We start from the raw sequence: 230686 nt of genomic DNA, 5'->3' as shown, positions 1-230686 counted from the left end.
AAATTCCATTAGGCAGACCTGTTTTACTAGTAATACTATTAAGCGCATGTAAATCATTTAAACTAGTTGAACGCACTAAGAAAACTCTCGACACTATTAATGTATTAATAGAAACGCTCTTAGAAATAAGCATGAATATCTCAACCGCATGCGTGCCTCTAAGTTGCTTTAAATCAATATGAAAAGGCATATACTTTTTATCGTTTAGAAAAGTAATAGCGTTAACTAGTGTCTTCTCTGTTCTGATTCTATTATAACTCTTAAAAAAATCTGGATGAAGTTTACAGTGCATTATATCGTCTTCCACCCATATTTTAATTCCCTCATATTGTATTACGTTTCTCATATGTCGTTATTTATAAATATAATACCAATTGATGTGCCAAAACAGTTTTTGTGGTCTCCAAAGCCACTCAATAACCTGATATTCAGTTATTTAAAAAACATTAACATATCAATAAAGAATAATTTAAAGCACGGAATACCGTGACTTTTACGAAAATAAACGGGTAACAAACGGCATACCGTTATTATTTACAGTCTTAATTTTTAAGATGTAATCATTTGATAATGTGATTGTTTCAACCAGAACACAATAAAAAATAATCTAATTTCAGCTAAATTATATAAGATTTAAAAACCTAATACTATGTAGTTGAGACTACACGATGTATTCACTTATACAATAAACTCGACAACTGGAGCTAGAAAAAAGAAGACTTGCTTAAACACCTTTAACGTTAAATTGTCATTATAATTCACTAAAAGAATATACTTGGCATTGAATAAGCTCATATATCTATGGACAGAAATGGCTATTCTAGTATAAACAACTATCCAAAAAAAAGAATTATTACTAACCTTTAGATAGTTTATAGTGATTGCTATTTTATTCTGAACGTCACCTAAATAAATAATGCTAAAGCGTTTATATGCAAGTCTTTTTATGTAGTTCTATTATTTTATATTCTAAATTCCACTTAATTAGGAAAAATTATGATTGGTAACTCTGTTAAAACTCAAATAATCATTTTTACAAAATGTTATTGCCGAATTATAATTTCTAAAAATCTTATTTGGAACAGCTTGTTTTACAATCAAATTGTTTAATGTTAAAATGATCTTTAACCCGAACGAGTTGACTACGAAAATTCTTGAAAGCACTAACTTTTTAATATCAGAACTATTTGATATGATATTAAATAATTTTAAAGCACATGGACGCTCAAGATTCTCTACATTAATTAATAATGGTAAATAACTGCCGTGTGATAATGATGGAATGGTATCCTTTAACAAGGCAACAGTAGTTTCGCTATTGTACTTTGTAAAAAATTGAGAATCAAGTTTACAATGAATTATATCTTGGTTAACCCAAAATACAATACCATCGAATTGAAAAACGTTTCTCATAATTAAATTATTTATGAAACTTATTCCAATACCTATGCCAAAATCAAATTTAAAATCACAAAATATTGATTGTCAATGATTTAGATGTTAACTCGCTAATGTGTATTTACAAAAAACTAACGGTATTCCGTGAGTGGTATTTAAAAAATCTTTACCGTTAGCGAAATACCGTTACATTAAACTAATCGTTTCAACCCTAATTTAGCCATTCTATCTCTAAGCGTACTTGGCTTTAGTTCTAATAATTCGGCAGCACCATTTGAGCCAGTAATTTTCCAATTACATTGTTCTAAAATTTGAAGAATATGATTACGCTGAACAGCATCTAATGACAAGTCTATATTATTTATAGGTTTTGTTTTTTGGCTCGAAGATTCAAAACCTGGAATTATCAATGTTTTATCTGATGATAGAATTGAAGCACGCTCAATTAAATTTTCTAATTCTCTAATATTTCCTGGCCAATTATAAGCTTTAAGCTTAGTCATAGACTCATCACTTATAAACTCTATATTTTTATTATACGCTTTGTTAAACTTCTCCACAAAATGCTCTACCAGCAAAGGTATATCATCTTTTCGCTCTCTTAAAGCCGGAACATTAATAGGGAATACATTAAGTCTAAAATATAAATCTTCTCTAAACTGCTTTTTTCTAATCTCTTCTACTAGATTACGGTTTGTGGCTGCAATTACCCTAACATTTAACTTTTTTACATGAGCACCACCAACGACTTCAATTTCGCCTTCTTGCAGAAATCTAAGAATTTTTGGTTGCATATCTAAGGGTAATTCTCCAATTTCATCTAAAAACAGTGTACCGTTATCCGCCAACTCAAACTTACCAATCTTATCACTAAAGGCTCCAGTGAAAGACCCTTTTTTATGCCCAAACAATTCGCTTTCTATCAGTTCTCTGGGTATTGCTGAACAGTTTACTTTTATTAAAGGATCGTTATTACGATGCCCAATATTATGAATAGCCCTTGCCAATAGCTCTTTACCTGTACCAGATTCACCTAATAATAATACTGTTGCGTTAGTTGGTGCTACCTGTTCTATTTCGTTTAAGACATTGCTAAATATTTCACTGCCATAAACCATTTCTTCATAATTAAATACAAGGTCTATTTCATTTCTAAGGTAAATGTTTTCTCTTTCTAATTTTTCACGAAGACTATTTAACTCATTATTTGCCTTAAATAATTCTGAATTCGTTAAAACTAGTTCCTCTTCAACATGCCTACGTTCTGAACTTTCTACCATCAGTGATACAATACTTGCTATGGATGTAGCGAACTCCTGCTCTTCTGCTGTCCAATCTCTTAAATTTTCTCCGGAATGGGCAAAACAAATTAAACCATAACTCCCAATTGCACTATTAATTGAAACATCCATTAAAGAAATAATGTTATTAGGTATTAAATAAGATTCTGCAAATGGTTTAGTAAGCTCATTATTTCTTGCATCTTTAATTAATATGGATTGATTTCTTTTTAAGGTTTCAAAATAATTTGAATTTTCTGAGTAATTTAATTCATACTTTTCATTGACATAACCTTTTTCTAAAGTATAATAATTTTTACAAACAACGCTACTTCTATCTTCACTGAAGCTCCAGATACTTACGCGCTCTACATTTAAAGTTATCGCAGATAGTTCCGTTATTCTTTTTAATGACAATTCTAAATCTTCACCAACTAATTCAGCCAACTCAAGTATTACTTGCTTTTTTTGGTTAGACCTTTTTTCTTTTTCTATTAATAATTGTTTTGCTTTCTCTTCTTCTGAAATATCCTTAATAGTCGCAAAAACCGCTATTACTTCCTCCTTGTTATTTTTAATTGTACCAGTAAAAAATGATGCTTTTATTATTTCACCATTTTTTTTAACGATGTCGTAGTATACTTCTTTTGCTTTTTCTTCAGCTACTTCTTGGTATCTACCAAGTACACTATCATGGTCTTGTTTCTTCCAAAAAGGGTATGGATGACCATGACTTAATAGTTCTGTCTTGGTATAACCTGTTATTTTACATAAAGAATCGTTTACTAAAATAAGTTTTGTATCCAATGAAGCTATCATTAAGCCTTCTTGCATAGACATTATTAATTTATCATTAAATTCTTTGGATAACTTAAGTTCTATTTCAGCCTTTCGTCGTTCTGTAATATCTTGTATGGTGGCAAAATTGGCAATCTTATTACCATCTGCATCATTAATTCGTGAAACTATTAGTTGTACCGGAAATCGTTCTCCATTTTTTCTTAAATAAGTATTCTCGTAACTTGTTTCGTTTTTGTTCTCTGTTAAAAGCTTATAACGAATGTCATTTGCTTCAGACAATTCTGGTGGAGAAAACGGATAAGGGCGTTTAACTCCAAGCAATTCCTCTTGTGAAAACCCTGTCATTCTGCAAAACGCAGGATTAACACTTATAATCTCTGATTCTGTATTAATAGCATATAAGCCCTCTTGCATAGCTTCTAAAAGACCAGATGAAAACTCTTTCTCTTGCTTTATTGCTCTTAAAATTTTTTCTCTTTCCGTTATATCCCTTACAATACTAACAACTTTACCATCACCTTTAATTTTTACAGAGACTTCTCCTTCTATTATATTTCCATTTTTATGTCTTAATTGCCTTTGAAAGACTACTGATTTACCATCTAAAATATCTTGATGAAGATCTAAGTCTCTAATAATATTACCTACTAAAAAATCTTGAAGTTTCATATTTGAAAACTCGTTTTTAGTATAGCCCAACATTAAATAAGTCGCTCTATTAAACTCATAGATATTCCCTTCAAAATCGTAAGCAATAATAGCATCTATCGCTTGATTTACTAATGCCTTATATGATTCATCTTTTTTCTTAATTTCTTCAGTTATTATACTTTTTTCTATAGCAATTACTGCGAGCCCTACGGCGAAATTCAAATCTTTTATTTCTTCTTCCGTTGGTGCATTAATAGCACTACTGTATATAGCAAATGTTCCTAAGAGCTCGTTGTCTTTAGAAAGCACAGGTACAGACCAACATGACTTTAAATTATGTTTTAAAGCCAATTCTTTGTCATTTTTCCACAACTTATCTGTAGCAACATCTGAAACAATTACCGTTTGCTTAGCAAATGCAGCAGTACCACATGAGCCTCGATCTTTCTCAATTTTAATAATTTTTACGCCTTCAAGATATGACTCTGGTAGCGATGGTCCTGCGCTCAATTTTAAATGTGTCCCTTCTTTATTTACCAAGTTTATACTTCCAAAATAACCAAGATTTTCAGATTCATAATTTAAAATTAATTGCTCTAAAATTTTATTCAATGGTATATTAGATGCAAATAAATCTAGTATCTCATTTTTTTGAATCAATGATTTTTCAATTTTTTTTCTCTCTAGAATTTCCTTTTCTAGTTCTAGATTTTTTTGTTCTAACTTGCTAATTAATCGTTTGCTGTAAAATCTTAAAACTTCTTTCTCAGAGAAATCTTCATCTACTACTTTATTGGGTTTAACGATTTCTTGTTTTAATACATTTTGAATTATTGGAACTATTTTATCATAATCAGTTGGCTTTCGTAAAAACTTCACAGCGCCTAATTTTAGAGCTAATTCCTCATCTAGTTTTTCTGTATATGTAGATGTATAAAATAAGAAAGGGATGCTTTTATATGCCTCCTCTTTTTTACAAGCTTGGCAGAACATATAGCCATCCATTACTGGCATTAAAATATCAGAAACAATAATATCTACTCTATTTTTAGACAATTGCTCTAACCCTTCTTTACCATCATAAGCTTCTATGACATCAAAACCAGATTTCTCTAATATTACTCTTAGCAAATAGAGGTTTTCATATATATCATCGACGATCAATACAGTACTCATATCTATTTTTGTTGTTTTTTGTTAAAAATTCTAATCATTTCACTTACAAATGTTTCAGTATTTATTGGCTTTTCTATATAACCATCTGCTCCTGCTCTTAGTGCCTTTTCTCTATCTCCACCCATCGCATAAGATGTTACAGCAATTATTGTTGTTGCTTTAGGTAATTTATCATTACGTAGTTTAACACAGATTTCATAACCATCCATGTCTGGCAATTGAATATCTAACAATATTATTTCTGGATTGTATTTAAGTGCTAAATTTATTCCATCATTTCCATTGTATGCTTCAATTACATGATAATCATTACCTTTTAGAAGATATGATAACATATACATGTTTTGTTCATTATCTTCTATTATTAAAATAGATGGTTTCATATCTTATTAATTTAAAAATTAACTTCAGTACTGCAAAATCATTCTTTTTATTATTGAAACATTTATTTCTTAGTTATTTTTTTTTTAATGGTAATGAAAACGTAAATTTACTTCCCGTATCTAACTCACTACACACAAAGATAGTGCCTCCTAGTTTCTCTATTAAACTTTTACTTATTGTTAAGCCTAAACCTGTACCTTCTTGTTTTCTATTTAATCCATCTTCTAATTGAGTAAAGGGTTCAAATAACTTATCAATATCTTTCGCCGAAACACCGATTCCTTCATCAATTACTTGAGTAACAACATTACTGTCTTTAACGTCTACTTTTACTGTGATAATTCCTTTATCTGAAAATTTAATAGCATTAGAAATTAAGTTTAACAACACCTGTTCAATCCGTCTTTCGTCACTATCTATGACAATGTCTTTATCTTCAATCTGGGTAATTATTGTCAACCCTTTTTTATCCACTTGAGGTTTTAAAAAATCTATTGTTTTATGTATTGATACAAGATAATTAAATGGCTCGTACGAAACATTTAATTTACCGGCTTCTATTTTAGAAATATCTAAAACATCGTTAATTAGTCTCAGCAAATTTTGCCCGCTTCTTTCTACCATAGAAAGCTGTTTTTTTTGCTCTTTATTTAACGGACCTGCTAATTCTTTTAAAAGGATACCAGTAAAACCAATTATTGAATTCATTGGTGTTCTTAACTCATGAGACATAGTCGCTAAAAACGCAGACTTCATTAAATCTGCGGATTGTGCTTTCATTTTTTCCTTCTCTAGTTCAATAGTTTGCTCATTGATATCCTCAACTAAATTTAATAAAGCTTCTTTACTATCATTTAACTCTTCAGTACGTTTACTTACAATATTCTCTAGGTTGATTTTAAAATTTAATAATTCCTTTTCTCTTATTATTCTTTCCGTTATATCTTGTATAGTCCCAAATAGTTTTATTGGTATATTATCTTCATCATAATACAACTCACATTGCTCATCTATGTACTTTATGCGCTCATCTGATAATAATAAACGATATGTAACTTGGTAATTGTGTTTGTTTTCTATGGCCTCATCAACAATATTGCGTACCATAATTCTATCCTCTGGATGCACAGTATCATATACACCTTTGCGAGTAACGTTATAACTATCTAGGTCTTTTTCAAATATGCGATACATTTCTTCGGACCACGTAATTTTATTTGTTTTTAGATCTAACTCCCAACTTCCTAAACTCGCAATTTCTTGGGCTTTGTTTAAACTCGCTTCACTTTTTCTGATTTGATGTTTAGTCGTTTCGTGTATAAATTTCAACTGCGCTTCTTGGCTATCTAGTTTAATTTTGATTAACCTATTGAACCTATCAGATGTTCCAATAAAATACCAAGTTCCCCAACCGGCAAAACCTGCTAATAAAAATCCTAAGACACTAAACCAGTAAGCTGAATTGGTTCTATTCCCTTTTGGCATAATATACAACTTCCACTCACCAGAAGGTATTTTAATTGGTACTGCATAATCTTCTAATGCCGCTAAGTTGCTATCTAAAAAGTAACTTTCTTCACCAGTCATTCCGTTTACTTTAGACAATTGATATTCAAATTGGCTATCATTCAAATGATTTATTTCTAAATCATTGAAAAATGTAGAAAGTTTAGTAACCACAGCTGTAAAACCATGAAATTTATCTTCTATATAAATCGGCTGCCTACTAATAATGCCTACACCACCTTGTTTTAAGTTAACAGGACCAGCAATAAAAAAATCCTTTCTTTGTATAGTAGCATGAGCGCCTGTGCCACCTTCTTTACTAGATAATATATTAAAACCTAAAACAGGATTGCCTTCCTTAGGGTATACATGCGTAATCACACCAGTACTATCCACCAATTCCACGGCATCAAAATAACTTTGATGTTCTAATAAATCTATCGCGATTGCGTCAAAATCATCAGGTATCCCATTACGCTCTACAATATAAGCCAGGGATTTTGTTGCAGAATAATTAAACATTATTAAGAACTGAAGCTTTTCTTTTATAAAACTTATTTCCTGATTTAATATTTGTTGTTGTTCGCTATTATTAATTCGATACTTTTGGTATGCAATAAATTGCGTTATTATAAGTAGTACAATAAAAGTTGAAACCCCAGCAACTAATGGTTTTTTTAAAAATTGGTATAATTTATTTATTATCATATAATTACCAATTGATTATACCCTAAATTCTGCCCATTACAGCTACTTCTCATACTTATTTTTTAATTCTTTTACAATTTCTTTTAATTCTCTCATTTTTAATTCTCTACCAACAAATAGTTTATTCATTCGTTCTAATTGAATATTTTTAGTATTCACTTCTTCTGTTCTCAACGCAACTAATTCTTCAAGATTATTTCTATAAGTTTCAAGCTCTAACTCAGTAATTTTCTTATCTGTATTATCTACAACAGCAAAAAGTGCATGCGTTTCACCTGCAATCTCTATGGCTTCTACAGAACATAAAATACTTATTTTTTTTCCACTGACTAAGGTTCTATCTATGGTTTCATTATGTAAATAACCGTTTTTCATGAGCTTTTGAAACAACCGTTCTTTTTGACTATAGTAAGACTCATCTAGCACATCTACCATTGCACCTTCCATTGTTTTACCAATTAAATGCTCTCTTGTAGACTCTAACATAGTTGCCATTGCTTCATTGACATCTACTCTAATCTGATCTGTATTTACGATTGAATACCCTATTAGACTAGAATTAAACACTTTAGAGAATTTCTCTTCACTTTCCGCTATTCCTTTTTCAATCTCTATACGTTCTGTAACATCTTGTACCATTGAAAAAAATGATTCAATTTCTCCAGTTGGCGACAATAACACAGAATTATACCATTCGCAATAAATTATTATTTTGTGCTTAGTGTAATTACGATTTAGTGACCTATTGCGATTTACAGTTCCACTGAGCAACTCGTTATAAGTAGTTTCTATAATTTCTTTATCGTCTTGAAATGCCAAATTTAAGTCCTTGTAATTCTTACCAATAACCTCCTCCTCATGCCAACCAAAAACAGTTTTAGCTTGTGGTGACCAATTTGTGATTTTAAAATTATTGTCCCACTCTATAACTGCTAAAGGAGAATTATTTAAATGCGTTGTAAGTCTTTGGTGGGTTTTTCTAATTTCTTCCTCCGCTTTTTTCCGCTCAGTAACATCTCTAAGTACACCTAACAGAAGTCTATTACCATTTTGGATATATCTCGTCTTTTTTATGGAAAATGTTCTCAGTTCTTTTCCATTTAGATTAACCGTTTCTTCATTAGTATTTTCAATACCAGTTTCAATAACCTCTTTATCAATTCTTAAAAACGTATCACGCTCTTTTTGTGGTATCCTTTCTGCCATCGTTTTACCTAAAATCTGTTCTCTAGGTAAACCAAACACATCGCAAAGTGCATTATTAACTAGTATTAACCTACTTTGGTCATCTTTTACGAAAATTGGATCACCAATATTATTTAAAATATTATTGAGGTAATGCTTATTCTTTAACTCATTCTCTTCTGCCAATTTCCTATCTGTAATATCTAATGATATACCTATGTAACCATTAAATTGATTATTAGCATCAAATGTTCTAATTGCTTTATTAGAAAGCCATATTGTTTTACCGCAAGGATTAATAAGTCTAAATTCTAATAAAATATCCGTTTTAGCCTTTATACCTTGTTCCCATAAATTTGCTGTCGCAACTTGGTCCTCAGGATGTATTTTGTTTAACCAACCATAACCCATTACGTTTTCAAAATTTTGACCTGTATAAGCTAGCCATTCATTATTTACGTAATTACACTTTCCTTCAATATCCGCTTGAAAAATAGCAACTGGTGCATTAGATATTAAACGCTTAAATAGTTTTTCACTGTCTATTAAATCTAATTCAGCTTTCTTTCTATCTGTAATATCCATGACAGTACCTTGATACCTTGTAAGGTTACCATGTTCATCCTTGAGGACTTCCATATGCGAAATAACATATCTTATGGACTTATCTCGCCTTAACACTCTAAATTCATATGGATCTGTATTTCCAGTAGAGGCATTTTCTTTAATAATCTTATTATGAAAAGCTCTATCTTCAGGATGTATTCTACTAAATACTGTACTATAAGTAAGAGGCGTGTCTTTATCTACATCATATATGTCGTATATAATATCTGACCAAAACACTTCATCTTTTACCCTATCCCAACTCCAATAGCCTATTCCCCCAATTCTTACAGCCGCTTCGAGTTTATTTTTAACTTCCGCTATTTCACTATTCACTTTTTTACGTTCCGTAACATCTCTAATAACGCCTATAATAAACTTATTGCCATTGCTATCTATAAAGCGGGTTTTCTTTGTAGATATAGATTTAGTGTTTTTATTATCTAAATTGAGTGTTTCCTCTTGTATATTAACCAACCCTGTGTCTAACACCATTCGATCATTTTGCATAAAACGGTGTCTTGCATCTTCCGGAAAATACTCAGCTAACGTTTGTCCTAGAATTTTTTCTTTTGCAATATTAAAAATTGAACAAAAAGCGTCAGTAGCTAAAACAATTCTACTTTGGTCATCTTTTACAAAAACTGGATCACCAATATTATTTAAGATATTATCGAGGTATTTTTCACTTTCTCTAAGTTGCTGAATCGCGATTTGTCTTTCTGTAATGTCAATACAAACTCCAATGAAACCTGTTACGTTATTATTTACGTCATATAAACTCTCTGATTTTACAGTTAGCCAATAAGTTTTATTTTCTTTTTTATTGAAGAACCTTAAATCAACGTTATATTCTTCATTTTTAGTGATTGCATTTTCCCAAATTTTTAATATTCGTTCTTTATCATCAGGATGCAAAGCATTAGACCAACCAAAGCCCATAGCATCATCATAAGATATACCAGAATATTTGATCCATTGGTTGTTTACAAAACTACAGGAGCCATTAGCGTCCGTTTGAAAAATACCGACAGGAGCTTTAGATGTTAAACTTCTAAAAAGTAACTCACTATTAATTAATTTTTCTTCTGCTTGCTTTCTCTCAGTAACATCAATTGCCATTCCTATATAACCACTAAGGTTTTGGTCAGCATCATAGGTTGCAACAGTCTTAACTGTAACCCAAACCACTATGTCATTTTTATGTAAAAATCTAAACTGAGTCTCCAATTCTTCTCTATCGGAGGAGATATAATCTTGCCATTCTATCTCTATTCTTGTTCTATCCTCTGGGTGTATGGCTTTAGCCCAACCGTATCCCATAGCGTCATCATATGTAATACCAGCGTATTGTAACCATTTCTCATTAACGTAATTACAATAACCTTTTTGATCAGTTTGAAATATACCAGAAGGTGCTTCTGATGACAGTCTTTTAAAAAGACTTTCACTATTAATTAGGTTCTCTTCGGTGCGTTTTCGCTCTGTAATATCATTAGCTACAATACCTAATGATATGGGTTCATTTGTATTTGTATCTGTAATTAAAAAGCCAGATATTTCAACAGAGATTAACTGATCTGTTTTAAAGTTTTTAAATTGAACCTCACCACTCCAACTCCCTTTGCTAAGAAGATTTGTTAAGTGATCTTCTTCTGTTTCGTTCTTATAATCATCTGAAAAGAAGTCAGAAATAGAATTTGGCAACTCGTCTTTTTCCCCTAAACCTACCAACGACCTACCATTGGTATTTAGATAAAATGGTTTTCCCTCTAACGAAGCCAAACCAATAAACTGGTTACTTGTTTCTATTAAAGAACCCAACATCTGATTTGAGTTCTCGCGTTTTTTCCTTTCCGTAATATCCCTAAAATAGATTGTAACACCATCTTCTGTTGGATATATCCTGTTTTCAAACCAACGATCTAAACGCTCATAATAACCTTCTAATGTTAAAATTTTTAATGTCTGCTTTGCTTTATGATATTGTTTAGAGAAGTATAAATCTTCATTGTCTGGGAAAACAGTCCAAATTTGCTTACCTATTAAATCCTTAGGGTTTTCTCTTAAAAACTCTCCAGTTTTTACATTAGCGTATGTAAAACGCCAATCATTATCTAAGGTTACAAAACCATCAGAAATATGATTTAAAGCGCTTTCTATTTTGAATGCAGGTTTTTGTGCTAATACAGATTTTTCATAATTTATATCTAATATTTCTGGACTAGATTTAAAAATAGATAACACATCTTTTCTTTGCGTTCGCATGAAATCTAAGCATGTTTGATCACTATTCTTGATTTTTAGGTAGAAGAATAGTATAAGAGCATACGAAATTCCTGATATAGATCTAAAAAGGATTTCTATTGTAAATGATTTAGTAAACAAGCTTGATAACTTAGCGGAGACCAAATTATAAATTAGTGCATCAAAAATTAAAACAGATACTATAGAAAGGATTAAAACAAGATAATATGGCACGCTTCTAAATGCTTGCACTATATATTGATAAATAATAACTAGCAATAGTAGCTCTGCAGCCATAATAAAACTACTGAATAGTAGCATTTTAAAGCTAGGAAACATTGCGTTATCTAAAAAGGCAGCACTACTATTACCTAAATATTGAGTGGTTTGAAGAATTGGCAATAATGTAGCCATAAACACAGCAGATAATATAGAACCTATTATAAGAGCTCTTGTACACTTTGCACCTTCGTTTATATAAATCAACAAGACTGCGAATAAAAATCCGCTAAACAAAACTATAGATGTGAGTTCTATAGTACTATCGTCAACAATTTCTACACCTAATTTATTACCTAAATAAGCAGAGAAAAATAGAACAGCAGCAAGAATCATAAACAAAGGAGCCAAACCAACTTTAGTTCTTAGCTCATATAAGGCCAGAAAACTAAAAGACGCTAAGAGCAGCCCTAGTAACAATAAGAAAAAAATAGTCATACAGCGGTTTAGTTAGTTAAAAAAGGGAAAGAAGTTAAGGGCTAATTTACCAAATAAACTATGCTAGGATAATTTACGAAAATATTAGAACTTTTTCAAAAAACCAATGTTATTAAATTAATATTTATAATCAATAAAAACATAATCCACTATAAAGCAGCTATTTATAGCAAGCACCTGTTATAATCAACTGATTCTACTAACAACTGCTATATTATCTTAAAACAGCGTCTTATTTTTTGAAGTCTCTATAATCTCTAACCGTATTTGCTTAATAGTTTTTGTACTATTATCGTGGCTCCAACCAGGAGGTCCGAACACATACATAAACTTATGTTTCCAATTCTTGGACTTTTTTAAGTCATTCCAAATATTCTTATACTCATGTGTCAGAATTATAAAAATGTTATAAGATTCAGGTGGTGTAGAAACACCATATTTAATATCTATAGTTTCATCTAATTCTTTCCATGTTCCAAAAATTCTATCAAAAACATTTAGTATGCCACCATGATTTTTATCCATGTATTCTATATTCTGTGCATGATGTACTTGATGCATGGTATGTGTATTTAGAAACTTTTCAAAAACACCTAGTTTTTTCACATACTGCGTGTGCAATTGAAACTGCCATAAAGACTCTATACCCAAACACACAACGAGCATTTCTGGCGGAAAACCTATCATAACAATCCATACGTAGAAAAAAGGCTTATAAAACAAGGTAAACCAACCGTTTCTTACCGCAGTTCCTAAATTAAAATTATCTGATGAATGATGCACTATATGTGCTGCCCAAAAAATCCTAACCATATGGTTTTGCCTGTGAAACCAGTAATATGCAAAATCATCTAAAAGCATACAAATTACCCAAATATACCAAGCATAACCAAAAGATTCCCAACCCATAATGTTAGTACGCACACCATCTACGAGAGGATTAAAAACGTCGTAAGCAAAATTAAAAATCAGCATTACAGAAACCGTTTTTAACAACGCTCCTAAAATTGCTGAACCTACACCAAGTGATAAACTAGATATTAAATCTTTTCGTTTATATAACTTTTTATTATCAAAAGCTTTACTATAAGAAAGTTCTAAAGCTATAAAACCTAAAAAGCAAGGTACGCCGTAAACTAAGGGATTTGTAATGTCCATTTAATTATAAAAATTAATTAAAGTTGATGTTATTATTAGTAAAAAACGATGTCTCAACTCCAATCAATCTAAGAGAAATGAATACGTAATTAAGATTCAATAATTTTTTATTTGCCTTGTTCAGAATCTATAAAGAAATAAGGCTATAGTTTTATTTTCCTATACAGAAATTAGCAAATATATTACCTAAAAGGTCATCATTAGTAATTTCGCCAGTTATTTCACCAAAATGATATAATGCTTGTCTAATATCTATAGCTAATAAATCGCCAGACAATCCTGTTTCTAGTCCATGTTTCACTTTCTGAATTTCTTCAAAAGCTTTTAACAATGCATCATAATGACGTGAATTAGTAACAATAGTCTCATTATTTCTAAGCGCTCCTGTATTAATTAAATTAAGTAAGGCATTTGTTAATTGCTCTACTCCAGTACCAGTTTTTGCTGAAATTGGAATTAATCGTGTAGATTTTGATTCTAATGTACTAGTAATATTTGCTAATTTAGAATCTGTAATCTGATCAATTTTATTAAGAACAACTAAAAGTTGCTTTTGAGGAAACTTATTCTTTATTTTTTCTATTTCTATTTTAAAAGCATCTACGGCATCTTTGCTCGCTACTAATTGAGGACAACCAATTAAGAACATAACAACCTGTGCTTGTTCAATCTTTTCAAAGGTTTTTTTAATACCTATGCTTTCAACCACATCTTCGGTTTCTCTGATTCCTGCTGTATCAATAAATCTAAAACCGATGCCTCCTATTGAAATTTCGTCTTCAATAGTATCTCTTGTCGTCCCTGCAATTTCAGACACTATAGCTCTATCTTCATTTAACAAAGCATTAAGCAAAGTAGATTTCCCAACATTTGGCTCGCCAACAATAGCAACAGGTATTCCGTTTTTGATGACGTTTCCTACTGCGAAAGAATCAATTAAACGTTTCAATACAAAGTTGATACGTTCTATAAGTTGTTTAAATTGTGTTCGATCTGCAAACTCAACATCCTCTTCTGCAAAGTCTAATTCTAACTCTATTAATGATGCAAAGTTTAAGAGTTCCTCACGAAGTTTGGCAATTTCAGATGAAAAACCTCCACGCATTTGTTGCATAGCAATTTGATGTGATGCTTCATTATCACTTGAAATTAAATCAGCTACAGCTTCTGCTTGGCTTAAATCGAGTTTTCCGTTTAAAAATGCTCTTAAGGTAAATTCTCCAGCCGTTGCCATTCTACAACCATGTCGCAAAAAAAGTTGAATAATTTCTTGTTGAATATATGATGATCCATGACAAGATATTTCAATTACATTTTCACCTGTATAAGAATTAGGATCTTTAAAAATTGAAATTAATACCTCATCTATAGTTTTGTCTCCTTCTATTATATGACCTAGATGAATAGTATGGGTTGCTTGCTGACTTAATTTTTTACCTGATATAGATTTAAAATTTTTAGAAGCTATGGCTATAGCATCATTTCCTGACAATCTTATAACCGCTATTGCACCACTTCCTGAAGGTGTTGCTAAAGCTACAATAGTATCGTTATGCATTTTTCAATTCTTTATTGCAAAAGTATTGTAAAATATGTGATTTAAATTCAGAAAAGGATCCTAATTGAAATGAGACTTACTTCAATTTTCCTGTTTTATGTAAAACAAACAGAATAATTATTGGAATGGCCAACAAACCTACATAACCTAGATTAGTTTCAAATATACTTGGATACAATATTAAAGTAATAACATAACCACCAATTGCACCGCCGAAATGCGCGTCGTGACCAATGTTACCAATACTTTTTTTCATACCATATATAGAGTACAATAAATAGCCGATTCCAAATATATAACCAGGAATTGGGATAGGAATAAAATACATGTACAAACTCATGCCTGGTTCTAAAAGAATAGCCGAATACAAAATTCCTGTAACTGCACCACTTGCACCAATGGCACTGTACCAATATTCATCTTTATGAAAATACAGTGATAATAGATTTCCAAAGATTAAACTTGCAAAATAAATGATTAAAAAATGTAATGACCCTAATCTTGCAACTACAAAATCTGCAAAGAAATAAAGTGTAAACATGTTAAAGAACAGGTGTGTCATATCTGCATGAAGAAACCCTGAACTTAACATCCGTATCTGTTCTCCACGTCTTATACTGCCAACATTAAATTTAAATTTTTCAAAGAAACCGCGATCGTCAAATCCCTTAAACGAAATAATACCGTTCGCTGCAATAATGACTATGGTTACTATACTTATTCCTAAATTGTCCATAAACTCTATTCTTAGAAATCAAATATATATATTTGTGCTTAAATGCAATCATACTTTAATGCAACTTATTGCTTACATCTTAGTTTACCCAATTCTTTGGTTAATTTCAATCTTGCCATTTAGATTACTCTATGGTTTTTCAGATTTAATTTACCTATTTATGTATCGTGTTTTTGGATACCGAAAAGCAGTTGTAAAAGAAAATCTACGCTTAGTTTTTCCTGATAAATCAGAGAAAGAAATCGCTACAATAACTAGCCAATTTTATCATCATTTTTGTGATATGATGGTAGAAGCTATAAAATCTTTAACCATTAGTGAAGCTCAAATGAAGAAACGTTTTAAGTTTACTAATGTTGAGCTATTAAATGACTTAGAAAAAAAACAGCGCAGCATCATTCTTATGTGTGGTCATTATGGTAGTTGGGAATGGATTTTTATTCTACAAAAATACGTAAAACACAAAGGTTATGCAGTTTATAAACGTCTTGCTAACAAGCATTTTGATAAATTGGTAAAGCGTATTAGAGCTAAATACAATTCTCACCTTATTACCACAAAAGAAACTTTTAGTGTATTGCTAGACAGTAAGAAAAAAGAGGAATTAACAATTAACGGCTTTGTATCAGACCAATCACCAAAAGCGCATAAAGCATTATATTGGAATAATTTTATGGGCATAAAAGTACCTATGTATGTTGGCGCTGAAGTTTTGGCAAAGAAACTGGATATGGCTGTTGTGTTTTTTAGTGTAAAACGAATAAAGCGTGGTTACTACGAAACAACGTTTAAAACCATAGCAGAAAACCCAAAAGATTTTAAAAATTACGAAATAACAGATGTGTTTTTTAAATTACTAGAAGAACAAATTTTAGATGCACCGCAATTTTACCTTTGGACGCACAAGCGATGGAAGCATCGTGATAAAGTGCCTGCTGAGTTTCTTTAGAAAATTTAAAAAGGAATGCGTTACATTTCAAACCAAACATCAACATTAGTTACTGTACACGGTTGATCTACTAAAGTCTTATGGATAAACTCATTATTACACTTAGAATATTCGTAGTCCTTGGCCCATGTCTCATGATTTTTAGCTAAATCAAGAATACTATCACAGACAAATTCAATTTCAGTGTTAGTCGTTGTTGGATGAATAGACATACGTATCCAACCGGGTTTTCTTACCAATTCACCAATTGAAATTTCATTCGTTAACTCATGAGACATTTGCTGATCTACGTGTAATAAAAAATGTCCGTAAGTACCTGCACAACTACAACCACCTCTTGTTTGAACGCCGAATTTATCATTCAGTAATTTTACAGCCAAATTAAAATGTAAATCATCTATATAAAATGAAATAATTCCCAACCTGTCTTTATGTTGACCTGCAAGAATGTGAATATTTTCAATTCCGTCTAGCTTAGAAAAAATAATATCCACCAATTGATGCTCACGCTGCAACATATTTGTTACACCCATTCCCTCTTTTAAACGAATAGATAATGCTGTCTTTATAGTTTGAAGAAATCCAGGTGTACCACCATCTTCTCTATCTTCAATATTATCGATATACTTGTGTTCGCCCCAAGGATTTGTCCAACTTACGGTGCCGCCTCCAGGACAATCTGGCACCATATTTTTGTATAGTTTTTTATTGAATACCAATACACCAGAGGTTCCTGGACCACCTAAAAACTTATGAGGCGAAAAAAATATGGCATCGAGTTGCGCTTCTTTATCTTCTGGATGCATATCCATAGTAACATAAGGCGCAGAACAGGCAAAATCTACAAAACAAACACCTCCATGTTGATGCATTAATTTAGCAACATCATGATGCGGAATTTGAATCCCTGTTACATTAGAACCGCCTACAATAGATGCAATTTTAATAGTACAATCTTTATATTGCACTAACAACTTTTCTAAATTCTTTAAACAAAACAAACCCTCTTCATTAGGCGGAACCACTTCAACTTTTGCCATCGTTTCTAACCAAGTTGTTTGGTTAGAGTGATGTTCCATGTGCGAAATAAAAACCACAGGCCTCATTTCATCCGGAATGGTTGTAAACTCCTTTAAATTCTCAGGTACTTTTAATCCAAGTATACGTTGAAACTTATTGACTACACCTGTCATTCCATTGCCAGAGACAATGAGAATATCATCTTCATTGGCATTTACATGGTCCTTAATAATATGCCTTGCTTTATGGTAAGCCTTTGTCATTGCTGTGCCAGACACCGTCGTTTCGGTATGTGTGTTCGCAACAAAAGGGCCAATATCATTACAAATCTTTTCTTCTATAGGTCTGTATAAGCGACCAGAAGCTGTCCAATCTGTATAAATGATTTTTTGCTCACCATATGGCGACACAAAAGTTTGATTTTGGCCAATTATATGTTGTCTAAATTGTTGAAAATATTGTTCGAGCTCTAATGGTTTAGACTTATAAGATTCAGAAGAAATCATACCTTTTAATATTTTCAATTTATCTAATTTACATTAACTTAAGACATTATAAAAATGCTACTTAAAGATTAATCGTTTTTAACGAATTTTATAACTTCATTTCCTATTCTAATAAAATAAAATCCAGCTGCTAAATTTTCAACATTAACTACATTTTCAGTGTTATGTATAGATCCAGTTAAAACATTTTTTCCAAGGACATTATAAATATCATACTTTTCGCTATCAAACTCATTATTTAGCATTTTGAAATATAAAGTGTTTTCCACTGGATTAGGATAAATCGAAAAGTTATTCGCTTTCTCAAAATCAGTTGTAGAAAGTGTATTTCCATTATATCTAGCTAAAGCTACTTGGTTATCACTAAAACCAGCTAATACTATTTTATCATCTGATTGTACTTTTAAATCATACGCAAAAGATACTGTACCAAAATCTGTAGTTACAAATCCTGAGTTTCCAAAAGATGAGTTAATTACATAATCATTACTATTATCAACGCTTGTAAGAAAGAAAGAGGCAGTACCAGCATTACCATCAGCAGATACGCCACCAATTATAACATTTCCAGAATTATCAAACTCCATTCCATAGCCTACTTCTTGTGTACTTGTAGATAATTGCAACCAATTATCTACACTGTTTCCACTTTCACCGTCTGATGGTGTATCTGCAATATAAGTTCTATAGTCCGTCGCTGTATACTCAGTATAACCAGAAACTATAAATGAGTCGTTCGGATACATCAATACAGAAAAGGTTCTATCCCAACCTGTAGTGTAAACATCAAAATCATAACCATCTTCTGAAAACGTTTCATCTGGAGTACCATCACTATTTATTCTACATTGGTAATGATCACTTCTTGGGAATGATGATGCCAAATTATTGACCCAACCAACAGCTGTAATTCTTCCGTTAGATTTTATAGCCAAATCTTCAATTATTAGCTCAATAACTTCTGCATTACTTCCAATTACAGGTTCTAATGCTGATATTTTTCCTGAACCATTAAAGCTAGTATCTAATGCACCATCTGAAGTATATCGTGCTAAAATTCCATTAGACTCATTAGTATCTTCATAAGATGTTCCTCCAACAACGATGTTTCCAGTTACATGATGAATTTTTACCACCTTATAGATATCAGATTCAAATACATCTGTAATAGCTATTCCAGACGTACCGAAACTAGTATCTAAAGTGCCGTCAGTGTTTAATCTTAACACCGCACCATTTCTATCACTTCCGTCGTCTGAGAAACCAGCTAATACAAGTTTCCCATCTAATTGTATATCTATAGAATAGGCTCTATCATCACTTCCAATTTGTAAATCAAAGGTGGCAATTCCATTTGTTCCGAAGGTTGAATCTAATGAACCATCAGTATTATATCGTATACATAAGAAATCATAACCAAACACATTACTATATGTATAACCAGCAACCACAATTTTTCCATCATCTTGCAACACCACACCTCTTGCTCTATCTTCCGTTCCATTAACTGTTGTTAATACCTTTCCACCTGTACCAAAACTAGAATCTAAGGTTCCTGATTGTGCAAAAATATTTAAGGTGCAAAAAAATATAAGTAATTGTAAAGTTTTAGTCATTATTTTAAATTTAGGTTAAAGTATTGATTAGTTATTAAGTTGTTTTTAGTTATTAAATATTAGCAACTGCTTTGATTTCTGCAATAAAACGATCAGCTAAAGTATCTGCTGCTTCTTGGGAAGGCGCTTCTGTATAAATTCTTATAATTGGCTCTGTATTACTCTTACGTAAATGCACCCAACTATCTGCAAAATCTATTTTTACACCATCTATGGTCGTTAAGTTTTCATGACTATAATTAGATTCCATTGTAGATAAAATACCGTCAACATCTAAACCTGGTGTTAACTGAATTTTCTTTTTACTCATAAAGTAATTTGGATAAGACGCTCTCAGTTCACTCACTTTCATTTGCTTTTCAGCCAATAAACTTAAAAATAAAGCCACACCAACTAAAGCATCTCTTCCATAATGAGAATCTGGATAGATAATACCTCCATTGCCTTCTCCTCCAATAACTACATTGTTCTTTTTCATTAAAGTAACCACATTAACTTCACCTACTGCACTCGCTTCATAAGTTCCGCCATGTTTTTCAGTAACGTCGCGTAAAGCTCGTGTAGAACTCATGTTACTAACCGTATTTCCTGGTGTTTTACTTAATACGTAATCAGCACAAGCTACTAATGTGTACTCTTCACCAAACATCTCTCCTGTTTCGTCCATAAAAGCTAAGCGATCTACATCTGGATCTACAACGATACCAAAATCTGCATTTGCCTTCACAACTGCATCTGCCAAATCTCCTAAATGTTCTTTAAGCGGTTCTGGATTATGCGGAAAATGACCTGTTGGGTCACAATATAACTTTACAGGTTCTACACCTAAGCGTTCTAATAGTAATGGAATTGCAATACCTCCTGTTGAGTTTACACCATCTACAACTACTTTAAAATTAGCATCTTTTATAGCATTTACATTAACGAGTTCTAAGTCTAAAACCTCGTCGATATGGATATCTATATATGCTTCGTTAACAGTTATTTTTCCTAAATCGTCTACTTCTGCAAAATTCATTGAGTTAGACTCAGCAATCTCTAAAATTTTCTGACCTTCAGCACCATTCAAAAATTCGCCTTTAGCATTTAATAATTTTAAAGCATTCCATTGTTTTGGGTTATGACTCGCTGTTAAAATAATACCACCATCTGCATGCTCTAATGGCACTGCAATTTCTACAGTTGGTGTAGTAGATAAACCTAAATCAATGACATGTATCCCTAAACCAACTAAAGTATTCATTACTAGGTTCTGAATCATCTCGCCAGAAATACGTGCATCACGTCCAACAACAACGATGTAGTTATCTTTATCACGTTGTGATTTTAACCAAGTCCCATAAGCTGCAGCAAATTTAACTGCATCGATAGGTGTTAAGTTGTCATCTACTGGTCCTCCAATGGTTCCTCTAATTCCTGAAATTGATTTTATTAATGTCATGTGTATTTTAATTTTTAGCAAATATAATATCTTAATCTTATTTTGGTCTTTAACTTATCTTGACTTTTGTCTTTTGACCGAAAAAACATTAAAACTAACTTTTGAAATTCATGAAAAAAAAACAGTGAATAGTTAATTAACGAAAAGCATGAATGGTTCAATATGAATTTGTAATTTCGAACTATGAATTTTCTAGCTCATATTTATCTTTCTGGCGACAATAAAATAATCACAATAGGTAATTTTGTTGGCGATGGTGTTAGAGGTAATAAATACAAATCGTATCCTACGGAAATACAGATTGGTATTAAATTACATCGACATATTGACACTTTCACTGATGCGCATCCTATTTTTAGACAATGCACAAAAAGGCTACATAAAAATTATGGTCATTACAGTGGTGTAATTGTAGACATCTTTTTTGATCATTTTTTAGCCAAAAATTGGTCTAACTATTCTAATGAACCTTTAGATGCATTTATTCAAAAATTCTACAAAACGTTAGAAGAAAATTTTGAGATACTTCCTAGTCGTTTTCAAAAATTCACTCCAACTATGATTGAAGGTAATTGGCTTTTAAGTTATGCTTCTATAGATGGAATACAAAAAGTGTTGAATGGTATGAATCAGAGAACCAAAGGTAAATCTAAAATGAATGAAGCCATAAAAGAACTAAAAGAACATTACAATTCTTTTGAAAAAGATTTTACTTTGTTTTTTGACGAACTAATTTCTTTTAGTGACATAAAACGTGTAGAAATTGAAAAGGAATTTAATATCTAAAACTTATTGATTTAATGGCAAAAAAGAACAGACTTAAAAAAACTTTAAAAATAATTGGAGGCCTTATAGTGTTCTTCACATTACCTACACTTCTACTTTTTGGTTTTTTATATCTAAGGTATAATAAAGAATTACCAAAAGGACGGCTAGGTCCTGAAGCAGATCAGCTTGCTACTAAAATGCTAGAATCCTTAAATGAAGTTGCATACCTCAATACTGACTATTTAGAATGGACTTTTAAAGGCATACATCACTATAAATGGTATAAAACAGATAATACATGTGAAGTTTATTGGGATGACATAAGTGTTATCTTAGATTTTAACAATGCCAATAATTCTAAGGTATTTTTTATGGAACAACCGTATAATGGGATTGAAAAGCAAGATTATATTACAAAAGCAACTAATTATTTTAATAATGATTCATTTTGGCTTGTTGCACCTTATAAAGTGTTTGATGCTGGTGTAGAACGCAGATTAGTAAAAACAGAAGATAAAAATGATGCTCTGTTAATTACTTATAAGTCTGGTGGTACAACACCTGGAGATTCTTATTTATGGCATTTAGACAGTAATGGAAAACCAAAAAGCTATCAAATGTGGGTAGATATTTTACCTATTGAAGGATTAGAAGCAACTTGGGAGAACTGGACCTTCACAGAAACTGGTGCACAATTACCAACATTTCATAAATTGCTATTTCTTGGCATAGAATTAACGGATATTAAAGGAATTAACTTAAACTAATCGTTTATTTATCTTAATGACAATAAAAGCTAAGCCAACAGCAATTACATATCTCGCAATTCACGATTTAACCTTTCGTTTTCTTCTAATACTGCCTGAGGAATTACTTTTAAGAATGAAGGATGCTGTTCTATGGCGTATTCAATTTTTTCAACGATATCTGCAATAGATTCATTTTCGTAATCAATTTTTAAAGGCTCCTTAACTTCAAAAGATTGAAAAATATTTTTCTTCTTTATTCTTAATCCTTTTTTATCAAAAGATCTTCTAAATCCGTCAATTACAATGGGCACAACAATAGGTTGATAGGTTTTTATAATGTGAGCAGTTCCTTTTCTAATAGGTTTAAATGGTGTTGTAGTCCCTTGTGGAAATGTAACAACCCAACCATCATTAAGTGCTGTTTTAATCATGGTAATATCACTCATCTTCACTTGACGATTAATATTTTTTCCTTGTGAACGCCACGTTCTTTCAATACTGATAGAACCTGTATATGCAAATATTTTTGGCAGCAGTCCAGACTTCATAGTTTCCTTAGCTGCGACGTAGTACATATTTAATTTAGGATTCCAGAGATAACCTACATTTTTAATATTATCTAAACGACCACTAAGACTAGCGTTAAAAACATGAAACATCGCAATTACATCTGCAAAATAAGTTTGATGATTAGAGATAAATAACACGTTAGTATCAGGAAGATTTTTTAAAATCTCAGAGCCTTCAATTTGCAGTTCATTAAAACCTCTAAAACGTCTATGCGTAAATAAACCAAGTATTCTAATTAACCATTTTTTAACCCAAAGTATATGCCCAAAAGGATTTTTTTTGAATAATCCCATATATAATTCTTAATTTTTAGTCGTTTACAAATGTAACCATTAAGTTAACTTATAAAACTTGTTTTAACAAGTCTTTTGTTTCTGATAGCATCATTGCTGTTGCTCCCCATACAATATAACCATTCAATTTAAAGGCTGGCACCTCTACTTCTACATTAAAAGACGTAGGTACTATTGTAGTAATACAGTTTTTTTGGTCTACAAAATCTGCATATTTGATTTCAATAATAGCCTCTACTTCTGCATCTTGTTTTAAAAATTTTAATTGCTTTTCTGAAACACCAATAAATGGATGAACCATAAAATTACTTGGCGGAATATACAATGGCGACATAGTCTTCAATACTTCAATATCTTCTCTAGCCACACCAATTTCTTCTTCCGTTTCTCTAATTGCGGTTTCCATTAAGTCATGGTTGTCAATATCTTCATACTTACCACCTGGAAAACCAACCTGCGCAGAATGTACGCCTTTGTAAGTTTTTCGTAAAATGAGAACTAAATTAGTTTCATTATTCTCATCTGGATAAAACAAAGCCATAACACCAGCTTTTCTTGCTAATTTTGATTTCTCTTTATTCTTTTCTGCTAATTCTAACCGATAAGGAGGCGACATTTTAGCATGAGAGTCTTCGCCTAAAAGCGCAAGATGTTTTATTTTTACTACAGATTCTAAAAACGTACTAAATAGCATTTATGAAAATTAGATTTATGTTTCCCGTGGCTATCGGAATTGTGTTACTACTACAGAATTGTGAAGATAAACAAACTTCAAAAAAAACAAATACTTCCGTTGTAAAAGATTCTATTGTAACCGAAACTAAAATAATTCAAGAGAATAAACCAGTTGAAGACTATCCGATTCTTACAGATGCCAATGCTATGGAGTTCTTCTTAGAATACGAAAAAGAGCATAAAGAGAACAAAGCAAGGATCACCACAGATTTCGGAATTATAGACATTAAGCTCTACAACAAAACAAAGTTTCATAGAGCTAATTTTGTATACCTCACAAAGCGAAACTATTTTGATAATACACAATTTTATAGAGTCGTAAAAAACTTTGTGATTCAAGGTGGCAGTAGTGATGATTATAATATTGCCAAAAGACGACAAAAAATAGGAAAATATTTATTGTTGCCAGATACTAAAAGAGGTTACACACACAAAAGAGGTGCTATTTCTATGCCAAGTAGCGAAATTGAAAATGCTTATAAATTAGCTTCGCCATTTCAATTTTTTATTATTCAGCGCGAAGGTGGTGCAGATTATTTAGATAAAGACTATACTGTTTTTGGTGAGGTCACTTCTGGTATGGACGTTGTAGATAAAATTGCTAATGTAAAAACAGATGAAGGTGATTGGCCTTTAAATAATGTATACATTAGAAAAATAGAGCTATTAGATTAATACTAAATGATTAGTTTTAATTATTAACCAATCTCAAGGTTTTGATTATATACCAATTACCTAAAAATAGCAAGAATTATAATATTTTTAAGAATCATCCTACTAAATTTAAGTACCTTGTTTGCTTATTGTTAATGCAATACCATCTTTACAACAAAAACCAACAACTATGATTTCTAAGTCTTTAAAAACCACATTAATTTTCAGTATTGTATTATTTGCAAGCTGTAAGGAAGAAACGACTAAAACACCAAAAACCGCAATGAGCAATAACGTACTAATACAAGAATGGACAGGCCCTTACGAAGGTGTTCCATCTTTTGATAAAATTTCTATAGATGCCATAAAACCTGCCGTAGAAGAAGCGATGCAGCTTCATTTGGCTGAAATAGAAATCATAGCAAATAATACTGAACCTGCTACTTTTGAAAACACTATTGTTGCCATGGAAAGTGCTGGTAAAGCCTTAGATCGTGTGTTTACATATTATGGAATAATGGGTAGTAATATGTCTACGCCAGAATTTAGAGAAATTCAATCAGAACTAGCACCAAAGCTTTCGGATTTTAGATCAGAAATCTCTCAAAACGAAAACCTTTTTCAACGTATAAAAACGGTTTATAATGCTTCACAAAAAACACCTTTAGAACCACAAGCACAACGTGTTGTAGATTTAATCTATAAACAGTTTGAAATGAATGGCGCTAATTTAGATGCCGACAAGAAAAAGCGTTATGCAGCAATAAATAAGGAATTATCTTCATTGTATACCGATTTTTCAAACAACGTATTACATGACGAAGAAAATTACATCACTTTTTTAGACGAAAATCAATTAGGTGGTTTGTCTCCTGGTTTTATTAAATCTGCAGCAAACATAGCTAAAGAAAAAGGTAAAGAAGGAAAATACGCCATTACCAATACAAGGTCTTCTATGGATCCGTTTTTAACCTACTCTACAGAACGTGAGTTACGCAAACAAGTTTGGGGAAACTACTACTCTAGAGGCGACAATGGCGACGAATATGATAACAATAAAATTATTGCTGAAATTTTAAAACTACGTAAAGAGCGTGTTGGGTTAATGGGTTACAAAAACTTTGCAGAATGGCGCTTACAAAACCGTATGGCTAAAACACCAGAAAATGCCATGGATTTAATGATGGCTGTTTGGCCTGCTGCAACAGCAAGAGTAAAAGAAGAAGTTGCAGATATGCAAAGCGTAGCTAATGAGTTAGGTGATAATATTACCATAGAACCATGGGATTATAGATATTATGCAGAAAAAGTACGTAAAAAGAAATACGACTTAGACAGCGATGAAGTGAAACAATATTTGCAACTAGACAAGCTTACAGAAGCCATGTTTTATGTGGCAGGAGAACTATTTAATTACAATTTTACACCAGTTGCAGAGGGTTCAGTACCTGTGTTTCATGGCGATGTAAAAGTTTGGGAAGTCTCCGATAAAACCACAGGAAAAAACATTGGGTTATGGTATTTAGATCCATACGCACGTCAAGGTAAACGATCTGGCGCTTGGGCAACCACGTATAGAAGTTCAGATTCTTTTGAAGGTGACAAAAATGTTTTAGCCTCTAACAACTCTAATTTTGTAAAACCAGCACCAGGCGAAGCTGTTTTAGTATCTTGGGATGATGCAACTACATTTTTCCACGAGTTTGGGCATGCATTACATTTCTTTTCTGCAGATGTAAAATACCCAACCTTAAATGGAGGTGTAAGAGATTATACAGAGTTTCAATCGCAATTATTAGAGCGCTGGTTATCTACAGACCAAGTTATTAATAACTACTTAGTACATTATAAAACTGGGAAACCGATGCCTGCTGCTTTAGTAGAAAAAATTAAAAAAGCATCAACCTTTAATCAAGGATTTGGCACTACGGAATATTTAGCCTCAGCCTTAGTTGACATGAAATTACACCTTGCAGATCCTACTGATATTGACATTGATAAATTTGAAAGAGAAACTTTAGACGCATTAGGAATGCCTAAAGAATTACCTATGCGTCACAGAACACCTCAATTTGGCCATGTGTTTGCTGGTGAAGGTTATGCTACTGCGTACTATGGTTATATGTGGGCAGATGTGTTAACAAGCGATGCATCTGAAGCTTTTAGAGAAGCGAAAGACGGTTTCTACGACAAGGAAGTAGCAAAAAAATTAGTGGAGTTTTTGTTTGCACCACGTAATGCTATGGAACCAGCAGAAGCTTATAGAAAATTTAGAGGACGAGATGCTAAGATTGAAGCGTTAATGAAAGATCGTGGATTTCCAATAGCTAAGAGTAATAATTAATGGCACTATTTTTTATTAAAACAACTTTCCATAACTTGTTAAATTTACGGGTTATGGAATATAAAGTTTAATATATAAGGAGTTAGCCATAATTTGCCCAAACATTGAAAACAGAGGACTTAACATACATAGATTGGAATTTATTTTCTATACTCAAAGAGCCGAAATTGAATCCTCATATCGTTCTGGATGACTTTCTAAAAAGACAATCTGATAAAATAACATTGGTTTATTCAGATGCACATTTAGGAGATTTAGCAAGAACTTCAGACGAATTATCAAGCACACGAATAAATGACTTAAATTATCTTTCTGCAAAGACAAAGGATTTAGTAATCGTTAAATATTTTGGACGTGATTATGTTGACGTTGAAAATAGAAATGCTCTCGAATTCTATGAACAAAATGTTTATGATAATTCAACAGCACCTTTGGTTCAATGGCAAACTATTGTAAAACAAATGACAGATAATTATGGTCATTTAAGAGATGACATAATAAAAACACATTTTAAATTAGACCCAAAGAGTATTTGTAACTTTTCAGTTTCACAATTGGACGAACTAATTAAAATGATAGGTATAAGTGGTTCTTTAAAAGAATTCGTTGAATTTGGACTATCATTGCGAGGATATACTTCAACAAATCCTTTGACTTATATTGATTACTATACAACTGCGTATATGAATTTAGATTTGATTGGTTTTTTTCCAGACTCAATGAATGAAAAAGGAGATTTTAGTAATTTACTAAATGATTCAAAACATTCGGCTTATGGTTCAATCTGTAAAGCATTTATAACAAATGACAACAAGTGTTACCATAAATCCAAATTCCTATTTGAATATTTTAAAAGTAACTCAAAACTGATTAAAACCTGTAAACTTAAAAATGGAACTTCGGAATTGGAAAATGAATTGAACAATTTAACGGAATAAAAACTATGGCTAACACCGTGTATAAAAAATTGCTGGTAAAAGCCTACTTACAAAAATCCTCGCGTATTTTCTATTCGGTTTTTATTTGCTAAATTAGGTGCTAAACCAGGCAACGAAATCATCTAAAGATGCGTTACCTGCAAGCTAAAAAAAACCGATGAACACAGAAGAATTAGTAAAGGCATTTTATACCGAAAAACAGAATTTCCTAAAAGAATATTTATCTAAAAATCCAGATACTGAAGTTGGACAATTAATTAAATCACTTAATCTGAATGACGAACAGAATGCAATAATGGAAAAAGTTATGAATAATACGTTGACTGATGTTTTTTACTCGATACTTTTAGGTTTAGATGGTTGCGCTTCGATTGGCGGAATACAAGAAATGTATGAGCTGAAAGACGAAAACGGAAATCAATTGAGCGGAGAAATAGAAGGTTATGCTTACGAATATTTTCACGAATCAAATAAATAGATGTTAATAGGATATTTTGACTATTTAATTATTGCGATTTTAATCTTCCTAAATATTAAGTATTGGAAGACAAATTTTGAAAAAAAATAGGTTATTTATTGGTTATTATTTTGTTTGGGTTCGTACTTCCATTTATTTCAATGATTATCGAACTGCAAATCGTTGGAGAATGGATGGATAGTTTCGAAGTTGTTTATACTTTTTTACGATTTCCTACTTATTGGGTAATTGGAATTATTCAAATGATAATTATCGGAATTAGATTGAGCAGAAATTCAGATGAAGAAAACGAAACTGATACAATTGAATAAAGAGAAAAAAGCCAGTAGATAACATTATGTATAATTCATTTATAGTATTACCTACATAATAAAATCCTTACACGTTTTCCATTCGATTTTATTTGCTAAATTAGTTGTATAAACAATGATAGCGTACCAAAACCGTTGTGCATCTTACGGTAAACCCACGAAATAATATTAATTTGAACTAAAAATGAACGAAATTTCATTCGGAAAAGCAAAACTTTCAGACTCTTTGAGAATATCAGTATTACTTAAAACTGTCTATATTCAAACATACGCAGTTGACGGAGTAACTTTTGAATTTGCGAACTTTATTACAAAAAGGTTCTCTACTGAAAATATTATAAGTACAATAAAAGAAAAACCAAGCCGATTAATAATTGCTTATCAGAATGGAAATCCTATTGGAGTTGCTGAAATTATCTATGACAGCACTTGTCCGATTCGAAAAACATCTGTTCCTGAATTGAGTAAATTATATGTCTTGGAAAGATTTTACGGAAAAGGAATTGGGTACGGACTTATAAATGAAACGGAGAAAGAAGTTCGTCAAAATGGATTTGCCGAATTTAATCTGGAGGTTTATATTAAAAATGATAGAGCAATAGCCTTTTACAAAAGACAAGGTTACACCTCAATAGGTAATGTGGACTTCCCAATGGAATCAAATACTTACGAGAATTTAGTAATGAATAAAATACTGAATTGAAAAAACACATACGCACGACAACCCTATATAATTTATTGCAAGTCAGAGCCAATTTAAGAAAGTCCTTATAGACAATCTAACTATGATATATTTGCTAACTTTAGTGTTTAAAAAAGTTTCGCTTTCATATAAAAACACGTGTAGCAATCTTAGCAAAAATAAAAACTCAAAATGAATCACAACATATTTGAACCACAAGAAAGTTTAAAACAGTGGGTTAAATGCTACTGGAATTTAGAAAGTGATTTAGAAAACACTCCTAGAAAAAACACAATTGTGCCAGATGGAACAATGAAACTTATCTTTCATTATGGAGATACTTATAAACATCATGTAAATGCTAAAGAAAGTACAATTCTACCTAGATGTTTTTTAATTGGGCAATTAACAAAACCCTATGTTGTAGAACCATTAGGAACTACAGGCTCTTTTGTGGTTAGATTTCAACCAAATGGATTATTACCTTTTGCCAACATAGCGATTAAAGAAATTCAAAACACGGCTGTACCATTACATCAACTATTTGGAAACGATGGAGACAAAATTGGAGCACAAATTTTAAATGCTAATAATACTGCGCAAAGAATAAAACTAATAGAAACATTTTTGTTAGAAAGATTGACAGAAAAGAACGTTATAGACAGCATTGTAAAAGATACAATAGATACAATAATTGAAGCTAATGGGCAATTCTCTGTAAATGAATTATCAGAAAAAAATAACATTAATCGAAGACAATTAACGCGTAAATTCTCATCTACAATTGGGTTAAGTCCAAAACAACTTTCTAAAACTATACGCATTCAAAATGCATTAAAATCGTTGTTAAACAACGAAGTTACAAGTCTCACAGATTTAGCGTATAAAAACGAATACTTTGACCAAGCACATTTTATAAAAGACTTTAAAGAATTTACAGGGCTTACACCTAAAGAATTTTATGGTAGCGACTTAAAAATGTCTTTAATTTTTGACAGCAAAGATTAGCCTTGTCCCATTTTTACAATTTTATATTTTAAAGTCATAGCATCTTTGCAATGCAATAACGCAACAAAATATAAATGTAATTAAAATGAAAAACGTAAATCCTGTAAACTGGTTCGACATCCATGTATCAAACTTAAATAATGCAAAAGCGTTTTATGAAACTGTGTTTAATATTAAACTCGTTGATTTTCCTATTGAATTTGGCAAACAATCTGGTTTCCCATTTGATCCTAAAGGGCTAAATATTACTGGTGCATTAGTAGAAAAAGAAAATTTTGTACCCAACAGCAACAATACCATTATCTACTTTGAATCTTTAGATTGTACAACTGAAGAAAATTTAGTTGAAAAAGCAGGAGGAAAAATTATAAGACCAAAAATGTCTATTGGAGAGTTTGGTTTTGTTTCTATTTTAATGGATAGAGATGGAAACACAATTGGGCTTCACTCAAGAAATTAATGTATTTAAAAGTTAGCAAGTTCAACACCATCTTAATTATCACTTGTTCTATATTACTCTTAAAATCCTTCCGGATATTATATTTGGTTTTTATTTGCTAACTTTAATGTATAAACCTCATTACAGATCTTACACATCTAGAATGATGACACGCTTTACAGTGTTGTGCCACCATCTACAACGATTTTTTCATTTCTTAAAACCATAGATTTATCTGATAGTAAGAACTCTACTATTGGAGCTATATCTGTTGGCTGAACAATTCTTCCTATTGGAGATGTTGATGAGAAATGTTCTAGAAGATTAGTGATAGCTTCATCAGTCATTCCTGATTTTTTTTGAATAGGACTTTCCGTAACACCAGGACTTACAATATTTACTCTAATCCCTTTACTAGCAAGCTCAATGTTTAAAACCTTAGCAATACTTTCTAGAGCAGCTTTACTAGCTGTGTATATACTTGTATCAGCAAATGCTTTAAAAACTACGATAGAAGTATTTAACACAATACTCGACGGATTTTTTAAAATAGGAACAAATTTTTGAACTGTAAAAAAAGCACCTTTAAAATTAACATTCATTGTTTCATCAAATACTGCTTCAGAAGTACTTTCAAAACGAGATGCTTTAAAAATACCAGCATTTACAAATAGTCCATCAATAGTTCCGAATTGCTTTTTCACTTGTAAAACTAAATTATCAATATCTTTTAAAGATGATGTGTCTGATAAAATTCCGATGACATTATTTCCTAAATCAGAAATCGCTTTATCCAAATTCACTTTAGTTCTTCCTGTTATTATTACCTCGTAATTTAAATTTAATAGATATTTTGCACAAGCAAAACCAATTCCTGTTGTTCCTCCTGTTATTAAAACTGTTTTAGTTTTCATTTGTTTTTTTTAAGCAAATTTGACAAATAACTTTATATTTAACAAGTACTAACCTTTTGGTAAGTAACTAACCAATACGTTGTAAAAGTGTAGTTATATATGAAACAAGACGAAAAAATAATTGAAAAAAAATACCAAAAAGCCAACGAATGTCCTATTACGCTATTTATGGAGCAAATTGGCGGAAAATGGAAACCTGTAATCGTTTGGCTTTTGCTCTTAAATGAGGTAATGCGTTTTAACGAATTAGACAAAGCAATAGACGGAATAAGTCAAAAAATGTTATCCCAACAACTTAAAGATTTAGAAAAATTAAAAATAATAGACCGAAAAGCATATCCTGTAATTCCGCCCAAAGTTGAATATCGACTAACAGAAAAAGGAAAATCACTAAAAGAGAATTTGACTAAAATAATGGAATGGAGTAATAAGAACTTAAAATAAAAAACTAATTAAAAAAAGTCTTAATTGTTCTAGGAGCCATAATAGTTAGTTTAGAAATTACCATTAATACATTTTGGTATAAGGAATTATACCATATTGAGTTTTTTATATTAGTTGGGCTTTGTCATTTTGCAAACACGGCTATATTTTTCGGAAATATGACATAAATACAGCCGAAAATGAAAAGGAAAACACTGTATTATTTATCATTAGGCATTTTCGCCCTGTTTTCCTTGTTAATCTACCTTAACGCATCCAAAATAAATAACAAAATTGATAGTGAAGGCATTTATATTAAAGGTGTAATTGTGAAAACGTACTATGGCGCTAAAAGCTCGCCATCACTCACAGCAAATTTTAATTATAACGGAATTAATTATACATCTAACCTATCTATAACAGACTCCAAAGCATTTAAAAAAATTAAATTAACGGATTCTGTTTTAATCAAGTTTATTGCAAAATATCCCAAACTTAACAGAAGTGAAAAACTTTTGAAAAACTGAAAACCACATGTAACAATTGATAACCTTGAGCAAAAGTTCAAGCCTACTTATCACAATTCCAAATTACGTCAGTAAATTCAGAAATTATATTCCATTTATTTACTAACTTTAATGCATTAACCAATTGGCTGAACGTGCGCTTTTAGGTTGCACATAAGTTTTAACCAAGTTCATAAAAACCACTAAATCTATGATGTTAAAATATACCTCCACACTATTAACCATATTCCTTTTTCTTATCAGTTATAGCCAAACTGAAAATGATTTTATTATGACTTACGAGGTAGATTATGATACAGGATTAGGTGTTAAATACCCCTTTAGTGGAGGCGATTTTACCATAGATGTAGGAGATGGGACTATCTTAACGGATGATGATGTTGCTAATTCCTCAATACATCACACCTATAGTGCGCCAGGAATATATACCATAATAGTTTCTGGGGATATTAACAGAGTTTACTACAATGGTGGCTCTGGATATTATATGAAGGATAAAGTAAAATCAATTGAACAATGGGGTTCTGCGCAATGGATTACAATGGAAAATGCCTTTTATGGCTTAAAAAATTTAGTGATTAATGCAACCGACACACCTGATTTAAGTTTGGTAACAACTATGATTAATATGTTTAATGGTTGTCATTCTCTTAATTCACCAATGAATGATTGGGATGTTTCTAATGTCACTGATATGTCTAGTTTATTTAATGAAGCATTCGCTTTTAATCAACCTTTAGATACTTGGGATGTTTCTAATGTGACTAATATGCAGTCTATGTTTGGTAGAGCATTATCATTCAATCAAAACATTAATTCTTGGGATGTTTCTAATGTTACCAATATGGTTGGTATGTTTGGCTTTTTTCCCGAGGATAATGGTGTTTTTAATCAGCCTTTAAATGATTGGAATGTATCTAATGTCACAGATATGTATTGGATGTTTAGAAACGCATATAGCTTTAATCAACCCTTGAATAATTGGAATGTATCTAATGTAGTAGAGTTTGGTTTCATGTTTTATAACGCATCATCATTTAATCAGAACCTCAATGATTGGGATACCTCAAACGCTATTTCAATGAGAGGTATGTTTCAAGGTTCTTCCTCATTTAACGAACCTTTAAATGATTGGGATTTATCTAATAATCTTAGTATTAGGGAAATGTTTAAGGATGCCACGTCATTTAATCAACCGGTAGATAATTGGAACACAACCAACGTGATTAGCATGAAAGGGGTTTTTCATAATGCCACGATGTTTAACCAAGACATTTCAAGTTGGAATTTTGAAAACGTATCTGATTTTTCTAGTGGTTCTACTAGTTTATCTTTTGTTGGCTATACATCAATGAATACTGATAATTATGACGCTTTGCTATTAGCTTTGGTTCAGTCTGGTTTACAAAATAAAACACTTCAAGCTTATGATATAGATTATTGTGATAGCCAAGTAAGGTCTTATTTAGAAAATGAATTAGATTGGTGGATCATAGGAGATAATTTAAGCTCTAGTTGTATTGCGTATTCAATTTCTGGAACTTTTCTATACGACATTGATAATAATGGTTGTGATGACAATGATATACCTGTAGAAGATCTTGTAGTAAATGCCACTGGTAACAACTTTAATTATGGAGCAACTGTTTTAAATGGTTCGTATTCTATTGCAGCAAATGAAGGTGATTTTAATCTTAACGTTGTCAATCTTCCTGATTATTTTACTGCTAATCCTGCAACAGAAACCTCAACTTTAAATAGCACAAATACCACTGAGATCATAGATTTTTGCTTAACTGCTAATCAAAATGTAGAAGATTTAAATATTACTATTCTACCAACAAGTGATGCAAGACCAGGTTTTGTATCTACTTACAGTTTAGTAATTAAAAATATGGGTACAGAAATTATCAATAACGTTTCATCAACGTTTACTTTTGATGATACCAAACAATCCTTCATTTCTGCAAATCCGAGTGAATCCAGCGCGTTATCAAACAGTATAGATTTTAGTCTAGGAACATTACAACCATTTCAAAGTAAGGTAATAGACATTACTATGCAAAATGTTGTCCCTCCTACTCTAAATGCAGATGATGTTTTAAACTTTACAGCGGTTGTTATGCCAAATGTAAACGATTATACACCAAATGATAACACGGATTATCTAGATCAAATAGTTGTAAATGCCTTTGATCCTAACGACAAAAGAGTGTTACAAGGCGAAACTATTACTGTAGATGAAACCAATGAATACTTGGATTATATTATAAGATTTCAGAATACTGGTAGCGCAAATGCAACTTTTGTAATTATAGAAGATGTATTAGATTCAGAATTAGATTGGAGTACTTTACAAATAGTAAGTTCTAGTCACGATTATCAGGTGAGTATCACCAACAATAATGAGGTGCAATTTCTGTTTGATAACATTAATTTACCATATGAAGCTGTAGATGAACCAAACAGCAAAGGCTACATTGCTTATAAAATTAAACCCATAGCAACAACACAAATAGGAGATATAATGAGTGGCAACGCAAGTATTTATTTTGATTATAATTCTCCAATAATAACAAATACAGTTTCTACTGAAGTGGTTCAAAATTTAAGTACAGATGACTATGATTTTTATCGTATTCTAACGGTTTATCCTTATCCAATACTTGAATATTTTAAACTAAACACAACAAATAACGCACATATAGACTCAGTAGAAATATATACCATTTCAGGAAAATTACTGAAGACGTTTTCAGAATCTGAAAGTTATAATGTAAAAGATTTAAATCCTGGATTCTATATCTTAAAAATAAAAACCGACCAAAATGATATCGTGAAGAAGTTGATAAAATCATAAAGCTAGGATCTTATTAAGTATCATGGATTTTAAACCTTTAATTAAGCACATTGACTTAAATTTATATTATTACGAAATACACATTTTAATTCTATTATTAGTTTTAACATCAGGTGTATTTTCTCATTTTGATTCTGAATACGACATTTCTCGCTGATCATCATGTGATAGCGGTTGCAGTAGCTGTGGTGGCTGTGATTAAGAGCTTCAATAACATTTAACAATACCTAAAACACAAACTAATAACATGAGTTTTCTAAAAAAATTATTTGGTTCAAAAGATAACAACAATAGTAACAACCAAAATGACACTAATAATAAAGCCACTTTAGAAACGTATAAAAAGGTGCCTTGGATGACAGATTTAAGGCTAAATAATTTAACTATTTGTCTTAATGCTGGCTTTAGACCAGCAAGTTCATTGCCTACAGAATTAGAACGTGAATTAAGACCTCCTATTGAAATTGCAAAACGGCTCAATGCCATAAAAGCATTAGTGCTTTGGTTAATGATTCCTGAAGACAATTTAGAAAGTGATAAAATCCTAGAATTTATAGATAAAAATGGTCTCAAAGATTTTATGGATACCAATGAGATGGGAATTCTTATCGAAACACGAGACAATGAACAGGCCAGAAATGCCATAGGATGGAAATTTGAAAACGCTTGGCCATTAGCTTGGTTTTTTGGATACAAGGAACCTGAAATTATAGGAGAAATGATGTCTAGCGAACAAATGCAAGATATATTAATGAATTTTAGCTGTCCCCTAGATCAAAGTGTAGAACGTTGGATAGAAGAAAAAGAAACACTCTCAATGGAAACTTTAAAACAAAAAGAAGATTTATTCTATTGCTTACATAATGCTATTAGAAGTGCACAATTAGGCAGAGACACAGTACCACAAGGTTTTGATCCTATGGGAAATGGAGGCGTAATTCACGAGCGCAGACATTCATTAACCTGGATGCTCTCTAAAGATGTAGCTTGGGACGAAACAGATTTAAGCACTTAAATCATAATCTACAGCAGCAATCTTTGCGTTTTAATATGAGCTTCTACCCTATTTTGTAGATAAAAAATCTTACGAGTTTGCGAGGTGTTTTTCATCATATATTTATTAAATTAGTTGTTTTAAAGGGAGTTAGATAAAAACAATTGTCAACAACTAAAAAAATATGAGCATCGACATTATTGGCGCAGGCATTGGAGGACTAACCACTGCAATTGCACTTGAACAAAAAGGCATAAAAACAAGAATTTTTGAACAAGCAGAAAGCATAAAACCAGTTGGTGCTGGTATCATTTTGGCTAATAATGCTATGCAAGTTTTTGACAAGCTAGGTCTAAGACCAATAATTGAAGCCAATGGTAACGTTATGTCTTCAATGAATATTACTAAATCTAATTTGAAGCCACTTTCTAAAATTGACTTCTCATACTTTGAAAAAAAGCACCAAACTAAAAGTATTGCTATTCATAGAGGTACTTTACAACAGTTACTAATTAAACAATTAAAATCTACAGAAATTAAGCTTAACCATAAGCTTACCGCATTAGAGAAAACTGCAAATGGTTACACTTTAAATTTTGAAAACGGAAAACAAATTAAATCTACGACGCTTATTGGTGCAGATGGACTAAATTCTGTAGTTAGGGAAAATATATTACCAAATAACAACATTAGAAATGCAAAGCAAATTTGTTGGCGAGGTGTTACAGAATATCAATTACCATTAAACTTTCAAAATGAATTAAATGAAGCTTGGGGAAAATCTGAGCGTTTTGGGTTTGTTCAAATAGCAGAAAATAAAGTGTATTGGTATGCCTTAAAAGCTTTTAAACAAAATAAAGATGAATTCTCTGTTGGTCAATTAGATCGATATTTTTATACCTATCATTCATTAATTAAAAACATTATAAAGGCTACTAATAAAGCATATATAAATACTGCAGAAATTTCAGATTTAAAACCTACAGATATTTGGTATAAGGGCAATGCATGTCTAATTGGTGATGCGGCACATGCTGCCACTCCAAATATGGGACAAGGTGCATGCCAAGCTATAGAAGACGCTTACGTACTTTCAGAATGTCTAGCGAAGTATAACACAGAAAAAGCATTTTCTGTGTTTCAAAAGTTAAGATTACCAAAAGCACACCAAGTTGTTAAAACGAGTTGGCGAGTTGGCAAAATAGCGCATCTTAAAAATCCGTTGTTAATTGGTTTCCGAAATCAGGTTTTAAAATTAACACCATCTTCTATTAATAGAAAACAAAATGAACAAATTTTTCAATTAGCGGAAGTATGATGATCTCAATACTATCATTAATCTTAATTCTTATATTTTCATTTTTATCATTAGTACATTTTTACTGGCTTTTTGGTGGTAAATGGGCATTAAAAAGTGTTATTCCAACCCATGAGAATGAAACCAATTCACCTTCTATCCCAAAGTTTGCAACATTACTAGTTGCCTTAATTCTAGCTTTATTTGCTCTTGTTTATGTTATAAAAGCTGGTTTTCTGCAATTGAATATTCCAAATGCATTTCTTATTTATGCATGTTGGATAATTCCTTCACTTTTTATAATTAGAGCGATTGGAGATTTCAATTACGTAGGATTATTTAAAAAAGTGAAACACACTAATTTCGCTAAAGCCGATTCTAAATTATTTATTCCGCTATGCTTAATCCTTGGTGTGTTTGGACTCATTATACAAGTTGTAAGTTTATAGATGTATTACTCCTACATTTTTGATTTATTAGTATCTTAGTGACAACTGTTCTTATAACAACAGTTTCTGTAAAACAAAAACATTTTAACTAATTTGAAGCTCAAAACGAAATATAGTCTACTACTGTTAGCGATTTCTTCTTTGGTTTTGTAGTTGTTAAAATTAATTCTCATTTGTGATATGAATAAAATGCTGTACATATTTATTGGTTATTTAGTAATACGTGGTGCGATATACCTATATACAAATCAAAATAAAAAATCATTAAAAATTCCTCCAAAAAATACTGTTTCAGAAAAGAATATTTCAAATGAAAATTTAAATCTAAAGTTAGATGATAGTTTGTCTTATTCTGAAAAGTTAAATAAAACAAAAGCAATCTATCCCTTTAAAAGTTGGAGGGAAAATTATTTTGAGTACGACATGGAGCAATATACTCAAGAAAATTGTGACGCTGCAAAACAAATATTTGATGATCTCATTAATAAATTAATTAATTTTGGAGAACATGCAACTGAAAAAAAGAAACTAGGCTTGTTTAAAAATGCTATTAATAAACTAAATCACTTAAGTGCAACAGATGAATCACTTATAGAAACAGGAGAAAGAGAAGATCTTTGCGAACTAATTGACCAGATTACAATAGCTTCTGGCTTAAACCCTATAGACTATGCAGATGGCGAAGGAATTGCAGACCTTTGGCGCGAATGGTAATTTGCATAACAGTAAAGAGTTTTTAAAACCCTTTAATCTTCACGATACTTGAATCTTACCTCACAAAACGACCAGAAATATTTCCTTCAATTATTTTAATTACGTCATCGACATTGCTATAATTCACATCACCTTCATAAGTATGTTTTAATGCACAAGCAGCACATGCAAATAACATGGCTTTATAATCATCGTAATGTTGTAAACCATGAATTAAGCCACCTGCAAAGGCATCACCAGTACCAATTCTATCTACAATATGTGTAATATCTAAATCTTCAGTTTCTCTAAATTCTGTGCCATTCCACATACGAGCTCTAATTTTATGCCAAGACGCATTTAATGAAGTTCGTATTTTATCAAACACTTTCTCTATGGATGGAAATGTTTCCATAAGCTGCTGACTCGCCTTTTTAAAATCGTCGTTAGAATAGCTGTAATCTGTTCCTAAAACCTCATTAATTTCGTTGATTCCACCAATAAAAATAGTAGAATAGCCAAGTAATTCTATTAAAGCTTCTTTAGGATCTTGTCCGTATTTCCATAAACCACTTCTGTATGTAGGATCTGCAGATATTGTTATCCCTTTTTCCTTTGCTAATTTTAAACCTTCTTTTAAAGTATCATAAGCACCTTGCGTTAGTGCTGGTGTAATACCTGTCCAATGCATCCAATTTCCTTTTCTCAAGGCCTTTTCCCAATCTACCATAGATGGTAAAATTTCAGAAAACGAAGAGTGCGATCTGTTATAAGAAATTTGACTCGGTCGCATTACAGCACCTACTTCTAAAAAATAAACACCCAAAGGTCGCCTAGATCGTACAACAGAAGATGTACTTACACCAAATTTTCTAATATAAGAAATGGCTGTATCTCCAATAAAATCTTCAGAAACTGCACTAATGTGTTTTACATTACCACCAAAATTAGCAATAGAAATACCTACATTTAACTCTGTACCACCAAAATAAAATTCAACAATATTAGATTGCATAAACTTTTTATTTCCTCTTGGTGATATACGCATTAAAACCTCTCCAAATGTTATAATTTGTTTCATCTAATTGATTTTTTTTGCTAATTATGGATTTATAAAGTAAATTAGAGATAAAAGATACAGACTTAAATCTATATGACTAAATTTTTGTTATATTTTGTTTGAAATTAATACTACTCAAGGCCAAAATTCTACTAATGTTAAAAAAAATAAACGTCATACTACTCATCTGTCTTTTTATTTCGGCCTTTGGTTATAGTCAAATAAAAACAAAATCAGCAGAGCCATTAATTTTTGAAGACACTCTAGAAATTATAGAAAATTTAGATTATTCTGAATCAGATTTTAATAAAATGACATCATATTTCAAGCAAAATAAAGAACTATTAGAGATTGTTAAAAACAAGTCTTCAAATGGTAATAATCATCTAAAAGATTTTTTATCAATTATAAATAATTCTTATCCTGAAGCTATTGACGCTTATGGAAACGATGCTATAAATATGTTGATTTACTCCTATTATCAGTCAGTGGAAAGGCAAGAAAAATTTAATAAACTCAATTTACAATTACAACGCGAAATAGATAGTTTAGAAAACTTAAAAACATTTTATACGTCTTCTATGGACAGTTTAGCGATATATCCTAAAACAAGCGCATCTGTAATTGTAAAAGATTTTATTAGTGCCTATAATAAAAAGGATTCTATTGCGACTTTTCAATTACTTCATAAAGATTTTGCAGAGTATTTTAATAAAGATAAAACCATAAGTAGTAAAACGAATTATGCCAGTAACTATGCTTGGGGAAATGTTATGAATGATAAAATGAATTATATCATTGTACTCGTTGACGATAGCGAAATTGAAGTACTCTCAACTTATCATTGTGATAGAGATCGTTTATTAAATGTTACACCCTATAAGTCAATTAGAAGGTTTGAAATTAAAGATTCTAAAATATACCGAATATATGAATCTGAAATTCCAGATTTTGAAACTGAATACCAAGAAAGGCAACAGTCCTATCAATTATTTTTTAAATGGGCTTCAGAACATCATAATTTAAATATAATGGATTTTAAATTTAACCACTCTGCAGCTAAAAAACTGAAACAAACTATCATTGAATACGATAAAAAAAATTAAATGGATACAATTATAGAAACGGAACGTCTAATTTTAAGACCAATTACAATTGCTGATAAACACGATTTTTTTGAATTAGATTCTAACCCAAAAGTGCATTTGTTTTTAGGAAACAAACCAGTTAAAACCCTAGAACAATCTGAAGCCATGATATTAAATATCTTACAACAGTATAAAACTAATGGATTGGGTCGATTGGCTATGATTGAAAAATCGTCGAACAAATTTGTAGGTTGGTCAGGTTTGAAATATGAAGATTATGTAAGAAAAGAATTTAACTATTACGACATTGGCTATAGACTCAAAGAACAATTTTGGGGAAAAGGTTTTGCCACAGAAGCCGCTATAGCCTCATTAGATTATGGTTTTAAGGATTTAAAACTAAAAGAAATTGGTGCAGCTGCGCTTGTAAATCATACGGTTTCTAACAGAATTTTAAAAAAAATAGGATTAATTCCATCAGGTACTTTTATTTGTGATGATGAATTATGTAATTGGTATATATTACAAAATCCGGAGTTATAAACAATTTTCAAGAATAGAATTACGTAAAAAACACAGTCAAAATACAATGAATATTTAGATTCAATGATTTTGACTGTGTCAGCTTGATATATTAGTTGTTTATTTATATTTGTAATTTAAAGTTAATAGGAATACTATAAGGAACGCTAACAGTTCTATCTCTCTGCTTACCTGGTTCCATTTTTGGTAGTAAACTCATAATTCGTTGTGCTTCGGCTTCTAACAATGGATTAGGACCTCTACTTTTAATTTTGGTAATTCTACCTGTTCTATCTATGATAAAAAACACAAATACTCTTCCTTGAATATTCAGCTCTGCTGCTGCTTGCGGATACTTAAAATTTTTCAATAAATGTGCTTGCATTTTCTCTTCAAAACATTTTCTCAATTGTGCATTTGTCCCTTTACAACCTGGAAATGTTGGCACTTTCTCAATCACTGAGAATGGAACTTCTATATCTTCCTCTACTTCTACAACCTCTACTTCTTCTATACCTATTTCTCTATCGTCTATAATATCATCTTGCCCTATTTCTGTACTTTTCACAACAGTTTCTTCAACATCTTCTACATCTTCAACAATAGTAATCAACTCTGTGATAATAGGTTTTTGAGCAGGAGGTGGAGGAGGCGGAATATTAATTGTTGTAATAGGAATGTCCTCATCAAATTGCTCATCTAACATTAATACATCTGCTGTAATATTATCTTTTTCGTAAGTCTTATGTTCTAGTCCTATATATGTAAGGAGTAACATTACGTTTAAGCCAACAGCAAAGTATAAACTGCTGTTTCGACCTACATTGGCTTTTGGGTTTTTTTTGAGTTCCATGACGTTTAATTTTATAATGTAAATTTACTTATCATAATCCTTTAGAATTATGACATTCATCATGTTTAAAACCCTAACATTTTTATAAATTATCTAGCTGATTATCCGTTTTATCTTCACTGATTGTCCAAAAGAAACCTACAAAAAAGAATTGATCTGCAGCTGGTGTTAATGCTCTTCTGTTAAATTGACCATCAATATCAGGCGTATTAGAATATTGATAGCCATTAATATTTCTAAACCCTAAAACATTATTCACAGAGAAGTATAATATCTTTTGCTGATCTAGTAAATAAGCCCAATTTAGACTTAAGCTATTATACGATTTTGTGCGCTCGCTCAATAATTGATTGGTGTTAGGATTTGTAAACGGACGACCAGATGAAAAACTATACGATAAACCAACTTGACTTTTCCAGCTATCAATCCAATATTTACCAACTATTGATAAGTTATGATTAGTAGCATAATTGGGTTGAGCTGATGTTTCAAAATTTTGATAATTACGTTCTGTATCTAAATACGAATAGCTTAACCAGTAGTCTACATTTTTAATACTTGTGTTGTCTCTCCAGAAAAAATCTAAACCTTGTGCATAGCCATTACCTGAGCTGTTAAAATCACTATCAAATTGCACAAAATCAGTATTGTATTTAATTAAGTTATCATAATCCTTTCTGTAAGCTTCAGCTCTAAATATTTTACCGTTGTTGACGTATTGATAGTTTAAAATGTAATGCGACGTTTTTTCTGCTCTTAAATCTTGACTAAACTTTAGCACGTCCCTATTTGGGTTTTGAAAAAAGTTTCCATAAGCTAGAGAAAACTGACCGTTTTTTGAGGTTTTGTAAGCCAATGCAGCTCTTGGCGCAACTTCAGTTGTTTTAAATACAGAACTATAATCCGCTCGCATACCAATTTTTAAGGCCAAATCTTTTGAAAAAATAAGATCTGCTTCTGCAAAACCTGCTGTGATATTATTATCGTAACCATAAGTCTCATCTAATGTATCATCACTATAATTCTCTTTGTAATCTGTAACAAATTGTTCTACTCCAAAATTAAGTTTGAATCTACTATGGAAACGTTTTTTTAGTTTCATCTTAATATGTGCTGAGTTTTCAGCACCATCAATATCACTAGCTTCAATTCCTAATTTATTTTTTGCGTACGTGTAACTTAAGCCTGTAGTCATAGTCCAGTTTGATCCTAAAACACCTTTGTAAGATGTATTTACGTAGAAATTGCTATTGTTTAATTTAAAATCTATACCATCCTCGTAATTGATATCCTCTTGGGTAAGTTTAAATTTTGAAGTATCAAAAGCAGCATAAAACTTTAGCATACCATTGTTTAATTTTTGTCTAAAAACTGTTTCGCCTTGTGCGCCACTATAAGGTGTTTCCCAATCGTTTCGATCTTTAAAAACTTCTAAATATGGTCCTAAATTTATGTAAGACACATTGAAACTAAGTGAAGAGTTATCCCATTTTTGGGTGTTTCCTAAGGTAGCACCTACACTCATAATACCAATATCAGTTTTTTCTTGAACGGGTTCATCTACAGTATTTAAAAGCAGTACACTAGACAAAGCTTGACCATATTCTGAAGAATATCCACCAGTTGAGAACGTAATACCATCAAATAAAAATGGCGAATATCGTCCACGTGTAGGCGAATTATTAGGAGAAGGTGTATATGGTGTAAAAACTCTTATACCATCTATAAAAATTTGAGTCTCGTCTGCATTTCCACCTCTTACAAACAGACGACCATCTTCCGATACATTAGATGTACCAGGTAAGGTTTGTAATGCGCCAACAAAATCGCCTAAGGCACTTGCTGTGGTAACTACATCTAACGGTTTAAGAACAGAAACCTTGCTATTATCATTGGCTTCAAACGTACCAGCACTTAAAACTACAGCATCTAAAGATTCTACATCTTCTCTTAACTTGATAAAAAGTTGCTTCATTTCTGAAACGTCCTTCTGTATCATTTTTGTTTCAAACGATAAAAATGAAATCACTAAAGTTAGTGTTCCTGTTTCTTCTGTTGAAAAGGTAAACTCGCCTACTTCATTAGTTGTTGCGCCATCATAAGTTCCTTCCAAATAAACGTTAGCTCCAAAAATAGGCTCATTTTTTGTATCGATTACTTTACCTGAAATGGTAGTTTGCGCATTGACAGCTCCGAAGATTAATAAAATTAAAATAGTGATTAGCTTGCTCATGATTTTGATTGATTAAAAGTTCGTTTTTTGATTGATGAGACAAACTTCTACAATTTTACATGTACAAAGAATTCTAAGTTACCCAACTGTAACTTTTGAATGACGAATTGAATATTATAATTGGTTAGAAAGAAAAACAAAAGTTTAAGTTATAATTATCTAAACAATAACTAAAAACCAACAATCAATACACTTATTTCTTAAACGGACGAATAATTAGACGAGCAGCTTTATCAAAATTAATGTAATTGTACGTCCAGTTGAAAAGCACAATCACACGGTTTCTAAAACCAACTAAAGACATGAGATGCACAAACATCCATATAAACCAAGCAAAAAATCCACCAAATTTATAATGCTTTAAATCTACAACAGCTTTATTTCTACCTATTGTCGCCATTGAACCTTTATCTTTATATACAAAAGGTTTCAAAGGTTTATTATCTATTAAACGCAATAGGTTTTTACCTAATAAATTACCTTGTTGAATAGCTGGTTGTGCCACTTGCGGATGACCTTTAGGATATGCTTCCGTTGGCATTAGGGCAATATCTCCAATGGCAAAAATATTGGCATATTCGTCCACTTGATTAAATCGATTAACATTATAACGGTTTGCTCTTTCCATCATAGCTTCTGGTTTTAAACCATGAATTGGTGCACCTGTAACACCTGCAGCCCAAATTAAGGTTTCAGATTCCATAGCTAAGCCAGCATTTGTAGTTACTGTTGTTCCGTCGTAATGTTTTACAATTGTATTGCAACTCACCTTTACACCTAAACGCTTTAAAAACATTTCTGCTTTTTTAGAAGCATGTTCACTCATTGGTGGCAAAACACGGTCTGCGCCTTCCAGTAAATGAATGTGCATGTCCTCTGGGTTTAAATCGTGGTAATCCCTAGGTAGTATATTATTCTTAAGTTCTGCTATAGCACCAGCCAACTCTACTCCTGTTGGTCCTGCGCCTACAATTACGAAATTCAGAAAAGCTTCTCTTTCTGCTTCTGAATTGGCAATTGCCGCTTTCTCAAAATTCTCTAATATTAAACTTCTAATATCTAAAGCTTGAGGTACAGATTTCATTGGCATACTATTAGACTCTATAGCTTTATTACCAAAATAATTTGTTTTTGTCCCAGTAGCAATTACTAAATAATCATACGTTAAATGACCAATTGAGGTTATAATCTCATTAGACTCAGGTAAAATTTGTTCTACCTCAGCAAGTCTGAAAAAAGAATTTTTATGTTTTTTAATTATTTTACGAAGTGGATAAGCAATAGAATCTGGCTCTAAACCAGAACTTGATACTTGATATAATAAAGGTTGAAATGTGTGGTAATTATGTTTATCTACAAGAACGACCTGTATGTTTTTATTTGCCAATGATTTAGCTAAATTAACACCGGCAAAACCGCCTCCTATGATGACGATTCTTGGATTATTTGTATTTGGGATATTCATAAAATAATAGAGGAATTTACTACAGTAAATTTACGAATAATACAGGTAAATGAATGGTTTTTTAACTTTAGTTAAATAAATTTGTAACAAAACAGAAACTTACACTACTAATTAGATAACCAACCTAACTCATCAATTGAATAAAGAACTAGAAAAAAGTTTTGTAGAACAGTTGCAGAAACATCAGAACATTGTGCATAAGGTGTGCCGTTTGTACACTAATAATGTAGATGCTCATAACGATTTGTTTCAAGAAATTACTATACAATTATGGCGAGCTTACCCTAAATTTAGAGGTGATGCCAAATTTAGTACTTGGATGTATCGTGTAGGGTTAAATACAGCAATAACGTTATACAGAAAATCGAAAAGACGAATAACAACGCAAGGGTTTGATGCTGTAGAATTTAAAATTAAAGCGGAAGACTATGATGATACTGAAGAACAACAGTTAAAACTTTTATACCAAGCTGTACATCAATTAAATGATATTGAGAAAGCTTTGGTCCTATTATATTTAGAAGATAAAGATTATAGGGAAATCAGTGAAACCCTAGGTATTACTGAAGTAAATGCACGTGTTAAGATGAACCGTGTAAAAAAGAAATTAAGAACCATACTAAATCCGTAAAATTATGGATGAATTAGAATTATTAAAGAAAGACTGGAAGCAAAACGAAAATCAGTTTCAAACATTTTCGGATAGCGATATATATAAGATGAGCCACAGAAAATCATCATCTATTGTAAAAACATTATTTTACATTAGTTTGGCTGAATTGGTGTTTTGGATTTTAATCAACTTTTTACCCTTTGTACTCTCTGACCGTATGAAATCACAGCTCTCAGAAATGAGTCATAGTTGGATTTATAATACCATGAATGTTATTAGTTACGCTGTTATCATCTTATTTGTTTATCTACTTTGGAAAGCACAAAGTGCTATATCAGTAACTGATAATGCCAGAAAACTCATGAAAAGCATTCTGAAAACTCGAAAAATAATTAAATACTATGTACTTTTTAATATCATACTAGCCTTGATAAGTTTTCCTATTGTGTTTTATTTATCATTACTTGAACACCCAGAAATTCAGGAGCAATTGAGTGCTGCCTCTTCCACACAATTATTTGTTATGGCTGCAGTTGCAATAGGTACTTTTGTAATCTTTTTATTATTCTTTTGGTTATTCTATAGATTAATCTACGGCATACTTATAAAACGTTTAAATAGTAATTACAACGAATTGAAGAAATTGGAAGTTTAACTTAGATTAATTAGACTTTTAGATTTTATGATAAATCGTAAAAAAACAGCATCAAATTTCATTAATTGAATTAGATGCTGTTTTTTTTTCTAGTTAAAATTATTCTTTATTTTCTCTGACCAACAAATTGCTGGCTCTTCAATTTAAATAATACATTAAAGCTGGTTAAACTACCATAACTTCTGGTTATATATTGTTGTAAATCTATCTTCTCTTGTTCTTCTAAATTACTAGAATTGATTTTCTGTTCCATAACTCTTAAGCGATCTCTTACCATGGTTATTTTATGAAAAAACGTATCAATTGGTAATTCTTTACCTTGTAAATTAGTATCTCCAGGTTCCATAATTAATTTTCCGCCTTTCCATTTGTCTGCAATGGTTACAACTTCAGAAACATCAGACCATTTTTTTAAAATCGACTTTAAACTTTGTTCTACTTCAAAAAAGCTGATACTATCTACTTCATCTTCTGCAGCCTCTATGACTTCAAATTCTGAATCAATATCTATGGTTTCTAAACCATTTTCTATAAATGTTACCCAATAGTGTTTTGAAGTGACGTTGGTAACAACACCTTTTCCGTATTCTTGATGGATTATTCGAGATCCAATACCTAATATTTTCATTTTTAAATTTTCGAATTACATTAATATCTAAAACTAAAATAAACAAAAATTAAAACCTAAAAAGATTATATAATTTAAATTGTTAATAATTATTTAAAGCTGTTTAATAACCTCTTACAATGCCTTATTTTTGCGATATTAACAATTTAAACCTAAATAATTATGAAAAAACTATTTTTTGCCTTTTTATTTTTTGGAATCTGTTTTTTAGCTAATGCTAATAATCAACCTAAAGTTGGAGATGAATTGATAATAAAAAACCCTACCTCTCAAGCTTATAGCCATATTTACTTTCCGAAACCGAACATTTTAATTAAGCGAGGAACTGTAACAGGTTATAAAAGTGTAAAGAATAATGTAGTAATTGTTAAAGAAGTTATTACAGAAAATGATGGCGACTTAAAGGTTGTTTTAACTAAAAAAGACGGTAGTAAGTTTTTTGGTTATTTAAGCAATGTTAAAGCCAATTATAAAAAGGCCTTAGAAGCCAATGAAATTGAAACCTTTGACTAATATCTTACCATATAAGTCAAAAAAAAAGTATACTGTTTATTCTGTATACTTTTTTTTATGTTTGAAAAGAAATTAATCGCTGCACTTTATTTCTTTTTGCGCTTAGTGTTGACTTGTTTAATCTTTACATAAATAAGCTTCTTATGCCCTCTGGAGTCTTCGCGTCTTTCAATTTCAAAATTATTTATTGATTTTATTAAAGGTGTGAGCTTCTGAAATCCATAATTTCGAGAATCAAAATTGGGCTGCTTCTTTTGCAATAAACTTCCAACATCTCCTAAAAATGCCCAGCCATCATCATCAGCCACATCATCTATAGTTGCAGAAATAAATCTAATTTCCTTTTGGGTTATTTTATCGAAATCATTCTTAGCAGATTTTGTGGTTTCAGCAGATTCAGACTCACTCTCAGAGTCTTTGTTTTTAAGAATTTCAATATATATAAACTTGTCACAAGCTACTATAAAAGGATTTGGCGTTTTTTTTTCGCCTATGCCGTAAACTGCCATACCAGCTTCTCTCAATCGGGTTGCTAAACGTGTAAAATCGCTATCACTAGATACTAAACAAAACCCATCTACTTTTTCTGAATACAAAATATCCATGGCATCAATAATCATTGCAGAGTCTGTTGCATTTTTCCCTGTGGTATAGCCATATTGCTGAATGGGTGTAATGGCATTCTCTAACAACATATTTTTCCATTTGGACAGATGCGGCTTGGTCCAATCACCATAAATTCGTTTAATAGTTGGATTGCCATACTTCGCAATTTCCTCCATCATTTCCTTTACATATGCAGACGGAATGTTATCACCATCAATTAACACTGCTAATTTTATATCCATTTTTTTAAATAAATTTATTATTTCAACTTTTAAAGGTATAGCATTTTTAAAAGCAACGACTCCTCTTTCAATTTTACAGAATTAATAGTGTAGAATTAAGCTCTAATTAGTCTTCTGTTTTTTTCCAAATAAGCTCGCTATTCAGTATAAAGCTTCCTATGTAATCAAAATTACAACTCTCAGGATTTATTATTGATAAGAATGGTTCACTCTTTTTATCACGATATAAATGGTAAGTTTCTCCAATAAGAGGTTCAAAGGTATAGCGAGAGTTATATACAAGTGTATTATATTCTAACTCCTGCATCATCTTATCATACTCAGCCTTGAGTTCTAAATACTTTGCTTTTATTTTTTTATTAGCCTTATTAATATTCCTAGTTTTCCATGTAGAATTATCAGTCACTTGTATAGAAGGCGCTCCAACGTTTGTGGCGTATGGTTTTAATGACGCATCGTAGCGCTGGGTTTTCTCATTAAAAACAATTTGATCTGGCTTTTTTTCTTTAGACATAGAGCGTAGGCTTTTAGCAAAGATAAAGCGCAATCATGATTCGTAAAAATGAATTGATTGTATTTTTTTGTTAACTTTAAAACAATAAATACTATAACATGAACTTATTGAAAAAAATTGGCCCATTAAACATCTTTATGTTAGTACTTTGTGCTTTAATTATAGGTGTTGCAGAATATCTCTTTTTAAAAGGAGACCAACTGCATGCTATTTTTATAGGACTTTGGGCACCTACTTTACTTGGGATTTTAATTTTTATAAAACAGATTTTAAATGGAAGCAAATGATATAATAATCTCATTTTCAGCATTTGTATCTGTTTGCGTCATTATTTGGGCAATTTTAGTGATACGTGCTTATAATAAGATAGGACGCGAAGATTGATTTAGAGTAAAAAAAATGCAGCCTTTATTGTAATTAAAGACTGCATATATATTTAATTTTTTTGAAATTACACCAATTTAAAATCTAGTAATAATTCGCCTTCGATTGATGCCTGTAAATGATCACCAATTACGTTAGAACCTTTACCTGCAGCTGGTGTTCCTGTAAAAATAAGATCTCCTTCTTCTAAAGTCATAAATGAAGACACATACGAAATGATTTCGGCAAAGTTATATATCATTAAACTGGTATGACCAACTTGTTTTTGCTCTCCGTTTATTTTTAAATCAAAATTTATAGCAGCCAAATCAGGAAATTCTGAAACCGATTTAAATTTAGACATTGGTGACGCACCATCAAAACCTTTAGCTAAAGCCCAAGGGCCTTTATTCTCTCTACTTGCTGCCAATACATCTGCAGCTGTATAATCTATACCAATACCAATTTCTGAGATATAAGAGTTGGCATCCTCTAACAAAATATCTTTGCCTTGTTTCCCTATTTTTGCAACTAATTCTACTTCGTAAACAAGCTGATTTGTTACTTTAGGGAATACTACATTTTTGTTGTCTGTAACCAAAGTAGACTCTGGCTTTGTAAATATGGTTTGACTACCAGTTTTTGCTGCACTAAGTTCAGAAATATCGTTAATGTAGTTTTTACCAATTCCTATTATTTTCATCTGTAATACTTTTTTTAGTTTTAAAAATGTAAAGATAATTAAAGCAGATGAGCCACAAAACTGCGTTATAATTATTTTAGTTGTTAAAAACAAGGGAATAACACTTACATTTAAAAATTATGAAATAGCTTTGTTATCGTATGCTAAAACCGTGATTTATGTTTAAAACTACTCCGAGCTTAATACTTCTATTGCTTTTATGTTTTAATATAAATGCGCAAGAAATTATAAAAAAAAGGACATCCCTCAAATCTATTACCACAGTTTGGGATTTAGACAAATCAAATAAACAAGGGACTTTTAAAATTACAGCGTACAAACCTATTTATATTGCTGCTTCAAGATGGTCTGACAGTCCTAACACCATGCCATATAGTGAAAATTCAGATTATTCCTTATCAGAAGAAATTAATTACAATAGCTTTGAAGCTAAATTTCAGCTTAGTTTTAAAACCAAATTGGCCGAATCTATACTATTTGGAGAAGGCGATTTATGGGCTGGTTATACACAAATAGCGCATTGGCAAATTTACAATACTGATATTTCTCGCGCCTTTAGAGAACTCAATTATGAACCAGAATTAATATTAACCTATCCACTAAATTTAACGTTCGCAGGTTTAAATATAAAAATGGCCAGTGTGAGTCTTAATCACCAATCTAATGGAAGAGACTTACCAAGATCTCGCAGTTGGAATCGGGTTATTTTTAATCTTGCCATGGAGAGCAAAAACTTCACATTATATCTTTCTCCTTGGTTAAGATTACCAGATGATGAAGACGAAAACCCATTAATTACCAATTATATTGGCAATGGTAGAATAACAGCTATATATAAATTAAGAAAACATACCTTTTATGCTATTGCTACAAATTCATTTTCATTGAAAGATAATCATGGTAGTCTTCAATTTAATTACCTCTACCCACTTAATGATAATTTAAATGTCCACGCGCAACTTTTTACAGGTTATGGAGAAACTTTAATTGATTACAACCATTACCAAAACACAGTTGGTTTAGGTGTTTCTTTTTCTAATTGGTAGACTCAACCTATAGAATCACTTAACTAGGTCTTAATGTCTAAAAAAGTGAGGCTAGTAATACAATATTTTACCATTTAAGGATTCGGAAAGAATATAAAAACATTAATTTTAAAAACACTTTAAAACTAGACTCAACTGGTAAACTGTTAAAATAATAATTTCCTATGTCTTCAATAAGTAAAAACCTATATAAAATCCTATTACTATTTACCATTAACTTGGCTTCTCAATCCGCAGAGATCACTATTGATGGCGTTTTTAATGATTGGGATTCTAGCCTAACCACATATACTGATACAAGCGAATCTTTAAATGGTATTGATATTTTAGAACTTCAGGTTACCAACGATGATGAGTTTCTATTTATAAAAATTAAATCTAACATAGAGTTTGATTTAACTGACAATTTAGTTTCACAGCAAGTTCGCCTCTTTCTAGATACAGACAATGATGCCAATACTGGTTATAGCATACAAAATGGTTATGGTACTGAAGTTGGTATAATTTTCAAAGAATTATTTGCCCATTATAATGTCTCACCATATTCAGAAATAAATTTTTCAGATTTAAAATTAAGAGCGGCACCTACAGTAACTTCTAAAGAATTTGAAATTGCCATAGGAAGACATCAAATACCAGATGGTGTTAATCCTTTGTTTACATCATCTACAATTAAAATTTTATTGAAAAATGATGACAATTTGGATAAAATCCCAAATGATGGCCTAACTTTTTCATATACATTTGACGATACACCAGTTACACCTTACACGCCAATTGACATTACTAAATCTAATTTAACAGATATTAGATTACTAGCCTACAATACACTTTCAAGTGGATTAGATGACCCAAACCGCGTTGATAATTTTGAGCAAATAATTAAAGCTATCGCACCAGATATAATTGGGTTAACGGAATGTTGGGATATCAATGCTACGGAAGTAAAATCTCTTTTTGATGCATGGTTTCCATTAGGCACCACAAATGGTTGGTACACGGCAAAACTTGGTGGATTAATTACGGTTTCGCGATGGGAAATAATAGAACAATGGACGAGTTTAACAAGGCAATTTCCTGTTTTAATCGATTTACCAAGTACCTATGCTAATGATATATTGTTTACTAATGCACATCTAAATTGTTGTGATGCAGATAACTTAAGACAAGATCAAGCAGATCAATATGCGGCATTTATTTTAGATTCTAAAGCTCCTGGAGGACTTATAACCTTAGAAGAAAATACGCCCTTTGTCTATTCTGGAGATTTAAATTTAGTCGGTTATTCTCAGCAATTAACAACCTTAAAGACTGGAGACATACAAAATACCGCAAATTACGGTCTTGGTGCCGCTTTAGATTGGGATGACACCGACTTAAAAGAAGAAAATTGTTTGCAAGCCGACTTAAGAATGGGTTATACATGGAGATCTGATGGGCAAGGGTTTCCTCCTGGAAAATTAGATTTTATAATTTTTTCAGATTACACGCTCACGGCACAAAAATCATTTGTGCTACAAACCGAAGTAATGCCAATTGACAGGTTATGGCAATATAATTTAAATGCACTCGATACATCTATTGCATCAGACCATTTCCCAGTAGTTACTGATTTTTCCATCAATGAAAGCTTAAGTTCAGGTAAATTAAACTTGGCAGATATAGACATATATCCAAATCCTGCAACTTCTTTATTATATATAGATTTAAAAATTGCCAATAATTATCAAATACAAGTTCTAAATTCTTTAGGAAACGTGATAATGACAACAGTTATTAATTCTAATTCTACAGTTATAAACCTTGCATCATTACCAACAGGATTTTATATGATTTCATTACAAAATGCTGAAGGTCACAAAGTCATTAAAAAACTCATAAAGAAATAATCAAATTTAACTTGAAAGCACATAAAATCTCAAGCATAAATCTTCACTTCAATTTAACAACTAAAATCGTACCTTTGCGTTTCTGCTAAAAAAGGAAGAATTTAAACCATTTATGAGCCAATTCAACGATTCCATTGAAGTAAAAGGTGCACGTGTGCACAACTTAAAAAATATAGACGTTACCATTCCTAGAGAAAAGCTGGTTGTAATTACTGGCTTATCTGGTAGTGGAAAATCTTCATTAGCTTTCGATACTATTTATGCTGAAGGACAACGTCGTTATATTGAAACTTTTTCGGCTTATGCTCGTCAATTTTTGGGAAGTTTAGAACGACCAGATGTAGATAAAATTGATGGCTTATCTCCAGTGATTGCTATTGAGCAAAAAACGACTAGTAAGTCGCCTCGCTCAACAGTTGGTACTATAACAGAGATCTATGATTTTTTACGTCTACTCTACGCAAGAGCAGCTGATGCTTACAGTTATGAGACTGGAGAGCAAATGGTTAGTTATAACGATGAGCAGATAAAAGATTTAATACTAAAATCTTACAAAGGCAAACGTATTAATATTTTATCACCTGTAATTCGTTCTCGTAAAGGTCATTATCGCGAACTTTTTGAGCAAATTGCCAAACAAGGTTTTGTAAAAGTAAGAACGGATGGCAAAATTGTTGACCTTGAAAAAGGTATGAAATTAGACCGTTACAAAACACATGATATTGAGATTGTAATCGATAGATTAAAGATAGACGAATCTCAAGACAATGAAAAACGTCTTATGGAATCCATAAATACAGCAATGTATCATGGAGAAGATGTGCTTTTAGTGATTGACCAAGACACTAACGAGACTCGTTTTTTTAGTCGAAATTTAATGTGTCCTTCTTCTGGTATTTCATATCCAAATCCTGAACCAAATAATTTTTCGTTCAATTCACCTAAAGGAGCTTGTTCTAATTGTAATGGTATCGGCGAATTGTATGTGGTTAATGACCAAAAATTAGTTCCGGATGAATCGTTATCTATAAAAAATGGTGCACTTGCGCCACATGGTCCACAAAAAAAGAGTTGGATTTTTAAACAGTTTGAAACCATTGCACAACGCTTTGATTTTTCGTTAAATACGCCTTGGAAAGATATTCCAGATGAAGCCAAACAAGTTATTCTGCATGGTGGTAAAGATAAGTTCACTGTAGAAAGTAAATTACTTGGCGTTTCACGAGATTATAAAATAGATTTTGAAGGTGTTGCCAATTTTATAGAAAGTCAATACAATTCAGATTCAACATCTTTAGTGCGTTGGGCAAAAGAATATATGGACAAAATTGAATGTCCTGTATGTGAAGGTTCGCGATTACGAAAAGAATCACTTTATTTTAAAGTAGATGGCAAAAGTATAGCTGAATTAGTAAAAATGGATGTTGTAGAACTTGGTAAATGGTTAGATGGTTTAACGGAACGACTCACTAATAAACAACAAAAAATTTCAACAGAAATTATTAAGGAAATAAGAAGCAGAGTACAATTTTTATTAGATGTTGGCTTAACTTATTTATCTCTAAACCGAAGTTCTAAATCATTATCTGGTGGTGAGGCACAGCGTATTCGTTTAGCCACACAAATAGGTTCTCAGTTAGTTGGTGTACTTTATATTTTAGATGAACCAAGTATTGGTTTACATCAACGAGATAATGAAAAACTTATTAATTCTTTAGTGTCACTTCGCGATGTTGGTAACTCTGTTATCGTCGTAGAACATGATAAAGATATGATAGAGCGTGCAGATCATGTCATTGATATTGGACCATTTGCTGGTAAGTATGGTGGTGAAATAATAAGTGAAGGAACGCCTGAAGAATTGCTGCAACAACAAACTCTTACTGCTGCTTATTTAAACGGCGAAAAAGAAATTACAATACCAAAAACTAGGCGTAAGGGCAACGGAAAAAAGTTGATTTTAAAAGGCTGTACAGGTAACAACCTTAAAAATGTAGATGTAGAATTTCCTTTAGGTAAAATGATTGGTATCACTGGTGTTTCTGGTAGTGGTAAATCTACCTTAATAAACGAAACCCTCTACCCTATTCTTAATGCACATTATTTTAATGGTGTAAAGAAACCGATGCCGTACAAAAGCATAAAAGGTTTAGAACATTTAGATAAAGTTATTGATATTAATCAATCACCAATTGGCAGAACACCACGAAGTAATCCTGCAACTTACACTAAAACTTTTGATGAAATAAGAAAGTTATTTGCCATGATACCAGAAGCTATGATTAGAGGGTACAAACCTGGTCGTTTTAGCTTTAATGTAAAAGGTGGTAGATGTGAAACTTGTCAAGGAGGCGGTTTACGGGTAATAGAAATGAATTTTTTACCAGATGTGCATGTGGAGTGCGAAACCTGCCAAGGTAAGCGCTTTAATCGCGAAACATTAGAAATTCGTTATAAAGGAAAATCTATTAGTGATGTACTAAATATGACGATAGAAGAAGCTGTAAGTTTCTTTGAACATATTCCTAAAATCCACAGAAAACTAAAAACGATTAAAGATGTTGGCTTGGGTTACATAACGCTTGGCCAACAAAGTACTACACTTTCTGGTGGTGAAGCACAACGAATTAAGCTAGCTACAGAATTGAGCAAGCGTGATACTGGTAATACATTTTATATTCTAGATGAGCCAACAACTGGTTTACATTTTGAAGATATTAGAGTACTTATGAAAGTACTGAATAAATTAGCAGACAAAGGAAATACCGTTTTAATAATAGAACATAATCTCGATGTTATTAAAACTGTAGACTATATTATAGATATTGGCTACGAAGGCGGAAAAGGTGGTGGCCAAGTGGTAGCTAAAGGTACACCAGAACAGATTATTAAAGACAAAAAGAGCTTTACAGCTAAGTTTTTAAAGAAAGAAATGAATTAACAATATATTGACAATTGTAGAGAGCGATAGTATAGAGAAAATAAGTACTTTAGCGAGTTGTCAATTTAAAAAAAATACAGAAGACTTATATATGAGAAACGAAGTGAAAAATAAAGGTTGGAATGAAATAAAAACAAATGACTCTTGGGCTATTTTTAAAATCATGGGTGAATTTGTTAACGGCTATGAAAAACTAAGTAAAATAGGACCTTGTGTTTCAATATTTGGATCAGCAAGAACAAAACCAGACCATAAGTACTATAAGTTAGCAGAAGAAGTTGCTTCTAAAATAGTAGATCAAGGCTATGGAGTTATTACAGGTGGTGGACCAGGTATTATGGAAGCAGGAAATAAAGGCGCTCACATTGCAGGAGGAACATCTGTTGGTTTAAATATTGAACTACCATTTGAACAACATGACAATCCGTACATCGACAATGACAAAAGCTTAGACTTTGACTACTTTTTTGTACGAAAGGTTATGTTCGTTAAGTACTCTCAAGGTTTTGTAGTAATGCCAGGAGGATTTGGAACTTTAGATGAATTATTTGAAGCCATTACCCTAATACAAACTCATAAAATAGAAACCTTTCCAATTATTTTAGTTGGCAAAGAATTTTGGGGCGGATTAATGGATTGGGTTAAATCTACTTTATTAGGAGCTGGAAATATAAGTGAAAAGGATTTAGACCTTGTTCATCTTGTAGATACAGGAGATGAAGTAATTGAAATTCTTAATGATTTCTATAAAGAATACGATCTTAGTCCAAATTTCTAAGAAAACCATTTTTTTAATTCAATGCTATGAAAAAGAAAATCATTGGTTTTTTTACAATAATTCTATTCGCATATTCAAATGTTTCTGCACAAGAAACCTTTAAAGTGATGTTTTATAATTTACTTAATTATCCGTTAGAAGATGCCGTTTCAAATAGAATTAATGACTTAGAATACATTCTTAATGATTATCAGCCAGATTTATTTTTAGTTTGCGAACTAAATAATATCACTGGTGCAACAAATGTTTTAAATACTGCAAAATCCGCCATTAACTCTAATTTTGAAATGGCGAGTTACGTTTCTAATTCATCAGATGATAATTATGGCGACCAAAACGATTTACAAAACCTATTGTATTATGATAGCACTAAGTTTTCAGTTGAAGAAGAAATTATTGTACCAACATATTTAAGAGATTTTAATGTATATCGTGTGCAATTAAACTCAGTAAATCAAGATACCAACCCAATAGAGATTTATATAATTATTGGGCATTTAAAGGCTTCTAGTGGAACTTCTAACGCTCAAAAACGTTATGAAATGATTTTAGACCTAGAATCCTATTTAGATACTTTACCAACAGACACAAATGTACTGTTAGGAGGCGATTTAAACGTGTACACTTCTAGCGAAGCTGCTTTCCAATCACTGATAAACGCGAGTAACAACATTACTTTTGCAGATCCTGCTAACCGAATTGGCAGTTGGCATAACAACTCCAGTTATGTAGATGTATTTACACAATCTACAAGAACCCAAACAGGAATGGGAGGTTCTACTGGTGGTTTTGATGATCGTTTTGATTTTATCCTAACATCAGAAAACATGATTAATACAGCCAACATAACTTATGTACCTAATTCTTATAAAGTATATGGCAATAACGGTTTAGCATCTTGTTGGAATAAATCTATTAATTCTAATGACTGTGAAACCACAGGCTCACAATTTTCGTATACATTACGAAATGCATTACATAACTTTAGCGATCACCTTCCCGTAACATTATCATTAGAAACGGATGAATCATTTTTAAGTATTGACGATTTTAAAACTGTAACTGCATTTAGTTTAGAGCAAACATTAATAAACGACACGCTTATTGTTAACATGAATGAATCAAATAACATTAATCAACAACTAATTGCTTACAATGCATTAGGTCAATCGGTTAAGACCTTTAATTTAAATTCAGATACAAAACAATTTTTCAATGTTTCAGAATTACAAAATGGCTTATACTATTTAGTACTTTCACACGGCAATAGTAATCCCTTAAAATTTATTGTTTCAAATTGAAGTACGCGTTAGTCATATCTTTTCTATTATTTGTTTTTAGCGTACCTAGTGTAGCTCAAAACAAACTAGATATTGATGCTAAAGTAAATGTAGAAACTAAGACTATTTCAATTAATCAAACAATCATATACAAAAACGAGTCTGATGACGTTCTCGATGAAATATATTTGAGTGATTGGAATAATAGTTATTCAACAAAATCTACTCCTTTAGCTAAACGATTTGAAGAAGAATTTAGCACTAAATTTCATTTAGCCAAGAGTGACCAACGTGGTTACACTGTTGTAACCTCAATAGTTGATACAACTACTAATATCCTAAAGTTTACCAGGCTAAAAACACATCCAGACGTTATTAAAGTTGCACTAAACAAATCTTTAAAACCTGGTGAATATTACCAAATAAATCTCAAATATAACCTCTTAATACCTGATGCTACATTTACAGATTATGGTGTTACTAAAACCGAAGATTTTGAACTGAAATACTGGTATATAACTCCTGTAGTCTACAACGGGAAATGGCAATATTATAGTAATAAAAACCTCGATGATTTATTTATTCCAAAAGCGGATATAACTTTATCGATAACGCATCCTAGAAATTATAGGGTTACTTCAGAATTAGATTTTTATGATATAAAAAGCAACTCAAAAGAACCGACGCAAACCACCACATTAATTGGCAAAGACAGAACAGATACTTACTTATCGTTAAATAAGTTTCCAACATTCAATTCTGTTCAAACAGATGATTTTGTTTTAATCACTAACATTAATGAAAAAGGACTGTCCTCAGGTCCAGCTAAAGCAGTAATTACTGATAAAATTACTAGATTCTTAACTCAACATTTAGGAGATTATCCGCATCAAAAATTATTAGTTTCAAATATAGATTATCACAAAAACCCACTTTACGGTTTAAATCAACTTCCTAGTTTTTTTAGACCTTTTCCGGCTGAATTTCAATATGAATTAAAAGTTCTAAAAACAGCTTTAAAAAAATATTTGGATAACGTTCTTTTACTTAATCCAAGAAAAGAACATTGGTTGAGTGAAGGACTTCAAATCTATTTTTTAATCAAATATGTTGAAGAAAATTATTCTGACCAAAAACTTTTAGGAACTCTTGCAGACGTATGGGGAATTAGATCATTCCATGCCTCTGATCTCGATTTTAATTTTCAGTATTTTCTTTATTCAATGGAAATTGCAAGAAAAAACAGAGATCAACCCATTACAACTCCCAAAGATTCACTTACTAAATTTAATGCTAATATTGCAGGCAAATATAAGGCAGGTGTTGGTCTTAATTACTTAGATCATTTTACAAATGATATTAACCTCAGCAAAAAGATAACAGACTTCTTAAAAGAAAATCAATTAAAAGCTATAGAAATAAATGATTTTGAAAAGTTTTTAAAATCAAAAACTAAAAAAGATATTGATTGGTTTTTTACAGACTACATTAACACAAGAAAGAAAATTGATTTTAAAATAGAATCTATTGTAGATATTCAAGATTCGTTAAAAGTTACCATAAAAAATAAGCGGGAAAACAGAATGCCTATTTCATTGTTCAAACTGAAAAATGATTCCATTATAGATCAATTTTGGGTTGAAAATATAAAGGGCAAACAAACAATCACACTAGCTAAAGATAGTACTGAAAAATTTGCTTTAGGCTATGATAATGTTATTCCAGAGTTCAATCAACGAGACAACATAAAAGCGGTTGAAGGCAATTTTCTAAAAAACAAACCTCTACAATTTAGACTATTTAAGGATGTTGAAGATCCCAATTACAATCAGATATTCTTCATGCCTTTGGTGGAGTTCAATAATATCTACGATGGTTTAACATTAGGTACTAAAGTGTACAATAAAACCATATTGAGAAAACGTCTTAATTATAGATTTTCTCCTCAATACGCTACAAAGTCTAGATCTTTAACAGGCTCCACTTCGATTTTCTATACTCATAATTTAGAAAATCAGAATTTATTTAATATTACATATGGTATTGCTGCAGGCTATAAATCATTCGCAGAAGATGCTTTTTTCACAAGAATCCGTCCATCAATTTCGTTTGTTTTTAGAGATGATTCAGATTTTAGATCTAATCAAACCGACCAAATCACAGCGAGATATGTAAGTATAAAAAGAGAATTAGGTGACGATGCAACAATTGTTTTAGACGAACCAGATTATGGTGTATTTAACTTAAGATATACACATCATAATCCTGGAAGAATAAATTTTTCAAGCTTCTACACTGATATTCAAGTCGCTGATAAGTTTAGTAAATTATCATTTAATTACGAATTTAGAAAACTCACAAAAAGCAATAGAAACATCAATTTTAGATTCTATGCTGGCTTCTTCCTCGATAATGATTCAGATCCAGGTTCTAACTACTTTAGTTTTGCTTTAGATAGACCAACAGATTACTTGTTTGACCTCAATTATTTAGGTCGCTCAGAAGCAGCAGGTTTATTCAGTCAACAAATTATTATTACAGAAGGTGGTTTTAAATCTCAATTAGAGCAGGAATTTGCAAATCAATGGATGACAACAGCAAATTTTAGCACATCCATATGGCGATATATACAAGCATATGGCGATGTAGGTTTAGTGAAAAATAAGTTTCAGAATGCTAAATTCGTTTATGATTCTGGTATAAGATTAAATTTAGTAGAAGATTACTTCGAAATATTCTTACCTATATACTCTAATCTTGGTTGGGAAATTGCCCAACCCAACTATGATCAAAGCATTAGGTTTATGTTTACTGTAGACCCAAATGTACTTCTAGGTCTTTTTAGAAGAAAGTGGTATTAATAAATTCTTACTAAAATGTTAAATTACCACATGTAATTAAATAATCATCAATAAAAACGTGGTTATACTGGCAATTATATAATATTATAACATTATGTAGTGTTGTATAAAACTTCAAAATTTCGTACTTTTGTTAGATATTAGCTATACCTACATGAAGACAAACCTTAATACCAAAACAGAGATTACTTTTGAAGATTTTAAAACAGAAGTTTTAAATGACTATAAGCTTGCTGTTACCAGCAGAGAATGTAGCCTGTTGGGTCGTAGGGAAGTTTTAACAGGAAAAGCAAAATTCGGAATTTTTGGCGATGGTAAAGAAATACCACAAATAGCATGGGCAAAAGCGTTTGAAAATGGCGATTTTAGATCTGGTTATTACAGAGACCAAACCTTTATGATGGCCATTGGAGAATTAACCATCGAGCAATTTTTTGCAGGTTTATATGCCAATACAGATATAAATGAAGAACCAATGTCTGCAGGTAGACAAATGGGTGGTCATTTTGCCACACACAGTTTAGACGAACAAGGCAATTGGAAAAACTTAACAGAGCAAAAAAACTCTAGCGCAGATATATCTCCTACTGCTGGCCAAATGCCAAGACTTTTAGGTTTAGCTCAAGCATCTAGAATATATCGACAAGTTGAAGGTATTGATACTACTAATTTCTCAAGGTCTGGAAATGAAATTGCTTGGGGAACTATTGGTAATGCTAGTACTAGTGAAGGACTATTCTTCGAGACTATTAATGCTGCTGGTGTTTTACAAGTACCAATGGTAATAAGTATTTGGGATGATCATTATGGTATTTCTGTACATGCAAGACACCAAACGACTAAAGAAAATATTTCTGAAATATTAAAAGGTTTTCAACGCGACGAAGATCAAAAAGGATACGAGATTTTTAGAGTTGATGGATGGAATTATCCAGAATTAATGGATACTTACCAACGAGCAGCTCAAATTTCTAGAAAGGAACATGTTCCTGTTATGATTCATGTTCAAGAATTAACCCAACCTCAAGGGCATTCTACATCAGGATCTCATGAGCGTTACAAAGATTCAGATCGCCTTAATTGGGAAGCAGAGTACGATTGTAATGTACAAATGCGTAAATGGATAGTATCTAATAATATTGCTACTGACGAAGAATTATTAGTCCTTGAACGTGCTATAAAAAGAGAAGTTAGAGCCGCTAAGAAAGATGCATGGCTTGCATTCATCAACCCAATTGTTGCAGAGAGCAAACAAGCCATACGTTTATTAGATGAATTAGCTACTACAAGTCCTAACGGCGTTTTTATCAAAAAATTAATAAGTGAATTAGAGGCTATTGATGAGCCTTTAAGAAAAGATATTTTATCTGCAGCACGTAAATCATTACGCTATGTGGTATCAGAAACTTCTAGCGCAAAAGGGGCTGTTCAAAATTGGATTAACAATTATATAGCTAATATACAACCTAAATATAGTTCACATTTATACAGTGAATCGCAACATAGAGCACTAAATCAAACGGAAGTTTTACCAACCTATAATGAACAAGCAGAAGAAGTTGATGGACGTTTAGTGTTAAGAGAAAATTTTGATGCTATTTTTAGCAAATATCCCGAAAGTCTAATTTTTGGAGAAGATGCAGGCTACATTGGTGATGTTAATCAAGGCTTAGAAGGTTTACAAGAAAAATATGGCGAATTAAGAGTATCAGATACCGGAATTAGAGAAGCTACAATTATTGGCCAAGGTATTGGTATGGCAATGCGTGGCTTACGTCCTATTGCAGAAATTCAGTACCTCGATTATATTATGTACGCTTTACAAATAATGAGTGACGATTTGGCAACCGTTCAGTATAGAACTAAAGGTCGCCAAAAAGCACCATTAATTGTTAGAACTCGTGGCCACCGTTTAGAAGGTATTTGGCATTCTGGTTCTCAAATGGGAGGCGTTCTTAATTTAGTGAGAGGTATACATGTATTAGTTCCAAGAAATATGACTAAAGCTGCTGGTTTTTATAACACTTTATTAGCTAGTGATGAACCTGCTTTAGTTGTAGAATGCTTAAATGGTTATAGATTAAAAGAAAAATTACCAAACAATATAGGAGAATTTAAAACGCCAATTGGTGTTGTTGAAACTATAAGAAAAGGAGACGATATTACCTTAGTTTCTTACGGTTCTACGTTACGTTTAGTAGAACAAGCTGCTAAAGAATTGCAAGCTGTTGGTATCGATGCTGAAATTATTGACGTACAGTCCTTATTACCATTTGATTTAAATCATGATATTGTTAAAAGTATCACGAAAACTAATCGTGTTATGGTTATTGATGAAGATGTAAAAGGAGGTGCTTCAGCTTATATTTTAGATCAAATACTTAATGAACAAAATGCTTTTGAGTATCTAGATAGCAAACCAAAAACTTTAGCGGCTCAACCGCACAGACCAGCTTATGGTACTGATGGCGATTATTTTTCAAAGCCTTCTGTAGAAGATATTTTTGAAGCGATTTACGATGTAATGCATGAATTAAATCCAGCTGATTTTCCAAAATTACGATAATTAAATTTATCTAAAATTTTAGAAATTATTATTGGCTTAACTATGTTAATGGCATAATTAGTTAAGTCGTATCGGTATTGTTTTCAATTAGACTCTAATAGATTTTCTCTTTCTAATTAAAACAAACACCTCAATAATTTGCCATATTTATATATTTCAAGCTTCAATAATTATAATGGACGTTTGCTCCACTACCACTTCTAGATTTAACAGCAAATTCACTTTTCTTTCAAAAAAATAAAAAAATTACAGCTTATCAACTGTTATACAGACAATTAACCAATTATCTATAGATTTAGATATAATTTATTAATTTATGTACTTTTAAGCCCATAAAAATCTCAAATTAAAACTAATAAAATGAAAAATTATCTTTTACTAACGCTTACTGCTTTAATGGTATATACTGTTGGGTTTTCACAGAGAGCAATGTATGAAACCGTAAATTACTACGATGTTAAAACACCACAAAATGCATTAGATGAATCAATAAATGCATACAAAGTGATAGTAGAAATTCCTTATACTTTAACTGAAGAAGAGGTTAGAGCTCAATCTTTGGAAGAATTTGAAGTTAAAAAAGCCAACTTTGATAATGTTCTTAAGGAAAGTAAAGAAGAGTATGAGGATAAATTAGCAGGTTATGACGATGAAGTAAAAAAATCTGAAGCACGTTATGACAAGGAAATGAAGGACTTTAAAGAGCTCAGTCTTATTGAGCGTTTATCTCTTACAGATCAAGGTAAAAAACCGAAACTTATTGTGCCTGCAAAGCCGAGATATGTAGAACCTAGAGAACCTGTATATTACGAACCTAACCTAAACGACCATCTTATATTTGATAGTCAAGTTTTAGCTGATGGCATAAAATTATCTGGTTATGAGCGTGGTGACGGTGTTATATTTGCTATAAATATTTCTAAAATGGTATTTCAAACTAATGGTGGTCAAACATTTTATAGTCAACCTACTAAACTAACTGTTCTAAATGGTGCTACCGTAATTGATGAAAAATCTTTTGATGAAGAATTTAAATTTTTAACATCTTCCTCTAGTAATACAATTAATTTAGATCGTTATGAAAAAAACAATGTCAATAAAATAATGAATGACATTAATAAATATATTAATACTGAATTTGGATTTGTACCTTTTTCTACAGCTATTAAAATTGGGTACCCAAAAAACAAAAAAAGAGAATACGATATTTTAGAGAATGCAAAAATTAAGGCGATCTCTGCCTATAGAAAATTAAAAGAAGACTCTAGTTCTGAGACTAGAGACAAAGTCCGTGAAGATATTATGAGCATCCGAGAAATTTGGAAATCTGAACTCAATAAAATTGATTATAAGGATAAAAAGGCCATTATGAATAAGGAAGTCGCAAAAATAATTTTCTTTAATTTAATGAATGTGGATATTAGTTTAAAAGATAAAAATCAGGCAGAGGAAACATTGAGCCTAATGCAAGAAAAACGTATTGATTTAGATTTAAGTTATGATGAGAAGATAAGATTCACTAGACTTGAAGAAAGAATTTATAAACTATAAATACTATGAGACATATTATAATTACCATTACGGCTTGTTTTACATTTTTGTTTGGATTTTCGCAAACATTCAATACGGAACATGGCAAGTCATTTAAAAAAGAAAGTGAAAAGGATATCTATAGCATTGTATTCCCTTCACCTTACGGTTTTATGACCTTACATCATTTAGATAATGTAATGATGGATAATACTAAAGCTATGGTTTTGACTAAGTACGATCAATCCATGCAAGCCGTCGAGAATAAAACATTTAATTTGCCAAAACTAGGCCTACGTGCCTCAGATCTTAAGCAAGTAATTGAGACGAACGATCAACTTATTTTCCTGTCTACAGTTATGGACAAAAAATCAAAAAAACATCAACTAAATGCGCAAGTATATACGCAAGCGCAAAATACGGTAAGTGATAATAACATTTTAGCATCTTTTGCCATAGATGGTTATTCTAAATCTGGTTTTTTCAATGTTGCTATATCTCCTGATCAATCTAAATTCGCAATATTTGCCAATATGCCATTCGAAAAAAAATCGAATGAAAAAGTTAAAGTTTGGGTATATGATTCAACCCTGAAACTTCTATGGGAACAAAGCGAAACTTTAAATTATGAGAGTGAAAGAGCTTATAACGAGGAGGTTTATATTGATAACTCTGGTAAAGTTACTATCATAAAAGTGACAGATGAGTATAAAAAAACAAGAAAATCAGAACTACTTTCATTTGATGGCAATTCAGTAGATACACAAACCTTATCAGATATAGGATTTATGCCAATGGCTTCTCAACTAATTGATGTCAATGGAAAACCTATGTTAACCGGTTTTTTCTGGTCTGGTAAAAAAGCTATGTTAAAGATTAACAGTAAAGAAGGTCAAGACAATGATGGTGCTTTTTTATATGATTTAAGCGCTAACAAATTAATTGGTATACATAAATGGAGTTCTACACTAAATGCTGAAGATTTAAAAAGTTTGGCTATAGTTGATGTAAAAGTTTTAGGTGATGACATCTATGTATTTGGAGAAAAACAATTAAAGGACAGTGAATTTAGAAAAACTGGAGGAACAATGACTACAGAATTAGATTATTTCTATACGTATGGCTCTAGCGTTATCGTAAATATGGACGCCAAAGGCACCTTAAAAAGTTTTAAACCCTTATTTAATTCTATGAAATTAAAGAATCAGCAAAAGGAAATTGGATCGTTCACAGCTTTAAATTTAGAAAACGGTTTACGAGTATTTTCTAATTATAACGGCAAATCTTCATTTAATTCATTTTTTACTGATAACGAAGGAACTTTTAATAAGCCTAGAGTTAGACCAACTGAAAACAGCATGCCAACTACACCTCATATTTTACCAAAAACCGTAGTTGCTGTAAAAAATTATGGAATTGTTTACTATATAACTAAATATGGTGACCATTATTGGTTAAATAAAATGACTTGGTAATTAAATTTAATTACTGTTTTAAGAATATAAGAAATGACAGTCTACTAAGGCTGTCATTTTTGTTTCATAACTTTGTATTATGAAGATTGAATCTATCGTTACTATAAAAAAAGAATTAAAACATTTATCTCAGGAAGAACTTCTAGAATTATGCTTACGCTTAGGAAAGTTTAAAAAAGAGAATAAAGCATTATTAACTTACCTTTTGTTTGAATCTCACGATGAAGATGGTTACATCGCAAGCGTTAAATCTACATTAGATGAATTGTTTGAAGGTATCAACACAGATAGCTATTTCTATATGAAGAAAACGATTAGAAAGATTCTAAGACAAATTAGAGTTTACAGCAGATATTCTTTAAAGAAAACAACAGAGGTAGAACTCCTACTCTATTTCTGCGAACGACTTAATGAATTAAAACCTTCAATACATAGAAACACAACACTCAGTAACTTATATGAGCGCCAAATTTTATCTATAAAGAAAAAGGTAAGTATATTACATGAAGATTTACAGTACGACTATAATTTACAATTAGAAGAATTAGAACACTAAAGATTCTTCTTTGTCTTCTTACTTCCTTCGTACATTTCATATTTTACCAATCTAGCTTCAAGTTTTGCATTAAAGACTTTAATTTTTCTAGAAGGTCTTAACCCAACAAACTTTAAAGCTTCAAGATTAGAGGTTATTAACCAAGCATTAGTACCAGGATAACCATGTTTTAAGGTTGTACCAATATCACCATAAAATTCTTCAACATTTAAGTTCTCTAAACGCTCTCCATAAGGCGGATTAAAAACCATATGTAATTTTGCATCTCCAGACTTTCTAGTCTTAAAGAAATCTTCATGTTGTATATGAATAAATTCATCTAAATGCGCATTTTTCATATTCTCCTTTGCTTTGGCTACAGCAGAAGGCGATTTATCATAGCCCAATATTTTATGATGAAAATCTCTTGTTTTCTTTAAAAGTGATTCCTCAATTTTTTCAAACAAATCAACATCCCAATCTTCCCAACGCTCAAAAGCAAATTCCTTTCGCATTAAGTTTGGCGGAATATTACAAGCAATCATAGCGGCTTCTGCAAGCATGGTACCACTACCACACATTGGATCCATAAAATCACTTTGACCGTCCCAACCACTCATCATTATTAAGCCAGCAGCTAAAACTTCATTTATAGGTGCAATATTAGTGGCAGACTTGTAGCCTCTTCTATGCAGCGATTCTCCCGAAGTGTCTAAAGATATCGTACAACGTTGACGATCTATGTGTACATTTATTTTTAAATCCGGAAAACGCAAATCTACATCAGGTCGCACACCTTCTAAATCTCTAAAACGGTCTACAATAGCATCCTTTGTTTTTAATGCTGTATATAGCGAATGCGTAAAAACACTATTATGTACAGTAGCATCAACAGCCAAAGAACCCGTTGCTTTCAAGTAGTTTTCCCATTTCATGTTCTTTACATTTTTATAAAGATCCTCTTCTTTTGTAACTCTAAAAGAATGAATAGGTTTCAAGATTTTAATGGCAGTTCTAATCCCAAGGTTAGCCTTATACATAAAGCCTTTGTCTCCTACAAAACTTACATTTCTAACTCCTTTTTCTACTTGCATTGCGCCAAGTTGAGTGAGTTCTTTTGCTAAAATATCTTCGAAGCCAAATAACGTCTTGGCTAACATTTTGAAATTATCTTCCATATACTACCTTAAATAGATTGCAAATTTACACTATTTTTGCAGGACATTTAACGTTATGACTAAATCAAAAAAACAATGGTACGCTTCGTGGTTTGATACACCATACTACCATATTTTGTATAAAGACAGAGATTATACGGAAGCACAAGGCTTTATGGATAATCTTTCTAATTATCTCAATCTACCTGAGCATGGTAAAATTTTAGATTTAGCTTGTGGTAAAGGCAGACATTCAGTGTATCTAAATTCGTTGGGTTATAATGTAACTGGTGTAGATTTATCAGAAAAAAGCATAACACACGCCAAACAATTTGAAAACGATACTTTAAAATTTAACGTACATGATATGAGTAAACCATATCCAGATACGTTTGATGCCGTTTTTAATCTCTTTACAAGTTTTGGCTATTTTGAAGATGAAAAATGTAATCTTAAAACCATAAAAGCTATTAAAGCCGAATTAAATGAGTTTGGTTTCGGTGTAATTGACTTTATGAATACCAATTACGTCATAGAAAACTTAGTTGCTGAAGACACTAAAACCGTTGAAGGCATTGATTTTCATCAAAAGCGGTACGTAAAAGATGGTTATATCATTAAGGATATAAATTTTGAAGCTGATGGCGAACATTTTGAATTTCAAGAACGTGTAAAAGCTTTCACTTTAGAAGATTTTCAATTACTATTCGATAAAGCAGATGTTCATCTCTTAGATGTTTTTGGGGATTTTAAATTACGTAAATACCACTCTAAAACGTCAGATCGCTTAATCATGATTTTTAAGTAACTCAGGCATATGAACAAATATCTGCTTCCTATATTGGCCATAATTATTGGTGTTGGTATTGCTTTTTTTACTAAAAAAGAAAAATCCATTAGCACCAAATTACTGTTGTCTTTTAGTGGTGCATTCTTGCTCGCACTTACACTTTTCGATTTATTACCAGAAGTATACCATCAAATCGATAATGCTAAACAAACCGGACTTTTTATAATGTGCGGTATTCTATTACAAATTATTTTAGAATTTTTATCTAAAGGCGCAGAGCATGGTCACGTGCACTTACACAAGGAAGATACCCAATTTCCATGGTTACTTTTTATAAGCTTATGTATCCATAGTTTTTTAGAAGGCTTCCCAATCCACGAGCATAACGATATGGTTTATGGTGTATTGATTCATAAAATTCCTATTGCAGCCTTAATTGGTGCTTTTCTATTACAATCTAATTATACAAAACTTCAAATTACAGGTTTCTTAATTGCTTTTGCTGCTATGACACCTTTAGGTACTTTTATTTCTAATACTATTCCTTTTGTAGCAAATTACGTAGATGTTATCAATGCCTTTGTTATTGGTATATTTTTACATATTTCTACAACTATATTGTTTGAAGCTAGCGAAGGTCATAAATTCAACTTATCTAAACTAGTTGCAATCTGCCTTGGAATCTTAATTGCATATTTTTTATAACATGTTTTCAAAGGAAGAATCTAGACAACTACGACAAGAATTTTGGACCAGCTTCGGAAAATCATTTCCTAGAAAATGGCTGTTATACGATACCAAAGCAAAAGGTGTATCCTTTAAATTTCATTTTAATACAAAATCGGCACTTATAGCATTAGACTTAGAAGACGATTTAGAAAACAGAATTAATTATTGGGAAAAATTAGTGGCTCTAAAAAGTATATTGAAAAACGACTATTTACCAGACGCTATTTTTGAAGAAGAATTCTATTTAGAAAACGGAAAAGAAATTTCTCGCATCTATTTACCCTTGGAGCAAAAAGTATCAATTCACAATAAAAATTCGTGGAGAGATGTCATGGAATTCTTTAATGTTAACATGACTTTATTCGAAGCCTTTTTTGAGGAATACAAGGACATTATTAAAGGCTAAAACAACCTTTTAAGCACAACATTCTTCGCATTGACCAAGTAATAGAATATCTGTAGAATCTACTCTGTGGTTTTTTATATTAGGAATCTTAACCTCAACAGACAAGCACTCAACCTTATCACATTCTGTACATTGAAAATGCGGATGCGAATCTAAATGTTTATAAGAAGTACAGCTTTCTTCACATTTTGCATACCACTTTAAACCATCTTTACCATTAAAGGAATGTATAACACCTTCTTGTTCTAGTCTATCTAACACACGGTAAACAGTAGTTTTATTCATATCGCCTTTTAAAAGTTCAACGAGGCGCACTACAGATTTAGCTTCATTTTGTGCTTCAAAAATGTTGAGTACAGTGGTTACGGCTTTTGTTTTTCTAATGATTCCCATGAGTACAAATTTAATGCAACTACGTTGCAATTACAAACTTTATTCTATAGTTTTGCAACTCAGTTGCATTAAATTAGAATTATTTCTTAAAATGAATAACATAAACAAACTTCCAGTAACCGTTTTAAGCGGTTTTTTAGGCGCAGGAAAAACCACATTACTCAACCATGTATTGCACAATAAAGAAGGTTTAAAAGTTGCCGTTATTGTTAATGACATGAGTGAAGTTAATGTAGATGCCAATTTGGTTAAAAGCGAGAACACCTTATCTAGAACCGAAGAAACACTCGTAGAAATGAGTAATGGTTGTATCTGTTGCACACTGCGAGAAGATTTAATGATTGAGGTAGAACGATTAGCCAAAGAAAACCGCTTCGACTATTTACTCATAGAAAGCACAGGTATTAGCGAGCCTGTACCTGTGGCTCAAACCTTCTCGTTTATAGACGAAGAAAACAATATAGACCTCTCTAGATTTAGCTATGTAGACACTATGGTTACTGTTGTTGATGCCTTTAACTTCTTTAAAGATTTTGGGAGTCCAGAACGTTTAGTAGATCGAGAACTTACAGATATAGAAAATGATTTTAGAACCATTGTTAATTTATTGACCGACCAAATTGAGTTTTGTAATGTCATTATACTCAATAAAACCGATTTAGTTTCAAAAGAACATTTAGGCATTTTAAAGGCTACGATTCAAAAGTTAAATCCAACGGCTAAAATTATAGAATCATCCTTTTGTAAAGTGAACCCAAAAGAAATTTTAAATACCAAACTCTTCAATTTTGAAGAAGCCGAAGAAAGTGCAGGCTGGATTGAAGAATTAAAAAAGGACGAACACACACCAGAAACTGAAGAATATGGTATTGGCTCTTTTGTTTTTAGAACTAAAAGACCATTTCATCCAGAGCGTTTTTGGCACTATGCGCAGCAAGAATTCCCTCAAAACATATTACGAAGTAAAGGGTTATTTTGGATAGCCTCTAGACCAGATCAAGCTTTGGTTTGGGGACAAGCTGGTGGTTCGCTTAGAGCAGACAGTGCTGGTGTTTGGTGGAGTAGCATGACGTTTCAAGAACGTTTTGAACAAATGGCATTTGTAGAAAACCAACAAACTATTGAAGCCGATTGGCATAGCATATTTGGCGATAGAAAAAATGAGATTGTCTTTATTGGTCAAGATTTAGACGAATCATTAATTAGAAAGCAATTAGATAATTGCCTTTTTACTGCAACAAAGCTTGAAACTATAGATTGGCAAAAAGGGTTTCAAGATAATTGGCCAGTAGAAAGAGCGTACCCAATAGGTATGTAAAAAAATAAAAACACAACAATTAGAATAATAAATTACAAATAAAATGATTCAAACAAAACAAATAAATTGGGCAGATAAATTAGGAGCTTTTAGTGCATTTCTTTGCATTCTGCATTGTTTAGCTGTACCAGCACTACTCGCAATGGGAGTTGGTTTTATAAGCAACCCAATAATAGCCTACCTTTTTATTGCAGTTGCCTTTATCTCAATATACAAAGCTACAAATGGACGATTTTTAAAACCTATTAGTATCTTTTTATGGGTTTCATTTATTGGCTTTGTAACGTCTATGCTATTAGAAGATCAAGCAGAAGTTTTTGAATATACCATGTTTCTTTTCTCTGGATTAATTATTCTTGGGCATTTATATAACATTAAATATTGCTCTAAATAAACAGGTACAGTCTTAAACGAAATTTGATTTAAAAATGAAAGACAAAAAACAAATTGAAATAGAAGGAGACAATCATTTTGCTACAAGTATTAAAACGCCTTTACGAGCTGATGCATTTGATAAATCTGATGACGAAAAAATTGAAAATATTCAGCATCATTTTAAAATGATAATGGAAGAAATGGGATTGGATTTAACTGATGATAGTTTGTCTGGCACACCATATCGCTTTGCAAAAATGTATGTAAAAGAGTTATTCTATGGATTAAATCCTGCGAATAAACCAAAACTTTCAACGTTCAATAATAAGTATGGTTATAATAAAATGCTAGTAGAACAAAATATAACTATAGACTCTGCTTGCGAACATCATTTTCTACCCATAGTTGGCCATGCTCATGTGGCATATATTCCAAAAGATAAAGTAATTGGTCTCTCTAAAATTAATCGTTTGGTAGATTATTATGCACGTAGACCACAAGTGCAAGAACGCTTAGTACTTCAAATTTTAAACGATTTACAAGATGTTTTAGACACTAAAGATGTTATTGTTTCTGTAACTGCAAAACACCTTTGTGTTTCTTCAAGAGGCATAAAAGACCAAAATAGTTCTACCACTACTCTAGAATATGGTGGTTGCTTTTCTGACACAGCTATTAGAAATGAATTTTTAAAAATTATATCATAATAGAAGCTATAATGAGAATTTCTAAGTATCATATATTAAAGTTAAAAAAAACAGCATCTTTTAGATGCTGTTTTTTTATACAAGCTAAAGTTTAAAACACAAATAAATGCCGTTTTAAACGCTATAATTTTAATTATCTCGAGTAATTAGGTGCTTCTTTAGTTATGGTTACGTCATGTGGATGACTTTCATTAATACCAGAACTTGTAATTTTCACAAAGCGACCTGTCTCTTTTAAAGTTGCAATATCTTTTGCTCCACAATAACCCATTCCTGCTCTAAGTCCACCTATGAATTGATGAATACTTTCAAATAACTCTCCTTTATATGGTACACGACCTACAATTCCTTCGGGTACAAGCTTTTTAATATCATCTTCAACATCTTGAAAATAACGATCTTTACTCCCTTGCTTCATGGCTTCTACTGAACCCATTCCACGATAAGATTTGAATTTACGACCTTCATATATAATCGTTTCTCCTGGACTTTCTTTTGTACCAGCTAAAAGTGATCCTAACATTACAGTATCTGCACCAGCTGCAATTGCTTTAGGTATATCTCCTGTATACCTTATTCCTCCATCAGCAATTACAGGCACTCCTGTTCCCTTTATCGCTGCAGCCACTTCTAGTACAGCAGAAAATTGAGGAAAACCAACACCTGCCACTACTCTAGTTGTACATATAGAACCTGGTCCTATACCAACTTTTACAGCATCTGCACCAGCTTCAACTAAATATTTTGCAGCTTCACCAGTTGCAATGTTACCTACAATAACTTCTAATTTTGGATATAGTTTTTTAATGTCTTTTAATACAGAAACAACACCTTTGGTATGTCCGTGAGCTGTATCTATAATAACAGCATCAACACCAGCTTTTACTAAAGCAGATGCTCTTTCTACGGCATCACCAGTAACTCCAATTGCGGCCGCAACACGTAATCTACCATAAGAATCCTTATTTGCATTTGGCTTTTGTGTTACCTTAGTTATATCTCTAAATGTAATAAGACCTTTTAGAATAAAGTTATCGTCTACAATAAGTAATTTTTCAATTTTATTTTGCTGAAGAATTTTTTCTGCATCCTTTAAAGACGTGCCAACGGCAGCCGTAATTAAATTCTCAGAAGTCATAACATCTACAATTGGTTTAGCGTTTTCATGTTCAAAACGTAAATCCCTGTTCGTTACAATACCTTTTAGAGTACCATTTTCATCTACAATTGGTATGCCTCCAATGCTATGCTCAGCCATATTAGACTTCGCATCAAAAACTGTTGCAGTTAATGGTAACGTAACCGGATCGATAATCATTCCGCTTTCTGCACGTTTTACTTTACGCACTTTATCAGCTTGTTGATCAATGGTCATGTTTTTATGTAAAACACCAATACCACCTTCTTGAGCCATAGCTATAGCCATTTTACTCTCAGTAACGGTATCCATTGCTGCTGAAATAACAGGAACGTTAATAGTAATATTACGTGTAAATTTTGTTTGAATATTTACTTCTCGAGGAAGTATTTCTGAAAATGCAGGAACTAAGAGTACGTCATCATAAGTAAGACCTTCTCCAACAATTTTGCTTTCGTGTGCTTTCATGGCAATTAAGATATAATTGCGTACAAATTTACGCTTTTTTTTGCACTATAATAGAAAACTGAATTTAAAATGTAATACTCTTTAAAATTAGTAATATGACAACTCAAGCGAACCTAAATAAAAATTCTCTAGATTTTAATCTCTAGTGTAGCATACCAATTTCTTGGTGGCGATGGTAATATTCCAGGACCTGGATAACCGGTTGCTCGTCTTGTAAAATAGGTGTTATCTAAAACGTTATTGATACCTGTTTCTAGTTTAAACTGCTTGTACTTATAAGACAGTGAAAAATCTAATATATCATAAGCCGGAATTAATCCTATAATCCCAGAACTTCCTAAAGGATCATTGCCTGAGTTTGGTGCATCAGAATATTGCTCTGAAATATACGTGTATTGCAGACTTGCTTGTAGATTCTTAAAAGCAAAACGTAAGCCTGTTTTTAAATTAAGTTGTGGTACAAATTCTACTTGGTTGCCTTCTATACCTGTTTCGTCTGACTTTGTATATTCTGAATGAATCACAGACGTATTTATAAAATAGTTGAATCTATATTTACTATCTTGAATGAATAATTTATTTAAATCGATATCAATTAAAGATTCTAATCCAAAAATAAAAGCATCTCCTATATTGTCTCTTACTTTTCTAACACTATTGTCGTTTTGTACTTCGAGCGTAATACCAATTCTATCATTGTAAAACAGACTAAACGCGCTAACATCGAATGAAACCACTTTTTTATATGTTCCTCTAAATCCTAAATCGGCTGTTAACCCTGTTTCGTCAACTAACGGTCTCACACTAAAGTTTGGATTTACTAAATTAATATCCGAAAACGTTACTGACCTATAATTCTGAGAGGCATTAGCATAAAACTCTACGTTATCATTGGGTTTAAAACTTGTACCTAAACCAAACAACACAAAAGAACGTTCGTTAGCATCATCTGAAAATTCGGTTTCATTTAATATAACATTACCAGCAGCATCTAAGTTAATTCGCTTAGAAAAACCATCACTTTCTGTTTTTATATATTCTAATCTAAATCCTGGTGTAACAGACCATTTATCATTAAGATAGATGATGTTTTCCCCAAAAATAGCCACATTTAGATTTGGATTATCAAAGTTAGACTGGTTTCCGTAGTTAGGATAATCTTCGGTTTGTAACTCAAAATTTGGTCCTATACCATCACTTCCTGGCCCTTGAATAGAGGTATTATCTGCTTTGTAGAATTTAGTACCAATAAGACCTGTTGCTTCTTTTCCAAAGAGTTTATATTTATTTAATAGTCGCGCTTCAAAACCAAAATTATTGTACTCGCCTTTTATTAAATCGCGCTCTTCAAAGTTATCAGGAATATCTTGTCTATTGGTTCTAAAACCTAAAGCATTTCGTTCTGCATTCAATCCAAAAAAGTTGAATGTAAAATTGGTATTATCTGAAAACTCATGTGCGAGTTTAACATTATACAACAACCAATCGACTTGAAACCAATTTCGGGTTCTGTTGCTTTGAAATGCGTCCTCGTTGAACATAGCATCACTTAAACCACCTGCTTGCTGAGCTAAATATCGCATATAAGTTAATTCGCCAGAAAGCTTTGTTTTTTCAGACAATTGATAGCCCAAATGCATGAAAGCATTCTTGGATTCAAATTCAGAATTTGGTCTAAATCCATCTCCTTTTTTGTAATTGAAATACGTGTAATAACTAAACTTTTCTTTGGTTCCGCTCAGACTTGTAAAATTGGTATATAATCCGTTGCTTCCTAACGTATTTCGAGTTAAAAATTCTATAGTCTTATTTGGGTTCGGCGATTTTAATTTAAAATTAATTAAGCCTCCAAATTGTGTTCCGTACTGCAAAGATGCTGCACCTCTAACCACTTGTATCTGTTCTAAAGCTTCTGATGCTGGTGTATAGTAACTTTCAGGATATCCTAAAACATCTGCACTAATATCGTAACCATTTTGACGCGTATTAAAATTAGACGTTCGGTTTGGGTCTAAACCTCGACCTCCAATATTTAGTTGTAAACCTGCATCATCATTCTGAAAGATATTCAATCCTGCAACTTGACTATAAATTTGTCTTGCATTATTCGTCGCCAAATTTGCCATAGACTGATCTACCAAAATAACCTCAGTTTTCTTGCCTGCGTAAATGGCTGTTTCCTCAACATCATTTAATCGGCTTAATTCAAAAACTTTAGCTTTTCTTGCTGTAATTTCTACTTCAGTTAATTGTTCTCCCAAAGATTCAAGAGATTGATTTACGGTTGTATCTCCATTTACCGCAATCATTATTTCTACAACTTGATATTCATAAGAAAAGAATACTAAGGTTAGCATTTTTTTAGGCGTGGTAAATTCAAAATAGCCTTTATCATTCGTCTTAGCTTTTAAGCCAGAAGCTTGCTCAAATATTTCAACATTAGATAATGCTGTGTTGGATTCTTGAGAGGTTACAATTCCTGAAACTTTACCTTGAGCTAAAGCCGCAGAAATCGTAATTAATACAAGTAATAATGTGTTATAAACCTTTAATTTCATAATTGAATGGCAATATCCAGCTTTTATGTTTAAATGATTCCTTTTCTTGGTATAAATCTACTTTAGGGTCGATATATGGTTGACTCATTCTTCCGTTAAGTGCCACATGGCAATCTACAAAGACCTGAATGTTTTTATGACCTTGACTTTTAAAATGGTCTCCTAAATAATGAGCGTATTCCAAAATGAAATCGGGTTGAAAGCTCATTTGTTTTTCTTGAAATGGCGTTAAAAAATCTAAATTATCTACATAAAAGAAATCTTTTGTTTCACTATTAACAATTTTGAAATTGGCATAACCCGCTTTTTCCATAAGCATTACGCGCCAAGAAAATCTATAACCCTCTTCTGTCCAAAACAACTCGTTTGGATACAATACATATCGCCATGGAAACACAAGTTGCACTGCAAAAAACACAGCTAATATTGGAATGATAATTTTTCTATTTGAATAAGAATACACCTGAGTCTTTAGCGTATGAGATTTCAACTTTAAAAGTTTTAATACACGTCTAAATACATTCAGAATTTTTTCATGAACATTAGCATCAAAGAATATTAATGTAGATACAATCATTATATAAGGAAACATGCCTATAGGAAATAAAATCCTTGTAAACACATGAAATACTACGACCAATACAAAGGCCAATGTTCTTGTTTTCTTGTATAGTAATAAAAACGGAATTGCTAAATCGTATAACATACCAGACCAGCTCATTGCAAAGTGAAACCAATTTTTGTGCATTAGGGTTTGGCCAATAATAGGAATATCGTATTTAGATGGTAACCAAATTTTTAACGGCATGGCTTTAAACAACCAATCGCTATTAAGTTTTGCTAACCCTGCATATATATAAACCGTTCCGAGTAATAATTTGATGGCATCAATAGTCCATTTTGGGATTTGCTTGTAATGGGTTTTATTGAAAAAGGCATCTAAAGAAAAGTAGGCATTTGCAGGTAAAAAACACATTAAAAAACTGAGCACACTTATAAAATAATAATGGTTAAGGTACGTGGTTTTATCCATTAACTCTATATACGTAAAACTCAGAAAAAAGGTAATAATTGCAATTCTGTATTTAAAGCCAATGAGGATAAAAAATGCAGTTAAACCACATAAGGCAAACAATAAATAAGTGTAGTTTCCAATAGGTTTTATCCACTCAAAACCATAATAAGAAAACTGAAATTTTGGTTGCAAGTACAATTTCTCTATCCAACCCAAGCTCCAAAATCTAATGATGCTAGCTAACATCATAGTACCAAAACCTATTCTAAAAACAGCTAAAGGTGCTGCGCTAGCGGTTTGGTTTAAATATGAATTTAGTTTCGTAAGCATATTATATACAAAAAGAGGTTGCCTGTAGACAACCTCTTTGGTCTATTTTTCAAGATTAATTAATCGCCATCGCCATCTACATAATCAATAACAAAATTTAAAGCTTGTTTCATATCAACCTTTAGTTTTGGTACTGCTGCCTGTATAATATCATAAGCTGCAGTCATTTGTATACTGTTATCATTAATCTGTTGGAAATAATCATCATTAAGACCATCAATAGCATTTCTAGCTGCGGCAAATTGATTATTAATTTCAGTGACTAAATCTTCTCGATCTAAGAACTCTAAATATGCACTAAAAGAAGAACCACTAATTGAACTTAAACTACTATAAGATACACCGTTAAACAGATTTTCAATTCCTGCTAATGCTTCTAAGCTTAATTCTTTTGAAACATCTCTTTTATAAAACCCTTCAACGGTTTCAGGAAGTGTACCTCCATTTGAAAAGATACCAGCTGGAATTCCTATTTTCTGAGCTCTAAAATCTTTCTCATAAGAATATACTATATCATTTGCTAACATATTAAATGAACCATTTAATCCACTATTTGTATTAGCAATAAACGTATTTCTGAAACTAGATTCCCAATTATTGACTATAGCATCATTTAAAGTTATCATCTGATCAACAACATCTTCCAAATAGGTAGTGAAACCATTAAAATCGGTATGTGTTGTGAATTTATCTATTGGTAATGTATCTCCTGTTGCAACACCATGAATTAAAAAATCTAAGGCAGGAAAACCTTGTGCATCATGATAGTTAGCTGTATTTAAATCATAGCTACCAGTGTTTGCTCCATTTTCTATATCAGCTACTGTTACTGGGTAAATATTGAAGAAACTTACAAAACCTCTTTCTCCTCCACCAAAGTTATCTGCTTCTCCTAAATTATATATTTGTACATGCTGCCAAACTTTATATGCTTCTAACCAAGCATCACTTAAAGCCTCTAAATTGGCATTAGATTTATCGCTAACAAAATTGTCTTTAGCTATATCTAAAACTAAGAGTTTTGCTTGCAAATCTTGAAATGCAGGTATAATAATATTATCAGCAACATTGGTTAGTAGCGCTGTTCTGTCAAAACCATCATTGTTATTAGAGCCACCATTATCATCTGATGAACTACAAGAAATAGCAACAACTACTATTACAAAAAGAATTATTTTTTTTAACATCACTTTATTTTTTCTTTTTCCGGGTGCAAAGATAAATAAGCATAAGCGTTCAACCTAATGAATGCTTATGCTTTGATTATTTTAGTTTTATAACTTTTTAGCTTGCTGTCTCTGCAACAGTAAAGCTAAAACGGTCTGCAATATCTTCAGATATATCATCTAACGTATCTGTTGTTACATCCCAAAATCCGTTACCTTCTAATAATTCTGATACAAAAGCATCAACCTCAGTTTTTGATAAATATGGAATATCAATTCCTGGCTGACGTGTAAATTGTAAACTATAAACAAAACCTAAACCTTCTGATAAATCATGGAATGACGATGCATAATCAGATCCTAATCCACTTTTTCCAGCTTGTAAATAATGAACAGCTCTAACACCAATAACTATAGATAATTTTTCTTTTATAATATCAGCTTGCTGATCTCTAACCGTATAATTTTTAGCAACGATTGCTGCTCTTCCTAATTTAAAGGCGTCATAGATATCTTGAGCAATACCAGCAAAATCTTCATCGCCTTCTACACGAGATAAGTATTTATTTAAAAAACTATCTGCTCCTAATTGTGGAGCCAAAACATCGTCAGTACCATATAAATAACCAAAAGCTTCGTCCCATTTATGCTCCATTGATGTGTAATTACTAGAGCCATCTAAAACATCGTTGTCATTGTCTTCTACATTATTGCCAGCATCTAAAACCGCAGGACTTAAATAATTATTAAGGATTTGATCCGTCATTAAACCACCAATTAATCCTTTTGCAACAACTTGGTTGTACTCTACTCCTTTTGCATTTACATAACGTGTAGAACCACCACCTGCTTCTTGAATTTTTCCGGCAGTACCAGAAACAGCATCAGTATTCCAATTAGGGAAAACTTCGGTTACTTGACTTTCTATCCAAGTATCAAATTGTGCTTTTATAGCTGTAGCATCTGTAGTATTTGCAGAGTAATAATCTGTAGATGCTGCAGTTTTACTTCTAATATTTTTAGTAGACTCATTTAAATCTGAAGTCGAAAAGTAATTACCAGTATTCGTAAACATACCATCTAATTCTGCTTCTGATTTACTAGTATCTGTAAGAGACGACACAAATTCTTCAGCCATTTCTATACGTGTCGTTTGACCATCGTAACTTACTGTTGTAGTTCCATTTCTTTCAAATTGATAGGTTGCTGGTTCTTCTACTTGTGGTCCTGAGGTCCCATTGTCATCATCACTAGAACAAGACGTAAACAATGCACCTACAGCAAATAAACTTAATGCAAATCTTTTAGTCATTTTTATTTGGTTTTTTTTGTTGAAATTAAAATTCATAGATTTAATTTTATGGACTTTTATCCTTTATTTAGATTTGATAAAAATAATATTATATTGAAGTCGCAAATTTAATATAGAAATATATTAAACCAAAAGCTTATTTAGAATAAATTAAAATAATAATGACTTTTACAGAATTCGTAAAATTTTATCGATTTAATTAAGAATTAAATTATAATCTATATCATCAACATTTAAAAACTCAATAGAGTTGTTCTCTTTATACATTTTATAATTTAAGAGTGTTCTTATTTCCGTTAACTCTTGCCTACTAAACATAATAACCAAATTTTCTTGCGTAGATGGTAATGGTATTTTTCTTCTCACAGAACAACTATTATACTTTTGTTCCCAATATTCAGGATCTATGTTATTCATGTAATGTTTAAGACGTTCTAATTCATCTTCGTTTATAGCAAAAAACAAATTATTAAATGCTAGATGATAGAGTTTACAGTCTTTGCAAAACAATAACTCTCCACCATTTACTTTAGAAAGTACTTTTATATTTTGGCACATAATTATTAATTTTAGTAACAATCCATTCGCAACTGATCGTTATTTTCAAACGTGCTTAATGGTTTGTTTAATTCATTGGTAGTAATCTCATTTAACATCTCTAAAACACCATTCTGCATGGCAACAGAACCACAAATCATTATTATTCCATCTACTATTAGATGTCTAGCAATAAGTGTTTTATTTTGATGTATTATATCTTGAACATAAACCTTTTCCTCTTGTTCTTGCGAATATGAAACATGAAGTTGTTTTAGATTATTTTCATTTAAATGATCTGCATATAAGTTTAAAGACGCTTTAGTTCGTCCGCCCCAAAATAGATGTATATTTTTCTGGTTTTGGTTTTCTTTAATCATGCCTAAGAATGGTGCAATACCTGTTCCGTTAGCAATGAGAATAACATCTTTTGCTACTTTTGGTAAATGAAAATTTGGGTTTGGTTCAATAGTGGCTGTAATTATATCTGACGGATTCAATTGGCTAAAAAAGGTTGAACACACACCTTTATCATGTTTTTTAATACTTAGCAAAATATCATTACCTACTTTAGCTATAGAATACTGTCTGGCGGCTTCATCTTTATTCGGTTGAAACGCTAATAAATCGCCTGACTGAAACTTAATTTTTTTAAGTGGTTTTAGTTCAATTAAAAACGTGTCATCAACATTTAATTCAGTGCGTTTTATAACTTCAAATTCTCTTGTATATTTTGTACTTAGTTTTTCAACGGGTTGTTGAATTTTTAGATGACAATTATTGATTGAATTCCATTGTGAAACCCAATTTTTAAAAGCTTGAAATGACTGATTATTAATTTTGAAAAGCTCCTGTTTTCTATTGAGATTTATATGTTTATTTAATAAGTCATCTATCGCTTCAGCATATTTGCAATAATCTGGATATAACATAGAACCAAAGCCCACAACAGCGTAATCAATTTCCTTATTTTGATTTGTGCTTTCTAATAATTTTTCAAATTTATTCGCATTAATTGGTGCTTCGCCTTCGCCATAAGTCGATGTAAGGATTATTAATTGCTTGGCTTTATTAAACGTTGTACAATTATTTAAATCTGTAATAAAAACTTGTTTACCTTCAGCTAACAACGCTTTATAAAAGAGGTTTGCGAATTTGAAGGTGCTTCCTGTTTCAGAACCTACTAGAATAATATGTTCAGCTTCGTCTTTAGTGTATTTGTTTTTAATTTTCTCAGCCGATTTACGACGCTTTAAAGTCATGGCAAAACCAGAATAAATAAAGACTAGCAACGCCAAACTTACCAACGCTAAAACTATAGACCACAAAACACTTCCTTGACCTGTGTGGAAAAACAAACTCCAATCTGATAATAGCTTCACTAAAGGATAAACTTGCTCACTAACAACATCTCCATTAAATTGATTAACCAATAATTCCTTATCCTTTAATTTTATGAAGAAATAATCTTCAACATCATCTGAAAATGGGAATTCTACGTTTTTAACTTCTGAAATTTTTAAAGAGTTGAAAAGCTCAAAATCTGAAACAGAAATTCGCTCAATCGCTCCCAATTCAGCTTCAGGATATGTGTGAGAAATTTTTGTTTCGGGTAACAATGAAAATTTTTCTAAGGACAAATAAACACCTGTAAACGCAACAATAATTACTGGTACTAAAAACCAACGTCCTAAAACAACGTGATAATATTGCTCAAAATTTTCATTTATAATCTTTGAAAAAAAACGTGTTACTCCGCCTTGCCTTTTGGCTAATAACACTAATCCTGTTATGGCCATTAGAATTAAAAAGAAAGACACTAAACCTACAATAAAACGACCAGTTGATTTTAAAAATAAAGAACGATGTAGATTGGTTGTGAATTTAAAAATAGGCGCTTTCTCAATCAGCTGACCAAGCTTTTCTCCAGTTTCTGGATTGACGTAAAATGTTTCGCTATTACCTTCTTTTGTAATTACAGAAGCCACAACAAAATCATTCTCATCGGTTGCGATGGTAATAATTTCGTCATAGCGTTCTGATAGACTATTAATAGTAGTACTTAAAGATATATTGCTATTAATCTTATAAGGTTGTAACTGATTAGATATTGGCTCAAAAGCCAAAATTGTACCAGTTACTGATGCTAAAACAATAAAAAGCGAAGACACCAAAGCCAACATAAGATGACTAAATCTCCAGATAGAAATGGTCATTTTACACTAGTTTATTGTGGCATCATACGTATGTAGCGTATAAATCCTATACCTTCTACTTTACTTTTTACGTTTGCAGATGTTAATTCTAACTCTACATCGCTTTCGTAATATTCTTGATCTTCTACTGCAGTTTCAAATCTTAATTTGTACCCTTTATCTAGTTTATCATCATCAATTTCTATAACGCTAATGGCGCGTTCTCCTCCACTAATTGTAGCTCCTGTAATGGCATCAATATTTGGTCTACGTTTGCCGTAAAACTGCCACCAAGATTCTACAGTATTATACCACTCATCATCATCACCTTTTACATTTAAGGTTTCCACATATTCGCCTTCCGCATTTAGCAATGAAATAACGATGTATGCGCCTTCTCCATTGTAATTAGTCATTTGAATCATGCATTTGTATTTGCTAGATGCTGCGAAATTTGTAAATGACACTAATCCTAAAACAAGAATTGACAATAAGGTTATTAATTTTATGTTTTTCATATTCAATATTGTATTACTTTAAAAATTTAATTGAAATCTTTTTCTCCGTAAGTAATTCGTTCTCTTTTGCTAAATCGTAAGCAGATTCTTCGAAATCTGTAACCACTTTTTTATCTGCTCCTTGTTCTATTAAAAATTTAAGAATTTTATCATCTTTAGCTTTTAATGCCGCCAAATGCAATGCTGTATTGCCTTCCTTATTTTTAGCATTGATATCTTGCTTCATTTCCGTTGCCAACTTTAATAACTCTAAACTATTTTTTTCAACAGCTAGATGATACCAAGTGTTTCCAGATTCTTGCACTTTAGACAAATTGACATTTCTACTTTTCAATAAGGCCAGTTTTTTAGAAAATTGCTCTTTATTTCTGCTCGAATAAGAATTGATTAAGTAATAGGTTAGATCATTTCCTTTTTCATCAATTATTGTGGCATCAGCATCATTATTAAGTAAAAATTCGACAACATCAGCAACATTGCTACCAACAGCTAACGTTAAAGCAGATTGGCCTTTTTTGTTTTTTGAATCGACCAATTTTAACTTTTGAGATAACAACTTTACAATAGCTAAATTATTTCTTGAAGCCGCATTCATAAAAGCAGAATTACCTTTATTGTCTGTAGCGAAAACATCAATTCCTTTTTCCAATAAATGGTTGATTACTGTCTCATCTTTACTTCTTGCTGCTAAAACGTGCAATGGGTTTACACCTTCGTTATTGGTAACATTAGGATTTAAACCAACACTTTCAAGATATTTATAAACCTCAATACCATTAGAATTTCCACGTGTGCCAGTCGCTGCAAATAAAAAGGCTTGGTCTGTGCCTTTAAGTCCTTTCTCTAGAAGTGAATTCATTAATTCTATATTGCCAGCCTTCGCAACATAATTAAAGATGCCGTTACCATCGTTATCTAAACTTTTAATGCTTAATCCTTTAGACTGAAAATAGCTTGTTAATTTAAAATCTGTATCGGTCGGTGCACCTAATAACAAGGCATTAGCTCCATTAGGGTTTGTCTTTTTTATGAGATCCACATTCTTTTCTAAAATGAGATCATAGACTTTAGTATTTGCTTGTCCCGCTCCTGCCGCAAAATTGATAATTGTATTGCCTTTATCATCTGTAAGATCAGTTTTGGTACCATTTTCTAATAAGTACGCTACAATTTCTGTATTACCTTTATAAGCCGCCCAAAAGATGTAAGTTCTACCATCGTGGGTTAGTTTATTAACATCATTTCCTTTTTGTGTCATTAAATAAACAATAGACTTAAAAGGTGCATTTTGTAAAATGGCATATACAACGCCATCAAAATTATTACTATTTGCTTCAGATGGATTATTACCATCCTTAATTCTTTCTTCTATGGTTTCAACACTTGGTTTAGAATCCCAAAATTCTCTGTTTAAAAAAACATTGCTTTGAGAAAAAGCCTGAAAACTTAGGGCTAATACTAAAAATGCTAAATAGGTTTTTAATTGCTTCATATTATTTTTTTACAAACGATTCTATAGTGGTTTCAATTTCTTTTTGCTCAACAACCTCGTCATTAAACAAATGCTTATATAATGGTTTATTGTCTACTTTGGTTTCTAATTCCAAATCTTTATTTCTTGCGTACACTTCATCCCATTTACTTCTAACCAAAGCCCATTTTTCTTGATGCTCTTTCCACCAATCTTGTGCTGCCTGGCATTTACTATCATCTACTTTCTCATAGGTATTATACCCTTTTTCTTTGGCTAAAATAATATCTTCTTTACTATCTTCTCTTATTATTTTAGCATTATCTTGGTCATGTAACCAACCATATTTAGTGATTTCTTGACGATTACCTCTCAATGTAACATTATAATCGCTACGTTTTGTATACTCTCTTCTTGGCAAAGGTGCTGTAGTTTCGTTTTCCCAATAGCTTTTGCCATCAACGTGCACCCAAGTTGAAGACCCTTCGTAACGCGGACTATCATCTACTTGATATACTTTTTGAGTCCACTGGCCTTTTACCTCTTCTTTAGATTTGTTTTCAAAAACCCATTCGTTATCGCCATTGTACATGTAAAATTCTTTGTTTTCAAACAACCAATCTTGTCTCCAGTGCTTTATGATCATTGGACTATCTGGTCTACCAACTTGTAATAAATGTTGGATAGAAATTTTATCGTCCTCATCAGTTACCAATTGGGCCCACTCTAATCCTTTATCTACTTTAGTTTTAGATGGTCTATATAATGAATCTTCGCTATAAGAAAATGTCTCAGCAAAATTAAAGGTTACTTCATAGCAACCACACATGTCTTTAATGGCTTCTTGATCTTGTGTTTTCTTTTTTTGCGCGTTAAGGCTAAATGCAAATGCTAATACAAAGGTTAAAACGACTACTCTCTTCATTTTTAAATAATTTATTAATGTGTTTTAAAAAAATTGAAAATATCTTATTCTTATTTGGAATGAATTAAAATAAGATTATATATTTGCGACAAATTTAAATAGAATGAGTCTAAATAAAAATAAAACATCAATTTATTTTTTACTTTTTTTCTTTTCGTACACTTTCGCTCAAGAAAGAACGACTATTGTTGATAGTACTAAAACAGAATCATTAGATGAAGTTGTTGTCACTGGCCAAATTAACCCTACTTCAATTAAAAAATCGGTACATAATGTTATTGTAATAAATAGAAAACAGATAGAACAAGTTGCTGCAAACAACTTAGCTGATCTATTAAATTTTAATCTTAACCTTAATATTATTCCTAACGCACAGACAGGACGTTCTACGATTTCGTTTTTTGGATTAGACTCACAATACTTCAATATTTTAATTGATAATATACCAATGGTTAGCGATAATGGGTTTGGTAACAATATCGATTTAACTCAGATAAATCTCGATAATATAGAACGTATCGAGATCGTTGAAGGTGCAATGGGCGTTGAATATGGTGCCAATGCTGTTTCTGGCGTAATTAACATTATCACTAAAAAATCTATTGATGATACATGGCATATAAATGCATATTTACAAGAAGAAACCGTTAGCGATGAATATGCTTGGTTTGACAAAGGTAGACATATACAATCCTTAAGTATTGCTCACAATATAAATGAAAAATGGATGGCAAAAATTGGCGCCAACCGAAATGACTTCGCCGGATTTTTAAATAATAGAGAAGGCGAAAGTTATTATGAAAATGACGGTCTTAGAGGTTATGAATGGTTGCCAAAAGAACAATTAACTACTAATGCCTTAATAAATTATAAAGGCAATAATTTTAAGCTTGTTTATAAGTTTGAATACTTCAACGAGATCATTAATTTTTACGATTCTTCAGTTAGAGCAAATATTGATACTGAAAACCAAACAAGCAATCCTTCAGCAACAGATAAAATATTTACCACCAATCGGTTTGTAAACAATATTAATATCGATGGTAAACTCAACTCTGGTGCTAACTATAATGCCTCAATATCTTATCAGCAACAAGAGCGCGATTTAAATGAATTTAACTACTATATATTAAGTAGAGAACGTAGTAGCGAAACAGAAGAAACATACCAATCTAGTAAGGTTTTATTCTCAAAAGGAACCATAGGTAATTTAATAAAAAGCGATACATATAATTTTCAATTAGGCTATGAAGCACGTTACATGGAAGGTTTTGATACACAAGCTTCGGGAAGTATCACACAACAAGATAAAACGAATACTCAAACTAATTTAGCATTCTTTACGACGTCTGAATTTAACTTATCTAAAAACTTCTCGCTAAGTCCTGGCTTTAGATATGAATATAATACGCATTTTGATTCTAAGTTCTTAGGCTCATTAAGTGCAAGATATTTAATGAACAAAGGTTTTGAGCTTCGTGGAAATATTGGGACATCTTATAGAGTTCCTAATTTTGAAGAACTCTACTACTATTTTGTAGATTCTAACCATGATGTACAAGGCAATGAAAACCTAAAACCCGAAAATGGTTATTCTGCCTTTTTAAATTTAAAGAAAAGAAGTTGGTTTAATAATATCTCACTTGTCAATAATTTAAAAGTAAGCTACCTAGACGTTTCCGATAAAATTGACCTTGCTGTTGTAAATACCACACCATTACAATACCAATATATAAATATCGACAACTATAAATTGATTGGTTTTACGTTTGAAAACACATTGAAAATGGAAGACTTCTCTTTCAATTTAGGTGCAACACTTCAAGGTATTTCTAGAATAAATAATAGCGAAGAAAATAGTAATGATGAATTTCTATACAATCTTCAGCTAAATACTAGTGCATCATACTATGTACAGCCTTGGAAAACAGCCTTCACACTTCTTTTAAAATACAATGGAGAACAAGAACAATATTATGCTTCTGGCACAGACACAGATGGTAACTCTACATTTACTTTGACAAAAACTGAAGCCTATAGTTGGGTAGATGCCTCTGTAAAAAAATCGTTTATAGATCATAAACTAGATGTTACAATTGGTGCACGTAACCTATTTGATGTTACCAATGTTAATGTAAGTAATTCTTCTACAGGAGGTACACACAGCGCATCTAACAACGCTCTTTTATTGGGCTATGGACGTTCATTTTATCTAAAACTATTATATAATTTAAATTTTTAAACACTAACAAATATGAAAAATACATTTTTAAAACTAGCGCTATGCTTTGGTATTATTGCTTTTAATAGCTGTAGTAGCGATGACGATACATCAGGTCCAATAAGTATAGTTATTGAAGGTGCAACTGTTACTCCAGATGTTGGAGGTTCTAATGAAGAAAACCAAGTTTATATTGATTTAAGTACTGATACATCAACTGCTGTTCAGAGAGATTCTTGGGATTTAGGTTTTTACTCTGGATCAGATTTTAGAGTTGCAATTAACGGTTCTATTTATATGGCGACTGCAGAACTATCATCTACAGATATCGATGCTATAAATTCTTCAACTGCAGAAGTACAAGAATTACAACCACAAGTTGCAATCGGGACTTTTGATGCTGATAATATGGAATTTATTGATGCACCATTTGGTCAAATTACAGAAACTGCAATTGAAGCGATTTCTTCTACTGAAGCCGAAAATCCAGTTTATTTAGTGAATTTAGGTTATGAAGTTGCAACAGAAGAAGCAACTACAGGAAGTGTTGCCGTTGCAGGTGATGCTCGAGGATGGAAAAAAATTAGAGTTCTACGAAATGGTAATGATTACGTGCTTCAATATGCAGACCTTGATGATACTACACACCAAGAAGTTACACTTTCAAAAAATAGTGTATACAATTTCACATTCTTTAGTTTTAATACAGAGACAGTAGTAAGTGTTGAACCAGAGAAATCAGATTGGGACTTAAACTTTACTGTATTTACAAATGAAATTGAAAATTATGGCTCTTATGGTTATTCAGATTTTGTTGTAACTAACACAAAAGGAGGTGCGGTTTCATATAAAATTGATACAGAAACAGAATCTTATAATTATGAAGATTTTAGTTTAGCTGATGCTTTATCTATTGCTTTTGACAACGACCAAAGAAACATTGGCAGTTCTTGGAGAGTTGGTGGCGGACCAAGTAGTTCACCTGCCATTATAGATACCGTTTTCTACATTGTAAATGATACAGCAGGCAACTATTATAAAATACAATTCTTAGCCATGTATAGTGAAGATGGTGAACGTGGTCATCCAAAATTTGTATACAGCTTATTACAATAAAAACACAACTAAAAAAGAGTAGTTCGCTACTCTTTTTTAACCCATTAATTCAAACTTTAGAATCACTTTAAATAACAAACCAATGAAAACAACTTTACAATTTTTAGCTTTAATATTAATAAGCACTGCAGCATTCGCTCAAGAGACAGTAGTCAACTTATCCATGCAACCAACTTACGCTGACCAAGTGTATTATAAATTAAGTACAGAAACAGCAACCGCTTTTCCAAGAGACTCATGGGATATTGCATTTTTAAGAACTAGTGCTTATAGTTTTGGAATGCGTGTTAACAGTGGTATTGGTATTGAAGTTTTTGAAGCGGCAAACACAGCTACTGATTACTCTACAATAGATGTTGCCAATGAAGCTAACTGGACACCACTTTATAATAGTGAAACGACTTGGAGCGATGGTGCTTTTGAAAAAGGATCTGCAACATATGGATTTGGTGAATACAATCCTATAACGCATGGTGTGGAAGGAACCATTGTATTTGTTTTAAAATATGCAGATGGAACTTACAGAAAGTTTATCAACGAAGATTATGCTGCAGGTTATACTTTTAAATATGCAACTTGGGATGCTAATACATCGACATGGAGTGCAGATCAAACTGTAAATATACCAAATACGAACAATCCAGATAATCAATTTAACTACTACTCTTTACAAAATGATGCTGAAGTTGTAGCTGAACCAGCTATTAGCGATTGGGATTTTGTTTTTACTAAGTATGCAACAGATTATTATGGAGATGGTAGTTTATATTATCCTGTAACAGGAGCCTTACATAGTGATGAGGTTTCTATTGCACAAAATGATGAAGACTCTGGTATGCCATCTAACCCAACGTTGACTTATTCTGATGACATCAATACAATTGGCTCTGATTGGAAAACTTTAAATGCTTCTTATACATACGATGTTAACTCTAACCAAGCTTATTATTTAAAATACGCTGATGACACAGTTTATAGATTTTATTTTACAGCGTTTGGAGGAAGTAGTACTGGAGATATCACTTTAAATTTTGAAAACGTAACCAATGCATTAAGTATTGAGGATATTAATGATTCGGTTTCTTTTGGTATATACCCAAACCCTTCATCAGATAAGAAAGTGAATTTAATCTATGATGTTAATGCTTTATCTTCAAATAAAAATAACGTTTCAATTTTTTCTATGACAGGAAAAAAAGTATTTGAAACGAACTTAAATTCAAACTCAGGTTTTTACAACACAGCTCTAGATTTATCATCTTTAGTCAATGGTGTATACGTTTTACAATTCACATCAGGAAATCATAGTGTTTCAAGGAAGTTGATTTTAAATTAACAACCCTAACCCTTGTTAACACTGAAAGCCTTTGCAATTTATTTGTGAAGGCTTTCTCTTTAATGATATACGCTAAAAATCTTAGTCGCTTCATTATGCGAACTTTCAAAACACATCGCATTTAAGTTATGCGCTTTTTTCTGTGTGAAGTAAGACAACATTTTTTCAGTTGGCATATTACCTGTTAAGTCATCTTTTGCCATTGGACAACCGCCATAACCTTGTATAGCGCCATCAAATCTACGGCATCCTGCTTTGTAGGCTGCATCAATTTTTTCAAACCAAGAACTTGGTGTTGTATGCAAATGCGCTCCAAATTCTATATTAGAATATTGAGGAATTAAATTTGAAAACAAATAGTTAATATTCTCTGCATCAGAACTACCAATGGTATCACTCAATGACAGAATTTTTACACCCATGTTAGATAAACGTTCCGTCCACTCGCCTACGATATCTACATTCCATGGATCTCCATACGGGTTTCCAAATCCCATAGAAATATATACCACAACTTGTTTATTGTTTTTATCGGCTATTTCTAAAATTTCAGATAATGTAACCACTGATTGTGCAATCGTTTTGTGCGTGTTACGCATTTGAAAGTTCTCAGAAATGGAAAACGGAAAGCCTAAATAGTCAATTTCAGAATGTTTTGAAGCGTCTGTTGCTCCTCGAGTATTAGCAATAATAGCTAATAGTTTACTTTCGGTTTTACTTAAATCTAATTGTGCTAAAACCTCTGCCGTATCTACCATTTGCGGAATGGCTTTTGGAGATACAAAACTTCCAAAATCAATAGTATCAAAACCTACGCGTAATAGCGATTGAATGTATTGCACCTTCTTTTCTGTAGGTATAAAATCCCTAATGCCTTGCATAGCATCTCTTGGACATTCTATTATTTTAACAGCTTTATTCATCGTTTCAAATATACGGTTAAGTATAATAGTTTAAAAGCAAATTTTTGAATTGAAAAGTGCAGCTCCTAAAAACCCAAACCAGATAGCAAAACCTAAAACTCCACCTATTAATCCAGAAATAATAAAGGTAAATCTAAATTTCGTTGGAATAGTCTTAAAAATCACGTAACACGAGATTACAAGCCCTATTATTAAAGTTATTACTGGTATTAGCCATTCATTATATCCAAAATATCTCGAAATTCTAAATTCATCACCATGAAAATTCAACTTATCATAAAGTAATGAACTGTAAGAAGCACTTACAAAATTAAACACCTCACGTAAAGCAAATAATGCAGTAAAAACGGCAAGCCAATCAATTAATTGAAAAGCTTTTATCCCTTTTTTTCGTCTCACAAATAAAATGAGCAATCCTATACAACTTGTTATAAGTGTTTGCGCTGGTCCACCAATAGTTATCCAAATAGTATGATCTTCTTTTATTGGAGGGTATTTTTCTTCTAATATTTGGCTTAATTCTTCAACTTTAAACTTTACATCATCTGGCCAATTATCGTAATTATTATAATCATACTTATCTACAAACCGATTAATCTCTTTTAAATTTTCATCTTCCAAGTACCCATTTCTATAATAATTCATACTACCATAGTCTAATGTAGTATCGTAACCAAAATATTTTGCTACTGCGATGTGTCCAAATTCATGAGTGAGTGTTCCAATTATTGTAAAAAGAATAAAAGCGGTAATTATAATAAATGAAAATTTGGGTAGAAAATTAAATTTCAGCATTCTACTAAGTTAAAATAAAAATCGCAATTCCAATAAATACAACTATCTGCAGCCACTTTAAGACTAATCCAGAATTATTATGATTCATCGTATAACTTTTAATTTGACCTGCTAACAAAGCAATTGAGGAAAATACTAAAAACGAAACCAGCATAAAAATGCCTCCCAAAATGTAAAACTGAATAATATGACTTAACGATTCACTAAATAGAAACCCAGGAAAGAATGCTAAAAAGAAAATAGTAACTTTTGGATTTAGAACATTCATAAAAAAACCCTGAACAAACAAACCTCTTAAACTTTTTTTAGATGCTACGTTAGATTCTAAATTTAACTGACTATCAGATTTAAAAACTTTAAAAGCGAGATATAAAAGATAAATAGCACCTAATAATTTAATGCTAAAAAACAAATTCTCATTTGCCGCTATTATTGCCGAAACACCAAATGCCAATAACGTGGTATGAATTAAGCAACCTGTAATTAAGCCACATACTGTAGCCATTCCGTAAGATTTACCATTACTTATACTTTGTACCAAAACATAGATATTGTCTGGTCCTGGCGAAATTGCCAACGCTATTGTTGCTAGTGCAAATGATATTAAGATGTCGTAATTCAAACGAAAAAATGAGTCAATTAAGGCACAATATAACATATAATCAATTAGTGCCTTTTAACAAGAATATCTTTTTCAATTCTAATTTAACAGGGCCTTGTTTATTTTTTTAATAAGACTAGGTCCTTCATAAATAAAACCTGTATACACTTGTACCAGCGTAGCACCAGCTTCAAATTTCTCTAAAGCATCAGCTGCAGAATGAATACCTCCTACTCCTATAATAGGAAATGCTTTGTTACTCTTATCCGATAAATATTTAATAACTTTTGTAGATTTTGCCTTTATTGGTTGTCCGCTTAAACCTCCATTTCCTATGTCTTCAAGTCTTGTATCTGTTGTTTTCAAACCTGTTCTGTCAATAGAGGTGTTACTTGCAATGACACCATCGAGATTTGTTTCGGCAATAATTTCTATAATTTCATCTAGTTGTACGTTGTTTAAATCTGGTGCAATTTTTAATACTATTGGTTTTTGTTTTGCGAAGTTTGAATTCGCATTTTGTACAGAAGAAATGAGTTCTAATAAGTAATCTTTATCATTCAGTTTTGCATGGCTTCCAACATTTGGACAACTTACATTAAGCACAAAATAATCTACATATGGATGTAATGCATTAAAACATTCTAGATAATCTTTAGTGTAATCTTCTGGACGTGTTTGTGTATTTTTACCAATATTCCCACCAATAATTACTTTCCCTTTGTTCTTTTTAAGTTGAGAAATTGCCGCTTCTAATCCTTCATTATTAAAACCCATTCGGTTAATAATGCCTTTATCTTCTTTAAGTCTAAAAAGACGTTGCTTAGGATTTCCTTCTTGGGCTTTAGGTGTTACGGTTCCTATTTCAATAAAACCAAAACCAAAATTAGCTAATTCATTATATAACACGGCATTCTTATCGAAACCTGCTGCTAATCCTACTGGGTTTTTAAATTTTAATCCAAAAACTTCTCGTTCTAATCGTTTGTCTTCAACGACATACATGGCTTTAAACAAGCTTTTAATTCCGGGTAACTTAGATAAATTCCGAATTAATGAAAATGTAAAATAATGGATTTTTTCAGGATCAAAACGGAATAAAATAGGTCTAATTAATGCTTTGTACATAGCTCGGATTTTGCAATGCAAAAATACACATCTCTTCCGTATTACCGAAGTATTAATTTTATCATAAACTGTCCATTATCATTATTTGTACTTTCTTATTTGATTAACTTTGACCAACGAATCAAAATAAAATAATCATGAAAAAAATTATAGTCCCAGTAGATTTCTCTGAGTATTCTGAGTATGCTCTAGAAACAGCAGCTTCATTAGCAAAACAACATCAATCAGAATTGATTGTAATGCATATGTTAGAAATGTCTGAGTCAATTATATCTGCAAGTAGCGATAAACGTGGCGAAGAAAATGCATTTATGCTTATGGTTGCTAACAAAAAATTTGAAGAGTTTTTAGATAAACCCTATTTAGAAGATGTAAATGTTACACCTTTAGTAAAATACCATAAAGTTTTAAAAGAAGTTGCTGAAGTTGCCTCTGAAGAGCGTGCAGATCTTATTATAATGGGTTCTCGAGGTCATAGTGATCACGATGGTATTTTTACAGGTTCTAACACTGAGAAAGTTGTTCGCTATAGCGAAACTCCTGTTTTAGTTGTAAAATCTCAATTAAAAACAGTAGACTTTAATCATATTGTATTAGGATGTGATTTCTCTGAAAACAGTATTGCTGCTGCTAAACATGCTATAGAATTATTAGGAAAATTAGGAAAGAAAACTACATTACTGTATATTAATGCACCTACTTTAGGATTTTTAAGTTCTGATGAAGTAGATGATAAGATTGCTAACTTTTTAGAATTAGCAAAATTAAATGCCAATGAGGTAAACATTGGTATTATATCTGATCACAACGTAGAAGACGGTGTTTTAAGTTTTGCAAGAAGAGAGCAAGCCGATGCAGTTTCAATGATTACTCACGGAAGAAAAGGTTTAAGCCATTTCTTTGGTGGAAGTATTTCTGAGGATGTTGTTAATCATAGTAAATTACCAGTAATTACATTTAAACTTTAATAAAATTAAAATATGCAGCATATTATAGATCGCTTTATTAGTTACATTACAATAGATACAGAGTCTGATCCTAATTCTGAAACAACACCAAGTACAGAAAAACAATGGGATTTGGCTAATAAATTAGTTGCAGAACTAAAAGCTATTGGTCTAAGTGATGTCACTATAGACGATAATGCTTACATTATGGCTACTTTGCCTAGTAATGTAGACCATGAGGTACCTACAATAGGTTTTATTTCACATTTTGATACGTCTCCAGATTTTACAGGTGCAAATATTAAGCCTCAAATTGTTGAAAATTATGACGGTAAAGACATCATTCTTAATGCTGAACAAGACATCGTTTTATCTCCAGATTATTTTGAAGATCTATTGATGTACAAAGGTCAGACGTTGATTACAACAGATGGCACTACCCTTTTGGGCGCAGATGACAAAGCCGGAATTACCGAAATTGTAACTGCGATGGAATACCTTATTAATCATCCTGAAATTAAACACGGAACGATTAAAGTTGGTTTTACTCCAGATGAAGAAATAGGACGAGGCGCTCATAAATTTGATGTTGAAAAATTTGGTGCTGAATGGGCTTATACTATGGATGGTAGCCAAGTTGGTGAGTTAGAATATGAAAATTTTAATGCCGCAGGTGCAAAAATCACTGTAAAAGGAAAGATTGTACATCCTGGTTATGCAAAAGGCAAAATGATAAACTCTATGTATTATGCCACTGAGTTTATTAATATTTTACCACGACTAGAAACTCCTGAACATACTGAAGGTTATGAAGGTTTTTTCCATTTACATAATATGGAAGGGGAAGTTGAAGAAACAATACTTCAATATATAATTCGTGATCATGATAAGGATAAATTTGAAGCAAGAAAAGCTTTAATGGTTAAGATTGTTGAAGACTTAAACACTAAATATGAAAGTGAAGTTTTTAAAATAGAAGTAAAAGATCAATACTTCAACATGAAAGAAAAAGTAGAACCTGTAATGCATATAGTAGATATTGCGGAAGAAGCCATGAAAGCGGTTGGTGTTACACCATTAATAAAAGCTATTAGAGGTGGAACGGATGGTTCTCAGCTTTCTTATATGGGTTTACCTTGTCCTAATATTTTTGCAGGAGGCCATAATTTTCATGGTCGTTATGAGTATGTACCAGTAGAAAGTATTCAAAAAGCAGTAGAAGTTATCGTGAAAATTACAGAACTAACAGCTGTGAAAAAGTAACTACAGCATAAGTATATATTCTTAATAAGCAGTGAATTAAAAATAGTTTTAGTTTGCTGCTTATTTTTTTGTGCTTAATTTTAAAAATAATATTTCATTCTTCTAAAAATTAATACATGAGTACCACAACACCAGCTCACGACGCTCGCGTTGCCAAATTAACATTTGCAGGCGTTTATCCTCATTATGTCACTAAAATTGAAAAAAAAGGGAGAACTGTTGCAGAATTGCATCAAGTAATCGAATGGTTAACAGGTTATGATGAAGCACATCTAACAAAACTTATAAATACCAAAGTAACGTTTAAAACTTTTTTTGAAAACGCAAAACTTAATCCTAATGCACACCTTATCAAAGGCGTAATTTGCGGCTATAGAATAGAAGATATTGAAACTCAATTAACGCGTGAGGCAAGATACTTAGATAAACTTGTAGAAGAATTAGCTAGAGGTAGAAAAATGGAAAAGATTTTACGCAGTTAATTCATGTAAACTTACACGGTAGCACTTAACAAATCTGGTAGGTATTTTAAACTGATAATAATTTTAACATTATGATAATTAGCTCATCAAAACTTAATAAAGCATTATTTAGCTTACTTATTTTATTGAGTATAGGTTTGTATAGTCAAAATCAAAACTTGTCTAGTGGAACTGTTTTTGATGGCGAACCTTACCTATCTATTGATCCATCAGATACTCAACATATCGTTGTAGCTTGGATGGGTTGGGTAAATTTATCTAACCAATTTAAAATAAAAACAAAGACTAGTTTCGATGGTGGAGAAACTTGGAGCGCTGTTTCAGAATTACCTCATACCATTAGCGGTTATACATCTGCAGATCCATCTATAGATTTTGACCATAATGGCGATGTCTATCTTTGTTATATTGATTTTACCGGAACAGAAGCGCCTGTAACTGGTGGTGTTTATATCTGTAAATCAACAGATGGTGGCTTAACTTGGAATGCACCTTTAGAAGTTATAAATAGTAACTACGATGGTACAAAATGGCCAATTGATAGGCCTTGGATGGTTATTGATAAATCATCAAGTGTAAATCAAGGACATATTTATGTTACTAGCATGAATTTGAATAGAGATAACCCAAGTTATAATCCTTATTTATCTGTTTCCAATGACTCTGGCAATAGTTTTACAACTACCTATATCGATTCAGCTAATTGGTTAGCTGGCAGTATCAATCCTTTACCTTTATGTTCACCCACTATTAGTTCTACAGGTACTTTTTATGGTGCATATCCATCTTATGTTTTATCACAAAGTGCCTATGCACAAGTGTTTTTAGCTTCATCGATTGATGCTGGTACAAATTTTTCATATAATACTGTTATAACGCATAGCACACCAACCAATAATGCTAGCTTTACTTATGCGAAAAAGGCTAGTCTTTTACTTTGTAATCCATCAAATGAAAATCATCTGGTTTACATATATCTCAGTGCAGAAAATGGCGATTTAGATGTATTTATGATAGAAACTACCGATGCTGGTAGCACTTGGTCTACTCCTACGAGAATAAATGACGATCCTATTGGTAATGACCGAATGCAAGATTTAGTTTGGGCAGATTTTGACTCTGATGGCGATATAATAATCAGTTGGAGAGATCGAAGAAACGGAACTGATGGCACTTTTCAAAACCCAACAGAAATTTGGGCTGCTTATAGAAGTAGCACGGCAACAGAATTCTCTTCTAATTTTCAAATCACAAATCAATCTGCAATACATAATACAGATTTAGAATATGCCGGAAATGATTTTATGTCTATTAAAACCCAAAATGATATTTTATATGCAACTTGGGGAGATACCAGAGATGGCGAACTAAATATTTGGTTTCAACGTATGGCAACAGATGGTACACTATTATCTGTAAGTCAAATTTCTTCAGAAGATGTGCCAGATATTTTTGTTTACCCTAATCCTGCAACTTCTAAGATATTTGTTGAGAGTAATACCTTAAAAAAAGTAGTAATTTATGATTTAGCTGGTAAAGAAATTAATTCGATAAGGAATAACGACAATTCTAATACTGTAGTGATAAATATTGAGGATTATCCTGCGGGCAACTACATTGTTGAAGTCACAACATCTGAAACGACAGTAACCAAAAAAGTTGTTAAACATTAATTTCTAGTATTTTATAAAATGAAAAAAGTAAGCTCAGTAGAAGAATACATAGAAGTGAATTCGCAGTTCTCAGAAGAAATTAATATTCTTAGAAATATCATTATTAAAACACCATTAGAGGAAACCGTAAAATGGAGCATGCCAACCTACTGTTTAAACGGAAAGAACGTCTTAGGGATTGGAGCATTTAAACATCATTTTTGCATTTGGTTTCATCAAGGTGTGTTCTTAAATGATAAACATCAATTACTTTATAATGCCCAAGAAGAAAAAACGAAAGCAATGCGGCAAATGCGGTTTAATAAAAGAGAAGACATTAATGAGATGGCTGTTTTGGCTTATATTAAAGAAGCTATAGAAAACCAAAGAATGGGAAAAGAACTGAAACCACAACGCCAAATTAAACCCATTGTGCTTCCGGAAGAATTAAAAGTAACTTTTAATAAAGATCCTAGATTAGAAAGAGCATTCAAAGCTTTTTCGCTCTCGCATCAACGTGAATATTGTAACTATATAATTGAAGCTAAACGCGAGGCAACAAAGCTTAGACGTCTAGAGAAAATTATACCTATGATTGTTAATGGGTCTGGATTGAATGATAAGTATAAAAAGAGTTAGACTACAGAAATACGTTTTTATAAAAAAAAAGACTGTTCTAAACGAACAGTCTTTTTTATATATTATATGTTATGCGCTCTTACTTCTTAGAAGCTGGTGCATTTAATTTATTACTCATTTCCATAGAAATTGCAGAACGATCAAATTTAATCTTTCCTGCTAATGTTTCAATAACACAACTGTTATCTTTATCATTAAGCTCTACAACTTTTCCGTGCATCCCACTTTTTGTTATGACGCGATCGCCTCTTTTTAATTCAGCTGCGAACTTTTTTTCTTGTTTAGAACGTTTCATTTGTGGTGCTATCATAAAAAAATACATGACAGCAAAAATGCCTATGATTGGTAAAAATGATCCTAATGATTCCATTTAGTTATTATCAGTAATAATTATTAATCGTGGTTATGACCTTCGTGACCTGGCTGCGTAGACGACTTTCTTGGAGCGGCAGATGCATCAGTAGACAAAGGGTTAATAGTTGCCTTACCTGCTTTTTGAGCTGGTGTAGCTGCTTTAGCTGGTGCATTTGGATCTGCTTGTACAGATGCAGAAATCTTTACAATCTCTTTACCACTTTCTGTATTGGTAGTCATTGTAATTGACTTAGATACTTTACCATTACCTTTTCCGTTGAATTTTACAGCAAACTCACCTGTTTCTCCTGGCGCAACTTCTTTTGTCCAGTTAGATGGTACTGTACATCCACATGTACTTTTTATATTACTTACAACTAATAATGAATTACCTGTATTAGTGTACTTAAAAGTTGTTTCAACTGGTGTTCCGTTTTCAATAGAACCAAAGTCATGTTCCTTTTTATCTAATGATATTACCGGAAAATCTCCTGCATTAGCATCTCTTTCTGCTGCAACAGCAATATTTTCAGTTTTAATTTTACTTGCTGCATCTTCTTTACAAGATGTAAAAGCGACCATACATAATGCACTAAGTCCTAAGATTACTTTTTTCATTATTTTATTTTTTAAATTAAAATTTATTTTAAGCACGCGAAGTTAATGAATAATTTAATCAATTAAAATTTTTAGGTATTACTTAACAGTATTTTGTACGTAATAACTTACTTTAAAAGTGATTTTAACCTAGAAATCTTCAAAAATTGCTTAATTATTTAATTTTTTTATCAGATTCTCATCAATTAGCCAACCCTATTATTCATTGTAAAGACTACATTAAGCCTCTTCCTGATTTAAGATGAATGTTATCTGCTTGATATTCCTTCACGATTTTATCTAAAATACCATTGATAAACAAACTACTTTTTGGGGTAGAATACTCCTTAGCAATTTCTAAATATTCATTTATGGTTACTTTAGTTGGTATAGATGGGAACTTCTGAAACTCGCAAATAGCCATTTTCAGTAATAAACCGTCAATACTAGCTAAACGCTCACTATCCCAATTCGTTGTTTTGGTAGAGATTTCTTCTGCAAATTTGGTATTATTTAAAAATGTTTTTTGAAATAATTCCTTTGCAAATTCTAAATCCTCGTCATCTTTATACAAGTCTGGTAACAAAGCTGTTTCTGGTGAAGTAAGCTTTAACTTTCTCAAAATTCTAAGAATTGCAGTATTTACAACTGGCATATCATCTACCCAAGTCAACTTTTTATCTTCAAAAAAATCAAAAAGTTTTTCATTGGGTGCTATAATATCTGTGAAAATATCAATAACAAAGTGTTTGTCTTTTTTAAAACTACTGTCTTCATCAATACAGTAATCTCTATATAATTCACTCTTTAAAATTTCTTTAAATAGAATGTCTACATATTCAAAATCCAAATGCCAATAATTGAGTTTACTATTAGCAATTGCTTCTTGTAACATAGTGTTACTACTTATAAGATGTAATAATTGGTTTTCTTGAAACTTGTAATTTAAGTTCTTGTCAGCTTCTGTCTTAACGAGTTTATTTTTAATTTTTTCGTTATAATCTTTACTCTTTTTATGTAACTCAGTAAATAAAGCTAATTGCGCAAGGTATAAATCATACATGCTATCTAAACTGTGAAGCAAAAACTTTTGTTCCTTTAATAAATTATCACTTTCAGTGCCTTTAAAAGCATACATAGATTGCATAACTTTTATTCTTATATGTCTTCGGTTTAGCATGTGTAAGAACTTACTTGATTTTGGTTGTTAAAAAAGGTGAACCTATTAAGATTCACCTTGCAAAAGTACTATTAATTAATTTTTATTTCAGAATTAAAATAAGACTATTTTGAATTTTCTTGCTTTCTTGTTTCAATTCTGTCTTTGGCAATATTAAATGCGGCATTATGAGTAGTAATGTCATTAATTTTAGCATTATCTAATATCTCTAATGTGGTATTGTAAATATTCTCCGTTTTACGCATTATTTCCTGTCTACCGTAATTCTCTAATTCAGCATATACATTAATAATTCCACCAGCATTGATTAAAAAATCTGGCGCATAAACAATACCTCTTTCTTTTAAAATTAAGCCATGCTTCTTTTCTTCTGCCAATTGGTTATTTGCAGCACCTGCTACTATTTTGGCTTTTAACTTATAAATGGTATCATCATTAATGGTAGCTCCTAATGCACAAGGTGCGTAGATATCCATATCTTCACTGTAAATATCGTTTCCGTTGTATATAGACACACCATATCTATCTCTAACCTCCTCTAAACGCTCCATGCTGATATCATCAATGATTACGTTTGCGCCTTCATTCATTAAATGCTCTACAAGCCCTTCACCTACATTCCCTATGCCTTGAACAATAATTTTCTTGTCTTCTAAAACATCTGATCCAAATTGAAATTTGGCAGCCGCTTTCATTCCCATAAAAACACCATAAGCAGTAATTGGAGATGGATTACCTGCACCACCTTTACTTTCTGATATTCCTGTTACGTATGGTGTTACTTCTCTAACCGTATCCATATCTTCCGTAGCCATCCCAACATCTTCTGCTGTAATATAACGTCCGCTTAAAGAATGAACAAACTCACCAAAACGTCTCATTAATTCTGGAGTTTTCTGAGTTTTGGCATCACCAATAATTACGGCTTTACCTCCACCTAGATTTAAACCCGTTATTGCAGACTTAAACGTCATACCACGCGACAAACGCAATACATCATTGAGAGCTTCCCATTCGTTGGCATAATTCCACATTCTAGTTCCACCTAAAGCAGGACCTAAAACTGTATTATGAATTCCGATTATAGCTTTTAAACCAGTATCTTTGTCATTGCAAAAAACAATTTGCTCATGATCGTCAAAAGAATGTTGTCCAAAAACAGGATCCATTTTCTTTAAATCTTTCGAATTTATAATTTCTGATGTCATTTTGATATTTAGATTTAAGGGTGTTTCAAGATATTCTAAAAACAGCGTGCAAAAATAAATTATTAATAGAGGATTAGCAAAATATTAACTAATAAATACGATTATCGTAATACTTTTGACCTACTAAATACAACATGAAAGCACTAAAACACCTCAATAAATACTTTTACAAATACAGATCGCGCTTAATAATTGGTGTCATAATAACCATAGTTTCAAAGATTTTCGCGCTTTTTACACCTCGTTTGGTTGGAGCCTCCATCAATATTGTTTCTGATCGTTTAGACGGAAAACTTACGCAAGAGGTTTTTAAAACCGAAATTTTAACAAACGTTTTATACATTGTTGGCGCAGCAATTATGGCTGGTATTTTTACATTTTTAATGCGCCAGACCATAATTAATGTATCTCGTTATATAGAATATGACCTTAAAAACGAAATCTATAAGCATTACCAAATCCTTTCCCTAAACTTTTACAAGTCTAATAGAACTGGTGATTTAATGAATAGAATCAGTGAAGATGTTGGTAAAGTAAGAATGTATGTAGGTCCTGCATTAATGTACACTATTAATACCATTACTTTATTTGCTGTTGCAATAATCTACATGGTAGACCGATCGCCTTCGTTAACGTTATATACCTTACTACCTCTACCAATTCTATCTATTGCGATATATAAATTGAGTCGATTAATAAATAAGCGAAGCACTATTGTACAACAATCACTTTCTACACTTTCTACCTATTCTCAAGAAACATTTAGTGGTGTATCTGTTATAAAGTCTTATGGCATAGAAAACCCTACGAATAATGAATTTGAGAAACTGTCTATTGAAAACCGTGAGAAACAAATAAATTTAACGAAAGTGCAAGCATTGTTCTTCCCAATGATGATTTTACTTATTGGTATTAGTAATCTAATTGTGATTTACATTGGTGGAATGAAATATATGAATGGGGAAATTGAAAACATAGGAACCATTGCTGAATTTATTATATACGTGAATATGTTAACTTGGCCAGTTGCAACTGTAGGTTGGGTAACATCTTTAGTGCAACAAGCGGAAGCATCTCAAGAACGCATCAATGAGTTTTTAAAAACAGAACCAGAAATTAAGAACAATACTGAAGCACTCACACCGATAAAGGGCGATATTGAATTTAAAAATGTGTCATTTACATATCCAGACACCAATATACAGGCTTTAAAAGATGTTAGTTTTACTTTAAAATCTGGTAATACCTTAGCCATTTTAGGAAAAACAGGTTCAGGAAAATCTACAATTCTAGACTTAATAGGTCGATTATATGATATTGATAAAGGATCTATTCTGGTAGATGATACACTTATTTCAGAATTAAACGTGTTTAGTTTAAGAGAGCATATTGGTTATGTGCCACAAGATGCCTTTTTATTTTCAGATACAATAAAAAACAATATTAAATTTGGTAAAGAAGATGCTACCGATGTTGAAGTTATAGAAGCAGCCAAAAACGCCAAAGTCCATAAAAACATTATTGGCTTTACTAAAGGTTATGATACTATTTTGGGCGAACGCGGAATAACGCTTTCTGGAGGACAAAAGCAACGTGTATCTATTGCAAGAGCAATTATAAAGAAACCAGATATACTTTTGTTTGATGATTGCCTATCTGCTGTAGACACTGAAACCGAAGAAAAGATTCTCAAAAATCTTAAAAAGCTCACAAAGGATAAAACTACAATTATTGTGAGTCATCGTGTATCTTCAGCTAAAAACGCTGATCACATAATTGTATTAGATGATGGAAAAATTATTGAGTCTGGTAACCATGAAAGTCTTATCAGTTCTAACGGATACTATAAAGAAATATACACCAAACAACGCTCAGAAAAAGAAATGTAATTATTTGTTGCTTAGGTTACTTTTTTTTTAGATTTTTGGATTGAAATTATAAAAATATTGAGTTATGAGTGGTTATGAAATGATGGACAAAGAAGAAATTTATTCTAAAGTATTACGTGCTGGGAGAAGAACCTATTTCTTTGATGTAAGAGCTACAAAAGCTGGTGATTATTATTTAACAATTACTGAAAGCAAAAAGTTCACAAATGATGATGGATCATTCCATTATAAAAAGCACAAAATCTACTTATACAAAGAAGATTTTAATGAGTTTAGAGATATCTTAGCCGAAATGACGGATTATATTATAAACGAAAAAGGTCAGGAAGTAATCAGCGAACGTCACCAAAAAGACTTTAAACGTGAAGATGATTTTGTAGCACAAGAAGCTAAAACTCCAGAAGACACAAATACAGATAGTTTTACAGATATTAGTTTTGACGATATCTAGAAGACAATCTTTATAAATAGTATTAAACCTTAGCTCCTTTAGTTAAGGTTTTTTTTGTTTTTAAGCTTTCTATATTTCATTCAAATTAATTTGTAATCACTAAGAAACGACTGCTCCATTTTTAACCTTATTTTCAGGATGTAATAAAAACACATCATTTTCCTTCACTGCTCCAACCACTAAACATTCGCTCATAAACTTTGCAATCTGCTTTTTAGGGAAATTAACGACCGCAACAACTTGCCTATTTAGTAAGTCTTCCTTTGTGTAAAGTGATGTAATCTGTGCTGAAGATTTTTTTACACCTAATGCACCAAAATCTATACTCAATTGGTAAGCAGGCCTATGTGCTTCAGGAAAATCTTTGATTTCTACAATTGTGCCAATACGCAAATCTACCTTTGTAAAGTCTTCGTAAGTTATTATCTTTTCCATTCTTTAAAATTAATAAATATAACTGATAAAAAAAATGGCTCGTACAGAATCCAATATGTTACCACTTGGCACAAAAGCACCAGATTTTACCCTTATAGATACGGTTGATAATTCCAAAAAATCATTAAATGAATTAAAAGGACTTAACGGAACTTTGGTGTTTTTTATATGCAATCATTGCCCATTTGTCATTCATATCAACGGAGAACTTGCTCAATTAGCTAAAGACTACATTTCTAAAGGTGTAAACTGTATCGCAATTTCTAGTAATGATATTGTAAACTATCCGCAAGACAGACCGGAATTAATGCAAAAAAATGCCATAGACAACGATTTTATCTTTCCATATTTATATGATGAAACTCAAGCTGTCGCTAAAGCCTATGATGCCGCTTGTACTCCAGATTTCTTCTTGTTTGATAACGATTTAAAGCTCGTTTACACAGGTCAGTTAGACGACTCAAGACCAGGAAACGGAATTCCTGTAACAGGAAAAGGCATTAGAAACGCAATAGAAGCTTTAATAAATAATCACAGTGTAGACACTAACCAAAAACCAAGTATGGGTTGCGGCATTAAGTGGAAATAACGACAAAATGAATACTGTCTGTTTTAAATATAATTTTTTTTTCAAATGGTTGATTTTAAAAATATAGGAAATAATACCATTGACTTAGCAGATTTCAAAATGAAATGGCGCTTCACTGATTCAAACTATAACCTTTTACCAAACGTACACTTAGAGCAATTAAAGCCGTTGAATAAGAATGCATCAAATTTTTTATGGCACCACATTCAATCTGTTCAACTTCATTCCGATTTTCCTTTTAAGAAAGGCTTTTTTAAAACTATTGATAAGGTTAAAATTTTGGAGGATAATGAAACTATAATTAAAAAATGGTTATTTCATCGTGGCTTGTCATTTCAAAAAAAGGTTTATTTATCATGGCAACCTGATGAAGCAATGGTCGTCCCATGGAAAATTTTAATCAAATATTTTGATGATTTCTTTTATGATGGATCAGATGATTTAACGGTTATAGATGAATCTCTTAATTGGGCATTATTGTTCTATCATGAATCTGAAATATACTTTGGAACAAACGAAAAATACATATCTTCAAATAGTTTAGATTCAATAATTAACAATGATTCTTTATTCTAATTTTTAATTAACTCATCCTTTTAAATTCCAATTTTAAGCTAAAGTATTCGATATATTTTTTAATTTTAACTCACTGAAAACCAAACACAATTATGAAGAATATTTTTGACAAAGCCGTTACAGACGAAGTAATTGAACGAATAAATAAACTTAGCCCAGAAACTCAACCCAATTGGGGAAAGATGTCTGTAGATCAAATGTTAGCACACTGTTCTGTGACTTACGAGTTAGACTTTGAAGACAAGCACCCAAAACCAAAAGGCCTGATGAAATGGGTACTAAAAACCTTTATCAAAAAAGTTGTGGTTAGTGAAAAGCCATATAAGAAAAATAGCCGTACAGCTCCTGAATTTATTATCACTAGTGAAAAAGAGTTTAATACAGAGAAAGAACGATTAACAGGCTATATTACTAAAGTTCAAGCTTTAGGGAGTAATCATTATGACCAGAAAGAAAGTCATTCCTTTGGGAAATTATCAGTTACAGAATGGAACAATATGTTTTACAAACATTTAGATCATCATTTAACCCAATTTGGAGTTTAAAGGAATTAATAAAAACCAATGAAATATTTAATTATCATCTTTATTCTTTGCTTTTCTACTTCTCATATAAATGGACAAAGCAAAAATGATATTGTCATTGGTAAAATTGATCTAATAGAATCTAAAATTTTAAATGAACAAAGAAGAATCTTGGTTCATGTGCCAGAAGACCTTACACATCCTAATTATAAAAAAAAATCTTATCCTGTTGTATATCTTTTAGATGGTGATGCACATTTTTATTCTTTGGTTGGTATGATTAAACAACTAAGCTCTGTCAATGGAAACACCGTTTTGCCTAGAATGATTATTGTTGGTATCTCAAACACCAATAGAATGAGAGACCTAACGCCTACAAAAGGAGAACGCCCAAATTCTGGAGGTGGAGAAAACTTTATGTCTTTCATTAAAAACGAATTAATACCTTATATAGATTCAAATTATCCAACCATTGATTACCGAACTATTATTGGGCATTCATTAGGCGGATTAACCGTAATGAATACTTTACTACATCAACCTGAATTGTTCAATGCTTATGTCGCTATTGATCCTTCCATGTGGTATAACAATGAAAACTTACTTCATAAAATTAAAACATCTCCATTTGATTCTAATTACCAGAGCAAAACGCTTTTTTTAGGCATTGCAAATACAATGCAAAAAGACATGGATACTATTCTCGTAAAAAAGGATACAACCACTTCCACTAGACATATACGTGCTATTCTAAAACTTAATACGTTTTTAAATAAGGATTCAGAAAAGAACCTGACTTTTAAAAGCAAATATTATGAAGATGATGATCATGGTTCTGTGCCACTAATTACAGAATACGATGCATTACGTTTTATTTTTAAGTTTCATAGATTTAAACTTCATCGTTCAGATTACTTAAATCCTGAAATTGATCTCGTTGCTAAAGTCGAAGAATATTACAAATCATTATCTGAAGGCTTTGGACTAGAAATGAAACCAGATGAGGAATACGTGAATAACTTAGGCTACCAATTATTGGATAATAATGCCTTTAAAAAATCTGAAGAAATCTTTAAATTAAATATTAAAAACTATCCAGATAGTTTTAATGTTTACGATTCAATAGGCGATTTATACATGGCTATTGGTGATAAAGAAAAAGCGATTGAAAATTTCAAAAAGTCAGTATCTCTAAATGAAAAATCCTATTCTAAAGCTAAATTATTAGAATTGGAAAAGGAATAATACGCTACTCTTACTCCTTTCTGTATAAACTTGGTAAACTTATTTTAAATTTTACTGCAATTAATCTCACAAAAATGACCACCAAACCTGCAATGATAAAAGAGTAATTTTCATCCCCTAAAACACGTCTTAAAATAAAATAGGTTAATCCTCCCAAAATACAAGCCGTAGCATATATTTCTTTTCTAAAAACCACTGGGATTTCATTACATAATATATCTCTAAGCACACCTCCAAAACAAGCTGTCATAGTTCCTAGCGCTATACATATTATAGGATGCAAACCAGCAATGAGTCCAGTTTCTATACCAACAACAGTATAAAGTGCAATACCAATAGTATCAAATAAAAATAGCGATTTACGCAGATAGCCTATCTGTTTTCTAAAGATCACTGCGAAAACAACTGAGCCAAATATTACATATACAAAGGTCATGTTCTTCATCCAAGAGACAGGCTCAATACCAATCATTACATCACGTAACGTGCCTCCTCCTGCTGCAGTAACAAACGCTATAATTAATACACCAAACGGATCCATACGTTTATTCATAGCAATTAAAACGCCCGAAATTGCAAAAGCTATGGTTCCTAAAATGTCTATGGTTTGAAAAAACATGAATTATAAATTTAACTAAGACTATTCTATCATTGTTAGCAATGAATTATATTTACTCAACTCTAATTCACAAATAGAAAAAGTGATTGTCTAACTACATATTTTGAGTGTAATAATTGTAATCTTTTAAAATTGTATCTATAAACTGAACATCATATAACTTAGATTCTATCTTAAGCGTATCACAAATCTTATTCTTTAAAATAGTTAGCGTTTTAAAATCATTATTCTTTTTAGAGATTGTAAACGCATCTTTAATTATTCTAACATCCTTATCGGTTAACTGCGTTACATTACTAAAAACAGGCTCATAGTCGTCATTAACATCTTCAAGAATTGTGCTTGTAATTCTGTGTTTTTTCTTTACGCTAATAACCACAGTACCTGCGGCCGCATCGCCAACACGCTGCTTTTTATCTGATAATAGAATACTTAATACACCTATAGATGGCGAAAAAATCCACAAATCTACAATTCTAAGCATCCAACGAACAAAAAAATTATACCATTGCGTTGGTGAACCATCTACACTTACCACTTTAATTTTAAGAATCATTTTTCCGACCGTTTGTCCTCCAAAAAATATATTGCAAAGCACCGAATAAAATAAAGCTGGCAAAGTAAATAAGCCAAGAAAACCACGTCTTGTCCAACTATCTGCATCAAAGATTTCGGATACTGAGATTAAATTCTCAATAATGGTCATGTAAGTAATTAAAATGATGCCATCTATTAAGAAAGCGACTACACGTTCTCCTAAACCAATTAACTTATAATCTAAGTTAACATTTTGTGCCGTGTTAATTGCTAATTTGCTCATGGAAATGTATATTCGTTTCTAATTAAAAATGATTTATGCGCGAAGCGTCTTTCGTGAAGCAAAATAAGGAAAAATGGATTGGTTTTGAAAACGCATTAGAAAATAATGCAAAAATAAATCCGGATGACTTAGCTTCTTACTATATTCAACTTACTAATGATTTGTCTTATGCTCAGACGTACTATCCTGGGAGTAAGACCTTATTGTATTTAAACTCATTAGCCTCACAAGCGCATCAAAAAATATATATTACCAAAAAAGAATCTAAAAATAAGATCATTGCGTTTTGGCGCGATGAGTTTCCTTTATTCTTTTATCAATATCATAAAACGTTATTGTATACGTTTCTAATTTTTATGGCAGCCGTTACTATTGGTGCTGTTTCTACCTTAAATGACGATTCTTTTATTAGACTCATATTAGGTGATGGCTATGTAAATATGACTTTAGAAAATATTGAAAAAGGCGAACCAATGGCTGTTTATAAAAGCGGAAGTAATATAGGATCGTTTTTGGGTATTACCATAAACAATATTAGAGTTGCCATAATAGCATTTGCCTGTGGCGCCATTTTTAGTGTTGGTACTGTTTATGTTTTATTTAGTAATGGAATTATGCTTGGTGCATTTATTACCTTTTTTTACAACCATGGTATTTTAGAAAAAACATCTACTGTTTGGTTACACGGAACTATAGAGATTTCTGTAATTGTAATTGCCGGCTGCGCTGGTTTAGTTATGGGCAATAGTTTTTTATTTCCTAAAACTTATGCCAGACGTGTCGCTTTTATGAAAGGTGCTAAAGACGGCTTAAAAATAGTAGTTAGCACCATTCCATTTTTTATCATCGCTGGTTTTATTGAAGGTTTTATAACGCGCTATGGAGAACAAATGCCTTGGTATATTGCCTATGGTATTATATTTTCATCTTTATTCTTAATCGTTTATTATTATATAATTTATCCAATTGCGCTGAACAAAGCTAGTAGAATAAAATCTGTTAATTTTAATCCCAAATCCCAAATAATGTGAACGAAAAATATATTGAACTAAGAACAAGAAGTACGTTTGGTGATATTATTAATACTTACTTTTTATTTCTAAAACATAATTTTAAATCATACACTAATCTTTATTTAAGATATAATGCCATTAGCATCATACTTACACTAATTAGCTCTTATTTATTAGTGACTGGCTTTATGGGATTGGCTAGTCAAGATTTTAGATTTGGTATGGGATCAAATGTGGCCACTGATAGTTATTTAATTGCTGGTGCAGTTATTCTATTTTTAATCATTTTTATAACCTCTTTAATTAATTATAGTTTTTCTAGTGCCTACGTAGCAGATTACGTTAAAAACGATGGTGTAGTAGAGTCTAGTCGCATCTGGAAAAGTATAATAAACAGCATTGGAACCATCATAGTTTTTATTTTAATAGGAGGCCTCATTGTCCTTGCCTATTTTATTATTTCTATGGTATTAGCATTTATTCCACTTCTTGGAATGTTAGCTCAATATGGCTTAAACTTTACGCTTTCTGCCGTTTTTGGCTTAACATTTATGTCTATATTTTCTACAGGAAAAGGTGTTGGTGAAGCATTATCTGAAGGATTTAGTTTTACCATGTCTAATTTTTGGCGTATTGTTTTATACGGTTTGGTAATTGGTATTCTTAATACTATGATTACTATGCTTATCATCTCAATTCCTAGTGTTATAATTGGTATATACGTCTATTTCACAGTAGAAAGCAATGTAGATTTAATGACAAGCACATTTGCAACTTTAGTTTTCACTTTAGGTTTTGCTGCATTTCTATTATCATTTATATATACGCAAGCCTTATCACAGTTGTCTTATGGTGTTTTATACTACAATCTTAACGAAGTAAAATACAACCTATTTCTTCAAAAGAAAATCGATCAAATTGGTGTTAATGAATAAACATCAATTTAGACATATTAGCACATTTATAATATCCGCTTTTGGTTCTACTTTATTGTGGGCTCAAGACGCTGTTGTTAAAAAGGATTCTTCAAATATAGATGTGACCTATTTTAAGGAGAATTTCAAAGAAAATTACACTGGTGATGATTTTAACTATGCCATAAATGATACAGGTGGTATTAATTTAATGCAACGTGTTTTAAGAAAATTTTTCAACTGGTTAGGTGATGTCTTCGGATTTGATATTGACTTTATCGATTATCAAACCTTAGAATATATAGTTTACGGATTATTAGGCATCATTGTATTGTATCTTCTCATAAAATTCTTGCTAGAAAACCCAGTGCGTTCCGTATTTAAAACAGAAACTGCAGCCATAGATGGATTTAGTTATGTGGAAGAAAATATTGAACAAATAGATTTTGACCTGCTCATTTCAAAGGCATTAAAAAACAATAATTATAGACTTGCAACACGTTACCTGTACTTAAAATCATTAAAATCTCTAGCCAATAAAAAAGTGATAGAATGGCATTACGAGAAAACAAACACCGATTATTTAAATGAAATAAAGGATAATCAACTCAAATCATTATTTAAACGTGTATCTTATATATACGATTATGTTTGGTATGGAGAATTTCCTATTGACGAGGTTAGTTATAATAAAAACAAAGCCGATTTTAATCAACTTATAAAAACAACAAAACATGGATAAGCGTTCTAAAATTGCGCTATATATCATTGGCGCTGTGATTGTTTTTATGATGATTGCAGAAATTACCAAACCAAAAGCATTAAATTGGCAAGATTCATTTTCGGCTGCAGATAAAATTCCATTAGGTTGTTATGTGATTTTTAATGAATTAGACACATTTTCTGAAGATGACGTTCTGGTTTCAAAAAATACGATTTATGAATATCTAAAAACCGAAGAATTCTCCCAACCTAAGTCTTTAATCTTTATCAATAACCACATCAATTTTGGAAGAGAAGAATCTAAAACCTTATTAAAATTTGTAGAAGATGGTAATACCGTTTTTATAAGTAGCATCTATTTCTATGGTAATGTATTAGATACGTTAAATGTTAGTGTACAGCGTCAGTACACCAATATTTATAAGAAAGAAGGCGATAATAAATTTACAAGCCCAAGTTTACAAGCTAATAACAGAAGATTCAAAGATGTTATTGAAAATAGTTTTTTTGAATCTATAGATACATTAAAAACTACAGTCTTAGGGACATTGACAACGCAAAACGAAGACGATATTGGAGAAACGCATCCAAACTTCGTAAAAGTTGATTACGGAGAAAATAATGGTCAATTTATTTTACACACTAATCCATTTGCTTTTACCAATTATCACCTTTTAAACGATAAGGAAGATTATGCCGCAACCGTTTTATCTTACTTACCAAAACAGCAAATTATTTGGGATAACAACTATAAATCTGGTCGAAAGGTAATTACAAGTCCGTTGCGTTATATTTTAAATAATACGGCTTTAAAATGGGCATTTTATATTAGCATGTTTGGACTAATACTTTTTGTTGTTTTTAGAGGAAAACGCACACAACGCATCATTCCTGTGATTAAAAAACTAGATAATGCAACTGTAGATTTTACAAGAACTATTGGCGAATTGTATTACCAACATGGCGATTTTACGAATATTATAGAAAAGAAAATTCAATACTTTTTAGATTTTGTAAGAACCAATTACTACTTAGAAACCAATCAATTTAACTCTGGTTTTATTGATAAATTGGCCGCAAAATCTAGCAACTCAAAAGAAGACACAAAAGCATTGGTAGATTACCTTGTCTTTTTAAAATCGAAAAAACAGCATACAGAGCAAGAGCTCATAGAATTGAATAAAAAAATAGAACATTTTAAACGAACATAAGTTATTATGGAAGATCAAAATACACCATCATCAGAACATTTAGATGACAACGTACCAAGTGAAGAAAACACAGTTAACGATGCTAATGCTTTAAATGAAATAAAAGAAGAAACTACAGCTCCTGTTTCTGAAGGTTTTCAAAGCCGAATTGATTTACAACCACTACAAAATAGTGTTGAAGATATTAAAAGGGAAATCGCAAAATTCATAGTTGGTCAAAATGAAATGATTGAGCTTTTAATCATTTCTATTTTAACTAATGGGCATTCTTTAATTGAAGGTGTTCCTGGTGTTGCCAAAACGGTCACAGCTAAAATGTTAGCCAAAACGATGGCTGTAGATTTTAGCAGAATACAATTCACGCCAGATTTAATGCCTAGTGATATTCTCGGAACCTCTATTTTTAATGTAAAGTCGAGTGAATTTGAATATAAAAAGGGACCAATTTTTTCTAACATTGTATTAATTGATGAAATTAACAGAGCACCTGCAAAAACGCAAGCAGCTTTGTTTGAAGTCATGGCTGAACGACAAATTACCATGGATGGTACGCGTTATGACATGGAATTGCCATTCTTAGTTTTCGCAACGCAAAACCCAATTGAGCAAGAAGGAACTTACCGTTTACCAGAAGCGCAACTAGACCGTTTTCTATTTAAAATTGAAGTGAATTACCCATCTTTAGAGGATGAAATTCAGATTTTGGTAGATAATCATTCACGTCAAGACAAAATGGATTTTGATTCAATAAAAGCCGTATTGTCTGCTGAAGCCATAAAGAATTATCAGAACCTAATTAAGCAAATAGTTGTTGAAGATAACCTCATAAATTACATCGCTGCAATTGTAAATAATACCAGAACAAATGCAAACCTTTATTTAGGTGCTTCACCAAGAGCGTCTATTGCAATTTTAAATGCAGCAAAAGCAAATGCCGCAATTAATGGTAGAGATTTTGTAACACCAGATGACATAAAACGTTGTACTAAAGCGGTTTTAAAACACAGATTGGTACTAACACCAGAACGCGAAATGGAAGCATTTACCGTAGATAAAGTTGTAGATCAAATCCTTGAAACCATAGAGATTCCGAGATAGTGAAACGCTTTTTTAAACATACTTATTTAACCTTTCGGTTTTTTGTTGTTGCCATGATTATGGTAGCACTTTTCATCCTTGCTTATATATATCCTGGTTTATTAAGTGTTGTAACTTTTCTATTTTTTATTGCTATAGGCTTAGTCATTATTGATTTAATCTTGTTATTCAAGCAGAAAGGGATTTCAGCGTCTAGAATTCTGCCCGAAAAATTAAGTAATGGTGATGATAATCCTATAGAATTAACCATTCAGAATGACTATAATTTTAAAGCAGATTTACAATTAATTGACGAAATGCCTTTTCAGTATCAAAAGCGCGATTTCGAAATTAACACACAACTCAGTAAACACAATAAAAAGAAAATAACCTACACTTTAAGACCATTAGAACGTGGCGAATATTACTTTGGCAATCTCAACGTTTACGTTAATTCGCCAATTAGTTTAGTAACACGACGTTTTCAGTTTGCAAAAGATGCTATGGTGCCTAACTATCCATCGTTTTTACAATTGCGAAAATATATGCTCTTAGCGTTTTCTAATAAACTGTTTGAATACGGCTTGAAGAAAATTCGCAGAATTGGCCACACCATGGAGTTTGAGCAAATTAAGGATTATGTTAATGGTGATGATATTAGAAATATTAACTGGAAAGCGACAGCTAAGCGCAACCAACTCATGGTTAATCAGTTTCAAGACGAACGTTCACAACCTATTTATTCGGTTATAGATAAAGGTCGCGCTATGAAAATGCCGTTTGATGGATTAAGTTTATTGGATTATGCAATTAACGCCACATTAGTTATTAGTAATGTGGCATTAAAAAAGCAAGACAAAGCTGGTATGTTTACCTTTTCTCGTAAGGTTGAAAATAAAGTAGCTGCAGAGAGACGACCATCGCAGATGAACAAAATTCTAGAAACATTGTATAACGTAAATACTGATTTTTCTGAATCTGATTTTTCAAGATTATATATTGATGTAAAACGAAGCCTTACACAACGTGGTCTACTTCTGCTCTACACTAATTTTGAAACTTTAGATGCACTACATCGTCAATTACCATATTTAAAAGCCATAGCGAAGAATCATCTTTTAGTTGTTATCTTTTTTGAAAACACCGAATTACAAAAATTAACTAAAGTTGAAGCCGACAATACATTTGATATTTTTCAGAAAACCGTTGCTGAGAAATTTATGTACGAAAAGAAATTAATTGTCAACGAGCTTCAAAAACATGGTATTCAATCTATTTTAACTGCTCCAGAGCATTTAACAATTAATACAATTAATAAGTATTTAGAGATTAAAGCTAGAGGATTGTTGTAGAACATTTGTAACTTTATTAAAAACTTAATAAAATGAAAAGGAGTTTAATAAAAATGTTTACCATCATACTTTTTATTTCTCTTTTGGTAAGTTTTATTTGCTATCGAAGTGGCTATTTTTACAAACAAAATGAATCAAATTCAAATGAAACCAATAATCCTATGGATTCAATTGTAAAAATAGAAACCATATCTTCTTCAAAATCATTAATATTAGTTGACCATTATAAAAAAAAGGACACAACCATTAAAGACACATTAGTCAATATTAAACCACTTATTTACAGTTCTAAATCTGGTATTATCCTTAGCACAGAAGATTTATACCTACTAAGTAAAGATAGTATTTCAATCGATTCAATGGATGTCAAATGATAAATAATGACATTTGGGATATCATATTAGTTACAGTACTAAGCTATCTTTTTCTTAGTCTAGTATTCATTCCAATGGAAAAAGTGTTTCCAGCAAAAAAAGGGCAAAAAATTTTTCGTCCAAACTGGTTCTTAGATTTCTGCTTTTTTATTGGTCAATATATCGTTTGGAGCAGTTTAGTATTATGGACAATTAATTATTTTGGTGAATCTTTATCTGGTTTAGTACCAAAAAAAATTCAAACATTTATATCGTTTCAACCATTTATTCTGCAAGTTCTTAGTGTTTTAATTTTGAGTGATTTCTTAATTTATTGTGGTCATAGGTTACAGCATAAAGTCGATTTTTTATGGCGATTTCACAAAGTTCATCATAGCGCAAAACACTTAGACTGGTTAGCCTCGCACCGAGAACATCCATTAGATTCAATTTATACAATTGGGCTTATTAATTTACCTGCTTATCTATTAGGTTTTCCTTTAGAATCCATTGCAGGAATTATTGCTTTTAGGGGTATTTGGGCAATATATATACATTCTAATGTAAGATTACCACTTGGTCCACTTAGAATTTTAATTGGTGCTCCAGAATTACATCATTGGCACCACGATTTAGATAGAAGAGCTGGTAACTATGCTAATATATCTCCAATTATGGATAAACTATTTGGAACATATGTTTGCCCGCTGCATGAACCTAAAGCTTATGGAATTAAAGAGGAAACATCAAACACATACCTTGGACAACTAATAGAACCTTTACTGCCAAATCGAATATGGCAAAGCGTTAAAAAGTATTTTAATTAAAAAATATTACATCTCATCCTATTAAAAATACAATTCAGTAAATTGAAATTTAGAAACTGAGATATTATTTAGACATTTGAATCATCAACAAAAAAGAACAGTTTCACATTAACCATTAAATCAATTTTATTATGAAAAATTTATTTTTAACATTCGCACTTGTATTAACTACATTATTCAGTTTTGCCCAAGATAAAAGTTCTACCATCACAGTTACCATAGATAATGTTACGAGTGATAAAGGAACCGTAAAATTATCGCTTCATACGGCTGACACATTTATGAAAGGTAAAGGTTTAATGACCGCAGAATCTGAAATTAAAGACGGAAAAATAACTGTTACTTTTGAAAATGTTGAATCTGGAGATTATGCTATTATTGCATTTCATGATGCTAATAGTAATGATAAAATGGATTTTAGAGATAACGGAATGCCTTTAGAATCTTACGGAGTTTCTAATAACTCTATGTCTTTTGGGCCACCAAATTATGATGACGCAAAATTTACAGTTGCAGACAAAGATTTAGAGTTAAATATTAGATTCTAACAATCACAACATCAATCAAAATGTAAAGAAAAAAGTCATTAAGCAATTAATGGCTTTTTTTATGTCTAATTACCAGTACAATCTAAACAAGATATTTGGAGTTATACCTAATGAATATTTTTCAATGCGTTCAATAGAATCATCTAAACTATTATTACCTCTATATTCTCTGCTAATTAAGTTATTCCGATTATAAATATTTCTAATTGACAAACCTATTTTTCCTCGTAAGTTATTTTGTTCAGAGAATTTAAAACTATAAGTTGATGAAAAATCTAAGCGATGATAATTTGGCAACTCACCATTATTAATACCATCATTAAATGTTAAACCATCATCACTTTCATCAGATTTAGTATAAGGTTTTCCGGTTTGCCATTTCCAACCCAAAGCCAATTGAAACTTATTTAACTTATAACTTAAAGCCGTTGAGACCGCGTGTGTAGCATTAGATTTAGACTTAAAGTCTCTACTGTCATTAAGATTTTCAAAATTACTTATAGACCTATTATATGAATAACTCAGCCAAGTATTAATGTTATTAAATCGCTTTTTTGCAAATACATCAACACCAAAAACACGTTGTTTTCCAATGTTAAAATTGCTGTTTTCAGGATTTAAAAACCCTAAAGACAACGCTGTTATATTTTTAAGTTTCTTGTAATAAGCATCTACATCAATACTTAAATTACTCTTATTATAAATTAATCCTGCAGAAACATGTTGGCTATTGATTATAGGAAATTCATCACCATCTGCTAATCGCCAAAGTCTATTTTCTAATGACAAATCACTTAAAATAGTTTCATCAATTTCGCTAATAATCTGGTTTTTGATTTCGGCAGTTGCTTGTAATTTTAGATGCTTAAAAACAGGTTTTAGCAACTGTAATCTTGGCTCTAATCTTACAGCATCCAATTGTTTAAAATAGCTAGAACGTAAACCAACAATGACATCAAAAAGTTTTGGGTTTTTATACGCGTAGCTACCATATAAACTATGAGATTCAATAACACTTTTTTCTTCGTCTAAAATAAATGATACGTTTGTGGTATTTAAAAATGCAAAAGCGACATCCTTTAAAGTGTATTGAAAACCTAAAGAAATCGCACTTTTAGGAGCTAAGTCTAAGTTTAATTCTGAAACGATACCAGAATCGAATATAATATTCCGTTTATCAAAATCTGAAACGTGTTCATTATCCTCTCTTGTTATATAATTATAGTTAAGTTGATAATCAGAAAAGAATGCCGTTGTTGTCTGCGATAGTTTTTTGTTCCAGTTTATTGTCCAGCCTAAACCATAACCGTAGTTATTCATTTTTAATTTATCACTGTATGTGGCATTATTTTCGGAATCATTAAACCTATAATCGAGTTCATTTTCAATTGAAATAAGACTCACATAGAAGGCATTATTTTTATTTGGTTTAAAGTTCAGTTTTAAATTATAATCTAAAAAAGAAAACGCATTGGCTCCATCATTAGAATCTTCAATTTTGGTACCATCAAAAACCTTGTCGGTTAATTGATTGAATGTAAACGTTTCATAAACATCTGCATAGCTGCGCCTAAATGACGCTTGAATATTCATTTTCTCTTTAATCACAGGAATATCTAGCAAAACATCACCAGCAATACCATTAAAACCAATTTCGGCTTTCAACTTATTTGGAATTTCAGAAAGAGACGTCATATCTATAACGCTAGATAAGCGTTCGCCATAACGTGCATGAGTGCCTTTATTTATAAATTTTATATTAGAGGTTACATTTGGGTTTAATGGCGAAATCATTCCAAAAAGATGACCTCTGTGATAAATGGTAATGCCATCCCAAATAAGTCTATTTTGGTCTGAAGCACCTCCACGAACAAAAAAACTTGTTGCGGTTTCATTAGGACTTAAAACACCTGGTAATAGTTGAATACTTTCTAAAACATCTGGCTCTGTAAGGCCTGGCAAAATACCTAATTTTATAGGTTTAATAATATATGAGCCATCACTGCGTTTTTCTATGCCTCGCGTTAAATAACTCCGAATTAATACTTTATCTAGGGCATTAAATTTTAAATCTTCTTCTGCCACCTGATTGATAATTATATAGCGATCATTAATAATCTTATAATCAAAACCGACGTGTTCTTTTAAAGCATCTAAAACTTCTAAAAGCGTTCGCTTTTTTCTGGTAATTGTTATTCGTTTCCCTATGAAATCATCGTCTTTATAGGATAACAAAACATTATAAGTGTCTTCAATTCTAGTAAACGTCTCCGCAACATCTTCGTTATTACAAGCTATATAAAAAGCCTCTTCTTGAGAAAAGGCTAGTAATGGGAGTAACATTAGAACAAAGATATTGATTAACCTCATATTTAATATCTAAGATTAATGTTACGGTTTTCTTTTTCAGAATATTTTATGTCTAGAGTTTCAAAAACAGTTTGTAATGCTACTTTAAGATTATTGTGTGGAAAACCGCCTGTAAACACTACAGAATCGTCAATTTCTATTGTATTGAAAGTTATATTATATTGCTTTTCTAAAGCTGAAATGACATATTTTACTGGTACACTTCTAAATGTACTCTCGCCTTCTATCCATGTTGGTTTTATATGTTGAACAAAATTAGATGTAGCAGGAAGCCCATTTAATTTCTGTACAGTTTGCGATGGCAATAACACATGCTCTGACACATCAATTTTAACAGCAACCTTACCTTCGTAACAAACGACATCAAAATAAGATCCATCAGATATAACATTAAATTGTGTTCCTAAAACAGTTACATTACCATTTATTGTTTTTACTGTAAACGTGTTTCCTTTTTCTACCTTAAAATACGCTTCGCCTTCTAGGTTGACAATTCTTTGTTCTGCCCAACTTTCCTTATTGTAAGATACTTTTGATCTGGAGTTAATAATCACTTCAGAGCCATCTAATAATGCTATCGTTTTTTGCTCGCCAAATCCTGTTTCTATAGAAACATTATCGTTATCTAACAAAAAGAATAAACCAAAAAACAATACTACAGATGCCGCTGCAGCAATTGACCAATATTTTTTTAATGGTCTAACTTTAGGTTCCTCAGTTTTAATACGATCTTGAATTTTAGAAAAAGATTCATCAATTGGTGCTTCTAGTTGCTCATAGACTTCAATACCTTTTCTAATTTTAGAAAAGGCATCAAAATCAACACTACTAACTAATTCTTTTAGCTGATTGTCTGATAAATCACCAGCTAACCATTTTGCTAAATAAACATCTTTATTTGTATTTTCTTTTTCCATGATATTCTATAACTAAGACAACTTTAAAAACTAAAACCCTACTTCTATTATAAAAAATTAAACATTTCCTATTTTTTCGCGCATTACAACTAAAGCAAGATGCATTCTTTTCTCAACAGCCTTTACCGAAATATTAAGTTGCTCTGCTATGTCTTTATATTTTTTCTTTTCAATTCTATTTAGTAAAAAAACTTCGCGTTGTTTATCTGGTAGAGTTGCTATGGTTGCTTCTAATTTCTCCATAAACTCTTTTTCTAACAGTATAAACTCAGGAGACTCATTGTTATCAATTTTATTAAATTGCTTTGTGTAATTGTCTTTTACTTTTTGATGTTTTATGTCATTTAAAAACATATTATGTGCAGTACTGAAAAGGTAACTTTTTACCTTGTCGTAATTAACATTACTACAATTGCTCCATAATTTCACAAAGGTTTCTTGTAATATATCTTCTGCCTTGTCTGCATCTTGTGTTTTAAAAAACAAAAATCGCCTAATGGATTTAGCATACGTATTGTATATTAACTCAAAGGTTTTAGAAAGACAAATATTACGATTACTTTTAGACATTGATATACAATTAATTCAACGTCAAAACTATAAAAAAAATAGTTTTAGAAAAAAGTAGGGTTTTTAAAATTTGAGTTGTCTTACGGTTGATTGACCTCGATAATTTATTTTAACTTTTTAATTCCAACACCAATGAAAACGTTTAAACTTACTATTTTGAGTCTTGCTATGATACTTTTGGTATTCACAGCTTGTACCAACAACGAACCTGTAATCGAGGAACAACAAACCACTGAAGAAAGTGAGTCAATTACCACTACACTTGATCAATTACGAGCACAATTTGATGATAGCGGCAACGTATCTCAATTTAATAATCCGGCTGGAAATATTGTCTTAGATTTTTGTTTCGATTTTGTGTACCCTTTAACCTTAGCCTATAATAATGGAACTACCGTTTCAATCTCAGATTTAGATGGCTTAATAGATGTAATGCTAAATTCTAATGATAATTTATTTATAAACGGTATCGCATTTCCTTTTAATGTAGAAATTTATAATGAGTCTACCAATAGCATAGAGATTGCAACAATAACTAATGAAAGTGAATTTACATCATTAATTGAATCATGCGATTTTAACACAGCTGGTCCTTGTGAATGTTTTGAAGTTTACGATCCTGTCTGCGTAGAAATCACGAATCCTAATGGAGATACTTTTATTGTAACTTATTCTAACGAATGTTTTGCTGCTTGTGATGGCTTTACTTCAGATGATTTTGTTGAAAACTGTGAAGAAGACTACAATAGCACAAATAATCAGTGTTTTAGCTTAAATTTCCCGGTTTCAGTAATTATTGATGGTAATACCACAATTGAAGTTAACTCTGAAGCAGAATTGAACACTACACTTTATAACGTTTATGATTTTGATTTTATATATCCTATTTCAGTGACCTTAGAAAACGGAAATATAGTAGATGTGACAAGTTCTGAGGAATTAGAAGGTATTATAACAAATTGTTTTGGATGCCCTTGTCCTGCCAATGTTAATCCAGTATGCGTAGAAGTAATTGATACAAGTGGTAATATTCTAACAGTTTCATATAACAATGCTTGTTTAGCACTTTGTGATGGTTATACGGAAGCTGATTTTGTGGCCTGTAATTCTGGAAATCCATTATGTTTACCAAGTGCAATCACAACTGCTCTAGTAGAAAATTCAGGTTGGACAGTAAGTAATATTAATGGTTCTCAAGATTTGAATGGTTATGAAATTTCATTTAATGCTGACGGCTCTTTACAATGGACATCTGATGGAAATACGTTTTCAGGCACATGGTCTGCAGTAGAAAATCCTATTTCTGGTAATATGTTGTCATTGAGTTTTTCTGGCCCAGACTTGCAACAAGCAACAGGTCAATGGATGGTTGTAGATTGCGATTTACCTTGCTCAATTTCTCTGCTACTAACCAATGGAGACGTAATGGAACTAAGCAGATCTTGTAATTAATTAAAATAATATCAAAAAAAATCCCTTCAAACATAAATTTGAAGGGATTTTTAATTCTAATTGTATATTTCTATACAGTTTCACCTAACCACGCTTTCATCATCCAAACTGTTTTTTCTTGTTCGGTAATAAAATCGCTCATCATTGAGTTTGTTCCTTCATCATTAGCATCGCCTGCCATTTCTAAAATAGATCGCTCCATTTCTAACAACTGACTTAAAGAGTCTACTATGAGCTGCACTGCTTTTTCATCCTTAGAAATATTTTTTCCTACAGGAACTTTTGCTGCTTTTGTATAATCGTCAAACGTATGTAAAGGTGTTGCTCCCAAAGTTAAAATACGCTCTGCGATTTCATCTACCTTAACGTTGGTATCTGTGTATAATTCTTCAAATTTAACATGAAGATCAAAAAATCCTCGTCCTTTAATATTCCAATGAATACCTCTCAAATTTTGATAATACAATTGAAAATTTGCTAATAACTGATTTAATTCTTCAGCTAATTGTTCTGTTTTTTTGGTATCTAAACCTATGCTATTTAGTGTCATGATATATTTTTTTTATTTACACAAATTTACGGTTGAAATAAGCAACAAATAGTATAGTTTTTATGAATACTTTTAATACTTTTATAACCAAAATTAATAGTTATGACCATTACACAACTTAAATATGCATTAGCCATTGCAGAACATAAGAACTTCACAAAAGCAGCTGAACATTGTTTTGTGACTCAGCCTACACTAAGTACTCAAATTCAGAAGCTTGAAGATGAATTGGACATTATAATTTTTGATAGAGGAAAAAAACCTATTGAATTGACCGATGTTGGACGTAAAATAGTTTTTCAAGCAAGAAATATTGTAAATGAAGCTGATAGAATACAAGATATTGTAGATCAACAAAAAGGGTTTATTGGAGGCGAGTTTAGATTAGGTATTATACCAACAGTGATGCCTACTTTATTGCCAATGTTCTTGAAGAATTTTATAAAGAAGTTTCCTAAAGTTAAATTAAAAATTGAAGAATTAACCACTGAAGAAATTTTAGCGCGTCTTAGTGACGGACATTTAGATGCTGCCATTGCCGCAACGCCTTTAGAAAGTGATAATATTAAAGAACGTGTTTTATATTACGAACCATTTGTTGCTTACATTCCAAATAATCACAGGTTAAGGGATATGAAAACAATTGAAGTAAGAGACTTAGATATTGAAGATATGCTGCTCTTAGAGGATGGTCACTGTTTTAGAGATGGTGTCATTAATCTTTGCAAGGTATTTAAAAATCAAGTGGATGAAAACTTTCAATTAGAAAGTGGTAGTATAGAAACTTTAATAAAATTATCTGATGAAGGTATGGGAATGACATTATTGCCTTATCTGCACACGTTAGATGTAAAAGAAAAAATGAATTCTAATTTAAGGCATTTTACAGAACCTTCACCTGCAAGAGAAGTGAGTATCATTTATCATAAAAGTGAACTAAAAATGCAAATAATTAATGCATTACATGATGTCATTTCTGGTGTTATTCGTGGTGCAATTGCTTTTCAGAATGTAGAAATTATTAGTCCTAAGGCTAAATAATCTATTCATAAAAAACCTCGTAATAAGAATTACATATTACGAGGTTTATTTTATTAAAAAGACATTACTTATAGTGCAAAGTTGACGTAAACGGAAAATCGTTGTTTCGATTTTACATTATCTCCAAACAAACTTTGACTTACAGGTAAGGAATAATTAGCACCAAAGATAAATTTATCTATTGCCAACTCTGAACCCAATGAAGCATTTAGAATACTACCATCTGTATCTTGCAAGGTTTCGTCGTACTGCTTTATTGAATTATACACATCACCAGACAAGCCTAAAAAAGGCATAACATTCATTTTTTCTCCTGAGAAAACGGTATATACATTGGTAGAATAACTGAATTGATTACCAAACTGGTAATTATTTTTATTCTCACCTTTTAGGTAATAACTGAATAATGTATTTACACCTATTCTATCACTTCCGTAGTTATAACCAACAGAGAAAACACCATCTACACTGCCTGTACCAACTTGAAATCCTGGATTTACATTATCTGCCAGTCGTTCTTCAAATGTACCAGTAGGCAGCTTAACACCAATGCCAAATTGAATAGAGTGACCTGAAGGTTCTTTTGTGAGACTATAATCAATAGCTGTGCTGTCGGTTATCTTTTTCTTATAAAACATAATTTTATACCAACCAATAGCGCTAATATCTCCTAATCCATTTAGGTTTTCTCGTTCGCCTTCAAATTTTCTAGTCAAATCTTGATATGGCACATTCGCTGTAACATAAAACGAATCATTAATGGGTACTTGAGCCCATAATTGTACAGTATTGAAGGTTTCTTTACTAATTGGTGAATTACTAAAAATACCAGCTTTCGATTCAAAGTTTTGATAAATGTATCGTAAACCTACAAAATTTGTATTGCTTAGTGTACCATACCCAAAACTTCCACTACTTGTTGAGCAACCGCATAAATCACAAAACCAAGCTTCAGAATTATGGTTATTACAAATGGTATTGGGATAATGAGCGTACATCATTGTATTACAAAGCAATAACAAACTAAGTATTGCATATCTAAAATTAAAATTCGGCAAATCGTTCATCTTCTAAAAATTCGTAATCAGTTAAAGTTTGTAAAAAAGCAATTAAACTTTCTTTCTCGTAATCACTAAGTGTTATACCATAGCTGCCATCTGCTCTCAATAATTCATCATCTACATTTCCGTTGTCGACCACAGCAGAATCGTAAAAATCTAAAACAACTTCTAGCGTAGCAAATCTACCATCATGCATGTATGGATACGTTACTTCTACATTTCTTAAGCTAGGCACTTTAAATTTGTATAAATCTTCGGTGTTCTCTAATATATCGTAACGTCCTAAATCATTTAGTTGCGGATTTATAGACAAACCATTATTTCTAAAACTTTGGTCCGTAAATAAATCAGTTGCATGGCATGTGGCACATTTATTCTGAAACGTATTCAGGCCATCAGATTCTAATTGAGTAAAAGTGATGTTGTCCTCATTTCTCACATATTTATCATATTTAGAATTAGAAGACACCATCATAATCATAAACTGAGATAAGGCCTTCAGCATGTTCTCGGTGTTTACCTCACCACCTTCGAATGCTCTTGCAAATTGCTCTTGATAATAGGAATCCGCTTCTAATTTTGAAATAACGTTACTTAACGTTTCTCCCATTTCTACCTCACTTGTTAGAGGAATAATTGGTTGTAAATCTAAATGCGAGGCTGCACCATCCCACATAAATGAGGTTTGGTATGCTAAATTTTGAATAGGTTGAGCATTTCTAAAACCTACTCCTCCATTAACACCATGACTTAAGTTATGACCATGGTGTGTAAATGCAAAAGCTTGCTCGTGACAAAATGCACATGCTATGGCGTTGTTAGAAGATAGTTTACCTTCATAAAACAGATCTTTACCTAGTTCAAAACCCGCTTCTGTAACCTGATTATTGTCTAAATTATAAACAATATCAGGAAAATTTGAAGGCACTTGTACATCTAAAATGACAGGTTCGTATGTTGCTATTTCTGAAGGTTCTGAACAAGAAAATACAGTGACAATAGCAACAATTAATAAGGTTACTTTTTTCATAATCAATAAAATTTATTAAATCATTGAGAGCTAAATAAAACTCTCAATGATTCGATATTGATTAATCGTTATGTATGTGATGAACCTCAAACATCGATTGAATATTTGTAGCAATTATAGGTGTTTCGGTAGCATCAGTATGTACTTGATCATAACCGTCTGCGAAGTTTGCAGTCATCACACCATCAAAAACCTTAGAAATATCTGCTACAATATGAACCTCTGGAGAGCTATCCTCTCTCACTAAAACAGTATTGGGAAAATTTAATGTTACTTCCTTATAATTATCTAAAGATGTACCAACACTTCCCATATGAACATTTAACGGCTCATCAGTAACAGATGGTGTAGAAAATGTGCCATCGAAACGCACAAATTTGTAGCCAGAAGCCCAACTCCACATCATACCTTCCTCTGAAGCTAACTCTAAGAAATCGCCTTGACCATCTGCACCTAATGCAAAACGATCTTGATCAATACCAATCCCAAACGTTATTTGCGTATAGTTTGCGGCATCAACATCATTTAAAGTAACATAAATTTCGCCTGCATTGTTGCCATTTGATTCACTAACTATAAACACGTTTTCTTCTTCAGGATAATAAAACGTATTGCCTTCATTATCCGTTACTCTTACATTACTGATAATGTATTTTAGATTTGATAATTGAAATGTTTCGCTATTAGATTTAGAATACGTTGTGCCAAAGATAAAATCTTGATCTCCAACGGAATTGTCAAATTTAAGTATTAAGTCTCCACTCTGACCCGATAAATTTTCTTCATTATCATCATTGTCCGTAGAACAATTAGTCAGTATTGCGCACGCCAATAGTGCAAATGTATATTTTAGTAATTTCATTTGTATATGTTTTATTTTATAATTTAAGGATGTTTAGGATTGAAAATCCTAGTCGAAAAATAAAACTATACCATAGGTGGTTTAAAGTGGAAGTATTCAAAATTAAACATATAATTCTGAGTGCTAAATGCTATTTTTTGTTTAGCCATATATAAATTATGACTATTAAATTCAAAAGGACTTATATTTTCTGAAAATACAGGAAAAAACGAATCGAACAAACTTAAAACAGCTTTACCACTATCGTCTGTAGTGTCTAGCGCAGTAAGTTGCTTTGCTAAATGACATTTACCGTTACATTGTAATTCTGGCTTATCTGTATTAACACAATACGTCTCAATGATGTAATCGATATTTAGTTGGTAATACATAACGTTACCAACAAAGTATAATGGTCTTAAAGCAAAAGATAAAAATAATATGAAGATTACTACTTGTCTCAAGTGTAATATTTTTTTTACAAAGGTAGATTTAAAATCAACGAAAGCAAAAAAAGAAATCATAAAAAAAGTGACTCGTAAGTCGCTTTTTTCGTTATGCTTTCAAATAAATTAAACATTGATCTAATTCTGGGTTTTGATTGATTAGGGACTGAATATAAATTCTAAGTTCTTCAAGCTCGTGAGGTAATAATCGTCTCACTGCTTTTTGAACTTCCTTGCAGAATAAAGCAGCATCAAAACTGACTTTGCCAAGTACTGTCTTAGTGTACTCATACATTGCTCTTGCCATAGGATATTTTAAGTTTTAGGTTTAACAAAAGTAGATTTCTAAATATAGGCTTTGATTTTTAATTCACTTTAAAGGTAGCAAAAAAAATGGAATCGAATTTAGTTCATAAAAAGTTTAACAGCTTTTTATGTTAAACTATTTGAATTTATCAACTAAATCTTCAAATTTAAAAAGAGAACTTTTACAATTTAAATAGCTAATATAAAGCAATTTACAGCTTGATTAAAATCGATTATCACCATCTAATAAATCTCCAATACCGCCTAAAATACTGCCTTCACCTTTAGATTTTCCGCCTCTAGGAACAGACGCTAAAACTCTACCAGCCAATCTGCTAAATGGTAACGATTGAATATACACTTTTCCTGGCCCTTGTAATTTTGCAAAAAACAACCCTTCTCCACCAAATATGGAGTTTTTAATTCCGCCAACAAATTCTATATCGTAATCTATGCTTTGAGTAAAACCAATTATACAGCCAGTATCTACTCGCAGTGTTTCACCTGCTGCTAAAGTTTTAACGGCTGTAGTACCACCAGCATGCACAAAAGCCATACCATCACCTTCCAGTTTTTGCATTATAAAGCCTTCTCCACCAAAAAGTCCACGACCTAATTTTTTAGAAAACTCTACACCAATACTAACACCTTTTGCTGCACATAAAAATGCATCTTTCTGGCAAATAAATTTCCCTCCAAACTCTGTTAAATCTATTGGAATAATTTTTCCAGGATATGGAGAAGCAAAAGACACGTTTCGTTTACCCGTTAAGTCATTATAAAAAGCTGTCATAAACAAGCTTTCACCTGTTAGAATTCTTTTCCCTGCACCTAAAATTTTACCTAAAAAACCAGTATCCTTTTGAGATCCATCACCAAATATGGTATCCATTTTTATACCATCATCCATCATCATAAAACTTCCTGACTCTGCTACAACACCTTCTTGTGGATCTAGTTCTATTTCCACGTATTGCATTTCTTCTCCGTAAATACGATAATTTATTTCGTGTGCTTGTCTATTATTATTGTCTGGTAATCTTTCCATAGCTAATTATTAAAATGATTTAATTGATTCAGTTATATGTAGATATTTTCTAAACTTTGTTACAACACCTTAGGTATTAATTAATTTAAGCTTTTACTTTTAGCGTCCATTGAAAATTGAAGGTAGATACTTCTACACCTTCTTCATTAATCCCTTTAGAATTTAACCAAACTGTTTGCCCTTCTCCAGTTTCAATGGCTTTATTAATGGCATCATCAATTAAGTTTCCCTCAGTACAGCTAAACGTTATTCTTCCTGTAGCTTTTTTTGAGAATGACGCATTATTAGATGCCACAAGCATCGATACTTTTTTACCACTATCTCTTATTTTATTCATTACCAAAGCACCAGTTGTTAATTCGGCAGCCATACCTTGCACTGCCCAAAACATAGATTTAAAAGGATTTTGATTTACCCAACGATGTTTTACCGTTACCACACAAGTATTATCATCTAATTGTTTAGTTCTTACACCTGTAAAATAAGCCGCAGGAAGTTTAAACATTAGATAGCTATTAAGTTTTGATGGTGTAATTTTCATATATATAGTTAAAATTTAGCACTAAAATAATTTAAAATTAACGACTTCGCTAATGTTAATAAAATGTTAATTTTTAGTACTATGCGTAACATAATACCTTTTTAAAGACATATATTTGTATAAGCAACTATTATATACTTTTATATTATGTTAGACACACATCATAAAAATTTAGCCACATTTATTCATTTATCTACCTTTTCAAGGTTTTTTATTCCTTTTGGAAATTTTATAGGACCTATAATTTTATGGGCAGCAAATAAAGACAAATCAACCTTTATTGATCAACATGGAAAGCAGGCGATAAATTTTCAGATTAGTGTTTTACTATATGCAATAATTATAGGAACCATAAGTGTACCCTTTTTTATATTCAAAGTATTTAGAAATATGGATGTCTTAGATTTTCCTGGTTTCAACAATTTCCATATCAACATAGGAGAACCTTCACCTCTATTATATATAGGAGGCGGTTTAGGCGCTTTAGCAGTTATTGCTTTTATAATTGAATTAGCACTTATTGTAAAAGCTAGTTTATCCGCTAGAGATGGACAAGAATTTACTTATCCTCTCACAATTAACTTTTTAAAATAACAATTTACGACTTCATCACTCGCTGAATAAATCACCATAAATCATCAATCAAAAAATGAACAGTTTAATAGAATTAAAGACTCATAACACATGAAAATAGAAAACACAAAAGCACAAATGCGTAAAGGTGTTCTGGAGTATTGCATACTATCAATCTTAAAAGATGAAGATGCTTACGTAGCAGAAATTCTGGGCACTTTAAAAGATGCAAAAATGCTTGTTGTAGAAGGTACTATTTATCCACTATTAACAAGATTAAAAAATGCTGGATTACTCAATTATCGTTGGGAAGAATCCACCTCAGGACCACCAAGAAAATATTATGGTCTTACAGAAACAGGCAAACTGTTTCTGAATGAATTAAACTCCACATGGAGCGATTTACAAAATGCCGTTAACCTAGTCACCAATACAAAAACACCAAAGAAATGAATAAAACAGTCAATATAAATTTAGCAGGTATATTCTTCCATATAGATGAAGATGCATACCTTAAGTTATCGCGCTATCTTGAGGCTATAAAACGTTCATTTACAGACTCTCAAGGTCGTTCAGAAATTATTGCAGATATTGAAGCGAGAATTGCTGAGCTATTTTCAGAACGCATACAAAACGAAAAGCAAGTAGTTGGTATTAAGCTCGTAGACGAGGTTATCACTATAATGGGACAACCTGAAGATTATCTTGTAGATGATGAAATCTTTGAAGATGAACCAAAACAACAATACAGACAAAAATCTGCCTCAACTAGGCGTTTATTTAGAGATACAGACAATTCTTATGTTGGTGGTGTTGCTGCAGGTTTAGGTCATTATTTTGGTATTGACGCATTATGGATTAGACTTATTTGGGTTATTCTTTTCTTTAGTGCTGGTACAGGTGTTTTACTTTACATTATTTTATGGGCTTTAATACCCGAAGCCAAGTCTACTGCAGAAAAACTGACCATGACTGGTGATCCGGTTAACATCAGTAACATTGAAAAAAAAATTAAAGACGGCATTGATACAGTCTCAGAAACCGTAAAAAATGTTGATTTAAAGAAACATGGCGACAAATTAAAGGAAGGTTTTGACCATGTTTCTGATAATATTTCCGAAACCGTAAAAAGTGTCGATTTTCAGAAACAGAGTAATAAACTAAAATCGAGTTCTCAATCATTTTTTGAAACTATAGGCACAATAATTATGTTTTTTCTAAAAGTGATAGCCAAGTTTATTGGTGTTCTCTTAATCATTATTGGGCTTAGTGCAATTATTGCTTTAATCGTAGCCTTTTTTACGGTAGGTGTAACAAATGCAGTTCATTTTCCTGGTATGGATTTTATTCATGCATCTAATACCGCGAATATTCCTATTTGGTTAATGTCCTTATTATTGTTTTTTGTAATAGGAATACCGTTTTTCTTTGTCTTCTATTTAGGTCTCAAAATTCTAGTAAACAACCTAAAATCTATAGGTAGCATTGCCAAATTTACATTGTTAGGACTTTGGATTATGGCAATTATAGGTTTAGTCATTACAGGTGTTAAGCAAGCAACTGAACATGCCTATGATGCCAATTTTACACAAGTTGAAGCACCTCTTAATATTACTTCTGGCGACACATTAAAAATAAAAATGGTAAGTCATGACGACTACAACAAGCATTTGTACAGCGATTATAACGGCTATAAAATTATGCCAACTGATAATGATAATAGTATTATATCTACAACTGATATTAGATTAATAGTTAAATCAACAACAGATTCAATAGCTCGCATTAAAATAAATGGATTTGCAAGAGGAAGTAATTACGATTTAGCGAGAGAACGTGCTCAAGACATTAATTATAATTATACAATTGTTAATAATGAATTGAGACTAGACTCTTATTTAATTACGGATGCATTAAATAAATTTAGTGATCAGCATATTGAGGTTATTATTTATTTGCCCGAAGGTTCTGTATTTTTTGCAAATAATAATACACACAACTTTTATAGAAATTATAGATCTACAAACAACATTCTTAAAAGAGATATGCGAAATCAATATCTAAAAGTTATTGAAGACGATGTAGAATGTTTAGACTGCTTTACTGAAACTGAAGAAGGCAATGAAACTGAAAATACAGAAGACAAAGTAGAATCTAATACAACTGTAATAGATACAACTTCAATAAGCAAAAAAGCTAAAGTAAATCATACAATTAATGATACCGATGGTGTTAACATTGAAGTTATTGACAATTGAGTATTAATAATCTACAATTCATCATATTATAATTTATAGCACATATTAATCCATTTAAATTTACACAAAAATAAAAATCATCAATCATCTATATCAATTACAAAATGATATAGAAAAACAATCAATCATTATGAGTACACTAACCAAAATTATCGTGACAAGTGTTATTAGTTTAATGCTTCTATCTTGCAACTTTTCTATGAATTTAGGACCAGGAGTAGATGGCAATGGCAATGTTATTAATGTAGAGCGTAGCATCTCTAACGATTTCGAATCGATTAAAATTAGCCAAGGTATAGACCTTTACATTACACAATCTAATAATATAGCATTAACTGTTGAGGCAGATGAAAACCTTATGGATCTTATAATGACTGAAGTCGTAGACGGAACATTAAGAATTTATTCTACAGAAAACATTAGACGAGCAACTTCAAAAAAAGTATTATTAAATATTGAAACCATATCTTCTATTAAAGGTACAAGCGGAAGCAGTGTTTATTCTAAGAATACATTAGAAGTGGATAAATTAGAGCTTCATACAACTAGTGGCACGCATATTAAAGTAGATGTAAAAACTAAGAAGTTAGAATGTAGCACGACCAGTGGAAGCGAAATAGAAGTTAGTGGAATTACTGAAACACTTTATGCCAATGCAACAAGTGGAAGTGATATTGATGCATCAGATTTACAAGCTGAATCCTCAGATGTTAGAGCCACTAGTGGTGCTGATATTTCTGTTAACACTTCCAAGACGTTAATTGCTAAAGCAACAAGTGGTGGCGATATTAGATATTCAGGAAACCCAGAAAAAATAGAAACAGCAGACTCGTCGGCAGGTCGTGTGCGACAAGACTAAATTTAGTTTTACTGATAAAGTAGAACAAAACAATCTTAACAAAAGACTAATAACCAATCAATTGTAGGCCATTTCAAATTCTTTGTAGAGTTTGGGATGGTTTTTGCTTATCTTAGTTTAATAGATTTTAATTGACCAATATTAATTAGAAATTGTTAATATTGACATTCAGAACTTTTTTTAGTAGTCAAAACCAATAAAGAGTGACTATTACGCTATGTTTTGTGTCTTTTAAATGACAATAAACTTTAAGATATGAAAAAATTACTACTCATTCTTCTTTTATTTATCACTGTAGTACCGAATATTGCAGCCCAATCTGAAGAAAAAATAAAAGGTAACAGAAATGTTACACTAAGGCAAACCTATATAGACGATTTTCATTCCATTGTAGTTGAAGGCGATTTTTCTATAGAGATTGTTTATAACAGTAAACCTTCTGTAAATGTAGAAGCTGACGACAATCTGCATGACGTTATAGATTTTAACGTAGTAGATGGTGTGCTTACCTTTATTGAAAAAATGCGAATTTCATCTAAAAAGAAACTCAATATTACGGTTAATTACGCTGACGGACTTCATACTATAGAAACAAAAGGTGATGGAGAAATTAGATCACTAACCTCTATGGAGCTTGAAGATGTTACGTTAGTTACTTCTGATAATTCTAGAGCCTATTTAAATATTATAGCCAGAACATTTGATTATAAAAGTTCAGGCAAGTCTAAGACCAGATTAAACTTAACGGCAGATTCTACTAGAATTGAACTAAGCGACAATAGCAAATTAGATGCTTTAATTACATCTAAAACATCAAACTTTGATTTATACCAACGTGCAGACGCAGTAATAGAAGGAAACACAAACAACTCGGTAATACGATTAGATAATTCAACCAATTTTAATGGTTCAAAATTTGACGTAAAAGCTGTAGATGCAAGTTTAGAAGATTCTAGTGACTTGACTATATCTGCTACAGAAAGTATTACAATTGCATCGTCAGGCGATTCTGAAATCTATTTGTACGGAAGCCCATCAATTACAATAACTAAATTTGATGACACTTCTAAATTGCAAAAAAAGAAGCGCTAAATACATACCTTTTTATATAGAAAAAGCCAAAGTAAATTTACTTTGGCTTTTTTTATAAATATCAATATATAAGTCTAATTGTACGTTGAAGTTGCAACTTCAAAATCAGAATCTTTAGCTGCCAAATAACGTTCAGCATCTAGTGCTGCCATACATCCTGTACCTGCGGCAGTAATTGCTTGTCTATAGACATGATCTGCAGCATCTCCACTTACAAATACACCCTCTACATTGGTTTTACTCGTTCCTGGTTGTGCGTTAATGATATAGCCTGTTTCATCTAAATCTAAAATTCCTTTAAAGATATCTGTGTTTGGTTTATGACCAATTGCCACAAAGAAACCTGTAGCTTCAATATCGTGCTTTTCATTTGTTTTATTATTAAAAACTCTGACACCATGCACTAATTGTCCATCTCCTAAAACCTCATCCGTTTCTGTATTATAGAGGATTTCTATATTTTCTGTATTAATAACACGTTGTGCCATAATTTTAGAGGCTCTAAACTCATCACGTCTTACTAACATCGTTACTTTTTTACAAAGTTTAGATAAATAGTGTGCTTCTTCACAAGCAGAATCTCCTGCACCTACAATGACTACTTCTTGATTTCTATAAAAGAATCCGTCACAAACAGCACAAGCAGAAACGCCTCCACCTAATTTTAAATATTTTTGCTCTGATGGTAATCCTAAATATTTTGCTGAGGCTCCTGTAGAAATAATTACAGTATCTGCGTGGATTTCCTTTTCTCCATTAATCCAAGCTTTATGTATATCTCCAGAAAAATCAACTTTAGATACCCAACCATGACGTACATCTGTACCAAAACGCTCAGCTTGTTTTTGCAATTGCATCATCATTTCTGGTCCTGTGATTCCTTCTGGATATCCAGGAAAATTCTCAACATCATTAGTTGTAGTTAATTGACCTCCTGGTTGTTCTCCTTGGTACAAAACAGGGTCCATATTAGCTCTAGACGCATAAATTGCAGCTGTATATCCTGCAGGTCCCGAACCTATAATTAAACACTTTACTTTTTCAATTGTATCTGCCATTTTCTTGAGTTTTATTACTTAAAACAAAAGTAGGTTTTTTGTGTAGAACCTTACAGAGAAGTTATCAACACTATCTATAGTTATATAATTATTATAAATAAAAGCGTAGTCAATTATTAATTTCGTAATTTATAAGGGTTTAACAGCTAAACCAATAAAATTATGAAAGCAAATTTTTTAATGATAAGCATGGCGTTGTTACTTACTTTTGGATGTAAGAACAAATCAGAGAGTGAGTTAGAAACTTCAACCGAAGAAACAGAAATTATTACTACTAAACCAAGCTTAAAAGGAACTTGGGAACTTGTAGGATTTTATAATTATAAAGACGATGTTGTTGTAGACTCGTTTTCTAATAATACCATTTCTAGACAAATAAAGATGTACACAGATAGTAAAGTAATGTGGTGTAAATTACTAAAGACAGATTCTATTGAGTTTTTTGGTTATGGCTCTTATACTTACGATGATGGCCACCTTACTGAGTCTTTAGATTTTGGTTCTTCCTTTATGAACGAAGTTATTAAAGAACAACACGAATTTAATTTTGAATTGGAATTGTCAGAAAATAGATTTGAACAAATTGAATTAGATGAAGATGGACATAAAATCTATTCTGAAAATTATAAACGTATTGAGTAACGACTTCATTTTTTAAAACATATAAAGTCTGCGAGCACCTTTGGGAACAAATGCGTCGCAGACTTCAACCCTAACTAATAAATCACTAACTAAGTGATGCCAAATGCTTAATTCTTTAAAAGGTAAACTACTGTTAGTCTTAAATATGATGGTCCTGAATTTGGTGTTCTCCAATACGAGCTACCATCTAAATCATAACTATTAATAGAATAAATTCTATCTAGTTCTTCGCCAGCTGTTTTTGCTAATAATTCTGCATTTTTATTTGCATTTAGAAGTGCACTTTTTGCCAATTCTTCTATTTGTTTTTCTGATAAAACATCTTTTACTTGAACATAAGATGGCATTACTTGCGTCATGTTAATACCTGTTACTTTTAATATCTCTTCTTTATCTGTTGTTTCAAAGTGAAATACGGTCCCTCCTTTTCTGTAGCCAGTTGCTGCATATGCTAAATCATCTTGTATAAACTTAGATGTGTCTATTCCAAGTTTCTTAATTGCCTCAAAATATTTTGTTTTTAATTCATCAAGTGTTGTACATGGATTCTCAGCATAATAACTGTTCTCTAAGGATAACGTAACGTCTGTTTTATATAACTGTTCTTCAGACTCAATAACTACAGAACCGTAAGATGTTATAGAGCGTTGATTTGTATTCTCTTGAGCCATAGCAAATGTTGATAAGCATAATAGCATTCCTAATATTAATTGTTTCATGATATAAATAGTTTAAAAGTTAATGGTAGATTTTAATAATTTTAATAGATTATACTGTGAACATAAACGATGCTGCAATCATCCAACCGCCAACGATTAGACCAAGAATCCCTAATTTTCCTAGCTTAGGCGCTAATTTCTCTCTCAATTTTGCTGCTTTTTCTTTAGCTGCTCCATTTTTACTTAACAATAGTTTATTGATCATTCCAAAACCTAGCATAAAACCAAGTGTTGCTTCAACAAAACTACCCGCTAATAAAGTAATCCACCATACAGGTGCTACAGTTAACCAACCCATATTAAGGAAGGCTGAGATAATTCCCCAAACTCCAAAGAAGCAAAAGACAATACCAATCCAACCTTGGTAAGGTGCTACTTTGTCTAACAACTCTTGTGCGTTAGGTTTTTTTGATAAAATAAGTGATGGTACTGCGATAATACTCAAAAGGATTAATGAAATTCCGTAAATCATAAGTTCTAATTTTTAATGGTTAATTATGTTATTAATTATGATACAAATTTCAGTAAATAAGCAAGTGTGCAACAGACGGTAAGTAGTAAAATTGATTACCCTGTTTTCAGGGATAGCGATTTTATGGCAAAAAAAACAGGCGTAATGGCCTGTTATTATTCAATAGTTATATAAAAAATGTGTTTTAGTAATTAATCTAACATTCCTTTTTCTACAGCGTAGCGTGTTAGTCCTGCCAAATTACGAACACCTAATTTAGAGATCAAATTTTTACGATAACTTTCAATAGTATGTTTACTTAAAAATAATTGATCTGCAATTTCTTGTGTTGTAAACTCTTGAGCAATGAGTTTTAAAACTTCGGTTTCTCTTTTACTTAAAGAGATTTCTGGTTCAGATTTTTCTGAAAACATGGCTTCCATTAAAATCTGTTTTATACGAGGCGAAAAATAATTCTGCCCTTCCAATATGGATTTTATAGCTTTAAGTAATTCGGTTTTTTCAGCATTTTTAGAAATATAGCCATTAGCATTTGCTTCCGTTAAGGTCTTTATTTTTTTAGCATCTTCTAGCATGCTAACCACTAATGTTTTAATTTTTGGAAACTCTTCTTTTATAGCTGCATTTAGTTCTACACCATCCATTTCTGGCATGTTTATATCTGTAATTACCAAATCAATATTTTCTTCGGTATTGATTCTTAAATATTTTAAAACCTGAATTCCTGTTTTTGCTGTGAGAATAATATTGATAGATGCTTCTTCTGCCAATATACTTGTTAATCCATCTAAAAACATGGAATGATCGTCTGCAATGATTATTGAAAATGGTGTGTTCATACGTTATGTTTGTGGTAAACTAATACTAATTACTGTGCCTCTATTTTCTGCGGTATTTATGGATATCGTTCCTTTAAATTCAGAAACTCTAGTTTCTATATTATTAAGACCTATGCCTTTATTGTTGGTGTTTAAATCAAACCCTATACCGTCATCTTCATAAATAAGCTCAATACTTTTTTCTTCAGGTAAAGTTGTCAATTGAATATTAACCTCCTCTGCCTTCGCATGTTTTAAAGCGTTAGTAATTAATTCTTTTACAATATTAAATAAAGTAACTTGAAGTGGCACAGCAATTGAATTTACTACGTCCTTTGGATAAGCATCAAAGCGCAAATCTACTGATGCGTCTTCACTTATATTTTGAATATAATTTTTGACTAAATCAGTAAAGGCAGTCGTTTCAAATTCTTTAGGAATTAAACTATGCGATATCTCTCTAACCTGGTTATAAGTATCGTCGAGCTGGTTTAAAATTTGTCTAAACTCTGGTTGATGATCGCCTAAACTATTCATTTTTAATTTTATACCTGCTAAATTACCTCCAATACTATCATGCAATTCTCTTGCAATTCTATCGCGTTCTTTAGACTGTACAGCAATTGCATTTTTTGCCAATTCTAATTCTTGCGATTGCAATAAGGTTTTTACTTCTTGCTGGTTAATAGCTTCTTGCTGTTTATTCAGTAAACTTTGGGTTTGAAGTTTTTGATAATACACAATTAACAACAAAATTACCGGAATTAAAATCACAATAAATCCAATAAGAAAGGCATATTTAATAGTGGATTGACGCTTAATCTCGGCTTCTTGTTTTATTTGGTCTTCTTGTAATAGATCAATTTCTTTTTCCTTTTTTAGGGTTTCATATTTTACCTCTAAATCTTTTACCAATCTTTGATTTTGCTTTTCTGCAATTTCATGACTTACCGACTGATATTGTGTCATTAGGCTATAAGCATTCTTAAAATCGCCTTTAACATTATATAACTTAACTAGAGCACTAATTACTTTTTGTTGCAACTCTAATCGATTCCATTGAATGGTATTTATGTAAGCTGTACTTAATGCCATTTCAGAAACATCATAGTTTTTTAACATGGCATAAGCATATCCTAACTTTAAAGTTGCCTCTATAAAGAGGTCATAAAAACCTTCGTTTAATGCTGCCACCTTAATACTTTCCGTATTATTAATCAACGTATTAAAATTGCCTTGTCTTAATTCAATTTCAGATAAATTGAGTTGTAATTGTAGTTTTTCTTTTGGAAAATTAGACAAGAAATTTTCAGATAGTGCATTATCAATCATCACTTCAGCCAAATCATATTCTTCATTTAAGACTAAATAAAGACTTTTTACGATGATATTTCTCAAATAAAAATCTTGATCGTTTTTAGTTTGTGGCAATTCCTCTAATAATGCCTGTGATTTTTGAAATTCTCCTTTATATAAATATGTTTCAGCAAGCTGTAATTTTAAATAATTTTGAATATTATTTTCTGAAGTAGATTGTTCTATACCTAGAATATAAGATTTTATAGCTTCATCAAATAATCCCATTTTTTGAGCAGCTACACCTTCAAAATACAATGCTCTTAGCCTAATATTTTTTATATTTTGAAACGTTGAATCCTTATAAAACGCTTCACTTTTAATCAATTGTCCATAATGCATCAGTGAATCTGCATGACCAGATTTTAAATAAATTTGAGCGATAGTATCCAAATATTGAAACCTAACTTGTTGTGATTCTGCAGCGTTTAAGTTAACATGAAGGTGATTACTTACAACTTGAGGCATGTGGCCAAAGGCCTTAAAATTAATATCATCTTGGCTATAACCAAGAAAGCATAAAATTATAAATAAAAGAAAAATTGGATTTTTAATTTGCATTACTACTATAGTATTCTAGTCACAAAAGTAATGTTTTACTGTTTTGTGCGATTTGGTATTGCAATATTAAATATTATGTTGTCTTAAATTATCACGGTTTTCAGTGAAAACCAAAAAAAGCCTAGAGGTCTTAAACTCTAGGCTTGTTTTATTTATGGGTTAAAAGTTTATTTCTTAATTAATCCTTTTAATAATGACAGTACAAATAATACTATAAAAATAAAAAAGATAATTTTAGCGATTCCTGCTGCTGCTCCTGCGATTCCTCCGAAGCCTAATACGGCTGCTATAATTGCGATTATGATAAATGTGATTGTCCAACGTAACATATGTTTTGGTTTTAAATTAATACTAAAATTAGCTAGTCTAATTTCTTACTGTAAAGATAAGCTTGATTATGGTAACTCTTTAACACAAACGCATAGATTACTAACTCATATAGAAACGTTTAGACATAAAAAAAAGGTATCATTTTTTCAAATGACACCCTTTTCTACTTAACCTAACCAACTTTGCTATTAATAAATATCTTCTAACGCGTTAATTTTAGCTAACCCGTTATTAATTGCGGATTTTTGAGACTGAAGAATTGATTTTGTACTCATAGGAAGACTTGTTTCATTTAACACATCTTCATATTCTTCTATGGCTGCTTTTTCTCCTCTTATTGCTTCATTTAACATAGACTCTTCGTCATTAGCCGAGAATAAACTTTTTACATCCATCCATGCTCTATGAGCAGAACCTGTAATACTTCCTCCTTTGTCTACATCTTGGTTGAAACTTCTAATTTCTTCTTTTAGTTCTCTTCCAAAATTTAGACGCTCTTGTGCTTTATTTCTAAAATAAGTCTTTAATGAAGCATGCTCTATATTTTCTGCTGCTTTCGTGAATCCTTTTTCCGCATCGTATGTTTTTTCTAATAAATTGTTTAATTTTTTTCCTACTTGTTCTGTGTAAGTACTCATTTTATATATGTTTTAAATTAATGGTACTTTATTTTTTAGATGTGTACCACTTTCCATCTCTTTTTATCTCTTACTCAACAAAAATATCATCTATTTCCCTGAAGGTTTAATGCATAAGATTTTTGTTTTAACTCAAATAAAAACCAACGTCATCACAATTACTTTTTTCGATGCTCTTCCATGTAGTTGTTGTATTTAGCACCGAGTTCATTCTTTTCTTTTTCGGTCAAAACTTTACCAGATAATTGAAAAAATGTATGTTCTTCATCTTCTAGATGATGCTCTACTTTCTCTTTTAAATCTTTTGCTATTTTTAACCATGCAGAAGAGTCTTTTTCCGTTTTTTCTAATTGCTCAATTAACTCGTCAATTTCATGATGTTCAGCAATACCATGTCTTGCATGCTCTTGCATCATATCTACAGGAATTAAGGGTTTGTAAAAATGGTGCTCCTCTGCGTTGGCATGCAATTCGAGTTCCATCCTTAATTCTTTAAATATCTGTGTTCTCTCCTTTGTATCGCCAGACGTCTGAGTTAGCTTGTCTAAAAGTGCTCTTTGAATGTCATGGTCATTTCTTATGGCTTCGTATATTTTCATTTCAGTTATATTTTTGGTTCCTTCAAATATATATTGATGCATATAACTCACTTTGCTCATAAGATTTAAAAATTAACTTAAATGCAGAAGAAACATTAAAAGTTAAATATTTTAAATCTATCTTTACTTAAATCTTTACAAACGATATGAAGCAATGCTAATTTGCATACCCGACATTAGTGGGTTTACACAATTTATGAGTGAAACGGATAATGAGTTAAACTCTAAAGTCATTCCCTCGCTTTTAAACGAAATAATCTATTCTAATGAAATAGGATTAAGAGTCTCAGAAATTGAAGGTGATGCCGTATTGTTTTATAAGCGAGGGGAATTACCCAAATTGAAAGATTTAATACGTCAATGTAAATACTTCTATACTCAGTTTTACAAACAGCTACGAAAATTAGAAATTAAACATCAACATAAAAGTGGCAGTAAATCCATACCAAAAACATTAGGCTTAAAAATTATATTGCATTATTCTGAAGAAATTGATTCAGTGCAAATAGGCAAGCATATAAAACTTATTGGTGAAGATGTTATTGTAGCGCATCGTTTATTAAAAAATGATATCAAAACTGACGAATACCTTCTGTTTTCTTCTAACCTATTAGATGAATACAACACCAAAGATTTAGATAGTAAATTATACTGGGACGATATTAAAAAGGGCAAGGATGTCTATGAGCATATTGGGGAGATAAAGTATACTTACATTGATTTAACCACATTATTAGACACATAAGAAATGACAGAAATATTAATTAGTGCGGAAAACACTAAAGACATCATAGAACAACTACAAAATAATATTGGAGGCGAAATATTAGAGCGTTGGGGAGAAAGCACTCTTGTTGTTAATAATGAAAAAGCAAACGGCACTGTTAAAGTAATACCATTTGATTGGGGCGTAAATTTAATGATTTATGATATTGAATTTTTAAGCGAAGTTGTACTAAGAATAGAAGCTACAGAATTCAATCCTATTCGTTTTATTTATAATCTTCAAGGCGAATTTTTACATCGATTTGGTATTCAAAGTCGAGAAGCCTTAATAGAACAATTTCAAACTTTAATTTTTACAAATAAAACTGATGGTATTAATTGTTTGCATTTTAAAGAAGGTGTGAGAATTGAAACGAATATTATTCAAATAGTTAGAAAAGACTTTTTGAAGAAACGAACTACCAAAGTTTCTACCTTGAATAAAAAGTTACAAGAAGTATTTGTTGACACTGATCATGACAATAGATTTTCGCATCATGGCACCTTAAACTTAAAAATGGCAGACCACGTTAAAAAATTACATAACATTAAAACAAAAGGAATGTTGCGTATTTTAAAAATGGAAGCCAAAGTTTATGAGATATTATCGTTACATATTCAACAATATATTAAACAATCCCAAGGGGTAGAATTACCCACTTCATTAGTGAAAAGTGAATTGAAACGAATTCGAAAAGTTGGAGAGAAAATATTAAAGAACCCTTCAAAATCTTATAATTTGGAAGATTTATCTAATGAAACTGGTTTATCTCAAGCCAAGCTCCAAGATGGTTTTAAATTTTTATATACACGTACGGTTACTGAATTTATTCGTCATGTAAGATTAGAGCAAGCACGAGATTTACTTAAAACTACCGATTTAAATATCTCTCAAGTTGTTTATACTATTGGCTTTACTAGCAGAAGTTATTTTTCTAAAATTTTTAAAGAAAAATATAATGTATCTCCAAACGAATTTAAGATGCAAACACCAACTAAGGTGGAGGTTATTTAATATCATTTTTTAAATAACCATTTCCTTATAATAGCTATAAAACTGTATTTACCGGTAAGTTTTAAAGCAGTGCTCAACCAATTTAATGGTTGCAAGTCTTCCTTGAAGTCTGCTTTTACTAGTTTCAGTTCTTCCCAGGCTATATCGCGTTCTAGTTTAAAACGTTTTAAATCATTATCGATATCGTCAAAATTTGTATATGTCTTCATGTTAATTAAAAAATTTAAGTCCTACCCTTTTAATTATTGCTGAGTTAAATTTTGTTCTCATCATATAAAGAGCCAACGATAAAACCACATAAATAACGCCAACTATTAAAAAACCTAGAGCAAAACTGTTTACTGACTTACCTATTTCTAATGCTAATGCAATAGAAAGAAATACTAATCCCGCAAATACCAAACTACCAACAACTAATACTTTTGTCATTAGACTTAATGACAAGGTTAATTGTTGAAAAATCTTCAATTTAAAATATTGGTGAGACGCTTTTACGTAACGCTCACCAATATGAGAAGCTTTATTAGTTGTATCGTTTATGTCGTTAAAAACACTCATCAATTAGGCTTTTTTCTGTAAGTTCTTGTTCTTAGCTTTTAAATCTTTTAATTTAGATTCTAGTGTAGTTATTACGTCCTCAGCTTTATAGCTAGCATTAGAAACAATAGATTCAACTTGGTGATCTAAATTTTCTTTCTGTGAGGAAATCGTATCGCCTAATGAGTCTCTTATTTCAGATGCTTTTTCAGCCATCAAATCTCTCTTTGCTGCAGCTTCATCTGCAATTCTTTGTCTTGTAATACTTCCTTTATCTGGCGCAAACAAGATACCTAAAACTGTACCTACTGCTGTTCCTGCTAAAATTCCTAAAACTGTATTTCCGTTATTACTCATAATGTTATTTTTTAATTTAATATAATTTTCAGCGCTTTGCTGTGACACAAAGATATAAGCAACTTTTGCCTATGCTTAACTCTATACATAACGATTTTAGCTGTTTTGATAATTATCATTTACGTTAAACATTTTAGCTTTTAAACTAAACCATACTGAGTGAATAATTTAATTTTGAGGAAAACGATAAAACATGGCAGAAACAATAAAAACATATAATCCTTATAATGGTAATCAACTTGAGACATATAAATTAGAATCGAAAGACACCTTAAATGAAAAATTAGAATTAGCCGATCGAACTTTCAAATCTTGGAAAAATTATGAGATTGAAGAACGTATAGAGTTATTAAAGGTTCTAGCAAATGTAACTTTTGAGAACAAATCGAATCTAAGTCAACTTATTACTTCCGAAATGGGGAAACCTGTTAAGGAAAGTGTAGCCGAAATCGAAAAATGTATTCTTTTAATTGATTTTTATATAAAAAATGCAGATCAGTTTCTGCAAGATGATATTATAAAGACTGAAGCGGTTGAAAGCTTTATTAGCTACGACCCATTGGGCTGTATTTTAGCCATTATGCCATGGAATTACCCATTTTGGCAAGTATTCCGGTTTGCGATTCCCACTTTAACAGCAGGCAACGTTGGTTTATTAAAGCATGCTTCTAATGTTACTGGCTGTGCCGTTGCGATTGAAAAATTATTTATTGATGCAGGTTTTCCTAAAGGTTGTTTTCAAACCTTAGTTACGGACCATGATACTGTTGAAGATTTATTGAAAAATGACATCGTTAAGGCAGTTTCATTAACAGGAAGCGAGAAGGCGGGACGAAAAATCGCAGAACTTGCTGGCAAGAATTTAAAAACATCACTATTAGAATTGGGTGGAAACAATGCCTGTATTATACTAAATGATGCGGATTTAGATGAGCATATTGATACTATAGTTAAAGCTAGAATGCAGAACTCTGGTCAAAGTTGTATAGCAGCCAAACGTTTTATAGTAGAAGAAACTATTTATGATGAATTTATAGAGAAATTTACATCTAAAGTAAAAGACTTAGAATATGGAGACCCTACACATACTGACACAACTATATCATGTATGGCTCGAGAAGATTTAGCCGAAGAATTAGAAGAACAGGTAAAAAAATCTATCGCGTTAGGCGCAAATGTGCTCCTAGGAAATAAAAGAGATGGCGCTTATTATCAACCCACAATATTAACTGATGTTACTGCTGAAATGCCAGTATTTAAAGAAGAAACCTTTGGACCAATGGCAGCCGTAATTAAAGTGAAAAACGAAGATGAAGCTTATAAAGTAGCTTCGAACTCAAAATTTGGATTAGGGACTATGGTGTTCACTTCAGATTATGAAGCAGCATCAAAACGTATTTCAGAAATTGAAGATGGTGCATTTTTTATCAATGAAATGGTAAAATCAGATCCAAGACTACCTTTTGGTGGTACTAAGATTTCAGGATATGGACGTGAATTATCTAAAGAAGGCATGCTTGCCTTTGTAAACAAGAAAACAATTTATATTAACAAATAAAAACAAAAATAAGATGAAATTTGTAAAAGAAGAAGATGAAGAAAGAGGAGATTATATTTTCCAAAAAGATGAAAAAACAAAATTTGGAGCACGGTTTATAATTCTAGTGCTAGTAATTTTGGTTGGTGTTGTAGTAGCATCAGGAATTCACTTTAAATGGTATTAAGCTAATATAATAAAAAAAGCTCAGCATTTGCTGAGCTTTTTTTATTGAAAGTCGGGGTGGCAGGATTCGAACCTGCGGCCTCCACGTCCCAAACGTGGCGCGATAACCGGGCTACGCTACACCCCGAATTTAGGTTTCCCAATTTCGGAATGCAAATATAGAGTTTTTCTTTAAAATCTAGCAACATTTAATTAACTTTAAAAACTAATCTTTTTTCTTTTAAAAATTATGAATTTAAAACGCCTCGCTTTTTGCTTTATTCTATTCAGTACAATAGCTTGTGCTCAAGATAAAAACCCAATTAATAAAGAAAATAGCCATGAAATCATTGTAGATAACCTCATTATTCCTTGGGGTTTTACATTCTTACCCGATAGTTCTATTTTAATCACGGAAAAATCGGGAGAGTTAATCCATTTTAAGGATAATAAAAAAACTACAATTTCAGGACTCCCAAAAATTTACAACCGAGGCCAAGGCGGTTTACTTGATATTTTGTTACACCCAGACTATAAGAGCAATGGTTGGCTTTATTTTTCATACGCCTCTTCTGATGGAGAAGATTCCGGAGGAAATACGGCTATTGCTAGAGCGCAAATTAAAGACAATAGCTTAATCAACTTAGAAGTATTGTATAAAGCTGCACCTAATTCTACAAAAGGGCAACACTTTGGGTCACGTTTAATTTTTGATGATAATGGATTTCTCTTTTTCTCAATTGGCGATCGTGGAAATAGAGATGAAAATCCTCAGGATATAACTAAAGATTGCGGTAAGATATACCGGATCAATGATGACGGTACAATACCTGCAGACAATCCGTTTGTTGATGAAGATAATGCTAAAACGGCAATCTTTTCTTATGGTCACAGAAACCCTCAAGGCATGACACTACATCCTGAAACTAAAGAAATTTGGACTAATGAACATGGACCAAAAGGAGGCGATGAAATAAATGTTATAAAAAAAGGACTAAATTATGGTTGGCCAATTATTAGCCATGGCGTTAATTATAGTGGTACAAAATTCACTGAGATTACCGAGAAAGAAGGTATGGAACAACCAATTCATTACTGGGATCCATCAATAGCGCCAAGCGGAATGGTGTTTATAAATAGCGATAAATATGGAGACTGGAGTAAAAATTTACTTATTGGCTCTCTAAAGTTTCAGTATTTAAATATGTGCACTATTAAAGACAATAAAGTTATAAAAGAAGAACGCCTTTTAGATGGTTTAGGTCGTGTAAGATGTGTTAAACAAGGACCTGACGGTTACATTTATGTCGCAATAGAAAATTTAGGTATTGTAAAATTGACAAGAAAATGAAAAACTACATTCTAATTATATCACTACTATTTTCGCTAACATCTTGTGATTCGAAGCAAAACAAACAGAACTACATTTCTGAAAACCAGGATCAATCCCCTCTTAAAGAAAGTATAACACGAGGCAGCGTTATATATGATGATTTTTGTGTTTCCTGCCATCTACCCAATGGTAAAGGTGTAACGAAAGTCTTTCCGCCTTTAGCAAACTCAGATTTTCTAAAAGACAATCAAGCAAAAAGTATAAAAGCCATTAAATACGGCTTAACTGGAGAAATTGTAGTCAATGGCATCACATATAATAGCAATATGACAGCTTTAGGACTCTCTGATAAGGAAGTTGCAGATGTTACTAATTTTATAAATAATAGCTGGGAGAATAAAATAGATAATTTTGTTACACCTGAGAAAGTTTCTAAGTTATAAGTATGCTTTATACTTAAATAGCTAAATTTGTCAAACTCAAATAAATTAAGATAAAAATATGCTTATAATAGGAATTGCAGGTGGTACAGGCTGCGGAAAAACCACAGTAGTAAATACAATTTTAAAGGAACTTCCTGAAGGTCAAGTAGGTGTTATCTCTCAAGATTCTTATTACAAAGACACCTCGCATTTAAGCTTTGAAGAACGTGTAAAAATAAATTTTGACCATCCAAGATCTATAGATTTTGAATTGTTAGAACAACATCTTATACAGCTTAAAGAAGGTAAATCTATAAACCAACCTGTATATTCATTTGTAAAACATAATAGAACAGGAGATATTATAGTTACACAACCAAGAAAAGTAATGATTGTAGAAGGAATACTTATTCTTTCTCATCCAGAAATAAGAGATCTTTTTGATATAAAAATATTTGTTCATGCAGATTCTGATGAGCGTTTAATTCGTAGATTAAAAAGAGACATAACAGAACGCGGTAGAGATATTAACGAGGTTTTACAACGCTATCAAAATACATTAAAACCAATGCATCAACAATTCATTGAACCTATGAAAGAGTATGCGGATATTATAATGCCAAACAATAAGTATAATTCGGTAGCTGTAGATATCGTTAAAACTATTATTAACGAGCGCCTCTAATGAAATTTTTAAACTCTAAATATCTAAAACCATTCAAGAACATCTATATTATTGTTCTGGCTGTATTTGCAGTATGGATGCTGTTTTTTGATGCGCATTCATGGATATTTCATCATGAATTAAATTCAGATATAGAAGAGTTAGAATACCAAAAAGAACATTACAGAAATGAAATGGCAAAAGATGATAAGGCCATAAAAGAGTTGAGTACAGATGAAGGCATAGAACGCACAGCACGTGAAAACTACTACATGAAAAAGCCTAATGAAGACATATTTATTATTGAATATGAAGACAGCATAGCAAAACAAAAGAAAGATGAGTAACTCATTATTTAGTGATTTTGAAGGTGTTTCTTCAAAAGGATGGAAACAAAAAATACAGGTAGACTTAAAAGGAGCGGACTACAACGATACTTTAATTTGGAAAAACAATGAAGGTATTGATGTAAAACCTTTCTATCATTCAGATGAATTTGAATCGCTGCCAGACACTTCTATTAATCCAAAAACTACTTGGGCAATTAGCCAATTTATTCAAGTCAATACAGCTAAAGACAGCAATCTTAAAGCAATAGATGCGATAAGTCGTGGTGCAGAAAATATAATTTTTCATATCAAGGCTGATCATATTACACCTGAAGAATTATTCAAAAATATTGATTTAAGCGCAGTAAGTATTGATATTAAATGTGATTTTCTCTCAGAAGAATTCACACAGAAGATATTAGATTACACACATCATATTTCAAACGGATCACAAGTAACTATTCACACAGATATTATTGGTAATCTAGCCCAAACTGGCAATTGGTATGCAAATCTAAAAGGTGATCATATAAAATTTGAAGCTATTGTAAAATCAACCAATCAATTTAGTATTGATTTAGACTTATATCAAAATGCAGGAGCTACCATTATTCAACAATTAGCGTACGGTTTAGCGCATTGCAACGAATATTTAAATAGCATTGATAAAATACTAACTAAGGATGCCAAAACATCGCTTAATGTTACTTTTTGTACCGCTATTAGTTCAAACTATTTCTTCGAAATTGCAAAAATAAGAGCCTTACGCTTATTATGGTCAACCTTGGCTGCCGAATATGGTATTAATACAGATTGTAGAATTATCTCAACGCCAAGTAAACGAAATAAAACCATTTACGATTACAATGTAAATATGCTTAGAACTACTACTGAGTGCATGAGTGCAATACTAGGTGGTACAGATGTAGTTTACAACCTTCCTTACGATGTATTGTTTCATGAGTCTAATGAGTTCGGAGATCGTATTGCAAGAAATCAACTTTTAGTTTTAAAAAATGAGAGCTATTTCGATAAGGTAAATAATGCTGCTGATGGCGCTTATTATATCGAAAATATCACGAAACAATTCGCAGAAAAAGCACTTCTCCTTTTTAAAGATATTGAAGAGCAAGGTGGTTTTTTAAGTCAATTAAAAGAAGGTACTATTCAACGAAAAATTAAAGAAAGCGCAACTAAAGAACAGGCTAATTTTAATGCCGAAGAACTTGTGCTTTTAGGTACAAATAAGCATCCTAATTTAGCAGACAAAATGAAAAATGATTTAGAAGTCAGTCCATTTTTAAAAGTTAACAAGCGCAAAACCTTAATTGAACCAATTATTCAAAAAAGGCTATCTGAAAATTTGGAAATCAATAGATTAAACAAAGAATAAAACATGGTATTGAAAAAATCAATAGTACTAAAAATTAGTATTTTCCTACTATTTTTCACATCATGTTATGAAGTCGCAAAGGAGATTCAAGACTGGACACAAACCAATGCGTCAGATCTTATTATAAGTAAGCAACATTTACTTGAAGATGACGGAATAAAAATTGGGCTTCCAGAAAGTTTTGAGCGTTACAATATGGTGGACTACACCTCACTTCTAGACTCATTAGTTGTGGATAATACTGACTTAGAAATAGAACATACGCGATTAAAAATAATGCGAGAAATGGAAGGCAATCATTATGTGTTTTTTGATAGCATATCTAATTCAACCTATACCATCAACAGTGTTCCTTTTACACCCATTACAAGACAAGATGCTAAATTTTTACTAGGAATAATTAGACAAAACCAAGATCAAGTTTCTAGCATGACAGATCTTAACTACACAAAAATCACAGCTAAACATAACGTCTCAGGAAACACTCAAATATTTAAGGCTATTTATAAAATTGAAAACACAAAACTTAATCATCAAGCTTTTCAGCATGTTTATTTTGTATCTTCAAACAACAAAACCGTATTCATAAACCTCTCAACACCCTTTGAAGTCAATTTTGACCCTTATCTAGAAAAAATGATACTATAATGAGCAGAAAAAATCTTCAACATTTAGAGCTAGGTTCAATAACTAACAATAAACACCCTAGGCCAGTTAGCGATTTTTTAACAGCCGAAGACATCATTGTAAAATCGTTATACTCAAAAGACGACATCAAAAACATCGAACACCTTGATTTCGTTGCTGGGATCGCTCCATATTTACGCGGACCATACTCAACTATGTATGTGCGCAGACCATGGACCATTAGACAGTATGCAGGTTTTTCTACAGCAGAAGAAAGTAATGCCTTTTACAGACGTAATCTTGCTGCAGGACAAAAAGGCTTATCAGTGGCTTTTGACTTAGCAACACATAGAGGCTATGACTCTGATCATGAACGCGTCGTTGGCGATGTCGGTAAAGCTGGTGTAGCCATAGATTCTGTAGAAGACATGAAAATACTTTTCGATCAGATTCCATTAGATAAAATGTCGGTCTCAATGACCATGAATGGTGCTGTTTTGCCAATTCTAGCGTTTTATATTGTTGCAGCAGAAGAACAAGGCGTAACACCAGAACAGCTTGCAGGTACTATTCAAAATGATATTTTAAAAGAATTCATGGTGCGTAACACCTACATCTACCCTCCTACACCTTCCATGAAGATTATCTCAGATATCTTTGAGTACACAAGTAAAAATATGCCAAAATTTAATAGCATTAGCATCTCTGGCTATCACATGCAAGAAGCTGGTGCAACATGCGATATAGAATTAGCATACACTTTAGCAGATGGCTTAGAATATATTAGAAAAGGGCTTGCCGCTGGTATGGACATAGACACCTTTGCTCCTCGTCTATCTTTCTTCTGGGCAATTGGCATGAACCATTTTATGGAAATTGCAAAAATGAGAGCGGCTCGTATGCTTTGGGCAAAACTTGTAAAACAATTTAATCCTAAAAATCAAAAGTCTTTAGCGCTAAGAACGCACTGCCAAACATCTGGATGGAGTCTTACTGAACAAGACCCATTTAACAACGTGGTCAGAACATGTATTGAAGCATCCGCCGCAGCTTTTGGAGGCACTCAAAGTTTGCACACTAACGCATTAGATGAAGCGATAGCATTACCAACTGATTTCTCGGCAAGAATCGCAAGAAACACCCAAATATACCTACAAGAAGAAACACAAATTACAAAAACCGTAGATCCTTGGGCTGGAAGTTACTACGTTGAAAAATTAACTGATGATATCGCAAATAAAGCTTGGGAGCTCATTCAAGAAATTGAAGATTTAGGCGGAATGACCAAAGCAATTGAAGCCGGAATACCAAAACTTAGAATTGAAGAAGCTGCGGCACGAAAACAAGCACGAATTGATTCTGGTCAAGATGTCATTATTGGTGTTAACAAATATCAGTTAGAACAAGAAGACCCAATATCTACGCTTGAAGTAGATAATCAAACCGTTAGATTGCAGCAAATAGAACGTTTAGAGCATATTAAATCCACGCGAGACACCAATGCTGTTAATGACGCTTTAGCAAAATTAACAGAATCAGCTAAGTCACAGAATAATAATTTATTAGCTTTAGCAGTAATTGCAGCTAGAAATAGAGCCACCTTAGGAGAAATAAGCGATGCTCTAGAAGCGGAATTCGGACGACATAAAGCACAAATAAAATCATTTTCAGGCGTGTATAGTAAAGAAATAAAAGATGACAAAAGCTTCTTAAAAGCTAAAGAACTAGCGAATCAATTTGCAGAACAAGATGGCAGAAGACCAAGAATTATGATTGCCAAAATGGGTCAAGATGGTCATGATAGAGGAGCAAAAGTTGTAGCCACTGGTTATGCAGATGTAGGCTTCGATGTAGACATAGGACCACTGTTTCAAACACCAAAAGAAGCTGCAAAACAAGCCGTAGAAAACGACGTCCATATTTTAGGTGTATCTTCCTTAGCAGCAGGACATAAAACCCTAGTTCCTCAAGTAATAGACGAACTAAAAAGACATGGACGCGATGACATTATGGTTATTGTTGGTGGTGTAATCCCAAAGCAAGATTATCAATATTTATTTGACGCTGGTGCTGTTGCTGTTTTTGGTCCAGGAACAAAAATTAGTGATGCTGCAATTCAGATTTTAGAGATTTTAATTGATGAATAAAACATCAAAAATCCGTAGCCTTAAAATATTAAAAAGACTATTTCTTTTATTTTCAGTTTTAAGCTTATTTCTAATTCACTTTTTTATACCAAGATTAATAACTGAAATTAGAAATCCTATCGTAGGTTTAATTAAAAGAAATAAAAATATAGATTTCGATGTAGCTTCAAAATCAAAGAAAAACATACAGAGAAAAGAACTAAGCATTTCTTCTTTTGACGGCATAAAACTATCAGCGAGATTAACTCTTTCTAGCATAGACTCTACTTACGGAACAATAATTTTATTACATGGTATTCGTTCAAACAAGGATACCTTTTTCGATTTAAGTACCTACCTGGCTGAGAAAGGCTATAATTCTGTTGCGTTAGACTCTAGAGCACATGGCAAAAGCGAAGGACAATTCTGTACGTTTGGTGTAAATGAAAAGAAAGACATTAAAAAAGTTATTGATTATCTATCTACCGAAGAAAACTTAGACCATATTGGCATTTGGGGACAATCGCTTGGAGGTGCCATCGGTTTGCAAGCCATGGGCTTTGATCAGCGCATAAAATTTGGAATTATTGAAAGTACATTCTCAGATTTTAGAACAATTGTTAATGATTATTTTAAACTTCATGCTGGATTTAATTTCACTCCTTTTTCAAATTATTTAGTTAACAGAGCTGGAAGCATTGCAGAATTTGACCCTAATGATGCTAACCCATTAAAATATTGTGAAAATATTACACAACCTATACTTGTCGTTCATGGGAATAAAGATGATCGGATTAAAATAGAGTATGGAAAGAATAATTTTTCAAACATAAAAAGCGACGATAAAGAATTTATAGAAATAGATTCAGCTAACCACGTAAACGTATGGAAAGTTGGTGGAGACACCTATTTCAATAAAGTTCTGCAATTTTTAAATGAGCAAAAATTAAAGGCTCTTTAGACCAATTAAAACCGCTTTTCCTAATCTTTATCTTGATTAAAATTAAAGTTCTGTATATGCTCAAAGGCTGATAAACAATTTAATTTAATGTTAACAACTTCAATTTTATAAACTCGTAAATAATCGTAATTTTAAACCCTTATAACAAACCGAATCATTTGATGGGTAAAATCATTGCAATAGCAAACCAAAAAGGAGGTGTAGGCAAAACTACAACCTCTGTAAACCTTGCGGCTTCACTAGGAGCATTAGAGAAAAAAGTATTACTTATAGACGCAGATCCGCAAGCCAATGCGAGTTCTGGTTTAGGGATTGATGTAGATAATGTTGAGATTGGGTCTTATCAATTAATTGAGCACTCTGCAGATGCTAAAGCTGCCATTGTGACCTCTAATGCACCAAACGTTGATGTTATACCTTCACATATTGACCTTGTTGCCATTGAAATTGAGTTAGTAGATAAAGAAGCGCGTGAATACATGCTAAAAAAAGCTATCACTAAGCTAAAAGAAGATTATGACTATATTTTAATAGACTGCGCACCTTCACTTGGCTTATTAACCTTAAATGCATTAACTGCAGCAGATTCTGTTATAATACCAATACAATGCGAATATTTTGCCCTTGAAGGATTAGGCAAACTGTTAAATACTATTAAAAGTGTACAAAAAATACATAATGAAGCGTTAGACATTGAAGGCATGCTTTTAACGATGTTTGATTCTCGATTAAGACTTTCTAACCAAGTGGTAGAAGAAGTACAAAAGCATTTTAGTGATATGGTTTTTGAAACTATTATTCAACGAAATGTCAGATTAGGAGAAGCGCCAAGTTATGGTGAAAGCATCATTAATTATGATGTTAGTAGCAAAGGTGCTGCAAATTATTTAAGTTTAGCAAAAGAGTTGATAAAGAAAAATGAATTATAATGGCGAAAGCAACTAAAAAACAAGCTTTAGGTAGAGGTCTTTCTGCTTTATTGAAAGATCCTGAAAATGATATTAATTCTGCAGAAGATAAAAACGCAGATAAAGTTGTGGGCAATATTGTAGAATTAGAGCTTTCTAGTATTGAAGTCAATCCATTTCAGCCTAGAACTAATTTTAACGAAGAGTCACTAAGAGAATTAGCATCTTCTATCCGTGAATTAGGTGTTATACAACCTATAACAGTTAGAAAATTAGCTTTTAACAACTATCAATTAGTATCAGGTGAGCGTCGTTTTAGGGCTTCAAAATTAATTGGTCTAGAAGCCATACCTGCTTACATCAGAATTGCTAATGACCAAGAGTCTTTAGAAATGGCATTGGTTGAAAACATTCAACGCCAAGATTTAGATGCTATTGAAATTGCCTTATCATACCAACGCCTAATTGACGAAATCAATTTAACACAAGAGCAAATGAGCGAACGTGTAGGTAAAAAGCGTTCTACAATTGCTAATTACTTGCGTTTACTTAAATTAGATCCAATTATTCAAACTGGTATTCGTGATGGATTTATTAGTATGGGTCACGGAAGAGCGATGGTTAATATTGAAGACCAAGTTGATCAACTAGAAGTCTATGAAAAAATTATAACTAACAAACTATCTGTTAGAGCTACAGAACAATTAGTTAAAAATTTAGGTTCTAATCCGACTGATACTGAAGTAGAATCTACTAAAATTGAAATCCCTAAACACATTAAAAAAGGGGTTAAAGAATTTTCGGAATATTTTGGTCATAAAATAGATGTGAAAGTCGCTAAAAATGGAAGCGGAAAAATTACTATTCCATTTCATTCTGAAGAAGATTTTAATCGTATTAAAAAATTAGTTCAGCGTGAGAACAAATAAGCATTTCTTGGCAATTTTATTGTGCTTTGTTTCTGTTCTATTCTCATATTCTCAAATAGAAACGGACAGCACAAGTATTGCTGTTAATGATAAAGTTGTTATTGCAACGGATACATTGGTAAAGACTCCAATAGATCCGCTACGTCCTGCAAAAGCAGCATTTTTATCAGCTGTACTTCCAGGATTAGGCCAGGCTTATAATAAAAGGTATTGGAAAATCCCAATTGTTTGGGGCGCAATCGCAGGAGGTGTTTTAGTTTATGATTTTAACACTAAACAACTCGACCGTTATAGAGATGCTTATAAAAGACGTCTAGCTGGTTTTAAGGATGACGAGTTCTATGGCGATGGTGATTCACCTAACATTTCTACTGACGCACTTGTTAGAGCGCAAACACAAGCAAGACGAAATAAAGATCTTTCACTCCTAGTTACATTAGGTTTTTATGCTCTGAATATTTTGGATGCCAATATTGATGCACATTTACTTCAATTCAATGTGGATGATAATCTAAGTTTAAGTCCGCATTTTCAATATAATAAAATGGAAAACGCATCGGACTTAGGCTTAACACTTAACTTTAATTTTTAATATGAAAATAGCACTACTCGGTTATGGTAGAATGGGCAAAAGCATTGAGACTATCGCTGTAAATCGTGGTCACAGTATTACTTTAAAGGTTTCTGATAAAGACTCTGATTATGATTTTAAAAATGTTGATGTCGCTATAGACTTTAGCATTCCCTCTGTTGCTGTATATAATATTAAGAAAGCCTTAGACGCAGGAATTCCTGTAATTTCAGGCACGACAGGTTGGCTTGAACACTATGATGATATTGTTACGTATTGTAAGGACAATGATGGTACATTTCTATATGCCTCTAACTTTAGTTTAGGTGTAAATATCTTTTTCGAAATTAACAGAAGACTAAGTGAATTAATGTCTGGATTTAATGAGTATTCTACCGAGATGGTAGAAATTCATCATACTCAAAAACTTGATGCTCCAAGTGGTACTGCAATAACTTTAGCTGAAGAAGTTATAAAAAATTCTAACTATACCAACTGGACATTAGAATCACCAGAACCTAACGAGATTTTTATTGATGCTAAACGCATTGAAAACATTCCTGGCACGCACGAGGTTACCTACGACTCAGAAGTTGATTCTATAAACATTACACACACAGCACATAGTAGACAAGGTTTTGCGATGGGAGCTGTAATTGCTGCAGAATGGATTAAAGACAAAAAAGGCGTCTTTACTATGAAAGATGTGTTAAACATTGGTTAATTTACCAACGTTTTGAAACAAATTGAAATAATTTTCAACCTACTAGATTAAATATTGCATTATGAACTGGACACAGTGGTTTATCTTTTTACTCGTATTACAAATTATTCATGGTTTAGGCACATGGAAATTATATGTGAAAGCAGGCAGAAAAGCTTGGGAAGCATTTATACCTGTTTATAACGCGGTTATATTAATGAAGATAATTACACGTCCTTGGTGGTGGGTAATTTTAATGTTTCTTCCTATTGTAAACCTAATAATGATTCCTGCTGCATGGGTGGAAACAGCGCGTGCATTTGGAAAAGATACCAAGGTAGATGCTTTATTATGTATTATTACCCTAGGATTTTACCTCTATTATTTAAATTATGTTGCAGGTGTTGACTACGTTAAAGATAGAACACTTACGCCTAAAACATCGACAGGTGAATGGATTACCTCTATCCTATTTGCTATTGTAGCGGCTACCATCGTTCATACCTATTTCTTTCAACCTTTTGTTATTCCTTCATCTTCATTAGAAAAGTCATTACTTGTTGGCGACTTTCTAATCGTAAGTAAATTGCATTACGGACCAAGAGTACCAATGACAACTGTTGGAGCTCCAATGGTACACGATACTATTCCAAAATTAAACACTAAATCGTATTTATTTGATGATAATTATGAAGAACGTAACACCTCTTGGAAAAACAAACTTCAGTTACCTTATTTTAGATTACCTGGTTTTCAGAGCATAGAACGTAATGATATTGTAGTTTTCAATCAACCAGCAGATACGTTGTTGACTATGGATGACTTTAATCCAGACCGAAATTACTATAAACCAATTGACAAAAAAACCAATTTAGTAAAACGATGCGTAGGTGTTGCTGGTGATACGTTAGAGATTAGAAATGGCTATGTATTTATTAATGGCAAACAGAATAAATTGCCACCAAGAGCGCATATACAATTCTCTTATGATATTGTCTTTAAGAGACAATTACAACCCGCTCGAATTATAGACATATTAGAAAAACACGATATAACAGATGGTTTAGGCTACGGCACAACAGAAGGCTCGTATAGAATTCATGCTGCAACAGCAGAAGCTATTTCAAGGTTAAAATCGCATCCTGAAGTTGAAACTATAACTGCAATAAAAACACCTGCTGGTGTCGATGGAGAAATTTTCCCAAGAGATCCTAATTATAAATGGAATATTGACAATTTTGGACCAATGTGGATCCCGAAAGCTGGAGCTACAGTTCAACTTAATACTGAAAATATTTCTATCTACAAGCGTGCCATTGGAGAATATGAAGGTCATAAAGTTGTGACGAGAGGTAATCAAATTTTTATTGATGACCAAGTTGCGACATCTTATACTTTTAATCAAGATTATTATTGGATGATGGGTGACAACAGACACAATTCTATTGACAGTAGATTTTGGGGATTTGTACCTTACGATCATGTTTTTGGTAAGCCTGTATTTATTTGGATGAGTTTAGACGGCATCAATAAAGGAATAAAGAATTGGAGACCACGTTGGGATAGAATTTTTACTACTGTAAGCGGAAGTGGCGCTCGTACATCTTATTTAATTCCTTTTATAATTCTTATTTTAGGAATCACATTCTTTAATAAATGGCGTAAAAAGAAAAAGGCAAAGGAAAGCTAAGATTTGAATACTCTAATATATCCAAGTTATTTTCCAAATATTGCTAATTTTTGGGCAATGGTAAATTCTGATTCTGTTTATTTTGAAGTAAGTGATAATTACCAAAAGCAATCTTATAGAAACCGAATGGAAATCTATGGCGCAAATGGAAAATTAGCACTGACGGTTCCGGTTAGTTATTCTCAAAAGAACAGACAATTATATAAGGATGTAAAAATTGCGAATGAGGAACACTGGCAAATTCTTCATTTAAAGTCGTTACAGTCTGCGTATAGCATGTCACCTTTTTTCGAGTTTTATATTGATGATTTAATGCTTCTCTTTGAGCAGAAATTTGATTTTATCTTAGATTTTAATTTAGAATGCTTTGTTGTTATTAAAAATTGCCTTCAACTTGGCCTAGCACCAAATCACACTACATTCTTTGAAAAAGAACCTACTGGCAAAGTTGATTATAGAAATTTAGTAAAACGCAATACACAAATACACTCACTGCAGCCATACACACAAGTGTTTACAGAAAAACATGGATTTATTTCTAATCTTAGCATTTTAGATCTTTTGTTTAACGAAGGGCCAAATACAGAAATGTATTTACAACAACAGGTAATCACAATCAAATAACTAATTATGCTTCAGCCAATTGTACATTATGGAATACATTTTGGTTTACCATTAGTTATAGCATTACTTTTTTATAAAACCTATTGGTTAAAGGCTTATGGTATTATGATTTTAGGAATGCTCATAGATTTAGATCATCTCTTAGCGAATCCAATATTTGAGCCAAACCGCTGTAGTATTAATTTTCATCCGCTCCACTCCTACTATGTCATTGTAATTTATTTATTGATGCTCATACCTAAAAAGACGAGATTACTAGGCTTAGGATTAGTGATTCACATTATTGCAGATATTACAGACTGCAGCTTAATGTAGTTTTAAGGTTGCTTTTATGGGATAATGGTCTGAGAGTTTTTCTTCAAAGGTTTTAAAACCATTTACTGTAAAATCGTCGTGCGCCAAAATAAAATCAATACGCATTGGGAAGAATTTAAAATCATAAGTTCTACCAAAACCATTTCCAGCTTCTTCAAACGTATCTTTTAAGTCATCTCCTTTAACCTTTCTGTAGATGTAAGAATAGGCTGTGTTATTAAAGTCTCCTGTAACTATAGTTTTATAATGAGATTTAGCTTTGTGAGCTAAAAATAAATCAACCTGATCTTGTTGCGCCTTAAATGTAGATCCCACTTGCTTAAATAAATGACCTGATGTTTCATTCTTTAATTTATCCACATCAGTATCAATGCCAGAAGATTGTAAATGCAACGTATACACTCTTAAAGTATCTTTTTGTTTTACGACATCAACAAAAATGGCGTTGTTATATGTATTAGGAAATTCTAATGATCCGGAATTGATAATAGGATATTTAGAAAAAATAGATTGTCCGCCTTTAATTCCTGAGGTATACGTAGCATTAAAACTATAGTAACCATCTAACTTAATGGCGTTTCCACGACGGTATTCTTGAAAACACATTATATCAGGACTTTCAGTGGTTACTAATTTAATAACCTCTTCTTTTATTGTTTCACTCGGTAGCCAACCGTACCGATTTAACAATCTTACATTAAAAGACATGACTGTAAAATTATCTTCATCCTCTATTGCAGAAGACGCTGAGAATTTATACATAGAACCAATATAATTCCAGCCGAGAAGCAGAACTACAAGCGATAATAGCATTTGTTTTTTTACTCGTAATAGCCAAAATACAAAGAAAACTACATTAAGTATAATAAGTAACGGAACACCTAAACTCAGTACTGATAAAGTTGCAAAACTTTTAGGAGGTATGTAAGGTAAAATGTAAGAAATAAGCAGTAAAAATGCCACCAACGAATTGATGAAAAACAATATTTTACTACCAAATTTTAAACCTTTCACTATTTAATTATTTACCTGCTTTAAACAGAAATTCCTTCTCCTCGCTTGTGAGGCTCTCATATCCACTTTTACTAATCTTGTCGAGAATTAAATCTATTTTCTTCTGATTATTAAACGAATTAAACTCATCTTTAGTCTTACCAGCGTATTCCTTTTTGTTCTTTTTACGATGTACTGTTTTTAGATTAGATTTTGGTTTAAACAAACTCATAAAACTATCCATAGAGCGCTCAAAACCTAGGCCAATATCTGTACCTTTCAATAATCTAGTAGCATAGATATATCCTAACAAATAGCCTCCAAAATGCGCTACATAACCACCTTGATTAAGACCAGACAGCATTCTAAACAAATCCAATCCAACAATAACCATTGCAATATGCTTCCATTTTACATTGAAGGCATTAAATAACCTTATCTCAGTGTTAGGAATATAGACTGCCACAAATAGCAATAGCGCACTAACACCTGCAGATGCACCAACTAGCACATCATTTTCACCTATAAAGTTTACTGGTAAAAGATTGGCAACGGCCAAATACGCTAAACCTCCAAAAATAATTCCTAAAAAGTAAATATTAAGAATCATTTTTGATCTAAATAGATTGGTAGTCACTCTACTTAAATAAAAAAGAAACAACATATTTAATAGCAAGTGAAAAGGACCGCTATGCAAAAAACCATACGTTATTAATGACCATGGCTGAAATAAATAATTCATAAAGCCAGATGGTAATTCAAAATAGAAATAAACATTAAATCGCAATAACGATTTAAATACCAAGCCAATTAAAAACACGAGTACGTTAATGGCAATGATTTTGCCAAATACATCTAAGTTCTTAAACTTGTATTTTAAATTTTCAACTGTACTCATATTTAATTCCAACGGTATTTATCCTTGTCACTTTTTTTCCAATACCACATTACAATAAAACCTAATACAGCGCCACCAACGTGAGCCATATATGCTGTATTACTTGGACTAAAAAACGATTGACCAGTAAATGCTGAGATGATATCTAAAATAATTAATCCTGGAATAAAATACTTTGCTTTAACAGGAATTGGTAAAAATATCATCATTAACTTAGCATTAGGATTCATCATCCCAAAGGCCGCCATAATTCCCATAATACAACCAGATGCTCCAACCATTGCACTTAAATTCAGAACATTTAAATCAAATAAAGCACTAAATTGAGCTGCAGAAATAGACGTAGAGAAATTGGCGTCATTTAATAGTGGAATCATTTTTTCTTGCAAAATCTCTCCTCTTATCATATCACCATCTATTGCATTAATATTCATTATTTCATGCAATAAACTTGTACTCATATTCAAATTTCCTAAAGTTTGCATTGCAGAATAATAGTCAAAGTAATAATAACCTAACTGAAACAACAAAGCACCAAAACCAGCTGAAAAGTATATAAATAAAAACTTCGCAGTACCCAAACGCTCTTCTACTGGAGTACCAAACATCCAAAGAGCAAACATATTAAAAAGTAAATGTGCAGGACTCCCATGCATGAACATGTGCGTTATAACTTGCCATGGTTTAAACAAATCATTTGTTGGGAAATACATGGTAAACAATTCATCAAATAAATGACCATCACCAAGTGTGAGTTTTCCAACAAACATTACAACATTTATAATAATTAAATGCTTTACCGCATCAGTAATACTAAATCTCATATACTACATAAATTTTTTCTCAATATCATCAACTGCCATTGTAATAAACGTTGGTCTATTGGTTGGTGATACATTGGGTTCCTTACAAGCAAATAAACTATTTACCATATGTTCTTGCTCTGTACTATTTAACGATTGTCCATTTTTTATTGCCAAGCTCTTAGCCATAGATTTTGCTAATAAATCTGACGCACTAAAATTAGTGTCTGGCACATCGTTTTCCACATCACTAATTAATTGTTCTAAAATAATAGAGACTTCACTTTCTGGCACACCAACCGGAACTCCTGTAATCACTATACCATCGGTATTTAATTCTGAAAACACAAAACCAGTATGCTCTAAGTTCGCTTTCAAGTCTTCTATTATTTTAGTTTCACTAGGCGTATAATGCAATTGCAACGGAAATAATAATTGCTGACTTGTAGCTTCTTGTATTGTTATATGCTTCAAGAAATTCTCATACAAAATACGTTGATGTGCTCTATTTTGATCAATAACTAACATCCCAGATTTTATAGTACTTACAATATACTTTTGTTGAAGTTGAAAAGTAGTTTTAGTGGTTTCTATTGTTGAATCACTAAATATAGATTCATTTTTAGGATCACTCTCAAAAGTAACTTCACTAAAATCAGATGGTGAATTGTTCCCTTTAGACTCTAAACCAACGTACATACTTTCCCATGATGCTGCAGGTGCCGATTTAAACCCGCCATTATTATACGATGGCTTTGCACTTCGCTCTGGAGAAACATCAGAAAATGGATTAAAACTTCTATCTACCTCTATAGAAGGTGCAGCAGCTGACTTATTTTTATAATCGTAAGGTGTATCAAAACTACTTTGTTGTTCAAAATCTAAGATTGGTGCAATATTAAATTGCCCTAAACTATGTTTTACTGCTGAACGTAAAATAGCGTACAACGTGTGTTCATCATCAAACTTAATTTCAGTTTTTGTAGGATGAATGTTTATATCAATAGACTTTGGATCTACTGTAAGATTTAAAAAATAGCTAGGATGATAGCCATCTTTTAGCAAACCTTCAAAAGCCGATTTAATAGCATGATTTAAATAAGGACTCTTTATAAAGCGCTGATTTACAAAAAAATACTGCTCTGACTTTGTTTTCTTAGAATATTCAGGTTTACCAACAAATCCTGAAATTTTTAGTACTTCTGTTTCTTCTTCAACTGGTACTAATTTTTCATTGGTTTTTGTTCCGAAAATATGCACAACTCGTTGTCTGTAATTCTCCTGAGGCACATTAAACAAGTCGCTTCCATTATGATAAAATGCAAATGCAATATTTGGATGTGCTAAAGCCACGCGATGAAATTCATCTGTAATATGGCGTAATTCTACTGTATCTGATTTTAAAAAATTTCGTCTAGCAGGAATATTAAAAAATAAATGCTTTACAGAAACCGAAGTACCAGTTGGTGTAACAGAAACATCTTGAGATTTCACTTCACTACCTTCAATAACGAGGACAGTTCCTAAATCTTCGCGATCTAATTTAGTCTTTAATTCTACATGAGCAATGGCTGCAATACTTGCAAGTGCTTCTCCTCTAAACCCCTTAGTGTTGAGTTGAAACAAGTCTTCAGCTGTTCTAATTTTAGAAGTTGCATGACGCTCAAAACTTAAGCGGGCATCAGTAACACTCATACCCTTACCATTATCTATAACTTGAACCAAGGTTTTACCAGCATCTTTAACAATGAGTTTGATTTCTGTTGCATTGGCATCAATTGCATTTTCTAATAGTTCTTTAACTACTGAAGCAGGACGTTGTACCACTTCACCAGCTGCAATTTGGTTAGCAACATGGTCTGGTAAAAGTTGAATAATATCTGACATTAGCTATTTGGGAGGAATATAGATAGATCAAAACCGATTATAAATAAAAACAACATAATTAACACAGCAATAATGATAAGAACGCGTTTATTAACGTTAGAATCTTGATTATGTTTATAATCATCAATGGCTGCATTGAATTTACCTTTAATACCCTTTGCCGGATTTACGGTTGTTCTTTTATCATCAAATTTGTGCTTAAGCTCAAAAGGACTTCCTTCACCTTTATAAAAACGAGGCTTATAATTGTACTTTCGATTTTTCTTCAATTTCATTATTCCCATAATTCTCTTATTTTATATATCCTTCTAGAATATAAAGTAATACAAAAATTAAAACTAAGATCACAACTAAAACTGGTAGCGATGTAAACACATTTCCTTTGCGTTTACTCTTACCATTAGCTTCGTTCCACTTCGTTTCAAAGTCGACTTTCGACTGATCAATATTGGAATCCTGAAGTCGAGATTTATAAGTAAATCGTTTATTTTTTCTTTGATTAAACAAATGACTTGTAAATTAAACTTGATTAATCTCAAAAGTACTGAAAATACAAGGAATTAACCCTTAAGGATTCCTTAAAATTATTAACAAAAAGAATGCCAGAGTTGGGAAGCAGTTTGCAGTTTGCAGTTTGCAGTTTGCAGTTTGCAGTTTGCAGTTTGCAGTTTGCAGTTTGCAGTTTGGTAAAAAAAATAAAAGAAGATTGTAGTGAAATAACTTTAATCTTCTTTTTTATTAAACATATGTCAACAAACACTAAACTGTTTACAAAACACAAGTATCATTTAACTGCTCACTTTACACTTATAACTTTTTACTACGGATTGAGACTTTAGACTGTAGACTGTAGACTGTAAACTGTAAACTGAGACTAAAAACTACAAGGATTGTTTACGTAGATCTGCCATTTTTATAGCAGCAATAGCAGCTTCTGTACCTTTGTTACCGTGTTTTCCGCCAGAACGATCAATAGATTGTTGCATATTATTATCTGTAAGTACACAGAAAATAACGGGAATATCACCTTTAAGATTTAAGTCTTTTATACCTTGAGTTACACCTTCACAAACAAAGTCAAAATGTTTGGTTTCACCTTGTATTACACAACCAATAACAATAATTGCATCTAACATGCCAGAATCTGCATAAATACTTTTGCTCATTCTTGCAGCACCATATGTAAGCTCAAAGGTTCCAGGAACATTCCAACGTACAATATTTTCTTTAAGTGCTCCGCAATCTGTTAAGGCATCAAAAGCACCTTGCCAAAGACCTTCGGTAATTTTATCATTCCATTCTGAAACAACAATCCCAAACCGAAAATCTTTCGCGCTTGGGATTGTTGTTTTATCGTAATTCGATAAATTATGATTTGCAGTTGCCATATACTATAAGCTTGCTTCTACTTTTCCTATTAAAATTTCTGCATCTTTCATTTCGTTAGATGTAGAGAACTCAGATTGAATACGCTCTAAGAAACCTAAAGCTTTACTGTTATCACCTAAACTAATAGCAACTTTTGCCGCTTTCAATAAATATAAAGGTGTAGTATAATCATTTACATTAGCTTGAAAAGCTTTTTCGTAATACTCTAATGCTTTATCTGATTGGTTTAACTGTACAAATGCATCACCAATTCCTCCTTTAGCAATTGGGTTTAACATTTTATCATCACTAGAAAAATCATCTAAATGTGAAATTGCTTTTTCGTAATTCTTTAAGTTTAAATACGCCATACCAGCATAATAATTTGCCAAATTAGCAGCAGGTGTTCCACCATAATTACTAATAATATCTAACATTCCGTATTTACCTTCACCTCCATCTAAAGACATTTGGTATAATGAATCTGAAGATACACCATTAACAGCATCGTTAAAATATTTTTTAGCAGTGTACATTTCGTTCATTGCATCTTTTTGCTTTGGTTCAGCTACAAATTTATTGTAAGCCATATATGCCAAAACTATTAGAGCAATAGCAGCAACTACACCAATAATATACTTTTGGTTTCTTACTGCCCATTCTTCTGCTTTTGAAGCCCCTTCATCTAAAGAATTAAATACCTCAGCCGTTGTTGATTCTTCTTCAACAATCTCTACCTTCTCTTTTTTAGTTTTTGGTTTGTAGCCTCTTTTATTATACGTTGCCATAACTTGTCATTTTGTGCGTGCGCAAAAATAAAATTTTTATTGGGATTTAAAAGCCTATTTATTTGTTATTTTTGAATATTTAATTTCAAGCCTTAAAGCTTTTCTACATCACTAAAATCAAGGAAATCGTTCGTTTTTCATGAATCTAAACACACTATCACTAGTTAATTATAAAAATTTTGAAAGTCAGGTTTTCGATTTCGACGTCAAAATCAACTGTTTTGTTGGTGCAAATGGTATCGGAAAAACTAATGCGCTCGATGCTATTTACCACTTAGCTTTTGGAAAAAGTTATTTTAATCCTATAGCTGTTCAGAATATAAATCACAATGCTGATTTTTTTGCTGTGGATGGCAGATTTACTAAAAATGATCGTGACGAAAAAATAATAGTGTCTTTAAAAAAAGGGCAAAAAAAGATAATAAAGCGAAACGGAAAGGCTTATGATAAATTTAGCGAGCACATTGGTTTTATTCCTTTAGTCATAATTTCGCCAGCAGATCGCGATCTTATTATCGAAGGAAGCGATACACGACGTAAGTTTATTGATAGCGTAATTTCACAAAGTGATAAAAGTTATTTAACAGAACTTATTAGCTACAATAAGGTATTATCTCAGAGAAATGCTTTGTTAAAATATTTTGCGCTTAATACTACTTTTAATGCGGATACACTTGCAATTTATAATGAACAACTCCAAACATTTGGAAGTGAGATTTTTAAAAAACGAGATGCTTTTTTACAAACGTTTATTCCTATTTTTAAATCGCGATACGAAGCGATTAGTCAAAGTAAAGAACAAATCGATTTAAAATATAAAAGTGATTTATTTAATGCCGATTTACTAGAGTTATTAAACAAAAACATCAATAAAGACAAGGCTTTACAATACACAAGTGTTGGTACTCACAAGGATGATCTAGTATTTTTAATTGATGATTATCCCATTAAAAAATTTGGAAGTCAAGGGCAGCAAAAATCATTTTTAATTGCTTTAAAATTGGCTCAATTCGATTTTATAAAACAACAAAGTGGTGTCTCTCCTATTCTATTGTTAGATGATATTTTTGATAAACTAGATGAAAATAGAGTATCTCAAATAATAAACCTGGTAGATGACGAACATTTCGGTCAGATCTTCATCAGTGATACGCATGCAGAACGAACTGAAGATGTTATAAAACAAACACATCAATCTTATAAAATTTTTAAGTTATGATAGAGAAAAACCCAACTGTCGTTACTAAACAATATCGTGTTGAAAATTTCAGAAACCTAATAAATATCAGAACTAGTATTCTTATCCTTTTAAGTTTATTAGTCTTTAGTTGTTCTAAAAACCCTGAAAGTTATATTGAGCACATTGAAGGTTATTGGGAAATACAAGTAGCAACTTTAGCTGATGGCAGTAAGAAAGAGTACAAATTCAACGAAACTATAGATTACTTATCTGTTAATGACAGTTTAAAAGGTTTTAGAAAAAAACTAAAACCAGGAATTAACGATACTTATTTTACCTCTGGAGATGCTGAAAACATTGAGTTAAAAATTGATGGTAATAAATTAATCATTCTTTATGCTACACCTTATGCGAAATGGAGCGAGACCGTTTTAAATGCAGATAAAAAGGAGTTACGAATAATGAATGACGATGAAGACATATACCTATATAAAAGGTACGAATCTATAAAATTAGATTTACAAGATTAAATTAACACTAAAATTCAGGCTGTTTAATACAACAGTATTCTAACCAAATAATTCATTTACTTAATAATTAAGTAACTTTGCATTATGGCAAAACGAAATAACGATAACCAACCTATACAAGATATTCTAAAAGAATTTGTTCAGACCAACAATTTGCAGTCTGGTTTAGACAAAGTAGATGTTCGTGAAGCTTGGGCTAATCTTATGGGAAATGGCGTTAATAACTACACAACAGCAATTGAGCTTAAACATGAAACGCTATACGTACAATTAAGTTCTAGTGTTTTGCGGGAAGAATTAAGTTATGGCACAGAAAAAATCATAAAGATGCTTAATGAATCCGTTAAAAAAGACATCGTTAAAAAATTAGTACTTCGCTAAACTAGATATTATAAAGGGTAATCTTTAAATCGTTTTGATATAAATACGGTTTCAAACTTATTATTCTACTACAAGCTTCTTTATTTCTTTAGTATTCTCGCCTTCAAATTCTAAAATATAAATCCCAGTTTTTAAGTTAATATGCATTTCGCTAGTACCGAATTGAATACTCTCTGTTGTTATTAATTTCCCTGCAATTCCGTAAATATGCATTTGTTTATATGTAGAGTTGTTTTCGACATTCAATTTACCATTGTTAGGATTAGGATAAATTTTCAGATTATTGAAAACTAAATCTTCTACACTTAAAAACGCACAATCAACAGGATCAAAAGTTACTAAGCCCAATGAATTATCATCATTAGCATGTACAATAACAGCCTCTGCATCTGCAAGTGTGTTTGGCGTATTAGTTTCATCCCAACAATTATGCATTGCCGTTAAGGCATTGCTTGTATTATTATAAAGCGCATAGGTTATACCTCCATTTCCGTTATCATCAAATACATTTTGGCCAACATTATCTACATCATCACCCAAATTAATTGTTGCTTCTCCAATTACTGTAATTCCCCATAAATTTCTTCGTATTTCGTTTCCGCTTGCAACGACTTCTAACCCAACAGACGATGTATTTAATGAAATTCCGCTTCCTCCTTGCAAAGGAATACCTTGTGTATCATTATCTTCAATGACATTATTTCTAATAAATGCAAAAGCATTATTACCAAGAATTGTTAGTCCATAACGGTTATCTCTAATAATATTATTATCTACAATTGCATTAATAGTTCCACCAACAAAATTAGAAACAGCAATACCACCAACCATATCTAAGCTACGATCACCTATGATAGTATTCTGTACAATTTGAAGCGGCTCAGAAGCTAAAGTTGTTCCTATATTGATTTGTGGTCTATTAGAATTTTCTTGATTATTGCCTTCTATATAATTATTAAAAATATAAGCAGAAACCATATTGGTTGCGCCAGAGCTAATGGCTGGTGTATCATTAAAACTTATAGTGTTATTGGTAATTTGGGCCATTCCTCTAGATAGAGAAATCACTGCACCTGTAGATATACCAGAAACATTATTACTTACTAAACAGTTATTAATAGTAAATGTTTCGGTAAGAACACGTAATCCTCCACCATATTCAATCGTTGAATTTTGAATATCTATAACAGAGAATTCTTCAAATCTAAAACCCTCGTAAGGTGCATTTGAATCTATGGCAGTAAAAGTAAAATTAGATGCATTTACCGTCATGTTTCCAAAAATAGTAATTCTAACATCTGCTCCTATTTCTAAAGTTGCTTCTGTGTCAATACTAAAAATATCTGATGCAGAAATCGTAAGATTATCGGTTAACGTATAGGTTGTACCAGAAACAGAAATAGTTGAGGGACTGGCAGCCACAAGGTCATCTAACGTATATGTTAAACCTGTATTTGGAGTAATGTATGCTTGGGCTGTTAAACCAACTACATTTCCAATAACGAATAATAAATTGAGTAATTTTTGCTTCATAAGTTTTGGTTTGGTTGACTACCAATTTAATGCAATTATTTAAGTTTAAAAAACAAGATGTTTATTTTTCGAATTTTTCTTTATTCGCTTCAATAAATCTTTTTGCTTTCTTGTTTTCTGGATAAATCTCAAGAGTCTTTTTAAAATTCACATAAGCTTCACGTTCGTTACCATTTAACATATAAGCTTCTCCTAAACTGTCATAAACATTTGCACTGTTAGGATGAAGCACTGCATTAATCTTTAGAATTTCTATAGCCTTGGGATACTCGTGCTTTCTAATAAAACTATACCCTAAACTATTAAAGTCCCATTCATCAATAAAACTGCTTGTTGAATCTTGCTGTTTAATCTTCAAATAGCCTTCCAATGCTTTATCATAATTTCCTTCGTTTAAGTAAGCACTTGGTGTTTTATAACCGTTTGGTACTTTTAGATAATCGTAAGTGATTTCACTAGTTCCATCTTCTGGTATAATAGACAAATAACGCTCTTTAGTTTTAGCGTGCTGTACAAACCTAAATTTCTTATACATATCTGCTACAAAAAATTCGTTTTGTGATATAGCAACAGGTTGTATTTTACCTCCTCTCCAATTTAGAAAGAGTTTATCATTTTCATAATAAACCATTATTAAATCATCTTGATTATAAAGATAGCCACCAGACGTTTCCTTTTTAAAGGTTTCAGAATAATCTATGTTGCCCGAACAACTAACAAATAACAAGGCTATTATTGACAAAAATAAAAGTGATTTCGTTTTCATAAGGATTGGTTTGATTAAATATTAAGCAAAAAAAAAGTCTCACTATAAGTGAGACGATTTTATATAAATTTTGTTACGTTAAAACGATTGTTTTATCCTTTAACCTCCATAAGTTCTACATCAAAAACTAAAGTTGCATTTGGTGGAATAACACCTCCTGCACCTGCAGCACCATAACCTAAATCACTAGGAATTACTAAACGCGCTTTATCGCCAACGTTTAATAAGCAAATGCCTTCATCCCAACCAGGAATTACTTGACCAATACCTACTTGAAAATCTAAAGGCGAATTTCTCTTATAAGACGAATCAAAAACAGTTCCGTCAGCTAATTGCCCTTTATAATGAACAGAAACCATATTTCCTTTTTCTGCTTTTTTACCGTCTCCTTTTTGAATCACTTTATAACGTAAACCAGAATCTGTTACATCAAAACCAGTAGCTAGTTTATCTAATTCTGCTTTTGCAGCTTCGCGTTCTGCAGCTATTCGTTTTTCACGAGAACCTTCAAAAGTTCTAAAAGCCTCAATGGCATTAAAATTTTCTGCCGCCTCACCTTGCTTTACTATTTCTATACTTTCTATAGCATCACCTTGCGCAATAGAATCTACAATATCTTGTCCTTCAACAACATTACCAAAAACAGTATGTTTACCATCTAACCAATCAGTAGCGACATGTGTTATATAAAACTGGCTACCGTTTGTACCAGGACCAGAGTTTGCCATCGCTAATACACCAGGACCAGAATGCTTTAAATCTGGATGAAACTCATCGTCAAACTTATAACCAGGATTACCAGTACCTGTTCCTTGAGGACAACCTCCTTGAATCATAAAATCTGGAATAACTCTGTGAAATTTTAATCCATCATAATATGGTGTTCCTTGTGGTTTAGCCGAATTCTCTAAATTACCTTCTGCTAAAGCCACAAAATTACCAACTGTACCTGGAGCTTTTTCGAACTCTAGATTTACTAAAATAGCACCTTTTGTAGTGTTAAATTTTGCGTATAAACCGTCTTGCATTGTGTTTTCTTTTGTTTGAAGTTGCAAAGATAGGCAATGATTTATGAATTCCGAATTTAGATGAAAGTTTTGCGAATATGATAAAAAGATGACTGATGACTGATGACTGATGACTGATGACTGATGACTGATGACTGATGACTGATGACTGATGACTATAATAAAATTTGAGATTTAACTTAATAAGGTTAGTTTTGAGAAAAAATAAATAATATGGCATTTTCTATATCTAAAATATTTGGCAATAAATCATCGCAATCTAAAACTAACGACAGCGTTGAAGCTATAATAAGAGATGTGGAAAACCAACCTTATGGTGTGGCAGAGCATAATGTACTTTTTGCAGGTTTAAATGAGTTAGGTGGTTACTACTTTTTTCAAACTGTAATTGTTGGTCAGCTTAATGTAAAATGTAAAACTGGTGCTACACTTACTTTTAGCGGCGAAAATTTTGAATTACAATTAGATTCTGATATGCCTGAGTTTGAATCTGACCGCTCTAGTATAAAAGGTAGAAATATTACAAAAATAGATTTTCAAGTTGAAGAAAGTGACGTTAAAAAACTAGAAAATGCGACACTCAACAGTGTACTTATCATAGTTAAAAATCACAAGCTTTTGTTTGAAAAAGTAGTGATTGAGAACACAACTGACGAGGAGGAGTAAAAAAAAAAAAAAAATCCGATTAAATTCAGAATAATACCTTTCTAAACTCAATCGGACTGATTAATGTATTTATATAAAGTTAAGGCTTAGTTTGCAACCTCACTCATAAATTTAATTCGATAAAGACGTAATTCTTCATCATCATAATCACCATCGAATTCTTCGATAGCATCGTCTATTTTATCACTTTCAGATTCCATAAAATAATCATGAATCTCTTCTTGCTGATCTTCATCTAAAATATCATCTATCCAGTAATTGATATTCAATTTTGTGCCAGAGAAAACTATAGATTCCATCTCTTTTATAAACTGCGGCATTTCCATACCTTTAGAAGACGCGATATCACTTAGCGGCAATTTTCTATCTACATTCTGTATAATATATAATTTTATTGCAGAATTTGTACCTGTCGATTTAACGACCATATCGTCTGGTCGCATCACATCATTTTCTTCAACATAATCTGCGATTAGACCAACAAAATCCTTTCCATATTTTTTAGCTTTACTCTCTCCTACGCCATGAACATTAGATAACTCCTCTATTGTAATTGGGTATTTTAAAGCCATATCTTCTAAAGAAGGATCCTGGAAAATAACAAATGGAGGTACGCCTAATCGTTTTGCATTTCGTTTACGCAGATCTTTAAGCATTTTCATTAACTTTTCGTCTGCTGTTACACCTCCTCCTTTAGAGTTAGTTACAATACCATCATTAGATTCATCATCAAAAACATGGTCTTCTGCCATTAAAAAAGATTCTGGTTTAGAAATAAATGCTAAACCATCATCACTTAATCTTAAAACGCCATAAGTTTCAATATCTTTCTTTAGATAACCAGCAACTAATACTTGACGTATTAGTGCCATCCAAAATCTTTTATCTTTATCTTTTCCTATTCCAAAAAATGGTTGTGTGTCTGTTTTATGAGAAGAAATTAGAGCATTTGCATTACCAACTAGAACTTGTACTAAATCCTTAGACTTATATTTTTCATTGGTTTTTTTAACTGTTTCTAATAATACTTTAACCTCATCTTTGGATTCAACTTGCTTTTTAGGATGGCGAACATTATCATCCATATCGCCTCCTTCGCCAGTTGCATTATCAAATTCTTCGCCAAAATAATGTAGTATAAATTTTCTTCTAGATACCGAAGTCTCAGCAAAAGCAACAACTTCTTGTAACAGTGCGTGCCCAATTTCTTGCTCTGCTACAGGTTTACCTGCCATAAATTTTTCTAGCTTCTCAATATCTTTGTATGCATAGTAGGCTAAACAATGTCCTTCTCCTCCATCTCGTCCTGCTCTACCAGTTTCTTGGTAATAACTTTCTATACTTTTAGGAATATCATGATGTATAACAAAACGCACGTCTGGTTTATCAATTCCCATCCCAAATGCAATAGTCGCTACTACAACGTCTGTATCTTCCATTAAGAACATATCTTGATGTTTCACTCTTGTTTTAGCATCTAAACCTGCATGATAAGGAACTGCCTTTACACCATTTACTTGCAGAACTTGAGCTAATTCTTCAACTCGTTTTCTACTTAAACAATAAACAATACCAGATTTTCCTTCATTCTGTTTTACAAAACGTATAATATCAGCATCAACATTTTTTGTTTTAGGACGCACTTCATAATAAAGATTTGGTCTATTAAATGATGCTTTAAAAGTTACAGCTTTAGGCATTCCTAAACTTTTCAAAATATCTTCTTGAACTTTAGGTGTCGCTGTTGCAGTAAGACCTACAATAGGAATATCATCACCTATTCGCTTAATTATTGTTTTTAAATTTCTGTATTCTGGTCTAAAATCGTGTCCCCATTCACTGATACAATGGGCTTCATCAACGGCCATAAATGAAATCTTAACCGTACGAAGAAAATCTACATATTCTTCTTTTGTTAACGATTCTGGCGCAACATAAAGCAATTTTGTGATCCCATTTGTAATATCATCCTTAACGCGTTTTACTTCTGTTTTATTCAAAGAAGAGTTTAAAACATGCGCTACACCTTCGTGCTCAGACACAGCTCTAATAGCATCTACTTGATTTTTCATAAGTGCAATAAGTGGAGAAACAACGATGGCTGTTCCTTCTTTTATTAGCGCTGGTAATTGATAACATAAAGATTTACCGCCTCCTGTTGGCATAATAACAAAGGTGTTATTGCCAGCTACGACGTTCTTTATAACTTCTTCTTGAAGACCTTTGAATCCTGAAAATCCAAAGTACTTTTTTAATGCGGAGTGTAAGTCAATTTCTGCAATACTCATTAATCCCTATTGGTATTTTATATACATTTGCAACAACTTTAAAGATAACAAATTCTTTATATCTAAAAAACTCTTTAAAAAATAAGTTTTGAACACTAAGCAATCTATCTTAAAAACTGCAAAGACAACAATACAATTAGAAAGTAAAGCTATAAATAATTTATCGGATTTACTAACTGATGATTTTGCTGATGCGGTAGAACTCATCTATAAGTCTAAAGGAAGGGTTATAATTACTGGTATTGGCAAAAGTGCCATTATTGCTAATAAAATTGTAGCAACCTTAAACTCTACTGGGACACCGTCGGTTTTTATGCATGCAGCAGATGCCATACATGGCGATCTTGGATTAATACTGAAAGATGATGTTGTAATCTGTATTTCTAAAAGTGGAAATACACCAGAAATTAAAGTTTTGGTGCCACTTATTAAGAATGCTAATAATAAAATGATTGCAATTACTGGTAATAAAGACTCATTTTTAGGACAGCAAGCAGATTTTATTTTAAATACGTTTGTTGCTCAAGAAGCTTGCCCAAATAATTTAGCTCCTACAACGAGCACTACTGCTCAATTGGTTATGGGAGACGCCGTAGCGGTTTGTTTGCTAGAATTACGAGGGTTCTCTAGTAAGGATTTTGCAAAATATCATCCAGGAGGCGCATTAGGTAAGCGCTTATATTTAAGAGTAAACGATTTATCTTCACAAAACCAAAAACCTTTAGTTCGCTTAGACGCTTCTTTAAAAGAAGTTATTGTAGAAATTACAGAAAAAATGTTAGGTGTTACTGCGGTTGTAGAAAACGGAAAAATTGTCGGAATTATTACAGATGGCGACTTAAGACGAATGTTAAGTAAGAGTGATGATATTTCAGGGTTAACAGCTAAAGACATTATGAGCAACAATCCTAGGCGAATAACGGAAGATGCCATGGCTATAGACGCTAAAGAAGTTATGGAAGAGTTTAATATCTCTCAATTATTAGTAGAGCAAAATGGTAAATATGCAGGTGTTGTTCACTTGCACGATTTAATAAAAGAAGGCATTATATAATGGCGAGAGAGCAAGTAGATGAGATGTCTTTTTTAGATCATCTTGAAGAATTAAGGTGGCATTTAGTAAAAGCGGTTGCAAGTATTGTTATAGCCGCAACATTAGCTTTTATTTTTAAAGATTTTGTAGTAGGTATCATTATGGCACCTAAACATATGGATTTCCCTACCTATGTTGCACTTTGTGACTTATCTACTTTTTTTGGTATGGACATGTCTTTTTGCGCTAATGAATTACCGTTTCAAATTGAAGTAAGATCTGTTGGTGGCCAATTTTCTGCACATATATGGACATCAATTTATGCTGGTTTGGTTATCGCATTCCCTTATGTTCTTTACCAATTATGGTCTTTTATTAGTCCAGGTTTACAAGATAATGAACGTAAAAGCTCTAGAGGATTTATTTTAATTGCTTCCTTACTATTCTTTTTAGGAGTTGCATTTGGTTACTATGTTATTACGCCATTATCACTCAACTTTTTAACTAATTATGAGTTTGCAGAAGAGGTTTCTAATGCCTTTGATTTAAGCTCTTACAATTCTATTGTAAGATCATCTTCATTAGCTGCTGGTTTTGTTTTTGAACTTCCTATAATTATATATTTCTTAACTAAAGTAGGATTAGTAACGCCACAAATATTAAGAAAGTATAGAAAATATGCGCTTGTCGTTGTACTTATTCTTTCAGCAATTATTACACCTCCAGACATTGCTAGTCAGGTTATTGTAGCAATTCCTATTTTATTATTATACCAAGTAAGTATCTATATCTCTGCGATAGTGATTAGAAAGCAAAATAGAAAAACTAAAAAAGCCTAATTGTTTTTTCAAGTTCTAACTATTTCTTAAGATGGTTAAACTTATAATAAATGATACCTAAAGCCAACGCATTACATATGAATTTATTAATTTTAACGTTCTAACACATACTATGAAGTTACGAGCAGAACATTTAATGAAGTCCTATAGTGGACGAAAAGTTGTAAAAGACGTTTCGCTAGAAGTAAATCAAGGCGAAATTGTTGGTTTACTTGGTCCTAATGGTGCAGGTAAAACAACCTCTTTTTATATGATTGTTGGCATCATAAAACCCAATGGAGGTAATATCTATTTAGATGATACTAATATAACTAAATACCCTATGTACAAGCGTGCTCAAAATGGTATTGGCTACCTTGCTCAAGAAGCTTCAGTATTTAGAAAACTTAGTATAGAAGATAATATTTTAAGTGTGTTACAGCTTACTAAATTAAGTAAGAAAGAACAGCATGAAAAAATGGAATCTTTAATTGAAGAGTTTGGTTTAGGACATATTAGAACTAATAGAGGCGATTTATTATCTGGTGGAGAAAGACGACGAACCGAAATAGCGAGAGCTCTAGCAACAGATCCAAGTTTTATTCTATTAGATGAGCCTTTTGCTGGTGTAGACCCTGTTGCTGTAGAAGACATTCAGCGCATCATTGCAAAACTTACAAAGAAAAATATCGGGATTCTAATAACTGATCACAACGTACAAGAAACTCTAGCCATTACAGACAGAACTTATTTAATGTTTGAAGGTAAAATTCTTAAAGCTGGTAAGCCAGAAGAATTAGCTAGTGATGAAATGGTGCGTAAAGTATATTTAGGACAGAATTTTGAACTACGTAAAACTAAAATAGAATTCTAATCTATTTATTGCTATTCTTTAATTTTTGTATTACCAACAACACGCCATAAACAAATACAGATTGTATCACGAGGTTAATTGCCCAATATATAAGAACCATAAATAGATTTTCCGACACAAAAAATGGCAAATTACTATTTATTAAGCTTAAAGGTATACTGCAAATTGAAATTAATATCGAAGTTATAGACGTTAAATCACTATCCGCTTTTGATAATAATATATCTGCCAACCCAATTATAATTTGAATGGCCATTATGGTAACGAAAATATAGATTAAATATTTAAGCTTATACTTTTGCATGCGACTAAGTGATTTTGTTATTTATTTGCTGTTTCTTGCTCTTTCTCTTTAATCAAATTCTTTTGATAACGGCCTTGTACAACATCCACAATTACTAAAACAACTATTACAAAATAGAAGGTTGTTTTACTCATTGGTACAATTTCATTTCCAAATATTTTTAAGTGCGCTAAATGACCTCCTTCTGTAATTAGCATAATTCCAACGATAAATAAAATGAATAGACCTAATACTTCATACATTCTATTCTTAGCCAAGAATGTAGAAATTCTATCAGCCAAAAACAACATTAATAAACCACTCGCAACAATAGCAATTGCCATAACAATAAATGCTGTTGTAGAATCTTCAATCTCACTTGTAAGGCCTATTGCGGCTAAAATTGAATCGAAAGAAAACACTAAGTTCATTATAACTATGCTAACAATAACAGCATTCGCAGTTTTAGATCTTTTATCGTTTCCTCCTTCTACATCGTGACTTAAATCTGGTGTGGCAATCATATGCCATATTTCCTTAATAGCTGTATAGATTATAAATCCACCACCAATTAAAACGATAATACTATGACCATTAAATGCAAAATCTATTACATTTTCTATATGACCTGTTAAAAAGGAAAATGGTTCTTGAAAGAATCCAATAACCTTTACTAAAACAAAAAGCAATACAATCCTTAACACTATGGCTATGAGAATTCCAATTTTCCTAACTCGTTTTTGTTCCTCTAAAGGTGCTTTTTTAGATTCTAATGAAATATAAAGTAAATTATCAAAACCTAAAACTGCTTGCAGCATTACAAGCATTAAAAGTGTAAAAAGAATTTCTGCCATAAGTTATAAACTATTGAAGGTAAATGTAATTGGTTATTTGTTATTAATTAATATTTTTTCTATCAACTATCGACAATATTAGATACAATGCAATTATTAGAGGAATTGCAGCAAATTGGAGTACTATCAACAGTACAACGCTCAGTATTAAAAAAATATACCTAACAGCATTATCTCTAAATTTCCAGTTTTTAAATTTTAATGCAAACAGTTTTATATTAGAATTCAAAAGGTAGCAACTTAATAATGTTAACCCTATTAAAAACCATTTATTAATAAATATAGCATTCATAACATCGCTATTTTGATATTCTAAAATCAAAGGCAATGATAAAATGACCAAGGTATTTGCTGGCACTGGCAATCCTTTAAAATAGGTTTGCTGATCTTCGTCTAAATTAAATTTAGCAAGTCTGTAAGCAGAAGCTAACGCAATTAACAAACCAAACAGTGGCAAAATAGGAACCTCTAACATCTCTAATTCAAAACCAGAATTCCAACTATTTTTATTACCGTTAAATTCTGGAGCATTTATAGCTAAAGAAATAAGCTTAAACATTATTACGCCTGGAACAACACCACTTGTCACTAAATCAGCGAGAGAATCTAATTGAATCCCCAAAGGACTCTGAACATTTAATTTTCGTGCTAAAAGTCCATCAAAAAAATCGAAAAATATGCCTAAAAAAACAAATATAGCAGCAGCAACAAAATTACCATAGACTGCAAAAATTACCGCAATACAGCCCGAAAACAAATTGAGTAACGTTACTATATTTGGTATATGTCTTTTAAAACTCATAAACTATAATTTGTGTAAAAATATAAAAGTATTTTAGTGTAAACTTACTTTTTTTTAAAATTGAACCTAAAGAAAACAATAACAACGGCAATTTACAGTTAAATAGATAGAAAAATAATGTGCATCTTTGTAAAAAAATATTGCTGTTGAAAAATTACGCTGTAATTCTCTTAACACTTACTACACTTATAGCTACGGCTCAAACTACAAGAAAATATTCAAATGAATTTATGAGTATTGGTGTAGATGCTGCTGCATTAGGTATGAGTAACGCAGTTGTATCGCATACTGCTGATGTAAATTCCGGATATTGGAATCCGGCAGGATTAGTGCATCTCGAAGACAAACAACTCGCATTAATGCATTCTAGTTATTTTGCTAACATAGCTAATTACAATTATATTGGTTACGGAATGCCATTAGATGATAAAAGTGCATTAGGCATTTCACTTATTAGGTTTGGTGTTGATGATATTTTAGACACAACACAATTAATTGATGATCAAGGAAATATTAATTATGATAGAATAAGCACATTCTCCACAGCAGATTACGGACTTACATTCTCATACGCAAGAAAATTGCCTTTAGATGGATTAAATTTTGGTGTAAATGCTAAAATAATTAGAAGAATCATTGGAGATTTCGCCTCTTCTTGGGGTTTTGGCTTAGATGCAGGCATTCAATTTGAAGGGAATAATGACTGGAAGTTTGGTATAATGGCCAGAGATATTACCACCACATTTAATGCATGGTCTATAGATGAAGAAAAATTTGAACAAATTAGTGGTGCCATCGATGGAGAAAACCAAGAACTACCCGAAACAACAGAAATCACAATTCCTAAATTAGAAATAGGACTATCTAAAATGTGGATATTTCATTACGATTACACTTTACAAGCTGCTGCAAACTTAAATGTACGATTTGCAGAAAACAATGATATTATTTCAACCTCTTTTGCCAGTATAAATCCTGCATTAGGATTTGAATTTGGTTATACTGACTTAGTATTTTTAAGAGGTGGTGTTGGTAATTTTCAAAATGAAATTCAAATTGACGATTCGGAGCAGGTTTCATTTCAACCCAACTTCGGTGTGGGTTTTAAATACAAAGGAATACAGATAGATTATGCCTTTACCGATATTGGTGACCAAAGTGCTGCGCTCTATTCTAACGTATTCTCTTTAAAAATAGATTTTGGTGTCTTTAGATAGAACTTACTATATGAAATTAAAACTATCCATTTTATTTAATCTCTTTTTACTTACTGTAGGTTTCTCCCAACAGTTACAGCTCTCTCAGAATGCAGAAATATCAGTATTAACTTTTGGTCCAGGAGAATCTCTAAATGATGCTTTTGGACATAACGCGTTTAGAATTAAAGATAGAAATTTAGGTATTGATGCTGTTTTTGGCTATGGTGAATACGACTTTGGTGCACCAAATTTCTATTTAAAATTCGCTCAAGGGAAATTAAACTATCTCATTAGCAAACACAATTTTGCCGATGTTTATCTTCATTATTCAAGATATAATCGCTCAATTGAAGAGCAAGTATTAAATCTCTCTGCAAGTGAAGAACAAAGACTTTTTAATTATTTAGAAAACAATTACAAACCAGAAAACAGAGGTTATTTATATGATTTCTTTTTTGATAATTGTGCGACAAAAATAAGAGATGTTACACTTAAAGCAACAAATAGAAAACTAGAATTTAATACACCTCCAGATTTTAAACCAAAAACTTTTAGATCATTAATACATGACCACGTTGGATTAAATACTTGGGGAAGTTTTGGAATTGATATTGCCTTAGGCTCTGTGATTGATAACACTGCTTCTGTTTCAGAACATATGTTTTTACCATATTATATTCAGCACTTTTTTGATAGTGCAACATTAAATGGCTCTGAAAAATTGGTTAAAAGTTCTAAAACTCTAAATGAAAGAAATAAGACCAATAATTTTGTGCTGGGTTTAATTTTTAGCCCACTATTAATTATGGGACTTATTGGGCTAGGGATTTTGTTTATTACATATAAAGATTACAGAAATAAGACCAGAACTAAATGGTTAGATGTTGTTTTATTTTTAATTACCGGAATCGTTGGTATTGTAATTTTATTACTTTGGTTTGCTACAGATCATACTGCTACGGCATACAATTATAACTTACTATGGGCTATGCCACTTAATTTATTAGTTATAGGTCAAGTTTTAAAACCAAAACTAACTAGTTGGTTTCAACGTTATATAAAATTCTTAGTTATAATGTTAGTATTAATGACTTTTCATTGGATTAGTGGTATCCAAGTGTTTGCAATTGGATTAATTCCGTTGCTAGCTGTGCTATTAATAAGATACATCTACCTGATTAAATTCAATTCACTAAAATAATTACTGACCTCTATAGTACAGAATTGTACTTAAGGTTTTAATTGCTATACTCAAGTCTAAGAAGATACTTCTGTGCTTTATATAATATAAATCATATTGTAACTTAGTTAAGCTGTCATCTACAGTAGAACCGTATCTTGTACTCACTTGTGCCCAACCTGTAAGTCCTGGTTTTATAATATGTCTTGTTTCGTAAAAAGGAATAATTCTGGCTAGTTCATTTACAAAAAATGGACGTTCTGGTCTAGGGCCAATAATACTCATATCGCCTTTTAGAACATTATAAAATTGAGGGATTTCATCTAATCGAGAACGGCGTAAAAACATTCCGAACGCAGTAATTCTAGCATCGTTTTTTATAGCCCATTTCATGCCATCCTTTTCAGCATTAACAATCATAGTTCTAAGCTTAATGATTTCAAATGGTTTTCCATTGCGACCTACTCTTTCTTGAGTGTAAAACAATGGACCTTTATTTCCTAATAAATTTCCAATTAAAATGATTGGCGAAATAAGTAACCCAATTAATAAACCTATAGACGAAAAAACAACATCAAAAGCACGCTGAAAAAAGATGTACAGTTTATTTTCATTACTTCTACTAAAAGGAAAATGTTTATAAAAATCCTTACCTACGAACTGTACAGGAACTTTTTGAAGTAATTCTTCGTAGACCTGAGTATAATCTCTAATCTTAAATCCTCTCTCTAAAAGTAGCATCAAGTCATGGTAAACTTCTGAAATTATAGCTTCCGTATTAAAACTAGCTACTAAAATCTCTGAAATTTTTTCCTTTTCAATCACATTAAGAAAGTCTTTTGAGTCAAACTCTCTTCTTCCTTTAAATTTCACAGATTCATCTGATGATACCTCACTATTTATAAACCCTATTATTTTATAATTTGGATCTTTTGTATCTAAAGCATTTATCAATCCATCTATATTAGAAATCTCTCCTACTAATAGAACACGCTTGTAAAAGCGCGGAGTCTCAATTAAGTTAATGTATAAAAATCGCCATAAAAGTATGGAAACAATTATGGTTAAATAGAGGTAAACAATTTGCATCCTCTCTAAAGGTAGAAAAGGAGAGAGCACAGGTGTTAAAAGATAAAATAAAACCACAATTGAAGCAGTAATCACTACATTCTGAAAGGTCGTATCAAGCCTACTTGCTTTTTGCAAATCATAGAGCTCAAATATGGTAGCAAATATTGAAACGTATACACCTAATAAAATCAAGGCTACACTGTTGTCCTTACTTACTTCAATGTAAACAAAATCGAAATTTAAACTTAGACAATAAACACCTAAATAAACCATTACCAAATCTAAAATTCTGAGAAGAACTTTACGTTCGGATACTTCGAAATGGATACCTTTTTTTTTAGACATTCTGAGGGATAAATAAGCGATAAAGATAATAAGATGATCTGATTTCTAACATTTATTTACAACAAAACAGCATCCCATTGTACTTTTACCGTTTGCCATGAAAAAAATTCAACCTTTTGTCTCGCATTTTTTGTTAGTTGATCTCTAAGTTGATTATCAAATTTTATCTTAATAATAGCCTCTACAAATGCTTCAACATTATTAGGCGCAACTAATAACCCATCTTTATTCTCAGAAATTAAAAACGGTAATCCGCCAACATTAGTAGAAACCACTGGCAAGCCTAATGCCATAGCCTCTATAACACTGATAGGTGTATTGTCTACATTGGTTGTATTAATAAATATATTGTATTTCTTAGAAAGGGAAATCCAATCTTGTTTCGTTAACTTCCCTGTAAATTCTACATCTAAATTGAGATCTCCAGCCAATTGCTTCACTGTTTTTAATGAGCCGTCAGTATCAGGACCAACCATACACAAAGTAGCATTTGGTTCTATTTTTTTTAATTCAGACAAAATCTTAACTGCTAATTTAGGATTATAAATCTCTGAAAATGAACGCACCCATAATAATCTTGGGTTATCAAACCTATAGTTTTTAAAAGGATATTCTTCAATTTTAATAGCATTAGGCAAATATGTAATATTATGAAAACCGAACAATTCAAATTCACTCTTTAAATATAAAGATGGCGCAATATTATGTTTAGCATTTTCAAAGATAAGCGCACTTAACTTAGGGTTAGATTTTAAACGAGATGGTAGATTTCCACCATGTAAAATTGGAATATATTCTAAATCTAAAAATCGACATAATTGGCTCACAATTAAAGCAAAATAAAAATTCAGAGTACTATAGGTGTCAATAAGGACAACATCTGCAGTGTTTCTTAACTTCACTACGCTCTTTAACATATCTAACAGCCTAAAAACTTTATTACTTTTAGAAGATGCGTAGTATAATGAATAACCTTCACCTTCTAGTAAAGCACCCAATGTTTGAATACTTGAAGTATTAGACTTTTTGTTCTTTAAGTTGTTTCCTATATAAAGGACGTTTTTCATTTTTTACATTTAATAAGGCTAATGCATATATAAAAGCTGGCATAGCAAGTCTCATGGACATATGGTTTATGGTTAAAAACCAGAAAGCCATCAACGGATAAAAATAATAATTACCTCTATTTCTACCGCGTATTTCAAGTGGTTTAAAAATAAGTATTAATAAAATTATGACGCCAAAAATTCCGTGTTCAGCCAAAGTTCTGCTAAACTCACTGTGTGAAGTCACGCCTTGTCCCTCTTGCTCAATTCTTTCGTCTTTAGCTCTACTAGATCCAATGCCAAAAAATGGGCTAGAAATAAATCCTTCGAGTTCACCTTCAAATAACTCACTTCTACCAGTCGTTAAACTTTCTTTTTCCCTACCTAAATGGTCTTTATTTGCATAACGCAGCCCTACTAAACCTCCTGTTTGAGATACACTAACAAACCAGGTTAACATTAAACTAACGCACAATAAACCGAAAATAGATATTATTTCATTACGTTTTCTAACCTTAGAATGACGATAATAGTAAAAGAGGTAAATCACAATAGCTGCAATTGCAGTAATTACACCTCCACGACTCATTGTAGTAATTGCTCTTAGCGTAATTAAACCAAGTATTGAGGCATTTAAAATTTTAAGAGGTAATGTAGCCGATTTAGTAAATAATCGTATGGCCATTAAAAACATACCAAGTCCTAAAATTGCAGATACCTGGTTAGCTCCCCAACCTCCTGCTGCTGCTCTATTGGATGCTGTACTAGATATAACATCTTTCAGGTTTGGTGTGTAAAAATAAATATATGCTGTATGTGCAATGATTGGTAATACCATAAAAAGCATTATCTGAGAAATTTGATTGTAACTTATACGCTTATCATAGCAAAATAAAGCCGACAAACCCAAACACACTGGTCCACTTAAAACAAATGCAATATTGGTTCTAAAATTAGCATCGAAGCTCAATGTTGTTGAAGCCACAAAAATGGACGGAATTAAAAACAAGAGATAAATAAAATAGGGATAACCTTTACCAGAGATTCCTTTATAAAACATACCCATTAATACAAATAGTATAACTAAATATTTACCTGCTTCGTATGATATAGAACCTTTAGTAGTTCTCAGCAAAACCTCAGCACCAACAAAATAAGCACATGCCTTTAATACTTCAAGAGTTCTACTTTTATCTGAAGCAGTTATAATTCTGTATAAAAAATAAAATAAGGCAATAAAAAAGTAAGGTTTCCCAAGACTTTCGTTTAAATAAAGTAACAAACCCAATACGGAATGAAAAGCAATGGCACTTATATAAGTAATATTAGTTTTCAAATGGAAGTATCTATATTATTGATTCAATTTTAACGCAAGATACCATAAAAAGGCAACTTACATTTCCGAGATTAATCTTTAATCTTCACTAAAAATAATCTTATAATCGTCTAATGGGAAACGATAATGGTAGCTTTTCCTTAGTAGATATAATGCAAAATGGGTTACAAATACTGGTATATAAGGCCTAGTATGCCTTAGGAATTTATCATACGTTTTATTGGAATAATTACAAATCAAAAACGGAATTGTATTAGGATTTAAATAATTCCTTTGAATACTTTTAACTTCTAACTTTTTCTTATCGTTAAAAGATTTATAACTAATATCCTTCTCCTTTCTGATCAATTGAAATAATTCAACAACTGACAAAGGCGTTTCTTCTCCACTATTATAAAAGAACAAACTATTAGAAGGATCTATAAGTATCCACTTGTTTAATTCTTTACTAAAAAACTCATTAAATGAGTGACCTCCAAAAGCTGTATTAAAAGGTGCTCTTGTAGTTCCCCATTCTCTTACCCTTATTTCGTTTATAACACAAAAGTTATTAAAAACTTGAGCCATATCACTACAAACACCGCCTTTACCCGCGAGCATAATCTTTAGAGCTTTATCAGATGGTTCACTTAAACCTGGTCCACCTTTTATGTTATTTTGTAACCATACACTTAAATTTTGAACACGTAAAACATCAGTCTGTGGTGTAAAGTCTTTAAAAATGGTGTTATTAATCTCAGAATAATAATTAGAAATATCTTCCTTTTTATTAGTGTCATTATAAGTACAACTACCTATATCATCAACACTTACATTCTTTGACAGCAATTTAAAACGCGTAGTATATAAAAATGGATGACGCTTTAGCACCCAAAACATTTTCTTTAAAATCATTTAGAATTGCTCATTTTTAAACTCTCGATAAATGTAATTATTTTTTGTGTACTTGTCATAAAAAAAATAGATTTAACCAAACTATTATCAACCACTTACATATTGTTAATTATAATTCTAAATTGATAATAATTCTGTTTTTATTCTATCATTATAATATGAGTAGGTAAACTTATAAATATTTGAATCGTTTGAAGCAATCATACGCAAATAAATTACCTCAGATAGATTTAACATTTTTTGAATTTTATCTTTCAATCCTTCTTCTGTTATTTCAGACAGTAAAAATCCATTTTTAGAGTCAATAACATAATTAGAAATAGAAGATACATTTGAAACTATTGGTAGACAACCATAATTCATAGCCTCTGAAATTACCTTAGGAAATCCTTCTGATGCTGATGGTAAAATAATAGCATGTGATATTTTATAAATATGATGCACATCCTTTCTTGATAAATAACCATAAAACTCAAAATTCAAACCAATATCTTTAGTCTGATTTTGGAAATACTCACGTAATTTTCCATCTCCTACAATATGTATTGTACCTACTTGTTTTTGAAAATCTACACTCAGGTTTTTAAATGCATTTACCAATAAACCTATTCCCTTTTCCTCTTCTAATCGTCCTACAAAGCAAAAATCTACAGAATTATTATCAAACTTTTTATTACTTACAACACCTCGTCCTGCTTTTACTTCTGCTTCTGTAAGGCAAGGGTTTTCAAATGTTAGACAATGATTTTGCTGATCTTGCCATTTCCCATTTATAGTCACACGTCGTTTCTGTTTTTTTAATAACCAACGTTGAAAGCTGTAAGCTAAAGGCGCATTTTCTTGTTTCCAGTTTCCTGCGTATTTAAACCAACCTTTATTTTTATTAAAAAGCACTAAATACGGAATAACAAAAACACCAATTCCTGTAGGTGCTCTAAATTGAAAGTAATCTGATGCATCTAATGCCTTCTTTATAATGCCGATCATTTTAGGTGCCTTCCAAATAATATCTAGTTTAGATATTACATTAGTACCACCAACTGCTGGCAAAGGGACAAACGTAATTTTATTAGAGGTGTAAGGCAACGCACTAGAGGGCGCAGAAACATCATGAAGCATTGCCACATGAACAATAGAATCAAAAACGTCTACCAAATTGTTAATTTCTGTAACCGTTGATCCAAGCCCAACAATTGTTCCATCTGGTGTCTTGTAATGCTCCGTATGCGATATTATAGTTAATATACTCATGATAACAACTTAATATATCGTTTTATAACTATAGACCAATTGTGATGGTTTGCCCATTCTTTAGCTCCTTCAGAAAAGCTTTCTTTTTTATTCATGATTGTATCAACAGCCTCTTTAAACTCCATAGCATTATTAGAATTTATTAAAACTCCTGATATTCCATTTTGAACAGCATCCTCAATACCACAATTTAAAGAACCAATTGCAGGAATACCCATTGCATTTGCTTCTAATATTGCTATACCAAAACCTTCTACATCACCTGTTGCACTCTCGCTACTTAGCATTACAAACAAGTCTGTTTCACTCAGGGTTTGTTTCAATTGATTATCATCTAAGGCACCATGAAATGTAATATGAGATTCCACTTGCAAGTTGGCTGCAATAGAAGTAAAATGATCTGCCTCTGAAGGTATACCAACACAATGATAATGTAATTCAGGATAGTGTTTAACTAATTCTGGTAGCAGTTTTATGACATTTAACTGTCCTTTTCTTGCACTAACTCTACCTACCGTTGTTAACGTAGGATTTCCTTCCAATTCAAAACCAGTTAAGGTATTCAACTTCCAATCTGAGGTTCTAATACCATTAGGAATCACAACTACTTTTTTCTTTAAATGATTTACTAAATCCTTAGTGTAATTAGAAACAGCTACGATGGTATCCATTTTCTTTAAAGCTATGGCAATTGATTTCTTTAAAAGAAATGGTTTAAAGTTAACTTCAGTGCCATGTATCACTGCTATAGTTTTTACTTTCTTAAATAAACTAATAAAAGCAATATTCCAAAGTGAAAATTTACCTGTAGCAATGACATGGCTAGAATTTGAAAAATGTTTATTCGTTTTAATAATTCTATTAAGATACATTTTTAATCTAAAACCTTCTCGCTTTATTCTAATCACAGAGAATGGTAATTCAGCATCGAACTCTCTTTCCTCATTACCATATAAAGAACGTTGATCTGCAATAACTTTTACCAAATAACCATGATTAGACAACTCTAATGCTAACTGATAGGCGTGATTACCTATACCTCCTGGTTGCGGTGGAAATTCTGATGTTACAATTAAAATGTGTTGTTTTTCTGAAGGCATTATATCGTATCTATTAAAGGGCCTTCTTTTATTTTTTTACTTGCTAAACCCCAAGATTTAAATACCTGATAAAAAACAATTGGTAATATTAAAATAGTGAGAAACGCACCCAAAATTAATAATGGCTTATTTTTTTTGAATTGATATGGAAAGATCGATAATGGTACCATTCTTAACATCGCCAAACGCGATGCTTTTTTACCAAAATATCGTCTAAAGTAATATAGAACACTTGGTATAGGTCTTGGTGCGAAAAAATTTGAAGGTCTAAATGCATCCCAACTTCCCATCTCGCGCAAACCACCAGTTCCCGCTTTTATATCTATGCAAGAAGCAAAAGGATTAGAAACACTTTTTATACCATCAAGATAAACTCTCATACCAAATTCGCCATCACCCATTCTCTGTTTTTCAAACTGCCTATCAAACAAACCTACTGTTTTAAATACCGTTTTATATAACATGGCATTACCAGTGGCAAACTGAGAAGCTATTGCAAAAAAAGAGCGTTCTTTTGGTATGTCTTTTCCTTCAGGATAAAAGACGCCAGCAGATACTTTGGCGTTAAAAAAATCTAAACATTTTAAATGTAAGCTAATCCAATTAGGTTCTATACGCACATCATCTTCTGATAAGGCTATAAAATTCCCTTTTGCATTTTTAATTGCTGTATTTCTAGCCAACCACAATGCCTTTTCTTCATGACGTATAAGGTTGATGTCTAAATTAAAACCATCATAAAACGATGCATCAAAAGGTTCTGACTGGTCCACGACAATAACTTCAAAATTAGAATAATCTTGTTGTTCTAAATCCTTTAAAACATCTTTTAAATACTTATATCTATTAAGCGTTGGTATTACAACACTTACCTTATCATTTTTTTGAATTAATTCAGATTTAAAGATTTCCCAATCATTATGAATTATTGGATTTTTGCCAACCAATTCTCGTTTTGTTCCTTTGGTTTTAAACCAAGCATTGATTTCCTTAAATGGATTATGTAATGAGAAAAGACGAAAAATCAGTATATATAAAACCCATGCTCTATTGAAGTATTTTCGGATAAAATGATAGTTATCTTGTATTGAAACATCATCAAAACTTGAATATGTTTCTACATTACCAATGTACCCTTTTTGCACAGCCTGCCATGATAAATCGTAGTTTTGAGCGGTTTTTGATTGATAGTTTTTATCTAAAGTTAATTGTTGTAAAATAGTTTCTGATAAATTTTCAACTTTAGGAAATACCGAAGTTTTTTTATTTGAAAACTTCTGAAAATAATGAGTGGGTTGTAAATATGTTAAAAATCTAAATAACATTAAATTGATTTTGGAAGTTCAGCCTTTTGCTCAACTCCTTTTAGATAATCTGGATAATCTTTTTCCTTTGGTAATAATAACAAATGGCATTTTCCTCTGTTTTTAATTTCTTCGGCATTTTGTAATAATTCGCCTGTTTTTAAATACCAAGCTCTATAATCCATTTCATTACACCAATCAATCATTTTTTGACCAGCGGCTTCCATTCCTAGGTTTTCCACATTATGCATTTCAATAAAGAAAGTACACTTAGATGCATTAGTCATTTTCTTAGCACCTCGCATTACTAAAGTTTCTGCACCTTCTACATCAATCTTTACTAGATCTGGTTGCGAATTATAATACTCAGATAAATAATCTAAGGTCACAGTTTTTACATCCATAAATGAATCCATAGACGCGGCCGTTTCTGCATGTGAAGCATACATACTGCCAGCTGCACCAGAACCAATAGTATAAAATTGTATGGTTTCATCCACAGAATCACTTACAAAAGCAGACATAAAGTTTGCTTTATTAGCCATACCATTCTGAATTAAATTTGTCGCAGCTTGCTGTAATGCTTCAGGGTTTGGATCTACCAAAAGAAATTGCTTATTAGGATTCTGAATTAGACCTAATAATGCTGTATAACCTATATTACAACCAATATCAAAAATATTAGAATGATGTTTAGTTAAATAAAACCACCAGGCATCATCTTGATCGACATGTTTTCTTACTGTACCTGGAAGGACATTCAGTGAAACATCACATATTTTTGCACTTAAAAACTTAGTTTTTGGCGGATTGATTGAATAATACAATCTTTTCAGTGCTTTTTTTATTTGCATTTTAATGACTTATTTAATCAATTTATTTATAACCTATTGCAACTAAATGTGCTGTTTCTTGAGACGTATTTTCTACACCTTTAGACTGAAACCTATTAACTATATTAGCAAATATGGTTTTTAAAATACCAAAAGGATTGCTCAGTTTAAAACTTTTTAATCCCATAACTCTGTATTTTCCTGTTTTCACGGCGTAATGTACATCTACATTATCAAAATACTTCTCTAATAAGGTTTGCAACTCTAATCTTGTATAATGCCTAACGTGATCAGGATTTTTATTTGGACCTTCGTTTTTAATATAATCACCATTTGGCGTTGTAAAATAAGCCCAACCACCTTCTTCTATAACATTCGCTATATTTTTAACAAAAACGTCATCTGCTTCTACATGTTCTATAACTTCAATACAAACAACCGCATCGTATGAACCATCTGCCAAGGTAGATTTAGTCATGTCTTCTATAATTACATCTTTAATATTGCTACGTTTTTTCTGAATATTAGTAAGTATTTCTGACGTAAACCCTAAATTTAATTCCTCACGTGTGCCTTCTTCTTGAGGCACATCTAATAAAGTTATTTCTGCAGGTAAATTAATAGTATATGGCGATTTACGACCACCAACATCTAAAACAGAAATTTTTTTAGACCTTTGCGTATTAGATTTTAACAATCTCTTTATATCGTTGCGAACAGTTACTAAATGAGTTGTCATTATAGGAAATGTTAACCAACGCATTAATTCATAATTTGTCATTATTATGTTTGAGGGTTTTTCTGTTTTTCAAATTATTATACAATAATAGATATTATGTATTAAATATTCATGTAGTTATACTAAAAGCTATCAACTAAGATTTAAACAAGTACTAAATGGTCTACTAATTTTGGTAAAAACGAACAAATTTTTCCTGCTGTTTCTCTAAATTAAACTCCTTTTTAACTCTCTCAATCGCTACATTTCTTATCTCTTGCTTTTGTTCTTCTGGTAAGTTTAAGATTTCCATTATTTTTTGAGCTAATTGGATTGGTTCTCTTTTAGGAACGACCCAACCAGTTATGCCATTCAATACATTCTCTGCTAATCCTTCTGCGTTAGAAACCACACATAATAAGCCTAAAGCCTGTGCTTCTAAAACGGCATTACAAAAACCTTCTTGAATACTATATTGAACAAAAATTGAAGATTGTAATAGAGTCGCTTTCACTTCCTCCTGTGGTAATTTACCTGTAAATGTTATGTTTTCCAATATACCTAACTGATATGCCGCAAAAGTGATTCGTTCTTGCTCAATACCTCCTCCAATAATGGTGTAATGAAAATCAATATCATTTTGTTTTAGACATGCTAAGGCTTCTAATGTGTATATAAATCCTTTTTTCCAATGTTGTCTAGCCACAGTTACTAATTGTAGATGCTTAGATTTATGAGGCGATTTTTCTGTTTGAAAAAACTCAGTGTTAATTGCTGGAGTTATTACTTTTATTTGATTCTCCTGAACTTTATATTTCATTAAATCATGTTTCATTTCTTGTGATAAAACATGATACCTAATATCTTTTTTAAATAATATATTATAACAGTTTTTATGCTTCAAAGGCGATAGATACAAATCAAAACCCCTAAAACTAACAGCCATTTTAGCTTTTATAGCAGCTGCGACATTTTCTCTATTTACAGCAAGCATTCCAAAACCAAAGTGCAGCCAATCTACTTGTTCTGATAGAAAAAACTCATTGATAATGATTTGCTTCAGATTATCCTTAAATGAAATATGATCTTTTTTGTTTAATTGAAATAATTTTAAACTCCGTTTAGGATGAACAAAAACTGATTTTGAAAGCGCAACGAAACTATTCCAAAAATTTATAAACCTACTATTGTTATAATTACTAGCAGAAACAATTTTACAAGAAAAACTAGAGTCTTCCTTCTTATAATAATCAACAAATAAAATTACCTTAAATCCATGGTTTTGCAAACCTTTAATTTTATTTCTAAAAAAGGTTTCAGAATATCTTGGTACTGTAGATAGTACAAGACCGATAGTTTGTGATTTCTGCCCTTTTTGTTTCATCTTATAGGTCTTTATAAAAATTAAGCATTCCTGTAATTAATTGCTTTTCATTGTGCTGGTTTCTTACAGTTTGAATTGCGTTATTAACCAATTCATCCTTTTGCTCTATAGACAACGTACTAATCTCTAATATCTTTTGCGCAATTGCTTCGGAATTTCGAATAGGAACCACAAACCCGTTAACATTATCATTTATCACTTCTGTCATCCCTCCACAATCGGTTGTTAGTACAAACGTTTTTAACAACATTGCTTCTAAGACTACGTTTGCAATTCCTTCTTTTAAACTTGGCAATACTAATAAATCTGAAGATTGTATATTCTCTTTTACAGTATTAAAAGGTTGTTTTTCCATTAAAATTACTTCATTTTGTAAACCTAAATCTTCAATTTGGTAAGCCAATTCTATATTTCCTGCGGCACCAATTATAGTGTATTGAAATTTAAAACCATTATCTTTTAATTGTTTACACCCATCTAAAGCATATGTATAACCTTTAATCCAATGTGGTCTTCCAATAGATATAATTTGAAAAACACCATTTTTATTTTTCTCCATTTCTAATGACGGCTCTAATTGCAATCCGCTGTAAACAACTTTCGTTTTTGCGGGAGTTACACCATATTTTGCAGCTTCATTAGCTATAGCCTTAGATACTGCATGAAAACCATCTACTTTTGGGAACTCACGTCTATACATTGCTGCAAGCTCAGCATCTGCAATAGGCGAATGATTAATTTGTGTTCCTCTTAAACTCAAAACGACTTTAACACCAAATTCCTTTAGCCATATCCAATCTTCAATTCCTTTTGCCCATTGTAGATGAAAAATATCTGGCTTATGCCAAAGTACAGGATAAAATTTAACTTTATCTAAGCGTGTGTTTCGACCCTTGGATTTAAGAATCACATCTAATTTCTTTTTATCCTTACGATTAAAAAAAAACATCAAGAAACTATACTTTATTAATTGAATAAATTTTGAAAACTTTGAATTTCTATAACCTACAACCTTTACATTTTTATCATAACGTAACATTTGCTTTTCTGCTCCAAAAAGATAAATTTCACATTGATTAGAAATAGACAATCCTGTTATTAACCGTTCTATAAAAGTAGACGACGGAATAACACCAGAGTATATTGCTATCTTTAATTTGTGACTCATTTTTGCTGCGGAAAAATTTAATTATCGCCTTTAGCCTGTTGTATTTGATGATAAAAGAAACTCCAAAGGTTTAATTGATCCTTCCATAAGTTACGATTACTTTTTTGTAACGCTTCAAATTCACTTTGATTGAGAGCGTTATGAAAAGTAACTATTTTTTCTTCAATTTTATGAATTTCTGAGGGTTCTACCCAAACTAAATGCGATTTCCAATTAACACTCTCGCGCAACGGTAAAAATCCATCGGTATTTATATAAACAGGTATTCTTCCCATGGCTAAGGTTTCATAAAAACGAACCGAAAAATTCCCTGCGCCTCTGTAACAGATGATGTAATCTGAATTTTCCATGTTTTCAAAATACTCTTCCGCTACTTTCGTTGCTCCTCTGCCTCGTTTTACACCACCTCCATATTGATCTCTAATAATGAAATTAGTTGCAATAAGTGATTTACCCTTGAGATTATCTAAAATTTTAAATCTATTGTAGGGTGTAGATTGTATTTTTTGCGGACTCTTTTCAGCTAATCCTAAATAGTATCTCGTATTATTAAAGACAATTCTAAGTTGCTCTTTAATTCTGTTGCTAATAGATTTTATTGCTTGACCACAAAAGCCTACGGTTGGAATCTCTGCATATGCTCTTAATGAAATAACCTCGGAATTATAGTATCGTTCTAATGGATCTCTATGAAATACAGGTAATCCTAAATGCGTATTTGGCAATTTACTTTTGTAACCACTACATCTATAGACTCTAACGTTTGGAAAATCTGGAATTTTCACACCAAAATCTCCTGAGATAAATATAAATACAAGTTTATTTAGACTATTGACACTTTCAATAAAATCGTTTGCTATTTTTTCTTTATTCTCCTTTACATAAAAGTCCCAAGACATTGGTAGAATAGTTACAGTTGCTTCGTTTATATCATCAACTAGTGTCATCAATTGATTGGTAAAACCAAATACTTCTACAGCAGGATTTTCTAAAATCTTATCCGACTTTAAAAAAACTTTTAAAAGTGGGAAAACAGCATACCGATTACTAGATTTTGAATCGTAAAGTGTCGTTGGGTAGTACAGTTTCATTTGATACCTAGCAGTAAATTATTCTATTTTGTATAACTGCGTTTCAAATATATCTAATAATTCATTAACCCTTGCCTTATCTGCCTCAGTGATTTTAGCTTTCGTTTGATTTTGCGCTGAGATTAATTCACTTTTAGGATGTGTTTTACTTGAAGGTTTTCTATAATGGGATTCTAAATTACTAATAGGTTCAATTTCAAAAGATTTACAAAGGTTATAATACACATCTATATTAGAAACTAAATCTTCATATTTTACAACTGCTGCTTTGTTTTTATAACCGTTGAACACTTCTAAAGGCACCACATTTTCTATACACCAACGCAAACAGAGTTTTTCTATATTGGTAAGTTTAGTATATGTGCTTATATCGTAATTAAATTTCTCTTTAATTAATTGCACTAATTTTTCTTGTGCTGTAAAGATGGACAAATCATATAACCATGGAAAATTAGAACGCTTTTGCGATAAAATCACATCATAAGGATTTCTGATAATATGAATTACAGGTACATTGAAAGCACTATTTATGTATTGTGCGGCAAGATTAGCACGTACAAATTTGATGACATACTTTTTAGGAATAAAAGGCCATAGATGTAATTTGTATTTACGATTGCTATTTTGCGCAATCCAATCACAATCGACACGGTTTTTTAAAACTTGACTTATATAGCGATGAGTTTCACTAGTATTAGTGTCTGACGTTAACCATTGATCACATAATAAATAACCTTTCTTTGTTCGGGTTTCATGCTCTGGTTCAAAAAGCATACGGTATCTATGCTGTTGCGCCATGGTTTCACTCAACCAACTTGTCCCACTCCTGGCCGTACCCACTACAATGATATGTTTATTGAATTTTGGCATTAGGACTTTGTTACTAGTTTTGTGTACAATTCTTGATGTGCTTCAATAAATTTATGCATCGCAAATTCCTTAACACAATACGCTCTTAGGTGTTTACCTAACTTATGTCGTTCGGAAGCACTTAACTTCTGATTATGACTTATTTTTTCTGCTAAAACCTTAAAATCTCCTGCCGTAAACAATAAACCCTCAAAAGCCTTTAAAACAAAATTGATGCCTGTAATATTAGATCCTAAAATTGGTATTCCCATACTCATAGCTTCCACCAAGGCCATTGGCATACCTTCTTTTCTCCCTTGATCTAAAGTTGGAATAACATATAAGTCTGAATTTGCTATATATGGACGTACATCTAATTGTTTTCCTAGAAAAATCACTTGATCTTCAACCTGTAATTCTTCACAAAGTGCTTTAATTGAAGCTCCATAGTCATTAGCATTATCACCTAAAACGCTCAATCGAATGCTCTTATCTTTTAAGTGCGCTATCGCTCTAATTAAAACTTCAATTCCTTTTACAGGCACAAGGTTAGCGACCGTTATGATTTCAAAAAAACGCGATTCTTTTTTTTCAAAATTTGCCGCATTATAATAATCCGTATCAATACCTAATGGAATTAATTTCTGTGATTTTTTATTGGGAAAATACTGTGTCATTTCATCGTTGATGGTGACAATAAAATTGGCTAAATAGCTTTTTATTTTCCAATGTTTATTAAAACCCATTGCCTTTTTAGTGTAAATCCATTTTTTACCGACTAAGCGTGCTGCAAGGGCTTCCGTCCAATCATTACTCCATTGCCATGAGTGAACAATATCAAAATGATGCGCTTTGTAAAATTTTGAAATAGGTCTTAACCTTTTTAAAAGTGAAAAATACGGTCTGTAATTTGTTTTAGTATCGAAAATATAAATAGGATGTCCTAGAGCTTCTACTGTTTTAAAAAAACCTCCTCTATTATGTGTGCATGCAATAGCAACATCAAACTTTGACGTATCTAAGCCTTTAACTAAATCATACACCACCTTTCCACTACCAGCTGTATCAAAGTTAGGAATGGTATATAATATTTTTATTTTTGATGTCGTACTCATATCATTTTGTGCGCGCCACACATTTTAAAACTATTCATTATTGAAATGCTTGTCCCATAAGCTCAAGGTTAATAACATACTCACTGCATGTGCATGGTAAACCTTATCTTTCGTCTTGAAATCATTAAAAACTTCAGAAATTATATCTTTTGGAATAAAACTATTTTTAAAAAGATAATCTTTTAGCATCGCCTCATTAGATTCGCCTATAAACTGTAATTCCCAATTACGTTGTACCAATGGTTTACCTATGAAATCCTTAGACATTCTATTAAGTTTAGAATATACTCTATAAGGCAAATTAAATGGTGTTTTGTTATACTGATACGTATTTAAATTAAACGGTTTTTGTTGATGCCATACGATTTTAGCCATCTCTGGAGCTCTTCTTTTTATATACGCAATTTGAATCGCTCTTTGAGCCAAATAAGATTCCGGAATTTGGCAAATAAACTTACACATTTCGTCATCATAATACGGCAAAGTTATTGGTTTTACTTCGCTAAATATGTTTAAATTGATACTTGTCCATCGTGGTGCCCAATAAGTACTTTTAAAAGCTCTAATACTAGCGTTAGCACTGCTTTCAATATGAATATTTTTATACAGCTTATGAATTCTTGCTGTAAAGTAATCTTTAAATTTACCATCTAAGTTGAAATGCTTCCATAATTTTTCAGCAAGCGCTATACCTGAAGGTTTTACTATTTTTTTCAGAAGTATGTCTACTTGGTCATTAAGACCTAAATCATCAGAAACTCCCATATCATCAAACAATACGTCGCCCCAATGCCCTAAACTAAAAACGTCTCCCATAGTTTTATAGTCATCAATAATAGCCATTTGCCTTGGGTGCGAAAACTCAGAATAACATTCACTTATTTTCGCTAAATCATCAATCTTAGACCAAAGATAATTGGGTTGAATGGTAAATGCTTTAAAGTCGAAATTACAAGTATTGGCTATAGATTTTCCTATTTTCGCTTCAGGATAGCCGCCTTTAAATGCATAACAATAAGACGCTACATTTTTATTTAGCTTATGAAGTGCGACGGCTTGTGTTCTGCTATCTAAACCACCAGACAAAGGTAAAATCACTTGCTTATCGCCTACTTGTCTATCTATAATTTTCTCAAATAATGCTCCGAAATTTTCTACAGCGTCAGAAAAAGATAACGCGTCATCAAGCTTGTAGTGCCATTTAAAATGTTGGCTACTAGACACTAAATTACCTTCGTTATCTAATATATTTTTTGTTCCTGGCCTAAGTACTTTTTTATGCTTCCAAAAGGTATCATCATCTAAAAAAAAACCTGTAGCCACGTACACACAAATAGCCTCTAAATCTATGACCTTAGGTTCATTTTTTAACGTCGCAAACTTTTGCTTTACAGGAATAATAGATGTATTAATTTCTGGCATAATTTACAAGGACTGTTTTACAGATTTAAGAATTGTTTGCGGATACGTAACATCTGCAATCGCTTTTGCTTTCCTTTTAATAAAAGGAAAATAACGTAAATGTTGTAATGTCTTAAACTTGGCTTCTGTAATTAAAATATTATCCTCAAAATACCTTTGTAAAAATAAATCATCAAATTGAGGATCGTTAACCATATCACGCCATAGTGTCTTTAATGATCCTATTTTATTCCCACTCAAAAATGTATTTGGATGTGCTTTAAAATTCTGATATTTCTTTATAAAATCTTGATAATCATACAAATGATAATGAAGCAAATAACCGCCTTTTTCGCTTTTTAAAGCTGTTTTATCTATCGTTTGGTAGCGATGCACATTTTTCGGTATTGTATTAGAGTCAACTCTAATCGCCAATTTTCCCATATCATGACCTAACCAATGTGGATGAGAAAGGAACTGCTTATTATAAGGGTTAAAAAACTTAAAATAAATACGATTAAAATGACTTTTAAAATTCTTTTGAATTTTGAACTTTACTTCTTCTAACATCACCTTATCATAAGCCATTTTTCTGGCTAACACTTCTAATGTCTTAAACTGAATAACATCATAAGCCTTATAAGCTTCAAAAAAATGAGATAAGTTAATGGGTTTTATATAATCCGTTAAAAACAATTCATCAGCATCTAAGGAAATTAGCCAATCGACACCTAGAGCTTTGCACTTCATTTGAGCATCATATGTATTTAAACATTGCCTTGCGGTGTGAATAACATCTCTATTATCACAAAGATGCTTTAAGTAACCTAAATGACTATATTTCTCCGCAGAAATAGACGCATTCGTCTCTACGCCTTCGATGTCTTTAATTAGTTGTTGACCATTATCTGTTGTGCCATCAAAATAGACGAATACTTTTTCTATTCCAATGCCCAAGTGGTAAAGCAAGTTTTGTCGTAACAAACGTGCTTCATTCTTTACAGTAATAACCAAAGAAACTCTCATTAACTGCGTTTTAAGTTTAACTTATAGGTTATATACATTTTTAAATAATTGGCATTTAATTTTTCCTTTCTAGACATTCTATATCGAGCTCTATTAAAGAAGCGTGTCACATATGTGTTAAATAATCCAGTGCTAAGATTGCTCGTTTTCTTAACGTGTTTTATGAACTTTAAATGCTCCAAAAAATAATTTTTATAATACGTTTTACTTCTATTACTCAAAGTTGAAACACTATCGCCAGATTTTCTAAAATACGAAACTGTTGAATCATTTTTAACTATAGAATAGTTTAAAAATGCTTCATGATAAAACACTCTGTCTCCTATAATATTATAGGTTGTAAATGTTTTTGCAAATTTACACAAATGCGATTTAAAAATTACGGCACTGACATTTAATATTGGACAATAGAGCACTTCCTGAAGATTCAATATTTCATTTTGGCTATTCTTAAAGGTTGGATGGTTGACCTCATCAAAAACACCTTTCTCGTTAAAGTTTAACGTTTTAGCAACCACAACATCGCTTGAATATAATTGTATAGCTTCTAGTTGTTTTTCAATAAAATTTAGCTCTGCTTTATCGTCGCTTTCAGCAATCCAAATGAAATCGCCCTTTACTAAGTTAAATCCCTTTTGCCATTGTTTAAAAGGTGAACCTGTATTAGTCGAATTCACAATAAAATGTGATACTCTGGGATGATTTTTATAAGCTTCTAAAAGCTCTAAACTGCTATCGGTAGAGCAATCATCTAGTATAATCACCTCTATATTAGTATACGTTTGATTAAATATACTATCCAAGCGCTCTTGCAAAAATGACGCATGATTGTAATTGGGAAGTATGATTGATACTAAGGGATTCACTTTATCAGAGTTTTCTATAGCTATACAATATTTAGTTGTGGCTAATTATTTTATAAATTTAAGTTTATCTTTTTCAGAGCCGTTTTTAATGGGAAATGATAAAATAAAAAGAGCATATTCTTCCTATAACTATAACGGTATTTTTGTTTGTACTTATATGGTAAATTTGTAATATCTTCCTTAAAATACTTTTCAATAAGTTGTAATCTTCTTCTATTATAAAACAAAGAGTAATGCTTAAATTTCTTTTTGGCTACCTTTTTTTTGGCTTCAAAAAAACCGTCTTCCAAATTTAAATCTCTTTCTAATTCCTTAAATTCAAATGATAATTTTTCAAAATGAAGAATTTTATCATATTCAATCAATTTTCCATTTAATTTTAGATAGTCTGTTTGTGAATTAAGATGATCTCCTCTGTAATATCTATCCTTTAGAGTCAATCGCTTTTTAAATCCGCCTTCCCGTTTTATAAATTGAGAAAAACTCCCATAACCTTTAATTTGCTTTAGCATCCATACGTAGTCAGAATACAATCTATCCCATGGATTTCTAATAATTATAAATTTATAATAAGATTCCCAAACACCTTTGGTTAAATAACCCAAATCAAATAATTGCTGAGGCGTTGCATGCTGCAAAAAGAGTTCGTCTTTATCACTCCAACCATATAGATGTTCATAATCCGCTATATTAACTCGCTGATTTAATAATCCAAATGCATTTTCTACACTTGTGCCAGCACATTTAGAAATATGAATATAGATTATCTTATGTTCATGGTTAATCATTAAAAGCTTATGTTTTCGGTTCTTATTTTAGTTACTCGATTTAAAAATTGTTTTCAACTTTAAAATAACTCGCTTCTTTAAAGATTGAAAGTAATATTTAATTATCCTTAGTCTATTATCAAAATAGAAAAACATTGCGTTTTTATAAAACAACTTATTAAAGAAGTACAATATGGCTCCAAAATTATGTGCTTTTAAAGTTGCCTTTCTACTCGGACCAGTGAAATGAATAAAATCTACATTGGTGTTTATTTTATCCTTTACTGTGTTAAGCGTTAATATTTGGTGTTGTGCTTCCTTTGCCTTGCCATAAATTCCACTATTTACACCTACTACATTTAACTTATTTTCAAAACACAACAGATTTACAACAAAATTAAAAAAACCTTGGTCTCCAAATTTAAAGCGTGTTTGCTTAGAAAACCCTGTATTTAGCTCAGACCTATACACTTTTAAATAGTGTTTTAACTGTTCTATAAAATAGGAATTCATAATAAAATGTCCTGAAGAAAAGTACCACATATGGTTCAAATGAAACTTTAAGTTTTCAAAAGTACTTGGATTATAGGCGAAGTTGTTAAATAGCTTTGCTAGCTTTTCATCTTTATAGTTGATTGCTTTGCCTTGTAGAATATAAAAATCTCCTGTTAAGTCATTTAGTTTTAATTTAAAGTCATTACTCGTAATAATAGAATCGGCATCCATGTGCAAATAATAATCATACTTATGACCCATTTTAGACAAAAAGCATATGTTTATTTTAGTGAGTAAACCTGTTAAATTAAAATCATGGAACTGATTTATTTCTTTGGTAGAGATAACGGTTACTTGCTTTTTATTTTGAATAGATGTTATATGAAAATCGCCATCTTTTATGACTATGACATCATTTTCAATGCCGTAATGCTCTATACTAGCAATTAAAGCCTTACAATAATGAATATGACTTTTTGCTAATGAAATTACTATTGCTAACGATTTTTTTTCCATGACCATTACTTATACACGTGTTTAACAGCCCATTTTTGCCAAGCATAAATATGCCAAATTCCCCAAGCCGAAAACAATCCCTTTTCATAATAATCTTTAACAGCTCCTTTGATTCGATTTTCATCTAAAAATTCTGCGCCATAAAAAGGTATCTCAAACACATGATACAGGACATCTTCCTTTAATTGGTTTTTTAACCAATCATCTAAAGGTACCATAAAACCCATTTTGGTTTTATTTATCAATGTTTTTGGCACATACTGACCTAAACAATCTTTGAGTGTTTTTTTAAGAATTTTATGTTTTGGTAAACTTGATGCTGTTTTCCACGAAAAGTCAATACTCTCTTTGTCTAAAAAAGGAACACGCACTTCTAAGCTATTTGCCATACTAGAGCGATCCACTTTTATGAGTACACGTTGTAAATGCGCATAAAACTCGTTGTGCTTTAAACTATGAAGCAACGTTTGTTTATTCGTAACCTCTTTAAAATTGTACAACGCCTTAATTTCTGTAGAATAATCAACACCAGGAAACATATCATCTAAAATATTAGGAAAAATATGTAAATGCTTTGCCATTTGCCAATCACCTATAGTTTTGTAATAAAAAGGTGCAGACACTTTACTAATTTTGGTTTTATTTAATAAACGTACCAATGGTTTCCTAAGTCCGAATGGTAGTTTATACAAATAGTAATGGGCCATAAATTGTCTAAATCTTGGATAACCCATAAATAATTCGTCTCCTCCATCACCAGACAACATTACTTTATAATTTTTGGCGGCATGCTGCGTGAGGAGAAAAGTGGGTAAGGACGAATAATCTCCAAAAGGCTCTGAACATTTCTCAAAATAGGCATCAATACTTTCTAATATTTCCGATGCTTTTATCTCAAAAACATCTTGCTTTAGGCCTAGTGCTTCTGCATATGATGTCGCTATTTCGCTTTCGTTTAAAGTTTCATCATCTACCTTTAAGGTTATAGCTTCAACATCATTTTTATTGGATTTAGCATGCGCTGAAATTAATGGGCTATCTACACCTCCACTTAAAAATGTGGCAATTGGCACATCACTTATTAATTGACGTTTTACAACGTTTCCTAATAATTCATTATATGATGTTGCAGTTTGATTATCTTCAATCTTCTGATTGCCAGCAACCTTATCAAAACTTATAAGCTGCTGTTTTTTGATGGTTTTATCTTTTTTAATTACAATCCATTCTCCAGGATTTACCTGAAATATGGATTGATAAACCGTATTTGGTGCTTGCATATAACCAAACCCAAAATACTCCTTCATAATAGAAGGCCTTAGTTGTAAATTAGACTTTAACCAAGGGTGTTTATAAACTTGATCAAACTGAGAAGCTACAGCAACACCTTTATCAGTTACACCATAAAACAAAGGTTTTATTCCTGAAAAATCTCGAGTGAGATTAAATGTATTTTTTTCAGTATCTACAATGGCAATAGCAAACATACCGTTTAATAGGGTTATGGTTTTTTTAATACCAATTACATCTAATAAATGTATAATCACTTCTGTATCCGAAGAAGACTGTAAATTTTTTAGTTGATACGTTTCCGCTAACGATTTATAATTATAAATTTCTCCATTAAAAACAACATGATAACGGCCAGATGGACTTTGTTTGGGTTGATTGCCATTTGGAGAAAGATCTAAAATAGATAAGCGATTAAACCCTAATTGAAAATTTTGACCACGCTTAATCTCAGTGGCATCTGGTCCACGATGTTTAGATAAAGCTAAAATATCTGAAAACGCAGAAGTTGATAATAAATCACTTTCTTGAAAACTAAATTCACCTATAAATCCACACATTTTTATTTGCTCATTAAGGATTGATATAAATGACTTAATTTTTCGACCTCATTTTGTATGGAGAACGTAACCTGACTGTGTTTTACCGCAGCAAAAGAAAACGATCTATAAAGATCTGAATCATTCCATAAAGTCTCTATATAATCTGCTGCTTTTTCAATGGCATAGGGTTTTACACAGTAACCCGTTTTATTATGAATAACAACTTCTGGAAGTCCATCACTATCTGAAACTATGGCAGGCAAACCATAGGTCTGTGCTTCAATGATTGACATACCTAAAGATTCTGAATGGCTGAGCTGTACATAAAAATCTGCCTCATTTAATTTTTGTTTTAAAGCTTTATTTTCAATACTTCCGTAATACTGTACGGCTTCTGATAATTGATATTTATCTATTAAATAAGGTACTTGGTAAGCATCTGGACCATTACCGTAAATACTGTATTTTACCCTAAGCCCTTTGTCTTTTAGTAACTTCACAACACGTAAATTACCTTCTATATTTTTCTCCCAACACATTCTAAACGCTGAAATAAGTTGAATGCTTTCTGTATTTGGTAGTCGTTCTGAGGTCTTAAAAGCATTGCCATAAGAAATAGGAATAACATGAATCTTATCTAGAGGTATTCCCCATTTTTGCATATAGTTCTTTTGATGCTTAGACATGGTAATAAAAGCATCTACATACTGACCATATGTTTCATAAAAATTTACCCAGTTTTTATCAATCCATGGCTTCATGTAGGTGTCTGCACCTCTAAGGGTAATAACTATTTTGGGTCTTTGAGCTTTTGGTATGGCTAGTAATCGTTTAACTTTTTTGTGTAAATACGAGTGCTGTAAGTGCACTATATCAACTTTGTTTTTAAGATATTTATTCTCAATATAATTTAGTTTAACCGCTCCTTTATTAGACAAAGACAACGCTTTTTCTTTAATCTTTCTCTTATAATATCCAGGAATAACATTTACATCATCTGCCTTTGCATGCTCCTTAAAAACATCTATCTGCATATCAAAATCTTCTTTCTTTTTTAAAGATTCCATCACAGGCGGAATGTACGGCTGATATATATCGCCATACGCTTCAAAAAGTTGAATGATTTTAATTTTTTTCATGCTTTATTTTACAGTTATGAAAGCCAGTTATATAATTTTAATTTAAATGGGATTACGATATCTTTTACTTCCCATAAACACATGGTTTTATCTGCATATTTCTGTCCTTTCATTGTATATTTTTCATCAATGACGTAGATTGGTTTTTTAAAATAAAACGGAAACAATTCAAAGTTTAATTTTCGCCATTGCCCTGTAATGATATCTCTATTACTATCGCAATTATAAAATGATGTGGTTAACAGATACTTACTTTCACTTTTTTTAATATTAACCAGTGCCTTATAAATTTCTTTAAAAGATAAATGCACTAGACAATCTCTACAAAAAATAACGTCAACTTTTGGTAAAGAATCTTTTGTTAAATCTAATACTGAAAAATTAATTGATGCATTGCCATGATTAAAATTATTCTCAGCAATTAAATTCTCTACAATATCGCCTCCTATATATTTAATGTTTTGCAAATTAGTGTGTTGCATCCAATTAAAATCGCCACAAGGTATATCTAGCATCGATTTAATATTCTGCTTTGCTAAAAAAAGCTGTAATTCACTAATTAACGGTTGGGTTACTGCTAATTCTGAACCATCTCCAGAAACACTTTCTTCACTTCTCCAATAGTTACTCTCATTAATTATGGTAAACGTTTCCTTAATAGGCTTGTTCTTAAAGGCATTTTTCTGTCTTTTTAATTTAATAAATTCAACAAACCGATTTGGTAGTATTTCTTTTAAAGCTTTTTTCATTAAAGTTTAATTATAATCTTTTTTTGAATCTAATTTACTTCTTAAAATAAACTAATGATTTTGTTAACAGTTTAATTTCATTGTAAAAAGATAATTTAAAATTAAAACGTCTCTTAACTTTTAAATAATTTAAAAAAATTATTGGTTTAAAATTTTCTCTATAAGAGAAGTAGTCATTAATAATAATATGTTCTAGATAGTTTAAATACTTATTAAAACCAACAGAATTAAAAAATCTTATACTGTTTGCTTTGATTAATTTCTGCTTTGTTTTCGTTACAAAGGTATTAATCTCATTAAACTCCAAAATCTCTTTTTCTAACTTAATAGAAAGAAGTATTTTCTCTAACAAATGTTGTTCTTTTTCGTCTAAATTAGGTTTTAAATAATTTAACAGCAAAAATTTTGTTTTAACACCTCCTATTTGCTGCGATACTTTCCTTTTTTTTGAAATTTGATCTTCATGTATTCTGTATTCTAATAAGACCTCTGTTAAATTATGTAATTCACCATACTGCAATAACCTTACCCATAAATTATAGTCTTGAGCAGTCTCTAATGTAGTGTTATACGCTATTTTATTTTCCTGAAATACGCTTCTTCGCATCATTACTGTTGGATGACCAAAACAGCTACCATATAATAATTCTACCTTTATATCATCATGCGAACTTGGCAAATTTTTAATAATATCTGTATCTAAAATTTTATAATTAGTGCCACAGACTATAACATTTGGGTTAGCATCCAAATACGTTATTTGCTTTTCAAAACGTTTTGGCAAACTAATATCATCACCATCCATTCTAGCGATATATTCGCCTTGAGCTATTGTTAAACCATAATTTAAATTATGAGTAATCCCATAGTTATTTTGTTGTTTAATTACCTTAATTCTAGCGTCTGAATACGTATTAATAATCTTTAGCGTATCATCTGTAGAGGCATCATCTATAATAATAAATTCAAAATCTTTAAAGGTTTGCATTAAAACGCTATCAATTGCAGCGCCAACATATTTAGCACAATTGTATACAGGTAACAATACCGTTAATTTTGGACTTTGTTTTATATCTGAATCCATTCTTTTGGTATTAAATCAAATGTGTTTCTACTTTGGTCTGCAAACCATTGTTTTGGGGCAACAACCTTTTTTTCTGAATTTGAATTTAACCAAGCTGCCCACCAACTAAAGGAACTATTTGCTATAATATTATGACTACACTTACTCATTAACAGCATATCTTTCCAACTATGACTACCAGTATTATGATTAACAAAAATTTTAGGGTTTGATAAATGAGAAAAAGTCTTTTTTACCCAATCGCTATCGTCAGAAAAGAAAACTAATGTGGAATTAGCGTTATCTTTTGTTAATACATCGATAGATGCCATGTAGTATTCTATATCACAAAGTCCATGTGTGTTATTAATATTTAAATCCGTCACATAATCTCCACGTCTTACATGAATGGAAATAGTATTAGCCTCCTCTATCCTTGATAGTAAACTAATGTTTTTCGCATCTAAATCATCTGTAGAAAAGTGAAATATTTTTTTTACAAATTCTTCATAACCTAGGAAATATTTATAACTCTGAAAATACCCATTTACATAAACAGGTGCTTTTAATTTATAATCCTCATCCTGATACAACCTTGAACCTTCATTGTGTTTCTTCGGATAATTAAAACCTAGTTTTCTTTTTATTTTATTAAAAAAAGACAATTCGGTAAATGAATTTATCTCATTTAAAGTCGCAATTTGATATCTGTTTTTGAATACTGTCAGTTCAAATTCTCGCTGAGTTACACCAACCATATCCTTACTTAAACTAAAAAACTGAGTATCTATTTTTAAGGGTAAATTGCACTTTTTGGCAAGTATACTTGCATATGCATACTGAAACATTTGATTCCCTAAACCTCCTTTTAATCTAATTAAAATCATATTTTTCTTGCCAACACATGAAATCCAAAACACAATAATTCTGCGGAATTTTCATCTTTTTCAGACAGCTCTTGCAACGTTTTTTTTAAATTGTTGATGGTTTTTAATTGACTAGAATTAAGGGTCACGTTACTAAACCTCTTTGAGACATAAGATAGTCTATTTACCTCTTGAGCAAGAAACTCAAAATAATTCCCATTTGCTTCCATCTCTACGATTTCAAAACCATGTGCTTTCAATTCTGTTTCATAAAAAAAACGATTAAATCCGGAATAGAAATGATAAGGAGCAAAATGAGTTAGACTACAAAATGGCGCTGTAAGTATAAGAAAGCCATCTTTTTTTAAAAGTCTTGCAAATTCTTTAACCGCTTCTCTTGGGTTAATAATATGCTCAAAAACCTCTGTACACATTATAGCGTCAAACGAATTATTCTCTCTAGGAATTGATGCAATGTCTGAAATAATATCTAATTTCCCGTAATCCCACTTTTCTCTATGTAGTCCATCTTCTAATGCTTCAGGTTTATATTCTGCAAAATCTTGACACACATAGTCTAAATGAGAGCAAAATCCTCGGTACTGTTGTTCTCCTGCACCTGCATCTAATATTTTTCCACCTTCAGGAATTTTTTTTAGAACACCCTCAAGCCATTCTTTTCTATTACTTACATTGTGCTTACCTACAGTCAATTTTGAATGCGACTTGTTTTGGAAAATGCTTCGTATTTTATTTTTTATATTCATTTCAGAATTTAATAATTTCACTTATTTCTCCATAATTCTTCTCTAACAAAAATGGTATTGATATATGTATCTGCATAAACCATATAGCCTTTACTAACAATATATTCGATCAATGCCGAGTTTTTTATGCCATTTCCATTTGTAGAAAAAGAGATACTTTCAACACAAATAACTATAGGAAAGTTGCTTTCATAGTCAATAGATTTAATTATTAAATCATCTATACCTTCCGCATCTAAATTTAAAAATTGAGGAAATTTTCCGTTGACGTATTCTTCTAAGACACTATTAACAGTTTTAACCTGAATTTTTTTTACTTCTTTTATTGAATAATTTCCTTCCGTTTGATAGCTTTCTGCTTCTTTTTTAGAAAATGTATTCAACGTTGGTGACGATATTACGTAAAAATCTAATTCTGCATTGGTATCGCCAATTCCTAAGTTAACATTAATATCCTCTTTTCTATATTCTAAAAAAGATTTAAATAAATCTGGATCTGGTTCAATATTTACACCTCTACTCCCTGTTTTATACAGCAAAGCTGTATTACTTAATTTAAAGGGATGATGCGCGCCAATATCTATATACGTTGGTGCTTTTATTCCCAATCTATCAAATATAAATTTCACTATAACATCCTCTCCTGTCTGTGAATAAGACTCTTGCTTAAAATCAGTAAAAGTTGAATCAGTAAACACTTTTTTCAACTTTCTTTTTATTTTCAATAACAACATATTTATTTTTAGATTCTATACTTAAGTTTTATAAACATTCATTTTCATCTGATTTGAAAACACACCATTGCCATTTGTTAAAACAGTTTTATCTTGCTTATACACAACTTCAGATATTGTAATATAAACATTCTCATCTAGATATTGTATGGAATGAAATCCTTTAGAAATGCCGATTTTCAATTTATACCGACCATGATTAAACACCACAGAATCCTCTACAAATTCAGCAATATATTCACCAGGTGTTAAATTATTTGATGGCGTCCATGATGTTCTAATAGGTGCGTTCAACATATCTGTCATACCCAAGCCAATAATCAAATTATTAATTTCTTGACAAACGGTAAAATGAATTTTAACTTTCCATGGTTTACCAATAGGAATTTCACTCATTAAATTACCATTTAGATCTACAATAGTTAATTTTGTAGCATAGGCTTGAATGTTATTGTTTTTCGGAATATCAAAATTAAAAACGGCATCATTACCTATATTTTGCTTTAAATAGGTATTAATAACATGCTCCGTTTTCCCTTTCTCTACAAACCTTCCATTATGTAATAAAATTGTTTCATCACATAGACTCTGTATAACTCCCATATTGTGACTCACAAAAAGTACAGTACGACCGTCTCCTTTACTAATGTCTTGCATTTTGCCAATAGCCTTTTTCTGAAATTCTGCATCTCCAACAGCAAGCACCTCATCTATAACTAAAATATCTGGCTCCAAAAAAGCCGCAACAGCAAAAGCTAGGCGCACGCGCATCCCAGAACTATAGCGTTTTACAGGTGTATCTACATACCTTTCACAGCCCGAAAACTCAATAATCTCGGCCTCTTTTGTTCTAATTTCGGCTTTGGTCATTCCCAAAATAGCACCATTTAAATATATGTTTTCACGGCCAGTTAATTCTGGATGAAACCCTGTACCGACTTCTAAAAGTGATGCTATTCGGCCTTTTGTTTTTATTACTCCAGTCGTAGGAATCGTAACCTTTGATAAAATTTTAAGTAAGGTACTTTTACCTGCTCCATTTTTACCAATGATGCCAAGAACTTCGCCTTTTCTTACTTCAAAGTTAATGTCTTGTAAGGCCCAAACATAATCACTATCTGCTTTTGTACTTCGGTCATTTTCTGAACCCACCTTTAAATAAGGATCTTCTTTACCTCTAATTCCTGCCCACCATCGATTAATGTCATGACTTATTGTACCAGTACCAACCACACCAAGTCTATATTGTTTGCTTATATTTTCAGCTTTAAGAATGATACTCATATGGCTTTTTAATCAAATTTAAATAACAAGAATTTATACTGTATCGATAAATGTTTTTTCGGTTCGGTTAAAGATAATGATTCCTAATAAAAACACGATTACAGTTACGATTACCGTGTAAATAATCCCAAACCAACTAAACGTGCCTGTACCAAGAAGCATATATCTTGCAGTTTCAATTATATACGCCAAAGGGTTATACTCCACTATCCATGAAACTTTAGGCATTTCCTCTTTTATAAGAGCCAATGGATACATTACGGCAGAAACGTACATTAGTAATTGCACTCCAAAACTTACTAAAAATTTTAAATCACGATATTTCGTAACAAGACTAGAAATAATCATTCCTAATCCTAAACCCATCATACCCATTAAGATAACTAATACTGGAAAAAATATCACAGTACTATCAAGGTTTATCGCTGCTCCACTAAATTTATAAAACACATAAAATGCTATAAAAATGAATAACTGAATACCAAATTTTAGTAAATTAGAAATAATAATGGATAAGGGAACAATAACACGAGGGAAATATACTTTTCCGAAAATAGCCGAATTAGTTGTAAAAGTATCACTCGTTGACGTTAAACAGGTATTAAAATAATTCCAAATTGAAACACCTGCTAAATTGAAAAGAAAAGGAGGCACTGTACCTGTCTCAATATTGGCCACCTTATTAAAGATTAAGGTAAAAGTAAGTGCGGTGAATAAGGGTTGAATAAGATACCAAAGCGGTCCTAAAATGGTCTGTTTATAAACGGTAACAACATCTCTTTTTACAAAGAGCACCAACAGATCTCTGTAATTCCAAATTTCTTTGAAATTAAAGTCAATTAATTTTCGTTTAGATGAAATTGTATACAACCAATCATCATCTTCTAGCTTACTCAATTTGCATCATATTTTTAGTTAGGTAAAGATAATAATTCTAAAGAAATACGGAAAAATTATAACAACCGATGCTAGCTAAAACGTAGTATTAATTTTTTACCAAAATTATCAGAGAGGATTAGCAATCCTACACTAAAAAAAAGGGATCATTGATCACTATTGACTAGTGTACAATCATCCCATTATAAAATTTATTTAGAAAAGACTATGAATCGAAACTATCCCAAGTAATCTTAAGTCCTTCTCTTACTGTATATTTTGGTTTATATCCTAAAAGGTTTTCTGCTTTTGAGATATTTGCTAAGGAATCCCTAACATCACCTTGTCTAGTAGGTCCGTAAATAGCTTTTAAATCTGAGTTTGCAGCAATCCTTAACGATTCCCACAAATAGTTAATAGTAATACGTTCACCACAAGCCACATTAAAAACTTCGTTCTTAGCGTCTTTTGATGCAAAAAATCCTTTTACATTGGCTTGTACTACATTATCAATAAATGTAAAATCTCTTGTTTGCTCACCATCGCCATTGATCTTTGAAGGCACATTGTCCTTTAGAGCTTGCATAAACAAAGGAATTACAGCTGCATATGCACCACTTGGACTCTGTTTTGGCCCAAACACATTGAAATATCTTAAACCAATAACATCAGTATCATACGTCGTTCCAAAAACATCTGCATATAATTCATTTACATACTTTGTTACGGCGTAAGGCGACAAAGGCTTACCAATAGTATCTTCCACTTTTGGTAAAGATTTACTATCGCCATAGGTAGAACTTGATGCTGCGTATACCATACGTTTTACCGTTGGGCTATCTTTTAAAGCAATCATCATGTTTAAAAATCCTGAAATATTAACTTCGTTCGTTGTTGCAGGATCGTTTATAGAACGTGGCACTGAGCCCAAAGCCGCTTGATGAGAGACATAATCAATGCCTTCCATGGCTTTTTTACAGGTGTCTAAATCTCTTATATCACCTTCTAATAATTCAAAAGAAGGGTTATCCATAAATTCTGCTAAATTTTCGCGATGACCATTAGAAAAGTTATCTAATACTCTTACTTTTTTAGCATTGTATTTTAATAAGTATTCTGTTAGGTTTGAGCCTATGAAGCCTCCACCTCCAGTTATTAAAAAACTTAATTGAGATAGGTCTGTTGTGTGATGTGGATTTGAGTACATTTTTTTATAATCTTGCGTCTACAGTGTCTATTGGAAGTAACGATTTTACATCAAAAATAACACCTGTATCCGATTTTAATTTATCTAATTTTAATTCTAAAAACTCTTTATGAGATACCGCAAGTATGATTGAATCATACGAAGTACCTAATTTATCGAAGTCGGTAATTAAGTCTAAGTTATATTCATGTTTTACTTCTTCAGCTGAAGCCCATGGATCGTAAACATCTACATCTACATGATATGTTTGAAGTTCCTCTATAATATCAATAACTCGAGAGTTTCTAATATCTGGACAGTTTTCTTTAAATGTAATTCCTAATACAAGGGCTTTAGAACCTTTAATGGTTGCGCCTTTGTTAATCATCATTTTTACAGTTTCTGTAGCAACATAGCCACCCATGCTGTCATTCATTTTACGACCTGCTAAAATAATTTCAGGATTATAACCTGTTTCAATGGCTTTTTGAGCTAAATAATAAGGGTCTACACCAATACAATGACCACCAACTAAACCTGGTGAAAACTTTAAAAAGTTCCATTTTGTACCTGCTGCTTCTAAAACCGCTTTAGTATCAATATCTAATAATCTAAAAATCTTAGATAATTCATTCACAAAAGCAATATTTATATCTCTTTGAGAATTCTCAATCACCTTAGCAGCTTCAGCAACCTTTATACTTGGTGCTAAATGTGTACCTGCTACAATTACCTTTTTATAAAGTTCATCAACTTTAACTGCTACTTCTGGTGTAGAACCAGAGGTTACTTTTAAAATCTTAGTTACGGTATGCTCTTTATCACCTGGATTGATTCTTTCTGGAGAATAACCAGCATAAAAATCTTTATTATATACTAATCCTGAAGTTTTCTCTAATACCGGAATACAAATATCTTCAGTTGCACCTGGATATACTGTAGATTCATATACTACAATATCACCTTCGTTTAACACTTTACCTACTGTTTCACTCGCTTTTATTAACGGCGTAAACACTGGCTTATTTAATGCATCTGTTGGTGTTGGCACAGTGATTATATAATAATTAGTTGTACCCAATGCATCTAAATCATCAGTAATATACAATCCTTTCTCTGCATTTAAATCTGTTGTTAACACAGATTTTAAGTTATCGTTTTCAACTTCTAAAGTTTTATCGATACCATTATTTAATTCGCTGATTCGCTGTTTATTAATATCGAAACCAACTACAAAGAATTTTTTGGCAAACTCTACGGCAAGGGGTAAACCGACGTAACCTAATCCTATGATTGCAATTTTGTCTTCTGAATGTGTCATTTGTTTAAAGTAGATTTTAAAATGAGTGTCAAATCTAAGTAAAAACTGTAATTCTCAACATACTTTTTGTTGATTTTCACTTTATCTACCCAAATAATCGTTCTATTGTAGCGTATTGGGTCCTTTTGACGTTCTAATACCCTTTCTTCGTGTTTATATTTCAATGTTGCAGGACCAGTAATTCCTGGTTTTACTTTCAAAATTATTCTATCTTCCCCTTTTAATTCATCTGCAAATCCTTGCAAATCAGGTCTTGGACCAACCAAACTCATATCTCCAATTAAAACATTAAATAGTTGAGGCAACTCATTTAACTTTGTTTTTCTCAAAAATTTCCCAACATTAGAAGCGTAATCATTTAGATGTCCTAATTGATGATTTCCGTCCCTTAAAGTTCTAATTTTATAAATTTTGAAGGGCTTTCCGTGTTGGCCAATTCTATACTGACTGTAAATCCCGAAACGTTTTGTATCGATTGAAGCGATACACACCAGAACCCAAATAGGAATAAACAAAAATGGCAAGACAACAATTACAACCAAAAGATCAAATCCTCGTTTGATTTTAAGTTGACTTTTCGTGATCACAATTTAAAGATTAAAGAATTATATTTTTTTAAGAAGTCTCTTAACTTTTTTCCATAAAGAATTTTCATCCTTTTCATGATACGCATTGCCGTATACACCGTAACCATAACCGTAGCCATAACCATATCCGTAGCCATAATTGTAATTACTCTTATGCTTATAAAAGTTCAACACAAAACTAACATTTTTGAGCTCGCCTGTTCTATGTTTAGCATTCACTAACTGTAACATACCTTTCTTAGTATAATCTAAGCGCACCATAAAGATAGTAGCATCTGCATATTGCACTAATTCTAATGCATCAGTCACTAATCCCAATGGTGGTGTATCTAAAACAATCATATCGTACTCTAGTTTTAGCTGATTAATAAGGTCTTTTAACTTATTACTCATTAATAACTCTGAAGGGTTTGGTGGAATTGGCCCTGAAGGAATTAAATCTAAATTTTCAATATGTGTATGTGTAATAACTTGCTCTAAATCATCATCACCAATAAGGTAGTTGACAATACCTTTTTCATTGGTAATATTAAAATCATCAAATATTTTTGGCTTACGTAAATCTAAGCCCAGTAAAATTGTCTTTTTACCCGAAAGTGCATAAACCGTAGCTATATTAATCGACGTGAAGGTTTTACCTTCTCCACTCACAGAAGACGTAATCATTAACGTATTTGCCTTTTCTTCAGTAGTTCGGTTTTTAAATATAAACTGTAAACTAGACCTAATAGCTCTAAATGATTCTGCTACAGCAGATTTCGGCTTTTCATAAGCTACTAAATTGTTCTTGTATCTGTACTTCCCTATTAATCCTAAAATAGGAATTTTAGACATTCTTGTAACCTCATCAGATCCATGAATGGTGTTATCTAACAAATACACTATAAATATTAATAACATTGGTATAAAGAAGCCCATCATTAAACCCATCATATAGTTCAATGATTTATTAGGACCTATTAATCCACCTCCAATATCTTTAGCTTCATCTATAATTGATAAATCTGAAATATTAGCCGCTTTTACAATAGCCGCTTCACTCCTCTTTACCATGTAAATATTATAAGCCTCTTGACTTATATCTAATTTTCTCTGAATCTTTAAGAACTGTTGCTCATCTTCAGGTAATCCACTTAGCTTAGATTCTAAATTGGCAATATTTCGATTTATTGTTGAAATCTGAATGGAGGTAATTTTCTTAGTAGCATCAACCGTTTCTAATAGTACATTTTTTTCTGAATTAATACGTCTATCAATTTCTTTAAAAAGCCCAGAACCTTCTTTAGTCGTGTATTCTAAATTTTGTCGTTCTGCAGCTAAAGCTACAATCTTAGACACACTATTAAGTATATTTCCTTCATTGATACCAACGCTTGTTGGTGCTGCAATTTTAGTGTAATCTGTTTTTGTGTTTAAGTACACTTCAAGATTATTCAAATAATCGAGTTTTGAATCTTCTTCTTGCTTAGTTAACTCTAACTCCCTTAATTGATCTGATATCTGAGTAATTTCTTCACTAATATTAAAAACCTTGTTTTCTTTTCTAAACTTATTCATCTCATCGGTAATATCCTTGAGATTTGTATTTACAGCGGCCAAACTACTGTCTATGAATTTAATCGTATTTGTTGCGTATAAATTTTTTCGTTCTAACTCAGTTTTACTTAAAATTGCAGAAGTTGCATTGAGATAATCTACAATCTTATCTTTATTATTACCAGCCAGTTGTAATCTTAAAATTGAAGGTGATGTTGCCGAAAATGTTCCGATTATTATTTTTGATTTATATGAATTTACAACACCGTCAAAATTGCTAAATCTTATAAAATACTCAGATCCTGGCTTAATATCATATCCTTTTTTAAAAATCAGCTGTCCGTTAAGAAATGGTAATGCAACAGTCTCTCCGTTTTTAAAGGTTTTTGTATAAATACCTTCTGGCATTTTTGTCCTAGTAACTAATTTTGTGGCATATTGTTGGGCGTTAGCACTTGTACCTTCATACTCTGTAAATACCTCGTATTCATTTTCGTTTAAAATCCGAATTCCGATAGGGTAACCTAATACTTGCTTTTTAGTTTTATCTAGCTTAAACTCAAAAGGTGCATTTTTGTAAATATCAATTTTTCGATATTTCCCTTCCACCATAAAATCCATATAATATTGAAGAGAATCTACAACCTTCTCGTTATGACTTCTGGTTTTAATAGCTGTCATTATTTTACCTACCTTACCAGAAACGCCTCCCCAATTAAAAGAGATACTTGTATTTGCTGTAAAGAAAGGATTCTGATCATTATCTACAGAAATTAATGAGTCTAACTTATAGACGTTTTGCTTTCTTACATTTATAAAATACGCAATCAGTAAAGCGGCACCAATGCATACCAATACAAACTTCCATAGATTTAAAACCTTAAATAAATAACCTCTAAAGTCAAAACTTATACTATGCGATTCCGCTTCTTCTATTTCGTCGTAATTTCCCATATAATTTTATAAACGTGAAAAAAGTAAGACTCCTGTGGTTAGTAACGAAAGAATAGAAGCTATTGTTGCAATACTAGAGACTGCAGTTTCTCCAGTACCTATAGACTTTTGTCTTAAAGGCTTGACATAAATAATATCATTGGGTTGAATATAATAATAAGGAGATTGCATTACCTTTAAGTCAGTTAAATCTAAATGATGTATTTTTTGACCTTGTGGATATTGCCTAATTATTAACACATCCTTTTTATCACCTGTTACTGGTATTTCTCCAACATTAGCAATAGCTTCAAAAATATTAACGCGTTCTGTGAACAAAACTTTACTTCCTGGTGCACCTACTTCACCATTTGCGGTAAATCTTAATCCTGCCAATTTTACTGTAACAAAGATATTGGCCGTTTCCTTAAATTGCTCTTTAAGTAATTTTTCTTCTATTTTGTTCTCAATTTCTTCAGTCGTAAATCCTAAAACGTTGAGATAACCTAAAGTTGGAATTCTGATATTACCATGGACATCTACTGTAAAACCATCAAAATAAGCACGCTCTGCACTACTTGCATTTAGACTTCCTTCTCCTGTTGGATTTAAAATAGATACCGTTTGCTGATCTAACGCTTTAACTCTTACATTCAAAATGTCATTTACCTGAATACGGTAAGGCTTTTGAATTTCAGCTAAATTATAAGGAATAGAATCGTTTGCAGAATCTTCCTTGTTTTGTAAATAAATTGTGTCCTTGTGAGGGATACAAGAAGAAACAATTACACAACTCAATAAAATAATTAAAAGCTTAAAGCGCTTCATAGGTTCAATAGATCTTTAAAGACAAATATAATGTATCAATAGTAATAACAAAACAATTACTTTTGTTTTTGGTTTTATTCCATTTTAAAAAATTTAAGTTTGAATTATCTCAACGTAGAAAACATATCAAAATCATTTGGAGAGCTTGTACTCTTTAAAGATTTATCATTTAGCATTCATAAAGATCAGAAAATTGCTTTTGTAGCTAAAAACGGCAGTGGCAAAACGTCTATTCTAAATATTCTAGCAGGAAAAGATGCTCCAGACAATGGGCAAATTGTAGTTAGAAAAGGGCTAAGGTTAGCATTCTTAGACCAAGAACCAGATTTAGACCCAAATCTAACACTCGATGAAACAATATTTGCTTCAGACATTCCCATTCTTAAGGTTATTGAAGCTTATGAACACGCCCTAAAAAATCCGGAAGATACAGATGCTTATCAAAAAGCATTTGAAGCTATGGATAGAAACAATGCGTGGGAATTTGAAACACAATACCAACAAACGCTATCTCAACTAAAACTAGATGATTTAACGCTTAAAGTAAAAACGCTTTCTGGTGGCCAAAAAAAACGTTTAGCATTAGCACAAGCGCTTTTAAGTAAACCCGATATTTTAATTTTAGATGAACCTACCAATCATCTCGATTTAGAAATGATAGAATGGTTAGAGGATTACTTTGCTAAAACACAGCAGACGCTTTTCATGGTAACGCACGATCGTTATTTTTTAGAACGCGTTTGTAACGAAATAATAGAATTAGACCAAGGCCAACTATACACCTACAAAGGTAATTACTCCTATTATTTGGAAAAAAGAGAAGCCAGAATTGAAAATGAAGCTACCGAAGTTGGCAAAGCAAAACAACTCTTTAAAAAAGAGCTAGAATGGATGCGTCGCCAACCCAAAGCACGTACTACAAAATCTAAAAGTAGAATAGACGATTTTTCTGAAATTAAATCTAAAGCACACAAACGTCGTAACGACCACCAAGTGCAATTAGAAATAAATATGGAACGTCTAGGAAGTAAAATTATTGAGTTTCATAATGTATCTAAATCATTTAAAGATAAAACGATTTTAGATGGTTTTGAATATACCTTTAAAAAAGGCGAACGTATTGGTATTATTGGTAAAAATGGTACCGGAAAATCTACATTCTTAAACCTCCTTACTCAAAGTATGCAGCCAGATGGTGGCAAAGTAGTCATAGGAGAAACAGTTAAGATTGGGTATTACACACAAGGCGGAATTAAAGCTAAACCCAACCAAAAAGTAATCGATGTTATTAAAGAATTTGGCGACTATATTCCGCTAGCAAAAGGCAGACAAATTAGCGCTCAGCAATTGTTAGAACGTTTTCTGTTTGATAGAAAAAAGCAATGGGACTTTGTTGAAAAATTAAGTGGTGGCGAACAAAAACGTTTGTATTTATGTACCGTATTAATTCAGAATCCTAATGTATTAATATTAGATGAACCTACCAATGATTTAGACATTGTTACCTTAAATGTTCTTGAAGATTTCTTAATGGATTTCCCTGGAGTGTTGCTTGTTGTTTCTCACGATCGTTATTTTATGGACAAAATTGTAGACCACATGTTTGTCTTTAGAGGGCAAGGTATTGTAGATGATTTCCCTGGGAATTATTCAGATTTTAGAGCTTATGATAGTAGTCAAACAAAGCAAATTGAAAACACAGAAAAAACAGATAACACCAAAGCTATAAAGAAAAACGAAGCTAATAAACTAGATTATAATGAACAAAAGGAATACAAAAATTTAGAATCTAAAATTAGGTCCTTAGAATTAGATAAAACAGCATTAGAATCTAAATTCAATAATCCAGATTTATCTCAAGACGAAATAGGAAAACTTTCCGCAAAACTCCAAGTGATTATAGATACCATTGAAGAAAAAGAAATGCGTTGGTTTGAATTGTCTGAAAAATTAGAAGGATAGAAGTGTGAAGTGTGAAGTGTGAAGTGTGAAGTGTGAAGTGTGAAGTAAAATACCATAAATAACTTTGAAACTTTAAAGCTTTGATAGTCTAAAACCTTCAACTTTTCAACCAAAAGAAAATGTACCAAATAAAATCCTACATAAAATTCTTAACCAAAGCCACCAACCAACACGGTGTCCACTCCCCTTTTGTCTATAACTTTGTTACCAAATGCCTTTATGATAAAACAACATATCCAGAATACAACGCTTTAGAAACGTACCGAAATACTTTAAAAGCACATAAAACAGAATTAGAAATTACCGATTTAGGTGCTGGTTCAAAAGTACTCGATTCCAAAAAGCGGAAAGTGAGTGCTATGATTAAGGCTTCGAGTAGCTCAAAGAAGGAATCTGAATTATTATTTAGACTAACAAAACACTTCAAGTTTAAAACTATTTTAGAATTAGGCACCTCTTTAGGCATGGGAACGTATCCGTTATCGCTAGCCAATACAACCTCTCAAATCACAACTATTGAAGGCTGTGCCAACACATCAGCTTTTGCTCAATATGAAATAGAAAAACAAAACATTAAAAATGTTGAATTTATAACAGGAAGTTTCACTGATACAATTCCTAATATAAAAACCGAAAAATTTGATTTTATCTTCTTTGACGGTCATCATAGCAAGGATGCAACTATTCAATATTTTGAAGCCTTATTACCGAAAATCCATAACGATACCGTTTTTGTTTTCGATGATATTTATTGGTCTAAAGGCATGACGCAAGCTTGGGAATATATTAAGAACCATAACACCGTTAAAGTGACTGTAGATTGCTTCCATTTAGGTTTTGTTTTCTTTAGAAGAGAACAAGTAAAAGAACATTTTAAAATTAGATTGTAACATACAAGATACTTTAACGTCTTATAATAAAATTGCTGCAAAACTAGTATCTTGCAGAGCAGCTAAGCAACTAAGACCTTTATTATGAGTGACAACGTCATTGAAATTAGAAATATCATTAGAGATTTTAAATTAGGACAAGAAATTGTACATGTTTTAAAAGGTATCGATTTAGACATTAAACGTGGCGAATATGTGGCTATTATGGGACCTTCTGGTTCTGGTAAATCTACATTAATGAACTTATTAGGTTGCTTAGATACACCTACTGCTGGATCTTACAAGTTAAATGGAAACGACGTTAGCCAAATGTCTGATGACGAACTTGCAGATATTAGAAATACCGAAATAGGTTTCGTGTTTCAGACCTTTAACCTATTACCTAGAACAACCGCTTTAGACAACGTTGCATTACCAATGGTTTATGCTGGTGCTTCAAAAAAAGTAAGAGAAGAACGCGCTACTGAAGTTTTAACAGATGTTGGTTTGGCTGACCGAATGGACCATAAACCAAATCAACTTTCTGGAGGACAAAGACAACGTGTTGCTGTTGGTAGAGCTTTGGTAAATAAGCCTTCAATTATTTTAGCAGATGAGCCAACAGGAAACTTAGATTCTAAAACCGGAACAGAAATCATGGCTTTATTTGACCAAATTCACGCGTCAGGTAACACCGTAATAATGGTTACACACGAAGAAGATATTGCTGCACACGCCAAACGTGTTATTCGTTTAAGAGATGGTATTATTGAGAGTGATACGTTTAATAGCTAATGATAAAAATTCAATTTTAAAATATTCTTCACTTGAGTGTAAAAATGCGTTTAGATATAATAGATTATAATTATTTTAGAAATCATAAATACGCATCAATTTACACTGTTTTTATAATCATAAATGTCTCTATTTATTTTTTAAAATTATTTGATTTAATCGTTCTTACTAAACCTTATAGTGTAATATTCGAAATATCGTACGGGATACTATTATTAACCTTTATACTCAATTATTTTTTATTCACAAGAATCGGGAAATTAGAATTAGTAGCCAATAAATTTATAATTCTTCAAAATAACATTTCTGAAACTATAATAACGGAATCGGTAAAATCAATTAAAATAGATCATTCAAGCGGTAATCATTATAACTTAAAATTTAATACCGGATTTAATGTATTAGTAGAAATGAAAAATGGTCAGATTAGCCAGTTTAAGCTGTTTTGTAAAAATCATAATATTGAGATTGAAGCCTCTAATTTTTCAATGCGTCTGAGAAATATTTTCAAGCAAAATCAATCATAACTACTTCTCCGATAATAGTTTTTTCTATTTGAAAAAAAAAAAAAAAAAAAAAATCCTTACCAACCTTTTAAACATTTAAGAAGTGCTCTTTGCAACTTTGAGTCTTTGCTACTTTGCGACTTCACACTTCCAACTTTATAACATTCAATTTTAATCTTCCAAGCCATTCTCTTTGCAACTATGAGACTTTGTACCTTTTTCACAAACTTCACACAAGCAACTTTTCAACTTTCAACTTTAAAAACTTAACTTTGAAACATGAAAGTATACACAAAAACAGGAGATAAAGGCACAACTGCATTATTTGGTGGTACGCGTGTTCCTAAACATCATATAAGAATAGAAAGTTACGGAACCATAGATGAGCTCAATTCTCACATAGGTTTAATTAGAGACCAAGAGATTAATCAATTGTATAAGAATACGTTGATGCATATTCAAGATCGCTTATTTACCGTTGGTGCTATTTTAGCCACCGATCCAGAAAAAGCACAATTAAAAAACGGAAAAGCACGCTTAAATATTCCTAAGATATCCAATGAAGATATTGAGAAATTAGAAAAGGAAATGGACCTTATGGAAGACAGCCTTCCACCTATGACGCATTTTGTTTTACCTGGAGGGCACCAAACCGTGTCATTCTGTCATATTGCACGCACAGTTTGCCGTAGAGCCGAGCGTTTGGCGTCACATCTTAATGACTTAGAACCGTTTCAACCCGAAACTTTAATGTATATCAATAGACTATCTGACTACCTTTTTGTATTGGCACGGAAGTTGTCTTATGATTTACACGCTGATGAAGTAAAATGGATCCCAGAAAAAAATTCATAAACTTTTAGCCTTTAGATTATGAATAATGCAATATTCCGATCTAAAATTGTTGAATATTATACGTTCTTATTATTAATGATTAATTAATTTAATTTTTTCTTGAATTGTTCAACTAAAGAATTATTTTTGCAAAAATTAAATTACACACGCAATTATGTATTGGACATTAGAATTAGCATCTTATTTAAGTGATGCGCCTTGGCCAGCAACCAAAGATGAGCTTATTGACTACGCAATTAGAACAGGAGCACCTTTAGAAGTTGTTGAAAATTTACAAGCAATTGAAGACGAAGGAGATTCTTACGACTCAATTGAAGAAATTTGGCCAGATTACCCAACTGATGAAGATTACCTCTGGAATGAGGATGAATATTAACATATAAATTTATCACAAAAAAGTCTCTTGCGTTTCTATACCTAAGAGACTTTTTTTATTTTCGGATGCTTTTTTAATTTGAAATTAAATCTGAATCAGATATCATAAATTTACAATTATTAAGATTGTCCACTTAAGGGGATTTTAAGGATGTTTTTTATTTTTAAATAACAGCTTAATCTTAGCTTACTAACTGAAACAAAAACAAAGATTGAAACCAATCAATCTATTTACAAATATAGAATATGACATTTTTAGATAAAGTACTTAAAATTTTTGTGGGAGATAAATCCCAACAAGATGTAAGTGCAATTAAGCCTATCGTTGAAAAAATAAAATCATTCGAAAAAGCCTTAGAAGCTCTATCACATGATGAATTGAGAGCAAAAACAGCCGAATTTAAAGCCAAAATTGCAGAAGCAAGACAGCCTTTAAACACTAAAAAAGAAGAGCTTTTAGAAAAAGCTCAGGTAACTGAAGATATTGACGAACGTGAAGACATTTACTTAGAAGTAGATAAAATTGAAGACGAAATATATGAAGTAACAGAAGCTGTATTAAACGACATTTTACCAGAAGCGTTTGCCGTTGTAAAAGAAACAGCAAAACGTTTTGTACATAATACTCAGATTCCTGTAACCGCAAATGCGTTTGACAGAGAAATTTCTGGAGAAAATGATTACGTAACCTTAGAAGGAGATCAAGCTATTTGGGCAAATTCTTGGGATGCTGCAGGTAAGCCAATTACTTGGGACATGATTCATTATGATGTTCAACTTATTGGTGGTGTCGCTATGCACCAAGGTAAAATTGCAGAGATGCAAACTGGTGAAGGTAAAACATTGGTAGCTACGCTTCCTGTATACCTAAATGCTTTAGCTGGCAAAGGTGTTCACTTAGTAACGGTAAATGATTACTTAGCAAAACGAGATAGTGCATGGATGGCGCCAATCTTTCAGTTTCATGGTATGAGTATTGATTGTATTGATTACCATACACCAAACTCTGATGCACGTCGTAAAGCTTACAATGCAGATATTACATACGGAACAAATAACGAATTTGGTTTTGATTACTTACGTGATAACATGGCACATTCGCCAGATGATTTAGTACAACGTCCACATCACTACGCCATTGTAGATGAGGTAGATTCTGTATTAGTAGATGATGCACGTACGCCATTAATTATTTCTGGTCCTGTACCAAGAGGTGATGAGCACGAGTTTGATGCGCTTAAACCTAAAGTACAGCAAATTGAAGAAGTTCAACGTAAATATTTAGTTGGTGTATTAGCTGAAGCTAAAAAATTAATTGCTGCTGGCGATACTAAAGAAGGTGGTTTTCAATTATTAAGAGCTTACAGAGGTATTCCTAAAAACAAAGCATTAATCAAGTTTTTATCTGAAGAAGGTATTAAGCAATTGCTTCAAAAAACGGAAAACTTTTACATGCAAGACAACAATAGAGAAATGCCTAAAGTAGATGCAGAACTCTATTATGTTATTGACGAAAAAAATAATCAAGTAGAATTATCAGATAAAGGTGTTGAATTCCTATCAGGAAAGGATGATCCTAATTTCTTTGTAATGCCAGAAATGGGAACAGAAATCGCTAAGATTGAAAGCAAAGGTTTATCATCTGAAGAAGAAGCGAACCTCAAGGAAGATTTATTTAGAGATTTCGGAATTAAGTCAGAGCGTATTCATACGTTGAACCAATTACTAAAAGCTTACGCACTATTTGAAAAAGACAATCAGTATGTTGTTATGGACAACAAGGTTATGATCGTTGATGAGCAAACTGGTCGTATTATGGATGGTCGTCGTTATTCTGACGGGTTACACCAAGCCATTGAAGCTAAAGAAAGTGTAAAAATTGAAGCTGCCACGCAAACATTTGCTACAGTAACGCTTCAAAATTATTTCAGAATGTATCGTAAACTGTCTGGTATGACAGGTACTGCGGTAACTGAAGCAGGCGAACTTTGGGAAATCTACAAATTAGATGTTGTAGAAATTCCTACCAACAGACCAATTGCAAGAGATGATAGAGACGATTTAGTTTATAAAACAAAGCGTGAAAAATATAATGCTGTTATTGATGAAGTGGTTAAATTATCTAATGAAGGAAGACCTGTACTAATTGGTACAACCAATGTAGAGATTTCTGAGCTTTTAGGTAAAATGTTAAGCATTAGAAAAATAGACCATAACGTCTTAAATGCTAAGCAGCACAAAAAAGAAGCCGATATTGTAGCACAAGCAGGTAATGCTGGGCAAGTAACTATTGCAACCAACATGGCAGGTCGTGGTACAGATATTAAATTAAGTGATGAAGTAAAAGCTGCAGGTGGTTTAGCCATTGTAGGCACAGAGCGTCACGATTCTCGTCGTGTAGATAGACAATTACGTGGTAGAGCTGGTCGTCAAGGAGATCCAGGAAGTTCACAATTCTATGTGTCTTTAGAAGATAACCTAATGCGTTTATTTGGTTCTGAGCGAATTGCTAAGATGATGGATAGAATGGGCTTAAAAGAAGGCGAAGTGATTCAACACGGAATGATTTCTAAGTCTATTGAGCGTGCACAGAAAAAAGTGGAAGAGAATAACTTTGGTGTACGTAAGCGTTTGTTAGAATATGATGATGTAATGAATGCACAACGTGAAGTGGTTTACAAACGTCGTCGTAATGCTTTACATGGTGAACGTCTTAGAGTAGATTTAGCCAACATGATTTACGATACCTCAGAAGGTATTGCATTGAATAATAAAGATGCTAGCGATTATAAAAACTTTGAGTTTGAATTAATCCGTTACTTTTCAATGGAAGCACCAATTTCTGAAGCTGAATTTGGAAAACTAGGTGCTCAAGAAATTGCAGGTATCATTTATAAAGCAGCTTTTAAGCACTATAGAGAAAAAATGCAACGTGCAGCAGATTTAGCATTTCCTGTGATTGAAAATGTATACGATACACAACGCGATAGATTTAAACGTATCGTCGTACCATTTACAGATGGTGTTAAGAACCTACAAGTGGTTACGGATTTAGAAAAAGCTTACCAAACTAAAGGAACACAGTTAATTAATGATTTTGAAAAGAACATTACATTAGCGATTGTTGATGATGCATGGAAAGTACATTTACGTAAAATGGATGAGTTAAAACAATCGGTTCAGTTAGCTGTACACGAGCAGAAAGACCCATTATTAATTTATAAGTTCGAATCTTTTGAGCTGTTTAAAACAATGATAGACCAAGTCAATAAAGATGTAATTTCATTTTTATTTAAAGGAGAAATTCCACAAGAAACAGCAAATACTATACAAGAAGCTAGAGAACGTAAGCAAGAAAAATTAGAAACTCAAAAAGAAGAGATTCAAAATTTAGATGAGCGTGCTTCTCAAAGCAGACAAGCTGGTGAAGGCGCATCTCGTCAGCAGCAAGTTGTAGAAACTATTGTAAGAGAACAACCAAAAATTGGTAGAAACGATAGAGTGACTATTAAAAATGTGATGAGTGGCGAAGCTAAAGAAGTAAAATATAAGCAAGCCATTCCTTTAATTGATAAAGGCGAATGGGTTTTGGTAGAATAACTAAATCACACAAATGTCTACGAAAGCAGACATCTCATTAATAGAACAGAAAAATCCTAATGTAACCCATTAGGATTTTTTTGTACCCATACGGAAAACCATAAAATACAATATAATATTTTGGTTATGTTTATAAAAAATACGTAGATCTACGTATAGAAAACTTGAGAGAAATTATTAATTTTAATGACGAATAAAAACAACTCAAAACTTTAGATAACCTGATTATTTTACGGGATATCGACAATAAAGGTTTTTATATAAGGAGTTAGGGGCAATAAAAACGAAAATCTATGAAAGCATTTGTAATAATGCCATTTAATGAAAACTTTGATGACATTTATCAAATTGGAATCAAAAAGACCGCAGCAGAAAAAGATGTTTCTGCTTATCGACTTGACGAAGAACTTTTTGATGAAGGAATGCTCGATAAAATTTATAAAGAAATTGAAAATTGCGACTTTATAATTGCTGACTTATCTGATAAAAATCCTAACGTGTTTTATGAATTAGGATACGCTCACGCAATTGGAAAACTTTGCATTCTAACTACAAAAGATGCTGAAAATATTCCATTTGATTTAAAACATAAAAGACATATCGTTTATGGAGATTCAATAGTACACCTTCAGGAACAATTGTCAAAAAATATTGAATGGGCAAAAAAAGAAGTTGAAAACCAAAAAAACAATCCATTTGAAATTACTTTAAAAACAGATGGAGTTTTATCCACAACAGAAGAATATGCTGAAGCTAAAATAAATTTCAATATAGATATTGAAAATAAATCAAATAGAGTTTCTCCAGAAATTCACGCAATTTATCTTCATTCTTCAAATATTTGGAATATAAAACAAAATGACAAAAAAGTAACTTATAGAAAATCCGAACTAAAAAGTTATAATTATAAATATAGTTTATCGATAGAAAATAATAAAATTCCAAAAAAGGGTTGGACAGAAATTGAGTTAATATCGTCAAAAATATTGGCTAATTCTTGGAAAGGAGACGAGATTAAAGATAGTTATACAGTAGCTGGAAATATATATGTTGAAATTTTAACAGAAAAAGGAAGTTTTTCAAAAAGAATTCCCATTTCAATTTATATTGACACACTTGCATTTTAAAAATAACTGCCCCTAACACCGTATAAACTTTATTGCTGTTTTTAGCTCACTTGGGAAATTCCTCCGGAATTTCGTCGTTCGTGTTTTATTTACTAAATTCACTGCTTAAACAACGCAACAAAGCTTATACAAACACGTTGGCAACAATATGAAAAACCACTATTAACGAATATGGATAGTCCGAATTTCACCTTTATATTTTTAT

Annotated in this window: 222 protein-coding genes and 1 tRNA gene (1 of these 223 cut by a window edge); 107 read left to right on the top strand and 116 right to left on the bottom strand. The window is 31.7% G+C overall.

Annotated elements, in window-relative coordinates:
• From Q0891_RS11075 to Q0891_RS11035, 9 genes are all read right to left on the bottom strand, one after another.
• Nucleotides 1–346, bottom strand: partial view of a hypothetical protein gene (locus Q0891_RS11075; RefSeq protein ID WP_299101590.1) — the 5' portion only. 68 nt of this gene lie to the left of the window's left edge; 346 of the gene's 414 nt are visible here — the first part of the coding sequence; its start codon is at nucleotides 344–346; its stop codon lies beyond the left edge, outside the window.
• 638 nt (nucleotides 347–984) lie between these two features.
• Nucleotides 985–1413: a hypothetical protein gene (locus Q0891_RS11070; protein WP_299101589.1), complete on the bottom strand. Its 429-nt coding sequence runs from the start codon at nucleotides 1411–1413 to the stop codon at nucleotides 985–987.
• Nucleotides 1414–1589: 176 nt separating this feature from the next.
• Nucleotides 1590–5306 (bottom strand): sigma 54-interacting transcriptional regulator, encoded by a 3717-nt coding sequence (locus tag Q0891_RS11065; RefSeq protein ID WP_299101588.1) that lies wholly within the window; start codon nucleotides 5304–5306, stop codon nucleotides 1590–1592.
• A 2-nt stretch (nucleotides 5307–5308) separates the two neighbouring features.
• Nucleotides 5309–5689, bottom strand: coding sequence for a response regulator (locus Q0891_RS11060; protein ID WP_299101587.1), 381 nt, complete (start codon nucleotides 5687–5689; stop codon nucleotides 5309–5311).
• Between the two features lie 73 nt (nucleotides 5690–5762).
• Nucleotides 5763–7904, bottom strand: coding sequence for an ATP-binding protein (locus tag Q0891_RS11055; RefSeq protein ID WP_299101586.1), 2142 nt, complete (start codon nucleotides 7902–7904; stop codon nucleotides 5763–5765).
• Between the two features lie 42 nt (nucleotides 7905–7946).
• Nucleotides 7947–12659 carry a PAS domain S-box protein gene (locus Q0891_RS11050; RefSeq protein WP_299101585.1) on the bottom strand — a complete coding sequence of 1571 codons (4713 nt, stop codon included), beginning with the start codon at nucleotides 12657–12659 and terminating at the stop codon, nucleotides 7947–7949.
• Nucleotides 12660–12878: 219 nt separating this feature from the next.
• Complete coding sequence (locus Q0891_RS11045; RefSeq protein ID WP_299101584.1) at nucleotides 12879–13817, bottom strand: sterol desaturase family protein; 939 nt, start codon at nucleotides 13815–13817, stop codon at nucleotides 12879–12881.
• 151 nt (nucleotides 13818–13968) lie between these two features.
• Entirely contained in the window at nucleotides 13969–15375 is a 1407-nt protein-coding gene (gene mnmE, locus Q0891_RS11040) for a tRNA uridine-5-carboxymethylaminomethyl(34) synthesis GTPase MnmE (RefSeq protein WP_299101583.1), read from the bottom strand.
• Nucleotides 15376–15451: 76 nt separating this feature from the next.
• Nucleotides 15452–16111 carry a rhomboid family intramembrane serine protease gene (locus Q0891_RS11035; RefSeq protein ID WP_299101582.1) on the bottom strand — a complete coding sequence of 220 codons (660 nt, stop codon included), beginning with the start codon at nucleotides 16109–16111 and terminating at the stop codon, nucleotides 15452–15454.
• Between the two features lie 58 nt (nucleotides 16112–16169).
• On the opposite strand from Q0891_RS11035, the gene Q0891_RS11030 reads away from it, so the two are divergent.
• Nucleotides 16170–17060 carry a lysophospholipid acyltransferase family protein gene (locus Q0891_RS11030; RefSeq protein ID WP_299101581.1) on the top strand — a complete coding sequence of 297 codons (891 nt, stop codon included), beginning with the start codon at nucleotides 16170–16172 and terminating at the stop codon, nucleotides 17058–17060.
• Between the two features lie 20 nt (nucleotides 17061–17080).
• Here Q0891_RS11030 and Q0891_RS11025 read toward each other — a convergent pair whose 3' ends face one another.
• The 3 genes from Q0891_RS11025 to glmM all read right to left on the bottom strand — a co-directional run bounded on the left by Q0891_RS11025 (nucleotide 17081) and on the right by glmM (nucleotide 21643).
• A complete protein-coding gene (locus Q0891_RS11025; protein WP_299101769.1) occupies nucleotides 17081–18586 on the bottom strand; it encodes an aminotransferase class V-fold PLP-dependent enzyme in 1506 nt (501 codons plus the stop codon).
• 68 nt (nucleotides 18587–18654) lie between these two features.
• Complete coding sequence (locus Q0891_RS11020) at nucleotides 18655–20202, bottom strand: T9SS type A sorting domain-containing protein (protein ID WP_299101580.1); 1548 nt, start codon at nucleotides 20200–20202, stop codon at nucleotides 18655–18657.
• A 52-nt stretch (nucleotides 20203–20254) separates the two neighbouring features.
• Complete coding sequence (glmM, locus tag Q0891_RS11015) at nucleotides 20255–21643, bottom strand: phosphoglucosamine mutase (RefSeq protein ID WP_299101579.1); 1389 nt, start codon at nucleotides 21641–21643, stop codon at nucleotides 20255–20257.
• Between the two features lie 183 nt (nucleotides 21644–21826).
• Between glmM and Q0891_RS11010 the strand changes: the two genes are divergently transcribed.
• Together Q0891_RS11010 and Q0891_RS11005 are read left to right on the top strand one after the other, a co-directional pair.
• Nucleotides 21827–22429 carry an acyl carrier protein phosphodiesterase gene (locus Q0891_RS11010; protein ID WP_299101578.1) on the top strand — a complete coding sequence of 201 codons (603 nt, stop codon included), beginning with the start codon at nucleotides 21827–21829 and terminating at the stop codon, nucleotides 22427–22429.
• Nucleotides 22430–22443: 14 nt separating this feature from the next.
• On the top strand, nucleotides 22444–23178 hold the full coding sequence (locus Q0891_RS11005; protein ID WP_299101577.1) for a hypothetical protein: 735 nt from the start codon (nucleotides 22444–22446) through the stop codon (nucleotides 23176–23178).
• Between the two features lie 44 nt (nucleotides 23179–23222).
• Here Q0891_RS11005 and Q0891_RS11000 read toward each other — a convergent pair whose 3' ends face one another.
• Entirely contained in the window at nucleotides 23223–24023 is an 801-nt protein-coding gene (locus tag Q0891_RS11000; protein WP_299101576.1) for a 1-acyl-sn-glycerol-3-phosphate acyltransferase, read from the bottom strand.
• A 49-nt stretch (nucleotides 24024–24072) separates the two neighbouring features.
• A complete protein-coding gene (locus Q0891_RS10995) occupies nucleotides 24073–24717 on the bottom strand; it encodes a CoA pyrophosphatase (RefSeq protein WP_299101575.1) in 645 nt (214 codons plus the stop codon).
• A 2-nt stretch (nucleotides 24718–24719) separates the two neighbouring features.
• Here Q0891_RS10995 and Q0891_RS10990 point away from each other — a divergent pair, with 2 nt between their 5' ends.
• The 8 genes from Q0891_RS10990 (at nucleotide 24720) to Q0891_RS10955 (ending at nucleotide 31633) form a co-directional block, all read left to right on the top strand.
• Complete coding sequence (locus Q0891_RS10990) at nucleotides 24720–25433, top strand: peptidylprolyl isomerase (protein ID WP_299101573.1); 714 nt, start codon at nucleotides 24720–24722, stop codon at nucleotides 25431–25433.
• A 169-nt stretch (nucleotides 25434–25602) separates the two neighbouring features.
• A complete protein-coding gene (locus tag Q0891_RS10985; protein ID WP_299101572.1) occupies nucleotides 25603–27756 on the top strand; it encodes a M3 family metallopeptidase in 2154 nt (717 codons plus the stop codon).
• Nucleotides 27757–27860: 104 nt separating this feature from the next.
• On the top strand, nucleotides 27861–28694 hold the full coding sequence (locus Q0891_RS10980) for a hypothetical protein (RefSeq protein WP_299101571.1): 834 nt from the start codon (nucleotides 27861–27863) through the stop codon (nucleotides 28692–28694).
• A gap of 157 nt (nucleotides 28695–28851) precedes the next feature.
• Nucleotides 28852–29172 carry a hypothetical protein gene (locus Q0891_RS10975; protein ID WP_299101570.1) on the top strand — a complete coding sequence of 107 codons (321 nt, stop codon included), beginning with the start codon at nucleotides 28852–28854 and terminating at the stop codon, nucleotides 29170–29172.
• 140 nt (nucleotides 29173–29312) lie between these two features.
• On the top strand, nucleotides 29313–29483 hold the full coding sequence (locus tag Q0891_RS10970) for a hypothetical protein (protein ID WP_299101568.1): 171 nt from the start codon (nucleotides 29313–29315) through the stop codon (nucleotides 29481–29483).
• Between the two features lie 226 nt (nucleotides 29484–29709).
• Entirely contained in the window at nucleotides 29710–30186 is a 477-nt protein-coding gene (locus Q0891_RS10965; protein ID WP_299101566.1) for a GNAT family N-acetyltransferase, read from the top strand.
• 171 nt (nucleotides 30187–30357) lie between these two features.
• Nucleotides 30358–31173: a helix-turn-helix transcriptional regulator gene (locus Q0891_RS10960; RefSeq protein WP_299101565.1), complete on the top strand. Its 816-nt coding sequence runs from the start codon at nucleotides 30358–30360 to the stop codon at nucleotides 31171–31173.
• Between the two features lie 85 nt (nucleotides 31174–31258).
• On the top strand, nucleotides 31259–31633 hold the full coding sequence (locus tag Q0891_RS10955) for a VOC family protein (RefSeq protein WP_299101564.1): 375 nt from the start codon (nucleotides 31259–31261) through the stop codon (nucleotides 31631–31633).
• A 155-nt stretch (nucleotides 31634–31788) separates the two neighbouring features.
• Here Q0891_RS10955 and Q0891_RS10950 read toward each other — a convergent pair whose 3' ends face one another.
• Nucleotides 31789–32526: an SDR family oxidoreductase gene (locus Q0891_RS10950; protein WP_299101563.1), complete on the bottom strand. Its 738-nt coding sequence runs from the start codon at nucleotides 32524–32526 to the stop codon at nucleotides 31789–31791.
• 99 nt (nucleotides 32527–32625) lie between these two features.
• Between Q0891_RS10950 and Q0891_RS10945 the strand changes: the two genes are divergently transcribed.
• The 6 genes from Q0891_RS10945 (at nucleotide 32626) to Q0891_RS10920 (ending at nucleotide 39076) form a co-directional block, all read left to right on the top strand.
• Nucleotides 32626–32970 (top strand): helix-turn-helix domain-containing protein, encoded by a 345-nt coding sequence (locus tag Q0891_RS10945; protein ID WP_299101560.1) that lies wholly within the window; start codon nucleotides 32626–32628, stop codon nucleotides 32968–32970.
• A 179-nt stretch (nucleotides 32971–33149) separates the two neighbouring features.
• Nucleotides 33150–33476 (top strand): hypothetical protein, encoded by a 327-nt coding sequence (locus Q0891_RS10940; RefSeq protein WP_299101558.1) that lies wholly within the window; start codon nucleotides 33150–33152, stop codon nucleotides 33474–33476.
• Nucleotides 33477–33666: 190 nt separating this feature from the next.
• A complete protein-coding gene (locus tag Q0891_RS10935) occupies nucleotides 33667–36336 on the top strand; it encodes a BspA family leucine-rich repeat surface protein (protein WP_299101556.1) in 2670 nt (889 codons plus the stop codon).
• A 247-nt stretch (nucleotides 36337–36583) separates the two neighbouring features.
• Nucleotides 36584–37351, top strand: a complete 768-nt coding sequence (locus tag Q0891_RS10930; RefSeq protein WP_299101554.1) for a DUF4272 domain-containing protein — start codon at nucleotides 36584–36586, stop codon at nucleotides 37349–37351.
• 163 nt (nucleotides 37352–37514) lie between these two features.
• A complete protein-coding gene (locus Q0891_RS10925; protein WP_299101553.1) occupies nucleotides 37515–38648 on the top strand; it encodes an FAD-dependent monooxygenase in 1134 nt (377 codons plus the stop codon).
• Nucleotides 38645–39076: a DUF3995 domain-containing protein gene (locus Q0891_RS10920; protein ID WP_299101552.1), complete on the top strand. Its 432-nt coding sequence runs from the start codon at nucleotides 38645–38647 to the stop codon at nucleotides 39074–39076. Before Q0891_RS10925 ends, Q0891_RS10920 begins: the two co-directional genes overlap by 4 nt.
• A gap of 35 nt (nucleotides 39077–39111) precedes the next feature.
• On the opposite strand, the gene Q0891_RS17300 is transcribed toward Q0891_RS10920, so the two are convergent.
• Nucleotides 39112–39249, bottom strand: coding sequence for a hypothetical protein (locus Q0891_RS17300; RefSeq protein ID WP_367179568.1), 138 nt, complete (start codon nucleotides 39247–39249; stop codon nucleotides 39112–39114).
• A 16-nt stretch (nucleotides 39250–39265) separates the two neighbouring features.
• Between Q0891_RS17300 and Q0891_RS10915 the strand changes: the two genes are divergently transcribed.
• Nucleotides 39266–39790 carry a hypothetical protein gene (locus Q0891_RS10915; protein ID WP_299101551.1) on the top strand — a complete coding sequence of 175 codons (525 nt, stop codon included), beginning with the start codon at nucleotides 39266–39268 and terminating at the stop codon, nucleotides 39788–39790.
• Between the two features lie 55 nt (nucleotides 39791–39845).
• On the opposite strand, the gene Q0891_RS10910 is transcribed toward Q0891_RS10915, so the two are convergent.
• Nucleotides 39846–40850 carry a sugar kinase gene (locus tag Q0891_RS10910; protein ID WP_299101550.1) on the bottom strand — a complete coding sequence of 335 codons (1005 nt, stop codon included), beginning with the start codon at nucleotides 40848–40850 and terminating at the stop codon, nucleotides 39846–39848.
• A 134-nt stretch (nucleotides 40851–40984) separates the two neighbouring features.
• Here Q0891_RS10910 and Q0891_RS10905 point away from each other — a divergent pair, with 134 nt between their 5' ends.
• Together Q0891_RS10905 and Q0891_RS10900 are read left to right on the top strand one after the other, a co-directional pair.
• The gene (locus Q0891_RS10905; RefSeq protein ID WP_299101549.1) at nucleotides 40985–41935 is read left to right on the top strand and encodes a hypothetical protein; all 951 of its coding nucleotides are present in this window, start codon (nucleotides 40985–40987) and stop codon (nucleotides 41933–41935) included.
• Complete coding sequence (locus tag Q0891_RS10900) at nucleotides 41936–42460, top strand: GNAT family N-acetyltransferase (RefSeq protein WP_299101548.1); 525 nt, start codon at nucleotides 41936–41938, stop codon at nucleotides 42458–42460.
• Nucleotides 42461–42563: 103 nt separating this feature from the next.
• Here Q0891_RS10900 and Q0891_RS10895 read toward each other — a convergent pair whose 3' ends face one another.
• From Q0891_RS10895 to Q0891_RS10885, 3 genes are all read right to left on the bottom strand, one after another.
• Nucleotides 42564–43292 (bottom strand): energy transducer TonB, encoded by a 729-nt coding sequence (locus tag Q0891_RS10895; protein WP_299101547.1) that lies wholly within the window; start codon nucleotides 43290–43292, stop codon nucleotides 42564–42566.
• Between the two features lie 82 nt (nucleotides 43293–43374).
• Nucleotides 43375–45525 (bottom strand): TonB-dependent receptor, encoded by a 2151-nt coding sequence (locus Q0891_RS10890; RefSeq protein WP_299101546.1) that lies wholly within the window; start codon nucleotides 45523–45525, stop codon nucleotides 43375–43377.
• 193 nt (nucleotides 45526–45718) lie between these two features.
• Nucleotides 45719–46990, bottom strand: coding sequence for an NAD(P)/FAD-dependent oxidoreductase (locus tag Q0891_RS10885; RefSeq protein WP_299101544.1), 1272 nt, complete (start codon nucleotides 46988–46990; stop codon nucleotides 45719–45721).
• 136 nt (nucleotides 46991–47126) lie between these two features.
• On the opposite strand from Q0891_RS10885, the gene Q0891_RS10880 reads away from it, so the two are divergent.
• Together Q0891_RS10880 and Q0891_RS10875 are read left to right on the top strand one after the other, a co-directional pair.
• The gene (locus Q0891_RS10880; RefSeq protein ID WP_299101542.1) at nucleotides 47127–47621 is read left to right on the top strand and encodes a sigma-70 family RNA polymerase sigma factor; all 495 of its coding nucleotides are present in this window, start codon (nucleotides 47127–47129) and stop codon (nucleotides 47619–47621) included.
• A 4-nt stretch (nucleotides 47622–47625) separates the two neighbouring features.
• Nucleotides 47626–48258, top strand: coding sequence for a hypothetical protein (locus tag Q0891_RS10875; protein WP_299101541.1), 633 nt, complete (start codon nucleotides 47626–47628; stop codon nucleotides 48256–48258).
• Between the two features lie 106 nt (nucleotides 48259–48364).
• On the opposite strand, the gene Q0891_RS10870 is transcribed toward Q0891_RS10875, so the two are convergent.
• Nucleotides 48365–48886, bottom strand: a complete 522-nt coding sequence (locus tag Q0891_RS10870; protein WP_299101540.1) for a hypothetical protein — start codon at nucleotides 48884–48886, stop codon at nucleotides 48365–48367.
• Between the two features lie 162 nt (nucleotides 48887–49048).
• Here Q0891_RS10870 and Q0891_RS10865 point away from each other — a divergent pair, with 162 nt between their 5' ends.
• Nucleotides 49049–49399: a hypothetical protein gene (locus tag Q0891_RS10865; protein WP_299101538.1), complete on the top strand. Its 351-nt coding sequence runs from the start codon at nucleotides 49049–49051 to the stop codon at nucleotides 49397–49399.
• Between the two features lie 86 nt (nucleotides 49400–49485).
• On the opposite strand, the gene Q0891_RS10860 is transcribed toward Q0891_RS10865, so the two are convergent.
• Entirely contained in the window at nucleotides 49486–50247 is a 762-nt protein-coding gene (locus Q0891_RS10860) for an NYN domain-containing protein (protein WP_299101537.1), read from the bottom strand.
• Between the two features lie 106 nt (nucleotides 50248–50353).
• Nucleotides 50354–50761: a DUF2452 domain-containing protein gene (locus Q0891_RS10855; RefSeq protein WP_299101536.1), complete on the bottom strand. Its 408-nt coding sequence runs from the start codon at nucleotides 50759–50761 to the stop codon at nucleotides 50354–50356.
• A 98-nt stretch (nucleotides 50762–50859) separates the two neighbouring features.
• Between Q0891_RS10855 and Q0891_RS10850 the strand changes: the two genes are divergently transcribed.
• On the top strand, nucleotides 50860–51048 hold the full coding sequence (locus Q0891_RS10850) for a hypothetical protein (RefSeq protein WP_299101535.1): 189 nt from the start codon (nucleotides 50860–50862) through the stop codon (nucleotides 51046–51048).
• 164 nt (nucleotides 51049–51212) lie between these two features.
• Here Q0891_RS10850 and Q0891_RS10845 read toward each other — a convergent pair whose 3' ends face one another.
• A complete protein-coding gene (locus Q0891_RS10845; protein ID WP_299101534.1) occupies nucleotides 51213–51827 on the bottom strand; it encodes a fumarylacetoacetate hydrolase family protein in 615 nt (204 codons plus the stop codon).
• A 158-nt stretch (nucleotides 51828–51985) separates the two neighbouring features.
• On the opposite strand from Q0891_RS10845, the gene Q0891_RS10840 reads away from it, so the two are divergent.
• From Q0891_RS10840 to Q0891_RS10795, 10 genes are all read left to right on the top strand, one after another.
• Entirely contained in the window at nucleotides 51986–52873 is an 888-nt protein-coding gene (locus tag Q0891_RS10840) for a phospholipase A (RefSeq protein WP_299101532.1), read from the top strand.
• Between the two features lie 164 nt (nucleotides 52874–53037).
• Nucleotides 53038–54762 (top strand): T9SS type A sorting domain-containing protein, encoded by a 1725-nt coding sequence (locus tag Q0891_RS10835; protein ID WP_299101530.1) that lies wholly within the window; start codon nucleotides 53038–53040, stop codon nucleotides 54760–54762.
• A 112-nt stretch (nucleotides 54763–54874) separates the two neighbouring features.
• Nucleotides 54875–57703, top strand: coding sequence for an excinuclease ABC subunit UvrA (uvrA, locus tag Q0891_RS10830; RefSeq protein ID WP_299101529.1), 2829 nt, complete (start codon nucleotides 54875–54877; stop codon nucleotides 57701–57703).
• 91 nt (nucleotides 57704–57794) lie between these two features.
• Nucleotides 57795–58481 carry a TIGR00730 family Rossman fold protein gene (locus Q0891_RS10825; protein ID WP_299101768.1) on the top strand — a complete coding sequence of 229 codons (687 nt, stop codon included), beginning with the start codon at nucleotides 57795–57797 and terminating at the stop codon, nucleotides 58479–58481.
• Between the two features lie 26 nt (nucleotides 58482–58507).
• Entirely contained in the window at nucleotides 58508–59782 is a 1275-nt protein-coding gene (locus Q0891_RS10820) for a T9SS type A sorting domain-containing protein (protein WP_299101528.1), read from the top strand.
• Nucleotides 59779–62622, top strand: a complete 2844-nt coding sequence (locus Q0891_RS10815) for a metalloprotease (RefSeq protein WP_299101527.1) — start codon at nucleotides 59779–59781, stop codon at nucleotides 62620–62622. Before Q0891_RS10820 ends, Q0891_RS10815 begins: the two co-directional genes overlap by 4 nt.
• Nucleotides 62623–62776: 154 nt before the next feature.
• Nucleotides 62777–65188: a thiamine pyrophosphate-dependent enzyme gene (locus Q0891_RS10810; protein ID WP_299101526.1), complete on the top strand. Its 2412-nt coding sequence runs from the start codon at nucleotides 62777–62779 to the stop codon at nucleotides 65186–65188.
• Nucleotides 65189–65548: 360 nt separating this feature from the next.
• Complete coding sequence (locus tag Q0891_RS10805) at nucleotides 65549–66739, top strand: hypothetical protein (RefSeq protein WP_299101524.1); 1191 nt, start codon at nucleotides 65549–65551, stop codon at nucleotides 66737–66739.
• A 5-nt stretch (nucleotides 66740–66744) separates the two neighbouring features.
• Nucleotides 66745–68193, top strand: coding sequence for a hypothetical protein (locus Q0891_RS10800; RefSeq protein ID WP_299101523.1), 1449 nt, complete (start codon nucleotides 66745–66747; stop codon nucleotides 68191–68193).
• A gap of 79 nt (nucleotides 68194–68272) precedes the next feature.
• A complete protein-coding gene (locus Q0891_RS10795) occupies nucleotides 68273–68749 on the top strand; it encodes a hypothetical protein (RefSeq protein WP_299101522.1) in 477 nt (158 codons plus the stop codon).
• Here the strand turns inward: Q0891_RS10795 and Q0891_RS10790 are convergent.
• Nucleotides 68746–69906, bottom strand: a complete 1161-nt coding sequence (locus Q0891_RS10790) for a THUMP domain-containing protein (RefSeq protein ID WP_299101521.1) — start codon at nucleotides 69904–69906, stop codon at nucleotides 68746–68748. The genes Q0891_RS10795 and Q0891_RS10790 overlap by 4 nt on opposite strands.
• A gap of 55 nt (nucleotides 69907–69961) precedes the next feature.
• On the opposite strand from Q0891_RS10790, the gene Q0891_RS10785 reads away from it, so the two are divergent.
• From Q0891_RS10785 to Q0891_RS10775, 3 genes are read left to right on the top strand one after another with little or no spacing between them, the layout of a single operon-like run.
• Nucleotides 69962–70693 carry a class I SAM-dependent methyltransferase gene (locus tag Q0891_RS10785; protein ID WP_299101520.1) on the top strand — a complete coding sequence of 244 codons (732 nt, stop codon included), beginning with the start codon at nucleotides 69962–69964 and terminating at the stop codon, nucleotides 70691–70693.
• A 9-nt stretch (nucleotides 70694–70702) separates the two neighbouring features.
• Nucleotides 70703–71380 carry a ZIP family metal transporter gene (locus tag Q0891_RS10780; RefSeq protein ID WP_299101519.1) on the top strand — a complete coding sequence of 226 codons (678 nt, stop codon included), beginning with the start codon at nucleotides 70703–70705 and terminating at the stop codon, nucleotides 71378–71380.
• 1 nt (nucleotide 71381) lies between these two features.
• Nucleotides 71382–71810 (top strand): DUF4268 domain-containing protein, encoded by a 429-nt coding sequence (locus tag Q0891_RS10775; RefSeq protein ID WP_299101518.1) that lies wholly within the window; start codon nucleotides 71382–71384, stop codon nucleotides 71808–71810.
• A gap of 9 nt (nucleotides 71811–71819) precedes the next feature.
• Here the strand turns inward: Q0891_RS10775 and Q0891_RS10770 are convergent, their stop codons facing one another.
• Nucleotides 71820–72203: a Fur family transcriptional regulator gene (locus tag Q0891_RS10770; protein ID WP_299101517.1), complete on the bottom strand. Its 384-nt coding sequence runs from the start codon at nucleotides 72201–72203 to the stop codon at nucleotides 71820–71822.
• A gap of 91 nt (nucleotides 72204–72294) precedes the next feature.
• Between Q0891_RS10770 and Q0891_RS10765 the strand changes: the two genes are divergently transcribed.
• Genes Q0891_RS10765 through folE form a run of 3 tightly spaced genes read left to right on the top strand, consistent with a single transcriptional unit; the run spans nucleotide 72295 to nucleotide 74603 of the window.
• Nucleotides 72295–73521: a GTP-binding protein gene (locus Q0891_RS10765; protein ID WP_299101515.1), complete on the top strand. Its 1227-nt coding sequence runs from the start codon at nucleotides 72295–72297 to the stop codon at nucleotides 73519–73521.
• Between the two features lie 43 nt (nucleotides 73522–73564).
• Nucleotides 73565–73915 carry a MerC domain-containing protein gene (locus Q0891_RS10760; RefSeq protein ID WP_299101514.1) on the top strand — a complete coding sequence of 117 codons (351 nt, stop codon included), beginning with the start codon at nucleotides 73565–73567 and terminating at the stop codon, nucleotides 73913–73915.
• A gap of 34 nt (nucleotides 73916–73949) precedes the next feature.
• Nucleotides 73950–74603 carry a GTP cyclohydrolase I FolE gene (folE, locus tag Q0891_RS10755; RefSeq protein ID WP_299101512.1) on the top strand — a complete coding sequence of 218 codons (654 nt, stop codon included), beginning with the start codon at nucleotides 73950–73952 and terminating at the stop codon, nucleotides 74601–74603.
• Nucleotides 74604–74736: 133 nt separating this feature from the next.
• Here the strand turns inward: folE and guaB are convergent, their stop codons facing one another.
• The 10 genes from guaB to Q0891_RS10705 all read right to left on the bottom strand — a co-directional run bounded on the left by guaB (nucleotide 74737) and on the right by Q0891_RS10705 (nucleotide 88236).
• The gene (guaB, locus tag Q0891_RS10750; RefSeq protein WP_299101511.1) at nucleotides 74737–76209 is read right to left on the bottom strand and encodes an IMP dehydrogenase; all 1473 of its coding nucleotides are present in this window, start codon (nucleotides 76207–76209) and stop codon (nucleotides 74737–74739) included.
• Between the two features lie 128 nt (nucleotides 76210–76337).
• Complete coding sequence (locus Q0891_RS10745; protein WP_299101510.1) at nucleotides 76338–78767, bottom strand: TonB-dependent receptor; 2430 nt, start codon at nucleotides 78765–78767, stop codon at nucleotides 76338–76340.
• Entirely contained in the window at nucleotides 78748–80112 is a 1365-nt protein-coding gene (locus tag Q0891_RS10740) for an HTTM domain-containing protein (RefSeq protein ID WP_299101509.1), read from the bottom strand. The genes Q0891_RS10745 and Q0891_RS10740 overlap by 20 nt, the downstream gene beginning before the upstream one ends.
• Nucleotides 80113–80171: 59 nt before the next feature.
• Entirely contained in the window at nucleotides 80172–81299 is a 1128-nt protein-coding gene (locus Q0891_RS10735; protein ID WP_299101508.1) for an imelysin family protein, read from the bottom strand.
• Nucleotides 81300–81396: 97 nt separating this feature from the next.
• Nucleotides 81397–82590, bottom strand: coding sequence for a DUF4856 domain-containing protein (locus tag Q0891_RS10730; protein ID WP_299101507.1), 1194 nt, complete (start codon nucleotides 82588–82590; stop codon nucleotides 81397–81399).
• Nucleotides 82591–82785: 195 nt separating this feature from the next.
• Nucleotides 82786–83148: a DUF6686 family protein gene (locus tag Q0891_RS10725; protein ID WP_299101506.1), complete on the bottom strand. Its 363-nt coding sequence runs from the start codon at nucleotides 83146–83148 to the stop codon at nucleotides 82786–82788.
• Nucleotides 83149–83159: 11 nt separating this feature from the next.
• Nucleotides 83160–85343 carry a PepSY domain-containing protein gene (locus tag Q0891_RS10720; protein WP_299101505.1) on the bottom strand — a complete coding sequence of 728 codons (2184 nt, stop codon included), beginning with the start codon at nucleotides 85341–85343 and terminating at the stop codon, nucleotides 83160–83162.
• An 11-nt stretch (nucleotides 85344–85354) separates the two neighbouring features.
• Nucleotides 85355–85840: a DUF2271 domain-containing protein gene (locus Q0891_RS10715; protein WP_299101503.1), complete on the bottom strand. Its 486-nt coding sequence runs from the start codon at nucleotides 85838–85840 to the stop codon at nucleotides 85355–85357.
• 13 nt (nucleotides 85841–85853) lie between these two features.
• A complete protein-coding gene (locus Q0891_RS10710) occupies nucleotides 85854–87332 on the bottom strand; it encodes an ankyrin repeat domain-containing protein (RefSeq protein WP_299101502.1) in 1479 nt (492 codons plus the stop codon).
• Nucleotide 87333: 1 nt separating this feature from the next.
• The gene (locus tag Q0891_RS10705) at nucleotides 87334–88236 is read right to left on the bottom strand and encodes a DUF6607 family protein (RefSeq protein ID WP_299101501.1); all 903 of its coding nucleotides are present in this window, start codon (nucleotides 88234–88236) and stop codon (nucleotides 87334–87336) included.
• Between the two features lie 103 nt (nucleotides 88237–88339).
• Between Q0891_RS10705 and Q0891_RS10700 the strand changes: the two genes are divergently transcribed.
• From Q0891_RS10700 to Q0891_RS10690, 3 genes are all read left to right on the top strand, one after another.
• Nucleotides 88340–90478, top strand: coding sequence for a TonB-dependent siderophore receptor (locus Q0891_RS10700; RefSeq protein ID WP_299101500.1), 2139 nt, complete (start codon nucleotides 88340–88342; stop codon nucleotides 90476–90478).
• 12 nt (nucleotides 90479–90490) lie between these two features.
• A complete protein-coding gene (locus Q0891_RS10695; RefSeq protein ID WP_299101499.1) occupies nucleotides 90491–91573 on the top strand; it encodes an HmuY family protein in 1083 nt (360 codons plus the stop codon).
• 82 nt (nucleotides 91574–91655) lie between these two features.
• The gene (locus tag Q0891_RS10690; RefSeq protein ID WP_299101498.1) at nucleotides 91656–92909 is read left to right on the top strand and encodes a T9SS type A sorting domain-containing protein; all 1254 of its coding nucleotides are present in this window, start codon (nucleotides 91656–91658) and stop codon (nucleotides 92907–92909) included.
• A 59-nt stretch (nucleotides 92910–92968) separates the two neighbouring features.
• Here the strand turns inward: Q0891_RS10690 and Q0891_RS10685 are convergent, their stop codons facing one another.
• From Q0891_RS10685 to Q0891_RS10670, 4 genes are all read right to left on the bottom strand, one after another.
• Nucleotides 92969–93832 carry a hydroxymethylglutaryl-CoA lyase gene (locus Q0891_RS10685; RefSeq protein WP_299101497.1) on the bottom strand — a complete coding sequence of 288 codons (864 nt, stop codon included), beginning with the start codon at nucleotides 93830–93832 and terminating at the stop codon, nucleotides 92969–92971.
• 30 nt (nucleotides 93833–93862) lie between these two features.
• The gene (locus Q0891_RS10680; RefSeq protein WP_299101496.1) at nucleotides 93863–94627 is read right to left on the bottom strand and encodes a hypothetical protein; all 765 of its coding nucleotides are present in this window, start codon (nucleotides 94625–94627) and stop codon (nucleotides 93863–93865) included.
• A gap of 4 nt (nucleotides 94628–94631) precedes the next feature.
• On the bottom strand, nucleotides 94632–95249 hold the full coding sequence (locus Q0891_RS10675; protein ID WP_299101495.1) for a LysE family translocator: 618 nt from the start codon (nucleotides 95247–95249) through the stop codon (nucleotides 94632–94634).
• 78 nt (nucleotides 95250–95327) lie between these two features.
• Entirely contained in the window at nucleotides 95328–96356 is a 1029-nt protein-coding gene (locus tag Q0891_RS10670) for a quinone-dependent dihydroorotate dehydrogenase (RefSeq protein ID WP_299101494.1), read from the bottom strand.
• 137 nt (nucleotides 96357–96493) lie between these two features.
• Between Q0891_RS10670 and Q0891_RS10665 the strand changes: the two genes are divergently transcribed.
• The 5 genes from Q0891_RS10665 to Q0891_RS10645 all read left to right on the top strand — a co-directional run bounded on the left by Q0891_RS10665 (nucleotide 96494) and on the right by Q0891_RS10645 (nucleotide 101339).
• Nucleotides 96494–97324 (top strand): universal stress protein, encoded by an 831-nt coding sequence (locus Q0891_RS10665; protein ID WP_299101493.1) that lies wholly within the window; start codon nucleotides 96494–96496, stop codon nucleotides 97322–97324.
• A 12-nt stretch (nucleotides 97325–97336) separates the two neighbouring features.
• Complete coding sequence (gene pepT / locus Q0891_RS10660) at nucleotides 97337–98566, top strand: peptidase T (RefSeq protein WP_299101492.1); 1230 nt, start codon at nucleotides 97337–97339, stop codon at nucleotides 98564–98566.
• Between the two features lie 116 nt (nucleotides 98567–98682).
• Complete coding sequence (locus Q0891_RS10655) at nucleotides 98683–99048, top strand: DUF2200 domain-containing protein (RefSeq protein ID WP_299101491.1); 366 nt, start codon at nucleotides 98683–98685, stop codon at nucleotides 99046–99048.
• Nucleotides 99049–99119: 71 nt separating this feature from the next.
• Nucleotides 99120–100721: a T9SS type A sorting domain-containing protein gene (locus tag Q0891_RS10650; RefSeq protein WP_299101490.1), complete on the top strand. Its 1602-nt coding sequence runs from the start codon at nucleotides 99120–99122 to the stop codon at nucleotides 100719–100721.
• 18 nt (nucleotides 100722–100739) lie between these two features.
• On the top strand, nucleotides 100740–101339 hold the full coding sequence (locus tag Q0891_RS10645) for a DUF1801 domain-containing protein (protein WP_299101489.1): 600 nt from the start codon (nucleotides 100740–100742) through the stop codon (nucleotides 101337–101339).
• A gap of 79 nt (nucleotides 101340–101418) precedes the next feature.
• Here Q0891_RS10645 and yajC read toward each other — a convergent pair whose 3' ends face one another.
• From yajC to Q0891_RS10625, 4 genes are all read right to left on the bottom strand, one after another.
• The gene (yajC, locus tag Q0891_RS10640) at nucleotides 101419–101709 is read right to left on the bottom strand and encodes a preprotein translocase subunit YajC (protein ID WP_299101488.1); all 291 of its coding nucleotides are present in this window, start codon (nucleotides 101707–101709) and stop codon (nucleotides 101419–101421) included.
• A gap of 23 nt (nucleotides 101710–101732) precedes the next feature.
• A complete protein-coding gene (locus Q0891_RS10635) occupies nucleotides 101733–102311 on the bottom strand; it encodes a DUF1573 domain-containing protein (RefSeq protein WP_299101486.1) in 579 nt (192 codons plus the stop codon).
• Nucleotides 102312–102525: 214 nt separating this feature from the next.
• Entirely contained in the window at nucleotides 102526–103437 is a 912-nt protein-coding gene (gene nusB / locus Q0891_RS10630; RefSeq protein ID WP_299101484.1) for a transcription antitermination factor NusB, read from the bottom strand.
• A gap of 137 nt (nucleotides 103438–103574) precedes the next feature.
• A complete protein-coding gene (locus Q0891_RS10625; protein ID WP_299101482.1) occupies nucleotides 103575–104678 on the bottom strand; it encodes a Glu/Leu/Phe/Val dehydrogenase in 1104 nt (367 codons plus the stop codon).
• A 134-nt stretch (nucleotides 104679–104812) separates the two neighbouring features.
• On the opposite strand from Q0891_RS10625, the gene Q0891_RS10620 reads away from it, so the two are divergent.
• Together Q0891_RS10620 and Q0891_RS10615 are read left to right on the top strand one after the other, a co-directional pair.
• Nucleotides 104813–106567: an ABC transporter ATP-binding protein gene (locus Q0891_RS10620; protein ID WP_299101480.1), complete on the top strand. Its 1755-nt coding sequence runs from the start codon at nucleotides 104813–104815 to the stop codon at nucleotides 106565–106567.
• 64 nt (nucleotides 106568–106631) lie between these two features.
• The gene (locus Q0891_RS10615) at nucleotides 106632–107018 is read left to right on the top strand and encodes a PUR family DNA/RNA-binding protein (protein WP_299101478.1); all 387 of its coding nucleotides are present in this window, start codon (nucleotides 106632–106634) and stop codon (nucleotides 107016–107018) included.
• Between the two features lie 99 nt (nucleotides 107019–107117).
• On the opposite strand, the gene Q0891_RS10610 is transcribed toward Q0891_RS10615, so the two are convergent.
• Nucleotides 107118–107453 carry a tRNA-binding protein gene (locus tag Q0891_RS10610; RefSeq protein WP_299101476.1) on the bottom strand — a complete coding sequence of 112 codons (336 nt, stop codon included), beginning with the start codon at nucleotides 107451–107453 and terminating at the stop codon, nucleotides 107118–107120.
• 34 nt (nucleotides 107454–107487) lie between these two features.
• Here Q0891_RS10610 and Q0891_RS10605 point away from each other — a divergent pair, with 34 nt between their 5' ends.
• The 4 genes from Q0891_RS10605 to Q0891_RS10590 all read left to right on the top strand — a co-directional run bounded on the left by Q0891_RS10605 (nucleotide 107488) and on the right by Q0891_RS10590 (nucleotide 110387).
• Complete coding sequence (locus tag Q0891_RS10605) at nucleotides 107488–108042, top strand: thioredoxin family protein (RefSeq protein WP_299101474.1); 555 nt, start codon at nucleotides 107488–107490, stop codon at nucleotides 108040–108042.
• Between the two features lie 45 nt (nucleotides 108043–108087).
• On the top strand, nucleotides 108088–108618 hold the full coding sequence (locus Q0891_RS10600) for a hypothetical protein (protein WP_299101472.1): 531 nt from the start codon (nucleotides 108088–108090) through the stop codon (nucleotides 108616–108618).
• Nucleotides 108619–108710: 92 nt separating this feature from the next.
• On the top strand, nucleotides 108711–109163 hold the full coding sequence (locus Q0891_RS10595) for a DUF1569 domain-containing protein (protein ID WP_299101470.1): 453 nt from the start codon (nucleotides 108711–108713) through the stop codon (nucleotides 109161–109163).
• A gap of 18 nt (nucleotides 109164–109181) precedes the next feature.
• The gene (locus Q0891_RS10590) at nucleotides 109182–110387 is read left to right on the top strand and encodes an alpha/beta hydrolase-fold protein (RefSeq protein WP_299101468.1); all 1206 of its coding nucleotides are present in this window, start codon (nucleotides 109182–109184) and stop codon (nucleotides 110385–110387) included.
• Nucleotides 110388–110397: 10 nt separating this feature from the next.
• On the opposite strand, the gene Q0891_RS10585 is transcribed toward Q0891_RS10590, so the two are convergent.
• Nucleotides 110398–111006 (bottom strand): trimeric intracellular cation channel family protein, encoded by a 609-nt coding sequence (locus Q0891_RS10585; RefSeq protein ID WP_299101466.1) that lies wholly within the window; start codon nucleotides 111004–111006, stop codon nucleotides 110398–110400.
• Between the two features lie 94 nt (nucleotides 111007–111100).
• Complete coding sequence (locus tag Q0891_RS10580) at nucleotides 111101–111826, bottom strand: RDD family protein (RefSeq protein WP_299101464.1); 726 nt, start codon at nucleotides 111824–111826, stop codon at nucleotides 111101–111103.
• Nucleotides 111827–111861: 35 nt separating this feature from the next.
• On the opposite strand from Q0891_RS10580, the gene Q0891_RS10575 reads away from it, so the two are divergent.
• The 9 genes from Q0891_RS10575 to Q0891_RS10535 all read left to right on the top strand — a co-directional run bounded on the left by Q0891_RS10575 (nucleotide 111862) and on the right by Q0891_RS10535 (nucleotide 119844).
• Entirely contained in the window at nucleotides 111862–112857 is a 996-nt protein-coding gene (locus tag Q0891_RS10575) for a stage II sporulation protein M (RefSeq protein ID WP_299101462.1), read from the top strand.
• A complete protein-coding gene (locus tag Q0891_RS10570; RefSeq protein ID WP_299101460.1) occupies nucleotides 112854–113774 on the top strand; it encodes a hypothetical protein in 921 nt (306 codons plus the stop codon). The genes Q0891_RS10575 and Q0891_RS10570 overlap by 4 nt, the downstream gene beginning before the upstream one ends.
• Nucleotides 113767–114495, top strand: a complete 729-nt coding sequence (locus Q0891_RS10565; protein WP_299101458.1) for a hypothetical protein — start codon at nucleotides 113767–113769, stop codon at nucleotides 114493–114495. Before Q0891_RS10570 ends, Q0891_RS10565 begins: the two co-directional genes overlap by 8 nt.
• Nucleotides 114488–115687 carry a DUF4350 domain-containing protein gene (locus Q0891_RS10560; protein ID WP_299101456.1) on the top strand — a complete coding sequence of 400 codons (1200 nt, stop codon included), beginning with the start codon at nucleotides 114488–114490 and terminating at the stop codon, nucleotides 115685–115687. The genes Q0891_RS10565 and Q0891_RS10560 overlap by 8 nt, the downstream gene beginning before the upstream one ends.
• A 6-nt stretch (nucleotides 115688–115693) precedes the next feature.
• Nucleotides 115694–116785 (top strand): MoxR family ATPase, encoded by a 1092-nt coding sequence (locus Q0891_RS10555; protein ID WP_299101454.1) that lies wholly within the window; start codon nucleotides 115694–115696, stop codon nucleotides 116783–116785.
• Between the two features lie 59 nt (nucleotides 116786–116844).
• Complete coding sequence (locus tag Q0891_RS10550; protein WP_299101452.1) at nucleotides 116845–118116, top strand: DUF58 domain-containing protein; 1272 nt, start codon at nucleotides 116845–116847, stop codon at nucleotides 118114–118116.
• A gap of 32 nt (nucleotides 118117–118148) precedes the next feature.
• Nucleotides 118149–118490 carry a hypothetical protein gene (locus Q0891_RS10545; RefSeq protein ID WP_299101450.1) on the top strand — a complete coding sequence of 114 codons (342 nt, stop codon included), beginning with the start codon at nucleotides 118149–118151 and terminating at the stop codon, nucleotides 118488–118490.
• A 74-nt stretch (nucleotides 118491–118564) separates the two neighbouring features.
• Nucleotides 118565–119296 (top strand): sterol desaturase family protein, encoded by a 732-nt coding sequence (locus Q0891_RS10540; RefSeq protein ID WP_299101448.1) that lies wholly within the window; start codon nucleotides 118565–118567, stop codon nucleotides 119294–119296.
• A 131-nt stretch (nucleotides 119297–119427) separates the two neighbouring features.
• Nucleotides 119428–119844, top strand: a complete 417-nt coding sequence (locus Q0891_RS10535; RefSeq protein ID WP_299101447.1) for a DUF2141 domain-containing protein — start codon at nucleotides 119428–119430, stop codon at nucleotides 119842–119844.
• A gap of 69 nt (nucleotides 119845–119913) precedes the next feature.
• On the opposite strand, the gene Q0891_RS10530 is transcribed toward Q0891_RS10535, so the two are convergent.
• The 3 genes from Q0891_RS10530 to Q0891_RS10520 are packed head-to-tail and all read right to left on the bottom strand — an operon-like array spanning nucleotide 119914 to nucleotide 123701.
• Nucleotides 119914–122187, bottom strand: coding sequence for a TonB-dependent receptor (locus Q0891_RS10530; RefSeq protein ID WP_299101445.1), 2274 nt, complete (start codon nucleotides 122185–122187; stop codon nucleotides 119914–119916).
• Nucleotides 122188–122216: 29 nt separating this feature from the next.
• The gene (locus Q0891_RS10525) at nucleotides 122217–123131 is read right to left on the bottom strand and encodes a FecR family protein (RefSeq protein WP_299101443.1); all 915 of its coding nucleotides are present in this window, start codon (nucleotides 123129–123131) and stop codon (nucleotides 122217–122219) included.
• Nucleotides 123132–123188: 57 nt separating this feature from the next.
• Entirely contained in the window at nucleotides 123189–123701 is a 513-nt protein-coding gene (locus tag Q0891_RS10520) for an RNA polymerase sigma factor (protein ID WP_299101441.1), read from the bottom strand.
• 132 nt (nucleotides 123702–123833) lie between these two features.
• Between Q0891_RS10520 and Q0891_RS10515 the strand changes: the two genes are divergently transcribed.
• On the top strand, nucleotides 123834–125153 hold the full coding sequence (locus Q0891_RS10515) for a hypothetical protein (protein ID WP_299101439.1): 1320 nt from the start codon (nucleotides 123834–123836) through the stop codon (nucleotides 125151–125153).
• Between the two features lie 70 nt (nucleotides 125154–125223).
• On the opposite strand, the gene Q0891_RS10510 is transcribed toward Q0891_RS10515, so the two are convergent.
• Nucleotides 125224–125703: a Dps family protein gene (locus Q0891_RS10510; RefSeq protein WP_299101437.1), complete on the bottom strand. Its 480-nt coding sequence runs from the start codon at nucleotides 125701–125703 to the stop codon at nucleotides 125224–125226.
• Nucleotides 125704–125805: 102 nt separating this feature from the next.
• On the opposite strand from Q0891_RS10510, the gene Q0891_RS10505 reads away from it, so the two are divergent.
• Nucleotides 125806–126744, top strand: a complete 939-nt coding sequence (locus Q0891_RS10505) for a LysR substrate-binding domain-containing protein (RefSeq protein WP_299101435.1) — start codon at nucleotides 125806–125808, stop codon at nucleotides 126742–126744.
• A gap of 68 nt (nucleotides 126745–126812) precedes the next feature.
• On the opposite strand, the gene Q0891_RS10500 is transcribed toward Q0891_RS10505, so the two are convergent.
• The 7 genes from Q0891_RS10500 to Q0891_RS10470 form a co-directional block, all read right to left on the bottom strand.
• Nucleotides 126813–127745 carry a hypothetical protein gene (locus Q0891_RS10500; RefSeq protein WP_299101433.1) on the bottom strand — a complete coding sequence of 311 codons (933 nt, stop codon included), beginning with the start codon at nucleotides 127743–127745 and terminating at the stop codon, nucleotides 126813–126815.
• A 43-nt stretch (nucleotides 127746–127788) separates the two neighbouring features.
• On the bottom strand, nucleotides 127789–128835 hold the full coding sequence (locus Q0891_RS10495; RefSeq protein ID WP_299101431.1) for a cytochrome c peroxidase: 1047 nt from the start codon (nucleotides 128833–128835) through the stop codon (nucleotides 127789–127791).
• 61 nt (nucleotides 128836–128896) lie between these two features.
• On the bottom strand, nucleotides 128897–129697 hold the full coding sequence (locus tag Q0891_RS10490) for an MbnP family protein (RefSeq protein ID WP_299101429.1): 801 nt from the start codon (nucleotides 129695–129697) through the stop codon (nucleotides 128897–128899).
• 65 nt (nucleotides 129698–129762) lie between these two features.
• The gene (locus Q0891_RS10485; RefSeq protein WP_299101427.1) at nucleotides 129763–130140 is read right to left on the bottom strand and encodes a hypothetical protein; all 378 of its coding nucleotides are present in this window, start codon (nucleotides 130138–130140) and stop codon (nucleotides 129763–129765) included.
• Between the two features lie 91 nt (nucleotides 130141–130231).
• Nucleotides 130232–130429 carry a hypothetical protein gene (locus tag Q0891_RS10480; RefSeq protein WP_299101425.1) on the bottom strand — a complete coding sequence of 66 codons (198 nt, stop codon included), beginning with the start codon at nucleotides 130427–130429 and terminating at the stop codon, nucleotides 130232–130234.
• A gap of 222 nt (nucleotides 130430–130651) precedes the next feature.
• Nucleotides 130652–131476, bottom strand: coding sequence for a TIGR00266 family protein (locus Q0891_RS10475; protein ID WP_299101423.1), 825 nt, complete (start codon nucleotides 131474–131476; stop codon nucleotides 130652–130654).
• 85 nt (nucleotides 131477–131561) lie between these two features.
• Nucleotides 131562–132017 carry a DUF4442 domain-containing protein gene (locus tag Q0891_RS10470; protein ID WP_299101421.1) on the bottom strand — a complete coding sequence of 152 codons (456 nt, stop codon included), beginning with the start codon at nucleotides 132015–132017 and terminating at the stop codon, nucleotides 131562–131564.
• 147 nt (nucleotides 132018–132164) lie between these two features.
• Here Q0891_RS10470 and Q0891_RS10465 point away from each other — a divergent pair, with 147 nt between their 5' ends.
• The 5 genes from Q0891_RS10465 (at nucleotide 132165) to Q0891_RS10445 (ending at nucleotide 136799) form a co-directional block, all read left to right on the top strand.
• Nucleotides 132165–132611 (top strand): DUF4870 domain-containing protein, encoded by a 447-nt coding sequence (locus Q0891_RS10465; protein WP_299101419.1) that lies wholly within the window; start codon nucleotides 132165–132167, stop codon nucleotides 132609–132611.
• Between the two features lie 90 nt (nucleotides 132612–132701).
• Nucleotides 132702–133043 (top strand): PadR family transcriptional regulator, encoded by a 342-nt coding sequence (locus Q0891_RS10460; RefSeq protein ID WP_020896132.1) that lies wholly within the window; start codon nucleotides 132702–132704, stop codon nucleotides 133041–133043.
• Nucleotides 133040–134848, top strand: coding sequence for a PspC domain-containing protein (locus Q0891_RS10455; protein ID WP_299101418.1), 1809 nt, complete (start codon nucleotides 133040–133042; stop codon nucleotides 134846–134848). Before Q0891_RS10460 ends, Q0891_RS10455 begins: the two co-directional genes overlap by 4 nt.
• Nucleotides 134849–134978: 130 nt before the next feature.
• Nucleotides 134979–135707, top strand: coding sequence for a head GIN domain-containing protein (locus Q0891_RS10450; protein WP_299101416.1), 729 nt, complete (start codon nucleotides 134979–134981; stop codon nucleotides 135705–135707).
• 255 nt (nucleotides 135708–135962) lie between these two features.
• A complete protein-coding gene (locus tag Q0891_RS10445; protein WP_299101413.1) occupies nucleotides 135963–136799 on the top strand; it encodes a DUF2807 domain-containing protein in 837 nt (278 codons plus the stop codon).
• Nucleotides 136800–136873: 74 nt separating this feature from the next.
• On the opposite strand, the gene trxB is transcribed toward Q0891_RS10445, so the two are convergent.
• Nucleotides 136874–137857: a thioredoxin-disulfide reductase gene (gene trxB / locus Q0891_RS10440; RefSeq protein ID WP_299101412.1), complete on the bottom strand. Its 984-nt coding sequence runs from the start codon at nucleotides 137855–137857 to the stop codon at nucleotides 136874–136876.
• 162 nt (nucleotides 137858–138019) lie between these two features.
• On the opposite strand from trxB, the gene Q0891_RS10435 reads away from it, so the two are divergent.
• Entirely contained in the window at nucleotides 138020–138499 is a 480-nt protein-coding gene (locus Q0891_RS10435; protein ID WP_299101410.1) for a hypothetical protein, read from the top strand.
• A 107-nt stretch (nucleotides 138500–138606) separates the two neighbouring features.
• On the opposite strand, the gene Q0891_RS10430 is transcribed toward Q0891_RS10435, so the two are convergent.
• The 7 genes from Q0891_RS10430 to Q0891_RS10400 form a co-directional block, all read right to left on the bottom strand.
• Complete coding sequence (locus tag Q0891_RS10430; protein WP_299101409.1) at nucleotides 138607–139218, bottom strand: SIMPL domain-containing protein; 612 nt, start codon at nucleotides 139216–139218, stop codon at nucleotides 138607–138609.
• Nucleotides 139219–139267: 49 nt separating this feature from the next.
• Entirely contained in the window at nucleotides 139268–139690 is a 423-nt protein-coding gene (locus Q0891_RS10425; RefSeq protein ID WP_299101407.1) for a hypothetical protein, read from the bottom strand.
• 191 nt (nucleotides 139691–139881) lie between these two features.
• Nucleotides 139882–140529, bottom strand: coding sequence for a response regulator transcription factor (locus Q0891_RS10420; protein ID WP_299101405.1), 648 nt, complete (start codon nucleotides 140527–140529; stop codon nucleotides 139882–139884).
• Between the two features lie 3 nt (nucleotides 140530–140532).
• On the bottom strand, nucleotides 140533–142425 hold the full coding sequence (locus tag Q0891_RS10415) for a sensor histidine kinase (protein WP_299101403.1): 1893 nt from the start codon (nucleotides 142423–142425) through the stop codon (nucleotides 140533–140535).
• A gap of 167 nt (nucleotides 142426–142592) precedes the next feature.
• A complete protein-coding gene (locus Q0891_RS10410) occupies nucleotides 142593–142754 on the bottom strand; it encodes a DUF1328 family protein (RefSeq protein WP_299101401.1) in 162 nt (53 codons plus the stop codon).
• Nucleotides 142755–142943: 189 nt separating this feature from the next.
• Complete coding sequence (locus tag Q0891_RS10405) at nucleotides 142944–143393, bottom strand: PA2169 family four-helix-bundle protein (protein WP_299101399.1); 450 nt, start codon at nucleotides 143391–143393, stop codon at nucleotides 142944–142946.
• 158 nt (nucleotides 143394–143551) lie between these two features.
• A complete protein-coding gene (locus Q0891_RS10400) occupies nucleotides 143552–143992 on the bottom strand; it encodes a hemerythrin domain-containing protein (RefSeq protein ID WP_299101397.1) in 441 nt (146 codons plus the stop codon).
• 196 nt (nucleotides 143993–144188) lie between these two features.
• Here Q0891_RS10400 and Q0891_RS10395 point away from each other — a divergent pair, with 196 nt between their 5' ends.
• A complete protein-coding gene (locus Q0891_RS10395; RefSeq protein ID WP_299101395.1) occupies nucleotides 144189–144737 on the top strand; it encodes a DUF2652 domain-containing protein in 549 nt (182 codons plus the stop codon).
• 3 nt (nucleotides 144738–144740) lie between these two features.
• The gene (locus Q0891_RS10390) at nucleotides 144741–145772 is read left to right on the top strand and encodes an AraC family transcriptional regulator (RefSeq protein ID WP_299101393.1); all 1032 of its coding nucleotides are present in this window, start codon (nucleotides 144741–144743) and stop codon (nucleotides 145770–145772) included.
• A gap of 2 nt (nucleotides 145773–145774) precedes the next feature.
• Here the strand turns inward: Q0891_RS10390 and Q0891_RS10385 are convergent, their stop codons facing one another.
• The 3 genes from Q0891_RS10385 to Q0891_RS10375 are packed head-to-tail and all read right to left on the bottom strand — an operon-like array spanning nucleotide 145775 to nucleotide 146666.
• Complete coding sequence (locus tag Q0891_RS10385; RefSeq protein ID WP_299101391.1) at nucleotides 145775–145981, bottom strand: DUF6327 family protein; 207 nt, start codon at nucleotides 145979–145981, stop codon at nucleotides 145775–145777.
• A gap of 1 nt (nucleotide 145982) precedes the next feature.
• Complete coding sequence (locus Q0891_RS10380) at nucleotides 145983–146330, bottom strand: hypothetical protein (protein ID WP_299101389.1); 348 nt, start codon at nucleotides 146328–146330, stop codon at nucleotides 145983–145985.
• 3 nt (nucleotides 146331–146333) lie between these two features.
• Nucleotides 146334–146666 (bottom strand): YtxH domain-containing protein, encoded by a 333-nt coding sequence (locus tag Q0891_RS10375; protein ID WP_299101387.1) that lies wholly within the window; start codon nucleotides 146664–146666, stop codon nucleotides 146334–146336.
• A 193-nt stretch (nucleotides 146667–146859) separates the two neighbouring features.
• On the opposite strand from Q0891_RS10375, the gene Q0891_RS10370 reads away from it, so the two are divergent.
• Nucleotides 146860–148224 carry an NAD-dependent succinate-semialdehyde dehydrogenase gene (locus tag Q0891_RS10370; protein ID WP_299101385.1) on the top strand — a complete coding sequence of 455 codons (1365 nt, stop codon included), beginning with the start codon at nucleotides 146860–146862 and terminating at the stop codon, nucleotides 148222–148224.
• 13 nt (nucleotides 148225–148237) lie between these two features.
• Entirely contained in the window at nucleotides 148238–148390 is a 153-nt protein-coding gene (locus tag Q0891_RS10365; RefSeq protein ID WP_299101383.1) for a hypothetical protein, read from the top strand.
• A gap of 51 nt (nucleotides 148391–148441) precedes the next feature.
• On the opposite strand, the gene Q0891_RS10360 is transcribed toward Q0891_RS10365, so the two are convergent.
• Nucleotides 148442–148516, bottom strand: a tRNA-Pro gene (locus tag Q0891_RS10360).
• Between the two features lie 102 nt (nucleotides 148517–148618).
• Here Q0891_RS10360 and Q0891_RS10355 point away from each other — a divergent pair.
• From Q0891_RS10355 to Q0891_RS10285, 15 genes are all read left to right on the top strand, one after another.
• Nucleotides 148619–149719 (top strand): PQQ-dependent sugar dehydrogenase, encoded by a 1101-nt coding sequence (locus Q0891_RS10355; protein ID WP_299101381.1) that lies wholly within the window; start codon nucleotides 148619–148621, stop codon nucleotides 149717–149719.
• Nucleotides 149716–150144 (top strand): cytochrome c, encoded by a 429-nt coding sequence (locus Q0891_RS10350; RefSeq protein WP_299101379.1) that lies wholly within the window; start codon nucleotides 149716–149718, stop codon nucleotides 150142–150144. The genes Q0891_RS10355 and Q0891_RS10350 overlap by 4 nt, the downstream gene beginning before the upstream one ends.
• A gap of 58 nt (nucleotides 150145–150202) precedes the next feature.
• Nucleotides 150203–150808: a uridine kinase gene (gene udk, locus Q0891_RS10345; RefSeq protein WP_299101377.1), complete on the top strand. Its 606-nt coding sequence runs from the start codon at nucleotides 150203–150205 to the stop codon at nucleotides 150806–150808.
• Nucleotides 150808–151134: a septum formation initiator family protein gene (locus Q0891_RS10340; RefSeq protein WP_299101374.1), complete on the top strand. Its 327-nt coding sequence runs from the start codon at nucleotides 150808–150810 to the stop codon at nucleotides 151132–151134. The genes udk and Q0891_RS10340 overlap by 1 nt, the downstream gene beginning before the upstream one ends.
• Nucleotides 151127–152509 (top strand): methylmalonyl-CoA mutase subunit beta, encoded by a 1383-nt coding sequence (locus Q0891_RS10335; protein WP_299101372.1) that lies wholly within the window; start codon nucleotides 151127–151129, stop codon nucleotides 152507–152509. The genes Q0891_RS10340 and Q0891_RS10335 overlap by 8 nt, the downstream gene beginning before the upstream one ends.
• A 9-nt stretch (nucleotides 152510–152518) precedes the next feature.
• Nucleotides 152519–153157 carry a hypothetical protein gene (locus Q0891_RS10330; protein WP_299101371.1) on the top strand — a complete coding sequence of 213 codons (639 nt, stop codon included), beginning with the start codon at nucleotides 152519–152521 and terminating at the stop codon, nucleotides 153155–153157.
• Entirely contained in the window at nucleotides 153157–155283 is a 2127-nt protein-coding gene (scpA, locus tag Q0891_RS10325; protein WP_299101369.1) for a methylmalonyl-CoA mutase, read from the top strand. The genes Q0891_RS10330 and scpA overlap by 1 nt, the downstream gene beginning before the upstream one ends.
• On the top strand, nucleotides 155276–156223 hold the full coding sequence (locus Q0891_RS10320; protein WP_299101367.1) for an alpha/beta fold hydrolase: 948 nt from the start codon (nucleotides 155276–155278) through the stop codon (nucleotides 156221–156223). The genes scpA and Q0891_RS10320 overlap by 8 nt, the downstream gene beginning before the upstream one ends.
• A gap of 161 nt (nucleotides 156224–156384) precedes the next feature.
• Complete coding sequence (locus tag Q0891_RS10315; protein WP_299101365.1) at nucleotides 156385–157152, top strand: AAA family ATPase; 768 nt, start codon at nucleotides 156385–156387, stop codon at nucleotides 157150–157152.
• A complete protein-coding gene (locus tag Q0891_RS10310) occupies nucleotides 157152–158060 on the top strand; it encodes a ParB/RepB/Spo0J family partition protein (protein ID WP_299101363.1) in 909 nt (302 codons plus the stop codon). The genes Q0891_RS10315 and Q0891_RS10310 overlap by 1 nt, the downstream gene beginning before the upstream one ends.
• Entirely contained in the window at nucleotides 158047–158652 is a 606-nt protein-coding gene (locus tag Q0891_RS10305) for a DUF5683 domain-containing protein (RefSeq protein ID WP_299101361.1), read from the top strand. The genes Q0891_RS10310 and Q0891_RS10305 overlap by 14 nt, the downstream gene beginning before the upstream one ends.
• Before the next feature lies 1 nt (nucleotide 158653).
• The gene (gene dapB, locus Q0891_RS10300) at nucleotides 158654–159355 is read left to right on the top strand and encodes a 4-hydroxy-tetrahydrodipicolinate reductase (protein ID WP_299101359.1); all 702 of its coding nucleotides are present in this window, start codon (nucleotides 158654–158656) and stop codon (nucleotides 159353–159355) included.
• A 61-nt stretch (nucleotides 159356–159416) separates the two neighbouring features.
• A complete protein-coding gene (gene lepB / locus Q0891_RS10295; RefSeq protein ID WP_299101357.1) occupies nucleotides 159417–161024 on the top strand; it encodes a signal peptidase I in 1608 nt (535 codons plus the stop codon).
• A gap of 3 nt (nucleotides 161025–161027) precedes the next feature.
• Nucleotides 161028–161648 (top strand): WbqC family protein, encoded by a 621-nt coding sequence (locus Q0891_RS10290; RefSeq protein ID WP_299101355.1) that lies wholly within the window; start codon nucleotides 161028–161030, stop codon nucleotides 161646–161648.
• A gap of 6 nt (nucleotides 161649–161654) precedes the next feature.
• On the top strand, nucleotides 161655–161963 hold the full coding sequence (locus tag Q0891_RS10285; protein WP_299101353.1) for a DUF6122 family protein: 309 nt from the start codon (nucleotides 161655–161657) through the stop codon (nucleotides 161961–161963).
• On the opposite strand, the gene Q0891_RS10280 is transcribed toward Q0891_RS10285, so the two are convergent.
• The 7 genes from Q0891_RS10280 to Q0891_RS10250 form a co-directional block, all read right to left on the bottom strand.
• Entirely contained in the window at nucleotides 161955–162977 is a 1023-nt protein-coding gene (locus Q0891_RS10280; protein WP_299101351.1) for an endonuclease/exonuclease/phosphatase family protein, read from the bottom strand. The genes Q0891_RS10285 and Q0891_RS10280 overlap by 9 nt on opposite strands.
• 7 nt (nucleotides 162978–162984) lie before the next feature.
• Nucleotides 162985–163854 (bottom strand): rhomboid family intramembrane serine protease, encoded by an 870-nt coding sequence (locus tag Q0891_RS10275; protein ID WP_299101349.1) that lies wholly within the window; start codon nucleotides 163852–163854, stop codon nucleotides 162985–162987.
• Between the two features lie 2 nt (nucleotides 163855–163856).
• Entirely contained in the window at nucleotides 163857–164678 is an 822-nt protein-coding gene (locus Q0891_RS10270) for a rhomboid family intramembrane serine protease (RefSeq protein WP_299101347.1), read from the bottom strand.
• 3 nt (nucleotides 164679–164681) lie between these two features.
• Entirely contained in the window at nucleotides 164682–166544 is a 1863-nt protein-coding gene (gene mutL, locus Q0891_RS10265) for a DNA mismatch repair endonuclease MutL (protein ID WP_299101345.1), read from the bottom strand.
• Nucleotides 166544–166828 carry a riboflavin synthase subunit beta gene (locus tag Q0891_RS10260; RefSeq protein ID WP_299101343.1) on the bottom strand — a complete coding sequence of 95 codons (285 nt, stop codon included), beginning with the start codon at nucleotides 166826–166828 and terminating at the stop codon, nucleotides 166544–166546. Before Q0891_RS10260 ends, mutL begins: the two co-directional genes overlap by 1 nt.
• 597 nt (nucleotides 166829–167425) lie before the next feature.
• On the bottom strand, nucleotides 167426–167932 hold the full coding sequence (ribH, locus tag Q0891_RS10255) for a 6,7-dimethyl-8-ribityllumazine synthase (protein WP_299101341.1): 507 nt from the start codon (nucleotides 167930–167932) through the stop codon (nucleotides 167426–167428).
• A gap of 3 nt (nucleotides 167933–167935) precedes the next feature.
• A complete protein-coding gene (locus tag Q0891_RS10250) occupies nucleotides 167936–168700 on the bottom strand; it encodes a tetratricopeptide repeat protein (RefSeq protein WP_299101339.1) in 765 nt (254 codons plus the stop codon).
• Between the two features lie 139 nt (nucleotides 168701–168839).
• Here Q0891_RS10250 and Q0891_RS10245 point away from each other — a divergent pair, with 139 nt between their 5' ends.
• From Q0891_RS10245 to Q0891_RS10235, 3 genes are all read left to right on the top strand, one after another.
• Complete coding sequence (locus tag Q0891_RS10245; RefSeq protein WP_299101337.1) at nucleotides 168840–169919, top strand: DNA replication/repair protein RecF; 1080 nt, start codon at nucleotides 168840–168842, stop codon at nucleotides 169917–169919.
• Nucleotides 169916–170410: a lipocalin family protein gene (locus tag Q0891_RS10240; protein ID WP_299101334.1), complete on the top strand. Its 495-nt coding sequence runs from the start codon at nucleotides 169916–169918 to the stop codon at nucleotides 170408–170410. The genes Q0891_RS10245 and Q0891_RS10240 overlap by 4 nt, the downstream gene beginning before the upstream one ends.
• 84 nt (nucleotides 170411–170494) lie before the next feature.
• The gene (locus Q0891_RS10235; protein ID WP_299101332.1) at nucleotides 170495–170791 is read left to right on the top strand and encodes a DUF721 domain-containing protein; all 297 of its coding nucleotides are present in this window, start codon (nucleotides 170495–170497) and stop codon (nucleotides 170789–170791) included.
• 60 nt (nucleotides 170792–170851) lie between these two features.
• Here the strand turns inward: Q0891_RS10235 and Q0891_RS10230 are convergent, their stop codons facing one another.
• The 3 genes from Q0891_RS10230 to Q0891_RS10220 all read right to left on the bottom strand — a co-directional run bounded on the left by Q0891_RS10230 (nucleotide 170852) and on the right by Q0891_RS10220 (nucleotide 174118).
• Complete coding sequence (locus Q0891_RS10230) at nucleotides 170852–172324, bottom strand: T9SS type A sorting domain-containing protein (protein WP_299101330.1); 1473 nt, start codon at nucleotides 172322–172324, stop codon at nucleotides 170852–170854.
• A gap of 61 nt (nucleotides 172325–172385) precedes the next feature.
• The gene (locus Q0891_RS10225) at nucleotides 172386–173090 is read right to left on the bottom strand and encodes a tetratricopeptide repeat protein (RefSeq protein WP_299101328.1); all 705 of its coding nucleotides are present in this window, start codon (nucleotides 173088–173090) and stop codon (nucleotides 172386–172388) included.
• A gap of 92 nt (nucleotides 173091–173182) precedes the next feature.
• Nucleotides 173183–174118, bottom strand: a complete 936-nt coding sequence (locus Q0891_RS10220) for a peptidylprolyl isomerase (protein WP_299101766.1) — start codon at nucleotides 174116–174118, stop codon at nucleotides 173183–173185.
• Between the two features lie 213 nt (nucleotides 174119–174331).
• Between Q0891_RS10220 and Q0891_RS10215 the strand changes: the two genes are divergently transcribed.
• The gene (locus Q0891_RS10215; protein ID WP_299101326.1) at nucleotides 174332–174784 is read left to right on the top strand and encodes a hypothetical protein; all 453 of its coding nucleotides are present in this window, start codon (nucleotides 174332–174334) and stop codon (nucleotides 174782–174784) included.
• Between the two features lie 86 nt (nucleotides 174785–174870).
• Here Q0891_RS10215 and recQ read toward each other — a convergent pair whose 3' ends face one another.
• Nucleotides 174871–177072 (bottom strand): DNA helicase RecQ, encoded by a 2202-nt coding sequence (recQ, locus tag Q0891_RS10210; protein WP_299101324.1) that lies wholly within the window; start codon nucleotides 177070–177072, stop codon nucleotides 174871–174873.
• An 88-nt stretch (nucleotides 177073–177160) separates the two neighbouring features.
• On the opposite strand from recQ, the gene Q0891_RS10205 reads away from it, so the two are divergent.
• From Q0891_RS10205 to lptB, 3 genes are all read left to right on the top strand, one after another.
• Nucleotides 177161–178126 (top strand): KpsF/GutQ family sugar-phosphate isomerase, encoded by a 966-nt coding sequence (locus tag Q0891_RS10205; protein ID WP_299101322.1) that lies wholly within the window; start codon nucleotides 177161–177163, stop codon nucleotides 178124–178126.
• Nucleotides 178126–178944, top strand: a complete 819-nt coding sequence (gene tatC / locus Q0891_RS10200; RefSeq protein WP_299101320.1) for a twin-arginine translocase subunit TatC — start codon at nucleotides 178126–178128, stop codon at nucleotides 178942–178944. Before Q0891_RS10205 ends, tatC begins: the two co-directional genes overlap by 1 nt.
• 112 nt (nucleotides 178945–179056) lie before the next feature.
• Complete coding sequence (gene lptB / locus Q0891_RS10195) at nucleotides 179057–179797, top strand: LPS export ABC transporter ATP-binding protein (RefSeq protein WP_299101318.1); 741 nt, start codon at nucleotides 179057–179059, stop codon at nucleotides 179795–179797.
• Between the two features lie 321 nt (nucleotides 179798–180118).
• On the opposite strand, the gene Q0891_RS10190 is transcribed toward lptB, so the two are convergent.
• Together Q0891_RS10190 and Q0891_RS10185 are read right to left on the bottom strand one after the other, a co-directional pair.
• Nucleotides 180119–180934 carry a tellurium resistance protein TerC gene (locus Q0891_RS10190; RefSeq protein ID WP_299101316.1) on the bottom strand — a complete coding sequence of 272 codons (816 nt, stop codon included), beginning with the start codon at nucleotides 180932–180934 and terminating at the stop codon, nucleotides 180119–180121.
• A gap of 43 nt (nucleotides 180935–180977) precedes the next feature.
• A complete protein-coding gene (locus Q0891_RS10185) occupies nucleotides 180978–181736 on the bottom strand; it encodes a CDP-alcohol phosphatidyltransferase family protein (RefSeq protein WP_299101314.1) in 759 nt (252 codons plus the stop codon).
• Between the two features lie 146 nt (nucleotides 181737–181882).
• Between Q0891_RS10185 and Q0891_RS10180 the strand changes: the two genes are divergently transcribed.
• Both Q0891_RS10180 and Q0891_RS10175 read left to right on the top strand, forming a co-directional pair.
• On the top strand, nucleotides 181883–182953 hold the full coding sequence (locus Q0891_RS10180; RefSeq protein WP_299101312.1) for a PorV/PorQ family protein: 1071 nt from the start codon (nucleotides 181883–181885) through the stop codon (nucleotides 182951–182953).
• Nucleotides 182954–182963: 10 nt separating this feature from the next.
• The gene (locus tag Q0891_RS10175; RefSeq protein WP_299101310.1) at nucleotides 182964–184136 is read left to right on the top strand and encodes a DUF4105 domain-containing protein; all 1173 of its coding nucleotides are present in this window, start codon (nucleotides 182964–182966) and stop codon (nucleotides 184134–184136) included.
• Here the strand turns inward: Q0891_RS10175 and Q0891_RS10170 are convergent, their stop codons facing one another.
• The 33 genes from Q0891_RS10170 to Q0891_RS10010 all read right to left on the bottom strand — a co-directional run bounded on the left by Q0891_RS10170 (nucleotide 184137) and on the right by Q0891_RS10010 (nucleotide 220392).
• Entirely contained in the window at nucleotides 184137–185531 is a 1395-nt protein-coding gene (locus Q0891_RS10170; RefSeq protein WP_299101308.1) for a sugar transferase, read from the bottom strand. It abuts the gene before it with no gap.
• Nucleotides 185532–185587: 56 nt separating this feature from the next.
• Nucleotides 185588–186598: a glycosyltransferase family 4 protein gene (locus tag Q0891_RS10165; RefSeq protein ID WP_299101306.1), complete on the bottom strand. Its 1011-nt coding sequence runs from the start codon at nucleotides 186596–186598 to the stop codon at nucleotides 185588–185590.
• Nucleotides 186549–187913 carry an O-antigen ligase gene (locus Q0891_RS10160; protein WP_299101304.1) on the bottom strand — a complete coding sequence of 455 codons (1365 nt, stop codon included), beginning with the start codon at nucleotides 187911–187913 and terminating at the stop codon, nucleotides 186549–186551. The genes Q0891_RS10165 and Q0891_RS10160 overlap by 50 nt, the downstream gene beginning before the upstream one ends.
• Before the next feature lie 78 nt (nucleotides 187914–187991).
• Nucleotides 187992–188807, bottom strand: a complete 816-nt coding sequence (locus tag Q0891_RS10155; protein WP_299101302.1) for a transglutaminase-like domain-containing protein — start codon at nucleotides 188805–188807, stop codon at nucleotides 187992–187994.
• A 117-nt stretch (nucleotides 188808–188924) separates the two neighbouring features.
• Nucleotides 188925–190058 carry a glycosyltransferase gene (locus Q0891_RS10150; RefSeq protein WP_299101300.1) on the bottom strand — a complete coding sequence of 378 codons (1134 nt, stop codon included), beginning with the start codon at nucleotides 190056–190058 and terminating at the stop codon, nucleotides 188925–188927.
• Entirely contained in the window at nucleotides 190055–191158 is a 1104-nt protein-coding gene (locus Q0891_RS10145; protein WP_299101298.1) for a glycosyltransferase family 4 protein, read from the bottom strand. Before Q0891_RS10145 ends, Q0891_RS10150 begins: the two co-directional genes overlap by 4 nt.
• Nucleotides 191158–192483 (bottom strand): glycosyltransferase family 2 protein, encoded by a 1326-nt coding sequence (locus Q0891_RS10140; protein ID WP_299101296.1) that lies wholly within the window; start codon nucleotides 192481–192483, stop codon nucleotides 191158–191160. Before Q0891_RS10140 ends, Q0891_RS10145 begins: the two co-directional genes overlap by 1 nt.
• Entirely contained in the window at nucleotides 192483–193316 is an 834-nt protein-coding gene (locus tag Q0891_RS10135) for an FkbM family methyltransferase (protein ID WP_299101294.1), read from the bottom strand. The genes Q0891_RS10140 and Q0891_RS10135 overlap by 1 nt, the downstream gene beginning before the upstream one ends.
• A 22-nt stretch (nucleotides 193317–193338) precedes the next feature.
• On the bottom strand, nucleotides 193339–194076 hold the full coding sequence (locus Q0891_RS10130; RefSeq protein WP_299101292.1) for a methyltransferase domain-containing protein: 738 nt from the start codon (nucleotides 194074–194076) through the stop codon (nucleotides 193339–193341).
• Between the two features lie 124 nt (nucleotides 194077–194200).
• Complete coding sequence (locus Q0891_RS10125; protein ID WP_299101290.1) at nucleotides 194201–195397, bottom strand: glycosyltransferase family 4 protein; 1197 nt, start codon at nucleotides 195395–195397, stop codon at nucleotides 194201–194203.
• A gap of 1 nt (nucleotide 195398) precedes the next feature.
• Nucleotides 195399–196565 carry a glycosyltransferase family 4 protein gene (locus tag Q0891_RS10120; protein WP_299101288.1) on the bottom strand — a complete coding sequence of 389 codons (1167 nt, stop codon included), beginning with the start codon at nucleotides 196563–196565 and terminating at the stop codon, nucleotides 195399–195401.
• 17 nt (nucleotides 196566–196582) lie between these two features.
• A complete protein-coding gene (locus tag Q0891_RS10115; RefSeq protein WP_299101286.1) occupies nucleotides 196583–197656 on the bottom strand; it encodes an exostosin family protein in 1074 nt (357 codons plus the stop codon).
• A gap of 18 nt (nucleotides 197657–197674) precedes the next feature.
• Entirely contained in the window at nucleotides 197675–198526 is an 852-nt protein-coding gene (locus Q0891_RS10110; RefSeq protein WP_299101284.1) for a sulfotransferase domain-containing protein, read from the bottom strand.
• Nucleotides 198526–199620 carry a glycosyltransferase gene (locus tag Q0891_RS10105; RefSeq protein WP_299101282.1) on the bottom strand — a complete coding sequence of 365 codons (1095 nt, stop codon included), beginning with the start codon at nucleotides 199618–199620 and terminating at the stop codon, nucleotides 198526–198528. The genes Q0891_RS10110 and Q0891_RS10105 overlap by 1 nt, the downstream gene beginning before the upstream one ends.
• Nucleotides 199621–199650: 30 nt before the next feature.
• Nucleotides 199651–201042 (bottom strand): asparagine synthase-related protein, encoded by a 1392-nt coding sequence (locus Q0891_RS10100; protein WP_299101280.1) that lies wholly within the window; start codon nucleotides 201040–201042, stop codon nucleotides 199651–199653.
• A gap of 3 nt (nucleotides 201043–201045) precedes the next feature.
• Nucleotides 201046–202047, bottom strand: coding sequence for a glycosyltransferase family 2 protein (locus Q0891_RS10095; RefSeq protein WP_299101278.1), 1002 nt, complete (start codon nucleotides 202045–202047; stop codon nucleotides 201046–201048).
• Entirely contained in the window at nucleotides 202047–202913 is an 867-nt protein-coding gene (locus tag Q0891_RS10090) for a glycosyltransferase family 2 protein (protein ID WP_299101276.1), read from the bottom strand. The genes Q0891_RS10095 and Q0891_RS10090 overlap by 1 nt, the downstream gene beginning before the upstream one ends.
• 50 nt (nucleotides 202914–202963) lie before the next feature.
• Nucleotides 202964–203701 (bottom strand): sulfotransferase family 2 domain-containing protein, encoded by a 738-nt coding sequence (locus Q0891_RS10085; protein WP_299101274.1) that lies wholly within the window; start codon nucleotides 203699–203701, stop codon nucleotides 202964–202966.
• Nucleotides 203702–203728: 27 nt separating this feature from the next.
• The gene (locus Q0891_RS10080; RefSeq protein WP_299101272.1) at nucleotides 203729–204691 is read right to left on the bottom strand and encodes a hypothetical protein; all 963 of its coding nucleotides are present in this window, start codon (nucleotides 204689–204691) and stop codon (nucleotides 203729–203731) included.
• A gap of 5 nt (nucleotides 204692–204696) precedes the next feature.
• Nucleotides 204697–206541, bottom strand: a complete 1845-nt coding sequence (asnB, locus tag Q0891_RS10075; RefSeq protein WP_299101270.1) for an asparagine synthase (glutamine-hydrolyzing) — start codon at nucleotides 206539–206541, stop codon at nucleotides 204697–204699.
• Nucleotides 206542–206543: 2 nt separating this feature from the next.
• Complete coding sequence (locus tag Q0891_RS10070; RefSeq protein ID WP_299101268.1) at nucleotides 206544–207662, bottom strand: glycosyltransferase family 4 protein; 1119 nt, start codon at nucleotides 207660–207662, stop codon at nucleotides 206544–206546.
• Nucleotides 207663–207676: 14 nt separating this feature from the next.
• Complete coding sequence (locus Q0891_RS10065) at nucleotides 207677–208411, bottom strand: class I SAM-dependent methyltransferase (protein ID WP_299101266.1); 735 nt, start codon at nucleotides 208409–208411, stop codon at nucleotides 207677–207679.
• Between the two features lie 34 nt (nucleotides 208412–208445).
• Nucleotides 208446–209495 carry a glycosyltransferase gene (locus Q0891_RS10060; protein ID WP_299101264.1) on the bottom strand — a complete coding sequence of 350 codons (1050 nt, stop codon included), beginning with the start codon at nucleotides 209493–209495 and terminating at the stop codon, nucleotides 208446–208448.
• The gene (locus Q0891_RS10055; protein ID WP_299101262.1) at nucleotides 209480–210361 is read right to left on the bottom strand and encodes an alpha-1,2-fucosyltransferase; all 882 of its coding nucleotides are present in this window, start codon (nucleotides 210359–210361) and stop codon (nucleotides 209480–209482) included. Before Q0891_RS10055 ends, Q0891_RS10060 begins: the two co-directional genes overlap by 16 nt.
• On the bottom strand, nucleotides 210358–211107 hold the full coding sequence (locus tag Q0891_RS10050; protein ID WP_299101260.1) for a bifunctional 2-polyprenyl-6-hydroxyphenol methylase/3-demethylubiquinol 3-O-methyltransferase UbiG: 750 nt from the start codon (nucleotides 211105–211107) through the stop codon (nucleotides 210358–210360). The genes Q0891_RS10055 and Q0891_RS10050 overlap by 4 nt, the downstream gene beginning before the upstream one ends.
• Before the next feature lie 17 nt (nucleotides 211108–211124).
• Nucleotides 211125–211832 (bottom strand): FkbM family methyltransferase, encoded by a 708-nt coding sequence (locus Q0891_RS10045; protein WP_299101258.1) that lies wholly within the window; start codon nucleotides 211830–211832, stop codon nucleotides 211125–211127.
• Between the two features lie 30 nt (nucleotides 211833–211862).
• Nucleotides 211863–213125 (bottom strand): ABC transporter ATP-binding protein, encoded by a 1263-nt coding sequence (locus Q0891_RS10040; RefSeq protein ID WP_299101257.1) that lies wholly within the window; start codon nucleotides 213123–213125, stop codon nucleotides 211863–211865.
• Between the two features lie 33 nt (nucleotides 213126–213158).
• Nucleotides 213159–214022, bottom strand: coding sequence for an ABC transporter permease (locus Q0891_RS10035; protein WP_299101255.1), 864 nt, complete (start codon nucleotides 214020–214022; stop codon nucleotides 213159–213161).
• A 205-nt stretch (nucleotides 214023–214227) separates the two neighbouring features.
• A complete protein-coding gene (locus Q0891_RS10030) occupies nucleotides 214228–215208 on the bottom strand; it encodes an SDR family oxidoreductase (protein WP_299101253.1) in 981 nt (326 codons plus the stop codon).
• Nucleotides 215209–215212: 4 nt separating this feature from the next.
• Entirely contained in the window at nucleotides 215213–216508 is a 1296-nt protein-coding gene (locus Q0891_RS10025; protein ID WP_299101251.1) for a nucleotide sugar dehydrogenase, read from the bottom strand.
• Nucleotides 216505–217095 (bottom strand): sugar transferase, encoded by a 591-nt coding sequence (locus Q0891_RS10020; RefSeq protein ID WP_299101248.1) that lies wholly within the window; start codon nucleotides 217093–217095, stop codon nucleotides 216505–216507. Before Q0891_RS10020 ends, Q0891_RS10025 begins: the two co-directional genes overlap by 4 nt.
• Before the next feature lie 18 nt (nucleotides 217096–217113).
• Nucleotides 217114–219585, bottom strand: coding sequence for a polysaccharide biosynthesis tyrosine autokinase (locus Q0891_RS10015; RefSeq protein ID WP_299101246.1), 2472 nt, complete (start codon nucleotides 219583–219585; stop codon nucleotides 217114–217116).
• A gap of 6 nt (nucleotides 219586–219591) precedes the next feature.
• On the bottom strand, nucleotides 219592–220392 hold the full coding sequence (locus tag Q0891_RS10010; protein WP_299101244.1) for a polysaccharide biosynthesis/export family protein: 801 nt from the start codon (nucleotides 220390–220392) through the stop codon (nucleotides 219592–219594).
• A 99-nt stretch (nucleotides 220393–220491) separates the two neighbouring features.
• Between Q0891_RS10010 and Q0891_RS10005 the strand changes: the two genes are divergently transcribed.
• The 8 genes from Q0891_RS10005 (at nucleotide 220492) to Q0891_RS09970 (ending at nucleotide 230481) form a co-directional block, all read left to right on the top strand.
• Entirely contained in the window at nucleotides 220492–222354 is a 1863-nt protein-coding gene (locus Q0891_RS10005; protein WP_299101242.1) for an ABC-F family ATP-binding cassette domain-containing protein, read from the top strand.
• A gap of 119 nt (nucleotides 222355–222473) precedes the next feature.
• Nucleotides 222474–223244 carry an O-methyltransferase gene (locus tag Q0891_RS10000; RefSeq protein ID WP_299101240.1) on the top strand — a complete coding sequence of 257 codons (771 nt, stop codon included), beginning with the start codon at nucleotides 222474–222476 and terminating at the stop codon, nucleotides 223242–223244.
• Between the two features lie 84 nt (nucleotides 223245–223328).
• Nucleotides 223329–224018, top strand: a complete 690-nt coding sequence (locus Q0891_RS09995) for an ABC transporter ATP-binding protein (protein WP_299101238.1) — start codon at nucleotides 223329–223331, stop codon at nucleotides 224016–224018.
• A gap of 32 nt (nucleotides 224019–224050) precedes the next feature.
• Nucleotides 224051–224545 carry a hypothetical protein gene (locus Q0891_RS09990; protein WP_299101237.1) on the top strand — a complete coding sequence of 165 codons (495 nt, stop codon included), beginning with the start codon at nucleotides 224051–224053 and terminating at the stop codon, nucleotides 224543–224545.
• Between the two features lie 258 nt (nucleotides 224546–224803).
• Nucleotides 224804–225379: a cob(I)yrinic acid a,c-diamide adenosyltransferase gene (locus tag Q0891_RS09985; protein WP_299101235.1), complete on the top strand. Its 576-nt coding sequence runs from the start codon at nucleotides 224804–224806 to the stop codon at nucleotides 225377–225379.
• Nucleotides 225380–225533: 154 nt separating this feature from the next.
• The gene (locus tag Q0891_RS09980; protein ID WP_008272287.1) at nucleotides 225534–225755 is read left to right on the top strand and encodes a DUF2795 domain-containing protein; all 222 of its coding nucleotides are present in this window, start codon (nucleotides 225534–225536) and stop codon (nucleotides 225753–225755) included.
• Between the two features lie 245 nt (nucleotides 225756–226000).
• Entirely contained in the window at nucleotides 226001–229354 is a 3354-nt protein-coding gene (gene secA / locus Q0891_RS09975; protein WP_299101233.1) for a preprotein translocase subunit SecA, read from the top strand.
• A gap of 293 nt (nucleotides 229355–229647) precedes the next feature.
• On the top strand, nucleotides 229648–230481 hold the full coding sequence (locus Q0891_RS09970; protein WP_299101231.1) for a hypothetical protein: 834 nt from the start codon (nucleotides 229648–229650) through the stop codon (nucleotides 230479–230481).
• The last annotated feature ends 205 nt before the right edge of the window (nucleotides 230482–230686 follow it).

The organism is uncultured Winogradskyella sp., assembly GCF_947498005.1.
Lineage (GTDB): Bacteria > Bacteroidota > Bacteroidia > Flavobacteriales > Flavobacteriaceae > Winogradskyella.
The sequence above is the reverse complement of the archived record's forward strand: the minus strand, read 5'-3'. Positions and strand labels throughout refer to the sequence as shown.

Coding starts and splice junctions, on each gene's coding strand:
- Q0891_RS10720 (WP_299101505.1), bottom strand. CDS start 85,343: ATGACCATTTCTATCTGGAGATTTAGTCATCTTATGTTGGCTTTGGTG.
- Q0891_RS10000 (WP_299101240.1), top strand. CDS start 222,474: ATGTACCAAATAAAATCCTACATAAAATTCTTAACCAAAGCCACCAAC.
- Q0891_RS10740 (WP_299101509.1), bottom strand. CDS start 80,112: ATGCTTACGAAACTAAATTCATATTTAAACCAAACCGCTAGCGCAGCA.
- Q0891_RS10495 (WP_299101431.1), bottom strand. CDS start 128,835: ATGAAAAAAGTAACCTTATTAATTGTTGCTATTGTCACTGTATTTTCT.
- Q0891_RS10645 (WP_299101489.1), top strand. CDS start 100,740: ATGAAAAAAGTAAGCTCAGTAGAAGAATACATAGAAGTGAATTCGCAG.
- Q0891_RS10465 (WP_299101419.1), top strand. CDS start 132,165: ATGTTAGACACACATCATAAAAATTTAGCCACATTTATTCATTTATCT.
- Q0891_RS10340 (WP_299101374.1), top strand. CDS start 150,808: ATGAAATTTTTAAACTCTAAATATCTAAAACCATTCAAGAACATCTAT.
- Q0891_RS10620 (WP_299101480.1), top strand. CDS start 104,813: ATGAAAGCACTAAAACACCTCAATAAATACTTTTACAAATACAGATCG.
- Q0891_RS09995 (WP_299101238.1), top strand. CDS start 223,329: ATGAGTGACAACGTCATTGAAATTAGAAATATCATTAGAGATTTTAAA.
- Q0891_RS10435 (WP_299101410.1), top strand. CDS start 138,020: ATGAAAGCAAATTTTTTAATGATAAGCATGGCGTTGTTACTTACTTTT.
- Q0891_RS11055 (WP_299101586.1), bottom strand. CDS start 7,904: ATGATAATAAATAAATTATACCAATTTTTAAAAAAACCATTAGTTGCT.
- Q0891_RS10015 (WP_299101246.1), bottom strand. CDS start 219,585: ATGGGAAATTACGACGAAATAGAAGAAGCGGAATCGCATAGTATAAGT.
- Q0891_RS10585 (WP_299101466.1), bottom strand. CDS start 111,006: ATGTTTTTTCAAACCATAGACATTTTAGGAACCATAGCTTTTGCAATT.
- Q0891_RS10370 (WP_299101385.1), top strand. CDS start 146,860: ATGGCAGAAACAATAAAAACATATAATCCTTATAATGGTAATCAACTT.
- Q0891_RS10155 (WP_299101302.1), bottom strand. CDS start 188,807: ATGATTTTAAAGAAAATGTTTTGGGTGCTAAAGCGTCATCCATTTTTA.
- Q0891_RS10365 (WP_299101383.1), top strand. CDS start 148,238: ATGAAATTTGTAAAAGAAGAAGATGAAGAAAGAGGAGATTATATTTTC.
- Q0891_RS10115 (WP_299101286.1), bottom strand. CDS start 197,656: ATGAAACTGTACTACCCAACGACACTTTACGATTCAAAATCTAGTAAT.
- Q0891_RS10100 (WP_299101280.1), bottom strand. CDS start 201,042: ATGCCAGAAATTAATACATCTATTATTCCTGTAAAGCAAAAGTTTGCG.
- Q0891_RS10690 (WP_299101498.1), top strand. CDS start 91,656: ATGAAAACAACTTTACAATTTTTAGCTTTAATATTAATAAGCACTGCA.
- Q0891_RS10940 (WP_299101558.1), top strand. CDS start 33,150: ATGAAAAGGAAAACACTGTATTATTTATCATTAGGCATTTTCGCCCTG.
- Q0891_RS17300 (WP_367179568.1), bottom strand. CDS start 39,249: ATGAGAATTAATTTTAACAACTACAAAACCAAAGAAGAAATCGCTAAC.
- dapB (WP_299101359.1), top strand. CDS start 158,654: ATGAAAATAGCACTACTCGGTTATGGTAGAATGGGCAAAAGCATTGAG.
- Q0891_RS10705 (WP_299101501.1), bottom strand. CDS start 88,236: ATGAAGAGAGTAGTCGTTTTAACCTTTGTATTAGCATTTGCATTTAGC.
- Q0891_RS10850 (WP_299101535.1), top strand. CDS start 50,860: ATGAACTTATTGAAAAAAATTGGCCCATTAAACATCTTTATGTTAGTA.
- Q0891_RS10395 (WP_299101395.1), top strand. CDS start 144,189: ATGAGTGAAACGGATAATGAGTTAAACTCTAAAGTCATTCCCTCGCTT.
- Q0891_RS10105 (WP_299101282.1), bottom strand. CDS start 199,620: ATGAGTACGACATCAAAAATAAAAATATTATATACCATTCCTAACTTT.
- Q0891_RS10990 (WP_299101573.1), top strand. CDS start 24,720: ATGAAAATTAGATTTATGTTTCCCGTGGCTATCGGAATTGTGTTACTA.
- Q0891_RS09970 (WP_299101231.1), top strand. CDS start 229,648: ATGAAAGCATTTGTAATAATGCCATTTAATGAAAACTTTGATGACATT.
- Q0891_RS10400 (WP_299101397.1), bottom strand. CDS start 143,992: ATGAAAATATACGAAGCCATAAGAAATGACCATGACATTCAAAGAGCA.
- Q0891_RS10805 (WP_299101524.1), top strand. CDS start 65,549: ATGAAAAATTATCTTTTACTAACGCTTACTGCTTTAATGGTATATACT.
- Q0891_RS10790 (WP_299101521.1), bottom strand. CDS start 69,906: ATGGAAGATAATTTCAAAATGTTAGCCAAGACGTTATTTGGCTTCGAA.
- Q0891_RS10055 (WP_299101262.1), bottom strand. CDS start 210,361: ATGATTTTAATTAGATTAAAAGGAGGTTTAGGGAATCAAATGTTTCAG.
- Q0891_RS10665 (WP_299101493.1), top strand. CDS start 96,494: ATGAAAAAAATTATAGTCCCAGTAGATTTCTCTGAGTATTCTGAGTAT.
- Q0891_RS10995 (WP_299101575.1), bottom strand. CDS start 24,717: ATGCTATTTAGTACGTTTTTAGAATCTGTAGTAAAAATAAAACATCTT.
- Q0891_RS10285 (WP_299101353.1), top strand. CDS start 161,655: ATGCTTCAGCCAATTGTACATTATGGAATACATTTTGGTTTACCATTA.
- Q0891_RS10615 (WP_299101478.1), top strand. CDS start 106,632: ATGAGTGGTTATGAAATGATGGACAAAGAAGAAATTTATTCTAAAGTA.
- Q0891_RS10165 (WP_299101306.1), bottom strand. CDS start 186,598: ATGAAAAACGTCCTTTATATAGGAAACAACTTAAAGAACAAAAAGTCT.
- Q0891_RS10925 (WP_299101553.1), top strand. CDS start 37,515: ATGAGCATCGACATTATTGGCGCAGGCATTGGAGGACTAACCACTGCA.
- Q0891_RS10635 (WP_299101486.1), bottom strand. CDS start 102,311: ATGAAAAAAGTAATCTTAGGACTTAGTGCATTATGTATGGTCGCTTTT.
- Q0891_RS10070 (WP_299101268.1), bottom strand. CDS start 207,662: ATGAAAAAAATTAAAATCATTCAACTTTTTGAAGCGTATGGCGATATA.
- Q0891_RS10710 (WP_299101502.1), bottom strand. CDS start 87,332: ATGAAGCAATTAAAAACCTATTTAGCATTTTTAGTATTAGCCCTAAGT.
- Q0891_RS10845 (WP_299101534.1), bottom strand. CDS start 51,827: ATGAAAATAATAGGAATTGGTAAAAACTACATTAACGATATTTCTGAA.
- Q0891_RS10540 (WP_299101448.1), top strand. CDS start 118,565: ATGGAAAAAGTGTTTCCAGCAAAAAAAGGGCAAAAAATTTTTCGTCCA.
- ribH (WP_299101341.1), bottom strand. CDS start 167,932: ATGGCAACTGCAAATCATAATTTATCGAATTACGATAAAACAACAATC.
- Q0891_RS11065 (WP_299101588.1), bottom strand. CDS start 5,306: ATGAGTACTGTATTGATCGTCGATGATATATATGAAAACCTCTATTTG.
- Q0891_RS10905 (WP_299101549.1), top strand. CDS start 40,985: ATGTTAAAAAAAATAAACGTCATACTACTCATCTGTCTTTTTATTTCG.
- Q0891_RS10730 (WP_299101507.1), bottom strand. CDS start 82,590: ATGACTAAAAGATTTGCATTAAGTTTATTTGCTGTAGGTGCATTGTTT.
- Q0891_RS10250 (WP_299101339.1), bottom strand. CDS start 168,700: ATGGCAACGTATAATAAAAGAGGCTACAAACCAAAAACTAAAAAAGAG.
- Q0891_RS10310 (WP_299101363.1), top strand. CDS start 157,152: ATGGCGAAAGCAACTAAAAAACAAGCTTTAGGTAGAGGTCTTTCTGCT.
- Q0891_RS10895 (WP_299101547.1), bottom strand. CDS start 43,292: ATGGAACTCAAAAAAAACCCAAAAGCCAATGTAGGTCGAAACAGCAGT.
- Q0891_RS10140 (WP_299101296.1), bottom strand. CDS start 192,483: ATGTTATTTAGATTTTTAACATATTTACAACCCACTCATTATTTTCAG.
- Q0891_RS10860 (WP_299101537.1), bottom strand. CDS start 50,247: ATGGATATAAAATTAGCAGTGTTAATTGATGGTGATAACATTCCGTCT.
- Q0891_RS10695 (WP_299101499.1), top strand. CDS start 90,491: ATGAAAAATACATTTTTAAAACTAGCGCTATGCTTTGGTATTATTGCT.
- Q0891_RS10930 (WP_299101554.1), top strand. CDS start 36,584: ATGAGTTTTCTAAAAAAATTATTTGGTTCAAAAGATAACAACAATAGT.
- Q0891_RS10450 (WP_299101416.1), top strand. CDS start 134,979: ATGAGTACACTAACCAAAATTATCGTGACAAGTGTTATTAGTTTAATG.
- Q0891_RS10555 (WP_299101454.1), top strand. CDS start 115,694: ATGGAAGATCAAAATACACCATCATCAGAACATTTAGATGACAACGTA.
- Q0891_RS10515 (WP_299101439.1), top strand. CDS start 123,834: ATGAAAACGTTTAAACTTACTATTTTGAGTCTTGCTATGATACTTTTG.
- Q0891_RS10135 (WP_299101294.1), bottom strand. CDS start 193,316: ATGCAAATAAAAAAAGCACTGAAAAGATTGTATTATTCAATCAATCCG.
- Q0891_RS10610 (WP_299101476.1), bottom strand. CDS start 107,453: ATGGAAAAGATAATAACTTACGAAGACTTTACAAAGGTAGATTTGCGT.
- mutL (WP_299101345.1), bottom strand. CDS start 166,544: ATGTCAGATATTATTCAACTTTTACCAGACCATGTTGCTAACCAAATT.
- Q0891_RS10760 (WP_299101514.1), top strand. CDS start 73,565: ATGATTCAAACAAAACAAATAAATTGGGCAGATAAATTAGGAGCTTTT.
- Q0891_RS11035 (WP_299101582.1), bottom strand. CDS start 16,111: ATGGACAATTTAGGAATAAGTATAGTAACCATAGTCATTATTGCAGCG.
- Q0891_RS10960 (WP_299101565.1), top strand. CDS start 30,358: ATGAATCACAACATATTTGAACCACAAGAAAGTTTAAAACAGTGGGTT.
- Q0891_RS10935 (WP_299101556.1), top strand. CDS start 33,667: ATGATGTTAAAATATACCTCCACACTATTAACCATATTCCTTTTTCTT.
- Q0891_RS10575 (WP_299101462.1), top strand. CDS start 111,862: ATGCGCGAAGCGTCTTTCGTGAAGCAAAATAAGGAAAAATGGATTGGT.
- Q0891_RS10220 (WP_299101766.1), bottom strand. CDS start 174,118: ATGCAAGACGGTTTATACGCAAAATTTAACACTACAAAAGGTGCTATT.
- Q0891_RS10735 (WP_299101508.1), bottom strand. CDS start 81,299: ATGTTAAAAAAAATAATTCTTTTTGTAATAGTAGTTGTTGCTATTTCT.
- Q0891_RS10460 (WP_020896132.1), top strand. CDS start 132,702: ATGAAAATAGAAAACACAAAAGCACAAATGCGTAAAGGTGTTCTGGAG.
- Q0891_RS10490 (WP_299101429.1), bottom strand. CDS start 129,697: ATGAAATTACTAAAATATACATTTGCACTATTGGCGTGCGCAATACTG.
- Q0891_RS10410 (WP_299101401.1), bottom strand. CDS start 142,754: ATGTTACGTTGGACAATCACATTTATCATAATCGCAATTATAGCAGCC.
- Q0891_RS10890 (WP_299101546.1), bottom strand. CDS start 45,525: ATGAGCAAGCTAATCACTATTTTAATTTTATTAATCTTCGGAGCTGTC.
- Q0891_RS10560 (WP_299101456.1), top strand. CDS start 114,488: ATGGATAAGCGTTCTAAAATTGCGCTATATATCATTGGCGCTGTGATT.
- Q0891_RS10415 (WP_299101403.1), bottom strand. CDS start 142,425: ATGCAAATTAAAAATCCAATTTTTCTTTTATTTATAATTTTATGCTTT.
- Q0891_RS10975 (WP_299101570.1), top strand. CDS start 28,852: ATGAACACAGAAGAATTAGTAAAGGCATTTTATACCGAAAAACAGAAT.
- Q0891_RS10700 (WP_299101500.1), top strand. CDS start 88,340: ATGAGTCTAAATAAAAATAAAACATCAATTTATTTTTTACTTTTTTTC.
- Q0891_RS10915 (WP_299101551.1), top strand. CDS start 39,266: ATGCTGTACATATTTATTGGTTATTTAGTAATACGTGGTGCGATATAC.
- Q0891_RS10275 (WP_299101349.1), bottom strand. CDS start 163,854: ATGAGTACAGTTGAAAATTTAAAATACAAGTTTAAGAACTTAGATGTA.
- Q0891_RS10535 (WP_299101447.1), top strand. CDS start 119,428: ATGAAAAATTTATTTTTAACATTCGCACTTGTATTAACTACATTATTC.
- Q0891_RS10425 (WP_299101407.1), bottom strand. CDS start 139,690: ATGATTTACGGAATTTCATTAATCCTTTTGAGTATTATCGCAGTACCA.
- Q0891_RS10150 (WP_299101300.1), bottom strand. CDS start 190,058: ATGAGTATATTAACTATAATATCGCATACGGAGCATTACAAGACACCA.
- Q0891_RS10765 (WP_299101515.1), top strand. CDS start 72,295: ATGAATAACATAAACAAACTTCCAGTAACCGTTTTAAGCGGTTTTTTA.
- Q0891_RS10670 (WP_299101494.1), bottom strand. CDS start 96,356: ATGTACAAAGCATTAATTAGACCTATTTTATTCCGTTTTGATCCTGAA.
- Q0891_RS10520 (WP_299101441.1), bottom strand. CDS start 123,701: ATGTCTAAAAGTAATCGTAATATTTGTCTTTCTAAAACCTTTGAGTTA.
- Q0891_RS10335 (WP_299101372.1), top strand. CDS start 151,127: ATGAGTAACTCATTATTTAGTGATTTTGAAGGTGTTTCTTCAAAAGGA.
- Q0891_RS10800 (WP_299101523.1), top strand. CDS start 66,745: ATGAGACATATTATAATTACCATTACGGCTTGTTTTACATTTTTGTTT.
- Q0891_RS11000 (WP_299101576.1), bottom strand. CDS start 24,023: ATGGGATTATTCAAAAAAAATCCTTTTGGGCATATACTTTGGGTTAAA.
- Q0891_RS10530 (WP_299101445.1), bottom strand. CDS start 122,187: ATGTTACTCCCATTACTAGCCTTTTCTCAAGAAGAGGCTTTTTATATA.
- Q0891_RS10480 (WP_299101425.1), bottom strand. CDS start 130,429: ATGGCAAGAGCAATGTATGAGTACACTAAGACAGTACTTGGCAAAGTC.
- Q0891_RS10470 (WP_299101421.1), bottom strand. CDS start 132,017: ATGAAAATTACACCATCAAAACTTAATAGCTATCTAATGTTTAAACTT.
- Q0891_RS10985 (WP_299101572.1), top strand. CDS start 25,603: ATGATTTCTAAGTCTTTAAAAACCACATTAATTTTCAGTATTGTATTA.
- Q0891_RS10230 (WP_299101330.1), bottom strand. CDS start 172,324: ATGAAGCAAAAATTACTCAATTTATTATTCGTTATTGGAAATGTAGTT.
- Q0891_RS10065 (WP_299101266.1), bottom strand. CDS start 208,411: ATGAAAAAAGCTTTAAAAGAAATACTACCAAATCGGTTTGTTGAATTT.
- Q0891_RS10455 (WP_299101418.1), top strand. CDS start 133,040: ATGAATAAAACAGTCAATATAAATTTAGCAGGTATATTCTTCCATATA.
- Q0891_RS10910 (WP_299101550.1), bottom strand. CDS start 40,850: ATGAAACAAATTATAACATTTGGAGAGGTTTTAATGCGTATATCACCA.
- Q0891_RS10580 (WP_299101464.1), bottom strand. CDS start 111,826: ATGAGCAAATTAGCAATTAACACGGCACAAAATGTTAACTTAGATTAT.
- Q0891_RS10945 (WP_299101560.1), top strand. CDS start 32,626: ATGAAACAAGACGAAAAAATAATTGAAAAAAAATACCAAAAAGCCAAC.
- recQ (WP_299101324.1), bottom strand. CDS start 177,072: ATGAGTATTGCAGAAATTGACTTACACTCCGCATTAAAAAAGTACTTT.
- Q0891_RS10145 (WP_299101298.1), bottom strand. CDS start 191,158: ATGCCTTCAGAAAAACAACACATTTTAATTGTAACATCAGAATTTCCA.
- Q0891_RS10545 (WP_299101450.1), top strand. CDS start 118,149: ATGAAAAGGAGTTTAATAAAAATGTTTACCATCATACTTTTTATTTCT.
- udk (WP_299101377.1), top strand. CDS start 150,203: ATGCTTATAATAGGAATTGCAGGTGGTACAGGCTGCGGAAAAACCACA.
- Q0891_RS10870 (WP_299101540.1), bottom strand. CDS start 48,886: ATGAAAATATTAGGTATTGGATCTCGAATAATCCATCAAGAATACGGA.
- Q0891_RS10170 (WP_299101308.1), bottom strand. CDS start 185,531: ATGTCTAAAAAAAAAGGTATCCATTTCGAAGTATCCGAACGTAAAGTT.
- Q0891_RS10650 (WP_299101490.1), top strand. CDS start 99,120: ATGATAATTAGCTCATCAAAACTTAATAAAGCATTATTTAGCTTACTT.
- Q0891_RS10920 (WP_299101552.1), top strand. CDS start 38,645: ATGATGATCTCAATACTATCATTAATCTTAATTCTTATATTTTCATTT.
- scpA (WP_299101369.1), top strand. CDS start 153,157: ATGAGCAGAAAAAATCTTCAACATTTAGAGCTAGGTTCAATAACTAAC.
- Q0891_RS10405 (WP_299101399.1), bottom strand. CDS start 143,393: ATGAGTACTTACACAGAACAAGTAGGAAAAAAATTAAACAATTTATTA.
- Q0891_RS10775 (WP_299101518.1), top strand. CDS start 71,382: ATGTTTTCAAAGGAAGAATCTAGACAACTACGACAAGAATTTTGGACC.
- Q0891_RS10835 (WP_299101530.1), top strand. CDS start 53,038: ATGTCTTCAATAAGTAAAAACCTATATAAAATCCTATTACTATTTACC.
- Q0891_RS11060 (WP_299101587.1), bottom strand. CDS start 5,689: ATGAAACCATCTATTTTAATAATAGAAGATAATGAACAAAACATGTAT.
- Q0891_RS10420 (WP_299101405.1), bottom strand. CDS start 140,529: ATGAACACACCATTTTCAATAATCATTGCAGACGATCATTCCATGTTT.
- Q0891_RS10430 (WP_299101409.1), bottom strand. CDS start 139,218: ATGAAACAATTAATATTAGGAATGCTATTATGCTTATCAACATTTGCT.
- Q0891_RS10240 (WP_299101334.1), top strand. CDS start 169,916: ATGATAGAGAAAAACCCAACTGTCGTTACTAAACAATATCGTGTTGAA.
- asnB (WP_299101270.1), bottom strand. CDS start 206,541: ATGTGTGGATTTATAGGTGAATTTAGTTTTCAAGAAAGTGATTTATTA.
- Q0891_RS10715 (WP_299101503.1), bottom strand. CDS start 85,840: ATGAAAAACATAAAATTAATAACCTTATTGTCAATTCTTGTTTTAGGA.
- guaB (WP_299101511.1), bottom strand. CDS start 76,209: ATGAAAGCACACGAAAGCAAAATTGTTGGAGAAGGTCTTACTTATGAT.
- Q0891_RS10190 (WP_299101316.1), bottom strand. CDS start 180,934: ATGGCAGAAATTCTTTTTACACTTTTAATGCTTGTAATGCTGCAAGCA.
- Q0891_RS10600 (WP_299101472.1), top strand. CDS start 108,088: ATGGTTGATTTTAAAAATATAGGAAATAATACCATTGACTTAGCAGAT.
- folE (WP_299101512.1), top strand. CDS start 73,950: ATGAAAGACAAAAAACAAATTGAAATAGAAGGAGACAATCATTTTGCT.
- Q0891_RS10445 (WP_299101413.1), top strand. CDS start 135,963: ATGAAAAAATTACTACTCATTCTTCTTTTATTTATCACTGTAGTACCG.
- Q0891_RS10745 (WP_299101510.1), bottom strand. CDS start 78,767: ATGAAATTAAAGGTTTATAACACATTATTACTTGTATTAATTACGATT.
- yajC (WP_299101488.1), bottom strand. CDS start 101,709: ATGGAATCATTAGGATCATTTTTACCAATCATAGGCATTTTTGCTGTC.
- Q0891_RS11005 (WP_299101577.1), top strand. CDS start 22,444: ATGGCAAAAAAGAACAGACTTAAAAAAACTTTAAAAATAATTGGAGGC.
- glmM (WP_299101579.1), bottom strand. CDS start 21,643: ATGACATTAATAAAATCAATTTCAGGAATTAGAGGAACCATTGGAGGA.
- Q0891_RS11050 (WP_299101585.1), bottom strand. CDS start 12,659: ATGACTATTTTTTTCTTATTGTTACTAGGGCTGCTCTTAGCGTCTTTT.
- Q0891_RS10780 (WP_299101519.1), top strand. CDS start 70,703: ATGAACAAATATCTGCTTCCTATATTGGCCATAATTATTGGTGTTGGT.
- uvrA (WP_299101529.1), top strand. CDS start 54,875: ATGAGCCAATTCAACGATTCCATTGAAGTAAAAGGTGCACGTGTGCAC.
- Q0891_RS10110 (WP_299101284.1), bottom strand. CDS start 198,526: ATGCCAAAATTCAATAAACATATCATTGTAGTGGGTACGGCCAGGAGT.
- Q0891_RS10685 (WP_299101497.1), bottom strand. CDS start 93,832: ATGAATAAAGCTGTTAAAATAATAGAATGTCCAAGAGATGCTATGCAA.
- Q0891_RS10605 (WP_299101474.1), top strand. CDS start 107,488: ATGGCTCGTACAGAATCCAATATGTTACCACTTGGCACAAAAGCACCA.
- Q0891_RS10955 (WP_299101564.1), top strand. CDS start 31,259: ATGAAAAACGTAAATCCTGTAAACTGGTTCGACATCCATGTATCAAAC.
- Q0891_RS10785 (WP_299101520.1), top strand. CDS start 69,962: ATGACTAAATCAAAAAAACAATGGTACGCTTCGTGGTTTGATACACCA.
- trxB (WP_299101412.1), bottom strand. CDS start 137,857: ATGGCAGATACAATTGAAAAAGTAAAGTGTTTAATTATAGGTTCGGGA.
- nusB (WP_299101484.1), bottom strand. CDS start 103,437: ATGCAATCTATGTATGCTTTTAAAGGCACTGAAAGTGATAATTTATTA.
- Q0891_RS10225 (WP_299101328.1), bottom strand. CDS start 173,090: ATGAAAACGAAATCACTTTTATTTTTGTCAATAATAGCCTTGTTATTT.
- Q0891_RS10315 (WP_299101365.1), top strand. CDS start 156,385: ATGGGTAAAATCATTGCAATAGCAAACCAAAAAGGAGGTGTAGGCAAA.
- Q0891_RS10505 (WP_299101435.1), top strand. CDS start 125,806: ATGACCATTACACAACTTAAATATGCATTAGCCATTGCAGAACATAAG.
- Q0891_RS10885 (WP_299101544.1), bottom strand. CDS start 46,990: ATGAATATCCCAAATACAAATAATCCAAGAATCGTCATCATAGGAGGC.
- Q0891_RS10080 (WP_299101272.1), bottom strand. CDS start 204,691: ATGGAAAAAAAATCGTTAGCAATAGTAATTTCATTAGCAAAAAGTCAT.
- Q0891_RS10130 (WP_299101292.1), bottom strand. CDS start 194,076: ATGACAAATTATGAATTAATGCGTTGGTTAACATTTCCTATAATGACA.
- Q0891_RS10380 (WP_299101389.1), bottom strand. CDS start 146,330: ATGAGTGTTTTTAACGACATAAACGATACAACTAATAAAGCTTCTCAT.
- Q0891_RS10550 (WP_299101452.1), top strand. CDS start 116,845: ATGGTAGCACTTTTCATCCTTGCTTATATATATCCTGGTTTATTAAGT.
- Q0891_RS10375 (WP_299101387.1), bottom strand. CDS start 146,666: ATGAGTAATAACGGAAATACAGTTTTAGGAATTTTAGCAGGAACAGCA.
- Q0891_RS10500 (WP_299101433.1), bottom strand. CDS start 127,745: ATGATGTACGCTCATTATCCCAATACCATTTGTAATAACCATAATTCT.
- Q0891_RS10655 (WP_299101491.1), top strand. CDS start 98,683: ATGAGTACCACAACACCAGCTCACGACGCTCGCGTTGCCAAATTAACA.
- Q0891_RS11030 (WP_299101581.1), top strand. CDS start 16,170: ATGCAACTTATTGCTTACATCTTAGTTTACCCAATTCTTTGGTTAATT.
- Q0891_RS10025 (WP_299101251.1), bottom strand. CDS start 216,508: ATGACACATTCAGAAGACAAAATTGCAATCATAGGATTAGGTTACGTC.
- Q0891_RS10010 (WP_299101244.1), bottom strand. CDS start 220,392: ATGAAGCGCTTTAAGCTTTTAATTATTTTATTGAGTTGTGTAATTGTT.
- Q0891_RS10050 (WP_299101260.1), bottom strand. CDS start 211,107: ATGAATATAAAAAATAAAATACGAAGCATTTTCCAAAACAAGTCGCAT.
- secA (WP_299101233.1), top strand. CDS start 226,001: ATGACATTTTTAGATAAAGTACTTAAAATTTTTGTGGGAGATAAATCC.
- Q0891_RS10175 (WP_299101310.1), top strand. CDS start 182,964: ATGAAATTAAAACTATCCATTTTATTTAATCTCTTTTTACTTACTGTA.
- Q0891_RS10625 (WP_299101482.1), bottom strand. CDS start 104,678: ATGACATCAGAAATTATAAATTCGAAAGATTTAAAGAAAATGGATCCT.
- Q0891_RS10900 (WP_299101548.1), top strand. CDS start 41,936: ATGGATACAATTATAGAAACGGAACGTCTAATTTTAAGACCAATTACA.
- Q0891_RS10770 (WP_299101517.1), bottom strand. CDS start 72,203: ATGGGAATCATTAGAAAAACAAAAGCCGTAACCACTGTACTCAACATT.
- Q0891_RS10355 (WP_299101381.1), top strand. CDS start 148,619: ATGAATTTAAAACGCCTCGCTTTTTGCTTTATTCTATTCAGTACAATA.
- Q0891_RS10810 (WP_299101526.1), top strand. CDS start 62,777: ATGAAGACAAACCTTAATACCAAAACAGAGATTACTTTTGAAGATTTT.
- Q0891_RS10260 (WP_299101343.1), bottom strand. CDS start 166,828: ATGGGAATAATGAAATTGAAGAAAAATCGAAAGTACAATTATAAGCCT.
- Q0891_RS10510 (WP_299101437.1), bottom strand. CDS start 125,703: ATGACACTAAATAGCATAGGTTTAGATACCAAAAAAACAGAACAATTA.
- Q0891_RS10725 (WP_299101506.1), bottom strand. CDS start 83,148: ATGTGCCAAAATATAAAAGTACTTTCTAAAGTAAATGGTGGAGAGTTA.
- Q0891_RS10270 (WP_299101347.1), bottom strand. CDS start 164,678: ATGAGATTTAGTATTACTGATGCGGTAAAGCATTTAATTATTATAAAT.
- Q0891_RS10970 (WP_299101568.1), top strand. CDS start 29,313: ATGATTATCGAACTGCAAATCGTTGGAGAATGGATGGATAGTTTCGAA.
- Q0891_RS09980 (WP_008272287.1), top strand. CDS start 225,534: ATGTATTGGACATTAGAATTAGCATCTTATTTAAGTGATGCGCCTTGG.
- Q0891_RS10390 (WP_299101393.1), top strand. CDS start 144,741: ATGACAGAAATATTAATTAGTGCGGAAAACACTAAAGACATCATAGAA.
- Q0891_RS10120 (WP_299101288.1), bottom strand. CDS start 196,565: ATGAGTCACAAATTAAAGATAGCAATATACTCTGGTGTTATTCCGTCG.
- Q0891_RS10350 (WP_299101379.1), top strand. CDS start 149,716: ATGAAAAACTACATTCTAATTATATCACTACTATTTTCGCTAACATCT.
- Q0891_RS10865 (WP_299101538.1), top strand. CDS start 49,049: ATGAAAAAACTATTTTTTGCCTTTTTATTTTTTGGAATCTGTTTTTTA.
- Q0891_RS11010 (WP_299101578.1), top strand. CDS start 21,827: ATGAATTTTCTAGCTCATATTTATCTTTCTGGCGACAATAAAATAATC.
- Q0891_RS10820 (WP_299101528.1), top strand. CDS start 58,508: ATGAAAAAGAAAATCATTGGTTTTTTTACAATAATTCTATTCGCATAT.
- Q0891_RS10215 (WP_299101326.1), top strand. CDS start 174,332: ATGGCATTTTCTATATCTAAAATATTTGGCAATAAATCATCGCAATCT.
- Q0891_RS10385 (WP_299101391.1), bottom strand. CDS start 145,981: ATGAAGACATATACAAATTTTGACGATATCGATAATGATTTAAAACGT.
- Q0891_RS10085 (WP_299101274.1), bottom strand. CDS start 203,701: ATGATTAACCATGAACATAAGATAATCTATATTCATATTTCTAAATGT.
- Q0891_RS10095 (WP_299101278.1), bottom strand. CDS start 202,047: ATGAGAGTTTCTTTGGTTATTACTGTAAAGAATGAAGCACGTTTGTTA.
- lptB (WP_299101318.1), top strand. CDS start 179,057: ATGAAGTTACGAGCAGAACATTTAATGAAGTCCTATAGTGGACGAAAA.
- tatC (WP_299101320.1), top strand. CDS start 178,126: ATGGCGAGAGAGCAAGTAGATGAGATGTCTTTTTTAGATCATCTTGAA.
- Q0891_RS10840 (WP_299101532.1), top strand. CDS start 51,986: ATGTTTAAAACTACTCCGAGCTTAATACTTCTATTGCTTTTATGTTTT.
- Q0891_RS10875 (WP_299101541.1), top strand. CDS start 47,626: ATGGATGAATTAGAATTATTAAAGAAAGACTGGAAGCAAAACGAAAAT.
- Q0891_RS11025 (WP_299101769.1), bottom strand. CDS start 18,586: ATGATTTCTTCTGAATCTTATAAGTCTAAACCATTAGAGCTCGAACAA.
- Q0891_RS10320 (WP_299101367.1), top strand. CDS start 155,276: ATGAATAAAACATCAAAAATCCGTAGCCTTAAAATATTAAAAAGACTA.
- Q0891_RS10185 (WP_299101314.1), bottom strand. CDS start 181,736: ATGAGTTTTAAAAGACATATACCAAATATAGTAACGTTACTCAATTTG.
- Q0891_RS11045 (WP_299101584.1), bottom strand. CDS start 13,817: ATGGACATTACAAATCCCTTAGTTTACGGCGTACCTTGCTTTTTAGGT.
- Q0891_RS10060 (WP_299101264.1), bottom strand. CDS start 209,495: ATGGATTCAGATATAAAACAAAGTCCAAAATTAACGGTATTGTTACCT.
- Q0891_RS10825 (WP_299101768.1), top strand. CDS start 57,795: ATGAGAAACGAAGTGAAAAATAAAGGTTGGAATGAAATAAAAACAAAT.
- Q0891_RS10030 (WP_299101253.1), bottom strand. CDS start 215,208: ATGTACTCAAATCCACATCACACAACAGACCTATCTCAATTAAGTTTT.
- Q0891_RS10245 (WP_299101337.1), top strand. CDS start 168,840: ATGAATCTAAACACACTATCACTAGTTAATTATAAAAATTTTGAAAGT.
- lepB (WP_299101357.1), top strand. CDS start 159,417: ATGAACTGGACACAGTGGTTTATCTTTTTACTCGTATTACAAATTATT.
- Q0891_RS10795 (WP_299101522.1), top strand. CDS start 68,273: ATGAAGATTGAATCTATCGTTACTATAAAAAAAGAATTAAAACATTTA.
- Q0891_RS10525 (WP_299101443.1), bottom strand. CDS start 123,131: ATGGAAAAAGAAAATACAAATAAAGATGTTTATTTAGCAAAATGGTTA.
- Q0891_RS10235 (WP_299101332.1), top strand. CDS start 170,495: ATGGCAAAACGAAATAACGATAACCAACCTATACAAGATATTCTAAAA.
- mnmE (WP_299101583.1), bottom strand. CDS start 15,375: ATGCATAACGATACTATTGTAGCTTTAGCAACACCTTCAGGAAGTGGT.
- Q0891_RS10475 (WP_299101423.1), bottom strand. CDS start 131,476: ATGGAAAGATTACCAGACAATAATAATAGACAAGCACACGAAATAAAT.
- Q0891_RS10040 (WP_299101257.1), bottom strand. CDS start 213,125: ATGAGTATCATTCTTAAAGCTGAAAATATAAGCAAACAATATAGACTT.
- Q0891_RS10595 (WP_299101470.1), top strand. CDS start 108,711: ATGAAGAATATTTTTGACAAAGCCGTTACAGACGAAGTAATTGAACGA.
- Q0891_RS10950 (WP_299101563.1), bottom strand. CDS start 32,526: ATGAAAACTAAAACAGTTTTAATAACAGGAGGAACAACAGGAATTGGT.
- Q0891_RS10125 (WP_299101290.1), bottom strand. CDS start 195,397: ATGAAACAAAAAGGGCAGAAATCACAAACTATCGGTCTTGTACTATCT.
- Q0891_RS11070 (WP_299101589.1), bottom strand. CDS start 1,413: ATGAGAAACGTTTTTCAATTCGATGGTATTGTATTTTGGGTTAACCAA.
- Q0891_RS10590 (WP_299101468.1), top strand. CDS start 109,182: ATGAAATATTTAATTATCATCTTTATTCTTTGCTTTTCTACTTCTCAT.
- Q0891_RS10680 (WP_299101496.1), bottom strand. CDS start 94,627: ATGCTGAAATTTAATTTTCTACCCAAATTTTCATTTATTATAATTACC.
- Q0891_RS09985 (WP_299101235.1), top strand. CDS start 224,804: ATGAAAGTATACACAAAAACAGGAGATAAAGGCACAACTGCATTATTT.
- Q0891_RS10855 (WP_299101536.1), bottom strand. CDS start 50,761: ATGTCTAAAGAAAAAAAGCCAGATCAAATTGTTTTTAATGAGAAAACC.
- Q0891_RS11020 (WP_299101580.1), bottom strand. CDS start 20,202: ATGACTAAAACTTTACAATTACTTATATTTTTTTGCACCTTAAATATT.
- pepT (WP_299101492.1), top strand. CDS start 97,337: ATGCAGCATATTATAGATCGCTTTATTAGTTACATTACAATAGATACA.
- Q0891_RS10565 (WP_299101458.1), top strand. CDS start 113,767: ATGAATAAACATCAATTTAGACATATTAGCACATTTATAATATCCGCT.